General features: G+C 60.2%; 215 protein-coding genes and 27 pseudogenes (1 of these 242 only partly in view). 85 read left to right on the top strand and 157 right to left on the bottom strand.

What is annotated here, in order from left to right:
* The 3 genes in view from FJ972_RS28565 to FJ972_RS30305 are tightly spaced (at most 49 nt apart) and all read right to left on the bottom strand, a layout consistent with a single transcriptional unit that may run on beyond the window.
* On the bottom strand, nucleotides 1–1504 hold the 5' portion of the coding sequence (locus FJ972_RS28565; RefSeq protein WP_140522921.1) for an AAA family ATPase. It extends 50 nt beyond the left edge of the window; 1504 of the gene's 1554 nt are visible here — the first part of the coding sequence; it begins with the start codon at nucleotides 1502–1504; its stop codon lies beyond the left edge, outside the window.
* A 49-nt stretch (nucleotides 1505–1553) separates the two neighbouring features.
* On the bottom strand, nucleotides 1554–1799 hold the full coding sequence (locus FJ972_RS30300) for a hypothetical protein (RefSeq protein ID WP_318013167.1): 246 nt from the start codon (nucleotides 1797–1799) through the stop codon (nucleotides 1554–1556).
* Nucleotides 1796–1951, bottom strand: a complete 156-nt coding sequence (locus FJ972_RS30305; protein WP_318013166.1) for a c-type cytochrome — start codon at nucleotides 1949–1951, stop codon at nucleotides 1796–1798. The genes FJ972_RS30300 and FJ972_RS30305 overlap by 4 nt, the downstream gene beginning before the upstream one ends.
* Nucleotides 1952–2124: 173 nt before the next feature.
* Here FJ972_RS30305 and FJ972_RS28575 point away from each other — a divergent pair, with 173 nt between their 5' ends.
* Nucleotides 2125–2961, top strand: a complete 837-nt coding sequence (locus FJ972_RS28575; RefSeq protein ID WP_140522920.1) for a universal stress protein — start codon at nucleotides 2125–2127, stop codon at nucleotides 2959–2961.
* A 64-nt stretch (nucleotides 2962–3025) separates the two neighbouring features.
* On the opposite strand, the gene FJ972_RS28580 is transcribed toward FJ972_RS28575, so the two are convergent.
* The 7 genes from FJ972_RS28580 to FJ972_RS28610 all read right to left on the bottom strand — a co-directional run bounded on the left by FJ972_RS28580 (nucleotide 3026) and on the right by FJ972_RS28610 (nucleotide 6611).
* Nucleotides 3026–3472, bottom strand: coding sequence for a pyridoxamine 5'-phosphate oxidase family protein (locus tag FJ972_RS28580; protein WP_140522918.1), 447 nt, complete (start codon nucleotides 3470–3472; stop codon nucleotides 3026–3028).
* Nucleotides 3473–3491: 19 nt separating this feature from the next.
* The gene (locus FJ972_RS28585; RefSeq protein ID WP_224656350.1) at nucleotides 3492–3890 is read right to left on the bottom strand and encodes a phosphoribosyltransferase; all 399 of its coding nucleotides are present in this window, start codon (nucleotides 3888–3890) and stop codon (nucleotides 3492–3494) included.
* On the bottom strand, nucleotides 3887–4177 hold the full coding sequence (locus FJ972_RS28590; RefSeq protein ID WP_224656349.1) for a phosphoribosyltransferase family protein: 291 nt from the start codon (nucleotides 4175–4177) through the stop codon (nucleotides 3887–3889). Before FJ972_RS28590 ends, FJ972_RS28585 begins: the two co-directional genes overlap by 4 nt.
* A 3-nt stretch (nucleotides 4178–4180) precedes the next feature.
* Nucleotides 4181–4615, bottom strand: a complete 435-nt coding sequence (locus FJ972_RS28595; protein ID WP_140522916.1) for a DUF2267 domain-containing protein — start codon at nucleotides 4613–4615, stop codon at nucleotides 4181–4183.
* A 114-nt stretch (nucleotides 4616–4729) separates the two neighbouring features.
* Complete coding sequence (gene hemA, locus FJ972_RS28600; RefSeq protein ID WP_140522914.1) at nucleotides 4730–6007, bottom strand: 5-aminolevulinate synthase; 1278 nt, start codon at nucleotides 6005–6007, stop codon at nucleotides 4730–4732.
* Between the two features lie 137 nt (nucleotides 6008–6144).
* The gene (locus FJ972_RS28605) at nucleotides 6145–6342 is read right to left on the bottom strand and encodes a universal stress protein (protein WP_224656227.1); all 198 of its coding nucleotides are present in this window, start codon (nucleotides 6340–6342) and stop codon (nucleotides 6145–6147) included.
* The gene (locus FJ972_RS28610) at nucleotides 6339–6611 is read right to left on the bottom strand and encodes a hypothetical protein (protein ID WP_140522912.1); all 273 of its coding nucleotides are present in this window, start codon (nucleotides 6609–6611) and stop codon (nucleotides 6339–6341) included. Before FJ972_RS28610 ends, FJ972_RS28605 begins: the two co-directional genes overlap by 4 nt.
* Nucleotides 6612–6980: 369 nt before the next feature.
* Here FJ972_RS28610 and FJ972_RS28615 point away from each other — a divergent pair, with 369 nt between their 5' ends.
* Both FJ972_RS28615 and FJ972_RS28620 read left to right on the top strand, forming a co-directional pair.
* Nucleotides 6981–7364, top strand: a complete 384-nt coding sequence (locus FJ972_RS28615) for a phasin family protein (protein ID WP_140522910.1) — start codon at nucleotides 6981–6983, stop codon at nucleotides 7362–7364.
* Between the two features lie 78 nt (nucleotides 7365–7442).
* A complete protein-coding gene (locus FJ972_RS28620) occupies nucleotides 7443–7733 on the top strand; it encodes a c-type cytochrome (protein WP_140523410.1) in 291 nt (96 codons plus the stop codon).
* Between the two features lie 505 nt (nucleotides 7734–8238).
* Here FJ972_RS28620 and FJ972_RS28625 read toward each other — a convergent pair.
* Entirely contained in the window at nucleotides 8239–8457 is a 219-nt protein-coding gene (locus FJ972_RS28625) for a biotin/lipoyl-containing protein (RefSeq protein WP_224656228.1), read from the bottom strand.
* Nucleotides 8458–8653: 196 nt separating this feature from the next.
* Here FJ972_RS28625 and FJ972_RS28630 point away from each other — a divergent pair, with 196 nt between their 5' ends.
* Complete coding sequence (locus FJ972_RS28630) at nucleotides 8654–8887, top strand: hypothetical protein (RefSeq protein WP_140527996.1); 234 nt, start codon at nucleotides 8654–8656, stop codon at nucleotides 8885–8887.
* 225 nt (nucleotides 8888–9112) lie between these two features.
* Here the strand turns inward: FJ972_RS28630 and fixJ are convergent, their stop codons facing one another.
* Nucleotides 9113–9727: a response regulator FixJ gene (gene fixJ, locus FJ972_RS28640; RefSeq protein ID WP_140522905.1), complete on the bottom strand. Its 615-nt coding sequence runs from the start codon at nucleotides 9725–9727 to the stop codon at nucleotides 9113–9115.
* Nucleotides 9714–11270, bottom strand: coding sequence for a PAS domain-containing sensor histidine kinase (locus tag FJ972_RS28645; RefSeq protein WP_140522903.1), 1557 nt, complete (start codon nucleotides 11268–11270; stop codon nucleotides 9714–9716). Before FJ972_RS28645 ends, fixJ begins: the two co-directional genes overlap by 14 nt.
* Before the next feature lie 191 nt (nucleotides 11271–11461).
* Here FJ972_RS28645 and FJ972_RS28650 point away from each other — a divergent pair, with 191 nt between their 5' ends.
* The 4 genes and pseudogenes from FJ972_RS28650 to FJ972_RS28665 all read left to right on the top strand — a co-directional run bounded on the left by FJ972_RS28650 (nucleotide 11462) and on the right by FJ972_RS28665 (nucleotide 15759).
* Entirely contained in the window at nucleotides 11462–12274 is an 813-nt protein-coding gene (locus FJ972_RS28650) for a universal stress protein (RefSeq protein WP_140522901.1), read from the top strand.
* On the top strand, nucleotides 12274–14919 hold the full coding sequence (mgtA, locus tag FJ972_RS28655) for a magnesium-translocating P-type ATPase (RefSeq protein ID WP_224656229.1): 2646 nt from the start codon (nucleotides 12274–12276) through the stop codon (nucleotides 14917–14919). The genes FJ972_RS28650 and mgtA overlap by 1 nt, the downstream gene beginning before the upstream one ends.
* Before the next feature lie 43 nt (nucleotides 14920–14962).
* Nucleotides 14963–15395 (top strand): annotated as a pseudogene (locus tag FJ972_RS28660) (NUDIX hydrolase).
* Nucleotides 15396–15489: 94 nt separating this feature from the next.
* A complete protein-coding gene (locus FJ972_RS28665; RefSeq protein WP_140522897.1) occupies nucleotides 15490–15759 on the top strand; it encodes a DUF6455 family protein in 270 nt (89 codons plus the stop codon).
* Between the two features lie 289 nt (nucleotides 15760–16048).
* Here FJ972_RS28665 and FJ972_RS28670 read toward each other — a convergent pair whose 3' ends face one another.
* The 3 genes from FJ972_RS28670 to FJ972_RS28680 all read right to left on the bottom strand — a co-directional run bounded on the left by FJ972_RS28670 (nucleotide 16049) and on the right by FJ972_RS28680 (nucleotide 17741).
* Nucleotides 16049–16747 carry a CBS domain-containing protein gene (locus tag FJ972_RS28670; protein WP_140522895.1) on the bottom strand — a complete coding sequence of 233 codons (699 nt, stop codon included), beginning with the start codon at nucleotides 16745–16747 and terminating at the stop codon, nucleotides 16049–16051.
* A gap of 130 nt (nucleotides 16748–16877) precedes the next feature.
* Complete coding sequence (locus FJ972_RS28675; protein ID WP_140522893.1) at nucleotides 16878–17345, bottom strand: DUF2231 domain-containing protein; 468 nt, start codon at nucleotides 17343–17345, stop codon at nucleotides 16878–16880.
* A gap of 117 nt (nucleotides 17346–17462) precedes the next feature.
* Complete coding sequence (locus tag FJ972_RS28680) at nucleotides 17463–17741, bottom strand: hypothetical protein (RefSeq protein WP_140522891.1); 279 nt, start codon at nucleotides 17739–17741, stop codon at nucleotides 17463–17465.
* 131 nt (nucleotides 17742–17872) lie between these two features.
* Here FJ972_RS28680 and FJ972_RS28685 point away from each other — a divergent pair, with 131 nt between their 5' ends.
* Genes FJ972_RS28685 through FJ972_RS28695 form a run of 3 tightly spaced genes read left to right on the top strand, consistent with a single transcriptional unit; the run spans nucleotide 17873 to nucleotide 20207 of the window.
* Nucleotides 17873–18199 (top strand): PepSY domain-containing protein, encoded by a 327-nt coding sequence (locus FJ972_RS28685; protein WP_140522889.1) that lies wholly within the window; start codon nucleotides 17873–17875, stop codon nucleotides 18197–18199.
* Nucleotides 18199–18864 carry a response regulator transcription factor gene (locus FJ972_RS28690; protein WP_140522887.1) on the top strand — a complete coding sequence of 222 codons (666 nt, stop codon included), beginning with the start codon at nucleotides 18199–18201 and terminating at the stop codon, nucleotides 18862–18864. Before FJ972_RS28685 ends, FJ972_RS28690 begins: the two co-directional genes overlap by 1 nt.
* The gene (locus FJ972_RS28695; protein WP_140522885.1) at nucleotides 18864–20207 is read left to right on the top strand and encodes a sensor histidine kinase; all 1344 of its coding nucleotides are present in this window, start codon (nucleotides 18864–18866) and stop codon (nucleotides 20205–20207) included. Before FJ972_RS28690 ends, FJ972_RS28695 begins: the two co-directional genes overlap by 1 nt.
* 7 nt (nucleotides 20208–20214) lie before the next feature.
* Here FJ972_RS28695 and FJ972_RS28700 read toward each other — a convergent pair whose 3' ends face one another.
* From FJ972_RS28700 to FJ972_RS28710, 3 genes are read right to left on the bottom strand one after another with little or no spacing between them, the layout of a single operon-like run.
* Nucleotides 20215–21726, bottom strand: a complete 1512-nt coding sequence (locus FJ972_RS28700) for an RnfABCDGE type electron transport complex subunit D (protein WP_140522883.1) — start codon at nucleotides 21724–21726, stop codon at nucleotides 20215–20217.
* The gene (locus FJ972_RS28705; protein ID WP_224656230.1) at nucleotides 21723–22445 is read right to left on the bottom strand and encodes an FAD:protein FMN transferase; all 723 of its coding nucleotides are present in this window, start codon (nucleotides 22443–22445) and stop codon (nucleotides 21723–21725) included. The genes FJ972_RS28700 and FJ972_RS28705 overlap by 4 nt, the downstream gene beginning before the upstream one ends.
* A 25-nt stretch (nucleotides 22446–22470) precedes the next feature.
* Complete coding sequence (locus FJ972_RS28710; protein ID WP_224656231.1) at nucleotides 22471–23316, bottom strand: FMN-binding protein; 846 nt, start codon at nucleotides 23314–23316, stop codon at nucleotides 22471–22473.
* A 111-nt stretch (nucleotides 23317–23427) separates the two neighbouring features.
* On the opposite strand from FJ972_RS28710, the gene FJ972_RS28715 reads away from it, so the two are divergent.
* Together FJ972_RS28715 and FJ972_RS28720 are read left to right on the top strand one after the other, a co-directional pair.
* A complete protein-coding gene (locus FJ972_RS28715) occupies nucleotides 23428–23946 on the top strand; it encodes a cytochrome b (RefSeq protein WP_140522880.1) in 519 nt (172 codons plus the stop codon).
* Between the two features lie 4 nt (nucleotides 23947–23950).
* Complete coding sequence (locus tag FJ972_RS28720) at nucleotides 23951–24646, top strand: VIT family protein (protein ID WP_140522878.1); 696 nt, start codon at nucleotides 23951–23953, stop codon at nucleotides 24644–24646.
* Nucleotides 24647–24876: 230 nt separating this feature from the next.
* On the opposite strand, the gene FJ972_RS28725 is transcribed toward FJ972_RS28720, so the two are convergent.
* Nucleotides 24877–25152 (bottom strand): DUF6522 family protein, encoded by a 276-nt coding sequence (locus FJ972_RS28725; protein WP_140522876.1) that lies wholly within the window; start codon nucleotides 25150–25152, stop codon nucleotides 24877–24879.
* A gap of 744 nt (nucleotides 25153–25896) precedes the next feature.
* Here FJ972_RS28725 and FJ972_RS28730 point away from each other — a divergent pair.
* From FJ972_RS28730 to FJ972_RS28750, 5 genes are all read left to right on the top strand, one after another.
* Nucleotides 25897–26070, top strand: a complete 174-nt coding sequence (locus FJ972_RS28730) for a hypothetical protein (protein WP_181165392.1) — start codon at nucleotides 25897–25899, stop codon at nucleotides 26068–26070.
* 81 nt (nucleotides 26071–26151) lie between these two features.
* A complete protein-coding gene (locus FJ972_RS28735) occupies nucleotides 26152–27507 on the top strand; it encodes a hypothetical protein (RefSeq protein WP_140523399.1) in 1356 nt (451 codons plus the stop codon).
* A gap of 11 nt (nucleotides 27508–27518) precedes the next feature.
* Entirely contained in the window at nucleotides 27519–28058 is a 540-nt protein-coding gene (locus FJ972_RS28740) for a DUF2249 domain-containing protein (protein ID WP_140522874.1), read from the top strand.
* Complete coding sequence (locus FJ972_RS28745) at nucleotides 28055–28381, top strand: metal-sulfur cluster assembly factor (protein WP_140522872.1); 327 nt, start codon at nucleotides 28055–28057, stop codon at nucleotides 28379–28381. The genes FJ972_RS28740 and FJ972_RS28745 overlap by 4 nt, the downstream gene beginning before the upstream one ends.
* Nucleotides 28382–28906: 525 nt before the next feature.
* Nucleotides 28907–29122, top strand: a complete 216-nt coding sequence (locus tag FJ972_RS28750; protein ID WP_140522870.1) for a DUF1858 domain-containing protein — start codon at nucleotides 28907–28909, stop codon at nucleotides 29120–29122.
* Here FJ972_RS28750 and FJ972_RS28755 read toward each other — a convergent pair.
* A complete protein-coding gene (locus tag FJ972_RS28755) occupies nucleotides 29119–29823 on the bottom strand; it encodes a Crp/Fnr family transcriptional regulator (RefSeq protein ID WP_140522868.1) in 705 nt (234 codons plus the stop codon). The genes FJ972_RS28750 and FJ972_RS28755 overlap by 4 nt on opposite strands.
* 218 nt (nucleotides 29824–30041) lie before the next feature.
* Here FJ972_RS28755 and FJ972_RS28760 point away from each other — a divergent pair, with 218 nt between their 5' ends.
* Both FJ972_RS28760 and FJ972_RS28765 read left to right on the top strand, forming a co-directional pair.
* Nucleotides 30042–30488: a pseudoazurin gene (locus FJ972_RS28760; RefSeq protein ID WP_140522866.1), complete on the top strand. Its 447-nt coding sequence runs from the start codon at nucleotides 30042–30044 to the stop codon at nucleotides 30486–30488.
* Nucleotides 30489–30572: 84 nt separating this feature from the next.
* The gene (locus FJ972_RS28765; protein WP_140523397.1) at nucleotides 30573–31778 is read left to right on the top strand and encodes an NnrS family protein; all 1206 of its coding nucleotides are present in this window, start codon (nucleotides 30573–30575) and stop codon (nucleotides 31776–31778) included.
* 143 nt (nucleotides 31779–31921) lie between these two features.
* Here FJ972_RS28765 and FJ972_RS28770 read toward each other — a convergent pair whose 3' ends face one another.
* A complete protein-coding gene (locus FJ972_RS28770; RefSeq protein ID WP_140522864.1) occupies nucleotides 31922–32815 on the bottom strand; it encodes a ferritin-like domain-containing protein in 894 nt (297 codons plus the stop codon).
* 159 nt (nucleotides 32816–32974) lie between these two features.
* On the opposite strand from FJ972_RS28770, the gene FJ972_RS28775 reads away from it, so the two are divergent.
* From FJ972_RS28775 to FJ972_RS28825, 11 genes are all read left to right on the top strand, one after another.
* Nucleotides 32975–35275: a NosR/NirI family protein gene (locus FJ972_RS28775; protein WP_140523394.1), complete on the top strand. Its 2301-nt coding sequence runs from the start codon at nucleotides 32975–32977 to the stop codon at nucleotides 35273–35275.
* A 24-nt stretch (nucleotides 35276–35299) separates the two neighbouring features.
* A complete protein-coding gene (nosZ, locus tag FJ972_RS28780; protein ID WP_140522862.1) occupies nucleotides 35300–37225 on the top strand; it encodes a TAT-dependent nitrous-oxide reductase in 1926 nt (641 codons plus the stop codon).
* A gap of 37 nt (nucleotides 37226–37262) precedes the next feature.
* Nucleotides 37263–38612 carry a nitrous oxide reductase family maturation protein NosD gene (locus FJ972_RS28785; protein ID WP_140522860.1) on the top strand — a complete coding sequence of 450 codons (1350 nt, stop codon included), beginning with the start codon at nucleotides 37263–37265 and terminating at the stop codon, nucleotides 38610–38612.
* Complete coding sequence (locus tag FJ972_RS28790; RefSeq protein ID WP_140522858.1) at nucleotides 38609–39526, top strand: ABC transporter ATP-binding protein; 918 nt, start codon at nucleotides 38609–38611, stop codon at nucleotides 39524–39526. The genes FJ972_RS28785 and FJ972_RS28790 overlap by 4 nt, the downstream gene beginning before the upstream one ends.
* Nucleotides 39523–40353, top strand: coding sequence for an ABC transporter permease (locus FJ972_RS28795; RefSeq protein ID WP_140522856.1), 831 nt, complete (start codon nucleotides 39523–39525; stop codon nucleotides 40351–40353). The genes FJ972_RS28790 and FJ972_RS28795 overlap by 4 nt, the downstream gene beginning before the upstream one ends.
* 2 nt (nucleotides 40354–40355) lie before the next feature.
* Nucleotides 40356–40910: a nitrous oxide reductase accessory protein NosL gene (locus tag FJ972_RS28800; RefSeq protein ID WP_140522854.1), complete on the top strand. Its 555-nt coding sequence runs from the start codon at nucleotides 40356–40358 to the stop codon at nucleotides 40908–40910.
* Between the two features lie 133 nt (nucleotides 40911–41043).
* Nucleotides 41044–41916 (top strand): FAD:protein FMN transferase, encoded by an 873-nt coding sequence (locus FJ972_RS28805; protein ID WP_224656233.1) that lies wholly within the window; start codon nucleotides 41044–41046, stop codon nucleotides 41914–41916.
* A 465-nt stretch (nucleotides 41917–42381) separates the two neighbouring features.
* Nucleotides 42382–42660 carry a DUF2249 domain-containing protein gene (locus FJ972_RS28810; protein ID WP_140522850.1) on the top strand — a complete coding sequence of 93 codons (279 nt, stop codon included), beginning with the start codon at nucleotides 42382–42384 and terminating at the stop codon, nucleotides 42658–42660.
* Nucleotides 42661–42777: 117 nt separating this feature from the next.
* On the top strand, nucleotides 42778–43248 hold the full coding sequence (locus FJ972_RS28815) for a (2Fe-2S)-binding protein (protein ID WP_140522848.1): 471 nt from the start codon (nucleotides 42778–42780) through the stop codon (nucleotides 43246–43248).
* A complete protein-coding gene (locus FJ972_RS28820; RefSeq protein ID WP_140522846.1) occupies nucleotides 43245–46358 on the top strand; it encodes a molybdopterin cofactor-binding domain-containing protein in 3114 nt (1037 codons plus the stop codon). Before FJ972_RS28815 ends, FJ972_RS28820 begins: the two co-directional genes overlap by 4 nt.
* Nucleotides 46359–46544: 186 nt before the next feature.
* Nucleotides 46545–46904, top strand: coding sequence for a hypothetical protein (locus FJ972_RS28825; protein ID WP_140522844.1), 360 nt, complete (start codon nucleotides 46545–46547; stop codon nucleotides 46902–46904).
* A gap of 234 nt (nucleotides 46905–47138) precedes the next feature.
* Here the strand turns inward: FJ972_RS28825 and ric are convergent, their stop codons facing one another.
* The 6 genes and pseudogenes from ric to FJ972_RS28855 all read right to left on the bottom strand — a co-directional run bounded on the left by ric (nucleotide 47139) and on the right by FJ972_RS28855 (nucleotide 51949).
* On the bottom strand, nucleotides 47139–47834 hold the full coding sequence (gene ric, locus FJ972_RS28830) for an iron-sulfur cluster repair di-iron protein (RefSeq protein ID WP_140523391.1): 696 nt from the start codon (nucleotides 47832–47834) through the stop codon (nucleotides 47139–47141).
* Nucleotides 47835–48481: 647 nt separating this feature from the next.
* Nucleotides 48482–49152 (bottom strand): annotated as a pseudogene (mog, locus tag FJ972_RS28835) (molybdopterin adenylyltransferase).
* Nucleotides 49034–49932: pseudogene (gene ubiV, locus FJ972_RS28840) on the bottom strand (ubiquinone anaerobic biosynthesis protein UbiV). The pseudogenes mog and ubiV overlap by 119 nt, the downstream one beginning before the upstream one ends.
* Nucleotides 49933–49936: 4 nt before the next feature.
* Nucleotides 49937–50920 (bottom strand): annotated as a pseudogene (gene ubiU / locus FJ972_RS28845) (ubiquinone anaerobic biosynthesis protein UbiU).
* Between the two features lie 11 nt (nucleotides 50921–50931).
* Nucleotides 50932–51480: a ubiquinone anaerobic biosynthesis accessory factor UbiT gene (ubiT, locus tag FJ972_RS28850; protein ID WP_140522842.1), complete on the bottom strand. Its 549-nt coding sequence runs from the start codon at nucleotides 51478–51480 to the stop codon at nucleotides 50932–50934.
* 28 nt (nucleotides 51481–51508) lie between these two features.
* Entirely contained in the window at nucleotides 51509–51949 is a 441-nt protein-coding gene (locus FJ972_RS28855) for a hypothetical protein (protein ID WP_140522840.1), read from the bottom strand.
* 156 nt (nucleotides 51950–52105) lie between these two features.
* Here FJ972_RS28855 and FJ972_RS28860 point away from each other — a divergent pair, with 156 nt between their 5' ends.
* Genes FJ972_RS28860 through FJ972_RS28870 form a run of 3 tightly spaced genes read left to right on the top strand, consistent with a single transcriptional unit; the run spans nucleotide 52106 to nucleotide 54487 of the window.
* Nucleotides 52106–53614 (top strand): UbiD family decarboxylase, encoded by a 1509-nt coding sequence (locus tag FJ972_RS28860; RefSeq protein ID WP_140523388.1) that lies wholly within the window; start codon nucleotides 52106–52108, stop codon nucleotides 53612–53614.
* On the top strand, nucleotides 53611–54195 hold the full coding sequence (locus tag FJ972_RS28865) for a UbiX family flavin prenyltransferase (protein WP_140522838.1): 585 nt from the start codon (nucleotides 53611–53613) through the stop codon (nucleotides 54193–54195). Before FJ972_RS28860 ends, FJ972_RS28865 begins: the two co-directional genes overlap by 4 nt.
* Before the next feature lie 37 nt (nucleotides 54196–54232).
* Nucleotides 54233–54487 carry a DUF2249 domain-containing protein gene (locus FJ972_RS28870; protein ID WP_140522836.1) on the top strand — a complete coding sequence of 85 codons (255 nt, stop codon included), beginning with the start codon at nucleotides 54233–54235 and terminating at the stop codon, nucleotides 54485–54487.
* A gap of 57 nt (nucleotides 54488–54544) precedes the next feature.
* Here FJ972_RS28870 and FJ972_RS28875 read toward each other — a convergent pair whose 3' ends face one another.
* The gene (locus FJ972_RS28875) at nucleotides 54545–54856 is read right to left on the bottom strand and encodes a hypothetical protein (protein ID WP_140522834.1); all 312 of its coding nucleotides are present in this window, start codon (nucleotides 54854–54856) and stop codon (nucleotides 54545–54547) included.
* 143 nt (nucleotides 54857–54999) lie between these two features.
* Nucleotides 55000–55392, bottom strand: coding sequence for a hypothetical protein (locus FJ972_RS28880; protein ID WP_140522832.1), 393 nt, complete (start codon nucleotides 55390–55392; stop codon nucleotides 55000–55002).
* Nucleotides 55393–55654: 262 nt separating this feature from the next.
* Between FJ972_RS28880 and FJ972_RS28885 the strand changes: the two genes are divergently transcribed.
* Nucleotides 55655–56845 (top strand): NnrS family protein, encoded by a 1191-nt coding sequence (locus tag FJ972_RS28885; protein WP_140522830.1) that lies wholly within the window; start codon nucleotides 55655–55657, stop codon nucleotides 56843–56845.
* A 160-nt stretch (nucleotides 56846–57005) separates the two neighbouring features.
* On the opposite strand, the gene FJ972_RS28890 is transcribed toward FJ972_RS28885, so the two are convergent.
* The 18 genes from FJ972_RS28890 to ccoN form a co-directional block, all read right to left on the bottom strand.
* Nucleotides 57006–57821 carry a c-type cytochrome gene (locus FJ972_RS28890; RefSeq protein ID WP_140522828.1) on the bottom strand — a complete coding sequence of 272 codons (816 nt, stop codon included), beginning with the start codon at nucleotides 57819–57821 and terminating at the stop codon, nucleotides 57006–57008.
* Nucleotides 57821–59443, bottom strand: coding sequence for a b(o/a)3-type cytochrome-c oxidase subunit 1 (locus FJ972_RS28895; protein ID WP_140522826.1), 1623 nt, complete (start codon nucleotides 59441–59443; stop codon nucleotides 57821–57823). Before FJ972_RS28895 ends, FJ972_RS28890 begins: the two co-directional genes overlap by 1 nt.
* Entirely contained in the window at nucleotides 59433–59990 is a 558-nt protein-coding gene (locus FJ972_RS28900) for a cytochrome C oxidase subunit II (protein ID WP_140522824.1), read from the bottom strand. Before FJ972_RS28900 ends, FJ972_RS28895 begins: the two co-directional genes overlap by 11 nt.
* 202 nt (nucleotides 59991–60192) lie before the next feature.
* A complete protein-coding gene (locus tag FJ972_RS28905) occupies nucleotides 60193–61470 on the bottom strand; it encodes a c-type cytochrome (protein WP_140522822.1) in 1278 nt (425 codons plus the stop codon).
* Between the two features lie 9 nt (nucleotides 61471–61479).
* A complete protein-coding gene (locus tag FJ972_RS28910) occupies nucleotides 61480–62190 on the bottom strand; it encodes a c-type cytochrome (RefSeq protein ID WP_140522820.1) in 711 nt (236 codons plus the stop codon).
* A gap of 308 nt (nucleotides 62191–62498) precedes the next feature.
* Nucleotides 62499–62840, bottom strand: coding sequence for a DUF982 domain-containing protein (locus FJ972_RS28915; RefSeq protein ID WP_140522818.1), 342 nt, complete (start codon nucleotides 62838–62840; stop codon nucleotides 62499–62501).
* 177 nt (nucleotides 62841–63017) lie between these two features.
* On the bottom strand, nucleotides 63018–63275 hold the full coding sequence (locus FJ972_RS28920) for a hypothetical protein (protein ID WP_181165394.1): 258 nt from the start codon (nucleotides 63273–63275) through the stop codon (nucleotides 63018–63020).
* Nucleotides 63276–63397: 122 nt separating this feature from the next.
* Entirely contained in the window at nucleotides 63398–63775 is a 378-nt protein-coding gene (locus FJ972_RS28925) for a hypothetical protein (protein WP_140522814.1), read from the bottom strand.
* Nucleotides 63776–64660: 885 nt separating this feature from the next.
* Nucleotides 64661–65530, bottom strand: a complete 870-nt coding sequence (locus tag FJ972_RS28930; protein WP_140522812.1) for an SUMF1/EgtB/PvdO family nonheme iron enzyme — start codon at nucleotides 65528–65530, stop codon at nucleotides 64661–64663.
* Between the two features lie 53 nt (nucleotides 65531–65583).
* On the bottom strand, nucleotides 65584–66690 hold the full coding sequence (gene nirK, locus FJ972_RS28935; protein WP_140522810.1) for a copper-containing nitrite reductase: 1107 nt from the start codon (nucleotides 66688–66690) through the stop codon (nucleotides 65584–65586).
* A gap of 207 nt (nucleotides 66691–66897) precedes the next feature.
* Nucleotides 66898–67053, bottom strand: coding sequence for a cbb3-type cytochrome oxidase assembly protein CcoS (gene ccoS, locus FJ972_RS28940; protein WP_140522808.1), 156 nt, complete (start codon nucleotides 67051–67053; stop codon nucleotides 66898–66900).
* The gene (locus tag FJ972_RS28945) at nucleotides 67053–69338 is read right to left on the bottom strand and encodes a cation-translocating P-type ATPase (protein WP_140522806.1); all 2286 of its coding nucleotides are present in this window, start codon (nucleotides 69336–69338) and stop codon (nucleotides 67053–67055) included. The genes ccoS and FJ972_RS28945 overlap by 1 nt, the downstream gene beginning before the upstream one ends.
* Nucleotides 69313–69831: a FixH family protein gene (locus tag FJ972_RS28950; RefSeq protein ID WP_140522804.1), complete on the bottom strand. Its 519-nt coding sequence runs from the start codon at nucleotides 69829–69831 to the stop codon at nucleotides 69313–69315. Before FJ972_RS28950 ends, FJ972_RS28945 begins: the two co-directional genes overlap by 26 nt.
* The gene (gene ccoG / locus FJ972_RS28955; protein WP_140522802.1) at nucleotides 69828–71387 is read right to left on the bottom strand and encodes a cytochrome c oxidase accessory protein CcoG; all 1560 of its coding nucleotides are present in this window, start codon (nucleotides 71385–71387) and stop codon (nucleotides 69828–69830) included. Before ccoG ends, FJ972_RS28950 begins: the two co-directional genes overlap by 4 nt.
* 173 nt (nucleotides 71388–71560) lie before the next feature.
* Nucleotides 71561–72424, bottom strand: a complete 864-nt coding sequence (gene ccoP, locus FJ972_RS28960; protein WP_140522800.1) for a cytochrome-c oxidase, cbb3-type subunit III — start codon at nucleotides 72422–72424, stop codon at nucleotides 71561–71563.
* Nucleotides 72425–72426: 2 nt separating this feature from the next.
* Nucleotides 72427–72576, bottom strand: a complete 150-nt coding sequence (locus FJ972_RS28965; protein ID WP_140522798.1) for a cbb3-type cytochrome c oxidase subunit 3 — start codon at nucleotides 72574–72576, stop codon at nucleotides 72427–72429.
* 11 nt (nucleotides 72577–72587) lie between these two features.
* Entirely contained in the window at nucleotides 72588–73319 is a 732-nt protein-coding gene (ccoO, locus tag FJ972_RS28970; protein ID WP_140522795.1) for a cytochrome-c oxidase, cbb3-type subunit II, read from the bottom strand.
* Nucleotides 73320–73330: 11 nt separating this feature from the next.
* A complete protein-coding gene (gene ccoN / locus FJ972_RS28975; RefSeq protein WP_140522793.1) occupies nucleotides 73331–74941 on the bottom strand; it encodes a cytochrome-c oxidase, cbb3-type subunit I in 1611 nt (536 codons plus the stop codon).
* Between the two features lie 231 nt (nucleotides 74942–75172).
* Between ccoN and FJ972_RS28980 the strand changes: the two genes are divergently transcribed.
* Nucleotides 75173–75583: a hemerythrin domain-containing protein gene (locus FJ972_RS28980; RefSeq protein ID WP_140523385.1), complete on the top strand. Its 411-nt coding sequence runs from the start codon at nucleotides 75173–75175 to the stop codon at nucleotides 75581–75583.
* 2 nt (nucleotides 75584–75585) lie between these two features.
* Here FJ972_RS28980 and FJ972_RS28985 read toward each other — a convergent pair whose 3' ends face one another.
* Nucleotides 75586–76314, bottom strand: coding sequence for a Crp/Fnr family transcriptional regulator (locus FJ972_RS28985; RefSeq protein WP_140522791.1), 729 nt, complete (start codon nucleotides 76312–76314; stop codon nucleotides 75586–75588).
* A gap of 160 nt (nucleotides 76315–76474) precedes the next feature.
* Between FJ972_RS28985 and hemN the strand changes: the two genes are divergently transcribed.
* Entirely contained in the window at nucleotides 76475–77824 is a 1350-nt protein-coding gene (hemN, locus tag FJ972_RS28990; RefSeq protein ID WP_140522789.1) for an oxygen-independent coproporphyrinogen III oxidase, read from the top strand.
* Nucleotides 77825–77870: 46 nt separating this feature from the next.
* On the opposite strand, the gene FJ972_RS28995 is transcribed toward hemN, so the two are convergent.
* The 6 genes from FJ972_RS28995 to FJ972_RS29020 all read right to left on the bottom strand — a co-directional run bounded on the left by FJ972_RS28995 (nucleotide 77871) and on the right by FJ972_RS29020 (nucleotide 82762).
* Entirely contained in the window at nucleotides 77871–78230 is a 360-nt protein-coding gene (locus tag FJ972_RS28995) for a DUF779 domain-containing protein (protein WP_140522787.1), read from the bottom strand.
* A 41-nt stretch (nucleotides 78231–78271) separates the two neighbouring features.
* On the bottom strand, nucleotides 78272–79789 hold the full coding sequence (adh, locus tag FJ972_RS29000) for an aldehyde dehydrogenase (RefSeq protein ID WP_140522785.1): 1518 nt from the start codon (nucleotides 79787–79789) through the stop codon (nucleotides 78272–78274).
* Nucleotides 79790–79931: 142 nt separating this feature from the next.
* A complete protein-coding gene (locus FJ972_RS29005) occupies nucleotides 79932–80900 on the bottom strand; it encodes a GAF domain-containing protein (protein WP_140522783.1) in 969 nt (322 codons plus the stop codon).
* A 47-nt stretch (nucleotides 80901–80947) separates the two neighbouring features.
* Nucleotides 80948–81232, bottom strand: a complete 285-nt coding sequence (locus FJ972_RS29010) for a hypothetical protein (protein WP_264297145.1) — start codon at nucleotides 81230–81232, stop codon at nucleotides 80948–80950.
* Between the two features lie 470 nt (nucleotides 81233–81702).
* On the bottom strand, nucleotides 81703–82242 hold the full coding sequence (locus FJ972_RS29015) for a hypothetical protein (protein WP_140522781.1): 540 nt from the start codon (nucleotides 82240–82242) through the stop codon (nucleotides 81703–81705).
* 10 nt (nucleotides 82243–82252) lie between these two features.
* Complete coding sequence (locus FJ972_RS29020) at nucleotides 82253–82762, bottom strand: hypothetical protein (RefSeq protein WP_140522779.1); 510 nt, start codon at nucleotides 82760–82762, stop codon at nucleotides 82253–82255.
* 161 nt (nucleotides 82763–82923) lie between these two features.
* On the opposite strand from FJ972_RS29020, the gene FJ972_RS30310 reads away from it, so the two are divergent.
* On the top strand, nucleotides 82924–83388 hold the full coding sequence (locus tag FJ972_RS30310; protein ID WP_210239480.1) for a metalloregulator ArsR/SmtB family transcription factor: 465 nt from the start codon (nucleotides 82924–82926) through the stop codon (nucleotides 83386–83388).
* A 68-nt stretch (nucleotides 83389–83456) separates the two neighbouring features.
* The gene (locus tag FJ972_RS29030) at nucleotides 83457–83900 is read left to right on the top strand and encodes a hypothetical protein (RefSeq protein WP_140522777.1); all 444 of its coding nucleotides are present in this window, start codon (nucleotides 83457–83459) and stop codon (nucleotides 83898–83900) included.
* Between the two features lie 661 nt (nucleotides 83901–84561).
* Here FJ972_RS29030 and FJ972_RS29035 read toward each other — a convergent pair.
* From FJ972_RS29035 to leuC, 7 genes are read right to left on the bottom strand one after another with little or no spacing between them, the layout of a single operon-like run.
* Complete coding sequence (locus FJ972_RS29035; protein ID WP_140522775.1) at nucleotides 84562–85392, bottom strand: ABC transporter permease; 831 nt, start codon at nucleotides 85390–85392, stop codon at nucleotides 84562–84564.
* Nucleotides 85389–86141, bottom strand: coding sequence for an ABC transporter permease (locus FJ972_RS29040; RefSeq protein ID WP_140522773.1), 753 nt, complete (start codon nucleotides 86139–86141; stop codon nucleotides 85389–85391). The genes FJ972_RS29035 and FJ972_RS29040 overlap by 4 nt, the downstream gene beginning before the upstream one ends.
* Complete coding sequence (locus tag FJ972_RS29045; RefSeq protein WP_140522772.1) at nucleotides 86138–86956, bottom strand: ABC transporter ATP-binding protein; 819 nt, start codon at nucleotides 86954–86956, stop codon at nucleotides 86138–86140. Before FJ972_RS29045 ends, FJ972_RS29040 begins: the two co-directional genes overlap by 4 nt.
* Nucleotides 86953–88002: an ABC transporter substrate-binding protein gene (locus FJ972_RS29050; RefSeq protein WP_140522770.1), complete on the bottom strand. Its 1050-nt coding sequence runs from the start codon at nucleotides 88000–88002 to the stop codon at nucleotides 86953–86955. Before FJ972_RS29050 ends, FJ972_RS29045 begins: the two co-directional genes overlap by 4 nt.
* 57 nt (nucleotides 88003–88059) lie before the next feature.
* Nucleotides 88060–88938: an isocitrate lyase/PEP mutase family protein gene (locus FJ972_RS29055; RefSeq protein WP_181165395.1), complete on the bottom strand. Its 879-nt coding sequence runs from the start codon at nucleotides 88936–88938 to the stop codon at nucleotides 88060–88062.
* Nucleotides 88935–89573: a 3-isopropylmalate dehydratase small subunit gene (gene leuD, locus FJ972_RS29060; protein ID WP_140522766.1), complete on the bottom strand. Its 639-nt coding sequence runs from the start codon at nucleotides 89571–89573 to the stop codon at nucleotides 88935–88937. Before leuD ends, FJ972_RS29055 begins: the two co-directional genes overlap by 4 nt.
* The gene (gene leuC, locus FJ972_RS29065; RefSeq protein ID WP_140522764.1) at nucleotides 89570–91057 is read right to left on the bottom strand and encodes a 3-isopropylmalate dehydratase large subunit; all 1488 of its coding nucleotides are present in this window, start codon (nucleotides 91055–91057) and stop codon (nucleotides 89570–89572) included. The genes leuD and leuC overlap by 4 nt, the downstream gene beginning before the upstream one ends.
* Before the next feature lie 170 nt (nucleotides 91058–91227).
* Here leuC and gcvA point away from each other — a divergent pair, with 170 nt between their 5' ends.
* Nucleotides 91228–92142 (top strand): transcriptional regulator GcvA, encoded by a 915-nt coding sequence (gcvA, locus tag FJ972_RS29070; RefSeq protein ID WP_140522762.1) that lies wholly within the window; start codon nucleotides 91228–91230, stop codon nucleotides 92140–92142.
* Nucleotides 92143–92311: 169 nt separating this feature from the next.
* Here the strand turns inward: gcvA and FJ972_RS29075 are convergent.
* From FJ972_RS29075 to FJ972_RS29120, 10 genes and pseudogenes are all read right to left on the bottom strand, one after another.
* Nucleotides 92312–92428 (bottom strand): annotated as a pseudogene (locus tag FJ972_RS29075) (DUF4158 domain-containing protein); the annotation flags it as partial.
* Entirely contained in the window at nucleotides 92418–92612 is a 195-nt protein-coding gene (locus tag FJ972_RS29080) for a hypothetical protein (protein ID WP_224680311.1), read from the bottom strand. The pseudogene FJ972_RS29075 and the gene FJ972_RS29080, both read right to left, overlap by 11 nt.
* Nucleotides 92613–92666: 54 nt before the next feature.
* Nucleotides 92667–92930: pseudogene (locus FJ972_RS30405) on the bottom strand (Rid family hydrolase); the annotation flags it as partial.
* A gap of 141 nt (nucleotides 92931–93071) precedes the next feature.
* The gene (locus FJ972_RS29090; RefSeq protein WP_140522758.1) at nucleotides 93072–93422 is read right to left on the bottom strand and encodes a DUF2200 domain-containing protein; all 351 of its coding nucleotides are present in this window, start codon (nucleotides 93420–93422) and stop codon (nucleotides 93072–93074) included.
* A gap of 796 nt (nucleotides 93423–94218) precedes the next feature.
* On the bottom strand, nucleotides 94219–94911 hold the full coding sequence (locus FJ972_RS29095) for a hypothetical protein (protein WP_140522756.1): 693 nt from the start codon (nucleotides 94909–94911) through the stop codon (nucleotides 94219–94221).
* 47 nt (nucleotides 94912–94958) lie between these two features.
* Nucleotides 94959–95324 (bottom strand): hypothetical protein, encoded by a 366-nt coding sequence (locus FJ972_RS29100; RefSeq protein ID WP_140522754.1) that lies wholly within the window; start codon nucleotides 95322–95324, stop codon nucleotides 94959–94961.
* 13 nt (nucleotides 95325–95337) lie between these two features.
* Complete coding sequence (locus FJ972_RS29105) at nucleotides 95338–97797, bottom strand: lysozyme inhibitor LprI family protein (RefSeq protein WP_140522752.1); 2460 nt, start codon at nucleotides 97795–97797, stop codon at nucleotides 95338–95340.
* 461 nt (nucleotides 97798–98258) lie between these two features.
* A pseudogene (locus FJ972_RS29110) lies at nucleotides 98259–98729 on the bottom strand (cupin domain-containing protein).
* A gap of 179 nt (nucleotides 98730–98908) precedes the next feature.
* Nucleotides 98909–99515: pseudogene (locus tag FJ972_RS29115) on the bottom strand (molybdopterin-dependent oxidoreductase); the annotation flags it as partial.
* A 269-nt stretch (nucleotides 99516–99784) separates the two neighbouring features.
* The gene (locus FJ972_RS29120; RefSeq protein ID WP_140522750.1) at nucleotides 99785–100027 is read right to left on the bottom strand and encodes a hypothetical protein; all 243 of its coding nucleotides are present in this window, start codon (nucleotides 100025–100027) and stop codon (nucleotides 99785–99787) included.
* A gap of 341 nt (nucleotides 100028–100368) precedes the next feature.
* On the opposite strand from FJ972_RS29120, the gene FJ972_RS29125 reads away from it, so the two are divergent.
* Nucleotides 100369–100782 (top strand): hypothetical protein, encoded by a 414-nt coding sequence (locus FJ972_RS29125; protein ID WP_140501470.1) that lies wholly within the window; start codon nucleotides 100369–100371, stop codon nucleotides 100780–100782.
* Between the two features lie 71 nt (nucleotides 100783–100853).
* Here the strand turns inward: FJ972_RS29125 and FJ972_RS29130 are convergent, their stop codons facing one another.
* From FJ972_RS29130 to FJ972_RS30315, 6 genes are all read right to left on the bottom strand, one after another.
* Nucleotides 100854–102128 (bottom strand): MFS transporter, encoded by a 1275-nt coding sequence (locus FJ972_RS29130; RefSeq protein WP_224656239.1) that lies wholly within the window; start codon nucleotides 102126–102128, stop codon nucleotides 100854–100856.
* Nucleotides 102129–102281: 153 nt separating this feature from the next.
* Nucleotides 102282–102683 (bottom strand): hypothetical protein, encoded by a 402-nt coding sequence (locus FJ972_RS29135; RefSeq protein ID WP_140522749.1) that lies wholly within the window; start codon nucleotides 102681–102683, stop codon nucleotides 102282–102284.
* Between the two features lie 391 nt (nucleotides 102684–103074).
* Nucleotides 103075–103257: a hypothetical protein gene (locus FJ972_RS29140; RefSeq protein WP_224656240.1), complete on the bottom strand. Its 183-nt coding sequence runs from the start codon at nucleotides 103255–103257 to the stop codon at nucleotides 103075–103077.
* A 1108-nt stretch (nucleotides 103258–104365) separates the two neighbouring features.
* Nucleotides 104366–105073, bottom strand: coding sequence for a glutathione S-transferase family protein (locus FJ972_RS29145; RefSeq protein ID WP_140522747.1), 708 nt, complete (start codon nucleotides 105071–105073; stop codon nucleotides 104366–104368).
* Between the two features lie 562 nt (nucleotides 105074–105635).
* Nucleotides 105636–106142, bottom strand: coding sequence for a Dps family protein (locus FJ972_RS29150; RefSeq protein ID WP_140501480.1), 507 nt, complete (start codon nucleotides 106140–106142; stop codon nucleotides 105636–105638).
* A gap of 350 nt (nucleotides 106143–106492) precedes the next feature.
* Entirely contained in the window at nucleotides 106493–106975 is a 483-nt protein-coding gene (locus FJ972_RS30315) for a hypothetical protein (RefSeq protein ID WP_318013163.1), read from the bottom strand.
* Nucleotides 106976–107232: 257 nt separating this feature from the next.
* Between FJ972_RS30315 and msrA (FJ972_RS29160) the strand changes: the two are divergent.
* Nucleotides 107233–107762, top strand: a pseudogene (gene msrA, locus FJ972_RS29160) (peptide-methionine (S)-S-oxide reductase MsrA).
* A 212-nt stretch (nucleotides 107763–107974) separates the two neighbouring features.
* On the opposite strand, the gene FJ972_RS29165 reads toward msrA (FJ972_RS29160), so the two are convergent.
* The 4 genes and pseudogenes from FJ972_RS29165 to FJ972_RS29175 all read right to left on the bottom strand — a co-directional run.
* Nucleotides 107975–108508 (bottom strand): DUF1993 family protein, encoded by a 534-nt coding sequence (locus FJ972_RS29165; RefSeq protein ID WP_181165396.1) that lies wholly within the window; start codon nucleotides 108506–108508, stop codon nucleotides 107975–107977.
* Nucleotides 108509–108993: 485 nt separating this feature from the next.
* A complete protein-coding gene (locus tag FJ972_RS30410) occupies nucleotides 108994–109185 on the bottom strand; it encodes an N-acetyltransferase (RefSeq protein WP_411908936.1) in 192 nt (63 codons plus the stop codon).
* Nucleotides 109186–109669: 484 nt separating this feature from the next.
* A complete protein-coding gene (locus FJ972_RS29170) occupies nucleotides 109670–110587 on the bottom strand; it encodes an NADP-dependent oxidoreductase (RefSeq protein WP_140501484.1) in 918 nt (305 codons plus the stop codon).
* A 65-nt stretch (nucleotides 110588–110652) separates the two neighbouring features.
* Nucleotides 110653–110949, bottom strand: a pseudogene (locus FJ972_RS29175) (zinc-binding dehydrogenase); the annotation flags it as partial.
* A gap of 1005 nt (nucleotides 110950–111954) precedes the next feature.
* Between FJ972_RS29175 and FJ972_RS29180 the strand changes: the two are divergent.
* Nucleotides 111955–112908 (top strand): AraC family transcriptional regulator, encoded by a 954-nt coding sequence (locus FJ972_RS29180; protein WP_210239479.1) that lies wholly within the window; start codon nucleotides 111955–111957, stop codon nucleotides 112906–112908.
* Nucleotides 112909–113076: 168 nt separating this feature from the next.
* On the opposite strand, the pseudogene FJ972_RS29185 reads toward FJ972_RS29180, so the two are convergent.
* The 7 genes and pseudogenes from FJ972_RS29185 to FJ972_RS29215 all read right to left on the bottom strand — a co-directional run.
* Nucleotides 113077–113377: pseudogene (locus tag FJ972_RS29185) on the bottom strand (SUMF1/EgtB/PvdO family nonheme iron enzyme); the annotation flags it as partial.
* A 161-nt stretch (nucleotides 113378–113538) separates the two neighbouring features.
* The gene (gene msrA / locus FJ972_RS29190) at nucleotides 113539–114051 is read right to left on the bottom strand and encodes a peptide-methionine (S)-S-oxide reductase MsrA (RefSeq protein ID WP_140522743.1); all 513 of its coding nucleotides are present in this window, start codon (nucleotides 114049–114051) and stop codon (nucleotides 113539–113541) included.
* 2 nt (nucleotides 114052–114053) lie between these two features.
* A complete protein-coding gene (msrB, locus tag FJ972_RS29195; RefSeq protein ID WP_140501490.1) occupies nucleotides 114054–114506 on the bottom strand; it encodes a peptide-methionine (R)-S-oxide reductase MsrB in 453 nt (150 codons plus the stop codon).
* A gap of 250 nt (nucleotides 114507–114756) precedes the next feature.
* Nucleotides 114757–115488, bottom strand: a complete 732-nt coding sequence (locus FJ972_RS29200) for a peroxiredoxin family protein (RefSeq protein ID WP_140522741.1) — start codon at nucleotides 115486–115488, stop codon at nucleotides 114757–114759.
* Complete coding sequence (locus tag FJ972_RS29205) at nucleotides 115485–116420, bottom strand: LysR family transcriptional regulator (RefSeq protein WP_140522739.1); 936 nt, start codon at nucleotides 116418–116420, stop codon at nucleotides 115485–115487. The genes FJ972_RS29200 and FJ972_RS29205 overlap by 4 nt, the downstream gene beginning before the upstream one ends.
* 171 nt (nucleotides 116421–116591) lie before the next feature.
* Nucleotides 116592–117182 carry a peroxiredoxin-like family protein gene (locus FJ972_RS29210; RefSeq protein ID WP_281405129.1) on the bottom strand — a complete coding sequence of 197 codons (591 nt, stop codon included), beginning with the start codon at nucleotides 117180–117182 and terminating at the stop codon, nucleotides 116592–116594.
* Nucleotides 117183–117374: 192 nt separating this feature from the next.
* Nucleotides 117375–118322 carry a LysR family transcriptional regulator gene (locus tag FJ972_RS29215; RefSeq protein WP_140501498.1) on the bottom strand — a complete coding sequence of 316 codons (948 nt, stop codon included), beginning with the start codon at nucleotides 118320–118322 and terminating at the stop codon, nucleotides 117375–117377.
* 113 nt (nucleotides 118323–118435) lie between these two features.
* Here FJ972_RS29215 and FJ972_RS29220 point away from each other — a divergent pair, with 113 nt between their 5' ends.
* Nucleotides 118436–118981 carry a carboxymuconolactone decarboxylase family protein gene (locus FJ972_RS29220; RefSeq protein WP_140501500.1) on the top strand — a complete coding sequence of 182 codons (546 nt, stop codon included), beginning with the start codon at nucleotides 118436–118438 and terminating at the stop codon, nucleotides 118979–118981.
* A 183-nt stretch (nucleotides 118982–119164) separates the two neighbouring features.
* Here the strand turns inward: FJ972_RS29220 and FJ972_RS29225 are convergent, their stop codons facing one another.
* From FJ972_RS29225 to FJ972_RS29265, 9 genes and pseudogenes are all read right to left on the bottom strand, one after another.
* Nucleotides 119165–119659, bottom strand: coding sequence for an OsmC family protein (locus tag FJ972_RS29225; protein ID WP_140522737.1), 495 nt, complete (start codon nucleotides 119657–119659; stop codon nucleotides 119165–119167).
* A 161-nt stretch (nucleotides 119660–119820) separates the two neighbouring features.
* Nucleotides 119821–120507, bottom strand: a complete 687-nt coding sequence (locus tag FJ972_RS29230; protein ID WP_140522735.1) for an antibiotic biosynthesis monooxygenase family protein — start codon at nucleotides 120505–120507, stop codon at nucleotides 119821–119823.
* A 250-nt stretch (nucleotides 120508–120757) separates the two neighbouring features.
* Nucleotides 120758–121504 (bottom strand): ferredoxin reductase, encoded by a 747-nt coding sequence (locus FJ972_RS29235; RefSeq protein ID WP_181165397.1) that lies wholly within the window; start codon nucleotides 121502–121504, stop codon nucleotides 120758–120760.
* On the bottom strand, nucleotides 121497–122102 hold the full coding sequence (locus FJ972_RS29240; protein ID WP_140501506.1) for a sulfite oxidase-like oxidoreductase: 606 nt from the start codon (nucleotides 122100–122102) through the stop codon (nucleotides 121497–121499). The genes FJ972_RS29235 and FJ972_RS29240 overlap by 8 nt, the downstream gene beginning before the upstream one ends.
* A 149-nt stretch (nucleotides 122103–122251) precedes the next feature.
* Nucleotides 122252–122806 (bottom strand): DUF1003 domain-containing protein, encoded by a 555-nt coding sequence (locus tag FJ972_RS29245; RefSeq protein ID WP_140501509.1) that lies wholly within the window; start codon nucleotides 122804–122806, stop codon nucleotides 122252–122254.
* 71 nt (nucleotides 122807–122877) lie between these two features.
* Nucleotides 122878–123476: pseudogene (gene wrbA / locus FJ972_RS29250) on the bottom strand (NAD(P)H:quinone oxidoreductase).
* A 185-nt stretch (nucleotides 123477–123661) separates the two neighbouring features.
* Entirely contained in the window at nucleotides 123662–124558 is an 897-nt protein-coding gene (locus FJ972_RS29255) for a LysR family transcriptional regulator (protein WP_140501511.1), read from the bottom strand.
* Between the two features lie 21 nt (nucleotides 124559–124579).
* Nucleotides 124580–124735: a hypothetical protein gene (locus FJ972_RS29260; RefSeq protein WP_181165398.1), complete on the bottom strand. Its 156-nt coding sequence runs from the start codon at nucleotides 124733–124735 to the stop codon at nucleotides 124580–124582.
* Nucleotides 124736–125138: 403 nt separating this feature from the next.
* A pseudogene (locus FJ972_RS29265) lies at nucleotides 125139–125293 on the bottom strand (IS630 family transposase); the annotation flags it as partial.
* A 199-nt stretch (nucleotides 125294–125492) separates the two neighbouring features.
* On the opposite strand from FJ972_RS29265, the gene FJ972_RS29270 reads away from it, so the two are divergent.
* Entirely contained in the window at nucleotides 125493–128117 is a 2625-nt protein-coding gene (locus tag FJ972_RS29270; RefSeq protein ID WP_140523374.1) for an EAL domain-containing protein, read from the top strand.
* A gap of 361 nt (nucleotides 128118–128478) precedes the next feature.
* Here FJ972_RS29270 and FJ972_RS29275 read toward each other — a convergent pair.
* The 3 genes and pseudogenes from FJ972_RS29275 to FJ972_RS29285 all read right to left on the bottom strand — a co-directional run.
* Nucleotides 128479–129102 (bottom strand): annotated as a pseudogene (locus tag FJ972_RS29275) (ISNCY family transposase); the annotation flags it as partial.
* 171 nt (nucleotides 129103–129273) lie between these two features.
* Complete coding sequence (locus tag FJ972_RS29280) at nucleotides 129274–129717, bottom strand: type II toxin-antitoxin system VapC family toxin (protein WP_140522733.1); 444 nt, start codon at nucleotides 129715–129717, stop codon at nucleotides 129274–129276.
* Nucleotides 129718–129719: 2 nt separating this feature from the next.
* Nucleotides 129720–129971, bottom strand: a complete 252-nt coding sequence (locus tag FJ972_RS29285; RefSeq protein WP_140522731.1) for a type II toxin-antitoxin system Phd/YefM family antitoxin — start codon at nucleotides 129969–129971, stop codon at nucleotides 129720–129722.
* Between the two features lie 183 nt (nucleotides 129972–130154).
* On the opposite strand from FJ972_RS29285, the pseudogene FJ972_RS29290 reads away from it, so the two are divergent.
* Nucleotides 130155–131024 (top strand): annotated as a pseudogene (locus FJ972_RS29290) (ISNCY family transposase); the annotation flags it as partial.
* Nucleotides 131025–131080: 56 nt separating this feature from the next.
* Here FJ972_RS29290 and FJ972_RS29295 read toward each other — a convergent pair.
* A pseudogene (locus FJ972_RS29295) lies at nucleotides 131081–131314 on the bottom strand (AAA family ATPase); the annotation flags it as partial.
* Between the two features lie 421 nt (nucleotides 131315–131735).
* On the opposite strand from FJ972_RS29295, the gene FJ972_RS29300 reads away from it, so the two are divergent.
* Nucleotides 131736–132086, top strand: coding sequence for an antitoxin Xre/MbcA/ParS toxin-binding domain-containing protein (locus tag FJ972_RS29300; protein ID WP_140525833.1), 351 nt, complete (start codon nucleotides 131736–131738; stop codon nucleotides 132084–132086).
* Nucleotides 132087–132094: 8 nt separating this feature from the next.
* Entirely contained in the window at nucleotides 132095–132592 is a 498-nt protein-coding gene (locus tag FJ972_RS29305) for an RES family NAD+ phosphorylase (protein ID WP_140525832.1), read from the top strand.
* An 81-nt stretch (nucleotides 132593–132673) separates the two neighbouring features.
* Here the strand turns inward: FJ972_RS29305 and FJ972_RS29310 are convergent.
* The 3 genes and pseudogenes from FJ972_RS29310 to FJ972_RS29320 all read right to left on the bottom strand — a co-directional run.
* A pseudogene (locus FJ972_RS29310) lies at nucleotides 132674–132979 on the bottom strand (hypothetical protein); the annotation flags it as partial.
* A 94-nt stretch (nucleotides 132980–133073) separates the two neighbouring features.
* On the bottom strand, nucleotides 133074–133256 hold the full coding sequence (locus tag FJ972_RS29315; protein ID WP_140525831.1) for a hypothetical protein: 183 nt from the start codon (nucleotides 133254–133256) through the stop codon (nucleotides 133074–133076).
* A gap of 364 nt (nucleotides 133257–133620) precedes the next feature.
* A pseudogene (locus FJ972_RS29320) lies at nucleotides 133621–134132 on the bottom strand (DUF2243 domain-containing protein).
* Between the two features lie 156 nt (nucleotides 134133–134288).
* Here FJ972_RS29320 and nadE point away from each other — a divergent pair.
* Nucleotides 134289–135128 carry an ammonia-dependent NAD(+) synthetase gene (gene nadE / locus FJ972_RS29325; RefSeq protein ID WP_140525830.1) on the top strand — a complete coding sequence of 280 codons (840 nt, stop codon included), beginning with the start codon at nucleotides 134289–134291 and terminating at the stop codon, nucleotides 135126–135128.
* Between the two features lie 242 nt (nucleotides 135129–135370).
* On the opposite strand, the gene FJ972_RS29330 is transcribed toward nadE, so the two are convergent.
* Entirely contained in the window at nucleotides 135371–136294 is a 924-nt protein-coding gene (locus FJ972_RS29330) for a hypothetical protein (RefSeq protein WP_140501395.1), read from the bottom strand.
* Nucleotides 136295–136681: 387 nt separating this feature from the next.
* Between FJ972_RS29330 and FJ972_RS29335 the strand changes: the two genes are divergently transcribed.
* Both FJ972_RS29335 and glf read left to right on the top strand, forming a co-directional pair.
* Nucleotides 136682–137854: a glycosyltransferase gene (locus tag FJ972_RS29335; protein ID WP_140525829.1), complete on the top strand. Its 1173-nt coding sequence runs from the start codon at nucleotides 136682–136684 to the stop codon at nucleotides 137852–137854.
* 2 nt (nucleotides 137855–137856) lie between these two features.
* Entirely contained in the window at nucleotides 137857–138999 is a 1143-nt protein-coding gene (glf, locus tag FJ972_RS29340) for a UDP-galactopyranose mutase (protein WP_140501399.1), read from the top strand.
* A gap of 73 nt (nucleotides 139000–139072) precedes the next feature.
* Here glf and FJ972_RS29345 read toward each other — a convergent pair whose 3' ends face one another.
* On the bottom strand, nucleotides 139073–140251 hold the full coding sequence (locus tag FJ972_RS29345; protein WP_224684575.1) for a beta-glucosidase: 1179 nt from the start codon (nucleotides 140249–140251) through the stop codon (nucleotides 139073–139075).
* A 369-nt stretch (nucleotides 140252–140620) separates the two neighbouring features.
* Here FJ972_RS29345 and FJ972_RS29350 point away from each other — a divergent pair, with 369 nt between their 5' ends.
* Both FJ972_RS29350 and FJ972_RS29355 read left to right on the top strand, forming a co-directional pair.
* Nucleotides 140621–141466, top strand: a complete 846-nt coding sequence (locus FJ972_RS29350) for an SIR2 family NAD-dependent protein deacylase (protein WP_140525835.1) — start codon at nucleotides 140621–140623, stop codon at nucleotides 141464–141466.
* A gap of 227 nt (nucleotides 141467–141693) precedes the next feature.
* Nucleotides 141694–142575, top strand: a complete 882-nt coding sequence (locus tag FJ972_RS29355) for a manganese catalase family protein (RefSeq protein WP_140525828.1) — start codon at nucleotides 141694–141696, stop codon at nucleotides 142573–142575.
* 169 nt (nucleotides 142576–142744) lie between these two features.
* Here FJ972_RS29355 and FJ972_RS29360 read toward each other — a convergent pair whose 3' ends face one another.
* From FJ972_RS29360 to FJ972_RS29400, 9 genes and pseudogenes are all read right to left on the bottom strand, one after another.
* Entirely contained in the window at nucleotides 142745–143224 is a 480-nt protein-coding gene (locus FJ972_RS29360) for a DUF2269 family protein (RefSeq protein ID WP_140501403.1), read from the bottom strand.
* Nucleotides 143224–144508 (bottom strand): annotated as a pseudogene (locus FJ972_RS29365) (SDR family oxidoreductase). The gene FJ972_RS29360 and the pseudogene FJ972_RS29365 overlap by 1 nt, the downstream one beginning before the upstream one ends.
* Nucleotides 144505–144801 carry a hypothetical protein gene (locus tag FJ972_RS29370; protein WP_140525827.1) on the bottom strand — a complete coding sequence of 99 codons (297 nt, stop codon included), beginning with the start codon at nucleotides 144799–144801 and terminating at the stop codon, nucleotides 144505–144507. Before FJ972_RS29370 ends, FJ972_RS29365 begins: the two are co-directional and overlap by 4 nt.
* 82 nt (nucleotides 144802–144883) lie before the next feature.
* Nucleotides 144884–145405 (bottom strand): annotated as a pseudogene (locus tag FJ972_RS29375) (ferritin-like domain-containing protein).
* A 335-nt stretch (nucleotides 145406–145740) separates the two neighbouring features.
* On the bottom strand, nucleotides 145741–146658 hold the full coding sequence (locus tag FJ972_RS29380; RefSeq protein ID WP_140525826.1) for an NAD(P)/FAD-dependent oxidoreductase: 918 nt from the start codon (nucleotides 146656–146658) through the stop codon (nucleotides 145741–145743).
* 83 nt (nucleotides 146659–146741) lie between these two features.
* Complete coding sequence (locus tag FJ972_RS29385) at nucleotides 146742–147086, bottom strand: SemiSWEET family sugar transporter (RefSeq protein ID WP_224656178.1); 345 nt, start codon at nucleotides 147084–147086, stop codon at nucleotides 146742–146744.
* 53 nt (nucleotides 147087–147139) lie between these two features.
* Entirely contained in the window at nucleotides 147140–148057 is a 918-nt protein-coding gene (locus FJ972_RS29390; protein ID WP_140525825.1) for a hypothetical protein, read from the bottom strand.
* Nucleotides 148054–148449: a phage holin family protein gene (locus FJ972_RS29395; RefSeq protein WP_140525824.1), complete on the bottom strand. Its 396-nt coding sequence runs from the start codon at nucleotides 148447–148449 to the stop codon at nucleotides 148054–148056. Before FJ972_RS29395 ends, FJ972_RS29390 begins: the two co-directional genes overlap by 4 nt.
* 41 nt (nucleotides 148450–148490) lie before the next feature.
* Nucleotides 148491–149303 (bottom strand): hypothetical protein, encoded by an 813-nt coding sequence (locus FJ972_RS29400; protein WP_181167750.1) that lies wholly within the window; start codon nucleotides 149301–149303, stop codon nucleotides 148491–148493.
* A gap of 193 nt (nucleotides 149304–149496) precedes the next feature.
* Here FJ972_RS29400 and FJ972_RS30415 point away from each other — a divergent pair, with 193 nt between their 5' ends.
* Complete coding sequence (locus FJ972_RS30415) at nucleotides 149497–150174, top strand: alpha/beta fold hydrolase (RefSeq protein WP_140525821.1); 678 nt, start codon at nucleotides 149497–149499, stop codon at nucleotides 150172–150174.
* A complete protein-coding gene (locus FJ972_RS30420; RefSeq protein ID WP_140525820.1) occupies nucleotides 150096–150581 on the top strand; it encodes an alpha/beta fold hydrolase in 486 nt (161 codons plus the stop codon). The genes FJ972_RS30415 and FJ972_RS30420 overlap by 79 nt, the downstream gene beginning before the upstream one ends.
* Here FJ972_RS30420 and FJ972_RS29410 read toward each other — a convergent pair.
* Complete coding sequence (locus FJ972_RS29410) at nucleotides 150557–151219, bottom strand: Ku protein (protein ID WP_140525819.1); 663 nt, start codon at nucleotides 151217–151219, stop codon at nucleotides 150557–150559. The genes FJ972_RS30420 and FJ972_RS29410 overlap by 25 nt on opposite strands.
* Nucleotides 151220–151526: 307 nt before the next feature.
* Here FJ972_RS29410 and FJ972_RS29415 point away from each other — a divergent pair, with 307 nt between their 5' ends.
* The 4 genes from FJ972_RS29415 (at nucleotide 151527) to FJ972_RS29430 (ending at nucleotide 153790) form a co-directional block, all read left to right on the top strand.
* On the top strand, nucleotides 151527–151760 hold the full coding sequence (locus FJ972_RS29415; protein ID WP_140499472.1) for a DUF6894 family protein: 234 nt from the start codon (nucleotides 151527–151529) through the stop codon (nucleotides 151758–151760).
* A gap of 364 nt (nucleotides 151761–152124) precedes the next feature.
* Nucleotides 152125–152682: a DUF1003 domain-containing protein gene (locus tag FJ972_RS29420; RefSeq protein WP_140499474.1), complete on the top strand. Its 558-nt coding sequence runs from the start codon at nucleotides 152125–152127 to the stop codon at nucleotides 152680–152682.
* A gap of 258 nt (nucleotides 152683–152940) precedes the next feature.
* Nucleotides 152941–153165, top strand: a complete 225-nt coding sequence (locus FJ972_RS29425; protein ID WP_246673114.1) for a DUF4142 domain-containing protein — start codon at nucleotides 152941–152943, stop codon at nucleotides 153163–153165.
* 115 nt (nucleotides 153166–153280) lie between these two features.
* Nucleotides 153281–153790: a ferritin-like domain-containing protein gene (locus FJ972_RS29430; RefSeq protein WP_140525817.1), complete on the top strand. Its 510-nt coding sequence runs from the start codon at nucleotides 153281–153283 to the stop codon at nucleotides 153788–153790.
* A 560-nt stretch (nucleotides 153791–154350) separates the two neighbouring features.
* Here FJ972_RS29430 and FJ972_RS29435 read toward each other — a convergent pair.
* The 3 genes from FJ972_RS29435 to FJ972_RS29445 form a co-directional block, all read right to left on the bottom strand.
* Entirely contained in the window at nucleotides 154351–154794 is a 444-nt protein-coding gene (locus FJ972_RS29435; RefSeq protein ID WP_246675756.1) for a phospholipase D-like domain-containing protein, read from the bottom strand.
* On the bottom strand, nucleotides 154775–155476 hold the full coding sequence (locus FJ972_RS29440) for a phospholipase D-like domain-containing protein (protein WP_226880660.1): 702 nt from the start codon (nucleotides 155474–155476) through the stop codon (nucleotides 154775–154777). The genes FJ972_RS29435 and FJ972_RS29440 overlap by 20 nt, the downstream gene beginning before the upstream one ends.
* Before the next feature lie 219 nt (nucleotides 155477–155695).
* Entirely contained in the window at nucleotides 155696–156022 is a 327-nt protein-coding gene (locus FJ972_RS29445; RefSeq protein ID WP_140523496.1) for a low affinity iron permease family protein, read from the bottom strand.
* Between the two features lie 509 nt (nucleotides 156023–156531).
* On the opposite strand from FJ972_RS29445, the gene FJ972_RS29450 reads away from it, so the two are divergent.
* The 5 genes and pseudogenes from FJ972_RS29450 to FJ972_RS29470 form a co-directional block, all read left to right on the top strand.
* The gene (locus tag FJ972_RS29450) at nucleotides 156532–157290 is read left to right on the top strand and encodes a Crp/Fnr family transcriptional regulator (RefSeq protein ID WP_224656184.1); all 759 of its coding nucleotides are present in this window, start codon (nucleotides 156532–156534) and stop codon (nucleotides 157288–157290) included.
* A 365-nt stretch (nucleotides 157291–157655) separates the two neighbouring features.
* Nucleotides 157656–160337, top strand: a complete 2682-nt coding sequence (locus tag FJ972_RS29455; RefSeq protein WP_140523372.1) for a PAS domain S-box protein — start codon at nucleotides 157656–157658, stop codon at nucleotides 160335–160337.
* A 106-nt stretch (nucleotides 160338–160443) separates the two neighbouring features.
* Nucleotides 160444–160809 carry a response regulator gene (locus FJ972_RS29460; RefSeq protein ID WP_210239475.1) on the top strand — a complete coding sequence of 122 codons (366 nt, stop codon included), beginning with the start codon at nucleotides 160444–160446 and terminating at the stop codon, nucleotides 160807–160809.
* A 1038-nt stretch (nucleotides 160810–161847) separates the two neighbouring features.
* Nucleotides 161848–162204 carry an EF-hand domain-containing protein gene (locus tag FJ972_RS29465; protein ID WP_224656186.1) on the top strand — a complete coding sequence of 119 codons (357 nt, stop codon included), beginning with the start codon at nucleotides 161848–161850 and terminating at the stop codon, nucleotides 162202–162204.
* A 16-nt stretch (nucleotides 162205–162220) separates the two neighbouring features.
* Nucleotides 162221–162419 (top strand): annotated as a pseudogene (locus FJ972_RS29470) (transposase); the annotation flags it as partial.
* 242 nt (nucleotides 162420–162661) lie between these two features.
* Here the strand turns inward: FJ972_RS29470 and FJ972_RS29475 are convergent.
* Both FJ972_RS29475 and FJ972_RS29480 read right to left on the bottom strand, forming a co-directional pair.
* Nucleotides 162662–162970, bottom strand: a complete 309-nt coding sequence (locus FJ972_RS29475; protein WP_411908975.1) for a hypothetical protein — start codon at nucleotides 162968–162970, stop codon at nucleotides 162662–162664.
* A 296-nt stretch (nucleotides 162971–163266) separates the two neighbouring features.
* A complete protein-coding gene (locus FJ972_RS29480; RefSeq protein ID WP_181165432.1) occupies nucleotides 163267–163437 on the bottom strand; it encodes a hypothetical protein in 171 nt (56 codons plus the stop codon).
* A 145-nt stretch (nucleotides 163438–163582) separates the two neighbouring features.
* On the opposite strand from FJ972_RS29480, the gene FJ972_RS29485 reads away from it, so the two are divergent.
* On the top strand, nucleotides 163583–163795 hold the full coding sequence (locus FJ972_RS29485) for a hypothetical protein (protein ID WP_224646616.1): 213 nt from the start codon (nucleotides 163583–163585) through the stop codon (nucleotides 163793–163795).
* Between the two features lie 708 nt (nucleotides 163796–164503).
* On the opposite strand, the gene FJ972_RS29490 is transcribed toward FJ972_RS29485, so the two are convergent.
* Nucleotides 164504–167125, bottom strand: a complete 2622-nt coding sequence (locus tag FJ972_RS29490) for an EAL domain-containing protein (RefSeq protein WP_224656188.1) — start codon at nucleotides 167123–167125, stop codon at nucleotides 164504–164506.
* Between the two features lie 542 nt (nucleotides 167126–167667).
* A complete protein-coding gene (locus FJ972_RS29495) occupies nucleotides 167668–168567 on the bottom strand; it encodes a class I SAM-dependent methyltransferase (protein ID WP_224656190.1) in 900 nt (299 codons plus the stop codon).
* Nucleotides 168568–169863: 1296 nt separating this feature from the next.
* Here FJ972_RS29495 and FJ972_RS29500 point away from each other — a divergent pair.
* A complete protein-coding gene (locus FJ972_RS29500) occupies nucleotides 169864–170091 on the top strand; it encodes a hypothetical protein (RefSeq protein WP_140499490.1) in 228 nt (75 codons plus the stop codon).
* 687 nt (nucleotides 170092–170778) lie between these two features.
* Here the strand turns inward: FJ972_RS29500 and FJ972_RS29505 are convergent.
* The 4 genes from FJ972_RS29505 to FJ972_RS29520 all read right to left on the bottom strand — a co-directional run bounded on the left by FJ972_RS29505 (nucleotide 170779) and on the right by FJ972_RS29520 (nucleotide 174880).
* Nucleotides 170779–171201, bottom strand: coding sequence for a hypothetical protein (locus FJ972_RS29505; RefSeq protein WP_140499492.1), 423 nt, complete (start codon nucleotides 171199–171201; stop codon nucleotides 170779–170781).
* Nucleotides 171202–171339: 138 nt separating this feature from the next.
* Nucleotides 171340–171735, bottom strand: a complete 396-nt coding sequence (locus FJ972_RS29510; protein ID WP_140499494.1) for a hypothetical protein — start codon at nucleotides 171733–171735, stop codon at nucleotides 171340–171342.
* 787 nt (nucleotides 171736–172522) lie between these two features.
* Complete coding sequence (locus tag FJ972_RS29515) at nucleotides 172523–173959, bottom strand: GH39 family glycosyl hydrolase (RefSeq protein ID WP_140499496.1); 1437 nt, start codon at nucleotides 173957–173959, stop codon at nucleotides 172523–172525.
* A 111-nt stretch (nucleotides 173960–174070) separates the two neighbouring features.
* Nucleotides 174071–174880: an SDR family oxidoreductase gene (locus tag FJ972_RS29520; protein ID WP_140523363.1), complete on the bottom strand. Its 810-nt coding sequence runs from the start codon at nucleotides 174878–174880 to the stop codon at nucleotides 174071–174073.
* Between the two features lie 672 nt (nucleotides 174881–175552).
* On the opposite strand from FJ972_RS29520, the gene FJ972_RS29525 reads away from it, so the two are divergent.
* The 6 genes from FJ972_RS29525 to FJ972_RS29550 all read left to right on the top strand — a co-directional run bounded on the left by FJ972_RS29525 (nucleotide 175553) and on the right by FJ972_RS29550 (nucleotide 181543).
* Nucleotides 175553–176824, top strand: coding sequence for an ABC transporter substrate-binding protein (locus FJ972_RS29525; RefSeq protein ID WP_210239623.1), 1272 nt, complete (start codon nucleotides 175553–175555; stop codon nucleotides 176822–176824).
* A 160-nt stretch (nucleotides 176825–176984) separates the two neighbouring features.
* Complete coding sequence (locus tag FJ972_RS29530) at nucleotides 176985–177857, top strand: branched-chain amino acid ABC transporter permease (protein WP_140499499.1); 873 nt, start codon at nucleotides 176985–176987, stop codon at nucleotides 177855–177857.
* Nucleotides 177858–177865: 8 nt separating this feature from the next.
* Nucleotides 177866–178852: a branched-chain amino acid ABC transporter permease gene (locus FJ972_RS29535; RefSeq protein WP_140523360.1), complete on the top strand. Its 987-nt coding sequence runs from the start codon at nucleotides 177866–177868 to the stop codon at nucleotides 178850–178852.
* A 2-nt stretch (nucleotides 178853–178854) separates the two neighbouring features.
* Nucleotides 178855–179595: an ABC transporter ATP-binding protein gene (locus FJ972_RS29540; protein WP_224656199.1), complete on the top strand. Its 741-nt coding sequence runs from the start codon at nucleotides 178855–178857 to the stop codon at nucleotides 179593–179595.
* The gene (locus FJ972_RS29545; RefSeq protein WP_140523358.1) at nucleotides 179592–180308 is read left to right on the top strand and encodes an ABC transporter ATP-binding protein; all 717 of its coding nucleotides are present in this window, start codon (nucleotides 179592–179594) and stop codon (nucleotides 180306–180308) included. Before FJ972_RS29540 ends, FJ972_RS29545 begins: the two co-directional genes overlap by 4 nt.
* A gap of 809 nt (nucleotides 180309–181117) precedes the next feature.
* Nucleotides 181118–181543, top strand: coding sequence for a hypothetical protein (locus FJ972_RS29550; protein WP_140523354.1), 426 nt, complete (start codon nucleotides 181118–181120; stop codon nucleotides 181541–181543).
* A gap of 465 nt (nucleotides 181544–182008) precedes the next feature.
* Here the strand turns inward: FJ972_RS29550 and FJ972_RS29555 are convergent, their stop codons facing one another.
* From FJ972_RS29555 to FJ972_RS29570, 4 genes are all read right to left on the bottom strand, one after another.
* Nucleotides 182009–182230, bottom strand: coding sequence for a hypothetical protein (locus tag FJ972_RS29555; protein WP_140499509.1), 222 nt, complete (start codon nucleotides 182228–182230; stop codon nucleotides 182009–182011).
* A gap of 850 nt (nucleotides 182231–183080) precedes the next feature.
* Nucleotides 183081–183824, bottom strand: coding sequence for an anti-sigma factor family protein (locus tag FJ972_RS29560; RefSeq protein WP_224646632.1), 744 nt, complete (start codon nucleotides 183822–183824; stop codon nucleotides 183081–183083).
* Nucleotides 183825–183852: 28 nt separating this feature from the next.
* Nucleotides 183853–184386, bottom strand: coding sequence for a sigma-70 family RNA polymerase sigma factor (locus tag FJ972_RS29565; RefSeq protein WP_140499513.1), 534 nt, complete (start codon nucleotides 184384–184386; stop codon nucleotides 183853–183855).
* Nucleotides 184387–185089: 703 nt separating this feature from the next.
* Complete coding sequence (locus FJ972_RS29570) at nucleotides 185090–185332, bottom strand: hypothetical protein (protein WP_411908964.1); 243 nt, start codon at nucleotides 185330–185332, stop codon at nucleotides 185090–185092.
* Nucleotides 185333–186256: 924 nt separating this feature from the next.
* On the opposite strand from FJ972_RS29570, the gene FJ972_RS29575 reads away from it, so the two are divergent.
* Complete coding sequence (locus tag FJ972_RS29575) at nucleotides 186257–186466, top strand: hypothetical protein (protein WP_140523352.1); 210 nt, start codon at nucleotides 186257–186259, stop codon at nucleotides 186464–186466.
* 15 nt (nucleotides 186467–186481) lie between these two features.
* On the top strand, nucleotides 186482–186802 hold the full coding sequence (locus FJ972_RS29580) for a hypothetical protein (RefSeq protein WP_140499517.1): 321 nt from the start codon (nucleotides 186482–186484) through the stop codon (nucleotides 186800–186802).
* Between the two features lie 252 nt (nucleotides 186803–187054).
* Here FJ972_RS29580 and FJ972_RS29590 read toward each other — a convergent pair whose 3' ends face one another.
* The 5 genes and pseudogenes from FJ972_RS29590 to FJ972_RS29610 all read right to left on the bottom strand — a co-directional run bounded on the left by FJ972_RS29590 (nucleotide 187055) and on the right by FJ972_RS29610 (nucleotide 191362).
* Nucleotides 187055–187300, bottom strand: a complete 246-nt coding sequence (locus FJ972_RS29590) for a DUF982 domain-containing protein (protein WP_140499519.1) — start codon at nucleotides 187298–187300, stop codon at nucleotides 187055–187057.
* Nucleotides 187301–187443: 143 nt separating this feature from the next.
* The gene (locus FJ972_RS29595) at nucleotides 187444–188898 is read right to left on the bottom strand and encodes an aldehyde dehydrogenase family protein (protein WP_140523349.1); all 1455 of its coding nucleotides are present in this window, start codon (nucleotides 188896–188898) and stop codon (nucleotides 187444–187446) included.
* Nucleotides 188895–189029: pseudogene (locus FJ972_RS29600) on the bottom strand (FAD-dependent oxidoreductase); the annotation flags it as partial. The gene FJ972_RS29595 and the pseudogene FJ972_RS29600, both read right to left, overlap by 4 nt.
* Nucleotides 189030–189143: 114 nt before the next feature.
* Entirely contained in the window at nucleotides 189144–190322 is a 1179-nt protein-coding gene (locus FJ972_RS29605) for an alanine racemase (RefSeq protein ID WP_140499523.1), read from the bottom strand.
* Between the two features lie 11 nt (nucleotides 190323–190333).
* Complete coding sequence (locus tag FJ972_RS29610) at nucleotides 190334–191362, bottom strand: GNAT family N-acetyltransferase (protein WP_224646636.1); 1029 nt, start codon at nucleotides 191360–191362, stop codon at nucleotides 190334–190336.
* A gap of 132 nt (nucleotides 191363–191494) precedes the next feature.
* On the opposite strand from FJ972_RS29610, the gene FJ972_RS29615 reads away from it, so the two are divergent.
* The gene (locus tag FJ972_RS29615; RefSeq protein WP_140499525.1) at nucleotides 191495–192433 is read left to right on the top strand and encodes an ornithine cyclodeaminase family protein; all 939 of its coding nucleotides are present in this window, start codon (nucleotides 191495–191497) and stop codon (nucleotides 192431–192433) included.
* Nucleotides 192434–192871: 438 nt separating this feature from the next.
* Here FJ972_RS29615 and FJ972_RS29620 read toward each other — a convergent pair whose 3' ends face one another.
* The 8 genes and pseudogenes from FJ972_RS29620 to FJ972_RS29655 all read right to left on the bottom strand — a co-directional run bounded on the left by FJ972_RS29620 (nucleotide 192872) and on the right by FJ972_RS29655 (nucleotide 203484).
* Entirely contained in the window at nucleotides 192872–194194 is a 1323-nt protein-coding gene (locus FJ972_RS29620) for an NAD(P)/FAD-dependent oxidoreductase (RefSeq protein ID WP_140499813.1), read from the bottom strand.
* Between the two features lie 213 nt (nucleotides 194195–194407).
* Nucleotides 194408–195091 (bottom strand): annotated as a pseudogene (locus tag FJ972_RS29625) (integrase core domain-containing protein); the annotation flags it as partial.
* 47 nt (nucleotides 195092–195138) lie between these two features.
* Entirely contained in the window at nucleotides 195139–196389 is a 1251-nt protein-coding gene (locus FJ972_RS29630) for an NAD(P)/FAD-dependent oxidoreductase (protein ID WP_413466346.1), read from the bottom strand.
* A gap of 115 nt (nucleotides 196390–196504) precedes the next feature.
* Nucleotides 196505–197383, bottom strand: a complete 879-nt coding sequence (locus FJ972_RS29635) for an ABC transporter permease (RefSeq protein WP_140499530.1) — start codon at nucleotides 197381–197383, stop codon at nucleotides 196505–196507.
* Between the two features lie 32 nt (nucleotides 197384–197415).
* Nucleotides 197416–198366, bottom strand: coding sequence for an ABC transporter permease (locus FJ972_RS29640; RefSeq protein WP_140499531.1), 951 nt, complete (start codon nucleotides 198364–198366; stop codon nucleotides 197416–197418).
* An 80-nt stretch (nucleotides 198367–198446) separates the two neighbouring features.
* Complete coding sequence (locus tag FJ972_RS29645; RefSeq protein WP_140499533.1) at nucleotides 198447–200117, bottom strand: peptide ABC transporter substrate-binding protein; 1671 nt, start codon at nucleotides 200115–200117, stop codon at nucleotides 198447–198449.
* 23 nt (nucleotides 200118–200140) lie between these two features.
* A complete protein-coding gene (locus FJ972_RS29650) occupies nucleotides 200141–201805 on the bottom strand; it encodes an ABC transporter ATP-binding protein (protein WP_140499535.1) in 1665 nt (554 codons plus the stop codon).
* Nucleotides 201806–202596: 791 nt separating this feature from the next.
* Nucleotides 202597–203484, bottom strand: a complete 888-nt coding sequence (locus tag FJ972_RS29655) for a LysR family transcriptional regulator (protein ID WP_140499537.1) — start codon at nucleotides 203482–203484, stop codon at nucleotides 202597–202599.
* Between the two features lie 73 nt (nucleotides 203485–203557).
* On the opposite strand from FJ972_RS29655, the gene FJ972_RS29660 reads away from it, so the two are divergent.
* The 7 genes and pseudogenes from FJ972_RS29660 to FJ972_RS29690 all read left to right on the top strand — a co-directional run bounded on the left by FJ972_RS29660 (nucleotide 203558) and on the right by FJ972_RS29690 (nucleotide 210441).
* Nucleotides 203558–204604, top strand: a complete 1047-nt coding sequence (locus FJ972_RS29660) for a four-carbon acid sugar kinase family protein (protein WP_140499539.1) — start codon at nucleotides 203558–203560, stop codon at nucleotides 204602–204604.
* Nucleotides 204601–205593, top strand: coding sequence for a 4-hydroxythreonine-4-phosphate dehydrogenase PdxA (gene pdxA, locus FJ972_RS29665; protein WP_140523343.1), 993 nt, complete (start codon nucleotides 204601–204603; stop codon nucleotides 205591–205593). Before FJ972_RS29660 ends, pdxA begins: the two co-directional genes overlap by 4 nt.
* Nucleotides 205594–205614: 21 nt before the next feature.
* Nucleotides 205615–206679 (top strand): cupin domain-containing protein, encoded by a 1065-nt coding sequence (locus FJ972_RS29670; RefSeq protein ID WP_140499543.1) that lies wholly within the window; start codon nucleotides 205615–205617, stop codon nucleotides 206677–206679.
* A 59-nt stretch (nucleotides 206680–206738) separates the two neighbouring features.
* Nucleotides 206739–207256, top strand: a pseudogene (locus FJ972_RS29675) (hypothetical protein); the annotation flags it as partial.
* 218 nt (nucleotides 207257–207474) lie between these two features.
* Nucleotides 207475–208800: an NAD(P)/FAD-dependent oxidoreductase gene (locus FJ972_RS29680; RefSeq protein WP_140523340.1), complete on the top strand. Its 1326-nt coding sequence runs from the start codon at nucleotides 207475–207477 to the stop codon at nucleotides 208798–208800.
* Nucleotides 208801–208880: 80 nt separating this feature from the next.
* Complete coding sequence (locus tag FJ972_RS29685) at nucleotides 208881–209954, top strand: tartrate dehydrogenase (protein WP_140523338.1); 1074 nt, start codon at nucleotides 208881–208883, stop codon at nucleotides 209952–209954.
* A gap of 10 nt (nucleotides 209955–209964) precedes the next feature.
* Entirely contained in the window at nucleotides 209965–210441 is a 477-nt protein-coding gene (locus FJ972_RS29690) for an Lrp/AsnC family transcriptional regulator (RefSeq protein WP_140499549.1), read from the top strand.
* A 173-nt stretch (nucleotides 210442–210614) separates the two neighbouring features.
* Here the strand turns inward: FJ972_RS29690 and FJ972_RS29695 are convergent, their stop codons facing one another.
* The gene (locus FJ972_RS29695) at nucleotides 210615–211991 is read right to left on the bottom strand and encodes an aspartate aminotransferase family protein (protein WP_140523335.1); all 1377 of its coding nucleotides are present in this window, start codon (nucleotides 211989–211991) and stop codon (nucleotides 210615–210617) included.
* A gap of 13 nt (nucleotides 211992–212004) precedes the next feature.
* The gene (locus tag FJ972_RS29700) at nucleotides 212005–212844 is read right to left on the bottom strand and encodes a GNAT family N-acetyltransferase (protein ID WP_140523333.1); all 840 of its coding nucleotides are present in this window, start codon (nucleotides 212842–212844) and stop codon (nucleotides 212005–212007) included.
* 321 nt (nucleotides 212845–213165) lie between these two features.
* On the opposite strand from FJ972_RS29700, the gene FJ972_RS29705 reads away from it, so the two are divergent.
* Nucleotides 213166–213855 (top strand): haloacid dehalogenase type II, encoded by a 690-nt coding sequence (locus FJ972_RS29705; RefSeq protein WP_140523330.1) that lies wholly within the window; start codon nucleotides 213166–213168, stop codon nucleotides 213853–213855.
* Between the two features lie 147 nt (nucleotides 213856–214002).
* On the opposite strand, the gene FJ972_RS29710 is transcribed toward FJ972_RS29705, so the two are convergent.
* The 5 genes from FJ972_RS29710 to argE form a co-directional block, all read right to left on the bottom strand.
* On the bottom strand, nucleotides 214003–215478 hold the full coding sequence (locus FJ972_RS29710; RefSeq protein WP_140523327.1) for an NAD-dependent succinate-semialdehyde dehydrogenase: 1476 nt from the start codon (nucleotides 215476–215478) through the stop codon (nucleotides 214003–214005).
* 20 nt (nucleotides 215479–215498) lie between these two features.
* Nucleotides 215499–216542 carry a tartrate dehydrogenase gene (locus tag FJ972_RS29715; protein ID WP_140523325.1) on the bottom strand — a complete coding sequence of 348 codons (1044 nt, stop codon included), beginning with the start codon at nucleotides 216540–216542 and terminating at the stop codon, nucleotides 215499–215501.
* Nucleotides 216543–216771: 229 nt separating this feature from the next.
* On the bottom strand, nucleotides 216772–217128 hold the full coding sequence (locus tag FJ972_RS29720) for a cupin domain-containing protein (RefSeq protein WP_140523322.1): 357 nt from the start codon (nucleotides 217126–217128) through the stop codon (nucleotides 216772–216774).
* A gap of 14 nt (nucleotides 217129–217142) precedes the next feature.
* Nucleotides 217143–218066, bottom strand: a complete 924-nt coding sequence (locus FJ972_RS29725; protein WP_140523319.1) for a 2-hydroxyacid dehydrogenase — start codon at nucleotides 218064–218066, stop codon at nucleotides 217143–217145.
* Between the two features lie 17 nt (nucleotides 218067–218083).
* The gene (argE, locus tag FJ972_RS29730; protein ID WP_140523316.1) at nucleotides 218084–219208 is read right to left on the bottom strand and encodes an acetylornithine deacetylase; all 1125 of its coding nucleotides are present in this window, start codon (nucleotides 219206–219208) and stop codon (nucleotides 218084–218086) included.
* A gap of 227 nt (nucleotides 219209–219435) precedes the next feature.
* On the opposite strand from argE, the gene FJ972_RS29735 reads away from it, so the two are divergent.
* Nucleotides 219436–220314, top strand: a complete 879-nt coding sequence (locus FJ972_RS29735; RefSeq protein ID WP_140523314.1) for a GNAT family N-acetyltransferase — start codon at nucleotides 219436–219438, stop codon at nucleotides 220312–220314.
* Between the two features lie 224 nt (nucleotides 220315–220538).
* On the opposite strand, the pseudogene FJ972_RS29740 reads toward FJ972_RS29735, so the two are convergent.
* From FJ972_RS29740 to FJ972_RS29760, 5 genes and pseudogenes are all read right to left on the bottom strand, one after another.
* Nucleotides 220539–220673: pseudogene (locus tag FJ972_RS29740) on the bottom strand (ACP phosphodiesterase); the annotation flags it as partial.
* Nucleotides 220673–221455 (bottom strand): annotated as a pseudogene (locus FJ972_RS29745) (amidohydrolase); the annotation flags it as partial. The pseudogenes FJ972_RS29740 and FJ972_RS29745, both read right to left, overlap by 1 nt.
* Nucleotides 221456–221964: 509 nt before the next feature.
* Complete coding sequence (locus tag FJ972_RS29750; RefSeq protein ID WP_140523311.1) at nucleotides 221965–222201, bottom strand: hypothetical protein; 237 nt, start codon at nucleotides 222199–222201, stop codon at nucleotides 221965–221967.
* 512 nt (nucleotides 222202–222713) lie between these two features.
* Nucleotides 222714–222851 (bottom strand): hypothetical protein, encoded by a 138-nt coding sequence (locus tag FJ972_RS29755; RefSeq protein WP_224656193.1) that lies wholly within the window; start codon nucleotides 222849–222851, stop codon nucleotides 222714–222716.
* A 254-nt stretch (nucleotides 222852–223105) separates the two neighbouring features.
* Nucleotides 223106–223980 (bottom strand): annotated as a pseudogene (locus FJ972_RS29760) (SDR family oxidoreductase).
* A gap of 306 nt (nucleotides 223981–224286) precedes the next feature.
* Between FJ972_RS29760 and FJ972_RS29765 the strand changes: the two are divergent.
* Nucleotides 224287–224502, top strand: a complete 216-nt coding sequence (locus tag FJ972_RS29765; RefSeq protein WP_140523309.1) for a hypothetical protein — start codon at nucleotides 224287–224289, stop codon at nucleotides 224500–224502.
* The last annotated feature ends 754 nt before the right edge of the window (nucleotides 224503–225256 follow it).

The raw sequence follows: 225256 nt of genomic DNA on the forward strand, positions 1-225256 counted from the left end.
TCAATTCCAAGACAATGTCGGCGAGCATCCGATCAGCGTCGATTTTTCGCCAGCCAGACTGGGTGGCATTTCGCTCCAATTGCCGCGAGAGTATCTCGATCGTGGCATCTGAAGGGCCGCCCTTGCGCTCGCTGACCCGCTGCCACAGGACAAGCGGGGCCGCCTCCAACCAAAATCCGGAGAATCTGATAGCCCGGCTGCGCGCCGCTTTCTCGATCCGCTCACGATCGGCGGGTCTGTCGAAAACGGCATCGGCCACGACCGAGCCGCCCTGCGAAAGGATCAGGCCGGCGCGCCATGCCATTTCGCGGTAGACGCGATCGGAAACTTCGGGCCGATAGGCTTTGTCCGGCAGCCTGGTCTCCGGCGGTACACCATGCATGGCCTTGCGGACGCGGTCGCTTTCGACAATGCGGGCGCCTGGCGCTGCACCGAAATGGGCGGCCAGCGCCTCGGCAACGGTCGTCTTTCCCGAGCCACTCAGACCGCCAACGGCAACGAGTCGCGCCGGTTTTTCCTGGAGAAATGTTCGGGCAAGGTCGAAATAGGATCTCGCCTCGGCAACCAGCCTGTCGCTGTCGGCGCTGCGTTCCTCGACCTGCGTTGCGATGACGTGGGCGCGCACGGCAGCCCGCACAGCCATGAAAAAGGGCAGCAGCACGAACCCATCCTCGTCGTCGGCTTCATCGAGATAGCGGTTCATCACAAGGTTGGCGAGCTGCGGAAAACCGCGATGCCAAAGATCCATCAACAGGAAAGCAAGGTCGTATAAAACGTCGATGCTGGCGATCTGGTCGTTGAATTCGATACAGTCGAAGAGGCGAGGCTCGCTGTCTAAAAGGCAGATGTTGTGCAAATGCAGGTCGCCATGGCAGCCGCGGATCTTGCCTGCGGCTTCCCGGCGGTCGAGCAATCCGGAATGCCGGGCGAGGGCGTTGCGGAAGGCCTCGGCAAAGCTCGTGACCTCAGCTTTTGCGAAAACGTGGCTGGTGGCAAAGCCAGCCTCGTTGATGTCGAGCACGCCAGCCAGATTTGATGAGCCGCCGCCATTGTGGATCGTCGGCGCGGCACGGTGGTAGCTGACGATCATGCGCGCAACCGCGGTCATCAGCGCCGGCGTCAATTCTCCGGCGGTTGCCATCCGATCGAGGAGCTTCGACTGGTCGAAGCGGACCATCTCGATCGCAGCATCGACCATTTGGCCGGTGCCATTGAAAGCCAGTTTGCCGTCGGCTTCGCGGGTGATTCGACGCACGACCAAATAGAGGCCGGGCGCGGTCTTCGAGTTGAGTTCCACCTCTTTCTCGCAAGCGGCAAGCCTGAGGGCCGGCGCCGAGAAATCGACATAGGGCAGCTTGACCCCCCGCTTCATCTTGTAGGCGCGTTGGCCAACGAGGAAAATACGGGAAATGTGAGTCTCGATCGCCTCGACGGCCCCGACCGCGCCATGGGTAGCAGGATCAAGCAGAAAAGAGGCAGCGGCTTGCTGCTCATCGACGATCATGGCCGGCCTTCCACGTGTGTTTTGCGTATTTCGTTTGCGCGAGCTGCGTTCATTGCTGCAATGTCTGGACATAGCCTGCCAACTCATGGATCCGTTCCCTGGTGACGATTTCGCCTGCGTTCGGGCCATATTTCTTCACGTCGGCAGGCAGGAATTGGCTGCCCCACACCGGCATGTCGCGCTCGCCATGCGCCGGCACCATGGCGCGGCCGTCGATCACGGCATAAACACGCCAGTAAGGGAATTCGCCGCCATTGCGCCTGGAGAGGCGCGTCAGGTCGCTCGGCCGCTTCAACAACTCGTCGCCAACGGGCCGTCCCCCTTGCCTTCCGGACCATGGCAGACCGCGCACGAGTTCATGTATTCGGCCTTGCCGTCGCCAAGTTCCTGGGCGCGAGCCGCGTTGAAGGCCAATCCTGCCAGAGCCGCCGCGATCAGGAATTTCATCTGCGTTTTCCGATTGATTAGCTGAAAACCTACAGCCCTGGTTTGGCAGTACGTTGATGCGGATCAAATGCCCCGCGGTCACGGTATTTGATTCAGCGCAATGAGCGCGCCGGGCACCCGCGCTAATGACTGAAGCCAGATTGACCTTTCAATCGAAATCAGGAGTTGCCGCCGTGACTTTCAGGACGCTGCTTACGGTTACTGGGCCGAACCAGGGCGAAGCCGATCTAAAGCTGGCCGCCTCACTGTGCGAACAGGTCGGTGCCCATCTCTCCGTGCTCGTTCTCGAGCTGGCCGCGCCGCCCTCTGGGGGCGAGTATGCCGCTGTCGTCTCGCCTGCCTGGCTTGCGGAGCGGCAGGCCGAGTTGAGAAGGCTTGAGAAACGAAAATCAGACGTCGCCGGCTTTCTCTCCCAGACTGCCGTATCGGCCGATCTGAGCGACGACTATCCCGACATGGGATGGGCCGACGACGTCATCGGAAGGCGTGCCCGCTACGCCGATCTGACCCTTCTCGGACCAGATCTGCTGGCAAGCCATGCGCTGAAGGAGAAAGTCATCGAGGGCACGCTGTTTTCATCGGGAAAGCCCATCCTGCTTGTTCCCGAGGGCTCGCGCCCGACGCTGAAGCCGAAACGCATCCTCGTTGCATGGGACGCCCGCCTGGAGTCATCGCGCGCCGTCCGCGAGTCGCTCGATATGCTGAAAGGCGCCGAAGATGTGCGCCTTGTCATCATCGATCCCATCGAAAATGAGTTCCATCACGGCGACGAGCCAGGTGCAGATGCCGCGGCTTATCTTGCCCGGCACGGCGTGAAGGTTACCGTCGAGCGGCTACCGAGTTCGAATCATTCGGTTGCCGACGTGCTTCGCCAGCATGCCGGCGACGTCGCGGCCGAGCTCTTGGTCATGGGCGCCTATGGTCATTCCCGCCTGCGGGAGCGAATCTTCGGCGGGGTCACTAAGTCAATGCTTGAGGGCTCGTCACTACCGGTCTTAATGGCGCGATAACAATCCAAAAGGGCCGGTGCAGATTGCGCCAGCCCTTCGCATCTCGCGCAAATTGATGGAATGACTACTCGCTCGCTTCCCGTCCCGATACCCGTTCGATCAGGATCCGAAAGAAGACATGCGGCGCACTGTCGGCTGTGGGAGGAACCAGCGGCTTGAGTGCGCCGGGTTCCCACCAGTCGGAGTGCTTGCTCAAGACCGTCCAGGCATGATCCCGCTCAAGCTTGTGGCCGATCCGGTCAGGCAGTTCTTCGTATCGGCCGTCAACAACGACGCTTCTCCATCCCCGCCCCTGTCCATGCTCATCCACCTGGACGCACACCAGCGGATTGGCCCGCATCCATTCGATCTTTTTGCCCGGCATGGAAAACGCGTAAAGATGGGCGTCCGAATAGGCGTAGTGGAACGGCACGACATAGGGCTGTCCATCCTTTGCGCATGCCAGGCGGCCCACGCGATTGGCCGTCAGCAATTTGGTACATTCCAAAGCAGAAAGCGTGCGGATCTGCATCAGTTCGATCTCCTGTTCTTCATGGCCTTTGAACCAGGCCGGAAACGTGCCACTGGCCAGTTTTGTACAGCTGGGCAGCCTCGTCCATAGCGGAGACAACGTCGTTGTCAGAGAGTTGCGGGAACTGGCGATAATGATGGCTCAAGGCCTGGAACTGTCCTGGCCTACTGAGGCAGACTACACGGTCCGCTTCCTGCTCCAGCGCGGCGACCGTCACTTGCGGTGAAACGGGAACCGCCACGACGATTTCCCTCGGTGACCGGCGCTTGAGGGCGCGGATCGCGATTTTCATGGTCGTACCGGTCGCGACACCGTCATCGACGATGATAGCCGTCTTTCCTGCGATCGACATCGGTTTGGTCTTGCCACGATAGGCAACGCGCCGGCGTTCGAGTTCAGGACGTTCATTTGCAATCAAGACACGTAAGGCGTCGTCGTCGAGCCCATAGGCTCGACAATTTCACGGTTCAGCACGACCTCCCCAGGGTCGCCATCGATGATTGCGGCAACAGCCAATTCGGGATTGCCCGGGGCGCCGATCTTGCGGACGATCAGCAGGTCAAGAGGAGCGTTGAGGGCTTTGGCCACTTCCACTGCGACGGGCACGCCGCCACGCGGCAATGCCAGTACGATGGGCCGATGCAGTTGAAGTCTGCTCAGCTCCAGGCCAAGCTTCGCTCCAGCGTCTTCCCGGTCACGGAACATCGGTCAATCCACCGGCCACAGGTTTCGCAGCGACTTTTTCATCGAGTTTCTGACCTGTACGATCTCGCCATGCGAAATGTGACGGTCGAGAAGCTTGAACACGGCACTGATCGCGACATCGAAATCGATCTCCTCATCGTAGCCGAAACTGTTTCTGACACTGATAATGAAGTCGCGCTTCGTGCGCTCATGCGCAGGCACCGACGGCTTCCAACCTTCGAAATAGATGCCGCGGACCAAAACAGGCAGTTGCGCCGAGAGATCGGCCATTTCCGCCGGCGACAGCCAGTCCCGCACCGTGTGCAGGACAGCCCTCAGCAGCCGGCACGCGCTCGGTTCGCTCCAGCAGAGGTCTTTGGCGAGCTCCTTGACCCATTGTTGCGCCTGCTGGCCGGCATGCGTGAAGTCAGCGAAGGACGTGTGAGGACAAGGACCCATGGCGATGCTCCTGAGATTTGGCGCCATTCTGGGGCATAATAAGGCTCTGAGCATTGAGCGGGATCAAATCGTTCGGGCTCTGCGTCAAACGAACCGGAGGTGCTGGGCGCCAGTTCAGCCAAAAGCCTGCTGCACCAGCAGGGGAATGATCCGGTCGGTCTTGGCCACGGAAGGTCGTCCTGCTGAACCATAGGAAATGCCGAGCGCGTCCCAGGTCTCGACCAGGGCGTCCTGCAGCTCGGCGATCAGCGCATCCGAATGGAACGGCGTCGGCGTGATGCGCAGCCGCTCCGTGCCGCGCGGCACGGTCGGATAGTTGATCGGCTGGATGTAGATGCCGTGCACGCCGAGCAGCCGGTCGCTTGCCATCTTGCAAAGCTCGGGGTCGCCAACCAGCACTGGCACGATATGGGTCGCCGATTCCATCACCGGCAGGCCGGCGGCGGAGAGGATCTGCTTGGTCCGCGTCGCCTGCTGCTGCTGGGCGTCACGCTCGGCCTGCGAGCGCTTGAGATGACGGATCGAGGTGGTGGCAGCGGCGGCGATGGCCGGCGGCAGCGCGGTGGTGAAGATGAAGCCCGGCGCATAGGAGCGCACGGCGTCGATGACAGCACTCGTGCCGGTGATGTAGCCGCCCAGCGTGCCGAAAGCCTTGGCCAGCGTGCCCTCGATGATGTTGATGCGGTCGGCGAGGCCTTCCCGCTCGGTGATGCCACCGCCGCGCGGACCATACATGCCCACGGCGTGGACCTCGTCGATATAGGTCATGGCGTTATAGCGCTCGGCGAGGTCGACGATCTCCCGGATCGGCGCGATATCGCCATCCATCGAATAGACGCTCTCGAACACGATCAGCTTGGCGCGTTCGCGGCCCGCCGCCTGCAGCAGGCTTTCCAGGTGCGCGACATCGTTGTGGCGAAAAATCTTCTTTTCCGCGCCCGAGCGCCGCACGCCTTCGATCATCGAGGCATGGTTGAGCTCGTCCGAAATGATCAGGCAGTTGGGCAAAAGCCGCGCGATGGTCGAGATCGAGGCTTCGTTGGAGACAAAACCGGAGGTGAAGACCAGCGCGGCTTCCTTGTCGTGCAGGTCGGCGAGCTCATGCTCGAGTTCGACCAGCGGATTGCTGGTGCCGGAGATGTTGCGGGTGCCGCCGGCGCCCGAACCCATCCGGCCCGCCGCGTTCTGGAACGCTGCGATGACATCCGGGTGCTGGCCCATGCCGAGATAGTCGTTGGAGCACCAGACGGTGATTTCCTCTGCGCGGCCGTTGGCGCGCCAGATGGCACGCGGAAATTTGCCCGCTATGCGCTCGAGGTCGGCAAAGACGCGGTAGCGTCGTTCCGCATGGAGCTGGTCGATCGCGTCCTCGAAGAACCGCTGATAATTCATGTCCGAATCTCCTTATTTACTCGCTGTCGCGCTGCGGGCATCGGCTACACCGAATTTGGCAAGGGTTGGACGTAACCCTTTGCGGCAACGGACGACCTTGATTCATGTCAAAATCACGACTCCGAGGCTCCGCCTGCTCAGGTCGATATGAACCGATGCAATGATCCGCTGCGCAGCACAGAACGCGTCACGCCGCCAAAGGTCCTCTCCAGTAGCCGACTGTGACCGTAGCCGCCGAGAACTATGAGATCGGCCGCAATATCCTGTCCGATCTGCAGGAGGATGTCCGCCGGTTCGGAGAGGCGCGCATCCAAGACCACAGATCGCGCTGTCACTCCGTGCCGTGCCAGAAAGAGCTAACGTCCGCGACATCGTCGCCACGGGACGCCAGGATGAGACTCGCCGCATCCAGCATACGATTATGGTCGACCACCAGATCGGTCGACGGCGAGCCGGTCAAGATCAAATCGGCAGCACGCGCATTGAGTGCAAGTTCGCGCGTGGGATTGCCTATCTTTGCGCGCCAAGATGCACGATTGCTGCCGTTGACGGTGCTCAGGAATTCCTCTCTCAGGCAGTCGAGGCGACCTTCTATCTCCTCCACCTGGCACCACAACGCCTTGGGCGCGGCCTGGTCGTCAGTGCCGGTCGGAAGGACAAAATGCGGCTCGGCGGCGCTAGAAGCCAGAGGTCGGCCTCGAGCCGTTGAGCCAAATCCCATGCCATCGAGATGCGCGGCGCGGCGTCGCGTCTACGTCCAGTTGCACCATAATCATCTTAAAAGCCATCGCTCATTCCATCTGCGGTTGAACCGACTTGGCCATCAAATAGAGGGAGGCGTAAAAGCAAGGAAAACGGCTGGTGCCGGCACGCTCGTACAGCCCGCAAGACCATAGGGTTGATCCTGATCAAGGACATGACGACGAATGGCGTCAACGTCGTGCTGTGGAGATTCAGAACGGAGTAGTCGATAATGCACACTCAGCCCGAGCCATCCTCATTAGGCACACAATTGTTGCCGGTGGCGGAGAATGGCCAGAAGCTCTTCCTCGCCGCCGCGTCCCTTCAGGTGCACGCCTTCAAGGCCATGATGCGCTTCAATGTTGAAACGCTGGCGTTTCTGAAGCATCGTTGTGAGCAGGACGTGAGGCTGGCCGATGACTTGATCAGTGGTCCGCAGTTCAATGATGCCTTCGACATCTTCGCTGCTTTCGTGCAGAATGCGACGTCGCAATACGTGATCGAAGCCGGCAAGGTCGCCGCATTGACCTCCAGGCTCGCTTCCGAAACGGCCAGAAACATGCGTAAGGGCGCCAGGATAGCGATCGAGGATGCCGCGGCTAAGACTGTCGTGTAGACGGCAATGCGGAGGTCGTCAGACAACATGAACGCCGTTTACAGACATAGTCGTCTCAGGGCTTCCGTATTTGCGTTGATGTTACTCGGATGTGTGCAGCCAGCCTTGGCCGATAGCGTAACGGAGCATGGCAAGGCGTTGGTGGAGGTCAACTGCGCCCGCTGTCACGCCGTCGGAAAAACTGACAGGAGCAACCATCCCGACGCTCCGCCATTTCGCACCTTGTCAAAGCGCTATCCGATCTCCGATCTGGAGGAAGCTCTTGCGGAGGGCATTTCGACTGGCCATCCGGATATGCCAGAGTGGACTGCGAGCCCCGATCAGATCGAAGCAATCATCACGTATATCAGCACGCTGCAGCAGCCGTGACCCAGTCTCGAATGCGGCAGGCGATCGGGTCTGAACGGCTCCGGCTATTCGCGGCCAATTGCCGGCCAGCAAACTGCTACCGGAGAGGGCCAGGGCAACATCCGGCCAGGGGCACGAAGAAACGACTGCGCATGCGCCAGGATCTGGGCCTCGGTAGGAGGATCCGCCGGTTCGATGCCGACAATGCGATTGTTTAAGCCGGTGTTGTACTCGCGGATGTGCGTGGCCAGCTCGTGCTTCGCCGACCCTGGTCGCGGACCGAAGGGCGCTGAGGATGTCGTGGTAGAAGGCCTGATTTCCCAATGCACGCTTGCCGTCGACCGAGCCAGCCTTGTTGTGGCTCGGATGATGCGCAAGCGTCGTCGCAAGTCTCACACTGTCGGAGGTTCTCGCGGTTGAAAAAGAACACCTTGGCTTCACAATGGTCGCAGGCGCGGCGTGTCGGGTCGCCATTGCTGGAAATCCTTGCGTGTATTGCTGAACGGCAATCTGAGGCGCTGAGGGCTTAAGCAGGCTGCGACACCAGGATTGCCAGGATCGATCCAGGTTTAATGACGGTATTCGCCGATGCGACAATGGTCGCACGCCCAGCTGCCGGCGCGACAATCTCGTGCAGCGCGCTTTCGACGCGAACCTCGGCTATGCGCTCTCCGGCCCTGATCGGGTCGCCGCTGGCAATGAACCAGTGCTCCAGGATGCCCTCTGGCAACATGCTGGCCGCCACTGCGCCTTCGTCGACCTAGGTATACCGCATGGCAAATCTCGTTTTGCCGTCGAACGATAGGCTCCTAGGCGGCGCAGTCCTTGATCACGATCAATCGGCGTATGGCGCAGATGCCGCGATTGTGCGGTGATTGACGCGGATCAAATTCTGGTTCGGCAGCCGGCCTAAGATGGCCGATCATCGCCGGAGCGAGGTCATGGAGCAGTTCAGGGAAATGGTGCCCATCGCCATGGACGTCGGATCAGATATCAATGCTGCAATCGCGATCGATTGGGCTGCCCGCGGCGCGCATGTGATTGCGGCCGGTATGGCGTCTGCCGCAGGAATTGTGGTCGACATCGGTTCGACACAGGCAATCGCGCCCGCTTTGCCGGTAATTTCAAAAAGTGATGCAGATCAAGGCGCGCCACACCGTTTGCGAAGATTTTGATGCGATGTGGAAACCAATCCTAAGCGCTCCTTTTGGTCGCGATCTAGAACTGGCCGTTTTCGACGAAGACGGCGAGCACGCGCTTGTGTTTGCCTGCAGAAGGATAAAGGAGGGCTGGAAGAATGCTGCTAGTGGTGCCCGTCTCGACATCCGGCCGACCCATTGGCGCGATTGGGATTGGGAAAGGACCGAGGTCAGAAATCGCAATCCTCTCGAGGACTCTCCCTAGGGTCGGGACTCCACGATCAACGCCATACGCACCAGGTGTGACAGACTACTCGCCTCCATTTTGCTCATGACATTGGCCCGGTGGATTTCGACCGTGCGCGGGCTGATCCCCAGATCGTAGGCAATCGTCTTGTTGGGTAAACCGGCAACGAGTCCGTCCAGCACTTGGCGCTCGCGGTCAGACAAGGTCGATAGACGCGCGCGGATATCCGCGGACTGGGGATGCGCCGCGTTCGCCTCGTTCCGGTTGGCCAGTGCAGAGCGTATCGCCTGGATCAGCATCTCGTCGTCAAACGGCTTTTCGACGAAATCGGAAGCGCCTTCCTTCATGGCCTGAACGGCGAGCGCCACGTCGGCGTGACCTGTCATGATGATGACCGGAATCTTGTGGCCGCCTGTTCTGAGTTGCCGTAGCAATTCGATGCCGTCTATTCCCGGCATGCGCACGTCCGTAACGATGCAGCCGTCGAGATGGCCATCCGCCGCTGAGAGAAAAGCAGTGGCCGACTCGTACAGGCGTACGGCAAAGTCGGCTGTCGCCAGCAGAAAACCGAGAGACTTGCGAACATCAACATCGTCGTCGACGACGTGGACCAGATCACTGTCGGCCATTTGTGACCTCATCCTTCTCAACGATGCGTAAGGTGAACCGAAAGGCGGTGCCGCCCGTCGGCATTGCCTCGGCCCAGATGTGGCCGCCGTGCGATTCAACGATGGTGCGGCAGATGGAGAGACCGACACCCATACCCTGCTTCTTGGTGGTCACAAATGGCTGGAACAGTTGCGCCGAAACCTCTGGCGCGAGCCCCGGACCGGTATCGATCACGCTCACTTCAGCCATGCCATCGTCCCGGGCAACGGTTGTGATTTTCAATTCACGGCGCTGCGTTTCCTGCATGGCCTCCACTGCGTTGCGCATCAGATTGAGCAGAACCTGCTGAATTTGGATGCGATCGGTCAAGACCAGTTCCGCGGCAGGGTCGAGCTTGTAGCCGATCTGGACATTGATCTCCCTCGCACCAACCAGGGCGAGCGACGAGGCTTCCTCGATGAGCGCCGGCAATCGCTCGACCTGGCGCTCGCTTTCGCCCCTGGCAACAAAATCGCGCAGATGACGAATGACGTCGCCTGCCCGCAGGGCCTGCTCGGCGGCCTTTTCCACGGCATCCCGCAGCATCGGCGCGTTTGCTTCCGTGCTCTTCTCCAGGAGCCGTCGGCTGCCCTTCAGGTAATTGGTGATGGCTGTCAGCGGTTGGTTGATCTCATGAGCGAGCGTCGATGCCATCTCGCCAAGGGCGGTAAACCGCGCCATGTGCAGAAGCTCCTGCTGCTGTTCCTGAATTCTTGCTTCCGCGCGATGACGTTCAGTCAGGTCGCGGCAAAAGCCGGTAAAGAAGCGTCCGGTTCCCGGGTGCATTTCGCCGACGGAAAGCTCCATCGGGAAAGTCGTGCCATCCTTGCGTGCCCCGGTCACGGTGCGGCCGAGCCCGATGATCCGACGCTCCCCGGTCGTCAGGTAGCGAAGCAGATAAGCATCGTGCTCTTCGCGATAGGGCGCCGGCATCAGCATCTTGACGTTCTGTCCGATGACCTCGCCCGACTGGTAACCGAACAGCGTTTCGGCGGCCGTGCTGAAGGACTGGATACTGCCTTGCTCGTCAATGACGACCATCGCATCAGGCACGGTCGCCAGGATTGAACGCAGATGATCTTCGCGCAACAGAAGCGCGGCATTCGCAAATGAGAGGTCGCTGACATCCGTGCCTTCAATGAAGATGGCGGTAATTCGACCGTCATCGGCCCTGATCGGCTGATAGACAACATCCAGGATACGCTCTTCAATTGGCCCATTGCTGCTGTTGCGGAATCCGACCTTCACGCCTTTGCCGCTGTAGGACTCGCCAGTCACGTACACGCGGTCGAGCCGTTCGAGGAATTCGTGTCTTTCGAGTTCGGGAAAGGCCTCGCGCGCCGATTTTCCAATAACCTGCCGGTCGCCAATGAGTTGCTGGTAGGCGGCATTGGTCAGTACGAACACATGGTCAGGCTCGCGTATCAGAGCCATGAACCCGGGCGCCCGATCGAACATTTGCGACAATAGGGATTCGAGCGTCGTCCCGCCAGGCGTCAAACTGAATGCTTCGTCTTGGATCACCCGCGGTTCCTTAGGCTCGAGACACATAAACAAGGCCTAACTATCACTTCTCCGATCAGAGACAAAACGGATCGAGGCCGAAGTCTAGATGCAAAAGCGATTGGCCGGTTCTTTGACGCGCATCAAGGAAGCCAGCGCCCGTGAATGCAATTCATAGCACATTCGAAACGCTTGAGTGAAAGGCGCGTCCAATGTCCTACAAGTCCATAATCGCGAATCTCGCCGTCGATACGCCCCCTGCTGCGATTGTGAAAGTGGGTATCGAACTCGCAGAGCGTTTCGGCGCCCATCTCATTGGTCTGGCGGCGGCGGATGTTCCGCCCTTGGTCGCGACGGGTGAAGGCATGGTCTACGAAGGGGAGGTCATGCAGATTCAGCGGACTGAAATCGAAAAGAGGCTTGCCGAACTGCGTGCCGAGTTCGAAAGCCTGGTCCCGGCTTCGATCACAAGCGAGTGGGGACAGGCCGTCTGCAGCCCGACCCGCTTCCTCAGCGTTTTCGCCCGCGCAGCCGATCTTGTCGTGACCGGTGCGTCGGGAGACGACGTGTTTCGCGCCGCCGATGTTGGCAGCCTGGCGCTCGGCATCGGCCGGCCAGTCCTGGTCATCGGAAACAACGTCGAACACCTCCGCGCTAATACGGTCCTGGTTGCCTGGAAGGATACCAGGGAGGCGCGACGGGCGGTGGCGGATGCCTTGCCTTTTCTGGCCAAGGCCAATGAGGTTGTCGTCGCCACGATCGCCGCCGCCAAAGGCGACGACAATGTTCGTGACAGTCTCGCCGATGTCGCTGTCTATCTTGAGCACCATGGCATCATGGCGCAGACGGAACTGATCACCGGTGAAGTCGATGGCGAGCAGTTGTTGACATTCGCACGCTCGATCAATGCCGACATGATCGTCTCAGGCGCCTATGGCCATAGCCGCCTGCGCGAATGGGCGTTTGGTGGCGTCACCCGCACGCTGATCGAAGAGAGCAGCATCAACCGCTTCCTGTCATACTGATGGCGAATATCGTGTCTTCTGGCGTGGACCAACATTCCGTTGCGGCGGCCGCAAGTCCGTATTGGTCGATCACCAGCGAAGATCTCGTGCGAGGTCTGGCAACTTCGCCCACATCGGGCCTGGCTGGGTCGGATGCCGCCTCGCGGCTCATCAAATACGGCGCGAATACGCCGGCCTCGAAGTCAGGCGCGTCGGCGCTTAGCGTGTTCGTTCGCCAGTTCCGTAGCCCGCTTGTCCTGATCCTGATCTTCGCGGCTAGCGTTTCGGCCTTCGTCGGTGCAGGTCAGGAGGCCGCAATCATCGGGGCGATCGTGCTGGCAAGTTGCGTTCTCAGCTTCACCCAGGAGTATGGGGCGTCGCGGGCGACAGAGGCACTTAAACAGCGTATCTCGCGCAAGGCTACCGTGCTGCGAGATGGCGTCGAATCCTCCGTTTCTGCCGAAGAAATCGTGCCGGGCGACCTCATCCGGCTATCGGCCGGAAACCTCATACCTGCCGACTGCGTCATCCTCGAAGCGCGGGATTTCAATGTCAGCGAGGCGGTGCTGACTGGCGAAACCTTCCCCGTCCTGAAGGCGGCGGGGCGATCAGATCCTGATGCGTCCGTCGCCCAACGCAACAATGCGGTGTTTACCGGTACGTCCGTGCGCAGCGGCACGGCGACCGTGCTTGCGGCAGCGACCGGCCGGCGCACCGAATTCGCCTCCATCGCAGCGGCACTGGAGCGACAAATCCCGGAAACGGATTTTGCCCGCGGGATCAGATCGTTTGGCTATCTGATGACCGAGATCATGCTGGCGATTGTCATCATCGTGTTTTTTGCCAATCTGATGCTGCATCGTCCGCTGATAGAATCGCTGTTGTTTTCCCTGGCACTCGCGGTCGGCCTCACACCTGAACTGCTCCCGGCCATTATCAGTGTAACACTTGCTCGTGGCGCCCGCGCCATGGCTGCCAATGGCGTCATCGTGCGCCGTCTCGACGCCATCGAGAATCTGGGCAGCATGGACGTGCTTTGCACCGACAAGACCGGCACGCTGACGGAAGGCGTGATCCACCTTGACGGATGGCTTGATGTCGACGGCAACCCGTCAACCGACATCCTGCTTTGGGCACGTCTCAACGCAACCCTGCACACTGGACTGAAGAACCCGCTGGACGAAGCCATCGCCGGTGCGCCGGGCAAGGGTGCATCATTGGCCGCTTTCACCAAGGTCGACGAGATCCCTTATGATTTCATTCGCAAGCGCCTATCCGTTGTTGTGCGAACCAAGGATGGCGAAGATCTTCTGATCACGAAAGGCGCAGTACAGAACGTCCTCGAAACCTGCAGCTTCGTCGGCACAGCGAAAGGCCTGGAACCTCTCGAAGACACGCACCGCGCGGCGATCGACAAGATGTTTCGACGCTGGAGCGCGGAAGGATATCGCGTTCTGGGGCTAGCGACGCGTCGATTTGAAAGCCACGCTACCTATGGCAGGAAGGACGAGGTCGATCTCGCCTTCGCCGGCTTTCTGCTTTTCCTAGACCCGCCCAAGGAAGGCGTAAAGAGCACGCTTGCCGAACTCGCCCACCGGGGCATCGCCGTGAACGTCATTACGGGCGACAACCGCTACGTTGCAGCCCATCTTGCTCAAGCGGTCGGCTTGCGTAGCGATCGGATCATGACCGGGGAGGATCTGTCGAAGTTGACCAAGAGCGCGCTCTTTGCAGCCGTGCAGGACACTGACCTCTTCGTCGAGATCGATCCCAACCAGAAAGAACGCATTGTCCAGGCCTTGCGGAGCAGGGGCCATGTCGTTGGCTATCTGGGTGACGGCATCAATGATGCGCCCGCGCTCCATGAGGCCGATATTGGGGTCTCCGTCGACACCGCATGCGATGTCGCGCGTGAGGCTGCCGATATCATCCTTCTCAAGCAGGATCTCGGAGTGCTGGTGCGGGGCGTCGACGACGGCCGCAAGACCTTCGCCAACACCATGAAATATATCTCCATCACCACCAGCGCCAATTTCGGCAACATGATAAGTATGGCGGTCGCCTCGCTATTCCTGCCTTTCCTGCCACTTCTGGCAAAGCAGATCCTGCTCAACAATTTCCTTTCCGACGTGCCCTCACTCGCCATCGCAAGTGACAACGTTGACGCAGATCAGCTGCACAGGCCGCGCCACTGGGACATCCGTTTCGTGAGGCGATTCATGATCAGCTTTGGCCTGGTCAGTTCGCTGTTCGATTTCGCAACCTTCGCGTTCCTGCTGCTCTTCGCCCATGCCACAGAGGCTGCATTCCAGACAGCCTGGTTTGTCGAATCGTTGCTGACCGAGCTTGCAATCGTGCTCATCGTTCGTACGCACCGCGCTTTTTGGGCGAGCCGTCCGAGCCCCTTGCTCGCCTGGCTGACACTGGGCGTCGGGTTTGTCGCGATCATGATTCCGTATCTGCCGTTCGCAGACTGGTTCGGTTTCGTGCCCTTGCCGCTGCCTATACTTGCCGGACTTGTCGCTATCACCGCGCTCTATCTATGGGCCTCAGAGGCGACAAAGCGCGGGTTCTTCGGCCAGGAGGAGCCGCAGTCGCACCCGAAGAGGCCGGGGCAACCTATTGGCAGAGCCACCAAGTCTCATTCTGCGTACCCGACATTATAGGCTGGGTGGAGAGGCTTGAAACCATCGTGAAAAGAGCGCCGGCATTTTGCCTTATCGCAGATTGGACAAGGGGCTGCAGGTGCTGCTCGTTCATCCAGGCGGCCCATTCTGGCAAAAGCGAGATCTTGGGGCCTGGTCGATTGCAAGGGCGAGTATAATCCTAGCGGGGACGGCGCGGCGCGAGTTCACCGAAGAGACAGGCTGGGAGCTCAAGGGCCCACTGCTGAATTTGGGTGAGTAGCGCCAGCGAGAAGGCAAACCCAGCGCTCGAGGGTGATTTCGACACCGCGATGATGCGCAGCAATCTGTCTGCTATGGAGTGGCCACCACGCAGTGGCCGGGGACAATTGTTTGTCGACGTCGACCGCGGTGAATGGCTGGATCTAGCCTTGGCCCGGGACAAGTTGGTAGTCGGCCAACGGCGTTTTCTCGACCGCCTTGTCGCTTCAGCTCAGAGCCCAAGCCCTCCCGTTTAGCCTCAGGGATTAGCAACGACGCCTGCTGTTGATCGAGATCAATGATTGCGGCCGCCGACATGACAATGATGGTCGCTAGGCAGGAGTGATCAGCATGACATTTCTCGATTATCTGGTTTCAGTCGACGCCAGGACCGCCCTGATGGGCCGCATGATGCAGAAGCTTGGCGTCGACAAACAATTGAAATCGGTGCCGGATCATGCCGCCGTCACCAACCGGGCAGTGGACCGATGCCGCTCGTGTGGGCATCAGGACGAATGCTCGACCTGGCTCGACGAACACCAGCAAGCCGATAATCCGCCAGACTATTGCCGCAACCGTGATCTTATCGCACGGCTGCAACACGCCGCCGGTCAACGTTAGAACCGTCGACGCCTCGAGCTGGATGGAGGGTCACTCAACCTCTGGAAAGACCGTACGTCTTGGAGGTCCAGCGCAACCGGATGCGTAGGCTCCGGACTCCATGGATCGCCCTGGCGGGCTTGATAGCACGGACCTCTTCAGCTGGTGGCCACATCTTCAGGCGAGCATCCAAACCCGTTTGGCATGGTAATCGGCTGGTGATGTTCTCATTCTCGACAATTCGCTGTCGAGCGAGATTGATCGTGGACCCGCGGCTTGCAGTGGCAAGTTCGTCGGGATCGTCCCGCCGCTACGAAACAAGCACCACGGACAACGGATCGGCGCAGAAGAGACCATCCCTGACAGCCTTTACGCCGGCAACGTTTTCGGCTGCCACAAAGGCTGCCTGGCGCTCACGTTCGTCGAAGATGACACCGCTCAATATCACCACGCCCTTGTTCACCATCACGTGGATCAGGTCTTTGCCGGTCCATTTGTGCTTTGCAAGCTCGCCAGCGACGTTGTGGCGAATCTGCTCGTCATCGATGACCGAACGGCCTGCATCCGGAAGGACGCTGAGCAATGCCCGCAGCAGATCAGAACGGGTGATGATGCCGACGACTTTCCCGGCATCGATGACCGGAATGCGTTTGACGTGATGTTGCGTCATGAGTTCGACGACCTCGGCGAGCGACGCGGCGGGAGACGCCGTGACGACATCGCTGGACATCACCTCCTCGATCCGTCGACCATTGGCGTGGACATATTCGTCGGCGGCCTTTCCAGGACTGACGAGAAACTCTAGCCAGCGCGAGCGCTTTTGCTCGGTGTCCAGTTCTCCTCGTCGCAGGAAATCGCCCTCGCTGACAATCCCCACCAGCGTGCCGTCGCCGCGAACAACAGGCAGGCCGCTGATCTTATTGGACAGCATCAGCCCGGCCACCTCGGCGATCGAGGCGGACGGGTCCGTGCAGATGACTGGCTTGCTCATGATGGCTTCGGCTTGCATGCTCGCTCCCCGGAGATATTTCATTCCCGGCTTCTTAGATGCCGCATGAGCGAAGGGCCTTGATTTGAATCATTTTGCCCTCGAGACAAATGACCCAAGCTGGGGCTGCAAATAACCAGGCGCGTGCCCGTCAACCAGCGATCGCGGTCTTAGCGACGTTCACGCCAAGTTCGTAGACAAGCAGTCCACCATAATAGGCCGTCGCCGTGACCAGAATTGCTCCGCCAATTTCGACCAGAGGAATAGCAATGGTCAGTAGCCGCAGTTCACGATTCCGCACCCAAAGGCCGAGCCTCACTAGGCCCCAGATCAGAAACGCGAACGCTGTGATACCTCCCAGGCTCTCGTGGATCTCCGCTATGTCACTGCTGAAGCCGGCGGCTTCAGCATGATCGAGTGCCATTCCCCCATAGAACCAGGTTCCAATCGCGAACGCCCCGGCTGCGAGAGCGATAAAGGTCGATACCGTCCCCACGCCAGAACGCTTGGTCACCGCGTTGCCGCGAGCGAGCACCACAAGGTCGATCGCCGCCAAAGTGTAGATGAGGACAATGGGAAAATGCACGAGCATGGGATGGATATGCTGGACTGGGATCATGACAAGGAAAATCTCCGGAGTGGCCAAGGGATGGCGCAGATAGAGGGGGTAAGTTTGGCGATAGCGCAATTGATCAGCGGACGCCCAGCTCAAGGGCTGGGCATAAGCTTTTCGGTATCAGTCGTCGTCCCCCTGGCCGTCCTCGTCAGTGCTGCTGAAAACGGCCTTACTGGAAGTGTGACTGTCGTCGCATTCGTGGTCATCGCCAACGCCCTTGATCGCCTTGGGACCGGTGGCATCCTGCATGGGGATGGCCTCCAGATCGATTGGGCCGGCAGGGGCAATTGAGGATGAGGATGACGCTGCGCATGAACCTTCTTCAGATTCAGCGGCTGCCGGCAGGGCAAAGGTCGAGAAGCATCCGAGTGCTGCGAGTAAGAACAGGGAATTGCGCATGGTTTCGACATCCTTTTCTCTGCGCGGCCATGATTGGCCGCGAGGATGCCGTGATAGCGAGCCTTTGCTTGCCGGCAGCTGTGGATGGTTGACAGCAAATTGAAAGCTTCGACGTGCGACATGCCTCCCTCATGATGGTCAAACTAAAGAGCCTCGCAATCCTGGGCCTGGCCGGGCTTGTCCTGGCCCAGCCACTTGCCGCGCGGGCTGACGAGGACGACGATGGCGATCATGACAGGGCGCGGGATCTCTACGAACACGGTGAGATAAAAGGCCTTTCCAATATCCTCGATATTGTTCGCGCGCAGGCTCCAGGCGACATCGTCGCGGTTGACCTCCTCCGCAAGGCCAACAAATGGGTCTATCGATTCCAGGTCGTCGGCGCCGATGGCCGGCGAAAGACTGTCGATGTTGACGCCGGTGCCGGTGTCATCATGCGCGAAAGGGAGGGGGACTGATGAAGATCCTCCTTGCCGAGGACGAGCCCCGTATCGCCGCCGATATCGCTACAGCCCTTAAGGCATCCGGTCTGGCGGTTGATATCGTTCGCGATGGAGAGGCTGCCTGGTTCGCAGGCGATGTGGAGAACTACGATGCTGCGATCCTGGACCTCGGGTTGCCGAAGCTCGATGGTCTCACTGTCTTGAAGCGCTGGCGGGCCAATGAGCGCAGGTTTCCGGTTCTCATCCTGACGGCAAGAGGTACGTGGACCGAACGCGTGGACGGTATCAATTCCGGTGCTGACGACTATCTTCCCAAACCCTTTGAGATGGAAGAACTGCTCGCCCGATTGCGGGCGATCCTGCGTCGTTCGGCCGGGCAGGCCGCACCCGTTCTGAGGTCCGGGCCGTTGCTTCTGGATACGCGCCAGATGCGTATTTCGCTCCGTGGCGTCCCCATTTCTCTTTCGCCGCTGGAATACCGGCTCCTGGCGTTTCTGATGCATCATGCTGGTCGGGTGGTGGCGCCCACCGAACTTGCTGAGCATCTCTACGATTCAGGGAACGACCGCGATCCGAACACGATCGAGGTGATCGTCGCGCGCTTGCGTCGCAAGCTCGGGAGTGGCGCCATCGAAACGCGGCGCGGCTTCGGGTATCTGATGCCCGATGATCCCGCCTGATGGGCGGCTCGATCCGCTTCAGGCTGTGGCTGGCGGCAACGATCTCGATTCTTGTCGCGCTCGCCATAGCCGGCGCCGGCTTGCGCTATCTGTTTGAACTTCACGTCGAGCGGCGCGTTGTGGGCGAGCTGACGGTCGATCTCAATGAGTTGATCGGCGCAACGACCTTCACAAGCAACGGCCAACTGGTGTTAGCCCCGGTGCTCACCGACCCGCGCTTCGCCAATCCGCTGTCCGGTTATTACTGGCAGGTCGAAGACATCGCTACCGGCGGTCTCCAGCGCTCACGATCTTTGTGGGACGCCAAGCTGGTCCTGCCTGCCCGCAGCGCAACGGGTGAGATGCGAACGGTCGAGGAGTTCACGGGACCTGGCGGAGAACTCAGCATTGCGGTCGAGCGTACAATCATCGACGCCGGAGGTCGGTCCTTTCGCGCAGTCGTGGCGGAGGATCATCGAACCATCGAGGCGTCTGTAAGCGAGTATGTTCGCGATCTTGCTCCGGCTCTCTTGATGCTCGCCGCAGTTCTCATGGCCGCGTTTTTCATCCAGATCACGATCGGTCTCGCACCTCTGGAGACCTTGCGGGCCGCCGTCGGAAGCGTGATTGCGCAGCGAACGACACGGCTCGATGTGGTGGCACCGAGCGAAGTGCAGCCGCTCGCTGACGAAATCAATCGTCTTCTCAATGCCCAGGAGAAGGCTCTTGCTCGGGCCCGTTCGCGCGCCACCGATCTGGCGCACGGCCTCAAGACGCCGCTCCAGGTCCTGTCGGCTGACATCCGTGCCTTGCGCAAGAAAGGCGAGACGGATCTGGCCGACGAGATCGAGAAGAGCACAGAAGCGATCCGGCGCCATGTCGAGCGGGAGCTCGCGCGCGCCCGCCTCGCGCCCGGCGTTTCCGGCGAGGCATCCTGCCGGGTATCGCAGGTCGCGGCCGGCGTCATTGCCGTCGTCAAGCGCACGCCAAGCGGCAAGCAGCTTTCATTCAAGATGACCGTCCCGGAGGATCTGACAGCGCCGATGGATGAAGGCGACTTGTCGGAAATCCTCGGCAATCTGGTCGAAAACGCCGCGCGCTACGCAAAGTCGTCAGTGCGTGTCGATGCATCCTCCACCGCTGACGAGGTAATCGTCACTGTCGCCGATGATGGTCCTGGCATACCGGATGCCGATCGGGAGACCGCTCTGTCCCGTGGTGTCCAGCTCGACAGCAAGGGCGGCAGCAGCGGGCTTGGCCTGGCCATCGTATCCGATATCGTCGAAGCCTATGGCGGACGCCTTGCCATGGCCAACGCCGATCCGGGTCTGTTTATGGCCATTTCCTTGCGACGACACAGTTGAGCGTCCTTCAGACGAAACCCGGGAAGTAGTCGACCCTTATCTTCGAGCGACGCACGCCCATGGCCAGCAGCTTCTTGCGCAGCGCCTTGACCATCGCCTGCGGGCCGGAAATGTAGAAAATCCGCTCGAGGTGGTCCGGTATAGCCAGACGGATCAGGCGCTCGTCGATGTAGCCAGGATACTGGCCACGCTCGCCACCTCGCGCGACGGCGTGGAACGTTCGGATGCCGAGTTCGCGTTTTGCGGCACCGAGCACGTCACGGTAGGCAATGTCCTGCTGCCCCTCGGTTCCGTAGAGGATGACGATCGGCCGCCGCTCATTGCGGTCGAGTAGGTATTGCAGCATCGAGCGGAATGGCGTGATCCCGATGCCCCCGGCCAGGAAAGCGATCTTGATTTCACGCCGGGCGGGCAACGTGAAATTGCCGGCCAGTTGCGCGGCGTGAATCGTGCTGCCTGGCTTCATGGCCATCAATTCGCGCTTGAAGGCGCTTGATTGCGGATAGAACTTGACGCCGAGGCGGACCGTTTCCTCCGTCGGCGCCGAGGCGACCGTGAAATACCGGCGGTTGCCGCGATTGTCGGCACGATGGAGACCAAGCGTCCATTCGAGATACTGACCGGCCTCGAAGGCGAGCTTGCGCGGCGAGCGGAAGATGAAGTCAAAGCTGTCGACGGCCGACTGCTCGATGCGTTCAAGAGTCAGCACGAAGCGTCCCTTGGGGCCTGCCGCATAGGCAAACAGGTTGCCGGCAAGCAGCGCCAGTTCCGGCGTGAAATAGAACGAGCCGAGATGAATGGCGGGAGCAAACAGAAAGCCGACGATCGCGGCAAAGGCGATACGCGGCCAACGCATCGTCGGCGCGGTCAGCGGCTCGGTCAGCATCACGAAGGCAAAGAACAGCAGGGGCGAGGAACTCAGTGTCTGCGTGAGCGCCGTCCAATACTGGTCCGGATCGGTCGTTGCCAGGATGGTCGCCAGCGCCGCGACAAGGAAGGTCGAGACAAGGTCAAGCCGGCGCAGTTTGCGGACAATGAGCATACCGCCGACGAGCACGAGCGGAAGCAATGGCAGATTGCCGCCCACCCACCAGGTGGCTGGTTGGTCGAGCAGCAGCGCGGACAGCGCCACGCCCAGCGCAGCCGGGTTGAAAAGGTGCTTTCGGCCGATGGCGAGAATGAATTTCGATGAAATCGCCCAGACGGACGCGAATGCCACCGCTGCGATCCCCTTTGTGTCCGTGACCGCCACCGGATCGAGGATAAGCGCCAGGATGAGCGCGGTGATGTAGGCGGACTCGTTGTTGGCCGGGACCGCGAAGACACGCGCAAAGGCCTTGTTGGTGATCCAGCAGGCGGCCAGCGCAAGAGCCGTCGTGAAGCCAAGCGCAATGGGGTCATGTGGCACCAGCTTGGCGAAGCCGAGCACGAACGCTGCGCCGACAAGCGTCATCAGATAGTAGAGGACCAGCCTGTACATGGTCAGGTGATCGAGAAATCGGTCGATGGTCTTGATCATGGCAGGCAAAGGGCTCCGAACCCGGCTGTCGGGGTGGCGCGGCCACTGGCGTCGACGAGATATCCCTCCAGGCCAGGGGTCTGCTCGATGAAGAAAATGCCGTCCCGACCCATGGCGAAGGCCGCGGTGGCGAAACGATCGGCTTCGAGCACATCGGCGCCGATCACGGTCAGGCTGACGATGTCCTGGATTGGATTACCAATCCCGTGCGGGTTGTAGATGTGTTGGCCGCGGACATAGGTGCCTGAGGTCGCGACGCCGCGATCGCGGGGATAGACGACCTTTACGATCTCGTGAGCATTGAAGGGATTGCGGATACCGACGCTCCAATCCTGACCCGAAGCATTCTTGCCGCAGGACTGGATATCGCCGCCCGCCTCGATGAAGAAATCGCTGATGCCGGCCCGTTGAACGATGCCTGCCGCATTGCGGATTGCCCAGCCCTTGACGATGCCGGAAGGATCGAGCGATCCGTCGGGCTTGCGAATATCGAAGTATCCGTCCGTCTCGTCTTTCGTCTGTCTGGCGAGAGCGAGCACTTCCATCATCTCGCCGCTCCAGTCGGCGACCGGAACGTCGCCGCGGTTGATGGCCGCGATCTCGCTGTCGGCCCGGTATGTGCTGAAGCGCCGGTCGATATTCTCGAAATAGCCAAAGACCCTGTCGATCAGCTCCCCGGTCGAGGCGCCACCGATGTCGACCGTTATGGGCATGCCCATCAAAATTCGCGTGTCGCGCATGGACCTACGACGTCGCTTTCTTCAGCGCGCCGCGCAGCGACTGGATGAAAGCCCTGCTGGTCAGGGTCGCGCCCGAAATAATGTCGACATTGGCGCTTTGGGCGCTGATCGCTTCGTCGCGCAGCATGGGCAGCGCTTGCCTGTTGATATTGATGGAGGTGCGGCGGTCGGATGGGTATTTCAATACCTTCAGCGCCTTAAGCTGCCCGCCCTGTATCAGGGCCTGAATCTGGATGATGCCGTAGTAGGCATCGGCCGTAGGGCCGGTGTAGACGCCGTCGGCATAGATCTTCATGTCGACCCGGACGACACGTGCTGGCGCATCCCGATATGCTGGCCTCGGCTGCGGGACTGGTATGTAGACGGCGGGAGTGACGGCAAATGAAGGTACCGATGGCGCAGGATCGGAGGCAGCCGGCGCCACTGGCTGCGCCAGCAGCGCTCGCGAGGGTTGTGGGGTCACCGGAACCACTGTCTGCTTGACCGGATCATCTGTTCGTTCGGCGGGCACTGCTATGCCAGCCGTCGTTTCCGGGGCAATCGGGAACCTTGTTCTGAACCGGGGGTCGAGGGGCGCCGGCAAGGTCGCCGCAAACGGGGCCGGCTCTTTTGGCTGCGCTGAAGGCGCTTCGGCTGCGTCGGCCGGCAGCGCTTCGCCGAGCATATCGTTTGCAGGGTCCTTGCCGGCCTGATCCCAGACATAAGCGCCCGACGCGGCGATCACGAAAAGTGACAAGGCAATCTGTTTCATCGGAGGTGTTTCCACGTTGACTCTCGCAGGGCGGCCTATCTGCTCTCCGGAGGCAATATCCCACGACCAAGCTGACAACTGGCTGTCAGCCGAGTTCAAGCTGCGAGTGCCCGGCAAAGCTCATGGACGACATCAAGTCGATTTGTCATAGATCAAGATATCCACATAAAGCCTGAGCTAAGAGGGCTCTCTCAAACAAGGTAGCTGCCTATGGCTGTTGTCAAAGAGCCGGCCGGATACACCGGAACCCAGATATTGCTGCATTGGACCATCGCGGTGCTGATCGTCCTGCAGCTTGTAATCGGTGAGGACATCAAGCCGGCTTACCGGGCGTTCTCGCGCGGCACCGAGCCGGCAGCTGGCGACATCTTAAACGCGAATATTCATGTCTATGTCGGTTTGGCAGTTCTGGTACTGGCGATCTGGCGGCTTGCGGTCCGTCTCAAGGTTGGTGTGCCGGCAGCACCGTCGGAAGAAAGCGCACTGTTAAAGGGGATCGCCGCTGCCGCCCATTTCCTGCTCTACCTGTTCATTTTCGGGATGCCAATTACCGGAGCGCTGGCATGGTACTTCAACATTCGAGCAATGGGTGAGATACACGAACTCGCCAAGCCAGTGATCATCATCGTTGTAGGCCTTCATGCCGTAGCGGCGCTGTGGCAGCATTTCTTCGTAAAATCGGATGTGCTCGTCAGAATGCTCCGGCCTGCTGGACGGCGCGCGCGGTGATGCCATGAGCCGCCTGCACAGTGAAAACCATCTCGTATCGCGCGTCGGCTGGCTGCGCGCCGCCGTGCTGGGCGCCAATGACGGAATCGTGTCGACGGCCAGCCTGATCGTTGGTGTGGCGGCGGCCAATGCCGCGGCCTCAAATGTTCTGGTGGCCGGCGTGGCCGGACTGGTCGCCGGCGCGATGTCGATGGCGGCCGGAGAGTATGTTTCGGTCAGTTCGCAGTCCGACACCGAACAAGCTGACCTTGCGCGTGAGAAGGGCGAGTTGGCCACGCAGCCAGATTTCGAGCGTCACGAACTTGCGGAGATCTATGTCAGACGAGGCGTCGAGCCAACCCTGGCCTTGCAGGTCGCCGACCAATTGATGGCGAAGGACGCGCTCGGCGCCCACGCACGTGACGAACTTGGTATCTCCGAGGTGACCACGGCGAGGCCGATCCAGGCCGCTCTGACCTCGGCTGCCGCATTTTCGGTTGGCGCAGCCATGCCTTTGGCGATGGTGCTTATTTCGCCGGCCGCCTGGCTTGCCACAACGGTGTCTGTCGCCTCCCTCCTGTTCCTGGCGGTTCTGGGTGCCATCGGGGCCAAAGCCGGCGGCGCCAATGTGCTGAGGGCAATGGTTCGTGTCACCTTCTGGGGCGCGCTGGCAATGGCTCTGACCGCCGGTATCGGCGCCGCCGTTGGTATTGCCATCTGACCGGCCTAGTTATTTCGATCTCGCTGTGTGGCTTGGGCTAGCGCTTCAGCACCAGCGCTCAGATCATTACATGGTCAGTGTGCGAGGCGCAGTGGAACCTGTTCGTGAAGCGAAGTGGCTCGGGATCGAAGTGGGCCAGATCAGTCGGGGTCCCAACGTCAGCAGCCTCATTGTGCTACAAGGAAGGAATTGACGGCCTCGCAGATGTCTCCAATTGCGCTGGGCACGGCTCAAGCCCGCCTCCAACGACGCTTTGGGGTCGCCACGATTAGTTCCTGGCTGATGATCTCACCGTTTGGACCGACAACTATTGTCAACTCACGATCATGAGAACGGAAGGCCAAACGGTGTTTGCCATCGTCCTCACCAACCCCTCGCTCAACCCGCCCTTTGATGCCGCCACGCTGGATCTGCCTTATGAAATACTCAACAGAGAACTTCATCGCTTTGGCGGCAGCCGCGGCATCGATCTCGGGCGCAGCATCCGCCCATTTAACCGAGATCATTCAGACCTCCACACGCAATCTCTGGCAGCGTCTTGTTCTGCATAATTCTCAACCTGCTGATTGCCCTCGGCCAACTGGCAAGGTGAATCCGCTCACCGCAGTTCTGCGTCCATTAGCATCGCGATAGATTCTAAACGACGGCCTTCCATCAAACTGCTAGCTCCAGTTTATGGCATCCCATCGGATGTTCTTTGCTCTAACGCAAGCGTCCTCGTCGCCGTGCTCGCCCCGACGGATTTCGGCCTGGACGGGCGGCTTTGCCCAGGGACGTTGTGGACTGTGGTGATTGCCTTTGGACGACTGATTAAAGCGCTCCCAAGCTGCTCTGGCCATCCTCGCGGCAATTGCTCTACGAAGGCTTGGTCTTGTCGGTCAAGCAGTTGCGATTGCGGAGATCGTTCCCTGCTCAGGCGTAATCGCGCTTGTCAGCGTCCTCACTGCTCTTGCACCGGAATGGCACCCGAAATCCCACAGGGCGATCACTAACCCGAGTAAGACGCGGATCGACCCCAGTTTGCGCGAACGCAAAGAACTATTGGGGCATGTCGGATAGCTTCTCGTAATCGACGTTCGACGACTTTGACCTGATGTGTTCGCGCGCTGCCCGAGGGGGATACGATTGCGCTTCTGCCGTACGATGCGGGATTGCTAAAGCGGTCGCACGTCGAAGCAAACAAAGGATTGCGAGGCAAATGCGAAGCGCTTTGACGGACGCCTCAGCGACCGGGAGTTCAAGGAAGTGACATGAACATGCAATTCGAGATAGGGATGGAAGACGCGATCAACGGATGCCCAAGCCTCGTATTCAGCACTGAAGCGGCGAGCGGCCCAAAGGCAGAGAAGACATGGCTGCCCATGCTCATCGCTGGGCTCGCCCCAATCGTGTTGGGTGCCACAGCGGTGATGGCCCTTGTGTAGAATGTCTGCTGCTCCGATTTGGCGAATGAGTTCTGACATGTCCCATGATCGCAGATGTTTTCATTGTATAGCTGTCTGGCGATGATCAACTCGGCTCTTTCGCGCTGGACCATGGCGTACTTCGCCTCGGCACTGGTGTCTTTGGTCGCCGCTCAGATGCTGATGATGGCCGGCTACGGTTTTCCGACTGTTGCCTTGGAAGCCCCAGAGACGCTTATGATCGTCCACATGATCACAATAGGCTGGCTTAGCCTTCTGATGTGCGGAGCCTTGTTCCAGTTTGTCCCGGTGCTCGTTGCGCGGCCACTTCGCTGCGAGTCTCTGGCCTTGCCGGCGCTGCTGTGCCTGATTGTCGGTCTGACTTGCCTGGTCACCGGATTCTTGCGCCTATCAGGAGCAATTGACGTTGATGTTCCTGCGCTTGCGTTTGCCGGGCTTCTCCTTCCGGCTGGCTTCGGATTGGTGGGATGGGCGCTCGCACGTACGTTATGGGATGTCCGACCATCCAGACTGCCACTGCCCGCGCGCTTCGTTGCGGGAGGGCTTGCCAGCATCGCAGTCACCAGCGTCTTGGGTGCCTCCTTTGCATTCTCGCTCTCCGGCGAGGTGCTAGGTGGGATTGGCATAGATGTGCAAGCGGCTCTTCCCACTCACGTGATGGTAGGCCTTGGCGGCTGGCTCGGCTTCACGGCCGTTGGTGTGAGTTACCGCTTGCTGCCAATGTTTATGCTTTCCCCGGACAGCGAACGCACCACGGGTTATCTGGTCTTGTGGGCCGGCGCTACCGCCCTGCTTCTTATTGTGTCGTCAGAGCCTTTGACACGTCTTTCCGGAGAGATAATGCTGCCTGCCGTTCTCGCTTGCTTACTCGCGTCCGCCGCGACGGTGTTCTATGCCATCGATCTCGTTTTCTTCTATCGCAGCCGCAAGCGACGCAAGATCGAATTGAACAGCAGTTCGGCGATCGGCGCCTTCTCCGCCCTTTATCTGTCGGTTGTGCTTCTCCTCGCTCTGCTGGCGACGGGAACGCTTGCGCAGCATGCAGGCGCAGTTGTCTATCTCGTTGCTTTCGGTTGGCTAACAGGGCTGGGGCTTTCGCAACTCTACAAGATCGTGCCGTTCCTAACCTGGCTCGAATGCTACGGACCGGTGATGGGCAGGAAGCCAACGCCGCGCGTCCAGGATCTTGTCGTCGAAACGCGCGGCAAGGTGAGTTTCGCACTCTTCTACGCCGGCGTGCTGGTCGGGACTGGGGCGCTTCTGACCGAGGTGCCGGGTCTGTTCCGCATGGCTACGGCTGTGACCTTAGCTGCTACGATAGCGATCGTCGCGGAACTCGTTCTTGCGCGCCGCCTTGCCAATGTTACCGCAGCCTTGCGCCTGCCCGAGGGAGCATCGCGCCCGCGCCTTTTCCTGCCCTCCTGGCGCCCATTATAGAGGAAACCCGAATGAGTGCCCCGCATTACGACCTCGACGTTCGGCCGATCCTTCGCGAAGGTGGCGAGCCCTTCAGTGCCATCATGGAAGCGGTGGCCGCACTCGGCCCGGGTCAAAGCCTGCGCTTGCTTGTGTCCTTTAAGCCCATTCCCTTGTTTCAGGTGCTTGGCGCGCGAGGCTTCGAGCCCTCGGCCAAAGAAATTGGCAATGGTGACTGGGAAGTTGTCTTCACGCCGGTTGGGGCAGCACAGCAGGTAGGGGAACCGTCGGAACGATCAGCAAGCACCGACGACATGCCACGCGACTGGCCAGAACCAATCATGGAGCTCGACAATCGCGATCTCGAGCCGCCGGAACCGATGGTCAGAACGCTGCAAGCGGTCAAGACCTTGGCACTTGGTCAGACGATGGCAGTGCTGCTGCCGCGCGAACCAGTTTTTTTATTCGATGAGTTGCAGGTACGTGGGCATCGCTGGCGCGGCACCTTCGAGCCGCAAGGGCACTATCGCATAGTCATCCGCTCTGGTGGGTCAGGAGGGCGAGTATCATGAACGGAGCGGAAGGCCAGGCACTAGCGGTTGGCATACGTGAATCCCTGCGCATGGTCATTGATCCGGAGCTTGGAGAAAATGTCGTCGATCTCGGATTGATCTACCAAGTTTCGGTGGAACAGGATGGGATAGCGCATATCGAAATGACGACCACGGCCCGTGCTTGTCCCGCGACGGGATACCTCAAGGATGCAGTCCGCTCGGCCGCCTGGATAGTACCTGGGATCCATTGGGTAGACATCCGGCTCACATATGATCCACCATGGGCACCTGATATGATGAATACAGACGCCAAGTGCCGTCTTGGCCTGACCGCAACGTGACCCATTGCATGACAGCATGGCTGCAAGGCAACGCCTCGTCATAGACGGTGCGCCGCTCTGGAAACGTCGTTGATTTACGACGGTCAAATGCGCTCCACGGCGTTGTGAAGACATCGGTCCTGATCGTCTTCATGGTTGAAAGGTGTGCGCGATTTCTGACCCGGACCCTTGCTACGGAGTTCCCGCAACCAGCGGCGCATATGCTTGCCTTGCAAGGCCGGGCCTTGCAGTGGCGCGTTTCACTTGTGGGCTTACGCTGTTCGGCCACGGCGAAGCGCGCTCGCTTTCCCGACCGTCGGAATGTTTATGACACGGGCGCTTAGCATCGGCTCAGAGTTTCCTGTTGGGGTGGCATGCCTACTCCTATGGACCAAGCAGCCTGCGCCCGCCCTCGGTGTCCAAAACGCATCTCAGCGTTGCTTGGGAAGGGGGCACACGCGGGAGGGCGCTTCCTCTTTGTCTCAGCGCAACGATCATCTGGAACAGCGGTTGCAAGATATTGCTTCCTAAACCTGGACGACGCGCATGAAGACCCGACTTCGCGACGATGCAACGATGGACGAAATAATGCTCAGGTGGCCGGCAACCATCGGAGTGGTTCTCCAGTATCGCCTGCTTTGCGTCGGCTGCCCGGTTGCCTCGTTCCACACCATTTCCGAAGCGGCGCGTGAGCACGGGATAGGCGAGGAATCACTGCGTGTCGATCTGAACGCCGCGATCGAGCGAACCGGAGCGGACTAGTTGTTCCCAGTCCGTCCTTCGGCCAGCAAAAGCAGGCGGTGAGGTTCCACCACGGTCACCTTTTCGCGGCCACTTTTAACGAGCCCCTTTTCCTCCCAAGATGAGAGCAGCCGACTCACCGTGTGCAGCGTCGTTCCTGTCATCTCGGCGATGTCCTGCCGTGATATCGGGAAATCAATCATGATTCCCTCATCGGTTTGCCGACCGGTCTGCTTGATTAACTTGAGCAGCGCATGGGCGACGCGCTGATCCACCTGTTCGGTGGACATCTCGATCACGCGCGTGTGAGCGTCCTGCAGCCTGCTGCCAACGGTTTTATAGGTATTGGCGCCAAAACTTGGGAAGGAATCCGCGAACTTGAGCCAAAGATGACCTGGCCATGCAAGAGCCACGCAATCGACGGCAGCAATTGCGCTGGCCGGATAGGTGCTGCGACCCAACGCGTGGGCAATCCCCATCAGTTCACCAGGACTAATGTAGCGCACGGTCACTTCTTGGCCGTCTGGCGTTGTCTTAACGACACGCACATGTCCGTCGAGCAACAAGAAGAAGGAGTGGGCTTCCTGCTCTTGCTCGAAGATAGGTTGATCCTTGACAACCCGCAACGATCGCGCTTGGCCGATCATGTAATCAAGATCCGTCGGGGTCATGCCCTGGAAGGCCGATAGCCCGGAGATCAACGACCGATCCAGACGGCTCAAGGGCAATTCCTCTTCCAAGATCTTGCAATGGGCATCAGCAAATCCGTGTCTCTGTCGAGCACACAATGTCATGGGTTCCCGACGGACGGCAAGGGGCACCAAGCCCGGCCTTTTCCTTCGACCTTGTTTGCGTTGCATCAAAGTTCGCATGCTGAAGTCAGTCTAAAAGCTCCCCAACGGCGAACCCGTCAAATATGAAATCACAGAAAGGTAAAATCATGAGATACGCAGTCACCATCGCCACCGCGCTCGCCGCCGCATCGCTAATGAGCGGAGCTGCTCAAGCCGCCGATCACCAGATCCAGATGCTCAACAAAGGTGAGAAAGGCGTAATGGTCTTTCAACCGGACTTTGTCCAGGCAGCGCCTGGTGACACCATCACGTTCGTGCCAACCGACAAGGGCCACGATGCCGAAACGATCAACGGCATGATCCCCGACGGCGCGAAGACTTTCAAGGGCAAGCCGGGCGAACAAATCACCGTTACACTCGACAAGGAAGGTATCTATGGCGTGAAGTGCGCGCCTCATTATGGGATGGGCATGGTGGCGTTGATCGTGGTCGGCAAGCCGGTCAATCTGGCGCAGGCAGCGGCGGTTAAGCAGTCCGGGAAGGCGAAGAAAGTGTTCGAGACGCTGTTGGGTGCAATTCCAGCAGGCAACTGAAGGTGGGGCAATTCTTGTTCAGAGACCTAAAGGACCTGCGGGCGGACGTTAGTCCGCCTATGGTTCCCTTTTGAAATGCATCCGATGGCAATCCCACGCACACGACCCGGCACTTATCCGGCGGTTCTCTCCTACGGTTTCCGGCCGTTCTTCCTGCTCGGCTCGCTGTATGCCGGAGGGGCGATCCTGCTCTGGCTGCCGTTGTTTTACGGTCGTATCGAAACCTCAAGCGCCTTCTTGCCGGTAGACTGGCATGTCCACGAGATGCTGTTTGGCTATCTCGCGGCGATCGTCACGGGTTTCTTGCTGACCGCGATCCCGAATTGGACCGGACGACTGCCGGTGCAAGGCCTGCCTTTGCTGGCACTCGTCCTGTTGTGGCTTGCGGGGCGGTTCGCCGTGTTCTTTTCGGCGCAGACCGGCTGGCTCGTTGGAGCCGCAATCGACTGCGCCTTCCTTGTGGCTGTCGCGGTCGCCGCCGCGACTGAAATCATCGCGGGTCGGAACTGGCGGAACCTCAAGGTGCTGTTGCCGGTCGCCGTACTTTTGGTGGCCAATGTGATGTTTCATGTCGAAGCGCACAACCATGCAGTCTCGGACATCAGCCGCCGGCTCGGACTCGGGGCTGCCGTCGTTCTGATCATGATCATAGGCGGACGTATCGTTCCCAGTTTCACCCGCAATTGGTTGGTACGCGAAAATCAGGGACGCCTGCCGGCCCCGTTCAGCCAATTCGACATCGCAGCGATCGCACTGTCGGCGACCGCGTTGGCGGCCTGGGCATTCTTTCCCGAAAGCAGCGCGACAGGCGCGATGCTGATCGTCGGGGCGGCCTTCAACGCTATCCGGCTTGTGCGCTGGGCGGGTGATCGCACGTTTCGTGATCCGCTGGTGCTGATCCTGCACGTCGCGTTTGCCTTCGTGCCGATCGGTCTCCTGCTCGCCGGACTTGCCGTCGTCGTGCCGGAGACAGTCCCTTCGGCGGCGGGCATTCACGCGTTCAGCGTAGGAGCGGTGGCATGCATGACGCTCGCCGTCATGACCCGAGCCACGCTTGGGCATACAGGGCGCGAATTGCGGGCGACCATTGGCACACGCGTGGTCTTTGTCGCGATCGTGCTTGCGGCCGTCCTGCGCATCGGCGCCGCGTTCCTACCTGCGCAAGCAATGCTTCTCCACATGTCGGCGACGTTGTGGGTGGCGGCCTTCCTCGGATATGTGGCCCTGTTTGGCGGCATGCTCGTTCGGCCCAAATTACGTGCGCGGCAGCCGAACAAGGCGCCTTCTTGACGCGCGAGACCTGGACCGCGCCGTATCGAAGCAAACGGAATGCCGTCGACATCGCTTGGTATGACGAATCCGGAATTTGTATCACGTTGGAGCAGCGCAATTGGCGAATTTCGGTGTTGAACCCACACTGATCGCGCCAACAATCATAGCGGCTGTTCGTCGAGATATCTCAAAGTAGCCAAGCGCTTAATGGCAGTCGTTGCCAGCATTTGAGCTCGGTCGCGGTCGGCCTGGAGGGGAAGGGTTTCCCCCGCGTTGAGGTAGGATTCGGCCAGCAGCTCGCAGAGAGCATCCAAGGATTCCGGCGATCGGTCGCTGATAGACGTGTTCGTTCCAAACGGACTGGCCGTGAGTTGTTGCGCAAGTTTTCGTGCCTCTGCCGCCAGACCGCTAAGCACGGTCTCGTCATGTTCCCCGCGAAGCGCCGCAAATGCTTTCAGTCGGATCGCGACCTGTTCTTCCATGGTTGCAAGGTCGCCAGCGCTGGCAAATGTCGCGTCGGCCTCACGACGCGAAGAGAATGCAAGCCGGCGTTCGACCCGCAGAACACGGGCATGTTCCAACTCCTCTCTGGCCATCTGCTCGGCAGCGGAGCGGATCTCCGTTGAAGGTGCGTTCGAAGCTACGTAGGACCAAAAGGCAAAAGCGCGCTCTTCGTTTCTCACTGCCATCGCAAACGAATGGTAGGGGTCCACAAGTTCCGGCGAGACCACGGCCGTGTTCTCGTCATCGAAAACACCTTTCGGCGTCCATCGGAGCTGCCTCAGATCCGGATCATTGCCACTGGATTGCCGGGACCAGCGAGTGACGTTTTCGATATGGCCCGTTTCCTCCTTGACCAGGCGCTCGAAGACCTCGGCCAGTCTCGCCTGACCCTTATCGCGCATTCGTTGTGCCAGTTCTGAGTACCTTTGAGCAGATTCCTTCTCCATCGCGAAAGCGATTGCCAGAAGTTCGGCCATCGACCTGACCGGCGCCGCCGGCTCTGCTCCCAAACGAGACATGACTTTTTCCTCCGATGCCAGTTTTTCCGACACTAAGCCAACTGCCTGGGAGTTGTTTGCGCTGCGTCAAAGAACTCCCGTCCAAAACCGCCGACACACGCGCCAGAGGCTGCTGGCGGACGAAACCAGCCGGCTCCCAGCTTGAGAACGTGATGAAGGAAGCCAATGCCGGGGAGCATTTCCACACGATATATGTTGGCCGCTTGTTTCCGACTCTGGAGGAACTGGCGCCGCCTTGCTGCGTGGGCAATTACAACCCTTGCAATCCTAACTGTCTTGTCCGCTCCCACCCATGCGGCTGGGAGCCTTAAGGATTACCTGGCAAACACCAAGCCCGGGGAGCTTATCCAGGGAGGCGACCGATACGGGGAGATGGAGGGGGTCCCGGCGCTGGCGCCAGTCTATTCGGGAAACCGAAAGATCGGATATGCCTACCTCAACACCGACTTTTCCAGCGCCGTTGGATATTCGGGAAAACCGATCAGAATTCTTGTTGGCATTGATCCCGCGGGCATTATCCGCGGAATCAAGCTGGTCGAGCACAAGGAACCGATCGTCCTCATAGGCATACCGCAGGCAAAGGTCGTTGCGGCGCTCAACTTATTGATCGGCAAGGACCTTAGTCGCGTCGCTGCTGGGGCAGAACAACTTCCGCAGGTCGACATCGTCAGCGGTGCCACCGTGACAGTTCTGGTGATGAGCGACAGCGTCGTCCGCTCCGCCGTCAAACTGATCCGGAGCAACCGTCTTGGTGCAACGGGTTCGTCCACCTCACCAGTCGCCCCAGGGCTGATTAAGAAACCGGACCTATCCAAGTCTGAAATCCGCGATTGGGCTTCGCTCCTGGGCGATGGCTCAATTCGCAGCCTCCGCCTCAGCGTCGGCGAGGTCTCCGACGCTTTCGCGCAAGCCGGCCATCCAGAAGCTTCCGTCAAGCCCGAGACAGCCAATCCAGGCGATCGCTTCATCGACTTGTATGTGGCTGCGGTCAGTGTGCCGACGATCGGTCGCAGCCTTCTGGGAGATGCCGCCTACGAGCGGCTGCAAAGGAAGCTCAAGCCCGGGCAGCAGGCAATCGTTGTTGCCGGGGAGGGCGCTTATTCCTTCAAGGGCTCTGGCTATGTCCGGGGCGGGATCTTTGATCGGATCGAACTGCTGCAAGACGGCCAAGGTGTCCGGTTCCGCGATCGAAACCACACCAGACTCGGCGACCTGGCGGCCAAAGGCGCGCCGAGCCTGCGCGAAATAGCATTGTTTTCCGTACCGGAGGAATTTTCGCTCGATCTGACGCGGCCTTGGGAACTGCAACTGCTAGCCCAGCGTAGCTTTGGTGCGCGCGACAAGGCGGTGCTTCCGTTCAATGTCGGCTATACTCTTCCCGACCGTTACCTGACGATCGAAGAGCCTCCGGTGCAGGAGGCCGTCAAATCGGTTTCGGAAGCGGCCGCGCCGGCACCTGCGTCGGCTGAAGAGCCAGGCGCGACTTTCCCCGAACAAGAACCGCTCTGGATGAAAATTTGGAGGATGGACACCGTTTCGCTCGCCATCACCGTGGCCGCCCTCCTTGTCCTTACCGCCATCTTCTTCTTCCAGAACTGGCTGGTTCGGCGGCCACGCCTGTTCGGTTGGGTGCGACGAGGCTATCTCCTTTTCACACTGGTCTGGCTTGGATGGTACGCCAATGCCCAGCTCTCCGTGGTCAATGTGCTGACGTTTTTCAACTCGTTGATCAGCGGCTTCAGCTGGGAATTCTTTCTGTCGGCACCCCTCATCTTCATCCTTTGGGGTGCGGTTGCGGCCGGGCTGCTCTTCTGGGGCCGTGGGCCGTTTTGCGGCTGGCTTTGTCCGTTCGGTGCGCTCCAGGAGCTAAGCAATAATCTGGCGCAGTGGCTGAAAGTGCCCCAGATCACGCTGCCCTTCGGCCTGCACGAGCGGCTGTGGCCAATCAAGTACATCATCTTCCTCGGCCTCTTCGGCCTTTCGCTCTATTCGGTGGGAATGGCAGAGACTTACGCCGAGGTCGAGCCGTTCAAAACCGCGATCATCCTGAAGTTCGCCCGCGAATGGCCGTTCGTGATCTTCGCGCTGGCGCTTCTGGTTGCCGGCCTGTTCATCGAACGCTTCTACTGCCGCTATCTCTGTCCGCTCGGCGCCGCACTCGCCATACCAGGGCGCATCCGCATGTTCGAGTGGCTGAAGCGCTATCCCGAGTGCGGCTCGCCCTGCCAGCGTTGCGCCAAGGAATGCCCCGTGCAGGCGATCCATCCAGAGGGCCAGATCAACGTCAATGAATGCATCTACTGCATGCATTGCCAAGAACTCTACCACGACGACCATCGCTGCCCGCACATGATCCAGGTGCGCCTGAAGCGCGAGAAATTCGAGGCGCTCTCGTCACCGTCGAGCCGGGGCAAGGGGCCGGCCAAGCCGGTGATCGCCTTCAAAGGCAAGCCAATCGAGCAAAGCAGCCCTGTTCTCAGTTCAACGACCTAAGACTCAACCAGAAGGAGACGGAATATGTCGGAAGAAGACCGCAAGAGAACCCTGAGCAGGCGCCAGCTGTTGGGTACGTCGGCAATCGTGGCGGCCGCCGGCGCATCGGGCATTGGCGGCACGCTGACATTGGGCGGAAGCATGGTGTCGCCGGCTGCGGCACAGAGCGCTGCGTCTGGAGGGCAAAAGTTCGAGGTCATGCCAGGCGAGCTCGATGAATATTATGTGTTCTTTTCGAGCGGCCAAAGCGGCGAAGTCCGCATTGTCGGTGCGCCTTCGATGCGCGAACTGATGCGGATCCCCGTCTTCAACCGCTGCAGCGCGACCGGATGGGGCCTGACCAACGAAAGCCGCAAGGTGCTGACCGAAGGGCTGCTGCCGCAAACCAAGGAATTCCTGAAGGACAAGGGCGGCATCTACCTCAACGGCGATCTTCATCACCCGCACCTCTCGTTTACGGATGGCACCTATGACGGCCGCTACCTGTTCGCGAATGACAAGGCCAATACCCGCGTGGCCCGTATCCGCCTCGACGTGATGAAATGCGACAAGATCATCCAGCTGCCGAACCAGCACACCGTGCACGGGCTGCGCGTCCAGAAATATCCGAAGACAGGCTACGTTTTCTGCAATGGCGAGGACCGGGTGCCGATCCCGAACGACGGTAAAGTCCTCGACGACAAGACGAAGTACCACGCCATCTTCACCGCCGTTGACGGGGAGACAATGAAGGTCGCATGGCAGGTGATGGTCGACGGCAATCTCGACAACGTCGATGCCGACTACCAGGGCAAATATTGTTATGCCACCTGCTACAATTCCGAAGAAGGTGTCAATTTGGCCGAGACGATGGCGAAAGAGCAGGATTGGGTCGTCATCTTCAATCTCAAGCGCATCGAGCAAGCCGTCGCCAAGGGTGATTTCAAGGAAATCGGCGGCGTGCCGGTCATCGACGGACGCCACGGTTCGCCCTACACGCGCTACGTTCCCGTTCCGAACAGCCCGCATGGCATCAATACCGCGCCAGACGGAATCCATGTGGTGGCCAACGGCAAGCTGTCGCCCACCTGCACGGTTTTCGATGTGCGCAAGTTCGACGATCTCTTCGACGACAAGATCCAGCCCCGCGATGCCGTCGTGGCCGAACCCCAGCTCGGTCTTGGGCCGTTGCACACGGCTTTCGATGGCCGGGGCAATGCCTACACCACCTTGTTCATCGACAGCCAGATCTGCAAATGGAATATCGACGATGCCAAGCGCTCCTTCGCCGGCGAGAAGGTCGATCCGATCCGCCAAAAGCTCGACGTCCATTATCAGCCCGGCCACAACCATTCCTCGATGGGGCAGACGAAGGAGGCGGACGGCAAATGGCTCATCTCCCTCAACAAGTTCTCCAAGGACCGGTTCCTCAACGTCGGCCCGCTCAAGCCTGAGAACGACCAGCTCATCGATATCTCGGGGGATACCATGGCGCTCGTCCATGACGGGCCGAGCTTTGCCGAACCACATGACGCAACGCTGGTTCACCGGTCGAAAATAAACCCCGTCAGCGCATGGGATCGGGCGGACCCGTTCTTCGCTGACGCGGTAAAACAGGCAGTTGCTGACGGCATTGACCTGCTGGCGGATAGCGAAGTCATCCGCGACGGAAACAAGGTTCGCGTCTACATGACGTCGGCTGCACCGGCGTTCGGACTGGAGAGCTTCTCCGTCAAGCAAGGCGACGAGGTCACGGTCTACGTCACCAATATCGATGAGGTGGAAGACCTCACCCATGGCTTCGCAATCGTCAACTACGGGATCAACATGGAAGTAGCGTCCCAGGCAACTGCTTCGGTGACGTTCACGGCCGACCGCGCAGGCGTCTACTGGTATTACTGCTCCTGGTTCTGTCATGCCATGCACATGGAGATGCAGGGCCGCATGTTCGTCGAGCCGCAGGCGGCGTGACAGCATGGCTCGATTGGCCACCCTCGGAACTTTGGGAATGGCGGCGTTTCTCGTCGCCATTCCTGGTAACGATGCCGGGGCGGCGGAAATCGCCGTGCCGGCCGATGAGACGCCCCTTCAAACGACCGTCGATGCCGCCGCCCCCGGCGACGTGCTGTTGCTCGCAGTCGGCAGACATCGCGGTCCTGTATCCATCAACAAACGGGTGACCCTGCAAGGCCAGGCGGGCGCAATCGTCGAGGGTGATGGCCAGGGCAACGTGATCACCGTCGAGGCCGCGAATGCTGCGGTGCGCGATTTGGAGATTGTTGGTTCTGGGTCCGACTTGGATGCGATGGACGCCGGCGTGTTCGTGAAAGAGACGGCCAAGGGCGTGATGGTCGAGGGAAACACGATCCTCGGCAACCTCTACGGAATATATCTCCATGGCGCTGCGGGCGCCGTCGCTAGGGGTAACCGCATAGAGGGCATGCGCACAGGGCGGACGAACCAGGCTGGAAATGGCGTCTCCGTCTGGAACGCGCCAGGCGCCAAGGTCGTCGGCAACCAGATCAGCTTTGGACGCGATGGCATTTTTGCGACTGCCAGCAAACACAATGAATTCAGCGCGAACACCTTCCACGATGTGCGGTTCGCCATCCATTACATGTACACAAACGACAGCGTGATCAGTGACAACGTTTCAGTCGGCAATGTTGTTGGCTACGCCATCATGTATTCCAGTAGGCTGCGGGTCACGGGCAATTTGTCCGACGGCGACCGCGACAACGGGCTGCTGCTCAATTATGCCAATGGCTCAGAAATAAGCGGCAACGTGGTTCGCGGCCGAAGGCAGCCGATCGGAAGATGGGCGAGCAACGGACAGCGTTTCGCCGACACGGACGGACTTCCTGTGGCCGACGCGGACAGGGTGGTGACTCCGACAGGGGCCATTACCCGCCTAGGCCCCGAGAAGTGCGTGTTCATCTACAATGCAAACAAGAACCGCTTTCGCGGCAATCGATTCGAGGGTTGCGAGATCGGCGTGCATTTTACGGCCGGTTCGGAAGGCAACGAGATGGCCGGTAACGCCTTCATCCGCAATCGAAACCAGGTGAAATATGTCGGTACGCGCTACCTTGAGTGGTCGAGCGGCGGCCGAGGTAACTACTGGAGCGACAACCCGGCTTTTGACCTGAACGGCGACGGTATCGGCGACAACTCCTACCGACCAAACGATATGATCGACAAAGTGCTCTGGACAGCGCCGGCGGCGAAGGTTCTCGTCAACAGCCCCGCGGTGCAGGTGATCCGCTGGGCGCAGACCCGATTTCCCGCAGTCTTCCCCGGCGGCGTCGTCGACAGCCATCCTCTGATGAAGCCGGCTGACACGAAGGAGAGCCCATGAGCGTCAACATTCAATTGAACTCCGTTGCCAGGCACTTTGGCAGGGTCAGGGCCGTCGATGACGTTTCATTCGCACTGAGTGATGCTGAGACCGTCGCCCTCGTTGGACATAACGGTGCGGGCAAGACAACCCTGATCAAGCTCATGCTTGGGCTGAGCCGGCCCACATCAGGTTCCGTGACCGTGCTGGGGCAGGATACGTCAGCCGGAAATTCCGCCGTTCGCAGACATCTTGGCTATCTGCCGGAGAACGTTTCGTTCAATCCGGTTCTGACTGGCCGCGAAATGCTTCGATTCTACGTTGGATTGAAGGGCGAGAGCCCGCGCTCCGTGAACGAGCTGATGGATCGGATCGGTCTTGCGCATGCTGCGGACCGACGCATTGGAACTTACTCGAAGGGCATGCGGCAGCGGCTGGGATTGGCGCAAGCGCTGATCGGAACGCCGCGGGTTCTTCTGCTGGACGAGCCGACCACCGGCCTCGATCCAGAACTGCGCCAGCAATTCTATCGGATCGTGCGTGAAATGCGGGATGCGGGGACAACGATCCTTCTGTCGTCGCACGCCCTCAACGAGCTCGAAGGAAACGCCACGCGCGTCATTATAATGAACGAAGGCAAGAAGATCGCGGACGGGTCGCTCGATGAATTGCGGCGGATCTCTCGCCTGCCGACGGTCATTCGGATGAGGGCTACCGACGGCGGCGTCCAGCGCATCAGGGACTGGATGGGAAATGGGCCGGATCTCCGGCAGGTGAACGGCCATACCATCGAATTGGACGCGTCCCCCGATAGCAAGATCGCGTTCCTGCGCCGGACAGGCGGCGCCGAAGTGCCATTCGACGACATCGAGATGGTGCCGCCCGGCCTCGATGAACTTTATGCCCATTTCCTCGGCGGGAGACCATCAGCATGAGTACGATCGCGCTTCTGGCCGTCAAGGAAATCCGCGAAGGGCTGCGAAACCGCTGGGTGGTGGCAGCGACAGCACTGTTGGCGGCGCTCGCGCTAACCCTGACGTTTCTCGGCAGTGCGCCAACTGGCAATGTCGGGGCCGGCGCTCTTGACGTTGTCGTGGTGAGCCTGGCCAGCCTCACCATATTCATCGTTCCGCTCATCGCCTTACTGATCTCCCATGATGCGATTGTCGGCGAGATCGAGCGCGGCACGATGACGTTGTTGCTGAGCTATCCCGTGCGGCGTTGGCAAGTGCTTCTCGGCAAGTTCCTTGGCCATCTTGCGATCCTGGCATTTGCGACCCTCATTGGGTATGGCGTTGCCGCGATTGCGCTGGCGGCGACCGGAAAGTCGATTGGCGGCGCCAGTTGGTTCGCCTTCGGAACAATGACGGCCTCATCGGTGCTGCTCGGAGCCGTGTTTGTGGCGATCGGCTATCTTGTGAGCGCGCTCTCACGCGACCACGGAACCGCGAGTGGGATCGCGATCGGTATCTGGCTCCTGTTTGTGCTGATCTACGACATGGGGTTGCTGGGATTGCTGGTAGCCGATCAAGGGCGATTCGTGACCGCCGGCATGCTAAATGCCCTGCTTCTTCTTAATCCGACCGATGCGTACAGGCTGCTGAATCTCATGGGCACTGCCGAGATCAGTTCGGCATCCGGCATGGCTGGAACCGTCCAGAGTGTCGGGCTCGGTTCCTTGTCGCTCGTGGCGACACTAGCAGCGTGGACGGTGGCGCCGATGGCCGCCGCCGCTTTCATATTTTCGACGAGGGAGTTGTGAGGATGCGCTTGGGACTGGGACTCCTCGCCGGAAGCCTCATAGCCATAGCCGGCTGTCAGCGCGGCCCGGACAAGATGCCGGCGCCGTTCGCCATGACCGAAGATGCGATGGGTCGCTATTGCGGTATGAACATCCTCGAACATCCGGGCCCGAAAGGGCAGGTTATCCTTGCCAAGTATGACGAGCCCATCTGGTTCTCCTCGGCCCGCGACACGATCGCCTTTACCATGCTGCCAGAGGAACCCAAGGACATACGGGCGGTCTACGTGTCCGACATGGCGAAAGCACCCAACTGGGATAATCCAGGTATCAACAACTGGGTGAATGCCAAGGACGCCTTTTTCGTCATCGGGAGCGACAAAAAGGGCGGCATGGGAGCTGCGGAAGCGGTGCCTTTCTCCTCCAGCGAATCCGCCCGGGCCTTTGCCAGCGAGCATGGTGGCCAGGTCCTGAACTTCACCGACCTGCCGCGCGATTACGTTCTGGGGCAGGAGTCTGAGACGGTTTCCGATCGGGGCTCGGACCCGCAATCGCTTGATCCCGACAACGTCAATTGAGGGCGCCATGATCTCCCATATGTCTCGCCGTCGATTCATTGGCATAACTGCTGCGGCTGCTGGAATGGCCTTGCTTCCGCTCGGTCGCAAAGCTCTGGCGACACCGTCGGCCGTCTCGTGGCGCGGAGAAGCTATGGGCGCCCAGGCAACGCTGCTGATCAACCATCCCGACCGAGCCTTGGCCTTGAGGCTCGTTGACCAAGTTGCCGCCGAAGTCCGCCGCTTGGAAAGGATTTTCAGCCTCTATCGTGAGGATTCGGACCTTTCGAGATTGAATCGCCAAGGATTCCTGGTCTCGCCGGCAACGGATCTCGTCGAAATCCTTCGCCGTTGCAACGACGTCTGGCGTCTTACCGGGCGCGCCTTCGATCCTACGGTGCAGCCATTGTGGCTGGCCTATCAACGCCACTTTTCCGATCCCGGAGCCACTGCGGCCGGGCCGTCGCGGCGGGTCATGCAAGAGGCCCTTGATCGGGTCGGCTTCGACAGATTGGCCTACTCGGAAGATCGCATAGAATTGCCGATGGCCGGGTCGGCGCTCACGCTCAACGGCATCGCGCAGGGTTACGCAACGGATAAGGTTGTCGATCTGCTGCGTGCCGGCGGCGTTGAGCACGCGCTCGTCAACATGGGCGAGGGCCGTGCGATCGGATCGGCGCCGGAGGACCGTCCTTGGCGCATTGGCATAACTGATCCCTTCAATTCCGATTCGATTCTGAAAGTCTTGCCGCTGACGGACAGCGCCGTCGCCACCTCGAGCCCGGCCGGCTTTCAGTTCGATGAAGACGGCCGGTTCACCCATATTATTGATCCGCGAACCGGATCCACTCCCCAACGCTATGCGAGCCTGAGCGTCGTCGCGCCGACTGCCACGATTGCGGATGCACTGTCGACCGCCTTCAGCTTGATGGACGTGGAGACAATTGCCGGTGCGGTCCGACGCCTCGATGGCGTAGACGCGTATGTTCTGTCGCAAGACACTCTATGGACGCACGTCAAGTCTTAAATCGGGGAGTGGGGATGGGCGGCAAAGGTACAAGTCCAATTGCCCGCATTGTCAGGCGGCTCTGCCAGGATCGGGTGCCAAGTGAGTCTTCTCCCGCAAGACTGCGAGATAATCGAGAAAAAGCGATACTGGCTCACCTTTAGAAATCGCCAGTCAGTCGGCACAGGTACCTGGCCTCCCACTGCCGGCGAGAACGCGGAGCCGTTGGGTCACTGGTACAACCGCGAAGGACGGGCATCTATTTTCTCAGGACGGACGGAGCGTCAGTCATGCTAGCCGTTCGCCCGTACGGCTCTTTGCGGAATGCCGACAAGCGGCAATTTCCCAATTCCTCCAGGATTCTCGGAATTGTTTGCGTTTCGACAAATAGGCTGACTGACCACGGGGTAGATTTTCGCGCCGGGATCGACCATCGCCGCCGTCTCCTGGCTCCAACGTTTCTGGCGGCCGGGAATTCCAATCGACATGGCAGACCCAGAACTTGCATCGACACTTTTGATCGACGTGCGGACCATCGCCCCGATAGATCGTCACCCGCGAATCTTCGGGGTAGCGGCCGCGTTGGTCGAGGGTTCTTCTTTCATCATCGTCAACGACCACGACCCACGACCTCTGCACTATCAGATCGAGGCCAGATATCCCGGTGTATTCGCTTGGGAATACCTTGAGCGAGGGCCGGAGGTCTGGCGCGTCGAAATCAGCAGACCGCAATCGTCTGGCTGCGACTGTTGCTGCGGCAGCTGATGACCAGCCCAACGTCCGGCAGCACTTTGCAAGGTTTCTTTTTCGTCGCCACCGACTGGTCTGGCCGCCGCCTAGGTCAAACATTCGAAACATCTAAGGCGAGGAAGGTTCCTCGCCATGAGAATGTCGCTGAAGGTTAACGGTCAGGCGATCGAGACTGAGATCTTGCCAATCTCGCGATTGAGCAGCTTTCTTCGCGACGTCCTTGGCCTGACGGGTGTCAAGGAAGGCTGTTGCGAAGGCGAGTGTGGCGCATGCACGGTGCTGCTGGATAGCCAGCCGGTTGATTCCTGCCTGATGCTGGCCTTTCAAGTCGCGGGGCGCGAGATCACCACCATCGAGGGACTCTGTGGGAGCGGCATCAACGATCTGCAGCAGGCCTTCTTGAAGATGGGTGCCGTGCAATGCGGCTACTGCACGCCGGGAATGCTGCTGGCAGCCCAGGGACTCTTACATGCCAATCCCAGCCCAGGTGAAGCCGAAATCCGCCATGCACTAGCAGGCAATATCTGCCGCTGCACCGGCTTCGAGACCATCGTGCAGGCGGTCGCTACCGCAGCCGCCGCTCGCCAGGGGGCAGGGCGATGAATGCGCTCACGGTCTCAGCGCCCGTCGACATGGCCGAGTTGCGGGCGACGCTCGCCGCGGAAGCGGGGCCGGTGCATTTCGTCGCCGGAGGGACGGACATGCTGATCGCGGGCCGTCCGCTCCCCGAAATCGGACTGCTGGTTGATCTCGCCCGTGTGGCGGGCATGGCCTTCATTTCCACGGATGGCTCGGATGTTCGCATCGGAGGTGCCACCACTGTCGCGGTGCTTGCCGCGGATTGCAGGCTGCGAGTACGAATTCCGGCCCTTTGCGAGGCTGCCGCACAGTGCGAGTCTGTCCAGATCCGCAACCGGGCCACCATCGGTGGCAACATCGCCAATGCCGCCCCAGCCGCCGACTTGATGCCCGTGTTGGTCGCCGCGGGAACAAGACTGGTGCTGCTCAAGCACGACGGGACACAACACGAGGCCGCGCTCTGCGAACACCTTCCAAGCTCCGGTCATCTGATTACGGAAGTGATCTTGCCAGCAAGCGGCCTTCTGCCGCGAAGCGCCTTCGTCAAGCTCGGATCTCGGCAGGACATGACCATCTCGCGCCTCAATCTCGCACTGCTGGCTGAGTTTCAGAGCAACCATTTCGGTGTCGTGCGGATCGCAGCCGGAGCGCTTGGTCCCGTTTCTAGCAGACTGCTCCAGGCAGAGGGGGCGCTCGCGGGCCGTAAGCTCGGTGCCGCCACGTTGCGCGACTTCATTGCGGCGTTAGTCGACGATGTCGATACGGCCATTCCCGGCCGGAATTCGCAGATATACAAGCGCCGCGCGATCGCCGGACTCGGCCTCGACCTGATCGCGCAGGCCCTGGGGCTCAGCCCACGTGGATCGGCTCTTCGAGGAAGCAGCGGGATGAACCAGATCTCCCATCGGGTGCCGCTCGTTGACGGTGTGGCAAAGGTCACGGGCGCATTGCGCTTCGCGGCCGATTTGCATGTCGAAGGATTGCTGCACTGCGCGCTCGTTTTCAGCCCGCATCCACATGCCCGCGTCGCCTGTGTCGATGCTGCATCCGCGTTGGCGGTTGAGGGCGTACACGCTGTCTTCTGGCATGAAAACACGCCCCCACGATACTACAACAGCTCGATCTGGTTCGCCGGACAGGAGGCGCTGGCAGACGAGCGAATGTTCCCGGCGGTGGTGCGCCATATTGGCGACCGGGTTGCGGCTGTGGTGGCGGACACGGAGGAGATCGCGCGGCACGCCGCACGGTTGGTGGCGGTCGAAGATGTAGATCTCCCCGCTATATTTGATCCTGAAGCTGCGCTCGGTCACGCCGGGCCAGCGATGCGGGACGATGGCATCCCGGCTTTCATGAACCCCGTGGCCGACGAGAGCTTTACGCATGGCGATCTTGATGCCGGATTTGCGGCGGCTGACCTGGTGGTGGAAACACATGTCACGACTCCGCGCAGCCATCACTGTGCCCTTGAACCTCACGCCTGTATTGCCAAGCCTGAATCCGACGGTCGAATCTTGATCCTTTCGCCGTGTCAGAGCGTTTTTGGAGTGCAGGCTGTCGTCGTCCAGGCATTGGGAGTGCCACCAGATCAGATACGCGTAGTGAAGACTCCCATAGGCGACTCCTTCGGCGGCAAGGCCGAGCCGATTCTCGATCCGTTGTGTGCATTCTTTGCGCTGGTACTAGGGCGGCCTGTCATGATCCGCTACGACCAGCATGAAACCTTCACCGCGACCCGCACGCGGTCGAGCGTTGTCGGCCGGATGCGGATCGCGCTTAGCTCCGACGGCCGAATCCTGGCGCGCGACACCGAGACGCTGGTGGACATCGGCGCTTATTGCACCGGCGGCAACTATCTGCCCAGTTCGATGCTTCAAAGACTGGTTCGGCTTTATGACGTTCCCGCCGAGCGCTACACGGGCCGCGCAGTCTACATCAACACCGCCCCGGCAGGCGCTTTTCGCGGTTACGGATCCCCCCAGATCCACACAATAGCCGAGATCACGCTTGATATATCCGCGCGGCGGCTGGGGGTGGATCCGGTGGCGATGCGGCTGAGGAATCTGGTTGAGCCTAACGCGATTGAACCTTGGCAAGGGCTCAACGTTGGCAACGCTCGGGGGAGAGAATGTCTGCTACGCGGGGCCGATGCATTCGGCTGGCAGGCGCGTAGGCAGACGGATGCCGGACGAGGCCGGTGGCGGCGAGGAGTGGGGGTAGCCTCGGCCACTCACATCAACGGCTGCTATCCCGGTTTCCACGAGGAAACGACGGCGAGGTTGAGCCTCCTGCCCGACGGGCGAGCGGAACTCGTCTGCGCGCTCCACGACCTCGGCTGTGGGGCCGACACGACGCTTGCGCAGATCACGGGCGAGACGTTGGGTCTTAGGGCGTGCGACATTGCCATCGTTCCCGCCGACACCGATAGCTGTCCATATGATCTCGGCACACGGGCCAGTCGCATGACCTATATCTGCGGCGAAGCAATCCGACTTGCAGGCGTGGCACTCTCGGAAGTGATCCGGGCTGCGGCGGTCCTGGAATTGAATACAGAAGTTGATGAATTGAGGCTGGAGGCGGGCGCAGTGCGCCGCCCGGACGGCTCGGGCCTGGCGCTTTCAGAACTCGCTGCCCGCTTGACGGTCCGCGGGGCGGAACTGCCCACGGCGACCGAGACCTATCGCGCCCAGGCCAATTCAGGCTCATACGCAGCGCATTTTGCTGAGGTGGAGGTCGACGGACTCGCCGGTCGCGTACGCGTGACAGATTATCTAGCCGCCCATGACGTCGGCCGAGCGATCAACCCCATGCTGGTGGAAGGCCAACTCCATGGGGGAATCCAGATCGGTATCGGATATGCCCTTTACGAGGATGTTGCGATCGACCCTGTCACTGGTCGAATGCGTGGCGACAGCTTCAGCCGCTATACATTGGCCAATGCCTCCGAGATGCCGCCGATGCGTGTCCTGCTCACCGAAGAGGGTGAGCCGACCGGCCCCTTCGGCGCCAAAGCCGTCGGAGAGATCGCGACAATCCCGGTCGCGGCGGCCGTGGTCAACGCCGTCAATGATGCCCTGGGCACTGAACTGACAGATTTGCCGCCAATACCCGTGCGAGTCCTCGCTGGATTGAGTTGAGGGACAATGGTCATGGAGGTGCATCTAAGCCACTGTGGTATTGCACTCGGTCCGAAGCCTAGGGTGCGCCTGCGCTTTCTGGCCGTGCATCCCTTCCATGCCTGTTCACTGCCGATGCCGCCGAACGATATCAAATGCGCGGCAAGCGCCCACACCGGATATCTCGTAGGATAGCTGGGGTAGGGCATGTCAATCGATCACGCTGTTGTGTGGCTGGAATTCCGAACAGCAAAAGTGTTCCTTTTTGAAGACGCTGCAACGCCGTCAGTCGCTGGAGAACCTGAATTCATCGGTGACATGCGGCTGACGCATGATGGTCAGAAAGGCCAACGTCGAGACGATGATTTCTTCGGGGAGGTTCTTGGCTTTCTGGAAGCTCGGAAGAAATGGATTATAATCGGAAATAGATCGAGCTGTGTCGGCTTGCTCGAGCGCATATGCCGTCAGAAGGCCGAGGGTCGTGTCGTTGGCGTGGAATTTGTCGATGCGGTCACCGCTGAGGAAGTGTTATCGCGAGCCCGTAGCTATTTTAGCGACCGCCACTAGGCATTTCCGCCACGCCATTGGCCGTCGTGAGATCAGGCCAAACTAGGATAGGGCAGGGCGAAGACCTGGCCGATGCCAACGACATCAGGGACAGGTTGGACGAACTGGAAAGGCGCGTTGGTCCACAGCGAGTTGGTGCTGACGACAACACGGTGGCTACCTCAGTACCAAGACCATCAGCCGAGGATTCGCTATGCGATCCGCGTAGCTGCAGTCGTCGTCGACGTTAGGCGGCTAGACGCGGCCTTCCGTTGCCGCGAACCGCGGGAACAGGATGTTGTTCTCCAAGTGGATGTGTTCCATCAGGTCTTCGGCAAACTGAGCCGTGCCGACGTAGAGCGCCTGCCAGGAGCGGCAGGCTCCGTCGGGCGTGACGAAGTCGCCGGTGAGGCTTTCGAGGAGCCGAAGCAAGGTGCCTTGGTCGTCGTGCTCGTGCCGCAGTTCCGAAATCGGGATATCGAACTTGCCTTTGCCCCACTGCCGCATTGCTGGAAACAGAATGGCCTCTTCCTTGGCCATGTGTTGCTCCAGTTCGCTCTGCAACTGCCGTAACGCATCCGAAAGGCCGGCCGGCACCTTCGGATGTTCGCGATGCACCGCCTCAACCTTACGCGACAGTGCAATGAGCTCGGGCAGAGCGCGCCGGTGCGCTTCGTGGTAGCAGGCTTCGATGTGGTTGATCAGTTCATCGCTGTCCATCGCAGCCGGCGCCGCTGTACCCGCAGTGTCGGTACCAAGTGCCTCCAACGCGCGCTCAAGGTCGTCGGGATCGACTCCGCGCCGGTGCGCGGCGCCATCGAGGGTGAGATCGCCATTGCAGCAGAAGTCGATCTTGAATTTGCGGAAAACGGCGGTGGCGCCAGGCAGCGTTGCGGCTATGTCGCCGACCGTGCGTTCCCATAGTTCTGGAACTGGGAATTGGGTGTTCATGACGAAGCTCCATGCATTTTCGACACAACGGCTTTGAAACTTGAAGCGGGCCCATTCGACGCGACGCAATGTCTCGAGGACGAAATCGTGCCAACCGTTGGACCATGAATTGCCCAGATAAAGGTCCGCGTCTTTGCGCTGGAACAAAGAGGAGCAGATCACCAAGCTGTCGCCGTCAGCCTCCCAGCGGGAAGCCTGAGTGCGTGCGGCGCGGCTGAGTTCAGGGCATTTGGCTCAAAGAACATAGCAATTTATCAAGTTCGGATCCTGCGTGTCCGGGCAGGGGTGCGCACCTGATCGCCTAGCGTGATAGGCCCGATGTCTTCGGCGATTGAACAGAGTTTTCCGCTGTTTCAGCCGCAGGAGGCATGAGGGCATCCGGTGCGCTTCATCCGGCCGTCGCGCAAAGGCCGCAGGCTTATGCTCTGATCGGCGGCCAGCCAAAGTCGCAATGGCCGACGATGCCGATCGCCTGCGCCATGTGATCGCAAACACGCGGTGCGCCAAGCCACTCTGGTCGAATGTTGCTTCTCAAAGCTCAAACAGGTGTGACGCATCGCAACTCGCTTGAGAAAACAATCAGGAATTCCCTCGTTGTCGCCCTCTCGCAGCTACGATCCGATGGATCAGGTGATTGTCCGCAGCTCTTAATCTAAAAGCGCTGTCGACACGGGATCATCCGAACATCGCTCGGGTATGATTGGCGCTGCGCCGATCAGTTCGAGACAGTAAGGCACGGCAGGAAAGACGGCGTTCAAGCATACGTCGATTAAAGCCGGCTTGCCTGGCAGGTTTATGATCAGCGGATGGCCGCGGACTCCCGCAGTCTGACGTGAAAGAATGGCTGTGCGGACTTGCCGCATGCTGGCCTGCCGCATGAGTTCGCCAAAACCGGGAAGTTCCTTGGTGATGACTTGCTGCATTGCCTCTGGGTAAGATCCCTTGGAGATGGACCGGTCCCTCCAGTCGTCAGGATAAGATCAACGCCGCATTGGTCGCAAAGCTCGATGAGCACATTCCGGACACTTTCCACGCCGTCAGGGACTATGCGGCGGATGAAGACGCAAGGCGATGCTACGACACGTCGAAGCCAGCGCTCGATGGCAGGCCCGCCAAGATCTTGATATTCGCCGCGGCTTGCACGTTCTGACACTGTAATGATTGCAATCTGGGTCATTTTTTCTGTTCGAGATCCACCTTCAGATCGAAGCGGTCGCTTGCCATCCGGGCTTGGCATGGGCGTATCCATCGACGAGCGTGCCGGGCAGATCGAGGCACGAGAGAATAAAACGGGCCCCCTCGCGATCCTCTCTCCCATTGGCAAGAGCTCTGTACGTCTTTGCCACCTCGATCATGTCGCACGTGTGCGGAGACAGGCGGATGCGCCGGACGCCTCTGGAGGCGAGATCCGCGGGTGCGGGGCAAAAGGCCTGCACCTGGTTGGAGAGCGTCTGCACGCCATTGATCGCGAGGAACTGCTGGTCGTCGAGCGTGTCTACGGCAAGACCGTCCGGGTCTTTCTCGCAGGTAAACTGGCACGAATCCTTGTGAAGGCCGTAAATGCGCGCATGATAGCATCGCCCGGAAGCGCGAGCGGCAGCCGACCGAAGGCGAAAATCTCGAAATCCGCCTCGGGACATGCGCTGGCCATGGCGCCGACGGCGGCGAGCGACAATTCCACTGGCGGGCATATGGTTTTGGCACCGCGATGAATGAGGAATTGCGCGGAAGACCCATTATAAACGTTCAGGAACGGACCTGTCACGAAAGGCTTGCCGGAGCGTGACGGCAGGGCGGTGACATCGTTGATCTCGATCAGCCGATCGTCGCCACAGAGGTCCTCGATGCTTCTGCGTTCCCGAACGGTCGCCGGTGCTGCCAGGGTAGACAGCACCACTTCCTTTCCGGCACGCTCGAGGCGTTCGATGATCTCAGGCCATACGGGGTCGGAAAACGGCATCCGCTTGCCGCAGACGACTTCGCCGATATGGACCCGGTCGATCGGAGCCTCGTCCGCGATCCTGCGGTAGAAGTCCGTGAGGCGGTCGGGCGACCAGTGGAAGAAGACCGGCCCAAGCGTCAACGCAATTGCGGACAAGGTGCTATCTCCACTTCTTGCTGTACGCTCCTGCCGTCTGCCGGGAACCTTCCGACTGGCCAGCAAGAATCCGATCGATCTCAATGGCGTCGCCGCCTTGCTCGACCGCGTCAACGGCCTTCCGGAAGGCGCGGACCACTTCCGTCACATAACCTTTGCCGCGCTGGCGTCCTTCGATCTTCAAGGCGGTTACGCCGGCGGCCTTCAGCCCGGCAATCATCCCGCCAGCGTTCAGGCTGACGGGATCCTCGAACAAATAGGAGGTCTTGCCGCCGGCCTTGAATTTGCCCTTGCACAAAGTGGGATAGCCTACTGGCTCGCCGAACTCGTAGCGGTCGATCGTGAACCCTGAAAGCCGTGCTGCCGTGCCGTTAGGCTCGTCGTCGTAACTCACCATTTCGGGTGGCGAACAGACGCCATTCAGATTTGGCGATTTTCCCGTCGCGTATGAAGAAAGATAGCATCGGCCTTCGATCATCACGCAAAGGCCGCCGAACACGAATGCTTCGTCTCCACGTCGATCGCGCGGTTGAGCGCCGCGATCTCCTGAACCGAAAGAACCCGCGGCAGCACGACGCGACGAACTCCGAAACTTTTCGCGTAGAATCCGATTGCTTCCGGCGTTGCTGCCGCAGCCTGTACCGACAGATGAAGACGAATTTGTTTATGGTTCTTGGCGACATGATCAAGGACGGCTATGTCCGCCGCGATGATGGCATTTGCGCCGCATTCGGCTGCGGTATCCGCTGCCTTTTTCCACAGGCCAACATCGTTGACACGCGCGAATGTATTGATGGCGACGAGAACCTTGCTGCCGTGGTTATGCGCGAAGCGGACGCCCTCGGCCAGTTCTTCCCCGGAGAAGTTGAGCCCCGGGGAAATTCCGGGCATTCGTTTCGTCGCGAAATCCGCAATAGACTGCGTCCGCGCCTGCCTGGACGGCTGCCCTCAATGTAGGCGGGGTTCCGGCCGGGCAGACAAGTTCCATGCGTCCGCTTGTCATGCCTCTGGCGCCTCGCGTCTGGAATTTCGATTGGCCATTTGGCGTGCGACGCTCAATGCGCCGAGAATGCCCGTATTGGCGAGACGAGCCAGGAAGCCACGCAGGCCGAGTAGGTCCGCGGGGCTAAGCTCGGCGTCCTCGATTGTGTTCCTCAGCGCGAGCACCGCCTCCGTGCGGCCGCTGATCGAGATGATCCGGCTGAAGAAAAGCGCATCGCCATCCAGCGTGCCGTCGAGCAGGCTCAAGAGTGTCAGAAGAGGTCCCCTGATCTGGACGTTTGATGTCGCGGCCTCACTTCTCCTGACGACACGAACGATCGAACGCTCTGCGTCCGGTACGACGGTAAATGCGAAGGCGAGGTCGACCGGGTCGATGAAATCGCAAGCTGTTCGATGTTCGCCCAGGCGGTCGAACAATCGGGGCTGGCGCCTAGCCATCGAGCGCAAGGATAGCGTCAGCAACGGCCCGAGGGGAAGTCCGGCAAAAGGTGGGAAAAGATGACGAATGACCGCCGGCAACGTCGGTTCCGTGCTGATCGTCACCATTCAGTACATCCTATCCACATGAGCTCGTTCAGCAGGCCCTTCCGGCCATCGACTTCCTGCGTCCGTCTGCCAGCAAGTCCGCGAAATTGACACTGTTGGGACAGAAATCCTGATAGTGGCTTTCGAAATCGAAGGCGGCCAGGTGGCCATGACACTGGCGGCGATGCTGGCAGGCGATGCAGATGCGTGACATGAAACGGTGCGCGGCTTCCAGCGATTGAAAGCTGTCAGGATCGATGTCAATCGAACGCATCGCGGAAGAAAGCAGGTCTTGCGAAGCGTAGGGTAGCCGCATGGCTTCATCGAATTCGCTTCGTGACAAACCGATGCCATTCAGGATGCCTGTACACTCATCCAAACCCATTGCCCAAAAGTCCCTTGTCGCTGCCATGCTCTGCCGGCGATCCGCGAGAAGGGAAATTACGGACCGCAAAGCTTCGACAGTTTCGCTAATGAGATTGCCTGCCATGTGAAATCCTTTTGGCTCGATCGCCTTCCTCGGAAATGATGTGAGAAGGGAAAAATAGCGGGGACGGATCGTTCGCTCTTTGCGCTAGCGCAAAGTTCTTCGTCAGCCCTGATGGCAAAATCGATCGCCGACGAACCGGTCGGGCCGGATTTCGCTATGCATCACCGCTGCCTTCCCTTGTTTTCAGATCTTGGCTCATTCCTTTCGTTCCTCGATCGGAACGGGCAGCTTCGTGAGGTTGGCATCCCTGTCTCGACACGGCTCGAACTGACCGAGATACACAGGCGGGTGATTGCCTCGAAAGGCCCAGCGCTCCGCGTTACGGCGCCTGTCGACGATCGCGGCGTCAAGTCAGCCTTTCCCGTCGTCGCAAATCTTTTCGGCACCCGGGAACGTGTAGCCTGGGGCCTTGGCACCGACCTTCACGGTCTGGAAACCCTCGGCGCGCTCCTTGCGTGGATGAGATCGCCTCAGGCTCCACAGAACCTTCGTCAGGCCCGACAGATGTTGCCTGCGGCGCGGGGTGCACTCGTGGCGCGGCCGAAGATCGTCTCCCCGCCCAGAGAGTGGCGCGACGCCGATCCGGATTTTTCGCTTCTTCCCATCCAGACTTGTTGGCCGGGAGACGCAGGCCCACTCATAACATGGCCAGTGGTCATTACTCGCCCGCCTGGCGAGGACGACCCGAGCACATACAATCTGGGCATATACCGGATGCAGGTGCTAGCCCGTGATCGTGCCATCGTAAGATGGCTGCCCATGCGAGGTGGAGCAGCCCACCATCGCATATGGCAGGCGAGGGGGCTTGAGATGCCGGTGGCGGTCGTCATCGGGGCAGATCCCGCGACGTTGATCGCCTCGGTGATGCCGGCGCCTGAAGGCGTGTCGGAGCTGGCACTGTCCGGGATGATCAATAATCGCCGAGTCGGATTGGCGCCCTGCAAGAGCATCATGCTTCACGTGCCAACCAGTGCGGAAATCGTGCTTGAAGGTGCCGTCTCTTCAACAGAAACCGCGCTGGAGGGCCCTTTCGGCGATCACACGGGATATTACAACACGCCGGAGCGATACCCCGTATTCAACCTCAAGCGCGTTCGCGTTCGCGACGGGGCAAATTACCTGACCACGTTCACCGGGCGCGCGCCCGACGAGCCCTCGGTTCTCGGCGAGGCACTGCTCGATGTGTACAAGCCACTCCTGCGCCAGCAGATACCGGAAATCGTTGATGTGTGGCTTCCGCCGGAAGCCTGCTCCTACAGGATTGCGGTCATCTCGATCGCCAAGAAGTATGCCGGACAGGCCAGGCGCGTGATGATGGGGTTCTGGTCCCTGCTGCCGCAGTTTTCGATGACCAAGATTGTCATCGTGGTGGATGACGATATCGACATTCGATCATGGCCGGACGTGATGTGGGCGGTCGCCACCCGGATGGATCCCTCGCGCGATCTGATGCAGGTGGACCGAACCCCTATCGACCAGCTCGATTTCGCCTCACCCCTCGAAGGGCTTGGGGGAAAGATCGGGTTCGATGCGACGCGCAAGATTGGGTCCGAGACCTCTCGCGAATGGGGAAAGGAGCTGACGATGTCAACTCATATCGAGGAGCAGGTGTCTCAACGATGGAACGAGTTTGTTTCGCAGACGACCGCTCAGGGGCAACAATGACCAAACGGCTGATAATCGGTGTGACAGGTGCATCCGGCTCCGTGCTCGCGCTGGAGACCATACGTCAGTTGGTCAGGGCCGGGGTGGAGACGCATCTCGTCGTCTCCAAGGGCGCGCGATTGGCGATCCCACATGAGCTCGGCACCGACGGCCTTGCCCAACTGACCTCCGTCGCCAACCGCGCGTATTCCTATCAGGACTTCGCCGCACCAATCGCCAGCGGCTCTTTCAGAACGGATGGCATGATCGTCGTTCCCTGTTCGATGCGGACCTTGGCAGCTATGGCACACGGTTTAGGCGACAATCTTCTCACCAGGGCCGCCGATGTCGTCCTGAAGGAAAGGCGCCGGCTGGTCATTGTTCCACGCGAGGCGCCGCTCCATGAAGGGCACCTCGACGCGATGTTGAGACTAGCACGGATGGGCGCAGTCATCGCACCGCCGGTACCGCCGTTCTATGTCAAGCTTGCCTCGATCGAGGAAATGGTAGTCGAGATGGCTGCCCGACTGATTGGCTGGGCGGGCGTTGACCCGGGCGACAAGCTCACGCGTTGGGGCGAAAAGAAAGTCGCCGCCGCGTGATCATCCTGATGGATTGGCTCAACGTGCAAGGATAGCAATGAATTTGCAGACGTCGAAAGGCGCGACATATGACGTACGGAAACTTCCACCTGAAAGGAAGCAGTCCGCTGTATTGTCAATGTTCGACGGACTCAAACCCGGTCAGACATTCGTGGTCGTTCTCGATTTTGATCCTGATAGACTCAGGCGTCAGTTCGAAGCGTTCTTTGCTGGCGAACACATCTGGCTTTGCCTTAGACCGGGGCCACCAGAATGGCTGATCGAGATAGGAAGACCTCAACCTGCGCAGTGATGTCGAGCTCTACGAAGAGGTCGCACACGCCGATCGACCGATCTGGTCACTCAAGACTCAGGTGGCAGTGACCGTGAGGGCCCCCTTCATTCCAAGCTCATAATGACCCCGTATCAGGTGGTCGTATTCGCCTTCATTGGTGAAGGCCAGACGCACCGTCTCGCCTCTTTTTACGGTGACTGAAACCGGATCGAACGCCATCGATCCATCTTCGTTCTCGACCATGCTGATCGCGATGGTACGATCTATTTTGGCCGCCATGCCCGGCTGACCGATAACCATCAGTTCATGGCCGTCATGAGTGCCGGAATGCATTCCCGCCGCAAGCGCCGGGGCGATGAAGAGGACCATGGCGATTGTTGGCATCATGCATTTCTTCAGTGCGATTTCTCCGTTGTGAAATGTGTTGAGTTTCACCCTGTCGGAGGTGGCCGCGGGCTCTGTTTTGGACCGCGATCGGCGGAACCAGGTTAGCAGGGTCGCCTGAAGCCTTCACCAGTTCTTGCCGCTGATCACCTATGGCCCGTCTGCACCGCAGATAAACTGAGTTGCCGCATCGAAAATGCACCCTCCTTTGCGGTGCTCGCGATGTCGTCAAACAGGAGAGCGAGATCCATGTAGACGCTGCGATCCCGTTCGGCTGCGCCCATTTCATCGAGATCCTGCAGGAAGAAGAGAATGGCTTCGATGCGCTCGCGTTGACAGCGGGCGTTGGCAAGATGCTCGCGTGCCGCGCGCCGCACTTCCAGAGCCGTAAATCGCGCCAGCGTCTCGTCGAGTCTGGAACGGCACTCACAATCGAGCCGGGCGTCCTTGATCAAATTTGCCAGCCTGCCGACAACGGCCATGCCAGCAAAGCGCCGGGAACAGTCGTCAATACTACTCAATGGAACGTTTTGTTTCATCTTCTTCGCTCCTAGGGCAGACGTTTCGCAGCCGGTCGCAACGCGAACAGACGACGCGCGCCCTGCCAATCGGCAGACGCGGTCTCGAAAATTGTTTTGATTATAAGCGACTATTTTTGCTGCCTGTTTGCGCTGGAGCAAACACGTAGACCGATCATCGACGGTATTGCCTTCGCATTGAGTTTTTTCCGACCGCCGATCTTGCGAGTTGAGAAGCGGCACGAGGACGTCGTGTCAGTCATCCCTGTAGAGGAATTGTCGCATGGCCGCCGACGGGAGTGTGCTTATTTTCGACGCGAAGCAGAGGCGGATGTCGGCGCCGTTTCGGCCATTCTTTCTAATCGCGGGGTTGGACGCGATTGTAGGCCCGGCGGTCTGGCTGCCGTCAACGTTCGGAATACAGGCCATCGGCCCGACCGGGATATCTCCCGGCGATTGGCATCGCGACGTGCTTCTTTTCGGGATGGTTCCAGCCATTTTGACTGGCTTTCTGTTGACGGCATTGCCTCGATGGACAGGACGACGCGCAGTCTCGCCACTTACCACGCGTCTGCTCGTCGCCCTATGGCTGTGCAGCCGGGGGACTTTCCTGTTTCTATCGCATTCGGCCGGGCTTGCCCTCTATGCGTTTTTGGTGCTGACGCTCCTCTTGATTGCGGCGGGACGGGTGATCGCGAGCCGCGACCGCCGCAACCTGAAGATATTGTTTCTGCTGCTCGCCTTTTGTGGTGGCAACATACTTGCGGCGGCGTCCTACCAAGTAGAATTTGCGCTGCGGCTAGCCTTGGCTTCGATCGTCGGACTTGTCATGATCATCGGAGGACGCGTCGTCCCGGCGTTGACGGTGGCCTATGTCGAGAGCGCGGGCGGTCGAATCTCCGTCAACCGTTCTGCCGTTTTGGAATACGCGGCAGCGGCTATTGCGGCATGCGCCCTTGGTTTGTGGGTTGTTGCGCCGCAGGCACAACTCACCGGCGTTGCCTGCGCGCTCGCCGCCTGCGGTCAGACCATGCGAGCCGCCCAATGGAATGGTTGGCGAAGCGCGGCCTCGGCGACGGCTCTTGCCCTTCACATAGGATATGGATGGATCATCGTGGGTTTCGGACTTCTGGCGATCCACATTCTAGCACCGGAGTGGCTGGGACAGGCGGCTGCGGTCCACGCATGGACGATCGGCGCCATTGGCACGATGGCCCTCGCTATCATGGCGAGCATGATCCGTAAGCATAGCCACCGCGCCTTCGCGTCTTCGGCTCCGACGACCGGTGCGTTCATAGCGATGACGACTTGCTGCCTGTCGCGCCTCCTCGTCGAACTGTTGCCGGACTACGGGACAGGCTTGACCAACCTCTCGGGAGCAATGTGGGTTGTCGCCTTCGGTCTGTTTGTCACAGCATTCCGTAGAATGCTCATCCTGCGCAAGACGAAGCCAGACTGCCGCTCCACATCCTAAGCGACGATCAATGCCGCAGCGCGCCTGATTGAGCTGATCCGAGGGTGCCATGCCGTCGCTGCCGATTGCCTTCACACCCAATTCGTGAAGTTATTTTTGCGACAGCATAGGGCCGCCGGTTCGGTCCAGTGGAAGATGCTACCCACGCTGCTGAACGCCTTCAAGGTTGCGGCTTATACTTATCCGGGGGTTGAGATGCGTAGTATTGTGCTACTTGCTCCATTTCATCGTCCGTCATTGCGCGTGCAATATTTCGCATCTGCTGGCTAATATCGTTGCGACGACCTCCGTCTGCGAAAGCGCGCAGTTGAGCTTTGATGTAGACGGCCGACTGGCCTTCGAGCCACGGACTGCCGGCCTTGTTGTCCAAACTGCCGTGACACGAGCCGCAAGGCGCAATTCCGCGCATTGGGGCTCCATTGATGACGATGCGAGGCGCAGGAACCTTTTGCGAGGGATGATAGGCAGGCAATCGCGGCAGGTAATTATAATAGGCCGCGAGGTCGATCATGTCCTGGTCGGCAAGATGAGGCGCGAATGGACTCATTACGGCGTTCACGCGCGCGCCCGATTTGAAGTCTTTTAGCTGTTTGTATATGGCGGCTGGGTATTGCCCTGCGAGGTTGGGCGAATCGGCGCGGCTGACGCCCGTCGGGCCATGGCATATCGCGCATTGCTGAGCGAGCGTCGCACCGCGGTTGATCGACTCGTTCGAAGGATTGGCGAGCATGGCTGACGTCATGATGACGTCCGAGGTCTTGAACGTGGGCTGAACGGTCCTGGCACCCGATGTCAGTTTGGGAATGCCGGCAGCACTGCATATTGCGTCCCACAAGCCAGCCAGCTTCAGATCAGACTGTGCATAGGGAAGCAGGATGAAGCCGCCAAGGGCTGTCAAGACCACCAGCGCGGCCGTGATACCAATACTCAACCTGACCCAAGGGTTTGTCGCTGAGAAGAGGCGTTCCGTCGACATTATCGGGCTCCAATGTAGACAGCCGGAACAGAGGTGCCCTGCCTGAACGCGAGTTGCAAGATTGGGAACCCATAATTGGTCACAGTGAGCCCGATCATCAGTGCCAGCCAAAGGCCATAGCTGTTAAGGGCAGCGGGCACAGAAACGGGAGCATGGACGGCCGTGCTGAAGCGATATTCGCCCGCATCCATCGCCGGGGCGCGCTGGCCTCGTATGAGGATGAGAATGAAGATCGCGCCGGAGATCAGCAGGATCAGCCCCCCAAAGGCCGACATGCTCACTGACATCGCTTCGGAGGCAAGTCCGGGGTCGGTATAATCGAAGTAAGCCATGCGGCGAGGCATGCCTAATATACCAACATAATGCCACGGGAAAGTTGTAATGATCATGCCCAGAAACCATAGCCAGAGCTGCAGGCGCATGAGGCGGAAGTCGATGAACGCGCGCCCCGTCAGATGTGGCCATAGATCGTAGGCGATGGCGAAATACATGATCACGATCGCGCCGCCGAAGATCAGATGGAAATGGCCGGTTATCCACTGCGTGTTGTGGATCGTGGTGTCGAGCTGATAGCTCATGTTAATGAGGCCTCCGGCGCCGCCGAAACCCAGAAGCACGAAGGAGAATGCCGTTGCCAGCATGATCGGATTGTTCCACGGCAATGTAGCGATCCATCCCAGTGGTCCTCTGCCCCCACGCAGGCGACCTGCGATTTCGACAGATGCGCAGATCGTGAAAACAGTCAGCAGGGTCGGCAGGGCCACAAGCGCCGTGAACGCCGAATGGATGAACTTGAAGCCGGCGCCGACCTGCGGATCGGCGAAAGCGTGATGGATGCCGATGGGCATCGCAACGACCAGAAAGAGGATGAAGGCAATCCTGCCCATGGAGTCGCTGTAGAGCTTCCCGCCAATGGCCCGCGGCACGATCGTGTAATAGGCGATATAGGTAGGCATCAGCCAGAAATAGACGATGGCATGAAGCGTCCATGAGAAGAAGACGCGGGCCAACCCAGCGTCTATGGTCGATTTCAAGCCGAGCGCTACCGGCAAAATCTGGAACAAAAGCTCTAGCGCCGCTCCAACGGCCGTCCAGGCCCAAAGATATGCGCCCGCTACATTGGCGAACATGGCGAGAGGCACCGGCGCGTCCGGGTTGTTTCGCTTCCAGATCCTCAGGTTGATGGACATGAGTGCGACCCATATCCATGACCCGAGCACCACCAGCACGACGCCGATATAGTAGAATGGGCTCCCAATCAGCGGCGGATAGAACGTGTAGAGTACGGATGCGCGGCCAAGCGACACGGGAACCATCGCCGTCACTGCGCCGATCACGATCAGCCAGAAGCCCGCCCAGGCCCATCGCCGTCCGATGAGTGGTTGCTTGAGCGCGCTTTCGGAAATGGCGTAGCCGAAGCCCATGGCCACGAGCGTCGGGAACACGTAACCCATAATGGTTCCGTGGGCCGTCAGCGAGCGATAATACCATTCCGGATTGGTGATCCAGGTATGAAGCGGGCTTCGAATGAACATCTGCCAGGCGCCCATGATAAGCGCGAGCCCAAAAACCGCAAACGCAAGCCAAAAATGAGCAAGTATCAGTCGCCGGCTATTTAACACAGCTCACCCTCTCTTGCTTGGTTGCCATGGTCATGAACTCGGCTTTGTCAATGACCTTGACTTTCCCCCACATTCCTTCGTGCCCGAAGCTGCAATATTCCTGGCATGGCATCAGGTACTCGCCCGGCTTGCGGAAGCGGGCGTTCTGCACGGAAATGTAGCCGGGGACGAGCATGGTGTTGACGTTCGTCCCCTGAATAAGAAGGCCGTGGATGACATCTGCACTGGTGGCGCGGATGGTTATCGTCGTGTCAGTCGGGACGAGAATGCACTGTGGCGCGAAGGAGTATTGTTGCCCGATTGCCCGGACAGTTACTGAACCGTCAGGCTCGATGGCGCTACCAAGGTTGGATTCGACGAACTCACCCGAAATGTGAAGCGTGGTTGGATCAGCGGTCTCCACCCGCGCCTGCGGCATCGTCGCCTGATGGATGCCGGCGAAGGCCGCCATGCCGGCGAGGAAGGCGATGATCAAGACCGCGATTATTGCCCAGTTTTTCTCGGCGCGAATCGCAGCCCCGGCATGGTCAACAGGATCCTCGGTCATCTGGATAGCCTCGAAGCCCTAAGGATTGGCGTGGGGGATGAATACGAGTAGGTAGAACGTCAACCACATGCCAAGCACAATGGCGGTCGTAATACCGGCGAGGAGAAAAGCTCCGCCTGGGCCCGATCGTAATATCCGCTCCAGTGCCTCCTTTTCGGATCCGGCTGCGCCTGTCGGCTCATCAGAGTTGATCATCCGGCCCTCAATTCAATGTCGCAGAGCGCAGCTGGTTTGCTTCCGACGGGCTGATCGCTGCTCCCCGATTGCCCCACGAGGTGCGGACATAAGTGACTACCGCCGCCACCTCGTTGTCTGACAAAGTGCCGGCAAACGGAGGCATGCCATACGGCATCGGATTGCCGGCGGTGCCGGGAGGATAACCGCCATTCAGTACCATCCGGATCGCGTTCACCGCCGACTGCATCTGGATGGACTGGTTGCCGGCCAATGGCGGGTAATGTGGCGGAGCCCCTTCGCCTCGCGCGCCGTGGCAGCTTGCGCATCGTTGATCGTACACCGTTTTGCCAAGGCTTATCAGCAGGCTTCCTTCGCTCGGCGGCACGGAAGGTTTAGCGACATCGGGGGCGCTGTCCTGAGCGATGCTCTTCAAGTAGACGGCCATTGCGCGCGTGTCTTCGTCGCTGAGATACTGGAGGCTGTTGTAAACGACTTCGGCCATCGGCCCGTAGACCGCGCCCCTGTTCGAGACCCCGGTGCGCAGCAGATCGGAAATGTCCTTGATGCTCCAGTCGCCGAGCCCCGCTTCCTTGTTCGAGGTGAGGGATGGGGCATACCAGTTCTGCATCGGGATAAGACCGCCCTTGAAGGCGTCGGACTGAGAGTTGCCTCCAAGGGCGTTGATCGGCGTATGGCACATGCCGCAGTGCCCGAGCCCCTCGACGAGGTAGGCGCCGCGATTCCACTCCTGCGACTTGCTTGGATCGGGCTGATATTCGCCTTCGGTAAAGAACAAGGTACGCCAGCCAAGGATTAGTGATCGGTTGTTGTATGGAAAACTGAGGTCATGGGGCCGGTTTCGCTGTTTCACCGCTTCGACAGACTTGAGATAGGCGTAAATCGCGTCGCTGTCTTCCCGGGTCACCTTGGTGTAGGAGGCGAACGGCATTGCCGGATAGATCAATCCCCCATCCCGTGAACGCCCGGTATGCATCATCCTGTAAAACTCGTCGGCCGTCCATTGGCCGATACCGGTCTCAGGATCCGGTGTGATGTTGGAAGTGTAGAGTGTGCCGAAGGGGGTGAGCATGGCGCGGCCGCCTGAAAACAACTTGCCTTCGGGCGCCGTATGGCAGGCGATGCAATCTCCGGCACGTGCCAGATACTCGCCTTTGAGAATAGTGGCCGCCGGGTTTGTCAATGTCCGTTCTTGCGCCCAGGCGGCGTCGTCCAGCTTGAGGGCGGCAAACGAAACCGCGCCTGAAAACGCCAGGAGGCCGACGAGAACTTTGGGCTTCAGCATAGCGTCCTCTCAGTTCGGCTGGCTTCCACAATCGAAGGGCAATGTGAAGGTGCCTTTCGGGGCTGGCGCGGCATTCGGCGGGGCCGGCAGGGAAGACAGCCACGCCGCCACGGATCTCACATCATCTTCCGTAAGGTGCCCTGCCACGACTTGCATGCAATCAGGAGCAGTCGCCGTCCGGGTCCCGTAGCGCCAGGCGCCGAGCTGAGCGCTTACATAGGCTGGGCGCAGACCAAGAAGGCCGGGAATTGCAGGCTCCATGCCCGTAAGCGAAGGGCCGTGACAGCTCGCGCACGCAGGTATGGAGCGCGCTGAGTCACCATGTGTCACCAGTTCCTTGCCATGCATCAAAGCGTCTTGCGAGACGTCGGGGGGCGCGGCAACAGGCAAGGCCGGCCGTTGGTCGGCAAAATAGTCCGCCATCTTCTTGAGATAGGACTGCGGCAGGAATTCGAGCAAGTAGTTCATCGGCGGATAATGGCGCCGTCCCGCTCTGAACGCGAGCAACTGATTATAGAGATATCCGGATGGCTTGCCCGCCAGTCGCGGGAAATAGACGTCGCTGGTGCCCTTGCCTTTGTCGCCATGACAAATGGTGCAGGCCTGCACGCGAGCTTCCATTGTGTCTGGAGCGTTGTTTGGCGGATTGTCTTGCGAAAGTGCGGAGACGGAGGTGAGCAACAGAGACGCAACAACAGCGAGCGGAATTGGGTTGCTCATACCTAAGCTCCATCGGCCTGGCTGAGACCATAACCAAGACAGCAAGGATATGGAACCCCCGCAGCGGCAACTCGCTTGTTTTCACAGACATGAGCTGATGGGCCACGGAAATTGCCGCAAACGGGTCGAGGAGCGCGTTGGAGAGGACGAGACGAAGCAGATGGAGCTTGAGCCGGAAAGGTAGCCTGAACCGCAGTGTTTGGCAGAAACGCGGGGTCGGAAACGGGCGGGGCAGCTTGGGGTTTCTCCAGGCGATTTCTGGGGCATCGACGCGTATTGTCAGCCAGACCGAAGGATCCTAGCTCATACTAACCCGCTTGAACCGGCAACTCCATGCGGAACCATTCTGCGCCGTACAGGTTGCTTTTGCAGAGTGTTCGATTCCCCGAGGATGCAGCCGCTTGAGGCCCGTTGTCCGTCCCTCCGGCAGCGGGCCTTCCTTGCTCAGTCAGCCCCCTAATGGGGCACCTCGGAATTTCCCCTCCTCGATAGCAGCCAGCTTGAAGCACTCTCGAGCCTTCCTGAGGTGTCGCTTGGCCAGCCAGAGCGGCCCAGCAAGCGCGCACCGCTTGTTTCCACTTAGGGCCACGCTTACTCCACTGAAGGAGATGCTCGGCGGCAGCCTCTACGCTGCTGACCATGTACGTCATGCCTGACGGGTTGCCGCTGACGGGACCGGTGGGGTGAACCAGTGGGTGGCCATCAAGGTGGCCATCAGCTGACGCTCCGATAGGAGAGCCTGCGTTTGAGTTCAGAGGCGTTCAGGAGCATCACGAGGTCCGTCGCGTAAGGTGACCTCAAGGCCGACCGCTGGGTGACCCTCGGGTTCAGCGGGTTTCCCGGTCTTTTGGTCGACCACCGTCCACCCCTTGGGGTCTCTTTTCCGTTCGTACCTTGGGGCCATGAGACCATTCGCTGTATTTCCGTCTCAGTTCTTCGAGCAGGGACCGATGCTCCTGGGGGAGATCGTGGTCTATCCGCAGCCCCAGCAACTGGCGAAGGTGGCGGCGGAACGCCTCTGTCTTGATCCACCGGCGAACAAGGTGGGCTATGGCCTGCTGCCGGGCTTTGTCGAGTTCTGCCATGGTCGGTCTGCACGAGTAGTTCAGCACCGAACTCCGGGTGCCCTGGATGGTTCCCAAGGCCAGAAAGCGCCCGAGAGCCCTGAGCTTCGTCATTCAGGCTAAACTGACGCCGGCAGGGACAACTACTTGCTGATGATCCAATCCACCAAGCCAACTTCGACCGGCACGCACCCGACGTATTCGAGTACCAGGCTCTTAGCCAGATCGCGCCATTGACACTCGGGCGCGTTCGTTCCCGAGACCAAATCTCGGAACACAGCGCGGAGAATATCGGCATCGAACGCTGAGATGGTAAGGGGAGCCGGGTCTGCATCTTCCCAAGGTCGGACGGTGTCATCGTTCTGGGACTGGTGAAGCCGTCTCAGAAGGTCGTGTGATGCCGTGGTTACGCTTCGGGTATGATTAATATCGCGCCGAAATGCGGCTCTTTCAGCAAAGGAGCGATGCCGCAGCAGGAAGGTGGCTTCGATGGCCGCGCGCGATGTCTGTATGCGCTGCAAGCATGGGGCTTCCTCCCCCTCGAAAGGATTTATTTACTCCCTGTTGAACGGACCCCACAAAGCAAATCAACACCCGAACCAAAGCGGCCGGGAATGTTTGAGCGCGAAGGATCAATCAAGCGTTGCCAAGCGTTCGCTTGCGATCAACCGCGTTCAAGACGGCCACCAAATCCTCGGCAAATTTCGGGACGCTTATGTGGTTCCTTACTCATGGAGGTCGAAGAGGACGAGCTTTTCACCTATTGACGCAAGGTGAACCACCCTCGTTCATCGGCGGAAGGATCGTTCCGAGTTTCACGCGCAACTGGCTCGTCCGCCAAGACACGACCGGCTGCCGACACAATTTGCCCAACTCGACATCGTGGCAATAGTCATCTCGGCCGTCGCGCTGGGCACGTGGTCGACCGCTCATGACGACAGCGCCTCAGGACTGTTTATGGCCGTGGCCGCTATCCGCCAGGCGTGGCGACCGTGGGCTGCGCTGGTCCTCCATCTTGCATGGGCCTCGTGCCGGTTGAAGTTGCCTTCATTTCGGCGCCGATCTTCTTTCCTGCCATGGTGCCGACCGCTGCCGGGCTATGCGCGCTCGGAACGGGTGCGGTGGGCGCTTTGACACCTGCTCTGATGACCAGCGCTCGGGCACACTGGGCGAGAGTTCAAAGCTGGAAATGGCGCCTTTGTTCATCTTCGTAGCCGTCCTTCTTGCGGGATCACTGGGAATTCTGATCGCCTTCGTCCCCAACTGGAGCGGCGGGTGCTGGCCGGATGGCGGCTTTTGCCGGCTTTATCCTGATCTATCGAACAGCATAGATGAGGCCAAAGACACCGTGAGCCCGGAGCAGCAATCGACCGACGAAACCAGAACGCAGCACTTGCTCCTGACTGTCAGGTAATGCCGAGATAGCTAAGGAAACGGTTGGCCCATCCACGATGCCCTCGCACCAGTCTGAATCCCAGATTGTCGGGGGGCAAGCCGACGGCGCAGCCTCCGCTTTTTCCGTCACTTACGAAATTCGACATATAGGCTCTGTGAAGGCCTTCAAGGACATGGACGCCACAATTGTCGACCGCGCTCACAACCCCGCTTCCGTCTTCGGCCAGCGTCGTGCGGACATAACAGGTCGAAGTCCACTCCCACACGTTGCCGGAAAAGTCGGCCAAGCCACGCGAATTCACACCAAAGGAACCCCGGCTCCTGGGCAACGGGTCCGGTTTGCGATTGAGGTCAAGCTCTGCCTGGTAGCTGGTGAGCCAACGCCTGGCAGGGTTGTTGGCATCGTTTTCGACACCTTCGAATTCGCCTGCAAACCGCTCAGCTGCCGCAAATGCCCATTCCTCGTCGGTGGGCAGCCGCCATTGGTCACCTGTTGCTTCTGAATACCACCGGGCGTAGGCAACGGCGTCGAGATAGCTCACTGTCGTTGCGGGTGCGTCATGCGGGATTGAGCGGGTCTCCTCCGCCGGCCGACAGGCCCCAGCCGACACGCAATCCGTATAGTCGGCTGCGCTGACCTGATAAGTCATGATCTCAAGCGGACCGTTGAGTTGCTGCTCGACCTTGGGATTGGTTTGCGGTCGTCCGTTCTTCAGGAACTCGCCGGGCATCGGATAGGTGATCGAACCGGGGAACAGGCTAACCGTTGTGGCAATGGCGTGGGGCTGTCGCTGGCCATCGGCGGCCTGTATCGAGAGTCCTACCGCTACCGCTGCGGCCACCACGGCCATTGGCACGAGCTTCAGGATGAAAGCCGACATAGTTCTTGTCCAAGCCCGGACAGGATCACTGTCCGGGCAAATGCGAGGGCCGTTCAGTTCATGGCGACGGGTTTGGGCGCTTCCACCTGCGTCATGAGGTCGTCGTTCCAATCGCCCTCGACCTTGAAGTGAGCGGTCGCTCCGAGCTCCACGGCCTCGATCAGATTGTGATTGACGTAGGCGTAGACGCCCGGCTGCAGGAAGGTGTAGAGCGCCGAGCCCGCGGAACCACCACGAATGAACCAGGTTTCCAGATCCTTGGCCGGCGGGTTGGCGAATTTACCCTGTTCCCAGACGTAATCGCCATGGCCGCCGATCAGATGCGGCCGCGTATCGCGGTTGGCCTGTGAGTGGACGATCAGCACGGTTTCGCCGACCTTCGACTTCATGGCGTTGTCGCCGGTGAGCGATCCGACCTTGCCGTTGAACACCACATGCGTGGGAATGAGCCCGCGCATCACCTTGACGGTGTCATCGTAGGCGTCGCCGGCGGATTCGTAGCTCTTGAAGTTGCCCTTCTCGTCGCGCGGGATATAGAAGTCACTCTCGCCCACGTAGAAGATCTTGTCGTACTTGACCGGTTCGCCCTTGTCGTTCCTCAAGCCGTCGCGCGGCAGCACCATGACCGCGCCGTTCATCCCAGACACGACATGCCAGGGGATCATCGCGCCGCCAGGGGCGCAGTGATAGATAAACGTTCCCGTCCGCGTCGCCTTGAAGCGCAGGGTCACCTGTTCGCCGGGGTTGATCAGCGTGAGCTCGCCGCCACCCAGAGCGCCGGTTGCGGCGTGGAAGTCGATGTTGTGGGCAAGCGAATTGGTTTCAGGATTGATGAGCGTCAGCTCGAGGTAGTCGTCCTGGTGCACGACCATCAGCGGGCCGGGGATCGAGCCGTTGTAGGTCATCGCGTTGAGCTTTGTGCCGTCGGCATCAATGACGATCGGCTTTTCTTCGATTGTCATGGTGAACTCGACGATCTTCGGTCCGCCCTTGGCAATCTGGTCATGCGAATGCACAAAAGGCGGCGCAACGAGCATGATCTTTTCGCGGGGCAGCCCCCGCACCTCTGCCTTTGTAACCGTTGCCGACAATGCGGGCAGCGCCGCAACGGCGGCAGCGCCAAACGCTGCTCCGAAGAGGGCTTCGCGTCGCGTAATCATGTCAATCTCCTGTCTCTCGACCATTGTGGATGAGGAGAAACTACCTGACCTGACCTAGCGTTTCTTTGCGTTGGCGCAAATTGGTGATGTTAATCGCGGAAACAACAGCTCGGAACGCAGCGATCTTATGTGTCACTATTTGAAGTGGAGAATTTTGGCGTCGCCGTTTTCTGCAAGGATGCGCCGTCACGGGCCACTTCTTGAATATCAGCGGCCGCTTTTATCTTCCGTATCGATCAGAATCCGTTCGGCGGCTCCGTCGAGATCTTCGTACTGGCCAGTTTTCAAAGCCCACAGGAAGCCCCCCAGGCCAAGCGCTCCAAGAAACAGCGCGACAGGTATGAGGTAGGTCAGTGTGGTCATTACGGTCCGACCCGTTCGTTGGAGTTGGACAGCCTATCGTGGCGAATATCGCTGGCCGGTGAGATTGGTTTCGACGATCGCAGTCGCAGCGCATTGCCGATGACAAGCAGCGATGAGGCGGACATGGCGATCGCCGCTATCAAGGGCGTAACGTGGCCAAGGATGGCGATCGGTACCGCGACCGCATTATAGACGATCGCGATGGCGATGTTTTGCCGGATCAGGCTTCCTGCCTTCCGCGAGATGTCCAGCGCGAGAGGCACGGCCAGAAGACTTTCGCGCAGGAAAACGAAATCCGCTGCATTCCGGCCGATATCGGCGGCGCTGGCCGGTGCGATCGAGACATGGGCCGCGCTCAGCGCCGGCGTATCGTTGAGCCCGTCGCCAACCATCAGAACCTTGTGCCCATCTCTCGCCAGACTCTCGATGCGTTCGACCTTGCCGGACGGCAGCAGGCAGGGAACGAAGTTATCGACACCCAGCACGTCCGCAACCTCGGCGCAGGCTTTAGCGGTATCGCCCGACAGCATTTCCACCGATACCCCGGCATCGTCCAACCGTTGGACGGCCGCTCTGGCGTGGGCGCGCAGCGCATCCTCGAAAACGAAGGATGCGGCAATCATGCCATTTTTCGTCAGCACCGTTCCGCCGTAGCCGTATTTGCCTTCGCCGCCAGTGCGAGCCTTCCAGCCGGCCCATCCGCGTCGACCCAAACGCCAGATGGTTCCGGCGTCGGTGGCTTCGATCCCGAAACCTGGTTGCTCGGTCACCGCATCGAATTTGTGCTGCCGGCTCGAAATGGCAAAGCCGGCTATGGCCTTTGAAAATGGATGACGGGAATGTGCGGCCAAGTCGGCTGCGATCGCCAGCATGCCTGGATCGATCGACGAAGCGTTGACCAGCCGGGGCCGGCCAAGGGTCAACGTGCCGGTCTTGTCGAACACCGTCGTGTCGATTGTCGCCAGGCGTTCCATGGCCGAACCATCCTTGACCATGATGCCGTTCTCGAACAGGCGTCGTGCTGCGACCACCTGAACGATCGGCACGGCGAGGCCGAGCGCGCATGGACATGTGATGATGAGAACCGCGATGGCGATCGTCACGGCCCGGTGCCAGTCGCCGGTCCCCGCCATCCAGCCCAGGAATGTCAAGAAGGCGGTGAGATGAACCACCGGGGCGTAGAGCGCCGAGACGCGATCGGCGACGCGGCGATAGCGCGCGCGACCGCCCTCGGCGGCCTCCATCAGCCGGACCATTTCCGCCAGGAACGAATCCTTTGCGGCGGCTGTCGCCTGAATCATCAGCGGGCCGGTAAGATTGAGCACGCCGGCCTGTACTGCTTCGCCCGGCGCCACGTTTTTCGGCGTGCTTTCGCCCGAGGCCAGCGAGCAGTCGAAATCCGACGTTCCCTGGATGATCTTGCCGTCGACGGGGATCCTCTCGCCGGCTGCGATCAACAATCGCATGCCTGGTTCGATCTCGCCGACCGGCAAATAGTCGCGCGCGCCGTCGCCGCGCAGCACCATGGCGCCACGCGCGGCCAGCTGAGACAGGCCTTTCACGGCAGTCCGGGCACGCTCCCGCATCACATGATCCAGCGTGCGTCCGATCAAAAGGAAGAACAGCAGCGATACCGACGCGTCGAAATAGGCGTGGTCGCCATGATTGACCGTCTCATAGAGGCTCATGGCGTAGGCGAGCGAAACACCGACCGCGATGGGCACGTCCATGTTCATGCGACCATGGCGCAGAGCATTCCAGGCCGAACGGAAGAAGATGCCGCCGGCAAAGGCGAGGGCAGGAATGGCGATCAACGCCGAGACCCAGTGAAACAGGTCGCGGGTAGCACCTTCGGCGCCGGACCAGACCGAAACCGAAAGCAGCATGATGTTGCCCGCCGCAAAGCCGGCAACAGCGACTGCGCGGATCAGTTCGGCAAGCGTCTTGTCCTTGTCGTCGATCTCGGGTGCGAACAGATGCGCCTCGTAGCCCAGCCTGCCAAGCGCGGCGACGAAGGGTGGCACCTCGTCTCCACGCCACCGGACCGCGACCCGTTTCGTCGACAGGTTGACGCGCGCGCTTTCGACGTGATCGAGCCTTCCAAGTGCCGCTTCGATCGTCTGGATGCAGGCGGCGCAATGAACCGTCGGCACTGAAAGGTCGGTCTGCCGAAGATCGTCGCCAAGCGATCGGCTCGCCAACCTGATCTCCTGGCTGGATGGCAGGACCGATGTGGCGCCGTTCAGATCTAGCGCCATTTCAGCGCCCGGTGCACAGCAGCTCACTGCAGCCTCCATGAGAAATCATGATCCTGCGGACGTCGCGATAGGGTCGTGCCTGGCCGGCATCGGCGTCGACTTCGACGATCCAGACACCGTCCTTCGGCATATGCTGCGCTGCGAATTCCTGGCCGGAGGCAAGCGCGAGCGTGACGGACTCGTCCTCTTTCTCGTAGGCGGGATGACGAAACAGCACCTTGACGCCGTGCAGAGGAACCGGCTTGCCGGCTGCGTCGGAGAGGCCGTAGCGGACTTCGCCCCATGCGATGGTCAGCTTGCCGGTCCAACCGAGCGCTGCTTGGGCGCGGCCGGCCTCGGCCTCCTTGTTGAATTGCTGGCTGGCCACATAGGTGTTTTCGACGACGAGGCCGGTCCAACTCGTATTGGCGAGCGTGGCCATGGTCAGGTTGACCGCGATGACCACCCCGAAAAAGGTGAGAATGATGGCCAGCATGTGCCTGCCGGTGAATTCGCGAGGCTTTTGGGCATTGGCGGTCATTTGGCGGCCTCTGGCGCGTTGAATGTGGCGGTGTACTCGTTCGACTCGAAGCTCGCCTTGTCCTCGACACGGAGCTTGAAGGTCTGGGCCGGGGCGTGGATCTGGTCCGCCGGCTGGCGAACGAAGACCTTCAACGTTTTCAGGCGGTCGGGTTCGACCGGGACGGCGAAAGACCGGCCGGCCGGGATGTCGTCGCCGACGACGACCATGTCGGCACCCTCCAGGCCCTGCATGGTGACGGCGATGGTCCTTGGCTCAGGGATCATGTTGAGCAGCTTGACGGTATAGCCGTTGCGGATGGAACCATCGGATAGCGTGACGAATTGCGGATTGCGGTCATGCAGCACGTTCAGCTCAAGCCGATTGCGCGTCAGCAGCGAATAGAGCAGGCCCAGCCCGATCAGCGACCACAGGCCCATGTAGACGTAGGTGCGCGGCCGGAAGATCTTGCGAATGTGAAAATGCGCCACCTGATCGGAGAAGGTGCCGACGGCAGTCCTGACCAGCGACGGATTGATTGAACTGGAGCCGCCTGCGGTCGCCAGCATCATGTTGGCGTTGTAGTCGGAGAGCGTCGCGTAGGAGATCAGCCCGCGCTCCTTGCCGAGCTTGTCCATGACGCCGTCACAGGCGTCGATACACAGCGCGCAGGTAATGCATTCGAGCTGCTGGCCGTCGCGAATGTCGATCCCCATTGGGCATACCGCAACGCAGGCATTGCAGTCGACGCAGTCGCCGACGGACTGCCCTGCGGCTTGCACCTTCTTGGCGTGACGCGAGCGCGGTTCGCCGCGCCAGTCATTGTAGGTGACGGTGAGCGAATTCTCGTCGAGCATGGCTGCCTGGATGCGCGGCCATGGGCACATATAGGTGCAGACCTGTTCGCGCATCAGGCCGCCGAACGTGTAGGTGGTCGCCGTCAACACGGCGATGGTGATGTAGGCGACAGGCGCGGCGGTACCGGTGAAAAGCTCGCCCACAAGTGTCGGTGCATCAGCGAAATAGAAAATCCAGGCGCCGCCGGTCGCCGCACCGATGACCAGCCAGACGGCGTGCTTCGATACGCGCAGCATCAGCTTGCGGGCGGTCCAGGGACCATCGTCAAGTTTCATGCGGGCGTTGCGGTCCCCCTCGATCGCACGTTCGATGACAAGGAACAGATCGACCCATACGGTCTGCGGACATGCATAGCCGCACCAGGCACGGCCGACAGTCGAGGTAATCAGGAAAAGTCCAACGCCGGCCATGACAAGAAGGCCGGCCACATAGTAGAATTCCTGGGGCCATATCTCGACAAAGAAAAAGTAAAAGCGCCGATTGGCGAGATCGAGCAGCACGGCCTGGTCCGGGGCAAATGGACCGCGGTCCCAACGCAGCCACGGCGTCAGGTAGTAGATGCCAAGCGTGATCGCCATCACCAGCCATTTGAAGCGGCGAAAGTTGCCTGAGGCGCGCTTTGGGAAAATTTTCTTGCGCGCAGCGTAAAGGGGCTGACGGGTCTTGGCGGAATTGACCGCCTCGGCTTCCAGCCGTTCTATCTGCGTCTTGTCCAGCACGAGTATCTCCACTTGCGCGCAGACCGTGACTTTGAGTGCGCTGGACAACCTTGCCGCGGCATGGACAGACCCGCGTTGATGCAGGTCAATCGAGGAATGCCGAAAAAATTGAGGCCCGGACTGGCCGGGCCGCGTCGCTCAGGCGGCGAAGGGCAGGAAAGAGGGCCCCCGACCTATTCCCCGCCGCCGAGCGAATGGATGTAGACCGCCAACTCCTTGACCTTGGTCTCGCCGAGACGCGCGCCCCACGCTGGCATCACGCCCTGCTTCGGTGCGCGAACCTGGTCGGCGATTGCCGTTTCGCCCGACCCGTAGAGCCAGATCGCGTCGGTCAGGTCGGGCGCGCCGAGCTCCCTGTTGCCTTTCGCATTGTCGCCGTGACAAGCGACGCAGTTTTCGGCGAAGACCTTGGCGCCGAGTTGAATAAGAGTTGCATCGCGGACCTTGCCGGACAGGCTGGCGACGTAGGCGCTGACCTGGGAGATCTGGTCGGCGGTGATGATGTCGCCGAAGGCCGGCATTTCCGACAGGCGCGTGTCCGGATCTGAAGCGAAGCGGATGCCGTGCGTGATCGTCTGCTGGATCTGCTCGGCCTTGCCGCCCCACAGCCAGTCGTCGTCGTTGAGGTTGGGAAAGCCCTTGGAACCCTGGGCGCCGGAGCCGTGGCACTGCGTGCAGTTAACCTTGAATGCGGCGCCGCCGGCCGCGACCGCGAATTCCCGCAAGACATCGTCCGCGGCGATTTCGGAGATGCTTTTCGACTCCACCGCCGCGACGTACTTGCCCTTCGCTGCTTCCGCCGCCGCCAGCTCGTTCTTGACGTCATTGCGGCTCGAATAGCCGAGAACACCCGTTGTCGCCGAGTGCAGCAGCGGCCATGCCGGATAGGCGATGGTGTAGCCGATCGCCCACACGATGGTGACGTAGAACGTTGTGACCCACCAGCGCGGAAGCGGGTTGTTCAGCTCCCTGATGCCGTCCCATTCGTGACCGGTGGTTGAGACGCCAGAGATTTCATCGATGTGCTCGTCGCTCATGATCACTCGTCCTCAAGGGGAATCCGGGCAGCTTCGTCGGCCAGCTTGCGGCTGCCAGGGCGCAGGGCAAAGACAATTGCTCCGACAAAGAAGAGTGCCATGGCGACCAGACCCCAGCTGTCAGCAAACTCCCGCATCAAATTGTAATCCATGGATAAACTCCTCAACGGTAGCCGGCGGCTTCGTCGTAGTTCTTGAAGTCGACCAAGGTCCCGAGCATCTGGAGATAGGCAACCAGGGCATCCATTTCGGTCACCTCCTGCGGATTGCCGTCGAGGTCACCGACCTTGGCTTTGGGATAGCGCTTCTCGAGGCCGGACGTGTCGGCATTCGGGTCGGCCTGCGCCTTCAAATCGGCATTGGCGTTGGCGATCATGTCGTCCGAGTAAGGGACACCAACGCGCGCGTTCGCAACCAGGTGCGTCGAGAAGTTCTTCACCTCGATCTGCGCGTCCTTCAGGAAGGCATAGCTCGGCATGACCGATTCCGGGACGACCGAGCGGGGGTCGGCAAGGTGCGCGACGTGCCAGGCATTCGAATAGCGGTCACCGACGCGGGCGAGATCCGGCCCGGTGCGTTTGGATCCCCACTGGAAGGGGTGGTCGTACATCGACTCCGCAGCCAGGCTGTAGTGGCCGTAGCGCTCGACTTCGTCGCGGAACGGCCTGATCATCTGGCTGTGGCAGAGGTAGCAGCCTTCGCGCACATAGATGTTGCGCCCGACAAGTTCGAGCGGCGAGTAGGGGCGCATGCCTTCCACCTTCTCGATCGTGTTGTCGAGATAGAAGAGCGGTGCGATTTCAACGATGCCGCCGATTGTCACAACAAGAAGGGAGCCCACAAGAAGAAGCGTGGCGTTCTTCTCGATTAGTGCATGTCTATCCATCAAGCCCATGTTCTGGCTCCTTATTCGGCAGGCTGAAGGGCGGGAACGGAGCCAGGCATCGGTTGCTCCTCGCGCTGGTGGCCGAGGATGGTCATGGCGATGTTCCAGGCCATGACCAGGGCGCCCGAGAGGTACATGGCGCCACCGATGGCGCGCATGACGTAGTAGGGGTGCATGGCTGCGACCGTTTCGGCGAAGGAGTAGACCAGGAAGCCCTGCTCGTCGTATTCGCGCCACATCAGGCCCTGCATGATGCCGGACACCCACATGACCGCGGCGTAGACGACGATCCCCAGGGTCGCCAGCCAGAAGTGCCAGGTAACCAGCCGCAGTGAATAGAGCCGGTTACGGTTCCAGAGCTTCGGCACCATGTAGTAGATCGCGCCGAACGAGATCATGCCGACCCAGCCGAGCGCACCGGAGTGCACGTGACCAATGGTCCAGTCGGTATAATGCGATAGCGAGTTGACCGCCTTGATCGACATCATCGGGCCTTCGAAGGTCGACATGCCGTAGAAGGCGATGGCCATCACCATCATACGGATGATCGGGTCGGTGCGCAGCTTGTCCCAGGCGCCGGACAGCGTCATCAGACCATTGATCATGCCGCCCCAGGACGGCATCCACAGCATGATCGAGAACACCATGCCGAGCGTCTGCGCCCAGTCGGGCAGGGCGGTGTAGTGCAGGTGATGCGGCCCGGCCCAGATGTAGAGAAAGATGATCGCCCAGAAATGGATGATCGAAAGCCGGTAGGAATAGACTGGCCGGTTCGCCTGCTTGGGCACGAAATAATACATCATGCCGAGGAAGCCGGCGGTGAGAAAGAAGCCGACCGCGTTGTGGCCGTACCACCATTGCGTCAGCGCATCCTGGACCCCCGAAAAGGCGGAGTAACTCTTGGAACCGAGCAAAGAGGCCGGCATCGAAAGGTTGTTGACCACATGCAGCATCGCGATGGTCACGATGAAGGACAGGTAGAACCAGTTGGCGACGTAGATGTGCGGTTCCTTACGCTTCAGGATCGTGCCAAGGAACAGGATGAGGTAAGCGACCCAGACGATAGTCAGCCAGATGTCCACGTACCATTCGGGTTCGGCGTATTCGCGGCTCTCGGTGATGCCGAGCAAGTAGCCTGTCGCGGCCATTACGATGAAAAGCTGGTAGCCCCAAAAGACGAACCATGCGAGATCGCCGCCAAACAGGCGGGCGCGGCAAGTGCGTTGCACGACGTACAATGAGGTGCACAGCAGCGCATTACCGCCGAAGGCGAAGACGACCCCGGAAGTGTGCAGCGGCCGCAAGCGGCCGAAATTGAACCAAGGCTGAATGTTGAGATCGGGGTAGGCCAGCTGCAGCGCGATAACCACGCCGACCAGCATGCCAACCACGCCCCAGAACATTGTGGCGATGGCCCCGTAGCGGATCGGACCGTCCATGTAGGCGGAAGGGTCGATCGGTGCGGTCACTTCGAAGCTTGAGTTGCGAATGAGGATGGCGACAAAACCGAGCAGCACGAAGAACAGCACCCACATGTGCTGCCGGAATGGCTGGTCCACGCCGAAGCCGGCGGCCACCAAAGCCGCGAATGTAAAAAGGCTCAACGCGAAGATTTGTGTGCCGAACTTCATGACATATCCCCGACCTCGGATTCCCTGCGCGGGCGCCAATCCGCGGCAACACCAATTCCGCAGCCGGCACGTCGCCGCCTTGATCCATGTCAAAGTCATTTGCATTTGGAGTGGGCAGGCTTGGTCCTGCGAACGATCAGGAGATTGCCGTTGAACTCGCAGACAGCAGGGGGACCATTTCCGCCGCATGCAGCCGGCAAAAATTCGATACCGACAGCGTTTGCTGCGGTGATGAAACGTGCACACCTAGAAAAACTGCAGCTCTGCGACGTCTTGGAAAGGATCGCGGACACGTTGCCCAAGGTCGACACGTTGGCGTGCCTGAGCGTAGCCAACGCAATCGTTCCGCTGTTGCGCGACAGTCATCGATACGAAGAGACGGTCATCTTTCCCGCCTACGAGGCCGCGTTGGCCAGCAGTGATGCCGACCTTGGTTCAGCAAGGCGATTGAGCGCCGAGCATATCGAGGACGAGTGCTTTGCCGGTGAGGTGACCGAAATGTTGCTGGCGATCGGCCACGGCAAGACGATCGACAACGCCGAGGCGGTTGGGTTCATGCTGCGCGGTTTCTTCGAAAGCCTGCGCCGGCATATCGCCTTCGAGCGCGAGCATGTCCTGCCGATGATCGGGTTTGTCGATTGAGCCTAGGCGCCGGAGCGGCTCTGCAGCCGATTCAAGCTATCGACACTAACATGCCGATTGTTCTCGATGCGGATCACGCCATCTGATCGCAGCCGGCTCAGCTGACGGCTGACAGTCTCGATCGTCAGGCCGAGGAAATCGGCGATGTCGGCGCGGGTCAAAGGCAGGTCGAAACGTGTCGACTGGGCGGTCGGATCAAGCGTGGGGTCGATGTTCTTGGCGATCATGAGAAGGAAGCTCGCCACCTTTTCCGAAGCACTCTTGCGGCCCAGCATCACCATCCAGTCGCGGGCATCATCGAGTTCGTTCAGCGTCTGCTTGAAGAGACGATGCTCCAGTCCCGGCGATTGCTTCATCATCCGTTCGATGACGGCCCTTGGAAACGAGCACAGGGAGACCGCGGTTGCGGCTTCGGCGTTGATCGCGCTTTCCACCTTGAAGGGCCGGCCCAGAAAATCGGGAGCAAATTGAAGCCCGACAATCTGCTGGCGTCCGTCCGAAAGGCTCTTCGTCAGCTTGACCACGCCGGAAAGCACATTCGCGTAACTGTCGATGGCCTCGGCATCACCGATCAATTCCACGCCCGCTTCAACGGTATGCTTCGATGAGGTCTTGGCGAGGCCCACCAGTTGGTCCGGATCGAGCGCGCCGCAAACGCCATGATGCCGCGCTTCGCATGACTGGCAAAGCACGGGAATGCCGGCGCTATGTACATCCTGACGCACTGTCATCGTGGTCGTCCGCGAACCCAAAGTACTGGCAGGATATAGTATCGGCCCGAGAAATCCGTTGCGGCAGTTTGTCCGCGGCGAGATATCATTGACCGAGATCAAGGCTGCCATTGTCCGATGTGAGCAGGATCGTGCAATACACATCGGAGCAGATATCGAGATGCGGCCAGAATTAATTGCCAGGCTTGGTGAAAACGTGCCGCGTTATACGAGCTACCCGACGGCGCCGCATTTTCATCCGGGCGTCGATGCCGCCGTTTGTCGCGACTGGCTGAAGGCGCTCAACAAGGGCGACGAGATCTCGCTCTATCTGCACATCCCTTATTGCGACAAGCTTTGCTGGTTCTGTGCGTGCCACACCAAGCAGACACGCCATTACGAACCGGTCACCAAATATCTGAGATCACTGCATGCGGAGATCGCCACCGTCTCAAGTCTCGCCGGAGGCAAGGGCCGGGTACGTGCCGTCCATTTCGGTGGCGGCTCACCGACGATGCTCAAACCACAGGACATGGTCGCGCTGGGAGCCGTTCTGCGCAACTGCTTCTCATTTCTTCCCGGCGCCAAGATCAGCGTCGAAATCGAACCCAACGATATGGACGAAGCCCGCCTCGACGCACTTGCCGAAATCGGCATGACGAGGGCGAGCCTCGGGGTCCAGGATTTCGATCCGAAGGTGCAGAAGGCCATCAATCGCGAACAGACCTTCTTGCAGACCAAGACAGTCGTCGACGGCGTTCGGTCACGCGGCGTCGAGTCGGTCAACCTGGACCTGCTTTACGGCTTGCCGCACCAGACCAGGGAGAGTGTCTTGTCCACTGTCATGCAGGCGCTGACGCTCGAACCCGATCGGATCGCCCTTTTTGGCTATGCCCATGTGCCATGGTTCAAGAAACATCAGACAATGATCGACGAGGCCTGGTTGCCAGGCCCGGAGGAGCGGTTCGCTCAATCGCAACTGGCAGCTCGCGCCATACTCGACCAGGGATACGAAGCAATCGGGCTCGACCATTTCGCCAAACCGGGCGATGCGCTGGCGCTTGCTGCGCACGCGGGGATGTTGCGTCGTAACTTTCAGGGCTACACCGAGGATCGCTGCGAAACCTTGATCGGCCTCGGCCCGTCATCCATCAGCCAATTCCGGCAAGGCTATGTACAGAACATGCCTTCGACCGCCGAGTATGGCCGCATGGTGGATGACGGTGGGTTGGCTGCGGTCCGCGGAATTGCTTTGTCCGACGACGACCGCGCTCGCGGGTGGATCATCGAGCGGCTGATGTGCGATTCCGGCTTTTCAGCGATCGACCTGGTCGAGCGCTTTGGCGAAGCTGGCCAAAGGCTTCTCGGCAGAGCGAGTTCCACCGCCCTTCTTGACCCTGCCCGGTTGCTTGAACTTGACGGTGACCGCTTCGTCGTGCCGTTGGAAAGCCGCCCCTTTGTCAGAAGCGTCGCGGCGAAGTTCGACAAGTATTTCGAAACCGGCAAGGCGAGGCATTCCGTGGCGGTCTGAACATCGGCTGCGGTCAGAAATGCTCGCCCAAATCGTATGGAAAGGCCTACATCCCGATCTGGACAGCGCAGATCGTCGACCGCGTCAGGAACCGCTTCTCCCTTCCGTTGTCCAGCGAGAACATGCCGCCTCGGCTTGGCACCACGTCGATAATGAGATCGTTATGCTTCCAGGCCTCGAATTGCGATGCGCCGATGTAGAACGGCGCATCACCGATATGGCCGAGCAAGACATCGCGATCGCCGACGATCAATTCGTCCAGCGGATAGCACATCGGCGAAGAGCCGTCGCAGCAGCCGCCGGATTGATGGAACAGCACTGGACCGTGCTCGGCAACGATCTCCGCGATCAGTTCAAGCGCTGCCGGCGTTGCCGTGACCTGGTATGCATTAGGTTTTCGATCCAGCTTGGGGCGCGGTCCCCTGCGGAGCCGCGCCCTTGAGCCGATCAGAAGAAGCCAAGCTTCTTCGGGCTGTAGCTGACCAGCATATTCTTCGTCTGCTGGTAGTGGTCGAGCATCATCTTGTGGGTCTCTCGGCCGATGCCGGACTGCTTATACCCGCCGAAGGCCGCATGCGCGGGATAGGCATGGTAGCAGTTGGTCCAGACGCGGCCAGCCTGGATCGCGCGGCCGAAGCGATAGGCACGGTTGGCGTCGCGTGTCCAGACACCGGCACCGAGGCCGTAGAGCGTATCGTTGGCTATGCTGAGCGCTTCGTCGTCGTCCTTGAAGGTCGTGACCGATACCACCGGCCCAAAAATCTCCTCCTGGAAGATGCGCATCTTGTTGTGACCCTTGAACACCGTAGGCTGGACGTAGTAGCCGCCGGCCAGATCGCCGGGCAGAAGACTGCGCGCTCCACCGGTCAGCAACTCGGCTCCTTCCTGGCGGCCGATATCGATATAGGACAGGATCTTTTCCATCTGCTCGGACGAAGCCTGGGCGCCGATCATCGTTGCCGGATCGAGCGGATCACCCTGCACGATCGCCTCGACGCGCTTGAGGGCGCGTTCCATGAACCTGTCGTAGATCGATTCCTGGATGAGCGCGCGGCTCGGGCAGGTGCACACCTCGCCCTGGTTCAGCGCGAACATGACGAAGCCTTCGACCGCCTTGTCGAAGAAATCGTCGTCTTCGGCGACGACATCCTTGAAGAAAATGTTGGGTGACTTGCCGCCGAGCTCGAGCGTCACCGGGATCAGGTTTTGGCTGGCATACTGCATGATCAGCCGGCCCGTCGTTGTCTCGCCGGTAAAGGCGATCTTGGCAATGCGCGGCGACGAAGCCAGCGGCTTGCCGGCCTCGAGGCCAAAGCCGTTGACGATGTTGAGCACACCCGGCGGCAAAAGATCGCCGATGAGATCGGCCCAGAGCAGGATGGCAGCCGGGGTCTGCTCGGCAGGTTTCAGGACGACGCAATTGCCGGCCGCCAACGCGGGAGCAAGTTTCCAGCATGCCATCAGCAACGGGAAGTTCCACGGGATGATCTGGCCGACCACGCCGAGCGGCTCATGGAAATGATAGGCGACAGTGTCGTCGTCGATCTGCGAAAGGCTGCCTTCCTGGCCACGCACCGCGCCGGCGAAATAGCGGAAATGGTCGATGGCCAAAGGCAGGTCGGCCGCGGTCGTTTCGCGGATCGGCTTGCCGTTGTCCCACGTTTCGGCGCATGCGAGGAGATCGAGGTTTTCCTCCATGCGATCGGCGATGCGGTTGAGGATAAGGGAGCGCTCGGCCACGCTGGTGCGCGCCCAGGCGTCCTTGGCGGCATGGGCGGCGTCCAGGGCCGCCTCGATGTCCTGGCCGTCCGAGCGCGCTACCTCGCATAGCAGCTGGCCATTCACCGGCGAGAAGTTCTCGAAATAGCGGCCAGAGCGGGGCTCGGCCCGTTTGCCACCGATGAAATTGCCATAGCGCTTGTCGAAGGGCGCCTTGACCGAGCGTGAGAATTCAACCTTGTTCATGCGTCTTCCTCCCAAAGCTGACGTCGCGGGATGCGACGCTTCGAAAGACACTTGCGATTTTCGGCGGTGCTTGTCACCGCGCCGGTCACGCTGGTCGGGTAGGATGTGTCGCAGAATTGCGACAGTTATGAGAGCTTGGGCGTCAGTGTGACCGGCGGACATCCAGACGGTTGAGCTTGCGGTGAAGCGTCGCCCGGCTGATCCCAAGCGCCTGAGCTGCGGCTGAGACGTTCCCGTCAGCGCGCGCGAGCGCACGCTGGAGGGCTCCACGCTCTGCCTCAGCGAGAACTTTAGGGCCGATCTCAGCCCAGCCGAGCAGATCGGCGGCAGGCATTGGTTTGTCGAAACACTGCTGTGTGATGCCAAGCGCCAGGCGGGCCGAACGGGTCGCGCCGACCACGAGATCGTCCGCGTCAACGGCGATCAGCGCGCCAGAGCCTTTGTTGGTCACCGGCGCCAGCAGAATTCGCGCCTTCGGGAATGCCATCTTGAAGTTCTCAATCTCGATCCGGTGCACCGCGTCGACCACAGCCATCGAGATGAGATTGACAAAGGCTTCGGTCAGATCAGCCCGGCAGGACGACACGTCAAGCACGGCTACAAGATTCCCCTCATGATCGTGGATCGGAGCGGTGGTGCAACTGAGCAGCGTATTGCGCGTATGGAAATGCTGGTCGCGGTGAATTGTCAGCGGGCGTCGCTCAACCAGACAGGTGCCGATCCCGTTGGTGCCCTGCCTTTCCTCATTCCAGACGGAGCCAGTCCACAAACCCCAGGAATAAAACGTCTCGTCGTCCACGAGCGCGCCGCGCCGTTCGACAGGCACGCCGTCGCGATCGGCGAGCAGGACACAGCATCCCACGCCGCCTACTGCGAGATAGAGACGGTCGAGACTCGCTTGGGCAGCGCAAATGAGAGGTTCGATTCGTTGCCGGGCCTGTCCCAGTTCGGCCTCCGTCAGATAATGTGGAGGCCTGCAATCGGCTGGTTCGAGTCGATGCAAATTGGAAGACCGTCGCCAGGAGGCAACCAGGGCGGATTTCGCCGCAGCGTCCGACGCAATCGCCGCCTGGATGCGGTCGGCATGATGACCGAATAGATCTTCTCCCATGCTTATCCTCCCAACTCTGATGTCTTTCCTCCCGGTCTGCGGTTCGATCAGGTCATAGTCAATTCGTCCAAAGAAGCAGAAAGGCAGATCTCTCCCTCCTGCTGATCGTCGGCCAAATCATGGCTGACCCGATCGTAAGAGCGTACCAACAGAATGCCCGTACAGTATTGATCGGGAGCAAACCTGAGCACCAACTGGTCAGAAATGCTCGCCCGCCTTGGACGGTCCGATGCGGTGCCGGCTGCGATGAGACAGGCGGTCGACCAGCCGATGAGCAAGAACCCGTTAACGCATTCGAGTGCCGCCAGGACACGCCACGCAAGGGCAGGCACTATGTCGCCGTAGCCAACAGTCGAGAAGGTGATGGTGGAAAAAGTACAATGCAGTTTCAAAGTCGGCGAAGATGTTGAGCATCCGGTACAACCCCGCCCAAAGCCAGATCTTTGCCGTCATGACGGCAAAGAGACCCATCACCACGCGTCATCGCGACGATGCGGCTGCGGCGCCCGTGCATGCGAAAACGGGACACAAGGCACCCCCCACCGGGTGTGTGACCTCGATGAGGCCAAAGATATGAATCAGTACCGTCAGGCTGATCACGATGGTACCGATAAGGAGATTGAGAGCCACAGGCGAGTCTCTACCATTCGAGCTCACGACCAGACGTCGTGCGAGATCAAATCTGTAACGGGCATGCAGTGTCGTTGCCCCTCCCGAAGCCGCCCTGACTGATGCTCTGGAATTGCCGCCCCTTTGTCTCGGCCCAAGTGAGGTGAAGAGCGTTGAGGCGCCAAAACCAAACTCAATGTTGAATTACCTCGGCCCAAAGCTTCTTGGCGAAGCCGCGCTCGTCGAGTGCCCAAGTATCACCCGTGACCACAGCTTTGCCGTCCTGGCATTTGTAGGAATAGACGGTATCGTGGCCGCTCGCCGCGGCCGGCACGAAGTCTTCATTCGGGTTCGCCTTGCAGAATTCGTCAGCGCCAGGATTGTCGCGTGAGGCGTTCATCTTGGTGCAGGGCAGATTGGCGCCCACGAAGCAGGCCAGCAGCTTGCCATTCATGCAGCGATAGTGAACCTGGGTTTCGAGTTCCGGTTCCTCCGGCACGATCTTGGCATCTGGAAACAGCTTTTTGAACGCCCTGACCGTGCCGGCGTAAAGCGCGTGCGAATAGGGGAGGACCTCGTCGTCGTTCTTCACTTGGCGGCAGAGCTTGTAGAGATCCTTCGCCGGCGCCGCCATAGCGCTGCCGGTGGCGATGGCGAGCAACGCTAATGCCGACAGCGTAAAGAACCCCAGAGTTGAAAAACGCAAAAGAGATGTAAGGCGCAAAGCAGACATTTTGATATCCTCAGGAGAACACGCAGGGTTTGGCGTCGGGGCCGCAGATCAGGCGCCTGGCGAACTGGATGACAGCGGCGCGCAGACGGATGGTCACCAGCCAGTAGCCGGCACCGTATCCAGCGGCCATCATCAGCGGTAGTGCCAGCGCGAAGGCACTAGCCGGACGGGGTGCTGTGGATGCGGGGCCGATATAGACCGCCATCGTGACGAAGGCGCCGACGACATAGAGCCAGATCGATCGGGACCCGACCAGCCGGCGCACGATCTCAATGCCGACGGCGAAGACCAACATCAGATACGTGATGCCCAAAGTGTCGAGCAGGGCATCCGTCAGGAAGGACTGGTGGCCGATCCAGGTGTTCGCCACAAACCCAGCACCTAATGAGAAGAGACGCATCAGCCCGGCGACAGGAAAGCCGACCGCGTAAGGCACCGTGAGCATGGCCAGGTAGAAGAAGGCGATCGTGGCGACTATGTCAAAGGCGATCTTGAGCAAGGTTTTCAGGGCCGGGCGCATCTCGCCATCCTTCTTTGCCGTCCGCCATCGGCGGTCAGCCTTGTCTCCCGCCCCTGTAGCCCCGATCGAATTCGTTTCGTCATTTAGGTAATCAGCTTATCGTCAATGCGTCAACAATTAATTGATTGCCTAATCGACTTGCTGTCGTGTAGCATTGTCGTATGTCCATCCAACTCATCTTTGAGGCGCTGTCCTCGCCGGTACGCCGCAAGATCCTTGCCTATGTTGCGCATCACGAACTAAGCGCGGGTGACATCGCCGGGCGCTTCGACATGTCGAAGCCGTCGATCTCGCAGCATTTGCAATTGCTTGAGCATGCCGGCCTGGTGTTGAGCGAAAAGCGCGGCAAGTTCGTCTATTACCGCCAGGCGCCTAACACGCTGGCCTCGACGTTAACCGGCTTTGTGCAGGAGATCTGCCCGGTAGGCCGGCCGATCCGCCGCGAGAGCAAGGCACTGGCCAGGAAGGCAAAGGCGCCCGGCGCCAAGGATCAGCAAGTCGCCAAAATCCCGGTGGCAAAGGCCTCAGCCGCGAAGAGCTTGGCTGCAAAGGCCAAGGCGACGGCATCCGCGCCGCCGAAACGCGCAAGGCCCAGAACCAACAAGGTCAAGGAAAGGACTGCCTGATTGCCGCTGTCAATCCTGAATAGGGCCGGCGCGGCTGTGAATGGGCGGGCAGCAGAAAGGAGAGAACCATGCTTATGACCAGATCGGTCATGCTGAAAAGGCAATCCAGCTCGGACAGCCATCGCCGCGCCGGGGCTAAGCGTTCGCTCGCGGTCCTTGTCGCACTGGCGTCGTTCCTGCCGGCAGCCGTCCAAGCCAAGATGCCGAACGACTTCCTCGGCAAATGGTCGACCGATCCGCTGCGCTGCGAGCAGGAGAACGGGGAAGTCGATGTGCTGGAGGTTCTGCCGTCGGGATTGACCTTTTATGAGGTCGGCTGCGAATTCGGCGAACCGCACGTTGACGGAAAAACGCTGCGCGTTGCCGCCCAATGCTACAAGGGCGGCAGCCCGATGAGCGCAGGCACGGTCGAGCTCTCGCGTTCGGAGCCCAACAGGATAAGCCTGTCCCTGCACGGCTTTTCCTGGTCGTCCGATGATCCGGAAACATTCCAGCGCTGCCGCGCGCGATGAGCCGGATGAAATTGCGCTTCGCCTGACCGCCCTTGCCCGGAGAACTGTGGAGAAGTAATCTCCAAGCCCAGATCCTCATCACAGAGGCGATCAAGGCGAGCGCATCGTCCGTCGCCGGCTTCAAGGAAAGCCAGCGAGGTTTCGGAACATCAAGGCACCGCGGCGAAGGATGATTTGAAGATCCGGCCGCGACATGTCCGCAATGGCACTCGGCCGCACTCTCAAGCTCTTCGGCGAGAGATTCTCGGGTCATGGCACCGTTTGGCCGTACTGAAGACGACAGGGCCAGCGACATCTTTCTGAGTCCTACAAACGGCTGGTGCCGAATACAGTCGCCTTGTGCTCGTCCATCATCCAATCGACTGGCTCTTTGACGGAGGCGCTGTGAACGATGCTTTGACCTCTCGTGCAATCCTGCACCTCTTCGGCCACAAGCACAGACACCGTGCCGTGATGGAGGCAGTATATCCGCCTTGGAGCGGGCGCGGTGAAGCCTTCGCGGCACGACCAGCCGTACGATCCTGGCTACAACCTCATCCGTCTCGAATGCGGCGTTTCGGCTGTCTTATCGGCGAGCACTTCCATGGTTGCGCCGGGTCGTTTCTGAAGAGCCAAGCTCGACAAAGATTGCACGCTCAAAACAAAAAGATCCGGGGCTTAGCTAGGCGCGTCCATAAAGCCGCTGGTTGAGATAAAGCAGCAGGCTACTGGAGACGCCCGCAATGACGACGAGCAGGAAAGTGAGCGCCATGATGAGGTCTATGTTGTGCAAGCCGATTGCGTTCATCAGGAGGAAACCGAGGCCGCGCTGTGAGGCGAACATCTCGCCGAGCAGCGTCCCGATCAGCGTCAGCGAAAAGCCAATCCGGATGCCGGCGAAGATCTCCGGCATGGCGGCCGGCAGGACGATGCGCGCGATCATGTCGGCAGGGTTCAGGCGCATGACGTGCCCGGTCTTGACGTAAACGCGCTTGACGTTTCGCACTGCATTGATCGTGAAGAGTGCGATAGGAATGACGCCGTGGATCGTGCCGAATGCGACCTTCGCCGACATGCCAAGCCCAAAGGCGAGCAGCAGGATCGGGTAGAGCGTGATCTTGGGGATCGAATAGACTGCGACGAGCATGGGCTCGAGAACCTCGGCGATGGCGCCGTTCAGGCCAAGCGTGAAACCGATCGCGAGGCCGATGACGACCGCCAACAGGAGCGCGAGGCCGAAGGCCTGGGCGGTCTCGGTAAGATGAACCCAGAACTGCCCGGTTGTGACGAGATGGGCCGTGAAGCCGAGCGTCTCGAGCGGCGAGCGCAGCGCGACCTCTCCCACGATCCAATAGAGGATCTGCCAGAAGACGAGCAGCGCGACAACGAGGGTGACGCCGTTGCGCAGGCCGTCGGGAATATGGAAGTCCTGTGCGGCTGACCGGGTCTCGGTCGACGCAACCGTATCGACCTTGCCGGAGACGACCGCGTTGAGAGGCAGTTTGCTGCTCATCGAAGCCCCCGCCGGTTCATGAGCTTCTTCTCCCAGCGGGCGAGAAGCGCGTTGATGGTGATCGAAACGATCAGGATCAGCAGAATGAGCGGATACATGATCGCATTGTCGAAGTTGTTGTAGGCGAAGCTGATCTCGTAGCCCATCCCCCCCGTCGACATGATGAATTCGGCGCCGATGATGCCGATCAGCGAATAGGCGACGGCGAGTTTGGCCCCCGTGAGGATATAAGGTGCTGCACAAGGCAGGGTGATGCGCCACGCGGTCTCGACCGCAGACATATGGCCCATCTTGGCGGTCTTGAGGAACACCCGCGGCACCCGGTCCAGGCCATTCAACGTATTCACGATGACAGCGACGACGCCCAGCATGGTTCCGATGAAGATCTGCGGTGCGTCACCAAGCCCGAAGAGGATAATCAGGAGCGGGTAGAAAGCAAAGACCGGGATCGCATAGTAGGTCGCGAAGACCAGGTCGAGTGTGTCGCGCACACGCTCGAACTGATGGATGACGATAGCACTCGCGACCCCGGTGACAACGGCAATGACGAAGGCGATTGCGGCGTTGCCCAACGTCTTGGCAATCGCGGCATTGAGCGCGCCCGAGGCCAACATCTTGACGAGATCGATGACGATGCGGTGCGGCGGCTGCATCGTGAGGTGGGGGATGACCCCAACAAAGCACAAGACTTCGAGCAGGCCGACGAAGCCGACGACGATACCGATCCGCCAGAATGTGGCGCTCTTCATGCCGCCCCCTCCATCTTGCCGATCGCCTTGAGCGATTCCTCGCGCAGCGAACGCCAGAGCCGGGCTGTAATTGTCCCGAAGCGCTCCTCCTGCACGATGCGGCTGTCGCGATCCTTCGGCCAGTCCGTTTTAACGATATCGATGAGCCGTCCGGGTCGGGCCGACATCACCCCGATGCGATCGGCAAGCATGGCGGCTTCATCGAGCGCATGGGTGATGAGGAAGACCGTCGCGCCGGTCTTGCGCCAGAGGTTCAGCACCTCATCGCCCATCAGGAGGCGGGTTTGCTGGTCGAGCGCGCCGAACGGTTCGTCAAGCAGAATGAGCCGCGGCTCCGTCACTAGCGTCCGGGCGATGCATACGCGTTGGCGCATACCTCCAGACAACTGGGCAGGATAGCTCTTGGCAAAGAATGTGAGCCCCATCATCGCGAGCGCCCGCGCGATCCGTTCTTCGCGCTCCTGATGCGAAATCTTCATGCGCCGCAGCCCGAAGGCAATATTGTCGGCGACCGTAAGCCAGGGGAAGGAGGCATCTTCCTGGAAGACGACGCCGACGCCATCCGGTATCTGGCCGGCGATCGGCCGGCCTTCGAAGGTGACTTCGCCGCGGGTCGCGGTCGAAAGTCCCGCGACGAGTTCCAGTAGGGTAGATTTGCCGCAGCCGGACGGCCCCACCACGGCGAAGAATTCGCCCTGCTTCAACTCAAGATCGATCGCGCCGAGTGCGTGAACGGTGTCACCCGGCCGTCCCGGCCGGGTGAACACCTTGTCTACGCCGCGCAGCGCGACCTGTGCGCTTTGCGAAATGGTCATTTCAATTCCTTGATATCGTCTGGCAGGAACTGGGTATCGATTATTGCCTTGAGGTCGACGTCGCCGCTCAGGGCGCCGATCATCTTCTGCACCTCGACGGACTTCTCTAGCCCGTCCAGGTGGATCTGCCCCGTGCCCCAATATTCGATGCCGTTGGTACGGCTGTCCACGAGGTTCTTGACCGCGCTGCGCGCTACTTCTGGCTCGAGATTATACACCTTGGCGATGATGTCGCCTGCCTCATCGGGATTCTGCGCCATGAACTCCACCGCGCGACGGCGGGCGCGGATCACCGCCTTGATGAAATCGCCCTTTTTCTCGGCCGCCGAGCCAGCAGCGGCACCGAGCACATTGGCGATGGGCGGCAGCAGATCGGAGGCCTTGGCGATAGGCCGATACTTGTCCTTGAACTTCGACCACAGCGGTTCTGGAATGGGCGCGACGTCGACAAGCCCGGTGTCCAGCGCCGCAACGCCTTCGCCGAAACCGCCAGTCTTCACGAGCTCGGCGTCTTCAGTCTTGAGGCCGCCAGCCTGCAAGACCAGCGCTGCCAAGCCTTGGCTGGTGGAGCGAGGGTTGGTAAAAGCGATCTTCTTGCCCTTCAGGTCCTTGACCGATTGGATCGGCGAATCCGGCTTCACTGCCCAGATGAATTCTGCAACTGTCAGCACGTTGTCGCTGATGATCTTGATATCGGCGCCCTGCTGGATCGCCGCGATGATGGCATTCGGATTGACTTCCGCATATGGCGCGTCGCCAGCGAGCATATTGCGCAGCGTCGTGCCGCCGCCGGCCGAGGAAAGGATGCCTGTAACGTCGGCGCCCTCTTCCTTGAAGAAGCCCTTCTCCATGGCCACGGCAAAAGGCATTCCGTTTGCCGAGACGCCGTAGTTGCTCACAACGATCTGTTCGGCTTGCGCCGTGCCCGCCAGCGCCAGGCTGGCCGCAGCGAGAACCGCTAGACGCGAGAATGCATTCGATACTTTCATAAGTTCCTCCCTTTTCAATTCTCCGGGCGTCGCTAAGCCCGTGACTCTCTTTGCCATGCCAAGGCCACTGCTTGCGCGGCATTCATACCCTCGGAAAGGCGACTCCAGTACGTCCTACCTCGCCCCGGGAGTTTCGATCGCCCGCCAGTGGTCGAGATTGACTGCCTGATCCAGGATCCCGCGCACGGCCACGCCGTTGGCGAGCGGCTGCAGTGTTTCCGTCCCCTCGGCATGGCGCCGCAGCGCGGAGACTGCCTGCTGCATGACCGCGACCACGCGAAAGATGATGCTTGCCGGAAAGGACACCTGCGTAAAGCCCATGGCGCCGAGTTCGGCGGGGCTTAGCCAGGGCGTATCGCCGCCCTCGAACATGGCAGCCGACAGATAGGCGCCCTTGAAGGCGGCACCAACCTTCCGGTAATCCGCTTCGGTGCGGAGCCCCGCGATGAAGATGCCGTCAGCTCCCACGGAAAGAAAGCGTTCCGCCCTGTGCATAGCCGCGTCGAGGCCGAGCGGGCCATAGGCGTCCGTGCGGCCAATGATAAAAGTCTCGGGATACCTCCGTGCACCGAGGGCGGTACGAAGCTTCGCCTCGATCACCGCTTCCTCGACCACCGCGGCCGCCTTGTCGGCACGCTGCTGCTTATGGTCACGACTCTGGTCTTCCAGGAGAAGTCCGCGAACGCCGATCGCTTCATAAGCGGCGATCGTACGCGCCACGCTCTTCACGTCGCCATAACCGTCATCGGCGTCGGCAAAGAAGGGCAGCGATGATGCAGCCGCGATATCGCGAATGCCCTCGACCATGTCGGTCAGCCCGATCAGTCCAATGTCGGGATAGGCATGGCGGGCGGCGAGCAACGCCGATCCGCCTATGGCGAAGGCCTTGAAGCCGGCCTGTTCGATCAGCCTGGCGGAGAGCGCGTCATGTGCTAGCGGCGTAACGAGCGGCGTCTCCTGTGCCAGCGCCTCACGGATGGTCGTACGCGTCATGTGTTCCATTCCCCTTCCACGGGCCGGTAGATCCAGCCGCGACCTGTCTTGCCGGCGGCATAATAAGCCTCGATCTCGGCGGCGTGGCGAAGCGTCGTGTCGATTTCATCGTCGCCACGCACCAACGCCTCAGCGCGCATCGCCGGCACCCGGAAAGCGTAGATGTGCCCGTCCGGCGCAGCGATCTCCGACATCGTCAGATCGACCGTGAACACTGGGTTGCTGGGACGGCTCTCGACCGTTGCGGCCAGCGCGGCGAATGTCTCTGCGTCGATCAAGCCGGCAAGCAGGCCATTGCGAAAACTGTTCTCGTAGAAGATGTCGGCGAAGCTCGGCGCCAGCACGCAACGGATGCCGAACTGCTGCAATGCCCAGACGGCCGCCTCGCGTGAGCTTCCACAGCCGAAGTTCTCGTCCGCCAGGAGAATGCTTGCAGCGCGGAACGGCGGCCGGTTGAGCACGAAATCCGGCCGTTCGCGGCCGGCCTCATCATAGCGATGGCCGCCGAAGAGGCCTTTGCCGAGGTCGGCCATCGCGGACCGCAGATAGGCCGACGGGATAATCGCGTCCGTGTTGACGTTGCTCAGCGGCATCACTGCCACCACGCCATTGACACTGGCGAAGGGCTCTCTCATGCATTCCCCTTACGGACATCGGTGATGTGACCAGCGAGCGCCGCAGCGGCGACCATGGCGGGGCTCGCAAGATGGGTGCGACTGCGCGGCCCCTGCCGGTTCTCGAAATTGCGGTTACTGGTCGCCATGCAGCGCAGGCCCGGACCGACCACATCCTCATTAATGCTTACGCACATGGAACAACCCGCATCGCGCCACTCGAAGCCCGCTTCACGGAAGATGTGGTGCAGGCCCTTGTCTTCGGCTGCGCGTTTCACCGACATGGAGCCCGGCACGACGAGCGCGCGAACATTCGGAGCGACTTTCCGCCCGCGCACGACGGCCGCCGCCGCTTCGAGATCCGCAAGACGTGAGTTCGTGCAGGAGCCTATGAAGGCGATGTCGATCGGGATACCCTCGAGTGAACTGCCAGGCTCGATCCCCATGTAGCGAATTGCGGCAGCAGCGAGTTCGCGGCGCTTCACATCGGCAAAGGAGGCGGGGTAGGGGACATGCCCGTCGATGCCCGTGACGTCTTGCGGCGTCGTTCCCCAGGTAACCTGTGGAACGATCTTGTCGCAATCGATGGTGACGTCGCGATCGAAGACGGCGTCCGCCTCTGTCCGCAGCGTTCGCCAATAGGCCAGCGCGAGCTCGAAATCCGCCTCGGCGGGTGCGAATTCGCGGCCACGGACATAGTCGAAGGTCGTTTCGTCAGGGGCTATGAGGCCGAGGCGCGCACCGAACTCGATCGACATGTTGCAGAGTGTCAGCCGCGACTCTGCGGAGAGCGCCCGCACCGCCGGCCCCGCGTATTCGACCGCCGCCCCGCGACCTGCGGCGATGCCGTATTCGCCGATGGTGCGCAGGATCATGTCCTTGGCGGTTACGCCCGGCCCGAGCGTACCCTCGTAGGAGACACGCATGGTCTCCGGCCGCGCGAGCGCAAGCGTCTGCGTCGCGAGCACATGCTCGACCTCGCTGGTGCCGACACCGATGCCAAGCGCGCCGATCCCTCCGACGGTGGAGGTGTGGCTGTCGCCGCAGGCCAGCACGCTGCCCGGCAGTGCAACTCCCAGTTCCGGCGCAATCACGTGCACGATGCCTTGGCGCGGATCGCCGACGCCGAAGTGGCGGATGTGGTGCCGATACGCATTCGTCCGCATCAGGGAAAGGAGCTCGCGGCCTTCCGGATTGGTGTTCTCGGTACGACCCGGCGCCGTGGAGATGATGTGGTCCTGGGTTGCAAGGGTAAGCTCCGGATGACGCACTTGCCGTCCGGTTTTTTCCAAACCCGCGAAAGCGGCGGCGCACGTCGTCTCCTGCAGCACGTGCCGGTCGACGAAGATGAGGTCGCGCCCGTCATCCAACTGCCGAACGAGATGGGCGGTCCAGATCTTCTCGAAGACGGTCTTCGGCCCAGTGGAGGAGGCCGAAGCTCGCGCCGAAGACGTTGCAACGGCTGCTAAGCCATCTGCTTGCGTCGGCGGCGCGTGAACTGGCATGACTTTTCCTCCCACATGAGTCGTGAAACCCGCGACTTCTGGCTTTTGGCTCCGCCCGGTGTTCGCGCAATAATGCGTCCGTTAGAGTAGATTTCTGCTGACGGTAACCTCCTCCGGCCCTAGGGTACACCCACAATTTACTCTTTTGCCATCAGGAAAAGGCATAGCACATGTCGCGCCGACTTCCTCCCTTGAATGCCTTGCGCGCCTTTGAGGCGACGGCGCGCAACGGCAGCCTGACACGCGCCGCCCAGGAACTCTCAGTGACCCAGGGTGCGGTCAGCCGCCATCTGCACCAGCTTGAGAACTGGCTCGGCACAACCTTGTGCCTACGGCTCAGGCGCGGAGTAGAGACGACGTCCGAGGGGGCGGCTCTGGCTGCTGTGCTGCGCGTCGCCTTCGACCAGATCGAGGCGCAGACGCGGCGCATTCAGGAAAAACCGGAAGGCAACAGATTGCGCATCAAGCTGCCCCCGACCTTCGCCATCCGCTGGTTCGTGCCGCGGCTCGCCCGTTTTCACGCACTCAATCGGGATGTGGACGTGCAGATCACTACTTCGCACCAGCAGGTCGATTTCGATCGCGAGGAGATAGACGTCTGCATCCATTCCGGCTCGGAGCCTCCACCGGGCCTCTATTGCAGGCGATTGTTCGGGGAGATCGTGCTGCCGGTCTGCAGCCCTGGCCTGATTGGCAGCTCATCGCCTCTCGTCGAGCCGAAGGATCTGGTCCGTTACGTCCTGCTCTGTTCGATGCACAGACCGGATGACTGGCCTGCCTGGCTTCATGCCGCTGGCGTGACGACGGTCGACGGCAATAGCGGCCTCAAATTCGAGAATTCGGCGCTCGCCTACCAGGCGGCTACCGATGAACTCGGCATCGTGATGGCGCAGCGCGCCTTCGTCGAGGACGATCTGCGCACGGGACGCCTGATCGCACCCTTCGGTTTGAGAGTGCCGACGCAGGGCGCTTACTATCTGGTGTATCCGCGCGCGACGCGGCGGACGCTCCTGATCCGCACTTTCGAAAACTGGATTGTGCAGCAGGCGACCGAGTTGGAAGAGGCCGCCGATGGAGCTCGTTGAAGTCGGTGACTTGCTTGAGGTTGGGTGGCGCCGGTCGCAGGGGTTTTGAAATGTGTGGCGCGACCCGATCAATCGCACCGTTTGCCCGTGGCTGTCGGTCCCGGATTTGTGCTGGCTCGAACATTTCCAAAGCCGCTCGCGTAGCCGACCGGACTTGCATCTATTTGCCGGCAACATAGTCGAGCATCGCTTTCGGTGGAACCTCATTAGGGGCCAGTGGCCGGCCGGGGTAGCGCATTAGGCAAAGTTGGATGGCAAAGCCGAGTTGATTGGGTTCACGGCGCCGTAGCTGGTTTTCCAGCAAATCGGCCGGGCGAAAGAGAATAGTGGCGGATCATGCCAGCCGTCGCGACTCGCTGATCGGGCGCATGAATCTGGGCCAGAAGCTCACCGACGATGCTGTGACGATGTTCATCAAACTGATGAGTCGGCTGTTCTCGCAAGCTAATAACCGCAAGAAGCAGCGGCACGTTGGCGGATGGCCTCATGCCTGCTGCAATCGATGCACGCACCCCATGTAGTCGTCAGCCGAGGTGAACTGCCAGTCTATTTTCCGGCTCTTCCGGTCGCCGACGCCGATAGGCTGTGATCTCTATCTCGACTTTCAGTTCGGGCTTTCCCAAAGGCATACACAGTGTCGTGTTTGCTGGATGGATACCGCGGAACTTTTCGGCCACAAGCCGGTTGACGATCTCCTTGTCCTGACGATCGGGCACAAAGACGTGTACGACGACGACATCCTTCGGAGAGGTCCCGACCGAAGCAAGCGCGCCTTCTATATTGAAGAACGCATGCTCGGCACTTCACTCTTGGGCCGTTGCGGGGTTCCCCATCGGCCGAGACGTGGGGCTCGGCCGCAGGAGACGGCATTCCCCTTGCGCATCCGCCGAGGTTTGATCTGCGTCGGGTCGAAAACCGCTTTGCGCGAACTATGCGCGGAGTATCTTGTCCATCACTTTGCCCTTGGCGAGCTCATCGACCATTTTGTCTAAATATCGGATCTCCCGCATTGTGGGTTCTTCGATAGTTTCGATCCGGACTCCGCAAACGACGCCGGTTATCATGGACCTCGATGGATTCATTTTGGGCGCTTGTGCGAAGAAGTCCTCATAGGTCGTCTTTTTCTCAATTTGGCCATTGAGCGCTTTTTGCGAGTAACCTGTCAGCCAACGAATTACCTCGTCGACGTCAGCCTTTGTGCGGCCGTTCTTCTCCGCCTTGGCGACGAGAAGGGGATACACCTTGGCGAAGCTCATCGAATAGATGCGGTGTTTCGTCATTCATCGCCCTCTTGGTGCCAAGTGGTATTTTAGATCATCCCGACGAGGCGCAGGAAACGATAAGTTCACGGCGTGTCGTAGCAGCCTGTTCTTCGGGCGCAAGGTGCCCGCAATCCTTAATAGTGGCGCAGCGGATGCTGCGAATGCCAACGCTACGAAAAGCCGTCGATATAACGATTGATGTCGCCAGGCTCATCCGCGCCGCGAATGTAAAGCAGCGGTGTTTCGACAAAATCTTGAGCTTCTCCCCCCGCCCTGTTCTGGGCAGCTGCGGTGAGAATGCGCGACTACCAATCAAATCCGACGCGAAGGGCATCTGGTCTTGCATAGGCCGCGCATAAAGCGTGGTCAGGGGCAGGTCCCGCCATCGACGTAGATAAGCCCGACATCGGCTGGAGTGGCACGCGCCGTCAAGTGGAGCGTGGATGAGCTGCTCGATGCCGACAGCCGACCTCTCGCTTGCGGCCCCTAATTTCACCTTGACGGAAGAATCGCTCAGTTTTCAGACCCGGACGGAAGTCGCATCATTCTTGCGGAGCCACCCTCGAGGCTTTTCAAAAGATAACAAGCCCGAAGCGCGCCCTCTCATCAGAACGATAACCATTGCGGTGTTCGGACGTTGTGGCCCACTGGCGGGAGAGGTGCTCTCATCGGACCGATCGGGCAAAGCGGAGTTGCTCCGGCTAGAGGAACTGCCCTATGATCCGGTGCGGGGATGGCCGACGGGAATCGGCGGCTGGTTTGTCCGGGCCGGCATGAACCGCTGCAATGCCCGGCTGAACAGCTACGCTTTCGATCAATTGCAGTTGGTTCCGGAAGATCGGGTCGTGGAAGTCGGATTCGGCGGTGGGACGGTACTGCCCCGGCTTCTCCGGGACGCAGTATTCGTCTGCTCCTTGCAGAAATAGATGATTGCTCCAAGAATTTGTCCTTCCGCACCCAAGGCCCATGCCGTCTTGTCATCACCCAACGCGTCCGGGATCGCGCCGTCAGTGGTAACGAGCTTCTCGTTCAGACAGCCAGCATAGGCGTCATCGCCCTCGGAAGTGACGCGCGCCAGCTGAGTATTCACCGCGATCGTGGCAGCACCCAGCCTGGCGGCATCGTCCTGGTACTCGGAATGGAAAGCGTCGGTAGGATGAACGCTCACGTTATCGCGCGCCAGGTCGGGGTATGCCGCCAGCGCGGCCGGATTGCACGTTTCGGAAATCGCCTCAACGATGGACTGTTCGACGCCGGTTTTTGCGGGGGTGATTGTCGAATAAAGCTTGATTTTGAAGGCATCGTAGACGGGCAGGAAGGCCGGGCCGTGCTTCACAAAGTTCTTCTCGATACAGCCGGCCAGCTTTCCGTTCTGGAGCCGCGCGCTGCGCAAAACCTCTGTAGAGAATGCGATCTGAAGATCGGTATCCTGCCTGCGGTAGTTGACAAAGAAGTCGTAGAGGGATGTCGCCCGTGCCGGCGCAAGCGACATGCCAACCGACAGCATGGCAACTATCAGTCGCGCGGCCAATGTACCAGAAGAACAAGGTGGTGCTACTGCTGGCACTTTCTTAGATCCTCACTGACGCTCGGCAGAAGGTTGACCACGGTCGAGTAGTTCCGGCGCGGATCGGACTTCAGGTAAGCGCCTTCAACCGCAGTCAACCGCTGTTCAAGAATAGGACCTGCGCAAGCACAATAAGGCGCCGTCTCGGGTTGGTTTGCAGGTAGGGCCTTCGTACACATCTCGGCTACGCCCAGTTTATCATTTGGAATTCCGCTTGTCGGGTCTGCGAGGAATTCCTCGGCATTTGCAAAAAAGGTTTGCATGTCGGGGTCTTTACAGGAAATGTCGGTGACGAGTTGTCCATCGGCCTCGGCGCGATCCTGAGCGGCCGCGTCTCGGACCATGTCGTTCATGAACTGCCCGGGGTTATTGAGGGCTTTTCCAAGCCACTGCCCCTCCTGCAACAGGAACTCCCGGGCAGGCCTGATTGATCGGCCTGACCATCCCCACGATAGCGGCGAAGGCGTCCGCCTGATCGTTTCTGAGCGCTAAGAAATCGTGATCAAAAATCGCCCCCACAAGCTGCCGATTCTTCAACTCGGGGGAGTGGAAGATCGAAGCCACATTCTGGCCATGGCTGGCTGGTGATGTCCCGGCGACCGCGGCACTGCCCGTCGTATGGGCCGCAAACCATCCGTCGAGGCCGCGCATGTAAGCCTGCCACATGGGAGATGTCATGACGTCGGAATGGCCGGATTGGAGCTCCGCGACGGCGCTCGATATGGTCCCGATCTCGCCGATGTCCGTGGCTTGGGTCACGACGCTCGCCAGCCCGGCCACGACTTGCGGAATTACGCCGTCTATCTCCTGCGAGGCAGATTGCATGGCGGTCTTGTAGGAAGCGAATTCTGAAAATCTCCCGAGCTCGTTTTCGGTCTTGCTCTTCCACTGTTGCAGGTGGCTGAGCGAGAATATGTCCGCCCCGACGTACTCGACATGGGTGCGGCCGAGCGCGATTATCTCCGTCAAATCCGCATTGACGATCCCGATAGCGACGGTCTCAGCCGAAGCGACTTCTGCGGCTTGGTCCGCACTTCTCAGGGCGTCGATCATATCCGCAATGACGCTCAACCTGTCGAGCGGTCTTGGACTGCCTTGCTTTGCCGGTGGCTCCGCATGCACGGCGACGATTGCGATCTCCGCCTCGCGGTCGATCAGGGGCTTGAGCACGGCTTGGCGAACCTGCATCAGCACCGGCTCCAATTGCATCTCGAGCGGCGAGACATATGCCCGCAATTTCATGAAGCCATCGGCCGTCGCACTGAAATTTGCCCCAGCCTGGGCCACCTGTTTGACGCGGTTCTCCACGGTGGAGATGATCGCCAATTCGCCATCTTCGTCACCTAGATGGTTCAAGTACGGAAGTATTATTTTCACCAGCGCGGGGCTGTCGTCGAAATAGAGCGGATGAGCCAGGCACTCGCGCGCAAGCTCCGTCCATCTGAACCAGATTTCCTGGTCTCCTTTCTGTCGCGTATCCAGTGTGGTCAGCGGACGCCCCAGGAACTTCCTGGTCATCGAATCGTGGAATGCGCTGGCGATCAGCAGCTTCATGGGGGGGTCTGTCGTAATGTTCTTGGTCAGGTCGAGTTTAGGCGCGCCAGTTTGAATCTGATGCGACCACGCCAACATGCTCACGCAGAACGGAAGGCCTTGCGCCGGTACATATGCCGGATCGGCTTTAGCGTGCGAGATCGCCTGCAGGACCGCCTCAGGAAACTTCTTTCTCTGCAAACGCACCTCACAGGATGGCGCAAGATGCATCGCCAGCGTGGATCCGCCATCCTCAAGTTCCACGTTCGCGGATTTGGGAAGCGTGACGAAATCATTGTTGCGGATGATGCTCATTTCGGAGAGATCGATGGTGCCGATGGTCAGGTCGTATTTTGCTGCGTATCGCACGATCGTCTGCTGATCTCCCCGCGACATCACATAGGCGGAATTCGCCTTATCGATCGATCCAAGGACAACGAAGTCATACGTCGTATTCTTCGGCGCGCACGGCGCAGTGCCTTCCCAAATCTCCCGATCCGTAGGCTCGACAGCAACTCCGTCCTCGATCGATAGCGTGTCCGCGTTCGTAAGGGCGGGACCGGGACCAGAGGAAAGAGCACTGCCCACTAGTTCGCGCAATTGCGCCTGACGCTCAGGAGGGAAATTGGGCGCGATAAGTTGTAGGAGAGTGATGTCGCTAACAGCAATGGGATGCCCGCCGATTTCTTTCAAGGTTGTCTGCCACCAATCGTCCATTACCTTGGAATATCTTTGCTGCTGATCTGCGGTAAGGAATTGAAAATACGATCTTAACCTTATGTCGTAATTCTGGAAAAATCGGAGATCACGAATGTCCCTTGGCAATTTTTGAATCAATTGAACAAGCACGTCGGCGTTCTGAACGTAAATATCGTTTTGGCTCGGAAGCTTCAGAACCTGCTTGCGAGCGTCCCCCGCCAGTCTTGCAGCAGGTGTCGTAGACGCAGATGCCGCTGTGCTGCCTGGAACTGCCTGCGCGGTGGCACCCAGTTGGGACAGTTCGAAAATCCGCTCCCTGTACAAAGTGGAAACGCATGTCGGAGCGGTGCATTTGTTTCTCTGCTTGATCCAACGTTTCTGAGCAGCCACGAGTTCCGGTGCCTTCCGGCCGTCAATCGCTTGAAAAGCCGCGTACAGTTTCTCGTCCAGATCGGAGAGCAATGCATCAGCACAGATCATGCGCTCGACGGAAAGTCTCGCACGAGAACAATCAAAGCTTGCTCCTGCAGCCTTTTGTGGCGCATCCAAAAGGAGAGCGGCGGCTGCGACGCAGAGCGTCATAAAAATTCGCATAGCCGCCCTCCGGAAAAGTGTCGTTCCAGCACAACCACTGCCGCAACCGCCATGCCGCAGATCGGGATCGGTTGCCTGCAGAAGGATGCTCCCGCCCAAACCTCCGCGCCACCTGATACCCAGAATCCCGCAGTATCGACGTACAAATCCGATTATAGGCAAGGCAGGATAGCCTCGGTCATCTCACGTATCGACACAAGTACGCCTTTCGGAGAGCGACTCTGTCCGACGAGCGAGGCAAGCTCCCTTGTCTTGGTTTTGATCTGCGTTCGGAAACCCTGCTCTCTTGCAGCTAGTCTTGACTTCTCCGCAGCCGCGCGAGTTCTCGTCTCATTGCCAAAAATGCCCGCTTGCCCAGCGCGCGCAAGTTGTGCACTTGAGACTATCTTGGCTAGTCTCGTCAGTGCCGGCGGCGACCTCGTCTGGGTCCACACCACCCTGTCGTTTTCGAGCCTTCGTAGCTATTTCGTCTTTCGAGGATCGTCGGCCGGATTGATGTACTTTATGCCCCACGGGCCGTTAGTGGTGAGCTGGAGCACCGTCTCTTCGTCGAAATATGCAAAATGCGCCATGCCTGGCGGCAAAGCGAAGTAGCTGCCCGCAGGAATTGCTTTGACGGCGCTACGGTTGGCGGTCTCGCCCATGCCAAGATTAATGGTTCCCGATATTACTGTGTCAACTTCAAGCCCCGGATGCGTATGGGGCGCGATCGCATACCCAGCCGGCTATTTGAGCCGAAGGGCAAACGGACCTTCCTTGGCCGGATCGCCGTACAGGATTGCCAACTCTGCTCCAGCAGGAAGCGTTTTGGGGCCCGGACCCCACTTAACCTCGCTGGGAGTGGTCACAGTGTGCGCGTCCTCGGCCGAAGCAAAGGGGGCGATTGCGCAGGATATGATCCAGCCGACTGCAAGTAGCGATGCAACTTTCATGGTAGCCTCCCGTCTAGGCGGGCTACCCATTCCGGCGGCGTGCCGGGTTGGGCTCGCCAAGGTCCGCGCGTCACACCTAGGCAAGCGATTTGTCGGCTCAGTATAACCGCTGCCCTTGGCGAAAGCGCATGCGAGTCTCGCGCATGCGCTTCACCCAAGGGAATTTTCGAGCACGCTTCTCAAACGATATTGACGTGCCGCGTTACCTGGCCATTGCTCTCCCAGTATGTGTGCTTTTTTGCAATCAAAGGATCGTCCATAGCCGGTTGAACTTGCCCCTCTGTACTGACCGCCCGCGAGGTGACGCTGTGCTCCCCGGCGGAGGGCTTGGGCCAGTTGACCGACCATATCTTCCAAGCAAAGTCCGCCTTGTCCGTCTCATCGATGGCCGCCAGCATCCACGGCCCATCGTCGACTTTCACCTCAACCCGGTCGATCGGCGCGCCCCAGGCGGCCCCGACAATGCGATAGTCATTGCCGATATGAGTGACCCGGGCCGGTGCCGATTTCAGCCGCGCCCGCCCGACAGAAGTCTCCACCCATACAGTCTCGCCGTTGTGGTCCTCCTCGCGCCGTGTGACGTAGTCGCGTCCCATGAAACGGTTCTCGAAGCGCTGGTCGCGCACATCGATACGCTGTAGCCATTTCGCATTCGCGATCCCATACCAGCCAGGCGCTATAAGCCGCAACGGGAAGCCATTATCAGGCGGCAAGGGAGTCCCGTTCATCTCGTAACAAAGGATGTTTTTTGGGATCCATGGCGTCGGCCAGCGACATGCTGCGGGCGCCCCATTTGTTGTCGTGGCGAGGGTTGCGGCTCGGAATCTTCCGCATCACGCCTTACACTCGGTTTGCGGTTCAACAAGCTCCGCCACAGGCGAAATGGACAGGACGGATACGATTGAACGGCAATGACCGTGGAATCGGACCCCGCATTTCGCGTAAAAGGGGATACTCGTGTGGTTGTGTTGGAATTTCATGCGAGTGTCGTTCCAAGTACCTGAAAACGCTTCCATCCGGCCACGCTGCAAGTTGACGGCTATCTGAAGCCAGCTTTAAAAGCCATTTAGGATCCACGGATCGGTGTCGTATCCGAGGCGCGGCTTTTCCGGCGTTGTTCCATCCGGCAATTTGGCCGTGCCAGTCAAACCGCAGTCCAGATCTCTCACCGGCTTCTTGGTCGAATGCTTCGTAGAACACAGGGCCGCAGCATCACCGACCACCACTTTCTTCTCCTTGGCAAAGGCACCACCAGTCGCAGCGATCACGATCGCCGCGAAAAATATTGCTACTCTCATCGGACTTCCCCACCGGTCGCGCATCCCCGAGATGCCAAACATTACGTCAAGGCGGGCTGCTCTTCCATTTCGCGATGGCTTTTACGCTAAGCTCGTCCGCTGCCGAAACCGCACCGCGCCGCCAGTGGTGCGTCCACAGAAGCCCGCCGCCTATTGGGAGCATCGGCAACGGGGCAGATAGGCGGACCGGTGTCGAAGGGCCTGAAAAGAAAAGGCCGAATGGCTCAAGCCAGGCCTTGTCGGTCGGGTCAAATTCTTCAAGGGTGAAGAAAAAGCTTCGCCCGCGCGAAACTACTGGATTAAAGGGAGACGTGAATGGCGGTTGCGAAAGAGGTACCTGGATGACCGCCGTCGGAAAACCGGTCCTCTACCCAGTCACGGAAACGGAGTTTGTGGCGAGTCTGATCAAGCACGCCAGTGATCAGCCGACGGTACAGTTTCTGCAGTACACCTATAGGGTCCAGCAAACGCTCGACCAGGATATCGAAAATTGGGAAGAGCCCGCCGAGGGCAAGGTCGATCAAACGATCGAATGGCTCCAGGAGCGCAACACCAATCCCGACGTCGTGATCACGCCGGATAATTATCGCATCTACGCCCGGAGCCTCGCGGTAAACCTGCTTTTCGTGATCAGTAACGACCGTCCCATCCAGCAGGACCACCGGGTCGCCAATGAGAGCAAATGGGAGGAGAGGCAGCAGGGCGAATATTGGCGATGCGTGGCGATTTGCTCGACCGGCTGGCGGGAGACTTAGAGCGGCTTGCCGGCGCGGAGCATGGTGCGCGACAGCCAACTGTGCTTCCGTCCTGGCGTTCTCTTTCTGGGTCATTTTATCGACCGCGATGAGCCGTCGTTCGCGGTCGTGTAAGCGTGCGGGTTGCGTGCACCGATGACCGCGAACAAGGTGGCGAGGAGGGCAAGCCCTCCGTACCCGACGGCTATTTGCGGCAGCGAGAAAGTGTTGGACAGCTTGCCGGAGATGAGGCTGGGGAAGGCGGCGCCGCTGTAGCAGAGGAGATAGATCGCGCTGAAGATCGGTGCGCGGTCGGCTAGCGTGCTGCCGCGCAACAGACCGCGTGTCGCGGCGCTGATGGCGATGCCTTGGCCGGCGCCCGCAAGGATGGTTGCGATGATGAAAAACACAAGTGTGCCGGCGGCGATCGCCGTGATGACGCCGATCATTCCGGTCAGGAAGATGACCATTCCGACGCGTTGGGCGACCGCCGATGTGAACCGGCCGCCGATAGGAGCGCCGAGAACGCTGGGCGTCATATAGGCGGCGAACACCAATCCGAGAATGAGCGGGCTGCGGGTCTGGAGTTGATCTTCCACCAGCGCAGGCACGAACGCTTGGTAGAAGGCTCCGGTCGCCCAGGTGGCCAGGAACACCGCTGCCGCCACAGGGAGCAGATGCCTAACGTGGGCCGGTACGCCCACCCGAGGCAACAGCGATCGCCAAGCGCCCGGGGTCAGAGTTGCGGTTTCCGGGCTGATTGAGATGAGTCCACCAGACAGCAATAGAAAGCCGACGCAAACCAGATAGATGAGGTCGCGTGGCCAAGGGCCGAACTGGACCAAAGCACCGGAGGCGATGGCGCCGACAGTGAGGCCCAGCATCGGTCCCTGGCTGGAGGCGACGGAGGCCAACCATTCTGGCCTGCTGGGCGCGGCGTCGACGATGTAGGAAGTCAGGCTGCTGCTGGCCAACCCAGTGCCGACACCCACCAGGAGCCGACCGGCCAGCAGGATTTCGATGTCGCGCACATTCAGCAACAGCAGACAGCCCAGCAGCAGCAGACCGAGGCTAGCGATCGAAGTGAGCCGGCGGCCCAGATGATTGGACAGACGTCCCAGCACCAACAGTGAGGCGATAGTGCCGATGGCGTACGCCACCACGGCCATAGAGATGCCGGCGTTGGTGAACCCGTCCTCCGCCCGGTAGGTGTTGTAGAGCGGGATTGGAGCGGCCGCTACGGCAAAGGAAGCGACCAGGGACACCATGGCGGATATGAAAGCCAGCTGGCGCATTCCGCCCCGGCGAGCCTCATTGATCACTGGTGGCACGTCTTGCACCGAGCCGTGCATTTCTGCCTCACGCAATTGAGCTTTGTCCGTTCCAGGCTGCGCTGCGCGTCACTCGAGAAGATCTGCGGAAGCGATAGGCATCGATTGCAGCGAGGAACGAAACCTTCCACTAGCCGGTGCATATGGTTTTCTTAGCGGCGCAGAAGAGCGCTGCGACAATCGTCGCCCTCAAGCCGCCCTACGCCTGTCCGCTCCCAAATGCGTCGCGGCTGGCTCCTCAGGCGCGTTAAAGACCGACGTGGTGAGTAGGACAGCGGCAGCGAGGACCCAGTAGTACCAAGCGTCGAGCCCAGCAAACTTGAAGGCGAACGGTGCGATGACAAACACGACGCCAACGGCCCGGTCGACCCAAAGATGCAGCCAGTAGGGAATGATATGGACGAGCCCGGTGGGATGGTCGGTAAGGGCGGGCAAGAGTAGCGCCGCGACACCGACAACAACCGAAAGCCACACCGCGATCGGTCCGCTCTGGCCGAGCTTCAGCACAAACGGTGCTGCGATCAAGACGACAGCGACGGGATAATCGATGAGGTAGGCGTGCATAGACTTGGTGATGAAGCGGAACGACATTGGTGACTCCTATGGCTTGTTTGCTTGGGCGGGTCCTTGCGACGTGGATAGCGCATCATCTAAGAGGGCGATCACGACGCCTTACGCTAGCGGCCACTCCATGCGTCTCTCGGGTCAGCTCGGTTAATTGCACAGAGCTATCCCGAAAGGCTGACCATTAGAAATGCCGGGTTGTTATCGTTTCCATTCCAGTCGCCCGGCGCGCCATGGAAGCGTTAATGCGGCGTAGAGCGTCGGCCGACAGTAAGTGCGGAGTGCACTTCAGGCGCACGACGTGACCGTGCTTCAGACCTTACGTCATCAGCTTATTCCCTAGCCACCCCACAAGAGCCGGATCACTTGCCGCGCGTTATGCCGGGGTGCTTGCCTTCAACATTCGGCGTCGCAGCCGTCAGGCGACCTCTTCGATCACGAGGTCCCTTCCATTGAACGAGACCGTGTCACCGGCGCGCTTGCCTTCCAACTCAGCATAGATCGGCGCTTGCGTGGAGATGCCCATAATTTCGTTGCCGTCGCACGCAAATTTGGCCGTCGGCACGGCAACAACGAAAAACCGACCGTGTAGCTTCAGCATTGCGCCTTCTTCGACCTTGCTCTTTGGTCCGAAGTCTATCGTCGAGCTTCTCGATCTTGTCGGAGTGCGAGTGAACAGTGTCGTCGAAGGCTTCAGACAGGTCGCTTGCGAGCTCCGCCTGCGCTTGTTCATCGTATTCGATCGGCTCACTTCTATCCAGCCGGGCGCTCGCGACATACTCCAGGTATTTTTCTCTCGCGCTCTCGAGGTCGCGCGCCTCGAGCGACAGCATTGTTTGCTTCACGATCTGCTTATTCATCTCACGTCGTTTTAAAGGAGGCGCCGCGGGCCGGCGCTGTGGTGACAGTGTCGGCAAGCCCGACCACTGCGCGCTCATTCGTTGTCGGGAACGTCAGCCCCCTGGTAAGGGATTCTCTCAACCCTGGAATCTCGTAGGATGCTGGCGACCAGACAGACGTAGGATTGCTTCACCGTGTCGAACCCGAGCATGGAGGATGACTGCCCTAACGGACACGGGGGGAAGTCAGGAAACCCGATGCGCAGCACAAACCGCTCGGGATCCCGATCGAATTCCTCCTTAAATATCTTTCGCAGGCCATATCGGCTCGCTATTTAGTCTCCGTTGTCGTGACGTGTGGGGCGGTTCGCGTTTAGCTGTTCGTCAAGCCCCCGCGAGCGCTCCTGGTCCAAGGCATCAAAGGTATCGATCAACAAGCCCTTGCTGCCGCCCCCCCTGTCGGTGATCGCATAGATGTTGGAACCGTCTCCCGCTTCGGGCGGGCTCTCGAACCTTATCGCGCCATCAACGCGGGCGCCGCCGCCACCTACGGGCTTCTCGGCAGTCAGGTCGTAGAGTTGGCCATCCTTATCCGGTATTTGTGGTCGTAGCCGCGTCTCAAGAGATCTGAAACAGCCACGACCATGTCCCTCGCGTCGAGGTTCATCTACATCCTCCTAGATTTTCGCCGCTCAGGCGGCAAAATATATCGGTCACAGGAACAGACCCGCGAACGCGACACCACACGACAAGTGGTCCCTAGACACCCCGCACCGAACGCTAAGTTTCGTAACAGACGTTGGGAAATGCAGTACTGTTCTGGTTTCCATTCTCGCAATTGCGGCCGGATGAGATCCGGTCGCCTCTGGTCTAGCCGTCGGCCGCGACGTAGTTCGACGGGAAGAGCGCACGCATCGTTTCCTCGTCGTTCACCTTCTTGAACTCGTGATCCGTTCCGACCGCACGCGCCCTCGCGACGGCGGGCCGACCATCGATTGCGGCGAACCAGCGTTTGACGTTCGGGAACGGCGCCAAGGGATCGTCGGCGCCCTTCATCACACGTGAGGCACGGTCTATCCAGCCCCAGGCGGACATGTCGGCGATCGTGTAGTCGGACCGGACGATATAGTCGCGGCCGACGAGTTGACTGTCGAGTACGCGATAGTGGCGCTCCACTTCGCGGCGATATCTGTTGACGGCGTAGTCCAGGCCGTCGGGAGCCGCAAACTGGAAATGCACAGCCTGTCCCGAGAAGGGCCCCAGGCCTGTTGCTAGGAAGAAAAGCCATGACAAAAGCTCACCCCGGTCGGCGGGCTGACCAAGGAAGCGGCCTGTTTTCTCGGCCAGGTACAGCAGAATTGCGCTGGAATCGAAAACCCGCACCTTTTTTCCGCCTGGGCCTTCTGGGTCGACGATCACAGGGACCTTGCCATTGGGATTGACGGCGCGAAATGAGGGCTGGTGTTGTTCGCCTTTGCTGGTGTCGACCGGCACCAGCTCATACGTTAGCTCAGACTCCTCCAAGAACAGGGCCACCTTGGCTGGATTGGGCGTAGGGTGGAAATAGAAGCTGATCATCGCACTCACCTTCAGGATTTCACAGACTGCGCACAAGGGCCGGGCGCCGGGTCGACGGAGCCACTGGACCAAGCCGCCGACGCCACATTGCCAATGCGTTCGTCCCTACGGAAGTGCCGCTGCATTATCGATTTCATTCCCGACCGCCTGACGCCTACACTCGATCGCGACCGGCACCACGACCTGCAGCCCTCGGCGAGCATCACCTTCGCGCCGGGTCCCGACGCCACGCCCGCGGCGCGGACGTCTCCTGACCCGCCCCCGATCACGAACAAGGTCGACATCGAATTCCACTTCACCGGAAGGCGCTGAAGCGGCGGGCGCCAGTCTCGACGCGGCTGGAGGTCACTGCAATTCGTCCGTGTCGCTCAACTCAGGCATCCGATCCATTCTGTGGGCGGTCGAAATGCGTGCGCTGACCGTATTTGTCCGCGCACGCCGATTTCCGCCTAGACCAGAGCTCACTCTGGATATGAACGAATGTGAGTCCTGGCGAACACGCCGCCGCTTCAGACTCGCGCCATCGTGTTTTGAACTTTCGGCTCAGTGCATCCGTCGATGATCAGTGCGGCTGCGCCGCCTCGCGCAAGAACCACGCGCGCTTCTCGGCGGCGTCTATGTACCCTTCGAGAAGGCTTGCCGTCGCAACGTCGTCCAACTCGTCGCAGAGCTTGTGCGCCAGCCGCATCGAAGCCGCCAAGGCCAAGTTGCCCTCCATGAGCTCGGCGAGCATAGCGACCGGTGCAACGCCATCGGCATCGTTGTCCGCAATGGTTCGCAGCCGCGCCGCCTGCCCAAGCGAGCGGATCGTCCTGCTGCCGGCCGCGCGGACGCGCTCCGCGAGTGGGTCGATCAGGTCGAGAATGTCGCTCGCCTGCTCGTCCAGCATGAGGTGGTAATCCCGGAAATGGGGGCCGCTCACGTGCCAGTGGAAGTTTTTGGTTTTGAGATAGAGCGACAGAGCGTCAGCAAGGAGCTGGTTGATTTTTGCCGCGAAGGTCGCAATCGAGTTTCGCACCGCCGGCTCGTCTCGCTCGCCGTTCGGCAGCTCTTGGACATTTGTTGTCATGTTGGCAGCCCTTTCATTGTCTTTGTACGTGGGAGTCCCTGGCGTGCGTGGAACGAGCGGGGAGGGCGCGTGCTCGTCAAACCGCCGGTTAGGGCGACGATCGCTTTATTGACGTTCTCGAGCGCATAGCCGCCGACCTGTTCGAGCGATGTGGAAGGTCCGGCATTTCGTCAGGCGCCACGCCGCACGCGACGATCCCAGGGCGGGGGGACGCAAACGCCTCGATCAAGTCGACTCGAGCAGCTTATGATGAGCCGTCTTCCACTGACGGAGTGTTGCCGTTCGATGTAGGCTTGCAGCCAAGTCATGCACGACGGGCGCGAGGCCCGTCGCCGATCAAGGGCTTCGGCCTAATGGTTCGCGCCGCCTAGCGGCTTTAGGTTCGCACAAAATTCCGCGTAAGGCTTGCTCATTGCCTCATCTTGGCACTCTTTCATCATCGCGTCCTGATCGCTCTTCGACATGCTTTTCCACGCGGCCTCGAATTCGGCCTTGGGCTTCATCGTTTTCATTCCTGCATCATTGAAAAACGGCGCCATCATCGCTGGCGAGTCGAGAGCGCCTGCGAAAGCCCCGCCACCAAGCGTTGAAAAAGCCAATGCTCCGAACAGAATGGGTCTCAGGTTCATTAGTAGGTGTCCTTCTGGTTTGCGGGAGTTCTTCTGCAATGTGTGTTTGCCCAGGATCGAAAATTGCGTTGTTTCTGGCGCGCTCAGATTTCGCCCGAAGCCGCCAATCCAGGCCAATGAAAACGTTGTATGGATTTCATGCCGGTCGGGAATTGTAGGCGACGAATTCTTCCACTTTCGCCAAAAGCAAATGATGTCAGACAAAGATCACGCTCATCAGATACCGGCGGTCAGCCTTCAAAACCGCCCAAGCCGCTTGTAAGTTCGTTCTCCGCTTTCCACGTAGCGAGCTGCACGTCAGAGCCGGTCGTGGAGGCGCCCTGTCGGAGGCTGGGTAGCAGGACTGTCCGTGACGACCTCATCCCGGCCGGTTATCGATTGGATGTCCGCTTTCTATGATCTTACCATGTCGGCGACCGGTACTCTCACTACGGCGTGTGGCCGGTCAGAGGAACTCCAACATGGCGACGGAAAAGGCGGTGTTGGCTGGTGGATGCTTCTGGGGCATGCAGGCCATGTCCCGGCGAGTGCGAGGCGTGGTCTCGACACGCGTCGGCTACACTGGCGGCGACCTCCCCAATCCGACCTACGGCAACCATCAAGCGCACGCAGAGGCAATCGAGATCATCTTCGATCCCGCGGTGGTAAGCTACCGGGCCATCCTTGAACGCTTCTTCCAGTTTCACGACCCGACAACCTACGAGCAGGAGCGACTTTGGACCAAGCTAGCTGCCATCTTCTACCCCCGACGAACGGCAGAAGGAGACGGCGCTCGCGACGGCCGCAGAAATCGATGTCTCTGGGTTGTGGCCCGGTCCTGTCACGACTGAAATCAACTCCGAGGAGCGGTTCTGGCAGGCCGAGGCCGAGCACCAGGACTACCTGCAACGGCACCCGGGCGGCCAAAGCTGCCATTATCCGGCCAAACTGGCGACTGCCGTCGGCTCGTGCATGCCAGGCGACGCGGACCGTCGAGGGACCGGAGGACTGAGGCGCCTTCCAGGAGCCTGCCATATCCCCTTGTGCCCGAACCTAAACGAGAGGGTCGATACCCGCAGCTCCCAGCTCGGCTATATCGGCCTCAAATTCAACTAAGCCTTGTCGCGCGCCAATGACCTCTCGCAACTCGCTCACTACTGATGTGCCTGGAGCTCGTTTCCAGGCTTGAAGGCATCGGCTGTTATCGTGCGTCGCGCCACCACCTCACGAGTAATCACCGCCGCTCTGCTGAGTGAGGTTACCGAGATAGTCGCGCTTCCCAATAGCCGCACCGAGCCGCCTGAGGATCGCGTGAGCAATCGAGATGTGGAAGAAGAAGTCAGGCAGAACCAGGTGCCGGATATAGTCGTCGCCGCCGTACCACCCGCGCACGATAGGCGGCGTCAGCTCGTATGTGTGGGACTGCGCGCCGGCAATTTCCTCCGGCTGCACGTTTTGTAGAAAGCCGCGCGTCTCAACGAGCCGCCCCTTCAATGCTGGATACATCATCGCCGTGGTGCGGGGTGCCGGCGGGTGGCGCTGCATCAACTTCGCCATGTGCGCGTCGACCTTGTTGCAGCTTACGGAGAACTGTCCTCCGAAAGACAGCATGCTGGGCGTGAGCCGTTCGCCAAGGATCCTCCCGGGATCGAATCCCTTGCTCCGCTCGAGCGCTTGAGCGTGGTCGAGATAATCATCCATCACGTTCAGGCCATGTACCATGACAGGGACAGTGATGTCATAGACCGAGAAGGACACGCCAATCTCCATGCGCTCGTTTGTACTTTGAACGTCCGTCGGACCCGAAAGGTCGCTGACGGGAACGAGTGGTCACAATAAGCCCATCAATCTTCCGATTTAGCCACGCCAGTCTGCCGGACTCGACATTGGCTCGGAGAAACCGCCGCAGCAGGTGAGCGCCTACGCGTGCGGCAGGCTGGAGCCGCTCCGCTGACCTGTGCGAGCGCCACTGCGGTGCCGGCGACCGGCGCAATGGCAACGCCCAGGCTGACAGTCCTCGGTAACTTCATTGGAGGTCTCCTTTGTCGCTCGCTGAAGACACTATGACTTGGCTGGCGAATTCAATCGCTTTGGAGGCGGCCACGCATCGCGACCGGGCGAATGGACGTCAGCATCCGACTCAACCGACGAAATTAGAAATTCCTTTTGGATATGCATTTGATAGGAATGGGATATCGTTGTCCAAAAGCTCCGGTCGCAACCGGCGTCGCGTCGGTCTTCGATCAGCCGTCGAGGAACGCACCGTACTCAGGGTGCGGCGCGGCGTAGGAAGACATGAAGGGGCACTTCGCGATCGCTCTTTTGCCGTCGCGTTGCAATGCTTCGAAAACGCCATGCGCCAGCCGCGATCCGTACCCAGGCCGGACAGCTCTTATGACACCAATGTGTGCAGGACGACCCCGCCGTCTTCGAATCTAGAGGCAATGCAAACCGGCTCATGGCGGATTGTCCCGGATCTCCCTTTTCACCTTCTGTCTCCTTGCTCATCAGCCTAACAAAGTTAGCAGCCAATAGGCGGTGGTCTGCCGGCAGACGGCGAGCGAAGCGTGTGCCTGGAAGCACGGCGATCGAATAACGCGGCGCAACGCCCCACCGTCAGGACGTTGGCAACGCGGGCCACGAAGACGCTTCGCAGCTCATAAGGCAATTTCTATCGACCGCTCTAGGACATCTCGGATCGCGCCGTTATCCATCAAGACCCATTGAGGAACTCCTTGCCACAAGCTTGCGGAGCCGCATTGTTTGGAGCCACTCCCTCGAATGGTGCATCGTCCGGTATGGCCCCCATGCGGACGAATCGGCTCCCGACCGTCACCCTGCACTCACGGCGACAGGAACGGTATGACCGGTAAGGATTAAGGCGTCGGCTGGCTGCGTGCATCGATCGGCACGTGTCTCTCACGGGCGAACGCGGATGACCGTTTTCCCCGCGCGTCGTTCGGTCGAGTTGAAGGCGGCGATCGCCTCGTCGAGGGGCGCGACTTTGCCGATGTTCGTCCGCAGCCGTCCGTCCCGCACCCGCTGGACGATCTCGCTCAGCTGGGCACGATCGGCTTCGACGACGAAGTCGACCGCCAGGCCCTCCACGGGCCGCGTCTCGGCCGGGCCGACGACGGTCACCAGCGTGCCTCCGGCTCGGATCAGCGCCGCGGACCGCTTCTGGATGTCGCCGCCGATGACATCGAACACCAGATCGACTGCGCGCACGTCTTCCAGGGTGTCGTTCTCGAGGTCGACGAATTCGTTTGTGCCGAAGTCGAGCGCCTTCTGGCGGTCGGCAGAGCGTCCGGTGCCAATGACGTAGGCGCCGGCCTCTCGTGCGAGCTGCGTCACCATCGACCCGACGGCGCCGGCCGCACCATGCGCAAGGACGCTCTGCCCCGCCTGAAGACGGCCGTGCTGAAACAGTCCCTGCCACGCGGTCAGGCCCGAGATCGGCAGGCTAGCGCCCACCGTGAAGTCGATATCGCCCGGCAATGGCGCGAGGTTGCGCGCTTCCATGGCTACATACTCCGCCAGGGTGCCGTCGCGATACCAATCGGCGAGGCCGAACACCCGCTGGCCCACCGACAGTCCCGTCGTACCGTAGCCCAGGGCGGTGACCACTCCGGCCAGTTCGTGCCCGGGGATCGATGGCGTCCGGTCGCCGTCGACGCGATCGGTCCAGGTCGAGGGCCACGTCAGCTCGGTCGGGACGAACCCCGACGCATGGATCTCGACGACGACATCGTTTATCGCCGCCTGCGGCTCGGGCCGCTGCACCAACTTCATCCCGGCCGTTCCTGCAGCCTGGTCCGTCACTACGATCGCTTTCATGGGAATTGTCTCCTCGGGTCTTTTGTCTGCTTAGCGGAAATGCTTCATCGATGAGCGCGATTCGCTCACGGACGAATGCGGATGATCGTCTTCCCCTTACGTCGCTCGGTCACGTTGAACGCGGCGATCGCCTCGTCGAGGGTTACGACTTTGTCGATGTTCGTCCGCAATCGTCCGTCCCGCACCCGTTGGACAATCTCATTCAGTTGGTCACGATTGGACTCGACGACAAAGTCGACCGCCAATCCATTGGTGGGCCGTGCTCCGGCCGGGCCGGCGATGGTCAGCGGGCGCGGTATCAGCGCTTCCGCAGGAAACATCACGTTGGCCGTTACCTCGACGAAGCCGGCTTCGTTCCGGCCGAATGAAAGATAGAAGGGCGTTGGCGATGGCAATCTGGTGGCGATAGTACTCGCGGAAGCATCCACGGCTTGGGAGGAGGTGGGTTGGGATGCTTCCGCGAGAGCGGCGATCTTTGCCGCCGTTCCTGCCAGGACGCCCGGCGCCAGCGAAGCAGCGCCCGCGGGGAGCGGCAACGTCGAGAAAGCCGCGACGGACGTATGGAAAATTTTGTCGCTCTGTTCGTTGCTCAGGAAGTTGCAAACCACTTTTTGGTCGCGGCATAATCGCGAGTCCATAGAGCGCTCCTTTGCAGCCCACGCGCGACGCGCTGCAATAAATTCAATCGATGTCAAGGCGGCCGCGTGTGCTCGGCCGGCCCAGCCAGACTCAAAGATCGGACGCGGCGGACGAAATTAGAAATTCCCTTTGGACATGCTTTCGATAGGCGCGAGGTATCGTCATCCAAAGGTGCCATGCTCACAATTGCCCAGGGCCGTTGCAAGGACGCTCATTGCCGGACTGTCCCGGATACTGTCGCAGACCGAGGAGCCGCGTGGCCGCGCGGCACGCACAGTGTAGGTATGACGCTGACGTCCGATACTGGTGCGTCGCGATCGGTCGGTCGCGAATTCGGCCGTGCGACCGAGACTCGGGGCTTCCTGTTGAGGCGCCTGGGCATCGGTTTGTGTGAATTTATAAAGTTTGCCGGTCGCTGAGACGCTCAGCAGGATCATTCATGTTGCGCCTGAATATATCTAATTCGACTTCAGCCACTACTCCGTCAGCTGCAACTGAGTGATTGTTCAGCGTCTTCAGTTGAAGGCAGTGAAGATCGAACCGATCAATCCCACATCAGGTGGGAGCGTGAATGGCCCTTCGCCCGGTTGCGCAGGCCGAAGGCGTGGGCGAGATGGCATCGTCCCGCTGTCTCGCAGTCGAGCTGGGCCTGAGCACCATAAAGAAGGCTTCTGGACGTGGCAGGCGAGCCGTTCTGGCGTATATCGCGACAAGACCTCGACAAGTTGATGACCACTTTGGACGTCACCCTAGTCAGCCTGTCGGAGTGCACGCTTGCGGCGGGAGCCCACTTGGCGGTTGCCCGCGCGGCAACCTCCACCATCCACTACTGCTTTCGAGGCGCCGGGTTCATTCTCCGTGATCATGAAACGCCCATACGCCTGATACCGCACACGCTGGTAGTCGTCCCTCCTGGGCGAGCGATGACGATCACCGCAACGGAGCATCCGATCGCACTAAGGAACGCCGGCAAACACAACAACGGCGGCTTCACACTGGGGTCGTCTCAGCGGCACACCGTCGGAGACGGTGATCCGACACTGGTGCTTGCGTGCGGGGCCTTCCGGGCCACTTATGGTCCGGCGCTCGACTTGTTCGCCTCCTTGGCAACGCCCATTGTCGAGAGGTTCGACGTGCACGACCAGCTCGACCAAGTGATGACCTACGCGATGGCCGAGCTCGCAGCCCAGGAGGTTGGTGGAGGGCCGATGTCGGCGGCACTGCTGAAACTTGTTCTCCTCGCATTGCTCCGGCGCAGCCTGGTGTCGACGAACGCGTGGGTGGAGCGGTTTTCGAACTTGAGCGATCCTCCGATCGCACGGGCATTTGCCGAAATGGCCTCGCGCCCATCCGCGCCGCACACTGTCCAGAGCTTGTCTCATGCCGTCGGTCTCAGCCGCTCGGCTTTTATGGCTAGGTTTTCCGCCGCCTTCGAAGAGTCTCCAATGTCATTGCTCCGCCGCGTGAGGATGCGTCACGCGGCGGACCTGCTCGCGGCCAATGCGCTGTCTGTCGATCAGGTCGCCCTGAACGCCGGCTACCAGAGTAGAAGCAGCTTCACGCGCACTTTCCGCAGATATTACGGCAGCGACCCATCAGAGTACCGCGCCAAGGCGCAGCGAGCCTGGTCCAACAGCGCTACGCCGATCGAAGACGCGATCGAGGAATCCGACGCAGCCTGACGCCGGTGTTCGCTCCGGGATTGCGTAGGCGCGACCGCGGTAAGGTGCGCTGGACGCACCAGCGCCCCCAGCAGCCACGGGACGCTTTGAGACATCAAGGCTTTCAGGTGGTACACGAAGATCATCACGGCTCCGCGTTTTCTCTCAGCCGAGGCGACGTCGCGGAACTCACAGAAGGCTTTCGGCGATCCTCCGGCGGAGCGCCTTCAAGTCGTTCGCGAACAGGCGGACCGAGCTGTCCGCCGCCAAGCGAAGTCCTGAGAATTGCCAACGCGTGTGCCGGAAAGAAATTGCGATAGCTCGCGCGGAGGTATCCCGGCGGCGTCACGCAAGATCCGCCGCGTAGAACGAACTGCCCGGACATGAACTGCCATTGTATTCGCCGACCGCGCCCTCGACCGCGCGGAACCCCGGTGAGGCGAGGACGGGCTGTGCGTGTCCATTCCCAGGCGTCGCCGAACATCTGATGCATCCGCGCTTGGAATCTGAAAGCTGTGTCCGGCCGTCCAAATCTCGCAGCCTTGTCGTGTGTGGGCGACTTCGCGGCGGCGGGAATATTTAACAAAACGGTTTGTGAGGCACATGCAGTCAAGATGTGCCCGCCGCAGGTCACACGTACCGCAGCCGCCCTCAGGCGGCGTTCCTTCGCGGCAACTTCCAACCCGGCCGGACGAAGTGACAGGTGTAGCCGTTCGGGTAACGTTCCAAGTAGTCCTGGTGCTCGGGCTCCGCCTGCCAGAAATCGCCAGCGGGATAAATCTCGGTCACGACCTTGCCCGGCCACAGTCCTGAGGCTTCAACGTCGGCGATCGTGTCTTGCGCGACGCGTAGCTGTTCGTCGTTGGTGTAGAAGATCGCAGACCTGTAGCTCGTGCCGCGGTCGTTCCCCTGCCGGTTGGGCGTGGTCGGGTCGTGTATCTTGAAGAAGAACTCCAACAGGTCGCGGAAGCTCGTCTTGCTTGGATCGAAGATGATCTCGATAGCTTCTGCATGCGTGCCGCGATTGCGATAGGTGGCGTTCTTGACGTCACCGCCGGAATATCCGACCCGTGTCGACACGACGCCGGGCAAACGCCTCATCAGCTGCTGCATTCCCCAGAAGCAACCGCCGGCAAGGATCGCTCGTTCTGTACTCGCTGCCATTGTCAGACCTCCTGTTTTGCAACGGGCTTCGCGTACTGGCCGTACCCTTCGCTCTCCATTTGATCGCGGTGGATGAAACGAAGGGAGGCCGAGTTCATGCAGTATCTCAACCCGCCCTTGTCGAGCGGTCCGTCCGGGAAGAGGTGGCCCAAGTGGCTGTCGCCGTGCTTGGAGCGGACCTCGGTCCGTGTCATGCCATGCGAGCTGTCGTCCTTCTCTACGACGTTCGCGGCCTCGAGAGGCCGCGTGAAACTCGGCCACCCGGTGCCGCTGTCGGACTTGTCGAAAGATGCGAACAGCGGCTCGCCGGAAACCACGTCGACGTAGAGGCCAGGCTCCTTGTTGCCCCAGTATTCGTTGGCAAAAGGGCGCTCGGTCCCGTCAGTCTGCGTGACGCGGTGCTGCTCCGGAGTCAGCTTCGAGACCGTCGCTGGGTTTTTCCTATAGGTCGGCATTTCGCGGAGCTCCTTCTCGCGCAGGCTGGAAGAATAGGTAGCGGGTTGGCGAGCGTCTAATCACCTCGGGCTATCGAAACGATGCCATCGACGCAGCGCAAGCGGCAAGAAGCACTGCTTTGGCGAGCCGTCGGTCGGAGTGATTCCGTCCTCGACATGCTTGTTCAAAGCCGTCGATCCCTGTCGGGGCGACGCGCCCACCGGCCGCGGTCCGCAACAGGTCGTGGTGTTGGGTGGCGGACCCCTCCGGCTAAGACGTGGAAGCGGCACGGCGCAGCGAGGCCAAGATTTGCGCCGGCTCCGCCCGCATCGTGAAGTCGGGTTCGACGGACGCGCTGCGGATCCGGCCCTCCGTGTCGATGATGTAAGTCGCGGGAATGGGCAGCATCCAGACTGGCGAACCGTGCCGCGCACCGAAGTCGAAACCGAGCCCGGAATAGTGCGCTTTGATTTCGTCAGGCACCCGGAACAATATGCCATACGACAACGCAACGCCGTAGTCGACGTCAGACAGTACCTTCAGGTCTAGGCCCAGACTTCGCTTGAGTTGCCGCGGGAATTGTCCCGTCTCGGGTGTCACGACCGCGAGAGTTGCGCCGACGCTCTCAAACTCCTCCTTCGCCGCCTGAAGGGCGCACAGCTCGGCGGTGCAGAACGGACACCAGTCTCCTCGGAAGAAACTCAGGACGAGGGGGCCGCCCCGGCGCAGCTGGTCGGAGGAGTGAAGACGACCGTCCGCGTCCGGAAGGAGGAAGTCCGGCGCGGCATCTCCGACCTTCAACGCGTACGATACCACGTCTATATCGCGAAGCCAGCCCACGAGGTGGTTGTATGACGCCCAGTCCGCTTCGCTGAACCTCGTCAACAGCTCCGAACGAATCTGGGCGAGTGTCTTGTCGATCTGGCTTGGCATCCGTTTGGCGTCAAACTGCGGATCGGTTGGCTGGAAGCGGTTGGCCGGCGGCGTGCGTGCCGCGGTCATGCCGGCACGCCCGCCGCCTTCGGAAACGTTGGGTCCAGCATCCCGCGATGGGGGACATCGATCGACCAGTCGCGAAGCCGCGCGACCTTGACAAAAGCGTCCAGCGCCGGCGAGTAGCGGCGCCCCTGCACAGCCAGCAACCGGACTTCCCGCCAAACCTGATCGCCTTCGAGCGGAATGGTCTTGAGTGAGGGAAGGCGCGGCATGTGCTCTGGTGCGAGCATCACGCCGAAGCCAGCCGCCGCCATGTGCTGCAGGTGCAATTCATGACCGCTGCAGTGGCCGAGATGGGGTGGTCCCTTTGGAAAATACGTCTGTTGGATTTTTGGGGCGACGTCGCATCCCGCGCGATCCAGCAAGACGGTCTGTCGGAGGTCGTCGATACCGATCGATAGACGGTTCGCCAAGCGGTGTGTTGGCGCGAGAACTGCGACGTAGCGCTCCTCGAATAGCAACCAGTCGTCGATGCGGGCGGGCATGTCGGGCACGTCACCGACGATTGCGGCGCTGATCTCCCCCTCAAGCAATAAATCGACGAGTCTCTGCGCTACACCCTCGTACAGCTCCACGTGAAGTCCAGGCACGAACTTTGCAATCTCCGCGATCGGATCGAGCACGAGCGACGCCGAGATGGAGGGGGCGAGGCCGATCTTCAGTGGTGCGACCTCCTTGCGCTGGAACTCCTGGGCTCTGCGACACACCGCCTCCGCCGAGGACAATGTGCGTTCCAGCATCGGAAGGACTTCCTTTCCGAGGTCGGTGAGCTGCGTCAATTGGCGCTCACGGTAAATCAATTCGCCGCCGAGCTCCTGCTCAAGCTTCTGCACCCCCTTTGTCAGGGCGGGCTGCGTTACGTTGCACTGCTCGGCCGCGCGAGTGAAGTTGAGGGTGGCCGCGACGGCGAGGAAGTAGCGGACTTGATGAAGCTCCATGTGTTTTCTCCGTCAAGTGGCTGACCATTATGATGGCGAGGTTATGCACCCGGTGGCGTGCGGGGCACGCCGTAACAACGGAGCATGGATGCCACTTGCAGGCGCACGTTGGAATGGCCGGGTCTATTCGTTTGGACGCCCGGACACGCTTTCTGGAGCCCCAGAAAGCGGCTAGTGCGCAGCGAGGTTGGCGAGGACCGGAATCAGATCGCACGGGTCGCCGCGTCGCGTATAGTCGACACTGATATCGGCGTATTTGATCGTTCCGTCGGGCGCAACGACGTACCGGGCCGGCATAGTCAACGTCCAGCTCGGATCGCCGTTGAAGGTCGCGAGATCTATGCCGCATTCCTTCTCGACGAAACGCAGTTCGTCGGAGGCCCTCCAGCGTAGGCCGAAAGCGTGCGCGACCTTGCCACCCGCGTCGACCAGGCTCGCGAATGAAAGGGCATTCCACCTCTGCGTCTCAAGGCTGTTGTGGGCCGTCTGTTGTGAGATGACAACCAGCGAGGCGCCGAGGCTGCGTATGTCGTGAGAGCACGCCTCGATCGCGCGAAGGTCGACTGTGCAGTAGGGACACCATCTCCCCCTGTAGAAGAAGAGAACCATCGGGCCTCGACGCAGCGCCTCGCATGATGAGAATGCCCGGCCATGCCCATCATGCAGCCGGAACGGAGGGGCTTGATCCCCGGCCTGCGCGGCCCGCTCGGCCAATCCGGATGTGGCAAGCGCTTCCACCGCCCGTTGCCGAACCAGCGTCACGTTCGGCGGGGTCCTGGCCAAATCCTCGGCTCTAACGGCGTCCAATTCGTCTTGGAGTAACATCTTCGGCTCGTCGCGCGCGGCCCGGCATGCCACTAGCATAATCGCTGGTGCAGCGTGGCTCCGGTAGTCTTGCCGCGCGAGTTTGAGTTATTTTTCTCATGCATGAATGATCGCCCGAGAGAGAGTTGGCTACTTCGTCGTTTTTGCGCATATCTTTGGCGCGGAGAGCTTGGCCAGGTCGGCCGCAAGCGACTTGCGCAGCCGAGAAGCGGCGAACTCCATGAAGCGCCGCAGCTTGAGGGGCAGGATCGCCTGTCCGGTGTGCACCAGATGCACCGGGATCGGGTCAGGCTCGTAGTCCTCCAGGATGATCCTGAGCTTCCCCGCGGCCACAGGCCTCGCGATTTGGTAAGAGAGCACGTTCGTCACGCCGACGCCGGCGAGCGCCGCGTCGATCGCGGACTCCGCCGTGTTGATCTTCAGCCGACAGTAGGGACGCACGCTCCTCGTCGCCTTGCCGCGCGGCTTGAAAACCCACGTCATCCCAGCTGCGAGTGCCGTGAACGTCACGCACATGTGCTCGGCCAGGTCGTCAGGCGTTTTCGGGACGCCATGGGCGGCGAAATAGTCGGGGCTGCCGCACACCACACGCCTGATCTCGCCCACCTTCGTCGCGACGAGTGTGCTATCGGGCAACATGCCGACGCGGACGGCCAGGTCGATGTGCTCGTCGACGATGTTGATCGTGTGATCGGTGAGCGTCAGTTGAATGCTGATCTGCGGGAAACGCGCGAGGAATTCATTCACGACAGGCACTACGTGGAAGCGCCCAAAGACAATAGGCGCGGTCATCGTGAGCGTACCGCGCGGGACTGTGTACTCCCCAGAGGCCTGCGATTCGGCTTCCTCGACCTGTTCCAGGATGCGTTTGCAGGCGGCGACGTAGGCGAGCCCCGCTTCGGTCAGGGACAGTTTCCGCGTCGATCGGACCAGCAGCTGGGTATTGAGGTGGGTCTCCAATTCGGCGACCTTCCGACTGACGGTCGGTAGAGGGACGCCGAGCTGACGGCCTGCCGCGGAGAAACTGCCGGCCTCCGCCGACCTTACCAAAAGCGACATTGCTTCAAACCGGTCCATTTCTCTCACCCTCCGAGAGGCCATTTCTCACGATTAGGCAATTATGGCGCCGAACGGCAGAGGCTACCACAGCAATTCAAAAACCGAGCCGGCCAGAGTCCAACGGAGAAGAAATGTCCCGCATCGCTATCCCGGGTCGCGACGACGCGCCTGCCGAATCCCAGCCAATCCTCGACAACATCAACAAGATGCTCGGCTTCGTACCGAACCACTATCGCCTCATGTCCATCAGTCCGAACGTTCTGGGCGGCTGGGCCGGTCTGATGGGGTCGCTGTCCAAGGCCCTCGATCTGAAGACCCGGGAGGGCATCGCGCTCGCGGTTTCGGAGGCAAATGGCTGCGACTATTGCCTTGCAGCGCACAGCTATGTCTCAACGAACCTCGCGAAGATCCCTCCGGAGGAAATCGATCTAAACCGGCAGGGCCGATCGAGCGACTCCAAGCGCCAAGCTGCGGTCGCCTTCGCGAAGGCGCTTATCGAGACGCGCGGCAAACTCTCCGACGCCCAGTTTGCGGCGGTCAAGGATGCGGGCTGGACGGATGCTAGTACCCTCGAAATGATCGCGCTGACTGCTCAGTTCCTGTTGACCAACTTCGTGAACAATGCAGTGCGGACCCCGATTGATTTTCCGGAGGTGAGGCCCGCGAAGGCAGTCTAACGCCAGGTGACGCCGCTCTCCGGCGCTCGACGCGACGATGCCGATGCGTTCGCCGTCTACCTCGCGGCCCGCTAGCAGATGATTTCAGGTCGAATCGACCTGAAATCTGAATTCGTCTCTAAATCGGAGAAGTTGAGCATGGTGTTGCCCGAAAACCGCTTCACATTCTTCGGCATTATGCCTCTAGTCGGGGTCGATGTTCGGGATCGGAAGCTTGCGCAAGTCGTCGTCATAGCTAGCCGCTCGCCCGACGCTGACGTTGTCGTTCGTGCGGATGTCGGCGCTGAGGCCAAGCGTCCGCCCCACCGGACACATGTCCGCGGCCTGCATCAGTTGGGCACGTTCCTCGTCGCTCAGGTTTCCTTCGAGCCGGATGGAACGCTCGAAGGAGTCGCGGCTGCCCTCGATGCCGTGGTGATATGAAACAGCCACCTCGACATGAGAAAGCGGGAATTTCCGCCTTCGCGCCTGCAGCCGTATCGTCATCGCTGTGCACGCGGCGAGCGAAGCGCTGAGCAGCTCGTAGGGGTTTGCCCCGGCCGTGATGCCGCCCCTCCCATTGAGGCCGCCAATGGAGAATTCCGATGCGCCGGCGCGGCCGTTGAGCGCGCCGGCGCCGTCAAGATCGCCGCCTACCACGGCCTGCGGGTGGGGAGCGCCATCATTCGAGTTCGTCATCGTGCTTTCCTTTCAGGTTTCGACAGGGCCTTTTGGCAGGCCCGCCTTGACCAGGTATCGTAGCTACGGCCTCGCGAGCGCGACCTGGCTCCCCCGCGGCCCGCACTTTTGCGAACGTAGGGTTTATCACGCTGCGGGTCGACGGTTCCCGACAGTGGGTATCAGGCGTGGAGGGTCTCGCCACCTTCGGCATCCGCGTAGTACTGAGGCGCCTCGCGACGGTCATACTTTCCGTAGTCGCGCACGATCCGCACTCTTCGGATCCTGGCCTTGTTATTCGGCGCAGAAGCGTCCTCATAAGCCTGCGCGGCAGCGGCGTTCTTCCACGATATGAGGAGAATCAGGTCGCCGGGCGTGAGTACGGCGTCAAAGATGTCCCAGAACGTGCTGTCGGCGGCCCACGGATTCAGGCCAAGCCACTCGGCACAATCGTACGGGTTGTTGGTTTGCTTCCACTGCGCGGGGCGAGTCGCGTTGATCAGCGTAACCGTCGTGCCCTCCCCAAATTCAGTCTCATCGAGCCTTTGCTCCGTGAGGGCGTACCCCGTCGGCAGCTGATTGTCGGCAGTGATCTGACCCACGCGCAGGTGGTAGTCGGCGAGGATTTCGTCGCGGCCTTTCTGCTGGAGTTCGTGATGATGCCTGCGGGTGCGCCAGCGCACGAGCGACTTCTCGTCCCGCCAGTTCGAAAGCGAAAGGATCCAGCCCTCGCGGATCAGGCTCTTGTAGCGGATGTTGTCGACGAAGCCCTCTTCCTGCTCCAGCTCGGGGCGCAGCATCTTGGCGCTGTCGAGGTAGTCATCCCAGTTCTCTTTATTGGGGAGGACTTCGAAAATCACTGAAAACATGTTCGTATCCCGTCTCTAGAGTGCTTCGACGCAGTCAGTCCCAATGTCGAAATGGCCCGACAAAGGCACATATTCTTGACGGCAGAAGACGTTCCAGCCGTCGACATCGGTCGCCTTGGACAGCACCCCAGTGGCTCCCGTTCATTCACTGCGCGGGTCCTCGCATTCAACCACTAAAGTCGCTGCAGGCCGCACGGATAATCTGGCGTTTGCGAAAATTATGCTCTCGCAAAACGAAAGGAACGGTCCCTCAAGCGCCGTAGCGTTCGGCCTTGATCGCTCTCGCTTCCAGTCCCAATGCGAGCGCCGCGTCCGCCGCGATGTCAACGAAAGCAGTCGACCCGCACACGAAGACGCTGCCGGGAGAGACAGGCTGACGTGCCGCGACGTCGGCGACCATCGCCGCGTCGATCCGCCTGCTGAAGTCGCTGCTGCGCATCGCCGGCTCGCGCGTCAAGGCCAGGGCGAGTGCGAAATCGGGAAGCGACCTCTCGAGCTCGAGGAGCTCGTCCCTGAAAAGCACGTCACGCCAGGTCCTGGAGGAGAGCAACAGCGCGACAGGCACTGGCTCGCCGCTGGCCTTCCGATGCCGGATCATTGCCATCAGCGGCACGACGCCGGAGCCCGCGCCGATCAAGAGCAGCGGTTTCGCTGTCGGTCCCGGCCAGAGGAAGTGACCGCCAAGCGGCCCGCGAAGCTCGATCATATCTCCTGCTCGAGCGACGTCGTGGAAGAACGGGGAGACCTCGCCGTCCGCGAGGCGCTCGATCGCCAGCTCGATCACTTTGGAATTGCCCGGGGCCGACGCGATCGAGTAGCTGCGCATGGCAGTGTAGCCGTTGGGTGCAGTCAGCCGCACGTCAACGTGCTGTCCGGCCGTATACTCGAACGGTTCGGATAGGCGAAGAAAGAAGCTCTTTATAGCCGGCGTTCTCGTCGCGATCTCGACAATCGCGCAGCTCTGCCATCGCGCGGTTGTGCCAATCGCTTCAGTCATTCGTGTATCGCTGCTCGCGCCACGGATCCCCGTATATGTGGTACCCGCGCAGCTCCCAGAAGCCGGCCTCGTCGCGCTCGGTGAACTGAAGCCCGTTTACCCACTTCGCCGACTTCCAGAAGTAGAGATGCGGCACGAAGAGCCGCGCCGGCCCCCCGTGGTCGCGCGGCAGTGGCTGGCCTTCGTACTCGAGTGCGATCATCGCCTTGCCCGTCGCGAGGTCCGCCAGTGGCACGTTCGTGGAGTAGCCGTCGTAGCAATGGGCGAGCGCAAACGGAGTGGGTGCGCTGAGGCCGGCGTCGGCGAGGATATCGTCGACGGCCACGCCCTGCCACGCGGTGTTGAGCTTCGACCAGGAGGTCACGCAGTGGATGTCTCGCGTCATCTTGGTTCGTGGGAGGGCGTTGAACTCCGACCAGCTCCAAGCTTTGACCGGACGAGGTCCGACCTTTAGCGTGAATGTCCAGTCCGCGGGCTCGATCCTCGGCGTGGGACCGGCCGTAAGCACCGGGAAATTGTCGACGAGGTGCTGTCCCGGGGGAATCCGATCCGATAGTTCCGATCCGGATTGGCGGCCGGTAAAACCGCGAGTAACCATGGCGGACATCCTTCCTCGGCAGGTAAAAAGAGCGTCGTCCCGCGCAACGCCAAGCCGTAGTGCGCCGGATGAGCAAGGTACCGGCGTAACATAGTATTCCGCGCCGCGAATGGGAAATGACGTCACGCCATGAAGTCGATAGCCGGGCGTTATGATCGCCGTCCGCCTTCCGCATCGGCCTCGCGTGCGCCCGACGCCGACTGCTCCAGCAGCTCGGTCAGCATCCTGACGGCCTCCGTCAGCTTCAGGACTTCGCGCTCACGTAGTTGGTCGATCTTTTCATGCAGCAACTCTATCTCGAGCTCCGCCTTCACGTTGATGCGGTAGTCATTCTCCGCGGCCTTGCGATCGATGTCCTGCTGCCGGTTCTGGCTCATCATGATGACTGGCGCGGCGTAGGCCGCTTGGAAAGAAAGCGCGAGATTGAGAAGGATGAACGGGTAGGGGTCCCAGCCCCTGATCGCGCTGACTAGGTTGGCCCCTATCCAGACGACCAGGATCGCACTTTGCACGATGATGAAACTCCACGATCCCATGACGCTGGCGACGGCGTCAGCTATCCTTTGCCCGGGCGTCAGGCACGCAGCCGCCGCGGACTCATCCATGTCCTGGAGACGAAATGAGCGACGCGCTCGCCTGAGGTCGGCGAGCAGGTCATGCTCGGCTTGTTCCATGCCGTCCTGGTCTTCCACCTTCTCTTCCACGTTGCCAGCACCGTTCCGCTTGATTGCACGGTCGACGCGCCAGCGCCCCACCGCGTTTTTGATCGCGTCGTTTAGCCGTGAAATTTCGTGGCGATATCCGCGATGGCTCGTCGCCGGCACCGGGCGCCGGCAAGCTCGTTCTCGGTCGGCGGCCGCTGCGCGTCGGGGCCGGCAATTGTCGTGGCGCCGTAAGGCGTACCGCCGGCGATCTCATCGACTTTCCTTTGGCCGGCAAACCCGCAGTTCATTCCGACCACCGTCATGCCGAAGTGGAGCAGATTGGTGATGATGGTGAACAGCGTCGTCTGCTGGCCGCCATCCTGCGTCGTCGATGACGCGAAGGAGCCGCCGACCTTGCGATTGAGGGTTCCCTTCGCCCATAGGCCGCCAGCCTGGTCGAGGAAACTTGCCATTTGGGACGACATCCTGCCGCAGCGCCTGCTTGCGCCCAAGACGATCGCGTCCTACACGGCGAGGTTGTCGATGCACGCGACTGGAGCGGTCTGGTCGAGGTTGTCGTTGGCTGCCTTCGCGCCTCCGGAAATAGAAGTTCAGGCACTCGCTTCACGTCGGCGGACGCGCCCGCCTCGCGCGCGCCCGCGGTGATTTCGTGTGCGAGCTTTTCGATGTGCCCGTAGGAGGAGCAGTAGAGTACTAGCACTTTGGCCATGGGAGCCGTTCATCGTATTGACCGCCGCCCGCTTACGCGTCTTCGGCTATTTCGAAGCATGCAGAAAACCTCCGGCGCGAGGGCGTCCGGTCGGGTGCTTGCTTTGCTAGCATTAAGTTTCGGGGCAGGAAGGGTAAACGTATCGTATCAATAACTGCCGGGAATGCCGCGCTATCGCTGCAATCCTATGGTCGATCGTCTGCAGCGCGGAGTTCCCTGAGAAGGAAGTCGGTAAACGCACGGGCGGCGGGCTTTATGGTCTTTGCGCTGACAAAGAGCGCATTCAGTTCCATCGAGCCGAAATCCCAGTCGGGCAGCACCCGAACAAGTTTCCCGGCGTCGAGCTCTGCCCGCGCGCTGTTTTCGCTCGATGCGGCGACCCCCAACCCGGCGACAGCGCTTGCCGTGGCTACTTCGTTGGTGGTGATCGAGAGCGCGCTATCAACGCGCACGGAGGTGATGCGGCCGCCCTTGCGGAAGGAGAAAGTCGGCGAGGGATGCGCTGGACTGATGATCACCGAGTGGTGCACGAGATCCGACGGCATCGTGGGTGTGCCGCGCTCCTGTAAGTAGCCTGCCGAGGCCGTGAGTACCCTTGGCTGGTGGATGAGTTTGCGCGCCATCGCGCTGGAGTCGGGGAGGGCGCCGAACTGCAACGACACGTCGAGGCCCTCAGTCACGAGGTCTGGGTAGCGGTCCGTCACTCGGAGCTCGATTTTCAGCGCCGGATGCTGCTTCGTAAACGCGCCAAGCCGCGGGATGATCTCCCTGAGCGCGAAACTTGTCGGCGTGCCGACGCGAAGCGAGCCGCGCAACTCTCCTGTTCCGCGCGCCTCGTGGTCGGCATCGTCGAGCGCTGCGAGGATCGTTTCGACGCGCATCAAGTACGTCGCGCCGGCCTCGGTCAGCGTCACTGCTCGCGTGGTGCGGCTAAAAAGCGTCGCGCCGACCTCCTCCTCGAGCGCAGCGATCAGCCTGGATGCGGACGGCTGCGACAGGCCAAGTTCGCGCCCGGCACGGGAGAAGTTGCCGACGCGCGCGGCGCGAGCAAACAGTCTGAGTGCTGAGAGTCGGTCGTTCATCACTTGGTGGCTCGCGGCGGGCTACACGGAGGTCGGATCCAGCACGAGGGCCAGGATCGTATCGAGCGCGGCGGCCACCGCCACCGCAGCGCAGACGGCGGCGACCCCAAACCCCCGTGCTCGTTGGAAGCGAAAAAGGCCGACTGCGGTCGCGAGTGCGGCTTTCCAGGCATTCATCGGTCTCCTCAGCGGCACCATGCTCTGCAACACCTGGGAAGTAGTGCCTATCGACTCTCAACATAATCGTCTATCTGTGAGACACCGCCTCTCGGCATATGAGAGTAGGTAGTTTGCGTGCTCCTGGCGGCGCTATGGGATGTCGGCGGCAATATCCCCTGCGATTAGGAAGTCACGGTCCCTCGCTACGAGCCGCCCCCACGCTTCTGATCTCAGCGCGCCTCTTCATTCAGCGCGCAGCGCAGTTGGTGTCAAACCGCGAAACGCCGGTATCATTCAACCGCTCGTCGCTCAGGTGCGGTCGTTAGCTCTGGCCGCTGATTATCTTTTTGCCGCGGGGCGCCGCTTAGTCCATGCCGGCCGCGCTGATCGCCTTATATTCGTGGAGCAGCCGCGCACCCATACAGCGCAGCGCGCCACGGAAGGTCAGGGTGCGCCAATGGCCGCGCGGAGCCAGGGCGCACAGCCGCTTCCACTTCGGCCGCCAACATGACAGCGAGCCATGTTGGCCTTGATCCACGGCTCATCGAACAGGCACTGGGGATCGGGCCCGGTCTGCGAGGATCCAAACGCAAGCGCCTGCTGGCGAGATCAGCGCACGCCAGATACGCGTTAGTCTTCCAGGTGTCTTTTATAAATTTTGAGTAGAGGCGAAGAGATTCGATTAAGTCGGCTCCGATATCCTGCGCCAACTGGAAATCAGGGCGACCGAGATTCCATCTTGCCATTTGCTATTCATCAGCGCTTCCGCACCTTGATGACCTGGACCAGTCTTCCGGCAGTGATCGCCCTTGCGGTGCTGTTAACTGCCGGAATTTTTGCGGACCATCAAAACAGCATTGTAACCGAGCAGGCATTGCGCGTTGACGTTGCGAAGGAGATGAACCTCGTTCGCGCCAAACTTGAGGGTAATGTCAACGGAGACCTTCAACTGGCGCGTGGTCTGGTCGCGACGATCGTTACTGAACCGAACATGAGCCAAGCTCGCTTTGCCAAACTGGCAAAGAGCCTCTTTCGCGAGAAGACACAGATCAGAAACATTGCCGGCGCCCCTGACCTGGTCGTCTCGTTGATGTATCCGAGGGAAGGCAATGAAAAAGCGATAGGGCTGGACTTCCGCGAAGACGAAAAGCTGCGCGAAGCAGTACTTCGGGCACGCGATAACAAGCAACTGGTGTTAGCCGGGCCGGTAGAACTCAAACAAGGAGGTCAGGCATTCATCGGGCGATTTCCTGTCTTCCTTGACCGTGACGGCCCTCGCGAGACGTTCTGGGGCATAGTGGCCGCCGTGATCGACGTTCCGAAGCTGTACGCGGACAGCGGTCTTTTAGACAAGAACCTGCCAATCGAAATCGCTCTGACAGGTAAGGACGCTCTCGGGAGAAGCGGGGCGCGATTTTACGGTCCCGCGTACGTGACGGAACAAGATCCCGTCACTTCCGAGGTGCGGTTGCCGACAGGATCTTGGCAAATTTCCGCCATTCCCAAGGGTGGCTGGAACACCACGCCCCGCAACGCCTGGATTTTGCGACTAACAATGCTCATCGGCGGCGCCCTGGTCGTGGTTCCGATCGTCTTTGCGGGGCGGCTTCTCAATCAGCGGTATAAGCATTACGCCGATCTGCGCCGCGGCGAACGACGACTGGCACAGCTTTCAGAGAGGCTGGAGCTTGCGCTTGACGCCTCGCAAATTGGCGTCTGGGAGCAGGATCTCGACTCGGACATTATATTCTGGGACGACCGCCTGAACGAAATCTATGGCAAGTCAGCAGATGGCGAACCAAGAACCTTCGAAGAGTGGTCAAGATCGATCCACCCTGACGATCTCGACGAGGCTAAGCGGGATTTCGCGCAAGGGATCGCAACCGGCATATACTCTTCGCAATATCGTGTGGTGCTTCCCAATGGAGTTGTCCGACACGTCCGCGTGCGTGCCAAGACTTACAGGGACGGCACCGATCACAAAATGGTTGGCGCGGAATGGGACGTGACGGCGGATGTGATCCAGACACGGGAACTGGAACGGGCAAAGGATCTCGCCGAAACGAGGAGTGCTGAGCTTGAGGCGGCGACAGCGCGCAATGAGCATACGGCGCTTCACGACTCACTGACCGGCCTTCCGAATCGCCGCCACCTTGACACGATGCTCGATAGCTACGCCGTCACAGGCTCAACGCCTGGCAGCGGCGCCGCGCTTCTGCATCTTGATCTCGATCGTTTCAAACAGATAAATGGCACGCTCGGCCATGCCATCGGCGACGCCGTGCTGATCCATACCGCAAAGGAGCTGACATCAACTGTTCGCTCATCAGACTTCGTTGCCCGAGTCGGAGGCGATGAGTTTGTGGTAGTCTGCAGACGCGATATCTCAACTGATCAGCTTAAACAGCTGGCCGACCGCATCATACATAGATTGCGGCAGCCGATTCCCTACAAGGACCATCAATGCCGTATCGGCGTTAGCATCGGGATCGCAGTCGATGCGGACGGTCCCATCGACGGCCCACGCCTGATGGTCAACGCGGATATAGCCCTTTACCGGGCCAAGAGTCGGGGACGCAATCGATATGAGTTCTTCACCCAGGACCTCCACTCTGAGATCATCCGGACCAAACGGGTAGCCGACGAGATCCTCGCAGGGTTGGAACGCAACGAGTTTGTTCCACATTACCAGCTACAGTTCGATGCCAAAACGCTGGAGGTTGCGGGCGTTGAGGCGCTGGCGCGCTGGAACCATCCCGCCGACGGACTTCAGACGCCAGCCGGGTTCCTCAAGATTGCTGAAGAGTTGAATGTCGTTTCAATTATTGACCGACTAGTACTGGAACAAACCCTCCACGACCTTGATCGCTGGCAGAGGGCCGGCCTCCTGGTTCCGCGCGCTTCGGTGAACGTCTCCGCGAGACGGCTTCAGGACGAGGAGCTGATCACCAGCCTGACGTCACTTTCGATAAAACCAGGAACCGTTTCGTTCGAACTTCTAGAATCAATCTTCCTCGACGACAACGATGAGCTTATGATCTGGAACGTCAACCAGATCAAGGAACTCGGAATCGACATCGAAATTGACGATTTCGGCACCGGCCATGCGTCGATTGTCAGCTTGCTCAAGCTTCAACCGCGACGGTTGAAAATTGCACGCCAGCTAGTTGGTCCAATCGCCAGGTCAGCCCAGCAGCGAGAGGTCGTACAATCGATTGTGCAGATTGGCCGGTCCTTGGGCGTGGAGGTCATCGCCGAAGGTGTCGAGACGATGCAGCAGGCCAAGGTCCTCAAGAATTTAGGCTGTGACATCTTGCAAGGCTATGCGCTGAGCCGACCAATGACCGCACACGGCATCACGAAGTTGTTAAACAACCGGCGAATGCTCGCAGCATCATGAGATCAGCGCGCGCGCGACGAGCATCGGCGCCCGCCAACCCCCGTTTGCGGCCCCTGCGCATGACCAAGCGGATGTACTAGCGCCATTTCACGCGCCAGACCAATGGCTTTTCTAACAAGGCAGAGGCTCACGCCAGCCCGGTGGCCTCCATTCCAGGTATTACAATTGAGCGACGCATTGATGCCTCGCGCCGCATGACGCAGGCGATAGCCGCTGGCGTCACTGGCAAGCTTTTGGAGATTGGTCACATCCTTAAGCTTCTCGAAGGGAAGGAAGCAGAACCGAAGGCTCGCGGCTCACTTCGGATACGACAGGCCGGGTAGGTTCTTTCAGGTTCTCATGATCGACCAGGGGACTGGGGCTTATCGGAGTAGAATGCGACTGGGCAGCCGTGTGCCTTCAGATAGAGTTCCAGCGCCTCGAAGGAGCTGAAGGTGCTCTCCGACTTCACAAAGCGAAGCTGCTGGAGCTTGCTCGTGGCGTCGTCGATGAAGACGAGCAGGGTGCATGGATCGCCCCGCTCCTCGAACCAACGGTGATCACTGCCGTCGATCTGCACCAGCTCGCCATAAGATTCTCGACGCAAACGAGGCTGATGGAATGTCCGGCGCTGCTTGCGCGACAGCCAGATTCCGGCTTCCGCCATCCATTTGCGCAACGTCTCTCGCGACACGATCAGGCCGTGGTTCGCCGCCAACTTCTCGGCCGCCAAGGTCGGCCCGAAGTCGAGATAGTGTTCCCGAACCAGCCGAACCGCCAACTCACCGATGCCGGCGACATATCGATGGTTCGACGGTCGTCCTCGAGCCTTGTGCCGAAGTGCCGCGGCGCCTTCAGTCCGGAACGCCTTCAGCAGATGCTGGACCTGGCGCGTTGTCATATCCAGGACATGCGCCGCCGAGACAACCGTCATGCGCCGCTCCAAAACCTTCGACAGCACCTCGATGCGTTGCAGCTCGCGCTCGCTCATTAAGATCAGTCCCAACCCGCCGTCTCCCTCGCTCATCGGCGAGCAGGGCGACATTCCTACTTTGCGGAATCAAGACATTTCTATTTTGCGGCAATACCCATAAGTCGCATAACATGTATTATGGAACTAACATTTGTGATTACTATTCATATACTTATGTGAACTTCAATATTTCGATTGGACAAGCTAACCGGGAAGCCCGATGAACGGATTCTGATACCGAACTCCGAGCGGTCTGAAATCCTTTTCATTGTCCGTGAGCACGATTAGATCGTGTTGCGTGGCTGTGGCAGCAATCGCGATATCCTCGAAACCGGGAGAGATGCCAGCTCCGCGGGCGACTGCCATAAGTTGCCCGGTTATCGTTGCCGTCTCGAGATCAAGAGGCAGAATGCGGCTACCGTAGTAGTGACGAATTTCTCCCCACCACTCAGCGAGCGCGGCCGCTTTTTTGGTGGCACCGGTTCGCTTGGCGTTCGCAATACCGTCCTCGATCTCAGCCGAGGTGATGACGGACAGCCAAAGGTCGGAGGATCTGTCGACGATCCAGGCAACTAGTCTTTCATCGGAGGGTGTCCTGCGTCTCGAGGGGGCGAGCAAACTGACGACATTCGTATCCAGAAGGTACAACGTCAAAACGCCGGGTCACGCAGAGCCCGTGCGGGCTTTCGGCTTCGCGCTGGCAGGTCGCCGTCCTCCAAGGGCGAGTTTGTAAGCAACCAACCCAGCGATGGCACACGGGAAAGGCGCTCGTAGTCCGCATAGCTGATTACGACAGCCTCTCTTTTGCCGTGACGGGTGACAACCGTCGGTGCGCCTGCAACCGCTTCGTCGACCACATGCGAGAACGTCGCCTTCACGTCTTTAAGCTGAATCTCTTTCATCTTGACAGCCCTGTGACCAAAGTAGTCATATAGCTTATGGAGCGAGCCTTGACAAGAAGGCCGTAGCCCAACTGTCGTAAGCAGATGAGTTGTCCGGATTAGGTAGCACGTGAGTTGTCCGGTTTTATCGCCAGCGGATGGAGGCTGGGGATGAAGCGGGCAGCGTGGCTACAGGACCGGAGAATGCAGAAGTTTCGAGACGTATTGAGCCGCTGGAATGGTGGCGATCTTTCGATGATGGAGGCAGGCGAGTTGCTTGGCATGTCGGAGCGGCAATTCCGACGCTACCGCGACCGGTACGAAGAGGCTGGGGAAGCAGGGTTGCTGGATCGGCGCTTGGGCAAGCTTTCGACGCGTCGGGTGCCGGCGGAAGCGATTGAGGAGATGCTGGAGCTTTACCGTCATCGCTACCTCGGCTGGAATGTGAAGCATTTCCACGAGCACCTGCTGCGCGATCACCATTTCAGCTGGGGTTACACCTTCATCAAGACGCAGCTCCACGCGGCGGGCCTTGTGGAACGGGCCAAGCGGCGCGGTGCTCACCGGCGCAAGCGGGAGAGGAAGCCTTGCGAGGGGATGATGCTGCATCAGGATGGCAGCCGTCATCGATGGCTGGTGGGTGAGCCGATGCTGGACCTGATCGTGACGATGGACGATGCGACGAGCACGATCTATTCGGCCTTCCTGATCGAGGAGGAAGGCACGGCGTCGAGCTTTCAGGGCCTTCTGGAGACATTCGTCGCCAAGGGATTGCCATCGAGCCTCTACAGCGATCGCGGCAGCCACTATTTCGTGACGCTGAAGGCCGGCGAGGCGGTCGACAAAAGCCGGCTGACCCAGGTCGGCCGGGCGCTCGAGCGGCTGGGTATCGAACATATTCCAGCCTATTCCCCTGAAGCGCGAGGCCGCTCGGAGCGGATGTTCTCCACCTTGCAGGATCGGCTGCCGAGGGAGCTGGCGCTGGCCGGAATTGCCGACATCGAGGCCGCCAACCGGTTCATCGCCCAGACCTACCTACCAGCTCACAATGCCCGCTTCGCCAGGCCGGCCGCGGTCGAGGACAGCGCCTTTGTCGCCGCAGATCCGCAACAACTGGCCCAGATCCTGTGCAACGCCATCTGCCTCGACGCAACCATTCCGGCCTCGTCCATCACGAAAACGGTCTTGCCGTCGAGGAGGTCAGTACCCCTCCCCCACCGAAGCTCCCATGACGCCAATGTGCGCGCCGCGATTGCCGCTTCCTTTTCCAGGCCTTCGGCCGCCTTGCCGGCGAGCGCCCCACCAACGACGCGAAAACCTTCGCGTTCCCAAGCCTCCCGTGCCGCTTTCAGCGCGCTGGTTTTTGCGGGCTGGACTTGGAACGTCGCGCCTTGTCGGGGGTTGCCCTTCAGCGCGCGCGGATCGACAAATTTCAGTTCCATGGAAATGCTCCTTACGGGGTTGCCGGACACAGCCCGTCGCTGCGTCCTTTCTCGTCTTCTTCTCGAAGACACCCCCCGGCCCGCGGAGCGAGCGGGCCGGTGCAACTGCGGCCGAGCATCCCTGCCCGGCAGGACAAGCGGGGCTAACAGCCCTGCGAAGGACGACGTGGCCGGGATCGCGAGCGGCGCGGTTGAGCGCAAGCGTCAGCGGTCCGCTCGATCTGCGAGCAGGTTTTCCCCTCCCCTTCCTTCTCAGCCTTCTTCCCAAATTTGGATTGAACCCCGCTATTCTGACGCTATATTGCGTCATAATTATTGACATACAGGAATGGAGGTAAGCGTCATGGGACTTGCCCAATATGCTGACGGCGGACTTTTTTCACCGCGCAAAATCGCAGACGCCTTGCGTACTACCAGCGAGGAGATCGCCCGAACCGCCGGTCTCGGAAAGGATGCCATCCAGCGCAAGGACCGCATTGGCTCGGACAAGACGCAGCGACGGCTGCGCGAGATGTCGGAGATCGTCAACAAGGTCGAGCCCCGCTTCGGCTCGGCGCTGATGGCCTATGCCTGGTATCGCTCCGAGCCCCTGCCCGGCTTTTCCGGCCTGACCGCGATGCAACTGGTCCGTGATGGGCGCGCCGATGACGTGCTCGACTATATCGACGCGGTCGACGCCGGCGTTCACGCCTGATCCGGTCGATGCATTTCAAGGGGGAACTCTATCGGGCGCTGAATCCGATCTATGCACGCGAGCGGATGTCTGGCCGTGGCGCGGAGCTTTACGGTGGCCGTTTCAACCGGAAAGGAACGCAAGCGCTCTATATGTCCTTGTCGGTCATGACGGCGTTGCGCGAAGCCAATCGGGCCGGCAGTTTGCAGCCGACGACACTCGTGTCTTATGATGCGGATATCGAGGCGGTTTTTGACAGCCGCGACCATGAGCGCCTGCGTGCGGAGGGGATGGATGCGGCGGGGCTCGCCGGTACGACTTGGCGCGATCAGATGAAAGCAACCGGAGAGGCGAAGACGCAAGCCTTCGCACGAAGACTTGTCGCGGCTGGCTATCATGGATTGCTCGTCAGAAGCTTCGCCCCCGGAGCGACGGAGGACGGCCTTAATCTCGTCCTCTGGACATGGAGCGATGTGGCGCCCTGCCGTCTCACCCTGATCGACGATGAAAACCGCCTGTCGCGATAGCGGCGATCGAGGACAGCCGGTTATGGTTAACAAGAAGAAAGGCCGGCCACGCCGCGAGGCGTGACCGGCCAGCACATTCGATCAGGCGGCAATTGCGTCGGTCGCCCCGGCACCTTCAATATCCGTCGCCAGTGCCGCCTCCACCTCAGCAAGCTGCCGCCGCTTGTCGGCCAATTCACCCGCGAAGGCGAACTCGGCACTATCATCCCGGGACTGGTACGACGCAAGCCGGCGGCGGGCGTCGGCGAGGCGCTGGCGATAGCGCTCGCGCTCTCCTTCGAAATCGTCGAGCGCGTGCTTGAGGCGCGAAATCGCTCCGAGCGGCGTGACCGTCATGGCAAGCTCGATTTCGGAATCGGCACCGGTGCGCATCAGCGTGGTGCTATAGAGGCCGTTGACCTCGTCGTCATTGCCGGGGCGTGTACGCGGCGAAGCCTCACTTGCGCCCTGTCGGGCGCAAGTGGCAGGCAACGATCCCCTCTTAGTGAGCCGGGCGGTACTCGTAAGGATCGTATTCGTGGACCACCGTGCCCTTGTCACCGTCATATTCGCTCGACACCATGACGCCGAACTCGCCATCGACTTGGAAGAGCGTGACCGGGACCATCAAGGTCTGCGCGAGATTGAAGGCATGGTGCTGAGCAAGGGTGAAATTGTGCGACATCGTTTGGCTCCCGTCTTTGGGCGGGGTCCATCCCCGCTCGACAGGCGCCCGACGTGTTCAGGGCATGGCCGCGGTCACCTTGAAGGCGCAGCCGCAGAGGTCGCACGCTTGCGTAGCGAACCCCTTGCGGGTTGATTGTGGAAGGCCAGGACCTGAACCAGGAAAGCCGGACATGAGAGCGGGATTGCACCTCCTCAATGGCGGCCGCCCTGTCCCCCGTCTCACACTCCTTCACGTGCTCGCCCGAGAGCCGTTCATACCGAGCCCGTTCGCCTTCAGTTCCCCGCGTTCTCGAGAGGCCTACAACATCGCTGCTACAATCCGGTTCCAAGGCATCCTGAAATAAGCGCTAGAGTCCAACGCTTCATAGCTGCCACAGCCAGGATTTCCGCTTGCCGTTTGACAAGGCCCACCCGCCGAGCAGCATCAGCGCACCCCAAATCAAACAACCCGCGGTCCCAATAGACCCACTGGGACCGCGGGACGGTTTCGTTGACATGGTGTGTGCCGAGAAGCTGGTGATCGTCCACTCCCTCGACCAGGTTGAATATGCCAAAGCCCATGAGCATCGTTGCAAGTAGCAACTTTCCTGACCACCCGAGATGAGGTTGGCGCGCCGCACGCCATAGCACAATGAGACCTAATGCGACGAACACGTATGTGCCGGCGTGGAACCAGCCATCGAGGGACGTGTTGAACCGAAGGTTCTCAAGATTGCGGCGGGATAGCCGGCTGGTCGCCATATGATGCCACTGGAGCAACTGATGCAGAACGATTCCCTCGAAGAACCAGCCTGAGCCCGAGCAGGATTCCGGCCGAGGTCGGGAACCTGTGAGGCTCTTCGTCGCTGTTCCTTTTTCTCCTAAGGGGACCCAACGTCGAGCCCGCCAATGTACATCACCGTTTTTGCGCTACCGGCGCGTCATCATCGCTTTTTGAGAACCGCTTCAGCTGGCAGACCGAGACGGTGACCGCCACCGACCTTGTGGTATGCGACTGGACAGAACGCTATGATGTCAGGAGCAACTTCGCATGACCGACCAACAACTGATTATAGGAGCATTGGGAGTCTCGTCCAGTTTTGACGTCGCGCTTGAAACGCGCCGACGCATCGATTTTCTCGGCACCTATCTGCGTGCCTCGAATCTCAACACCTACGTTCTGGGCGTAAGCGGTGGCGTAGATTCGCTTGCTGCCGCTCTTCTTGCGCAACGGGCCGTGGAGGAACTGCGAACGGCAGGATATGAGGCCAGATTCCTGGCCGTTCGGCTTCCATACGGCTTACAGGCCGACGAGAGCGACGCGCAGCGGGCACTGGATACAATACAAGCAGACGAAGTGCGCCGGGTCGACATCAAGCCCGCCGCCGACGCGATGCTGGATTCGATCAAGCTTGCGGGCACCGACCTCGGCGATGCCGGCGGAGAGGACTTTTTGCTTGGCAACATCAAGGCTCGTGAGCGGATGATTGCCCAGTTTGCGCTTGCCGGCGCCACCCGAGGGCTGGTCATCGGTACCGATCATGCGGCCGAAGCACTGATGGGTTTCTTCACCAAGTTCGGCGACGGTGCTGCCGACATCCTTCCTCTTTCCGGGTTGAACAAGCGTAGGGTTCGCGCCTTGGCGGCGCATCTGGGCGCTCCGCCTCAATTAGTTGCCAAGATTCCGACTGCCGACCTGGAGAACCTAATTCCGCTTCGCCCGGACGAAGATGCCTATGGCGTAACTTACGATCAAATCGACGATTTCCTTGAAGGTCGGGAGATCGACGAAGCAGCGCGCACGCGCATATTTCAAGCGCACGCCGGCACCGCACACAAGCGCGCGCTTCCAGTGGCGCCCGTCGCCTCGTCCGGTCCATCACGACAGTAGCCGGACTCTCGGGATGGATGCTCACTATTGCTGCGACCGCCGCCAGATCTTCCACGTCCGATCCGACAGCGTCAGGTGCCGAATCCCGCCCTCGGGCTCACTTGGATTCAGCGAATAAGTTGAGCCGTCCTATCGCGCGCAATGCATCGGCCGTCGGCCCCGAGGGCGACTCTCGATCGAAACGAGCACTGCGTAGGGACGGTTGTCCGTCGCGGTGATGGCGCCTTTCCGGGCGCGCTGGGTTAAGCGACGTTTGAAAAAATCTGCTGATCCAGGTCGCACGTGGCCAGCCCATAGCGCCACCTGTGATTCGTTGCCTCGCGCCGGCTCTGATAGAACAGCGTCAGTTGCCGGCCCTCTATCATCACAGTCGAGTGCCCGTTCTCTCCCGGCTCGCCCGGATCCAGCACTGGGCCGACGGACACGTAAGGTCCTTCGACGCGATCGGCAATTGCGAAGAATACACGCTGGCGGCTGCCGCGCGGCCCCTCGGGCAGGAAGCAGGTTGCATTGAGCAGCACGCGTCCATCCGGCAACTCGACCAGTTGAGCGCCTTCGATGCCCCATTCATAGTCGGGATGCTCGCGTGCGTTGTGATGCGGAACGTCCAGGTGGTCCAGGATCTTGCCAGCGCGCTTCCATGGTCCGAACCAGGAGTCGGACTGGCTGCGTGCGAGATAGACGTCGGGTTGCGGGACCCTGCTGAATTTCGGCATTCCCGAGTAGACGATGTAGCGCTTGCCGCCGATGACCGCCGGATGGGGATCGTAGATGCCATCTTCATCGGTGTCCGGCAGGGATAATATCGCCGACGTCAAAACAACCCAGTGGAAACCATCATTAGACACCGCATGCTCGCACCGCCCACCCGACTTCATGAATTCGGTCTGGATGAACATGTGGAAAACCCCGCCTTCGTGGATGACACCGGGCGCCGCCACACCCGAGCCGGTGATCGGCAAGGCGATCGGTTCATGCTCGGTCCAGGGGCCACGCGGATCCGGCGCTGTGGCGTGCAGTATCTTCCATTCCTCGCTCGTGACGGTGCCGCTCGATCCGAACATGTGCCAGAGCGTTCCGTCGAATACGGGACAAGGATCTTTCAGGTCGTCCACCTGCTGCGGGTGAAACAACGGAAAGACGTGCGTTTCAAAATTGATCTGCATGTCCATAAACCTCGACAGCCTCTCTCAGCTTCCGACACCCAGGTCCAAACAAACTGATTCGAGGCGCTCTTATTCTAGCAGCGTCGGCTAACACGTGTCGATTTTCCCACAGGCCTTCAACAGCTCGAGGAGTGACAAAGCGCCACGTTAGGGCGCCGTGGTCCCAATTCCAGCGGATCTCGTGCCGCATTCGGACCGCCCGCGAAGCAGTCGAGCGGCCCTACCTCTGATCGTTGAGGCCGATGATCGGCCACGCAAATCAATTAATACCGCGGGAACAACTTACTAAATCGAAAGTTAGATGGAACTGAAAGCATCAGGCAGGAGTGTCGAAAATTAACCTAGGTTAATTCTTCGAGACTTGACTCGTATTAAAAGGGAAAATATATGGAAATCGCGCCGGCAAAAACAAAAAAAATCACGTCTATTGCGTACAATGCAGTAGTTATCTGCTTTTCACATCTCCGATGGAATTTTGTATTTCAAAGGCCACAGCACCTCCTGACCCTCGCCGCCCGGCAGCAACAGGTAATTTACTTCGAAGAACCAGCCTTCGAAGATGTCCGCGGTCCCTTCATGCGCGTGAACGACGTAGCTCCGGCAATCAGGGTTGTCACGCCGGTCGTCCCGCTTGGAACATCCGCGACAAAGGTGGACGCCATCCAGCGAAGCTTCGTCAATGAACTCGTCGCACCCGTTCCTCATGACCGGCTGATTGCGTGGTATTACACGCCAATGGCGCTGCGCTTCAGCAGTCATCTGCGCTGCAATGTGTGTGTCTACGATTGCATGGATGAGTTGTCCGCCTTCCGCGACGCGCCCGCGGAACTGGCACAGCTGGAAAGAGCGCTGTTCCGCCGTGCCGATCTGGTCTTCACGGGCGGGCAAAGCCTCTATGAGGCAAAGCGCAGTCAGCATCGTTCGATCTTTGCGTTTCCAAGCAGCATCGACGCTGCTCATTTCAACATGGCGAGAGAGGGGGGCGAGGAACCATCCGACCAGGCAGCCATTCCCCATCCAAGGGTTGGCTATTTCGGCGTGATCGACGAACGGCTCGACATCGCCCTTGTTGGCCAGACGGCTGCCGCGATGCCCGACATCCAGTTCGTCATGCTTGGGCCGGTGGTCAAGATCGATCCGGCGACCCTGCCACGGGCAGACAATTTGCATTGGCTCGGGCCCAAGAACTATGCCGACCTGCCGAGCTATCTTCGTCATTGGGCAGTCGGTTGGATGCCGTTCGCGCTCAACGAGGCAACGCGATACATCAGCCCAACCAAGACACCCGAGTTTCTTGCGGCCGGACTGCCCGTGATCTCCACCGCGATCGTTGATGTCGTTCGCACCTACGGTGCGGCTGGTCTCGTCGAGATCGTCGACGCCGACGACATTGCGACCAAGCTTCGCTGCATGCTTGCCCGCCCCAGAGACCTGCAGGTGAGGGCAGTTGATGCCTATCTCGCCGACAAGTCGTGGGAACGCACTTGGGATGCCATGACCTCACACATCCACGGTGTCCAGGCGATGAAAACTGTCGTTCCGCTGCGCAGGAGAGCCTGACGATGTTCGACTGGCTGATCGTCGGAGCCGGCTTTGCCGGCAGCGTGCTTGCCGAGCGCATTGCATCGCAACGCCGCGAAAGTGTCCTGCTCATAGACCGCAGAAATCATGTCGGCGGCAACGCCTATGACTGCTACGACGAAGCGGGACTCCTGATCCATCGCTATGGTCCCCACATCTTCCACACCAACGCGCAATCCATCGTCGACTATCTGTCGCAGTTCACGGCGTGGCGGCCCTACGAACATCGCGTCCTCTCTTCGGTAGACGGCAAACTGCTGCCCATCCCGATCAATCTCGACACGATCAATCGTCTCTACGGACTTGATCTCACCTCCGAACAACTGGAAGAATTTTTCGCTTCGCGACGAGAAACGGTGGAGGAGGTCCGAACCGCCGAAGACGTGGTGGTCAGCACCGTGGGCAGGGAACTCTACGAAAAATTCTTTCGCGGCTATACTCGCAAACAATGGGGCGTGGATCCGTCCCAACTGAGTAAATCCGTAACGGCACGGGTGCCGACCCGCACCACCCGCGACGACCGCTATTTTGGCGATACGTTCCAGAACATGCCCGCCGGCGGCTATACGCGGATGTTCGAGCGGATGCTGGACAGGCCTGAAATCAAGGTGATGCTGCAGACCGACTATGGCGAGATACGCGACAAGATCGGCTTTCGGCAGCTGATCTATACTGGGCCGATTGATGAATATTTTGATTGGAGGCTCGGCCGTCTGCCTTACCGTTCCTTGCGGTTCGACCATGTGACAGTGGATTGCGAACAATTCCAGCCAGTGGCGGTGGTGAACTATCCGCAGACGGAAAACTACACCCGCGTCACGGAGTATAAGCATCTGACAGGCCAACGGCATCCGAAAACCAGCCTCACCTACGAATACCCGACCGATATAGGCGATCCCTATTATCCTGTTCCGAGAGCCGAAAACGAGGAGCTGTACAAACGCTACGAGGCAATGGCGGACGCCTGCCCAAACGTCTGGTTCGTTGGACGGCTAGCGACCTACCGTTATTACAACATGGATCAAGTGGTGGGTCAGGCCTTGGCCACATTCGCGAGGATACAGAAGACCCTGCCGGCCTCGGCTTCGTTGGAGGCGCCGACATTTGCTGTGCTCGCGCCGTAACCATTTGCCGGACGAAGCCGAACGCGATGCCGTTCTACCCGACAGGCCCATGCTGCACGCGTGATGGCCGGGCTTACGCGAACAGAAGGCGCTGGCGCGCCAGCTCGTCCGCAACTGGCTGCCGGATGCTGCGCGAACCATCCGCGTGCACGGTAGAAAACAAGCCGACTTCGGCGTGGCGGGAATTGTCCCAACCCGGATAGGCTGTCACGGGATAAATGCAAATGCCTTGGATGGGGACGCCCAGCTTCATCGCGGCGCGGACCTCATCGCAGACATAATGCAGCCATGCTGGCCCGGCGGATCCTTCGGACCCGGTTTCAGCAATGAACATCGGCTTGCGGAACCTGTGAGCGACCTCGAGCAACATCTCGGACAGCGCCTGATATTCATGGTGGCCCATGGGAATGGTCGGACCGTTTAGATACCATTGGTTGTGAGGATAAAAGTTCAGGCCAATCACGTCGACAAGATCTTGGCTGCCGCCCAGTTCAGGCTCGACCTGTCCCATCAGCATCTCATACGCCTCGAACTGACCTCGCCGGGCGTTCTGCGCGCGTTGCCGTTCCGCTCGGCTGCCGTCGCGAGGCGCGATATGGATCAGCGGCTCAGCCCAGACGAATCGACAGTCGGGGTCGGCCTGTCGCATTGCACGGATGCCCGCGACCGCTGCCTTAACGAGATGCCGTTTGAACCATCCGCGCTTCTTTGGGCCGACACGCGGGAAGTAGCCGACTTCGACGGCCCAGGCAAAGAACGAGATTTCGTTGATTGGACAAAGCAGCGGAGAGGTGCCCGTGAAGGAGCGATGGAACCGCACGGCCTCCGCGGCAAAAGCGGCGTAGGCGTCGATGAATTCCTGCGATCCCTGATCGATGTGATCGGGCGACCCGTAATGAAAAACATCCCAGATCACCTGCACGCCAACGGCACGAGCCGCTTCGATCATGGCCGCCCAACTCGACCAGTCATAGATGCCCGGCGCCGTTTCGATCAGGTGCCAGCGCAACCCGTCTCGGATCGTTCGAAGCCCGAGCTCGGCACAGCTCCGGTAGTCCGCCAAGGCATGGATGTTGTGCGAGGTAGCGCGAACAAGATCGAGCCGGACACCGTCGCTCCGCCTGTGGGAGGAACATTCAAAGCCGGCCATGAAGAAGCTTTCGAAGGTTCGGCCGACCGCTCGGTGTTGACCATCGTCTACCACATCCTGGACCGGGCCGGATCGTTCGGTGGGGGCCGGCCTGGCCATCATGCTCTCTCGCGGGTCTGGCGATTTGCCCGTAGCTCGTTACAGTTCACGGTGCTACGCGATTCGTCGACAGGATCGGCTTCAGGATGCCGACTGGCGCGAGCCTCTGCTTGGCTTCTGTCCTGCTCGTCCATGCCGCGCTTGGCTGTGTGCGGCCAGGCTAGCCTACCCGAGTGTGCCGGCTCCTTGATTGTCATTGATGCATTTCTCCGCTGGCGATCGGCGCCGGAGCTAAACCGCGAGCACAATGCTTTGTTCCGGCTGCGCCCGTTACGAACCCCATGCGGATGATTGTTCCCCGGCGCGTCGCAAACCCCACGGCGGGTCACCGCCTGCACGAGAATGGAACCGGCGACCGTCCCGGTAGTTGGGATGATTATCGGTCGGAGGTTTGTCCATGCTTTCCCCATCGAGGAACTCGCGCGTTCCGTCAGGGAGCGGCGCGCGATCCTGTTCGTTGGGGCTGGCGTGTCAATGAGTGTCGGCCTGCCCTCCTGGCGTAAGCTCATCGATCATCTGGTCGAGGACCTGGGCATCGATGACGGCATCATCGCGCCGTCGGACGTCAGCTACCAGACCCTGGCGGAGTTCTACCGGTTGAAGCGGGGCACCATCGGACCGCTGCGAAGCTGGATGGATCGGAACTGGAGTGTCTCGCATGAGAAAGTGAGACGTTCGGAGATCCACCGCCTGATCGTGGCACTGGACTTCCCGATCATCTACACGACCAACTACGATCGCAACCTCGAGGTCGCCTTCGAAGTCCATAGCCGCGACTACGTGAAGGTGGCAAACGCAAAAGACATCGCCAAAGCCAGCAACGGGGTCACCCAGATCGTCAAATACCACGGCGACTTCGACGACGACTCCTCCCTCATTCTGGCCGAGACCGACTATTTCGACCGGCTGTCCTTCGATTCACCGCTGGATGTGAAATTCCGCGCGGATGCATTGGGGCGGACGATCCTTTTCATCGGCTACAGCATGTCGGATATGAACATTCGCCTGCTTTTGCACCGCCTGTGGCAGACCTGGAGGCTGTCCGGCTATGAGACCGACCGCCCCAGATCGTTCGTATTCATGCCTAGCCCGAGCGTCGTCCAGGAGGCGGTGCTGGGTCGATGGGGCATCGAAATGTTGAGCGAAGAGGCGGCTCAGCCTGAACAAGCGTTAGCAGCGTTTCTTTCCAAGCTGCTTGACGCCATGAGGGGTCCATGAGGGGGGACGAACCGGGCACCAGGGCCGCCTTGAGGGCGGGGTGAAGGCGATCACCCCGCGGGTCGCTTCATCTTGGTCTTGCGCCAAACAACCGCGCCCTGCCGAAGCGGATTGCACACGTTTCGCGCACGCGCGTCCAACTCGACATGGTCAGGATAAATACTGTCGAACAGAAGGAACATCTGGTTCTGCGGTCGGTTGGGCGAGATCAACGGAGATAATATGAGATGTTTTACACCGACAAGAAATTGCAATTCCCTGTGCGCGTGGAAACGCCCAGCCCGATCTTTGCTCGTGCTTTGCAGCAGGCGATCGGTGGCGTCGAAGGCGAGATACGAGTTGCGCTGCAGTACTTCTTCCAGGCCTGGGGCGCGCGCGGCCCAAGCAAGTATCGGGACCTGCTGCTGAACACCGCCACTGAGGAACTCGCCCACATCGAGATGCTCGCGACGGCCGTGGCGTTGAATCTGGAAGGGGCGCCGCTGTCTTTGCAAGAAGACATTTCAGCCGATACGATCGGCGGCTCCGTGTTGAACGGCATGAACTTCCGCCACATCCTTTCCACCGGACTCGCGGCATTGCCGGAAAATTCAAACGGCGTGCCCTTCAATGCTTCACACGTCTACGCCAGCGGCAATCTCGCCGCCGACATGATCGCCAATGTCACGGCGGAAAGCAGTGGCAGAGTGCTTGCCACACGCCTCTACAATATGACCGACGATCCCGGCATGAAGGAGATGCTGTCGTTCCTGATCGCCCGCGACACGATGCACCAGCAGCAATGGTTAGCAGCCATCGAGGACATGGGCGGGCTCGCGGCTTCACTGCCGGTTCCCAATTCCTTCCCCCAGGAACAGGAACTTCGCGACGTCAGCTATGCTTTCGTCAACTGTTTCGTCGACGGCGTGCCGCCGCCCGAGGGCCGTTGGTCGAGCGGCAAATCCATTGACGGCAACGGAGAGTTCACGACGGTCGCGGGCGAGCCGATGGGTGAGGAACCCATGCTTGGCTCCCCCCGCGTGGACAGCGGAGCACAGAGCGAACAGATCGGTTCTACCCGGGGCTCCAGTCGCGCCAGGGGGTCAGACGGTAACGGCGCTCGCGGCTAGTGTCATTCTCCAGCTTAGGCTGATGGCAACGCTTTCTCCCTCCAATCGTCGGAAAGCACCTATGGCGTCGCGCCTTCTGTTCAGGGTGAGAAGCCGTGTTGGTTCCCGAACTCACCACCTGGCCAAAGGACCTGCTGCCCATCAGTGGCCAGCGAAGCTCTTGTCACCGTCAATCGAACAAAACGATGAGGGGACGCGTGATCATGAGCCAGAAGATGGCGAGCACGGCGGCGAAGGCAGGAAAACCGAAGACAAACCACAACCGAAACAGCTTGTTGTACCGCTCCGGCGGCGGGTCGCCAGATGTGGCGGCGCGCGTCGCCAGATTGCGCATCTCCATCTGCATCCAAACGACCGGCAGCCAGAACAGGCCGGTCACGACATAGAGCACAATCGACAGCACGATCCATCCTTCCCTCAATGAATAGCCAGCCTGCCAGGCGAGGGCCACGCCGGTGATCGGCTGCGCGACGACGGCAGTCGCGGTAAAGAGGAAATCAGCGACAACCACGATGTGGGCAACTGCCGCGATTGTTGCGGCATTGCCGGTCCGGTGAGCGAGAAGCATGAAGAAGGCAATCCCCGCCCCTGTCCCAAGCAGCACGGCTGCGCCGATGACGTGCAGATATTTGACCACGAAATAAAGCATCAGCGCTCGTCCAAGATCGCCAGCGCAACGAAGTGCAAGGCGAGGATCGGCAGGATTTTCATCAGCGGGCCGAGTGGCTCGTTCCAGAGATCCGGGCGCAGGATGGTGCCGGCGATGGCGTAGGACAGCGAGATCGCGATCGCACCCCAAAGACCCGGGCGGCTTGTCGGCCGGAACGCGATCAGAGCGCCGACAGCCGCGTCGGCGATTGCACCGGCCACGACCGCGGCCTCGGCGTGGGGCGCCACCGCAGTGCCGATCAGCAGTTCGACGCCATTACGCCAGCCTGTCGTGAGCGAGATGATGCCGGTCATGATCCAGAAGAATGGCAGCACAACGAAGATCGCGGGCTTGATGAGATAGAGCCCGGCAAACCATCGCTCCTGGACCGTTGCCGGATCGGCCGCAAGTGCTGATGCGAGGCTTGCCGGGTGAATGCCTGTCGTCACAATCCAGGGCTGCGGATCACCGACAGCGCCTCGCGTGATTTCTTTTTTGCGCATTGCTGCGGATCGGCGGTCGCCAGCCGAGCCATCCAGCCAGATCGCCCAGACGATAGAGGCCTCTCGCCACCCAGCCGGGCAAGGTGAATATGGCTGCCTTCTTCCATCCAAACCACTGGCGGTAACGACTGACGAGCTCTGTCATGGTGAGCGCCTCCGGCCCCGCAAGCTCCAGCGTCAAGCGAGAAGGACTCGTGGGCAGGAGGAAGAAAAGAACGGTGGAGACAATGTCATCGAGCTGAACGACTTGCAGGCGACCGGTATTGGGCATGGCCGGCAACAATGGCAGCGCGGCCAGCCCACGCAACAATGCGCTTGCGCCAAAGACGCCGCGCCGCGCCACCGAGGGACGCAGGATCACCCAGCCGACATCGAGCGCCATCAATACCTTGTCGCCGGCCAGCTTGCTGGCGGAGAAGGCGGACAGCTGATCGCGGTCGACACCGATCGCCGAGAAATGGATGACCGTCTTGATGCCGGCCCGTTCGCAGGTCCTGAAGAGAGCGGAAGCGGCGATGGCATGGACCTCCTGAACCTTTTCCCGCGCGTTGTCCTGCAGAACGCCGGCGCAGTTGACGACGGCATCGACGCCTGAAAGAGGCGAACTCCAGTCCTCCGGTCGGACCGCCTCCGTCATGTCCAAAATGACGTCCGAACTTTTCGAAGAGCCGGCAGGTCGGGAGCGGCGGAGCACGCGCCGTACTTCGTGTCCCTCCGCCTCCAGGCGCGCGCATAGTGAGGCGCCTATCAAACCTGTAGCGCCGGTGACGAGGATCTTCATCCCGTGAGCCCGGCCTGCGGCGTCGCTCGAGCCGCCGGCGGCCTGTTTGCCGGCAGCACGCCTTGTTCGTCGAATCCCCATCTGTGGCAGGACCAGTACCATATCCGGTCGACCGGGTTCCAACCGTCGATGCAGCCGGCACTCGAACCGTCTGCCGCCTCGCTGATAGCGAGTTGCTCGCCATCATGGTTGATCACCCGGCCGTCGCCTGGGTCGATCTCATCGATCTCAACAGCTTTGGTGCGACGTTCGAACAGGAGCTGTCTTTTGCTCGACGCCGGTTCCGCGGACATAGGCGCGGCCGATGCTTGGTCAAGCGGCATGGGTTGCCGGACATCCATGACGGACCTCCTCGGCGTGATCCAGTGCGGATATCTAGGCCGCCTTTTGCATCGCTCTCTCGTTCACACCGGCCTCCCCGAGTTGCGTCAGTGCTTCATCGGTCGCCTTCTCCTCCTTGAGCGACTGTTCAAGCAGCGGAACGGCCTTTTTCAGCCCAAGCAAACCGGCCCAGGTGATCAGCGTTCCATATCGGGCGATCGATCTCATAATGCTCGACGGCTTGCGCGGCGGCCACGAGCCCGGCATCCAGGGCTGGAGCCTGTTGAAAGTCCTCCAGGATCTCCTGCCCTTCTTCTATGATGCCGTCGATTGCCGGGCAGGTCTTTCCCTGTGCCCGCTTGCCGAAGATCTCGAACACCTGCTGCAGGCGCTCGATCTGGCCTTCCGTCTCACCTCGATGCTTCTCAAAGGCAGCAATCACCTTTTCGGATTCAGCTCCCTTCGCCATCTTCTTCAAGGCGGAAGGATTTTGCGCTCGGCGTAGTAGATATCCTTCAAGCCGTCGTGGAAGAGATCCTCAAGTCCCTTTGTCTGCGAAGCTTTCTTGGTTGCCATCCTCATCTCCTGCTTGAAAGCGCGCCGGGCGGCACCCCGTTCAAACGAGGCGGCTCCTTGTTTGTTCCGCCGTTTTTCCCCAGCAGACGCCGGCACCCCGTCGGTTGCGAATAAGCGGCATCGACGGCAGTGCCTGAATGCGCACACAATAGGTGTTGTCTCGCCAATGCCGCATTGAGGCTCTTACGGCGCCAATGGGGGGCACCAGGATGCCGGGGAAGCGACGAATATCCCCGCGAGGGCTGCGCCACGCGCCATCCTGTACGACTGAACGACTGAACGACTGAACGACTGAACGACTGAACGACTGAACGACTGAACGAGGGCGGACCTGTTCACTCGTTTTGCGCAAGATAGCTGTGCATATCGGTTGCGGCGATCGCCGCGTGTCCGAAGGCGACCGCGACCTGGTTGATTTCGTCAACCACATCGCCTGCGGCGTAGAGGCCCGCAATTGCGGTTCGCTGGCGCGAATCCACGACAAGATTGCCGATTTCGTCACATTCCGCGCCGAGGTTGGTGGCCAGCTTCGATCGCATCGTGCAGCCCAATGCGGGATAGATGGTATCGAAAGACAGCGTGTTTCCGGCAACGAGCCTGATGGTCGCCTGATGGCCGGCAGAGCGGATCGAGCCCGGGAGGCACGCGTGCACCTTGATTCCAGCCTTTTTGAGCAAGGCGTCGGCGGCGGGGTCGAATCGAGTTGTCGTCTCGACCAACATGGTGACGTCACTTGTGTAGCTTCGCATAAACAACGCCATCTTCATTGCGTGATCTGCCGGGCCCATCACCGCAACCCGTCCGTCGATGACCTCGTAGGCGTCACAGATCGGACACAGCCGCAACGTGCCGGCCTTGATCATATCGGCGGCGTCGGGCGTGTCTGGAAGCGTATCGACAATACCGGTGGCCATGAGCACCGCGCGAGCCCGAATGGGAACCGATGCCGTGGCGATGAAATCGGTCCCACCCCGCTTAATGTCGTGGATCGTATCGTCCACGAGATCGACTCCGCTCAGCAGTGCCTGCTGCCGCAGACGATCAAGCAGCTCAACACCGGCAATACCGTCAGGAAACCCGGGACAGTTGTGGGTTACCGGTATCCACTTTGCGCGGCTTTGGCCGGCATCCACAAGGACGATCCGGCGCCGAAAACGCCCCAGGTAGGTCGCGGCGGTCAGGCCGGCCGGTCCGCCGCCGATGACCAGGCAGTCGTATGATTCGCCAGGACGGATTTCATCGTCTGAAACCACAAGAGAACTCCCGACATGAGCGCGTCATTCCTGGCTGCCACCGCTGAGCGCCTCGTAAACCTCAGAACGCAACCAAACGAAGATCATCGCTCAGTCCTTGAGGCAGCGGGATCCAGCACGTCCGCGACCGCGTCCTTCTTCGCGCGAGGAAGGAGCGTCATCAGAAGAATGAATGCCGAGAGAACGAGACAGGCGGCGTTTGTGATGATGATCGGCCACTCGCCTTTCATGGACCCGAAGATGAGCCAGAGGGCGAACCCTGCTGCCGTAATCGCATACATAGGCGCGGAGATACTGCCCGTGTCTCGCGTCTTTATGATCTTCCAGGCTTGCGGCGTAAAGCTCACCATCGAACATAGTGCCGCGAGATAGCCGACCAGTGTCTCAGTTTCCATGCAATCAAACCGTCGGCGCGCGGTTTTGTTCACGACGGGTGTCTCTAAGTTCAATTTGACCGCTGCCCTGGCACCCTGCAGATGGCTTAGGGCTTGGCCGTGGAGGACTGATCCGATTCGGGAAGTCGATCTCGAACCGCCTTTTCGGTAGTTTTTGCGGTGGCCTTGACGACCTCACCGACCTTACCGGCTAACGTGTCGGCGGTGCCGCTCGAGCCCTGCCGGTCCGCCTCGCTCTTGACTGTCTCGTAAGCTTCGGCAGCGATCTCTTTCGCTTGCTCCACGCCGTCCTCTAAAGCACTGTTGGCGCTGCCAAGTAGTTTGTCGCGGTAGCCGCCGAGTTGCTCGTCTTCCATGGTTGTGCGAGGCAGAAGCACGCCTATAGCCGTACCCGCCGCCAGGCCGAGGACGGCAAGTGCCAGTGGTTCGCGCTCAAATAGTTCCTGCGCGGTTCGACTCGCCTGCACAGCCATATCACTCGCACTGGAGCCAAGCTGCCCCACGGTGTTTACAACCTTATCCTTGGTCTCGCCAGCCGCAGTTGCGGCCGCTTCGCTTGCATTGCTCGCAATCGAGCCAGCGGTCGCGCCGGCATCCGAGAGCATCTCTGCGACCGCCGATGGTCCACCATTGGGGATCTCTTGTCCGGAACTCGGCCCTTCCGCAGCCCCCGTCACATCGCTGACCCCGAACGTCCCCCCATCCGTGTCGGCCTGATTGTTGACAGCCTGGGTTGCAGGAGAGCCACCCGCCGAAGCACCGCTGCCAAGCATCAGCCAAGCCAGGCCGGTCCCAACCAGCATCAGGGCCAAAGGGTTGTCGCTGACTTGGGTCTGGAATCTGCTGAGGGCGGCGGTCCCTGCGCCGCCAGAAAACAACCCGGTGAATTCGTCGATCAACTGACCGGGTGTCATTTTGCTGCGGATGGATTCGGCGGTATCGACGACCGCTGCGCGGGCAATCTCGGCTTCGCGTTCGAGTTCGGCTGCCGATTTCTCGCTCATCTCATTTGTCCTTTGATCACACGCGCATCGCTGTTGAGTTGTTCTTGTGTGCGGTCAGGAGCCAATCCGGAAGGCGCAATGCCGGCCATTCCCGTGCGAAGGAGAATCACCCCCAGGATCGCCACGACGACACCGACGAGCAGCGAGGCCCACCCGGCCCCCAGACCCGCCTTAGCCAAAGCGATCACGAGCGCTTGGAGCAGTACCACCAGCGATGCCAGCAAGCACACGGCACCGCCTACGACTTCGACCACGCCGTGCCCGGCTTTGCTGACGTTTTCGGATATTTCGGCCCGCAGAAGCCTTGTTTCGGTCTGTAGCAGGGTCGTCACTTGCTGTGTAAGGTCGCTCACAAGGCTCGCGAGACTGCGGCCGTCCTGATCGTTGTTCATCGGTCATGCTCCGTGCTCGGCCAAGAAAGTGGCTGCATTCGTTATGACGTGAGGTCGTCCCGTGGAGAGCTGCCTGTGGTCTTCGGGCGCGTTACAGTCTTTGGGGCGCCACTGCTTTTCAGCCGACCGTCCGCTTCGCTCGAATCAGCGGGTTGCGAGCTTTTGATGAAGCGTCCCAGAGCCAAACCGGCGAAAACCGACCCGGCGATAAGCACTCCAGAGTTTTCGCGCCCGAAGGACCTGACCTCGCCTAAGACTTGTTCGACTGGTTTGTCCCGCAAAGAGGACGAGAGGCGCTCCAGCCCGCCAGCGGCAGTAAGCACGAACTTCGAAACGGTGGCTTGATCGCTGTTGGCCAGATGCTCACTTGCTGCCCGCAACGCGCCCCCAAAAGCGGCTAAGCTCGCGCTCATGTCGCGCTGCGTTTCCTGCGCCTTCCCTGACAAAGCCTCCTGCGCTTCCGACGCGTACTCGCCAGCTTTGCTGACGACTTCGTCACTGGCGTCGTGAATCAACCGGGTGGCATTTTGGGTTTCTTCCTGGAGCCGGTCGGAGAGCTCGCTCTTTGCCGTATCGAAATCGGATGCTGGACGTCCTGGATCGCCTTCGCGTTGCATAATGGCTCCTAGTGAAAACCGAGGAAGGAGAGAATTGCCAGCACGACGACAACGAGACCTATGAGATAAATGACGCTGTTCACGGCCTGATTTCTCCATTTTCGTCGAAAGCAAACACGCTGAACCGCGCGATGTTCCATCAGCCAAAACTTTTTTAGCTCCCTTAGATTTAAAGACCCCCTGCGTGGGTTGATCGTGCGAGTTGAACGCGAGCACGTCGCCATGTTTGGAGCCCAAGGGTTACTCGTCACCGGTGCTCTTTTGGCTATCCAGTCTGTGGAAACGGCTGGCAAGACTAACGCCTCCCCCGGCTGTCATTCGACCTTCCGCGGGCTCAATCTCGAGGAGCCCTAGGCCGAGCTAAGCCCGTAGCCTCGTTCGAAGGTCAGGCGATCAGGCGCCGGAACAACCTTGTGGCGTCTCAGTTCGGATGGCGAAAACGGTGAGCCTTTTGGGTGCGACGTCCCAGCGGCGATTCGCCAGTCGCCGCAACCTACGCAAGGAGCACGGCAGCTTGTCTTTCCGGTTTCAATTCTCACTGAAACGATCATCACGCGTCTGGGTCGGCGGCCTGGTTGCGGCGGTGGCCTTGCTAGCGTTGAACAATCGAGCAGCGACCAAGCAAGCGCTTTCCGTCCGCGCGAAAGGAAGGACCATAGAGGTCGACGGTGTCCGCCTTCGATATGTCGAGGCTGGAAGCGGCAGGGACCTGGTTCTCCTGCATGGGAACGGTTCCGCCGCTGAGGACTTCCAAACCAGCGGTCTAGTCGACAAAGCAGCCAAGCGTTATCGCGTTATTGTATTCGACCGCCCCGGGTTTGGCGGAAGTACTCGGCCGCGCGGTCGCCTATGGACCGCCGCGGCCCAGGCAGATCTGCTCCAGAGCGCCACGCAGAGGATCGGGGCAGACAATCCCATCGTTCTTGGGGGGCATCGATCGCCCTCCAGTGGGCGGCCCGGTATCCGGACGAGATTGGTGGCGCGGTTCTCCTCTCCGGCTATCATTTCCCCTCCGCAAGGTTCGATGCCATGCTTGCCGCCCTGCCGGCACTGCCAATCGTGGGAACCATCATTTGCCACACCATCCTGCCGCCTGTCGTCAGGCTGATCTGGCCCGTTTTGATGCGCCGCCTGTTTGGGCCGCAACCTGTCCCGCCAGAGTTTTCAAATGCTTTGCGAGATCTGGTCAGCGCACCGTCGCACTTGCGAACGACTGCCGCGGAATCTGGTCTGCTGATCCCCGTTGCCGCGTTGGCTCCCAAGACCGCAGGGAGGACAAACGCGCCGATAGGTATCATGGCCGGGGACGCGGACAGCCTGCTCGACACCAACTATCATTCCCAACATTTGCACGCGGTCCTACCGGGCTCGATGATGCGCATCGTCGCGGGTGCCGGTCACATGGTTCATCATGCTGCGCCGCACCTTGTGCTCGAGATGGTGGACAGCATCGCGGCAGCCGGATCGCTCTCACCTGAAGAAGCTGCTTACTATGCTCCTGCACCGCGCGAATGACTCGGGCGGTAGCCCCGAGCCCGGGCGGCCAATCGATCTTTTCTGATCCAGGCACAGAGTCGTTTTGTCATAATTCGAAGAAAGCTTTTCGGGTCTTTGAATATAGTCTCTTCCGAGATCATCTCGTCATGGGTCCGCAACTCGGTAAGCAGCATTCCCTTGCCATAGGGCTGTATCACGACTTCGCGCCCGCGTTGGTACAGCACCACGCAGGACCGCGCCGCCACACCCTTGGCCATCGCTTCGCGCAGCACGGAGAAGGCCTCGGTGGAAGCACCGTCGGCAGGGATCAGGTAATAAGGCTTTTCCAGGTAGCGCGTGTCGATATCCTTGATGGCGACAAACTCGTCGACCTCAAGCGTGTGCTCAGACGTCATCTTTAGCTTTTTGATCTCGTCCGGTTCGACCTTGATGAAATCGCCCGCGTCTGCCTCGTAGCCTTTGACTTGGTTTTCGCTATCGACGACATCGCCCGTCTCTTCGTCAACATAGGCAGCCTTGACAGGCAATCCATCTTTCCGATTCAAAATCTTGAAGTGGATTTTCGATGCCTCGCTGGTTGCACCCACAAGCTTCACTCCGCACGACACGGACCCGACTTTTAAAATCCCTTTCCAAACTGCTCGTGGGGCTGCCATGCAGTCCTCCTGTCGGGCCGATCCTCGGCACAAACGTCAGCCAGATCGTTATGTTCCGCCCGCCTGACTTGGATTGCCGCCGGCGACTGTGCCTGGGTTGAGTGGGCCTGATCCAACGACACATGCTCCAAGGAAATGAGGCGCTCATGCCACCGCGGACTGAACGTCAGGCCAACGCACGATTTGGACCAGAAACTCGATTGCGATCGTACGCGATAAAAAAATCCTGCCTCACAACAAAATCCAGCTTGGAACCTTCTGAAATCGCCAAGGTTCGGACAGAAAGGCCCCGAACGGATACACGAACATGGCACGCTTCTTTTTTGATCTTACTGAAAATGGAAACGTTACTGAAGACAACGAGGGGAGCGAACTTCCCGATACGGAGACCGCTACAGATGAAGCTGTAAAGGCTTTGACCGAAATAGCGAGAGAGACACTCCCCCATGACGGCAATGAGTGCGAACTCGCTTTCATCATACGCGACGAGGAGCGACCAATAGCAGAGGCAGTTATACGGTTCGAACTTCGCCCGCTTTAAAGCGCTCCCCGGGCTGAAATCCATCGATCTGGCGACGCTCTCGGCAGGCGATCCTTGTCTGGTCGGAGAGTGTCCTGAAGCGCTCCATGTCGTTTCGGATTGCACAACTGCATCAGCCTCCACTACCATCAGAACCTCCCGTTTCGCTAGCGACTCCTCATCCGCGTATCCTATCGCGGCCTTCGACCGGCAAGTCGCCAGGCCCATTTGCGGCGTTGACCGTCTCGCTTACCGAACACCTCTGATAGGTATGTCTCATTGGGTGAGCCATTCGTGATGAAGGTCCGTCAGCGCTCCTGAGGCTGCATGGATCGAAACGCCAACCGACCAGTTAAGTGGGTCAGGTGGAGACACGGAGAGAGCTATGCGCCCAAACACCTCAGGCAATGACATGGGATCCGCCACCCCAACCACACCACCCGCGGACGGCCTCGCTCCTGCCTTGGCCCGCAACATCGAAGCAATCGTTCAACGACGGAAGCGCGATGCGAACGCTGCCACTGCGGAGCAACGCGCCGCGGGAGCAATTAGCCAGTTCGCAGGCAGCATGATGTTCGTCTATATCCATCTTGTTTTCTTTGGGGGCTGGATCGTCCTCAATATCAAGCCCGTCGGCTTTGTTCAGCCTTGGGACCCATCCTTGGTTATCCTGGCGATGATTGCATCCGTGGAGGCGATCTTTTTGTCCACCTTCGTGCTCATCAACCAGAACCGGATGGCCGCTGAGGACGATGCGAGAGCAGACCTCGATCTTCAGGTCAGCCTGCTCAACGAACACGAGACGACCAAGCTCATCAAGATGGTCGAGGAGATTGCCAAGCGCATGAATGTTGCCACGGAAGCGGACGATGAATTGAAGGAACTGAAGCGCGACGTGGCACCTGAAGCTGTTCTCGACAAGATTATGGAGGCAGAGGAGTAGAGGAGGTGTCGCCAGTATCTCACCGATAGGCGAAACCGTGTCGATGAACGCTCGTTTGCTGTCAGCAGGGCTGGCGGGTACAAAGTAGCCGCAGACAAAGACGATCCCTTCGCACACTTGCCCCCTCCGACATGGCTCCCTGCGTCGCAGCCGCTATACCTGGCACGACATGTGTCTCGTCGGATCCATTCGGTATCCCACACTGCACCTTTATCAGCGGCCTCCCTTCGCCGCTGCCATTGCCGGCAGAAGCTGGCATTGGTCGAATTCGATCTGGCTTACATCAGCGGCCAGATCGTCGACCATCAGAAGACTGTGCAACTCCTTGAATGGGAGATCGGCTCCGGCCGGGATCCGGATGTCCAGCATTTCGCCTCCGATATCCTGCCGGCCGTACTGGAGCACCTGCGAATGGCGCGGGACGTCCGCAGCAAGCTGGTGAACCCGGCATTGGCCGATGCCTCGGGCCAGAGCAAGAAGTGACCGTCGCGTCGGCGGTCAATCCGCGCGTCGACAGCCTCTGGCCGAGCCTGCCATAGCCCGGGCGGAACCATCCTCTCCACTCGCGGTTTGGGCAGGCAACCCAAGGGAGACCTTCATGACACAATCGCGCGATTGGTTGATACAATGGCTGAGGGACGCTCACGCTATGGAGGAGCAGGCGGAGACGATGCTCTCCGGGCAACTGTCACGCCTCGAGAGCTATCCGGAGCTCGGCGACCGCATCCGTCAGCATCTCGACGAGACGCGACAGCAGGCCTCACGGCTGAGAACCTGCCTTGACCGGATCGGAGAGGGATCTTCCGCGATGAAAGACGCAGGTGGCAAGCTCACCGCCATGGCCCAGTCGATCAGCGGCGTGTTCGCCGGCGACGAGGTGATGAAGGGGTCGCTCGCCAGCTATACTTTCGAGCATATGGAGATTGCCTCCTACATGATGCTCATCGCCGCGGCCCACGCCGAAGGGGAGGCCGAGGTGGCGCGTGTCTGTGAGCAGAATCTGCGCGAAGAGGAAGCGATGGCGGATTGGCTCAAGAGCCACCTCGCCGAGACGACGCAGATGTTCCTGTCTCGCGCCGCGGCCGACAGCGATGCCGCGAAACGGTGACGCCCAAATGGCGCGGGCGGACTTTTTTTCTGACGATCGGGTCCGCGGGCGGCTCTTGCGCCGGCCGCTGGGTCTTAGGTCGCAGCTAAGAGCCCGCTTCTCCTCCCACAAGAGCGGACTCTTGTCTCGAGTTTATGATCGGCCGCGGATTCGTCAGGGCACGGGTGGGGCAACATGAAGCGACTTCTGTCAGATCTCGCCGCAATGGCTGAGCCCGGCTTCTGGATCGCCTTGGGGCTTTTGGCGCTGCCTTACGCAAGTGGGCGTATTCGTCCTCATTAAGACATGCCGGTGCCTCTGATCGCTCAGGCTTCCAGCCGCCCATGCGCGGACCTTAATACACCATCGTTGAGAGCACTTTCGGGTCTCACTGTCATGATCGCAAAGGGGCCGCGTGACCGACGAGGTGGGGATGCATCGACCGATGAAGTTGCAGGGCGCGTGTTGAGCAATCCGCTCGGTGTTATTGCGGGGTTGCTCCCATTCTTGCGCGTGGCGCACCATATTAGCCATTTGACGGGCGCAGATGCCGTTTGCGGGGACTCGCCCACCAAGAGGCTCTAGAGTTGCGAGTGTAGTCTGCTGGCCAGCCAGTCCGATACTTTTTCGGTCAGGGGGCGCGCTTCCCATTCGCCCAAACTGATCTGCCTTGATCGCGCAAGATCCTGGCTGAACAGGTCGATCTGCGTTTTGGCAAAATCCCGGCCGTAGACATTCAGCGTGGCTTCGTCGTTCAGCCGCAAAGAGCGCTCGTCCAGGTTGGCAGAGCCAAAGCTCGTCCAGACGTCGTCGACGATCAGGAGTTTGGGATGATACATCGTTGGCTGGAACTCGAAGATCCGGACCCCAGCTTTGAGCAAGTCGCCCCAGAAGTACCGCGAGCCCTTTCGGACCAGGGGCACGTCTGTGAGCCAGTTGGGCACGATCACGTCGACTGCTACCCCTCGTTTCCTGGCGTCCAAGATCTGCTGCAGGGCAATATCGTCAGGCACGAAATAGGCCATTCCGATGCGAAGATGATCCCTGGCGGCAGCGATCGCCGCCAGGGATCATCAGTTCCATGTTCTCCGAGCCATTTGGCTGCGATGACAGGATCAGCTGAGCGCTAAGCGACCCCGCAGGTTCGGAGGGTGGGTAGAACTTCTCACCTTGCAATGTCTCGCCGGCCGTCTCCAACCAGTTTTCCGCGAATGCCGCCTGGAAGGCAGACACTGCGGGTCCTTTGACTTGATAGTGCGTGTCGCGCCACTCATCTGGATTGCGGGCGTTTCCGAGCCAGTTGTCGGCAATACCGACGCCGCCGGTGAACGCGACCAGCCCGTCAACGATGAGCAGCTTGCGATGGGTCCGGTTGTTTACACGATCCAACGTATACCAATGAATAGGTCTATAGCGCTGGAACCGCACGCCGGCGCTTGTCATGATCTCGATCAGGTCTTCATCGAACGGCAGGCTGCCGACCCAGTCAACGAGCACACGGACCTCGACACCCTCCCGGGCTTTGGTTGCCAACGCGGTCGCGAACTCATAACCGACGGCCCCCGACCAATAGATATAGGTCTCGAAATCAATTGTAGACCGAGCCGCATGGATTGCCTGCAGCATTGAAGGAAAGATCTCATCTCCGTTGACAAGGGTTTGTACCGCGTTTGAATCGAACAGCTGTCCTTGCGAATAACTGCTCATGCTCCTTGCAAAATCGGGATCCGACGCGTCGAAACGGTGCGGGACAAGCGCTCGCAAAATGCGTGGCTCTGGTGCCAAGTTTATGCTGAGCAACGTGATCAGGCTGGCGATGACGGCAACGGCCACGTATTTGAGGCTGTTAAGCAGCCTTCCCCGGTTTACGCCAAACCTCACTGGGTCCGCACCCGCCCGTAGCGCCGCGAGTCCGCATGGCACATCTCAATCGCCCTGCTGTTTACGAGTGCGATGCTTTTCGATTTCCTCTGGTTCCTCATCATCGATTCTGGTGATGTTCGATGCCGAGCTATTCGTTCGCAACATCTCATCCAGCTTGGCATGGATCGCCTGCGTGTCGCGATGTTCTGCGCGTTGAATGAACAGTGTCATGGCCCAGGTGAACAGGGTCGCCGCGCCGTGCCAGTTCAAACTCGCCCTGTCGAGAAATAGCCAAAGGGCCGTGTAAGCCAGCAGCACCAGGAATGCTGCCGGCCGAGAGGTCAACGTGCCAATTGAGGTGAGCACGCTCGTGATCGGGTGATTTGCCATCATCAAGAACTTTCGACTGCAACGCGGGTTCCCATTCTTGGGCCAAGCTCGCGAACGTGCTTGAAGGGTTTTGCCGCAAGCTGATCCGACATCTTGGGCGGCCACAGTTTTGGACGAAGCCGGAACTTGGCGACGATGGTCGGATGCGCTGGCGTGAAGGTGTCGTTCCACGGCAGATATGAAGCCTTCTTCATGTGTGGCGGAACCTTCGGCGTCGTGCAGCTTTACGTTCTTTAGGTGGAGATCATGAGGGGAGATGTAGCTCGTCTTCGCTGGCGTGGTGGTGTGCAGCACGCGGGCGAGCGCGCGGTGACACCACTCTGATGTCCGCGCGAAGAAATGGATCGCTAGCTTGCCGCCTTCGACCCGCGGACAGTCGTACCATCCTAATGGTCCGACACTCGGCGATTCTCGGAACGTGACTACTTCCAAGTGATGGGGCGAGGTATGGCACGCGATACAACCTGACCTGAGCTTTTGAGCCCGCTCGATATTAAGGAGGTAACCCCTTGCCAGGTGAGACGATACTGCCGAACAGATCAGGTTTCGATCTCTCCGTGTTGTTCAAGGTGCTGGAACGACGGGACGATCTCACGGCCCAAGACCGGGCAGTACTTAAGGACGGCCCCTGGCGCGTGCGTGACTACGAAGTCGACGACGAAATCGTCGTGGAGCACTCCGAACCCAAGGAGAGCTGCGTTATCGTCTCGGGGATCACGGGAAGAAATGTCACCTTCGCCGACGGCAGGCGTCAGATAACGGCCCTCCACATTCCAGGCGACTTCGTTGATCTGCATGCATTCCTGTTGCACGTTATGGACCACAACGTCGTTGCTTTGGCGCCAACTCGCATGGCGTTCATCGGGCATGATACGCTGCATCGGATCACTGAGACCCACCAGCATCTGTTCCGCGTGCTGACAACGGTATTGGCGGTGGATGCCGCCATTCAGAGGGTTTGGATCGCGTGCCTCGGGCGCCGGTCCGCAGAGGCCCACCTGGCGCACATCATTTGCGAGATGTTCCTGCGTATGGAGGTCGTCGGCTTGACCCGGGAATGGTCATTCGAATTTCCTGTCACGCAAAGCATGCTGGCGGATACGGTGGGGCTGTCGATTGTCCATCTCAATCGGACGCTTATGGCATTGCGCCGTGCTGGCCTTATCACCTGGCAGCGTAAGGTCGTGACCATCACGAACTGGGATCGCTTGGTGCGAGCCGCCGAGTTCGACGCGACTTATCTCAACCTTCGCAAAGAGCCGCGATAGAGACTTTTACTCGCGTGCTTCGTCACCTCCCAGCAGCAATGATGGCCCAAGCAATGGCGCACGGCACGCTCGGCTTGAGAGGCAGGTGGAGGACCCCAACGGGCAAATTGCCGACGCACTCCTCAACCACCTCGGCCCGTGCACAATCGTGCTAACGGATAGTGCTTCGGCCGCACGGCAGGCGATTTTCTTCAGGCTCCTCTGCTGCAATTGAACCTATCCGGGCGGCCCTCAAGCACGCGATCCGCGGTGTTCATGCATCTTGGGCTAAGGGATCTGATGCGTCTGGCGCCGATTAAAGCGGTCAGTTTGGAACTTTTCATCCCCACAAGCGTTCGAAGGGGCTTGTGGGGACGGGGTGCCAAATGAAGCAAGGGATTCTTCCTGCTCAAGTCGACGAGGTAGCCTCTCTCTCGGAGGTTCCCGATCCGATACTCACCAATGAGTTTGAGGATTTCTTCGAGAATGCCGCCATCGCACTTCACTTCGTCGGGAAAGATGGCACCATCCTGCGTGCCAATCGCGCGGAATTGCAAATGTTGGGATTCACGGCCGACGAATATGTAGGCCGCAACATTCGCGATTTCCACGCAGATCAGGTTGCTATTGGAGACATATTGGACCGCCTGTCCCGGCGGGAGGAACTTAAAAACCACCGCGCCCGGCTGCGTGCCAAAGATGGCTCGACCCGCTGGGTGGAGATAACCTCCAACGTTCGCGCATTGGGTGACCGCTTCCTCAATACCCGCTGCATCACCATCGATGTGACTGAAACGGTCAAGGCGCAGGAGCTTATCCGCGAACAGGAGCGGCGCCTTGCCATCACCTATGAGAACGCTGCCGCTGGTATTGTGGAAGCAAACGCCGAAGGCCAACTGCTGCGGGTAAATTCCCATCTGTGTGACCTTTTGGGCTACACGCAGGATGAGCTGATTGGACGATCGATTTTTGACCGCACCTTTCCCGCCGATGCTGAAGCAGATCGCGAGCAGTATCGACGGCAAGTGGCTGGCGAGATCGACAGCTACACACTTGAAAAGCGATTTGTTCGCAAGAATGGATCAGTTTTTTGGGCTGTTGTGAATTCGTCGAGCGTTCATGACTGCGACGGGTCATTTCGATACGCTGTACGTGTCCAGCACGATATCAGCGAGCGCAAGCGGGTTGAGGCGGCGCTTGCCAAACGTGCCGAGGAACAGGGTGCGATACATCGATTCACCGAAATGCTGCAGCATGCGCGCACGCAAGAGGATGTGTATGCGCCGGCGCTCGATGCAATCCAACGTGCGCTCCAATGCCAGCGTGCTTCGATATTGCTGTTGGATAAAAACGGGCGCATGAAGTTTGTGGCTTGGCGTGGCCTGTCCGACACTTACCGCGTAGCGGTGGAAGGACACTCGCCTTGGTCAGCGGAGAGCCAAGATCCGCAGCCGATCTGTGTTGACGATGCACACCAAGCGGATTTGCCGGAAGAATTGAAACAAGCGATCCAGACTGAGGGCATTGGTGCGGTCTACTTCATTCCGATCACACAAGGTGGACGGCTTCTGGGCAAATTCATGGCCTACTTCGACCAGCCTCAAGAGCACTCGGAACAGCAGATTGAAACGGGTCGGACCATCGCTCGTCAGCTCGGTTTCGGTATCGAACGCATAAAGGGCGAAATTGCTGCTCAAAGGCTGGCAGCAATCGTGGAGTCTTCCCATGACGCGATCGTCAGCAAGGATTTGAATGGGATCATTTTGACATGGAATCGCGGGGCTGAGCGCCTGTTCGGCTATTCGGCCTCGGAAGTGCTCGGCAAGCCGATCACGATCATCATCCCTCCGGATCGGCTGCAAGAGGAGCCGCTCATCCTGGGTCGAATACGCAAGGGCGAAATTGTCGATCATTTCGAAACAGTCCGGCGCCACAAGGATGGGTCGCTAGTGGACATTTCTCTGACTATATCGCCTGTCCGAGACGCAGCGGGCCGTATCGTTGGCGCCTCCAAAATTGCCCGGGATATAACTGCGCAGAAAATTGCGGAAGCAAAGGTGCGCGACAGTGAACGTCACCTTCAGGATCTTCTCGCGGCCATCCCTGCTGCAATCTACACGACCGATGAGCAAGGCAAGATCACCTATTTCAATGAGGCAGCGGTCGAACTCGCCGGCCGCACGCCGGTGATCGGCAGTGATGAATGGTGCGTCACCTGGAAGCTCTATTGGCCAGATGGAACGCCACTTCCTCACGACCAGTGTCCAATGGCTGTTTCCCTTCGTGAAGGGCGGCCGGTCCGGGGAGTTGAGGCGATTGCCGAGCGGCCGGACGGCACGCGGATTCCATTCATTCCCTATCCGACGCCGATGCGGGATGCAGCTGGAGCAATTGTCGGCGGCATCAACATGCTGGTCGACGTCAGCGAGCGCAAGCAAGCTGAGACACAACAGCGGATCCTGCTTAACGAACTCAACCATCGCGTTAAGAACAACATGATGATGTTGAAGTCCTTGCTTTCGGTAGCGGCCAGGACCAGTCAAAATTCGGAGGCTCGCAAGACGCTCGACGAGGCGAGCAAGCGAGTGGCAACCATGGCTGCGGCTCAACGTGTTCTCTACGACACCCCAGACGCATCCAATTTCAGCGCGCCACTTTTTCTCGGGGCCATTTGCGAAACGACAAAGCAGGTGTTTCCAGCGAACGTCCAACTCATTTGCGACGCCGATCCCATCCAGTTGCCCAACGATATCGCGATGCCGCTTGCGCTCATACTCAATGAGCTTTTGGTCAATGCCGTCAAACATGGATCTGCGGGCAAGGCAAGCATCATTCGGGTTGGGATCAAGCAGCACGGTCAAAAGCAGGTGTTGACGGTAGAGGATGAAGGTTCAGGTTTCGATCTGAGGGCGGTGCGTCCTTCCTCGTCAGGTTTGCGGTTGGTTGAGGGGTTGGCGCGACAGATTGGTGGGATTTTCGAAGTTGAGCGAGATCCGTCTCGTTGCATCGTGATTTTTTCTCAGGCTCCCGGGGAGAACGGCTTTGACCTTAAAAACGGCAATGTTTGAGACAGGCCGAACGGGGGAGTCGAACCAGCCATTCAGACCTCAGTTGGTTTTCTCCAGAGATGATGGGATTGGAGCAGAAGCGAGAATTTCCGGCAAACCATGCATCATGATCGTCGAAGACGACTACCTCATAGCCCTCGATGTCGAGGCTAGTCTTAGCGATGCCGGTTTTGTGTTGGCTGGGATAGCCAGCACAGCCGAGGAGGCGATCATAATTGCGCGCTCGGCTCAGCCTGCGATTGCCCTGATGGATATCCGCTTGCTTGGCAAGCGGGACGGAATTGACGCAGCGTTGGAACTCTACCGGGACTTCGGCATACGGTGCATCTTCGCAACCGCGCACGCTGACCGCGACGTAAAGCTTCGAGCCGAAGCGGCAAGACCACTCGGCTGGGTTCAGAAACCCTACTCTACGGCGATGCTCATCGAAGCCATCCAAAACGGTTTGCAGGAGCTCGACAACAAAGGCTGAGCGTCACAGCCGGCAGCCAGTGCTGGCGAAGCCCTGGCTTTGAAATTAACGGACGTAATCTTCGTTGCTATCGCGAATTGGTACGCTCCAAGCTGGCCGGCTGATCGATTGCGACTGTACGCATACAGACCACCGGATCCATTTTGCCTGGCCTGACAACCCAGGAGGCCTGGTATCAGGCCAATAGCATGGGCCTGCAATCATACCGGGTTTGGTTAGATACCATAGTGCCGACAAATCTCTCCGTCACTTCGACCGAAGTCCGGCTTCGGGCCGTGGCCATGGAACTGCCGAAGGGCATCGGCACACCACGGCAGCGCGATTGGCTACTCGGAGTATGTCGCAGGGATTTCCGATGTGAGCTTCTTCGGCGAAGCCGCCAAACGCTGTCTCGACATCGTGCACGCAAACACGCCCGCATGGAAGGACACCTTACGATGGACGTCGCAGAGTGGGTTAGCCAATCTCCCGACCGTCAATATCGGCCCGTGGTGGCGCGACTACCATAGATCGCTGGAGAGGCTGCACACCGGCTATGCGCGTTCGATGTCCTGCCCGTCTCTCGGCGATGTCTGCTCCAGGACTGCTCGCCCTCTTCCTGACCGGCGCTTTTTCGGTCGGCAGTTAGAGCTCGGGGCCGTTCGGCACGGAGCCGCTCTTCTTGAACGGATGCCATCGACGACCGCTTTCCAGACGCAAGCGAAGGTGCTCCCGCTGCCCGACCTGAACGTCGCGGACCGTCAGTCGGAAAGGACCGACGCATCCGGCTCGGCTGCTAGCCGAGCGTGCGAATCGGAACCAAAGTTTGAGGAGCAAGTTTGGCCGTGAACGCCGAAGTTTGGCACAACCATCCAAGGAAGGAGAAGCCGATGAAAGCGCAATGCGGGCCGGCGGCAGTTTGCCGCTGCTTTGGTTTTGTTGAGCTTGCCGGCGATGGCCCAGACGAGCGGGACACCGGACCTTAAGCTGCCAACGCAGCAGTCTGGATCCACGCCGCCCCCCGGCCCCACCGGACATATCGACGACCAGACGCGTGAAATGATGCGCCAGATGATAGACGAGATGTTGCAGGAAAAGCTGCAGGGAGATGGCGGTCCCGAAGGAGGACCTCCGCACCGCAAAGGTTGGCACCGGGACATCGCACAAGGGCCTCGCGAGGCGGGCAGGATATCTCGAAAGGCTGATCGCATGGGGCCCCGCATGATGTACTTTGCCCGTATGCAAATAATGTTTGCGATAATGGACGCCGACGGCGATGGAGCCCTTTCGCACAGCGAGATCCAGGATGTGATCGGGCGGATATTTGACGCCGTCGACGAGAACGGCGATGGCAGGATTGACCTCGAGGAGATTCAATCCTTCTCACAGGGTCGTGGAGGTGGAGACATGCAGTAGCGCCCAAAGGGGCGCCTGGCTCCTGTTCCTGGCCGCCATACTCGCCCGACCTCAACCCGATCGAGATGGCCTACTCAAAACTCAAGGCGCACCTGCGAAAGAAGGCGGCCAGAACCTTCGACACGCTTTGCGAGGCTCTCGGCGATATCTGCCACCTGTTCGAGCCAGCCGAATGCAGAAACTTCTTCAAAGCGGCCGGATATGAGGCCGATTAATCGCGACACGCTTGAGGCAGAAAAATTGCGCGGGCGCCAAAGCTGTCCGGTCTCGGCCCGCCAAGTCCCGGGAACATGGCCGCGAAGAGGACCATTTGTTCACCTGACCTGCGGCGGGAGGTGGCCATGCGCGGCCTGCGGCAGCTCTCTTTTGGCATGAGAAGCCCGGTCACAGGTGCTTGAACCGCGAGCGGCAAGGACGGCTGATCAGGCGATGAGGCGGAGAGATTCGGACGTTCCCCTCAATCCGCCATGCCGGCCTCATGGGGTACTATTGCGTCGAGGATTGCGTTGTACAAACTGACGGTATCTTCCTCGATTTCTGTGCTGCTGATGCCAGCCGCTTTCGCATCCGAAAAAAGCTTCTGGGTGAGTTGGGCAACCGAGGTGACATCCGCCCCGACTGTTTCCGGGACGTTGCTTGATATCCATTTGTGAAGGAAGTTGGTTCCACGCGTGCTCATCGAGAAAACAACCACCAGATGAACAGCGCGCAAGCCCCAACCACAACCGCTGAGACCGCTATCAAAATGCCCCTGCCGTTCTGCCATCCGGGCGGCGGCGGAGGCACCACCTTTTCAGGCTTGGTTCGATCGTCCATTCCGCAACAAGCTGCGGGGAGATCTTAGGTTCCGCTAATCCCGTTTCGCGGAAAATAACTTGCCATGGCTGCCACACATTCAATTTTTCACTCCAGCGAAAGAACCGCCTTTTTCAGCCTTCGGCTCCGACCTGCAGGAGGTGCTAAGGCCGGGTCAGTGAGAACAGCACGCCTGGCGATTTGCTCGCGTCGGCATACCGGCGATTTCTGGCCGCGAACCGCGTATTGCTTGAACACCTGACGTCCCTAGTTGCGGTCTCTCAAAAACCTCGCCTCCCGCAGCAATGAATTCCAATCGGGGCCGATGAGCTTGATCAGGTCACGCGCCTGGCGTTCCGAGATGCCGACTTCTTTAGCCAGCCGCCGAGCAAGAAGCCGCATGCCCTCGTCTTCGCGTTCGCTGCCGTCATCTTCCATCGAAACCTCCTACGGCCGAACGTGGCAGCGCTGGTTTGGTTTCGCCAGGCAAAAAAAACCGCCGGCCGGAGCAAGCGGGCGGATTGTATTGACGAATTTGGGCCGCCCTTCTTGACGAGACGCATCACCGCCACAGAACTACCAAATGACTTCAAGGATCGACGCAACTCGCGACCTAATGCTTTCGGATACCGCCGACCTAGTTGCTGCTGCAAGTGCGGCCCGGGAACTCTATGGCCCAGACGCGGCAACGGCAGTGGTCTACTGCGCCATGGAAGCACATTTCGCTGGGCGGACGGCCGATTTTCTTTTCTGGTTTGATGTTTTTCGCGACCTGATTAAGCCCAAAGCTCAATGAAGCGGCGTGAATAAAGGGCGAGGTAGGAGGCCGTTTGACCGCGCGTCCTGGCCGTCTGGAATCCGTTTGGAGAACGGCAAGGACATACTCCTGGAACTGATTGGGAATGGCCGAAGGAGCCGCGCTCGCTGGCAGCGAAGGCATCCCCCGATGAGAAGTAGCGCGGCCAACACGAAGCTCTATCGCCGCGCATCACCCGACCTGACGCCAGAACATGGACGGCGTGCCATCGATGCCCGCGGATTAACTATCGAACTACGCGGATTATTGTCGGATCAGAAGCAATGACCGCCAGAACCTGCTCGTTGCAAAAGAGGCGAAAGGCTGCCGCCTACGCAAACTGAGGAGCCCTGCAATCTGGTCGACGCCGATTACATCACGGCGCAAGCGGGGTGGCGCGAACCCGCACACTCGGATGCGGCTAGAGTTCCGGGTTTTCGGCAATTTGCTGGCGGATATCGGGAAAGGCATTGAAAAGGGCCCAGCGTCCCCGTCTGGAGATGCCAGAAGCTCTTTTATAGACGCGGGTGGACGCCCGCATTGCCACAGCCCGGCCCTGTTCAGCCTGTCGTGGGTCCACTGAGGAAAACCGCCACCCGCGCTGGATCCGGTGATCCCAATTGCCGGCAAACTGGTCGATAGGGTTAAAGCTATGGCGCAGCATTGTTGGATATCGCCCGCCGATTTAACCCGGGCCGCGTCTGACACTTAGCTGACTGCGCGCAGGCGCCGAGACCGAACAAAGAGTTGTAGTCCCTCGGAATCCAACGCATGGCCGAAGGCATAGCCTTGCAGTATGTCGCAGCCCAAATCTCCAAGCATCCGTGCGTGCTGCATCGTCTCGACACCTTCTGCTATAATCTCGATACCCAGGGACTTGCCGATCTCAATGATCGACGACACAACCTGCCTTCGTTGCGGAGATTTGACGATTGGAATGATCAGCTGCCGATCTATTTTCAACCGGCGGGGCTGTAGCTTGAGCAGGCTGACTATAGAGGCATAGCCCGTGCCGAAATCATCTATCTCTATATCGATGCCGAGTTCCTTTATTTGATTGACGTTCCATGCAATCAAATCATCGCTGCCATCCAGGAAAATAGACTCAACAAGCTCGAACGAAACCGTTCCCTTTTTGATATCTAATTTCCTTAAGCTCTTTATGAGTTCTTCGTCATGAAGACGTCGCGCGGAAACGTTGACCGATACCCGTGGTATATGGAGATTTGCATTGGACCACTTTGCAAAATCTGAAAGTGATTGATTCAGTATGGATCGATCGATCATCGAGACGACATTTAACTCGTCGGCAATCCTTAGGAAGGCATCCGGCGCTAAAATTCCCCGCTTTGGGTGTCTCCATCGCGCAAGCGCCTCGACGCCGACGATTTCGAGGGTTTTTGCATTAAATTGAGGCTGGTAGAAGGCTATGAACTCATTGCGCTCCAGGCCGCCGAGAACTTCGTCGGCAATCCGCTTCGTGTCGACGATCTCGCTTTGCATCACCTCGGTGAAGAAATCATATCGGTTGCGCCCACGCGTCTTTGCCTGGTAAAGCGCGATGTCGGCATTCACCAGCAGATGCTTGCCTTCGATGTCATTGTCGTTCTCGACTGCAATCCCCACGCTAGCACCAAAGCGGCAGCGGTGGCCGTGGTAGTAAACAGGTTCGCTCATCTTGCTGATGATGTCGTCAGCCAGCAGCCCCAGTTGCTTAGTATGCTGCACAGTGCACAGGACCACGAATTCGTCGCCGCCAATACGAGCGACGAAGCCGCCCTCCCCTACCTTGGATCGCAGCACGGTAGATGCGTGAACCAGCATCGCGTCACCCGCGGCGTGGCCAAGTGTATCATTGATGTGCTTGAACCGATCGAGGTCGATGTGAAGCAGGCCCACATGACCGCAGTCTCGCCTAGCTTTTGCTACGAAGTCTTTCAGTACCTGGTCGAGGTAACGACGGTTGGGCAAACCCGTCAGAGAGTCGTGAAGTGCGATATGCTCTATGCGCGCCTTGGCAGACTCGAGTTCTGCATTTTTCGTCTCCGACAGCTGTTTTGCGCGAACCAGGTCGCTGTTGAGCAGGACGTCGGCCGTTACATCCCATTCCGCGCCAATCATCTTGGGCGTCTCGTTTGGGGCTTGGTATATGGTGGCCTTGGATCGGACGTAACGAATTTCACCACCTGGACGGACAATCCGGTACTCCGACGAATATGTTCCGCCGCTGGCCACAGCACTGTTGAAATCTGCGTTGGCGCGGGCCAGATCCAGGGGGTGAATTGCGCCCGCCCAATCCGAATAGCCGCGAGGACCTCCATCGCTGGGCTTGCCATATATTTCGTTCACGCGATCATCCCACGACAGGTCATTGGTCGCGAGATCATGTTCCCAAACGCCAATGGCTGACGCCTCCAGAGCAAGTTCTAGGCGTCGGGACAATCGACGCAGTTCCGTATAATTGCGCTGCCTTTCACTAAGCAGCCGACCTGCTACCAGGAATGGGATCAGGATCAGCGCCCCGGCCGCGGCCATGATGGTACGCAAGAGCCAAGCGTTGCTGGGGGTCGAAGGCCAGCCGTTTTTGGGGACGGCTGCGATCTGCCACGAACCGGACGGAAGCAGAACTTCGGCCGTCACCGGATTGCTTTTGCGGATGTCTGCAGAGCCAAAAAATTGAACTCCGCTTGGGCCAAGGGCATCTTTCCCTATGAGCGCGATATCAATCCCGAGATCATCGTCAAACAGGCCGCTCGCCTTGTAAAGGCGCTGCACATCGACGACCGCGGATATGATGCCCCAAAATCTTTCACTGTTGCCCGCACTCGACACGAAAACCGGAAAACGGCCGATGAAGCCCTGGCCTCCTTGCTTCAGGTCGACGGGGCCGGCAAGAATCAACTTGCGCTCGTCTCGCGCCCTTAGCGCGGCCTTGCGTTGCCAATCATCCTTGCGGTAGTCGAGGCCCATCGCCTTCTCGTTGCCCTTCAGCGGATACAACAAGGAAACGACCAGATCGGGCGCGCCGGCAATGTTGTTCAATTGTGAGTTTTCGCTGAACAGGTTTCTCGCGAGAGAAGCAAAGCGTTGCTGTCCCATATAGGGTTCCGTCACGACCGTCGCGACCAGTCCATGCACAAGTTGGAGGTTTCCGCTGATGTTACCTTCTAGCTTGGCGCGAATTAGATTTACCTTGACCAGGACATCCGCGCGGGCGGCTTGGTCCGAAACGATTTTGTTTTGATGGTCCGCATACGCTGCGCTGATGGCAATAACCAAGACCGCCATGGCGGCCGGAATATTCACCGAAGAAAAAACGGCATCCTTCATCCCGCCGAACCTAGCGCCGAAAAGGGGCAATGGGGTCGAACTCCCTGTGTGGTTCCGGTGTTCGGATGGACTCGTGCTACAATACTAGCGTTGATTGCTTAATTTTAGACTTCACACTTCTGAAAACTTTGCACTTCCGACGGTGATGTCATCTCGGGTCGACGCCGGTCCCCTCGACGTTTTCACGCTGCCGACGACACCGATGACAACACTGATATTGATGGGAATCGTCGACAAGCGACTTCGTCACCTGCCCTGACCGCAATCAGAGAAGACAGGCGAAACGGCTACAAACGGCACGAACCTGGGCTGCTGCCAACCCCTTACAAGCCGCGCTACACGGCGCGGCTGGCCTATACGCAAGATTTAGAAACGGCTACGCTCAAGCTGAGGGCGTTCGCCTAGCAAACCAGATCGCCGTCGAAAGCCCGACCAGCCGGTGCTCGGCAGGCGGGTGCCTTCGACTGCGCGTCGTAGCAAGAGCCCTGTGCTCGGAAAGAATCCTGATCGCAGGCGACAGTCGTTTAAGCGGGATCATACCGTCACATGGATTTAGGAGCAGCGAGATATGGGATCATACCGACGCTCCGCTTCGTCGCGCCGATGGAATAGGCCATCGGAATCCTGGGAGAGTTCTTTGGCAAGCCGTACATATTCTTGCCGGCCCTCACCGCAAATGAAAAGTGCTGCCACGAAACCGTGTCATGCTCATTCAGAAAATCGAGCGTGAGCCCAGCTGAAATCAGGGCGTTCACGACATCGCTGATGGGATGAATCCACTCATAGTAGCGAGGATGCTTCAAGCGCCGGTCGTCGCCGGTATAGGTAAGTTCCTCGTTCCAGGCGAGCGGCTGAGCTATGGGTGTTCGCCAGTCGTGCTTCAACTCGAGTGCCGCGGCCTTGCGATCACACTGGAACATTAACGGATGGCCCTCAGCCATATAGAGCCGACCGCCGGGTCGCAGGAGATCGGCAACCACTCGCGCCCACCGGCCCACGTCGTCGAGCCAGTTTACCGAACCCCAAGTCACGTAAGCGACGTCAAAGGTCCGGCCAAGCGCTTCGACTGCCTCGAATAGCGGCGCTTCCACGAAGCGCACATCAGTGCCTGCCTTGGAAGCGAAATCCCGCGCAGCGGCGATGGCAGTCGGTGAAAAGTCGAGGCCGGTCACGCTGCGCGCGCCGAGATTTTTCAAGCTGATCGTGTCGAGCCCAATGTGACATTGTAGATGGATGATATCCTTGCCGACAATATTACCGAGCTCGCTCGTCTCAAGCTCATAGAGATTGGATCCCCCTGCCAGCACGTTTTCGATCTGGTAGCTGCCCGTTGTGTCAGTCGAATGCAGTTCGGCCCGATCATCCCAATTAAGGCGGTTCGTACCCAGAAACGATTCCACACCCCCTCCGATCGTCAGCGCTTGCTGATGCTTGGTAAACAAATGCTTAATATCTTTGCAGCGAAAGGGCCGTGCGTCAATCTGAGGTCGGCGGACGATGTGCCAGTTCGCGAAGCCTATAATCGCGGAGACAGCGGCGGGGTCTGAGGGAAGGTGTAGGTTGCTCGAACTGAGTTGATGATGATGCAGGCAGTTGCCGACCGCTCGCCTGGCAGTAGTTCTGCAAGCTCGGAAGAGAGCGCCAGCTGCATGCTTAACGAGGGAACAGTTTCCGCTCGTCTGCGACGACCCGCGCGGACCTGATCGGATCGGGTCGGTTTGCCTCATCAACAGCCCATCTGAGTGCCCCTCATGCCAACGAGCATCACATGATCGATTTCGGCAAGTCGGCAACGGAAGTGCTCGGATCTGAACGGGCAGCGTAGGCACGGTTCTCGCCGCCCGTCGATCAGCCCACGCTACCAGAGCTCCAACGGCGATCGCGGTTTACAGCATCGTTAACTCGCCATCGACCACGTATTGCCTGCCGGTCACATCTGCAGCAGCATCCGACAGCAGGAACCACGCGAAGGCTGCGGTCTTCGCCTTCTGGGGGGCCGAGAAAGTCGGCAGCATCCCCGGAACTTGCACTCAGCATGTCGTCTCGGGAACACGAACCCCGGTTCCGCAACGCGAGCCCAGTTCGTCCCCGCGGCTACCAACCTCTACCCTGGCACGCCCCACGGCGGCATGCGCATCCCCTGAAACCTATGGTGCTCGGAGGTTCGGCATCGCAGTTGGGGAATTGAATATTGCCAAGTGAAAGGTCGTGCCGATCTGCCGGGTCGCGGGTGCCGAGGGTGCCACATCTCTTAGATAGAGAGGTCGATCCAGGCGGCTGCAACCGCGGTCTGCTAGTGGCGTCCGTCAAGAACCATGCGAGGCATGGCCGGGCCTCGCCTTGATTCCCGAGCCCGCCTCGCCATTTTGTACCTGCGTCGTGCCCTGACTTCATCCTCCGCTTGCTTGCGCGATATCTCCACCGTACCGAGCAGCATCTTTTCTGGCATGCGATTGTCGTTTGAATTTCGAGTGGCCGCCATATTGGTTCTCCGTTGTGGAAGCCGAACTTCGACTTGGCGGAAGTGTTCCCTGCGGCGCGGGATCGATGCCTCGGGAGCACTAGTTGACCACCGACGAACAAGATCGGGAAACAGAGCCGCGACGTGGCTGGTGGCGGCAGATCCAGGGCGGGCATATCATAGTTAAATGACGGCGCAGGAGCAGGATGCGATGGGGGTGCTCAGCGGCTCCCCTTAAGCTGCTGAACAAAGGCATCGGCTTGCGGAGGACCACAGCATGCGCATGCATCATCCAGCAGACATCGCCATTTATCCAACCGATCTCGAACTGCTGCAGCGGGTTCTTATCCAGTATTGTTCAGAGAGACGGTGCAGTTTGGATTCCGCCATGGCCAACGACGCAGCATGTGAGCTGATGGCGCTGTTTCAGGCCGGCATCGAGGACGAAGGCGAACTCGAACGCATCATTTCCCGTCATGACATGCCGCTTCGGATGGTGGGGTAGGTGCCCTCCTGCCCGTGTAGTGGGCATGCTGTAGGGTCCAGGCTGCACCGCGCGGCTGGCAGGCTTATCCCACCCGCCCCCGCAACAAGGGCGCCGGCCACCTTGGCTCGGCACGGGTGCGAGCAAATTGTTTGCTAAGAACAGCCATACATCGAGCCTCGGTACCGGGTAGCCTCAATCCATAGTGCGAGGGCAATAGCTGGCGACCGCCCCTTAACTTCCAAATCGCGACCTCGATAGCCGCCAGCCGCGATCCATACTGTCTTTGAACGCTGGTAGATTGTAACGCCCCGTGCGCTCGCCCAAGCGCACAGGTCTGCAAAGTCTCGCTTCATGATTTCCCCACACGCAGCAATCGGAACGCTATAAACTGCGAAGGTGGAGGTATGTTCCACGATGCTAAAAAAGCCCGCCACCTTTCGGCGGCGGGCAATCAGCGGGAACACAGCACTGAATGGGAACAGTGCGAGGGTCCAACATCGCCAGCTCGAAATCGTTCCATGCTTCGGCAGGGATCATATAGCGGTTGCTTGACGAACTTGCCGACGTTCGCCGGAAGTCAAGAATGCCGCTGCGCTCCGCGCGCTTTCCTAGCGGATGAAAGCATAACCGCTAGGCTGCTATGCCAATGACGAGCCCCTTGCGCCGCAGATCGTCGATCTCTGCTTCATGTCTTGGCCGACGCGTTCATTTGCCCTGGCGTTGCCTATTCCACGCCTTGCTCCGACTCAACGCCGATTGCGTCGCCGTCACATAGACCGCACCATGATCCCAATTGTTCGTCTTGTGGGGAGCTTTGACGATGGCCTCTCGGTTATCCCTGTCTTTGTCCTTGCGGGCGCAGGTCTCGGTATATCGGGCGTGAACAGGTGTGAGGCCTGTCGCGTCCGCCAGATCCACTTGGGTAATCGGGAATTCAAAATTCTCGTCAACAATGTCGCCGAAAGCCCGCATGCGCACGAAAATTTCATATATCAGAAATCCAATGCGCGAAAAGGCGTCGCGCCTTCCCTCATCGATAATGCGTTCGCGCAACAGCCCTTCATCCTGAAGCGTGTTCCACCAGAAGGCGAGCGCGATACTAGGGCGGTCGAGAAGCAGTTCCTTCATGCGGGTGCCTGAGATCGGCAAGGCCGGCGTTAAGGGGCACGCAGTGACGAAGCAGGACCTGAAGTTCAGCCAGCGAGATTCGCCGAACAACTTTTCGCGACGAGAGAGGGGGCTGGCAACCCTCCACGGCGGCAGTGCCTACTTGCGGATGATCCAGTTTATCAAGGCGGGTTCGATCTGTTTGCGGTCGGTAAATTCCACGATCAGGCTTGTAGCCAGATCGCGCCATTTGTCTTCCGGCACTTTGGTTTCCAAAACCAGTTTTTTGAACACTTCGCGCAGAATGTCGCAATCAAATGCGGAGATGTCGCTCGGTGCCTTTGCCGCCTGCCCGATAAATTCGGAGCACGATCCCGGCTGGCGATCTTTCTGCTGCTCATGAAGGCGCTTCAAGAGTTGGCGCGAGGCTTCGACGGCCTTCCGGGAAAAGCTCAGGCTCCGGTGAAGTTCGTCAATCTCCAGTCCGGTACGCCGAACACTCAACCGCGCAGCCTCGACCAGCATTCGAGTGGTATCTGTTTGCGTGGCCATCATCGCCATTCCTCCCCAGCGATGTTTGTCCAATCTAGGCACATTTGATGGGTCACTTCAATGCCGACGCCGGCGGAATTCTTGGGTGCCGGCCTGTAGGATCTTAAGGACCAGCCGTTCTTCGTCAGCCATGTCGCTTGGCAGTCAGCCATTCAGAGCGGGGCCGATTGTATGGACGGGCAGCATGATCACCATCGAGCCTGTCGTTTGGGCTACAACGGCTTGCCGAAAACAAGGAACACTCACCAAAACCGCTGCGAACACAAATCATGTACCAGGCTGCCGGCCAAGCCACCATATTAGTACCCGCCACATGAAGCGGGTACTCAATCGACCGGCGATGAAGGGACTGGTGATCGGCGGTCGCCTTACTAATGTGACCTCGCCTGCGTTGTTTCACGCTTCAGACCTTTGCGCTTCGGAATCAGACTTTGGTCGGGTTTGGGCGGTCCGATTCAAACCACCTGGCAAGGCGCGCCAGATGTCGACCCCAGGCGGTCACGAGCGATGCCACAGCTATCGCGATTCTGGCGACCTAAAGGCGCCAATCCCCACAAGTTTCCGACGACAAGGCTATCACGTTACGAAAATCCCCGTTCAGCCCGAACCCGAACGGGGCGTGCATATTTGCTGCCACGCCAACCTGGCAATGGATTTGAATGGCAAGCCAAACCATACCGAGGACGGTCAGCGTGCGCGAGACGCCGTCCTGAATTCATGCAAGCCAGAGAAGTGGTCAGCGTCGTGAAGCGGCCGGCCTAGCGTACGTCTCCGAAAGCGGGCCTCGGCTTTACGTGTTCGCCAGACGAATGGCGGCGACCGATAGCGGCGGCAGCGCAATTTTGAGGACCAAGCTACCGGCCTCGCTCTTGCTCGCGACCGGCTCGCTGCGAAGCTCCGAAAGATGTTTGAGTCTATCCACGGTCGGCGCGTCGAGATATTCGGGTTTGCCCATTTCTTCCCAGCGGCGCTTGGCGTTGGCGTGCTCGGCGTCGATGCGTTGCACGCAAGCCGTGGTCGCAGTCGACGCGGCTTTCAGCGTGAACAACACCTCCTCGGTCTTGATCGGATGGCGCGGCAGGGCGAAATTCGTCAGTATCAGCGTAGACGCGCCGTCGCCGCGGACGAACCAGGCGTCGACCGTCTCGTGAGCGCCCTCGACCGGCAGCATCTCGGTGCCAGCGCCATGCAGCAATTGAAAGGCACGATAGGCCGGCTTGGCGATGCCGTGGATGTTCAACAGTCCGAACCCGCCCTGGAAGGGCAGCGAGGGAAAATAATTCTCCTCGAAAATATCGGAGAAGGTCCAGTAGCTGTATCCCTCAACCAGTCCGTTCGCTTCCAGAACGGTCTTGACGATGAACGCGGCGGCATAAGGGTCGTCATGCAAGGGATCGCGCGGGTTCGAGGAGGTGCACCATTCGGTATAATAGAGGGGCACGTCGCCCGCTTGCTTGCGCGCGCCTCGCGCCTCGTCGCGCAGGGCGCTGCGTTTGCTGGCGGCGAGCTGCGCTTCGGTGTCGTCGCCTGGTTGGCCGAAATCGTCCGTCGGGTAATGGTGCGTGCTGACGAAATCGGCGGGCAGGTCGCCGGTCCGGCAGAAATTCAGGAAATCCTCGATCCACGCGTTATCGGCCGTCGCCGGACCGCCGACCCGCAACAGCTTATCGACGCCTTTGATGGCTTCGGCGGTATAGCGATAAAGCTCGAAATAGTCGCTTTGCTTGCCGCTGCCGAAGGCGGTCAGGTTCGGCTCGTTCCAGACCTCGAAGAACCATTGGCGCACCTCGTCCAGGCCGTAGCGGCCCACCCAGTGGCTCACCAGTTTGCGGATTAGCACCGCCCATTGCGCGTAGTCCTTCGGCGGCGTGACATTGGCGCGGTAGTGAAAGGCGGTCTTGTCGCCGGACGCCAGGGCGACGGGCATGAAGCTCAATTCGACGAACGGCCTCATACCGATCGAGCGCAGATAATCGAAGATGAGATCGGCGTTGAAGAACGAATAGAACAATGTGTTGCCCTCGCCGATCAGCGTGCCCATCTCGTCGCACAATATGCCGTGGAAGCGGACATAGCGCATGCCGAGCTCATCATGCGTCCGCTTCAGTTGCGCCTGCCAGTCTGCGCGCAGGCCGAGCGTGGCGTGCCCACTGCCGATCGTGTGTTCCCAGAAATGCGGCAGTTCCGTCGCCAGTCCGTTCAGGTCACATGAAAATGTCGCCGTCATGTAAGCCGCTCCTATCCGCCACACGACGCGCGTTGGCGATGATTGTCAGTGTGGGATTGACCACCGCGATCGAGGGAAGAAGCTCGCATCGCCGACCGCCGTCCATTCCGATCAGCCGTTGGTCGAAAAGCCAGGAAAGAGCGTCATGCCGCCATCGACGAAAAGCGTGGTACCGACAACGTAGTCGGAATCGTCGGACGCCAGCCAGACGGCTGCCCGCGCGATGTCTTCCGGCAGGCCGATCCGCCCATACGGAATCAGCGTCAGCAGGCCCTTGAGCGCTTCGGGCGTATCCCAGGCGGAGGTATTGATGGGCGTGCGTATCGCACCGGGCGCGATGGCGTTGACGCGGATGCGTCTGGGGGCCAGCTCCTGCGCCATGCTTTCCATGAGCAGCTTGATGCCGCCCTTGGAGGTGGCGTAGTTCGCATGGCCTGCCCACGGGATTTCCTGGTGCACCGAACTCATGCAGATGATCTTGCCGGCCGCGCACGAGACGGACGGCACCACGCCGCGCCGCAGGAACTCGCGTGTCGCAGCCTGGGCGCAAAGGAACTGGCCGGTCAGATTGACGCCGAGAACGTTAGTCCAGGTCGCCAAAGGCATGTCAGCAAACGCCGAGTCGCGTTGCAGGCCGGCATTGGCGACAAGGATGTCGATGGTGCCGAACTCGCGCATCGTGCGCTCGAACATGTCTCGAACCTGGTCTTCCATCGAGACATCGGCCATGTGGGCGATCGCCTTGCTGCCGGCCCGATGGATCTGGTCCACGACGGCGTTCGCGGCGTTCTCGTTTTCGACATAGTTCACCACCACGTCGGCGCCCGCCCGGCCAAGCGCAACGGCAACGCTCTCGCCGATGCCTGAATTAGCCCCCGTTACGATGGCTTTCTGCCGCGCCAGAGGCTTGTGATCGGACATGGAGAACTCATTCGAAAAGAAGCTCGCCTGGAACTAAAATTATCGCCACTGCCAGGTCAGCCGGCTCCCATGAAACGCAACCGCGGACCAAAAGGTCCGGCTGGCGCCATTACAATGCGGTAACGCGCAGGAACATGAATGTGATCGCGGCTTGCGAACCAATCCAACGCTCCAATGTAAGACTGAGTCGGGAGCGCGCCGAGCGCGCACTTCAGCCGGAGCCCGAAGAAAGCATCCGACGCCCGCTATCCTCGCCACGTTCCCTGTGCGCTGCCTGTTGGGCGTGTTGTTTCTGTCTTTCAGCGCGCCGGACAAGGTGCTGAAGTTCAAGCGGGCGATCGATCAGACGGCGAAACTTGTCTTGGCATCGACCATTCGGCGACCGCCGTTTCCAGCAGCGCCGGGAGCGTCACGCTCTACGAGAACCTCGGCCTGTCGTGCCAGCCCGTTCCTTCAGCCTGGGCGCCACCCCGTTTGCTCGGTGTGAACCGTCCTTCTCATCCTCAACCCTCCTGTAGCTCCCGCAAAGCTCTCCGTCTTTTCGATCCAGCGAAGACCGCTCGGACCCAAAGCCGCCTCGTGAGGCAATCTTCCTGGCCGCACAACCGCGTCTTGTGGTATGAACAAGAACATCATCGGTTTCCAATCTGACAGTCGGACAAAGGGAGTTGAATGATGTCCATCAAAAGCAAAGTTTCTCGCCGCCGGTTCCTCGGCGGCAGCGCCGTCGCCTTGGCGGCCGGCACGTTGGGGATACCGTTCGTGCGAACGGCACGCGCGCAGGTGGCGACCTTCAAGGCCGGTGTCATCACCTCGCTGTCGGGCGAGAACATACTCGGTGGCAACCTGACCAAGCGCGGTTACGATCTCTGGGCAGAGGCCATAAACGCCAAGGGCGGCGTCGAGGTCGCCGGCCAGCGTTTCAAGGTCGACATGTTCTACGGTGACGACCAGAGCAACCCGGCGACGGGAGCCGATGCCGCCGAGCGCCTGATCGTGCAGAACGAGGTTGATGTGCTGTTCGGCCCCTACACCAGCGGCTCGACCATCGCCGTGCAGCCGATCTGCCAGAAGTACCAGGTGCCAATGATTTCCGGCTCCGCGGAATCGCCAAACGTCTGGAAGGCCAAGCCGGAATTCAACTTCGGCATCATCCCGGCCGTCGACACCACCGCAGGCAAGTCGCTGGCCGTACTGGCGAAACTGTCCAACCCAGCGGCCAAGACGATTGCAGTGATTGGTGTCAACGAGCCCTTCTCGAAGGAAACCGGCGAAGGTTTTCGCGACGGGGCCAAGGAAGCCGGACTGGAACTCGTCGCCTACGAATTGGTACCGGCCTCGGGCGACCTGACCCCGGTCATCTCCAAGATCGCAGCGCTCAACCCCGACATCGTCGCCGTCGGCGGCCATGAGGAGCCGCTGATCAACGTCGTCAAGACCTCGAAGTCGCTCAACTTCCGGCCCAAGGCGCTGATAATGCACTATGGCGTCACCGACCCGGCCTTTGCCCAGGCGCTTGCCGCTGACGCCGACGGCACCTGCGGCGTCTCCGTGTGGCTGCCATCGGTGCCGTACAAGGACGACGTCTTCGGCACCGCAAGGCAGTTTGCCGAGATGGCGCAAAAGAAGTCTGGACACGAGCCCGACTATACCGAAGCGGCCTGCGCGGCCAGCGGACTCGTTTTCGGCGATGCCGTCAAGCGGCTTGGCAAGAAGCCGGCGCTCACGCCCGAAGACAGGGTGGCTCTGAAGGACGCGATAGCCGCCACCGACATCCAGACCTTCTATGGGCCGATCAAGTTCGAGAAGGAAGGCAACCACTACCACGACAACGTCCAGCCGGTGCCGGTGCTGATCCAGATTCAGGGTGGCAAGACCGTGGCGGTGGGGCCGAAGGAAGCCGCGGCAGCAGACCTCACCTACCCGCTGCCGGCCTGGAAATAGGCGGTTTTGGACAGGGTGTGGGCGGCCTCGTCGCCATCACTCTGCCAGGCGGAACCACGGTTGCGCGTGCGCGGAAAATGACGGACCATGCCGTTGAGCGCGCTCGCCTCGCCATGGCATTCCCGCTCTTTCGCTTGCCTACTGAGGGACGGTTTGCACCTTGGATCTTTTCCTACAGACCTTGCTGAACGGCCTTCTGATCGGCGGCGTCATCGCCACCTTTACGATCGGATTCCAGCTCGCTTTCGGCGTGCTGCACGTCATCGATTTCGCCGTGGGCGGCTGGGTCGTACTGGGTGGCTATCTCGGCTACTACATGGCCGCTGGACTGGGCGTCGACGGATTCCTTGCGATCCCGGTCGCCTTCGTGCTGTTCGGCGCCATCGGCTATCTGATCGGGCCGATCCTCTACAATGTCCGCAACAGCCGCACGGCGCGGCCGGAATTGATGGCGCTGGCGCTGACCTTCGGATTGTTCACGCTGCTGCGCGGCGGCATGCTGACCGCGTGGGGCTTCAATACCCACAGCGTTCCGACGGCCTTGAGCGGCGAGAGCCTCGCCGTCGGCCCGTTGACGGTGCCGCTGATCCGCGTGGCGGCGGCGGTGTTCGCGGTCGCCATCGCCAGCGGACTGTTCATATTCCTCTACCGCACCCGCTATGGATTGGCGATCCGAGCGACGGCCGAAAACCGGCAGAACGCGGCGCTGATGGGCGTCGACATCCGCCGCCTAAGCGCCAATGTTTACGGACTCTATGCAGGCATCACTGCCATGGCCGGTGTGTTGATGGGTGCAATTTTTTCAGTCAATCCGGAGGTCGGCCTGCGCTATACGCTGTTCGCATTCTTCGTGGCTGTGCTTGCCGGCTTAGGCTCCGTCGGCGGTGCCCTTGTCGCCGCGCTGCTGCTCGGCGTCATCGAAGCCTTCGTTGCGACCTATGTCGGGTCGAGCTATTCACTGTTGGCGATATTCGCCACGCTGTTCCTCGTCCTGCTCGTATCCCCGCGCGGGATCCTGCGGCACGGCTTGTGAGACCGGACATGAACCCACGCTGGGCCGGCGTCCTCCTGCTGATCGCGGTGATCGGCGTGTTGGCGCTGCTGCCGATGCTGGTCAACAACTATTGGCTGCGTATCGCCACCGGCGCACTGATGTGGGCGGGGCTGGCCTGCTCTTGGAACATACTTGGCGGCTATGCCGGCTACATCAATTTCGGCCATTCGGCCTTTTTCGGGCTCGGCGCCTACGTCACCGCGCTGCTGATGGGCGACAAGCTCGCCTGGCCCTTCTTCGCCACCGTCCCCGCCGGTATGGTTGTGACAGCGCTGTTTGCCATCATAATCGGAGCGCCGACGCTGCGCCTGCGTGGCGCTTATTTCGCCATAGCCACCTGGGCCTTCGCCGAGGTGCTTATCCAGTTCGCCTCGGTGATGGACTTCACCGGCGGCATCGGCGGAATTGGACTGCCGCCGTTTCTCGATGAGCGCTTCTTCTACTTCGCCATGTTCGCCGCAGCGGCGCTGACCTACCTAATCACCTGGGCGCTGTTCGAGCGCTCACGTTTTGGGCTGAAGGTCAAGGCGCTGCGCGACCACGAACTGGCGGCCGAGGCAATGGGCATCAACACTTCGCTGGTCAAGCTGCAGACCTTTGTGCTCAGCGCCGTCACCGCCTCCGTGTTCGGCGCGATCTTCGCCTACTGGGTCACCTTTATCAATCCGAAGAGCGTCTTCGGCGGCGACATCACCGACCAGATGGTGGTCATGGTGCTGCTGGGCGGGCTGGGCAGCCTGTGGGGGCCGGCACTGGGCGGCGTGGGGCTGTTCGTCGTCAACCGGCTGATCTGGATGTATTGGGGCGACACCGCCTTCTATATCGCCATATTGGGCGCGGCCATCGTGCTGGTGGTGCTGTTCATGCCGAACGGCATCGCCGGCCTGTTTTCGAAGCGCGCCGGCAACTCCGGCGCCGTGCTGGAAAAGGCGGTCGACAAGCTTGTCGGCGGTGACCAGGGAGAGCCCAATTGAGCGTGGCCGACGACCGAACGGCTGGCGGCGGCGACCCTATCCTCGTCGTGCGCGAACTTTACCGCCATTTCGGCGGCATCAAAGCCGTCAACGGTGTCTCCCTGGACGTCGCTCGGCACGAGATCGCCGGCCTGATCGGGCCTAATGGGTCGGGCAAGTCGACACTGTTCAGCCTGGTATCGGGCGCGGTCACCCCTGATCGCGGCCAGATCCGCTTCGACGGTCACGAGATCGGCGGCCGAAAGACTCACGTTATCGCGCGGCTGGGGCTTGCCCGCACCTTCCAGATTCCGGCCATGTTCGACAATATGACCGTCATAGAAAACCTACTGGCAGCAGCGGCCGAGGGCCATTGGCAGGGCGCGCGTGAACGGGCGGCCGAAACACTGGCGCTGCTGAAGCTGGACCATGTCGCCGACAATCGCGCCTCCGACGTTTCGGGCGGCCAGCAGAAACTGCTGGAGTTCGGGCGCGTCATCATGCGCCAGGCCTCGCTCATTCTGCTCGACGAGGTGACGGCGGGCGTGCATCCAAATATCCGGAACATTATCGTCGAGGCCATCGCGCGGCTGCGCAAGCGCGGCGTCACCTTCCTGATCATCGAGCACGACATGGAGATTGTGCGCAATGTGTGCGACCGCATCATCGTGATGGACGCAGGCCGTGTCGTGGCTAGCGGCTCGTTCGACGACATTGTTCGCGACTCGGAAGTCATGCAGACCTATCTGGGGCGGCCGCAATGAGCGCCACGCTCACGGCAGAAAACATCGTCACCGGCTATGGCAAGCAGGAGATCGTCCACGGTGTCTCGCTTAATGCGGAGGCTGGCAAGATCACCTGCATCTTCGGACCGAACGGGTGTGGCAAGTCGACCTTGCTCAAGGCCATTGCCGGCGCGCTGCCGGTGTGGAGCGGCAGGGCGAGCCTGGGCGATACAACGCTCTCCAACCTTGCCGTTCATGAGATAGTGCGCGAAGGGCTCGTGCTGATGCCCCAGGGCGGCGGCGTGTTCCCACGCCTGACGGTGATGGAAAATTTGCGTATGGGTGGCTACGCCATCGCGGACCGCCGGTTAGTCGAGCAGCGCATCGAGGCGCTGATCGAGCAATATCCCTCTTTGGCGCGGCGGCGGCGCACCGCGGCCGGTTCGCTTTCAGGCGGCGAGCAGGCAATGCTTGCGCTGGCGCGAGCGCTGGTCTCGCAACCTCGCTTCATTCTACTCGACGAACCTTCCGCTGGATTATCGCCGGCCATGGTCATTGAGACGCTCGAACGCGTTACCACCCTCACCTCGCGTGGCATCGGCATCGTGATGGTGGAGCAGAACATCCGCGAGGCCATGCCCATTGCAGACAAACTTTACATCTTGGCGGCCGGCGAAAGGCGCTTCGAGGGAAGGCCTCAGGACGTGCACGACGACCGGCAGATCATGGACATCTATATGGGCGGAGCGTGAGATTTGCAGTTCTGCTCTTGCGGTCGGGGATTGCTATTTCCTGACCTGCCACTGCACTGTGATCCAGTGGCGATTAGAGCCTTTGGCCCTTTCTGTTACCCCTCGCGGAACCGGTTGCTCAATCCGCGCCACACCCGCTGAAGAAGCGGCCAATCGAATGAGATGGAGAAGCAGGAGCCGTAGCGCGCCGAACTGATCGATCAGATGCCCGCAGACCAGCAAAAAAAGATGATGGTTATGGACGTTGCCGGATATCCAACTGATCTGCCACTGGACGACTGCGGTGGGACTGCAATCCGATCGTCAGCTTCCAGGCAAGGAGTTGCTGAGCAGCCATTCACCTCCCGTTGATTGCCGACGTAGTTGACCGGGCTGTTTGCGGGGCCTCAATCCTATGAGGGCGCCGTTTGCGCCATGTCGTCAGCTCCGGCTATTGGCGACGGAGCCTACCGCGACTTCACATAATCGAGACTAGCTTGGAATAGTTTGGCGGCAGGCTCGGTATATGCAGCATCGAGGTGAAGTTTGTCCGCTCTTGCCGTTTTGGGAAATTTCCGGATGCTCAAGCACGTCGTCTCAGGCGCCAGAGTGCGGGAGATGGGTGAGGACGATAGAGGATCGGCGCCCACGTGCTCGCGCCCGAAAGTGCTGCCAATCGGACCCTGCATCCCCCTGCCCTGTTTCCTGAACTGGATCGATCTTGCCGGGGAGCATTGTCCTGCCGATGATCGCTCGAATTCCGGCCACTGTCGGCCCACGGCTGCGGAAATCACCCCGAAACGAAGAGCGTATCTCAAAAGGAGGAAACTATGACAACCGATCGAACACTGTCGCAACGCTTCGACGAATACCAACCTTCCAAGACACTTTGGTTTTGGTCGCTAGTGGGTGCTGCTGTATTGACGATGATCGTCGGCTTCACCGCCGGTGGCTGGACGACGGCAGGGACGGCATCGGAAATGGCGAATACATCCGCTATCAAGGCCAAGGCTGAACTGGCGGCCAATCTTTGTGTGGAAAAATTCATCACTGCGTCCAACGCGAGCGACAACCTGGCCAAGCTGAAGGATACGTCTTCCTACCAGAGAGACAGCTTCATCAGCGATGGCGGGTGGGTCAAACTGGCCGGCATGAAGAAGGATGTGCCAGGCGCCGCAGATCTATGTGCGGACAAATTGGCAGCGATGGACACAATCCCGGCGAACAGCGTAGCTCAGGACAACACCAAGAGCTGATTGCCGATCTTGGACTTTCGCCAGGCAGCGCTATGTCGCGCGACCGTCGCAATGGAGGCGCGACCATGTATGAAGCGTGGCTTCAAGGGCCGGTGCCGGTGGCCACCAGCATATCTGGGGAGACAGCAGCTTTCCAATCAGGCAGGCACCAACGGTGAAACCAGTTCGGCGCAACCAGGAACCGAATTGATCCCAGCATTCCGATCCCCGATCGCAGTTTGGGCAAGATCTCACAGACGCAAGATCTCACAGACGAATGCAGGACCAGCTCGCCACAGCGCGGCCGAAGGATCGTTATGCGTGAAGGGGAATTTCAGCCAGCCCACGCCGAACCTGATTTCAGGTCCATCGACAATCCAGATCGAGGCCACGGGCTTGAGGACGTTGATCGGCTCGTAGAAGTCCAGACTGTGCCGGCCTTGACGTGCCTGTGCGGCATGGCTTGCCTCAGCCAGGGATGATGAACTACTCCGGGATGTCCGAGGGAAAGCGCAGGCTTTTGCGCATCGCCAGCCATTCTCGAAGCGCAAGGCGAATGACCTCCAACCGATCGAGGCTCATCTCGGCGGCGACTTCCGAAATTGCCGTTTCAGTGCGCACATCAAAGGCTATCGTCGAAGCACGTAGCATGGCCGCGGCCTGAAGATCGGTGTGCCGCCTGGCCGTATCCTTCTTCCCAGCAGTCAAGGCCCTTCTCGCGATCATCCGTTGGCGTTTTGGCTGTTTTCCGCGCCGCCGTAGTCCCGGAGCGCAACAATCCAATTGTCTCTTATCGTCACCAGAACGAGGCGAGATCCGTGCGGGTAGTACCTGGGCAGAGCCGCTGCTTGATGCGCCAGGAGGGTCCCGTTCAGCCCACACCGTTCACCGCCGAGCAGCCAGTTCTGGCGCTCGCTGTCTCGCAGAACGGCGATGTACTCTCCGTCACCGGGATACCCTATGAGACCAATTTCCTCGTACTCTTCCAATCTGCGCATGGTGATCGTCACGATATCAAGAATAGGACCCTGGGATGGAACTCATTGCGCCAAGATGCAAACGGCCCGACACCACCCCAGCCTGGTGCCGGGCCGTCAGGAAGTGCCCGCGCGGTCGCACTTCCTTGGACATCAGCCTGTGTCATCAAAGTGGTCGGTTAGGAGGGTCTCGTTTGCGCAAGCAACCAGCGGAATCGTGGAACCCTGTTGCCTAGCTTGCGACAACCACAGTGAACGGTTTTCCTGCGACAGCCCTTTCATTGCAGAGCGCGCGGCGGAAGTGATCTCGAAACCTCCGCAAGACGCACATTGGAATTCGATCTTGCGAAGAGTGACGTCGGCCTCGAGCGCCGTGCCGGTGCAGACAGGGCACGTGGCGGGAAAATACCGCCTTTCGAATGACAGGACGTTCATTGCTCTGTCTTTGCTATCGGCGCGCTGGCCGTCGCCGACCGATCAAAGCAAGTCCAACCTGTACCTTTCCAACTGATCACGAACGGTACGGAGTTCCATAGACCAATTGCTGAGCGCATATGTTTCCCTCTGCCATTGCCAACCTTTTAGCCCCTGATCTTCGCAGAGACGTTTCTTCGCGTTGCCACTTCGATTTGCTTTGCTTCCACCTCAAGCCGGTCCGGCGCGGCCGAGCCCATCAGGGCGTAGGCTGTGCCTCCCGATTGCCAATAGACTGTCGGGACGCGACCGTCGGTCGCTGTGGTCGGCGAAACGGCGTCCTCGCCGTTCATCGGAGCCGCGACAAGTGTGATCCGACCGACGCTTGGTGTGTCGGCCGTCACGACCAGGCTTTGCTGTCCGTTCCAAGGCTGTACTTGGACATCCTTCACAACCCATACCGATGGAAGGGTCGGCATGCTGACGTTGACGGCGCCAACCAGTCGCTCGATCTTGTCCTGCTTCGGCTCGGTGCCCGTCTCCGGACCTGCATTCAGTTGTGCCACCCGCAAGGCATCTCGGGCGGCCAGGATGAAGGTCTCATCGGCTGTCTTGCCTCCCTGGCGAAGCGGCACGGTCAGCGAGTTGGCCGACCACCCGATCGCAACCAGCGCGACGGCCGCGACTTGAAGTCTGAGCAATGTGAACATCTTCCTGCGGCGAAACGCCCTCTCCAGCTGCCTGGCTTTCTTCAGGCTCACGCTGGGCGGAAACAACCGCCGGGGTTGGGACTTGCGCAACGCTTCCATGCGCTGCGCGTGGGCAAAAACCTCTGCCGCCTGTTCCGGATCGCGGGCAAGCCTGGCTTCCAGCTCGGATCTCTGCGACGGCGACAGCTCGCCATCCAGCAAGCGGCCGATATCCTCTTGCGAAACACGATTATCGGGCCACATAACGCCCTCCCACGACCTTCAAATGAGGGGAAGCTCCATCGTCCAAATTTTCCATGTTGTGCTTCAAGGCAGCGCGAGCTCGGCTAAGCCGGGACATCACGGTTCCTGGCGGCACTCCAAGCAGTTCGGCCGCTTCGGAGTAGGTAAAGCCCAGCACTCCAACCAGATGGAGTATTTCGGCCTGATCGGCCGGCATTCGCGCGAGCGCCCTTCCGACTTTGGAGAGCTCGGCGCAATGTTCTTGCGATGGCGGCCACGCAGTGTCGGACATGTCCGCGATGGACGCCAAGCGTCGTCGGTCGGCATTGGCCTGGCTAGCGCCGGTCAAAAAAGTGTTCCGAACGATCCGTATCAGCCAGGGAAGCAGCGGTCTGGAGGTGTCATAGCCGCCCGCCATCGACAGCGCACGGGCGAGGGCCTCCTGCACCAGATCGTCGGCGTCGGAATCGTTGCCTGTGAGCACCCGGCCGTAGCGCCAAAGATCCTCCAGATGCGGTATGACGTCGATCGTCGTTTTCATCCCGTCTCATACTGCGTTAGCCCGAGCGCCATTTCCAACTCGGACTCATCGTCTGCCGGCCGAAAACCCGAGGATCGGCCCAGCGGTCAGGGACAGGGACAGGCAACCGCTGGGCCGATGGGAGCGTGCTCCTCCCGCCTGCAAGCTGCGAGAGGCAAGCCACCCTCCAGCACTCGCTACCGCTCCCTGTATCATCGTGACGATCGGTTTACGCGCCACGCATTTCCGTTCACGCTCGTTCTTGGGCCATCTACTGAGCTGTGCCCGATATTATTCCATTCCAATCGATCTTTTTGCCGCCCTTTGCGAAGCACCGTGGAATAAGATCCCTTGTTCGTCGGTATCTTCGGGTACTCGTCTAACCGCGTGTCCCTTACGAGGATGGTCATGCAACTTGGCGAGTTCACAGCAAACACCTTCGCCGCAGTCTTGGCGCTATGCGCTCTCGTCATCGTGTTTCTGGTAGCGGGAAGACCGCTCTTCCCGAGGCGTCAGGCGCGAATGGTTATCATTCTGCCTGCCGACTCGGATACCACAGCCGCAAGCCATTGCCGTGGGCGAGACGGGCTGCGGAAGCTGGGAGTATCGCTGCGAAGCTTCCGGCGCTCCAACTTCGGAAAGAGTACGTTGTTCGCGTCAAAGAAAAAGACCGACAAGGCCCCGAAGCGCAAAAACTGGGCAGGCGGTAAGTTCCGCGAGTTGGCTAACGGCCAAGCGGCTGCTTCGAGAGCAAAACCAACTCCGCCTCGTCGACCACACCTGCCATGTAATTCGCGATAATTCGGGAGGCAATGAACTCGCGCTCATCCGGCGATGGGTTGCCTAGCTTAAGGTTGTGGAAAACCCGCCCAAGCAGTGCCAACTCAGATGCGTCGAAAATACCGGCCTCCGCCGCCTTTTGTTGAATTGGCATGATTTTCTCCCGGGAATCCAACACCGAAAACATGCAGCAAGACCTCCGGCCGTGCAAGACCTTCAAGGGCAGCGATCCTGGCCGAGATCACAATGGCCAGCGCTGGTTTTTCAGGAAACTTGCTTCGCGCCCAAAGAACTCCAGTCGGTACCAATGAGCTTGACCGCGCGGTTCTCGTTCCGGGATGCCGACCTCTCAAGCCAGCCGCCGAGCAAGCAACTGCATGCCCTCGTCATCTTCGGGTCCGCCGCCGTGCTCTCTCATCGGAACCTCCTTTAGTCTCCGGACTTGCCGGAAGCGGCTTCGTTTCGCTGGGTGACTGAAGAGCCCGCCGGCGGGAGCCAGCGGGGCCCCTCGATGGACTGCGAGTTCCTGCATCGAGGGCCACATGGCGCCATGCAGGAAGAGCTCGGCATCCTGGTTGCCTTCAGCAGGTAGAGCTATGCCTTAAAGGGACGAGGCGGCCTCAGAGTTCCGCGTCGTTCGATGGCCGAAGGGGAAGAGGAAGCAAAGAAAGAGCACTCCTCCGCGGCCAGGGCTATGATCATCCCATCGATTCTCTCAACCGTTTCTCTGCTCACTTGATCATGCCCATGAAGGCACTGACGCGCACGCTTCAGGTGTCGGCGTGCGGCCCGCGCTTCCGTCTTCCATCCCTGTCAGGCAGAGCCCAAAAAAAGGGATTTATTCCTCGTCTAGTCATTTCACTCTTGACAGTTTTGTTCCATTTTTGTTCACTGTCCACGACATTAGGAGGCGTTCAGGTGGATTGCGTTGTGTCACTCGACAGCCGGCAAGAGGCTGCCCTTCAAGCCACCGTCGACAGGTTCGTTGCCGTACACAAGGGCGACGTTGATGAAGGCCCTCAAGGAAATGATCGTTCTCAACGGTTACCTTCAGGACCGCCTTGACGCGCGCTCGGCACCCCGCAGAGCAACCCGTTAGGAAAATACTGCAATGGGCACGATGCACCTAGACGCCGAAACCAAAGCCGAACTACACGCGGAGGCGGAGAAGCTCATCGCCCGCTACGAAACGCCCCTTGAGACCGTAAAGGCGCTCATGGCTTACAACTGCGAGCTTGAGACACAGATCCTCGCCCTCGCTCACAGGCATCCGGGGCTCGTGGCGATCAGCTTCGATCCTACGCCGCCTGTGCTGGGGTGAGACAGACAACCCTCAATGCATGACCTTATCGCTTTCATTGAGAGTAACTCTGCGCTGGTAGCGGCCAACCCGGCAGCCTTTGCCACGTTTGCCGTGCTGTTTGGAGGCGGCGGCTTCGCTGTTGGACGGTATTTGCTGACTGAGCGTATCGCCAATCTGGAAAGCCGAATTGCCAGACGCGACGAGGAAATAGCGGACCTTAAGTCAAAGCACACAGCGCCAGAGCAAGGCGGCCTATCGGTGCCTCTATTCGAGATGACCGAGGTTCTGCCCCCTCCACCGCTCAACGTCCACCGGCTCTTGCTCCAGCCCAAAGAGGACCCCCATCTCAGATAACCTGATGCCGCAACATAAAGCCCCGAAGCTAATCGTCGTCACCGCCTTTGGCCGCGATGAGACTGGCGACCTCCGGCCTGTCTTCGGACCAGCCGACTGGAGATCGGGCGATATGGACCGCAAGGACTTGGCGGGGAACCATGCCGGCGTCATTGCGAGGTCGCGTGAAGCCAACCCGGTACTGCGCGAATACGGGAGCCGACGACGCTGTTTGTGGGTGGCGACGTGCCAGACATGGAGTAAGCTATAGTCTCAACCGCTGGCAAGCAGCTTGCCTCCCTCCTCAGCAGCGGCAATGAACGCCTGGCGGACATCCTCAGGTGTCATGTCGCCAGCCAAACAGGACAGGCAGGCGCGTACCGCAAGGTCCCATTTGGGGCCGCGATCGTTCCACCCCATGAGCTCCCGAGCTGCACCCTCGACGTTGTTGCAGCTATACGTCATGCCAGGCTTGCCAGTCCTGATAGAGACCGGGGGATTGAACCAATGGAGGCTCATAAAGGCTCTCTGAGGTCGAACAGGACGAACTGGCCGCGAAACTTGGCTTCGTTCATGATGATCTCGACCAATTCACCGTCGGTCTCTTGTACTCTTGGCATGAATGGCTCCGACGGCGCGCCTCTGCGCCGGGCAAAGATCGCCTAGAAATAGCCGAGGATGGATTTGACCTCCAGATATTCCAGCATGCCCTCGATCCCATATTCGCGTCCGTTTCCGGACTGCTTGAAACCGCCAAACGGCGCGTGCGGATCCCAGGCCGGGTAGTTGAGATGCACCTGACCGGAGCGAATGCGCGATGCGACGTCTCTGACGGCGTCCATATCATTGCCCTGCACATGGGCTCCCAGACCATAGACCGTGTCATTGGCAATGCTGACGGCCTCATCAACTGTGTCGTAGGGGATGATGCAGAGAACTGGACCGAAAACCTCTTCCTGTGCAATGCGCATGTTAGTGCGCACGGCCGAAAAGATCGTCGGCTTCACATAGAGGCCGACGTTCAGATCGTGTGCACGACCAGGTCCGCCGATGACGACCTTGGCGCCTTCCGATATGCCGACGCCGATCATGGTTTGGATGCGGTCGAATTGGGCACGATTGGCGATCGCACCGTGAGTGGTGGCTTCGCAAAGAGGATCGCCAATGACGATCTGGGCCGCGACCCTCTTGGCGATTGCCTCAATCTCGGTGAGCAGCGGACGTGGCACGATCATGCGTGTCGGAGCGCTGCATGACTGGCCGAGATTGCGGAAGGCGGCGGCTATGCCCAGGGAAACGGCGCGGTCGAGATCGGCGTCCGGCAGGATCACGTTGGGCGACTTGCCGCCGAGCTCCTGCGCGACACGCTTGACCGTCGGCGCTGCCGCCTGGGCCACCGCAATGCCCGCGCGGGTGGACCCGGTAATGGAGATCATGTCGACATCGGGATGGGAGGCGAGACAAGCACCTACGCCCGGACCATCACCCTGCACGAGGTTGAAAACGCCGGCAGGGAAGCCGGCTTCCTCGATCGCCTCGGCGAACAGCAGAGCGTCCAGGGGAGAAAGCTCGCTCGGCTTCAACACGACCGTGCAGCCTGCCGCGAGCGCGGGCGAAACCTTGGCGGTGATCTGGTAAAGGGGCCAATTCCATGGCGTGATCAAGGCGCAGACACCGATCGGTTCGTGGGTGACGGCGGTTTGGCCCCGCTGCTTGACGAAGGGAAAGGCTGTCACCACATCGCGAGCGACCTTGATATGCGCGATCGCCAGCGGCACCTGGGCGGTGCGCGCATATCCAATCGCCGCGCCCATTTCGAGGGTGAGGCATTGCGCAAGCAGTTCACTGCGCGCCTCGACCAGCGCCTGCAGGCGGTCGAGCAGACCGGCACGATATTCCGGCGTGGTCCGGCTCCAGGCGGCGAATGCCCGGCGGGCCGTTGCAACGGCCGCATCCACGTCCAAGCTGTTTCCGAGCGGAAACCGAGCCACAACCTCTTCGGTGGAGGGGTTCACCACCAAGCCCTTGGCGGTGCCGCGTGGCTCGGCCCATCGACCGTCGATGAAGAACTTGTCCAGGTGGCCGTTGCGCGACAGATGTTCGAGGGGCGGGATCACGCGACAAGATCCTTAATACGGGAATAGGCACCCAGAACCGGCAGGAACCAGGGGCGCCCGAAATAGCCGGGTATCGCTGGCCATTCGAAATCCTTCCAGAGGTTCAGGTCGGGGCGCCCATCCATGACATCAGTCATGGTGCTGCCTATCAGCGTCGACTTATCCAACCAGTAAGAGGCAAATTTCATTTTCTTGACCGCCAGTGCTGATTAGAGTGGGCTCGTCCGAGGCGTGTGTTCGCGCGTCTACCAGCCGCGCATCCGCTCCCAACGCGTTTCAATCTTGGGGCTGTCCCCGTTGACGACGCTGTAGAAGTCATGCTGGGCAGCCATCGCGCACGCATGGTTGGGCAGGATCCGGACCCGAGACCCGAGCGGCAGTTCGGGCATGGATTTCCCGGAACCGGCACGAATGGAGAGGATACCGTGTTCCTGGCTGGCCTGGGCCACAATCACATCTTCAAGCACGCGCCCCTTTTCGTCGCAGACCACGCCGTAACCCTGGTCGATCTGCTGGTTTGCGGTTCCCCGGTCGCGCGATAGCGCCATCCACCCAGCGTCAACCAGCACCCATCCATTTTCCGGCTTGGAGCCGATAACGGTGGCTAAAACGGAAATTGCGAGATCGTCGCGGTCGCAGACGCCAACCCCATGCTGGACGAGATCGAAGAACATGTAGACGCCGGCGCGCAGCTCCGTGACACCCTCCAGGTTCTGGGCGAAATGCGCTGTCGGCGTCGAGCCGACGCTGACGACCGGACAGGCGTGGCCATAAGCGCGCAGGATTTCAGCGGCGCGCACGGCGGCTGAACGCTCGTTCTCCGCTGCCTTGACCAGCGCATTGGGTGTGTTCAAGCCGTAGGATTCGCCCGCGTGAGCGAGAACGCCGACGAGCTTGGCACCGGCAGCGACAACCCTGTTGGCCACGTCGAGCAATCTTGGGTCGTCCTGCCTCAAGCCACCGCGATGGTAGTCGCAGTCCAGTTCGATGAGGACCGAGGGCGTCATGCCGGTGGCTTCGCGCACTCGGGCCAGGGCGTCGGCCTGGTCCACGCAATCGAGAAGCAGCTTCACATCGGCGCCGGTACGGCGACAAAGCTCCATGGCGCGCCTTGCCGAAGCCGGCGAGATGCCGACGGCATAGGTGATGTCGCGAAAGCCGTGGTCCGCGAAATACGCCGCCTCGGCGACGGTCGAGACCGTGATGGGACCGGGTCCCTGTGGAAACACGTCGCAAGCGACGTCGATGCTCTTGGCCGTCTTCATGTGCGGACGCAGCACCACGCCGAGCTTCTTGGCGCGTTCAGCGAGGCGTTGAATGTTGCGTCCGAGCCGTCCGCGGTCCAGCAGCAGGGTCGGCGTCACAAGGGCGTCGATACTCTTCGCCGTCGCGCTCCCTGATAGATTTGCCGCCCTATTGTCCATGACCTTGTTTCCTAAATGAACGACTGGTTTGCCAATGCGTACATGTGGGCCAGCCCGTCAGAAACGGGTCGTTGCCCTTTGACCATAGCGGTGGCACTGCCGGTCCGCTTGAGGCCGAGGCTCTCAAGCCAGTCGCCCAATCCATCCTCGGCATAGACGTCGATGCGAACGAATTGATCGCGAAGCTTCGAAAGCTGGGCCAGGATCAGAAGCCGCGCGTCCTCCACGCTTTCGGCCGCACAGGGGCCGACAACATAGCCGCGCCCGAACTTCCTGGCGATGGCGTAGCCGGCAACCCGCCCCGCGCGCTCGATAACGACGACCTTGCCCGCATCGGCGAGCGCAGCCACCATCGCCGTCCGGGGCATGCCGGTGGCCCGTTCGTCGAAGGCCTGGATTGCCGCGAGGTCTAAGACCGTCGCCTGACGGATGTCAGGGGTCGTCTGCGTCACGGCAACAGTCAGCGGGCCCTGGTGCTGAAGTACAGTGCCCCAGGCAGTGAAGCCACGCCGTTTATAGAGCGCGAGCCCCTCTTCGGTCGAATTGAGCAGCACGTGGCGCCCCTGTGTAGCCGCAAGCAATCCATCAAAGAGCCGGGAGCCGTTGCCGCCGCCTTGCGCGGAGCCGGTGACGATGATCATTCCGGCGGAAGCATAGGTCGGTCCGTAGCTCCAGGACATGGCCGTGCCGATCACGTGTCCTCCCCGCTCCAGGACCAGACCATTTCCAACCATTGCGGCAAATTCCCAATCCTCCAGGCGATAGGGCCAGCCCATCTCCTGCGACAGCTTCAACGCGCCCGGCAAATGGCGGGGCTCCAATTTCATCAGCTCCATCTGGTTGCTGACGATGTCTGTGCCATGCTCAATTGCCATAAGTGCAACGCTGTCATTCGATCCAGGATTGAAGTCGCACCTTAGAGTGGCGTCCGGCGGACAGATTTCGCTGCTGTTTTGCGCTTTCAATTCAGCGGGATTGTTCGTTTTAAGCAGTTCCTCGGCATCCCAAATTGCGCAAATCAGGCGAGGACTATCGGGCACCTAGAATCGCTCCGCCTGGTTGCCCTGCGATCGGCTGAGGTCCGCATCGTTCGCCGTGGGGTGCGATTTCAGCCTCGGTAACGCCGTAGCTGCAACCAGCGATAAACGACTGACGCACATGGGGAACTTTGGATGATCTACATCAGCGAGGAGGAATCGGCCGCCCTTGTCACGCATGAGCTTGCTTTCGAGGCGGCGCGGGAGGCTTTCGTGGCAGCAGCGTCGCGGCGGAGCTGGATCTTTCCCGCTGTTCTCGGGCGCACACAGGAGGCAACCAATACCTTCTCAATCAAATCCGGTTCGTCGGATGACCTAACCGGGGTGAAAATTGGCTCCTTCTGGTCGGGCAACCCGGCACGTGGCCTTCCCCGCCACAACTCCACAATCGTGCTGCTCGATCAGCATTCAGGTCGGCTCCGCGCCGTTATCGAGGCTGGGAAGGTCAACGCCTACAGGACGGCCGCAGCCGACGCGGTTGCTGCCGATTTCCTTGCGCGCAAGCAAGCCAAGGTCCTGGCGATATTCGGCGCCGGCAATCAGGCGGGCTTCGAAGTGATGGCGCTGGCACGCATCCGCCCAATCGAAACCGTGCTGGTCGTCGCCCGGCCTTCACCACGGCGCGACGCTCTTCTCGATCAGATCGCGAGAAGGGGCCTGGACGCGCGCGCTGCCTTGCCCGAAGAAGCCGTCCGCGCAGCCGACATCGTGGTCACAGTGACACCCTCACGCGAAGCCCTGTTCGATTCCGCTTGGGTGGGACCCGGAACCCATATCGTCAGCATGGGGTCGGATGCTCCGGGCAAGTGCGAATTGCCGAGAGAACTATTTCCCAGAGCACGTCTCTTTTGTGATCTGCTTTCCCAGTCCGTCCAGATCGGCGAGTTCCAACACGTGCTCGACGAGATCGATGCCGGCGTGCATGCGATAACACCAATCGGCGACGTCATTGAAAGGCGTGCCCCCGGACGCCGCTTCGACTATGAAATCACTGTCTTCGACAGTTCCGGTATCTCTCTCCAGGATCTCTACATGGCCAACGCGCTGATCCGCGCGAAAGCGTCCCACCACTGACCGCCTTCACACCGGCAGATCCCAGCCGACGAATTTTTCCGCTGCACTGGAAAAGACCTTTACAGCCGAGCCGTGGTTCATGGCGCCGCATGGAGCTCAAGACTCCGGTCCACCGCCAACGACCGAATGGCAACCAAGTCCCAGATTCGATAGCCTGAGTGAGAAACCAGCGTCATCGTCGCCATCAGAATTCTGCCATGGACGTTCGTGCCGTAGATCGCCCCCTTGAGGCTAGTCCCAACCAATGGCCGCGTGTGGAGATGTAGTGCATGTGATGGTCTTCGTTGGAGACGCGATCATTCAGCCGGGCCGCAGCGCCGCATGGTCAATGGGCCGCCAGCTTTAGCCGTCAGCGTTGGGCCCGCCACCAGGCGATCTTGTCCTGCAGGCCATAGCGGCGCTTGTTGGTGCGCGTCAGGCCTGACTTCCCACTGATCTTCAGATAGCGGCGATGTCCAGCTTCGAGCCGTCGACCAGACGCGACAGGCGGAACGGTGTAGGATCGACGCAAGGCGTGTCGTTTACGACCAGCTCTGCGGCCAGATAGCCAAGCCCCGGGCCCAAACCGAAGCCGTGGCCCGAGCAGCCCGCCGCGAGGACGAGACCTTTCACCGCGTCCACCTGCGACACCACAGGCACTGCGTCCGGCGTGCAATCGACGAAGCCGCCCCAGGCACTATCGATCTCTATGTCGCCGAGTTGGGGGAAGGTCTTCCGGACACTCTCCACCACTTGGCTTACCAGCCATTTTAAGGGTGGAGGATCCAGCACCCGATTCTGTTCGAAGATCCGATCGTCGCTGGTCAGCAGCGCCGGCATTGAATCCGGCCCCGAAAGGAACGATTGGCCGATGCCGAGCCTGACGTTCTTTAGGCGACGCAAGAATTGCGGCATGAATTCCCGACTATACCGGATAGCTTGGGGCGTGATTTCGAGGTTCGCCTTGCCGCTGATCGCAAGCGTATAGCTGCCGTCCAGTCGGCGCGTGATCGTGCAGTAGGGTGTGGAGACCGCCTCGCCTATGTTGATTGTCGGGGTGGAACGCAGCGCGGTCTGCCGGATGCTTGCTTGGGGGAAACTGATCCCGAGCGGCCTAAGGAAGCGCGAGGACCAGGCGCCAGCGGCGCACAGCACCGCGCCGGTTCTGATGTAGCCCTTCTCCGTGTGCACGCCCGCAATCTTGCCATTGGCCAAGTCGAGCGCCCGCGCGGCGCATTCCTGGTGGATGGTGGCGCCCAGAGCTCTGGCCCCTTCGGCGATAGCCGGCGCGGCGAGCGCAGGTTCTGCCTTACCATCCCGGTCTGAATAGGTCCCGCCGACCCATTTGTCGCGTGCTTCGGGGACGCGCTCGGCCACCTCCGCCCGGCTCAGCATGCGGGTGTCGACCTCGTACTCCCTGGCGACCTCGCGCCACCTTTCCCAGCCGGCGAGCACAGCCTCGTCGTGAGTCGCATAGACGAGACCGCAGCGTCGAAATCCAAGGTCCCGATTGATATCGCGCGTCAGCTCGTCCCACAGTCGCATGGAGATCACCGAGAGCGGCAGTTCGCGCCGATCGCGGTTCTGCTGACGGCACCAACCCCAGTTTCGGCTCGATTGTTCACAGGCGACGTGGCCCTTCTCTAGCAGAGCCACAGAGAGGCCACGCTTCGCCAGGAAATAGGCGGCCGTAGAGCCGAGGATGCCGCCGCCGACGATGACGACGTCGACTTCGGCCGGGAGACGCTCATCGCTGTGAATGCGCTCGACTCGGGGCGACATGTTCCAACCAACCTCGGCTGCCATGAATGCGGAAGCAAAGTTCCGATCAGCCCTTCATCGCATCGTGCGCTCGAAAGAATGTGCCGAAATCATCTAGGACTTCGCCAGATGTGCGGTTTCTTGATCCCTTGACCGATACGATCTGCTCAAGCCCGACCGAGTTCCAGTTCGGCGCAGGGCGGCGTAACCGCTTCGCGAGTCCGTTGGAACGCGCTTGAGGGTCTTGAGCCTGCGTGCGAAGTTGTAGTCGGCGAAGAAGTCCGAGGTGTTACCTGAGCTGATCGTGACTTCCCTAGTAGACGCGTTTGACCGTGGCGTCCTTAATCGTGCGGTACATCCTCTCGACCTGTCCATTGGTCCAATGCTTGGCCTTAGTCGTACGGTGCTCGATGTCGTTCGTGGCGCAGGCATATTCGAAGGCGTGCGCCCAGAAGCGTTCGCCGTTGGCGATAGCCTCATTGATCTGCGGCACGGCCGAGCCTCCGGCATTAGGTGTGGTGAACTGATTCCATCGTCGGTGAGCACTGTGTGGATCTTATGGGGAACGGCCGCGATCAGCCGGAGCAGGAACTCTCGGGAGACGACAGTGGTGGCCTTCTCATGCAATTCCATGAAGGCGCCCTTCGAGGTACGATAGATGGCGACGAACTTGTGCTGCTTGCCCTGATGCGGGATCGTCGGCTGCAACGCATAGAAGCAGTCATCCTGCGGCAGCAGCGTATAGCGTCAAAAGGCGACGATGACGGCCTCTTCATCGACCGTGAGCAGGGTCGACCGCGCCTCCTTCGGCCCAATCGGCAGATCGAGGACACAGATTCGACTCTGCAACTTCGCGACGGTCTTCTGGTTGATTCCATAGCGCTTCGCCAGCGCCCTCAAGCTCCGCGGTGCCTCCAGCCGGGCCGCAGCGACGAATAGTCAAAAAAGGCCGTCACCTTTGGCCGTCAGCGGCTGGCGCGCCAGAAGGCGATACGGTCCTGCAACCGGTAGCCCTGGATAATCGCAGGCATGAACCACGGATCGCCGCGATAGAGCGGGATGGCCGAAGGCGGTCGAAAGTCGAACGCCGTGCGGGACTGCTCGCCATGCCTCATCAGCTTGTGGGCCGCACGCATGCCGATCCATGGCGCCCAGACCACGCCCGAACCGCAGAAGCCGGTGGCATAGACCACACCTTCCTTCTCGAAGATGCGGGGCAGCATATCGCGGTTCATCGCCACGTTGCCGAACCAGCAATGCGAAAGGCGGACGTTTTCCAATTCCGGGAAAAGGTTCACCAAGCCCTTGCGTAGCAGAAGTTTCGGCGCCACCGGATCGCCGACGCGAGAACTGTCGCGCCCGCCCAGCAGAATGCGTTTCCCGTCGGGCGAGGGACGATAATAAAAACCGAGTTGCCGGTTTTCGGTGATCGTCATCAGCTTCGGCATCAGTTGCGCCATGACATCGGGCGCAAGTTCCTCGGTCACGATGATCCGGCTGCGGACCGGAACCAAGCGGCGACGCAGGAACGGAGCGGCGCCGTCGGTATAGCCATTGGTGCAGACCAGAACCTGCCGTGCATCCACCGTCCCTGCCGGTGTCGTGACGCGGAACCCCGAACCATTCCTCTCGATCGATTTGACCGCTGTATGCGAATGGACCGTCAACCCGGATCCGAGCGCCACCCGCAGGAGTTCAGCGTGGAATTTTGCGGGATGCAGCGCGCCAATGTCCATCCGGACGGTTCCACCGCGGTAGAAATCGGTGCCGATATAATTTCGCTGCTCGGCATGCGGAACGGCGTAGGACTGGATCCCCAGTTTCTTCGCCAGTGTCTCGGCGCCACGCGCCATTATCTCATACTGTTGATACCCGAAAGCGCCTTTGAACTGGCCAACCAGCCGGAAGTCGCAGTCGAGCCCTTCGGTCTTGATGAAGTCGTAGAGGAATTCGCGCGCGATCTTGCCCTCGGCCTCGATCGCCACGGCCTTCTCTTCACCGAAGCGCCGGGTGATCGTGGCATGGTCCGGCCGGATGCTGCCGCTCGTAATCCCGCCGTTGCGCGTGGAAGCACCCTCGCCCGGATGCATCGCATCGAAAGCGGCGACCGAGCGCCCCTCGCGCGCCAGCACAAGCCCAGCCGAAAGCCCGGCATAGCCGGCGCCGACAATCACCACATCGAGCTTCTTTGCCAGCGGCTGCCGCGGCAGCGGCATGACGGGCGCCGCTTCCCACCAGTAGGGCGTGTTCTTTTCGGCGACTTTGGGCTCTTGCACGTGACTGACTTCTCTTGATGTTCCAGGGATTAAGAAAGCGGCCGCTCGCGGCACTTCAAATATGGTCGTCCCGGACGTCCAGCGCGTCACGCAGTCCGTCACCAATGAAATTGAAACTGGTCACCGCGATGGTGATTGCAGCTCCGGGAATGATGGCCAGCCAAGGTGCGCTGCCCAGATATTGCTGGGCGCCGTTGAGCATGTTGCCCCAGCTGGGCAATGGCGGCTGAATTCCGTAGCCCAGGAAGCTGATGTAGGCTTCCATCAGAATGGCGCGCGCGACCGTCAGGGTGGAAGCAACGATAATGGGTCCCATGGCGTTGGGCAGTATCTCGCGGAACATGATGTGGGTGCCGCTCAATCCCAGCATGCGCCCGGCCAGGACGAACTCGCGTTCCCGCAACGAGCGGACTTCCGCTTCCACGATACGGGCAACCTCCATCCAACTGGTGAGGGCGATGATGACGGTGATCATCACAGGGCTGGGCTTCAGTGCCGCAGCCAGCGCCAGGAGCAGAAAGATCGAAGGGAACGACAGGAAGCCATCGACCGTGCGCATCAGCGTCGCCCCGATCCAGCCGCCGCGATAGCCGGCGATCACGCCGACAAGCGTGCCGACGAGGGTCGACAACACCATGGCGAAGAAACCCACCAGCAGCGAGATTCGTCCCGCCATCAACAATCTTGCCGCAAGGTCGCGGCCAAGCGGATCAGTGCCCAGAAAGTGGTGGCCCGTCAGCGGTGGGGCAAAGCGGGCCCGCAGATCGATATACAGTGAGTCATAAGGCAGTAGATGGGGGCCGAGCACGCAAGCAAGCACGAGGAAAATGATCATCGCCAACCCGAGCAGCGCCAGGCGGTGTCTCATGAAACGAAGCGCCGCGCGGTTGTTTGTCCATCGGCTTGGAGCTGCATTTGCGGTGAGAGCGGTCATATCGGCTGTCTCCTGTCGGGGAAGTTGCGCGCTCAAGCCAGGCGAATACGTGGATCGACAATAGCGACGACAATGTCGGCGATTAGGTTTCCAAGCAGAACGAGGATGGCCGAGAACATCAAAAGCCCCATCACAACCGGATAGTCGCTATAGCCAAGGCTATCCAGGAACAACCGTCCCATTCCCGGCCAGGTAAAGACGGTTTCGGTCACCAGAGCGCCGGTGAGAACACTGGGAAGCTGCATCCCGGCCAAGGTAATCATCGGCAAGAGTGCGTTGCCGACGACATGCCTCATCAGAATCCGCCGTTCGCTCAATCCCTTGGCCCGAGCCGTCTTGACGAAGTCCTGGCTGATGGCGTCGAGGGTCGCCGTCCGCATGTAGCGGCTCCAGATCGCGACATGGACCAGCGACAGCACGATACTTGGCAGGATCAAATGGTGGAGATATCCCAGGATCGAGGCATCTCCGATCTCGGACATATTGCCCGCGGGCAGCCAGCCCAGCTTCAGGGAAAAGATGTAGATGCCGACGAGTCCGAACCAGAAGGTAGGGACCGACAAAGCGATCATGGCACCGACAGTCGCTAGATAGTCGAATAGCGAGTAGCGGCGTGTGGCGCCCCGAATTCCAATCCAGGCGCCAATGGAGATCGCAATCACGGTTGAAGATCCCATCAGCAGCAGCGTGGCGAACACGTGGCTGCCAATGATCTGCAATACCGGCGCTCCGTCGCGGAAGGAGTGTCCCCAGTCGCCCTGCAGCAGCCGCCATGCCCAGTCCAGGTATTGGATCCATATAGGCCGATCGAGGCCAAGCAATCCCTTCAGCCGCTCGATATCCTGCTGGGTCATTCCGGGATCGAGCCCGAATTGCGCCAGTGGGCCGCCCGGGAGGAGGTTCAGAATGCCGAAGCCGATGATCGAAACGATCACAAGCAGCACCAGGCTCTGCGAGAGGCGATTGAGCAGGAAGCCGCGCATTCTGAGTCCTCCGTTGTGGGTTGGCGATTTTAGGCTGTTGCCGTCGCCGCAGTGAAATCCGGCGACGGCAATAGGATGGATCAGGCCTTCCAGCGCCAGTCTGCGGCATGCCACGACGCGGTGCGCGTGTTGGCATTGGGCTTGAAACCGTCCAACCCTGCCTTGCGTCCGAGCACGTTGGTGATCGCTAACAGCGGCAGGAAGGGCAGATCGTGACGCACCACTTCCTGCACGCGGTTATAGATCCCGTGCCGCTCTTCCTGATCGAAGCTGCGAGCACCCTTTTCAAGCAGGGCATCGACTTCGGGGTTGGAATACTGCCCGGTGTTCGAACCGTGCCCGCCTTGAGCAGCGATTGCCTTCGTATGGAGGCGGTTTGTGGCGTCGGGGTCCGCGGCAATCAGATAGGTAACGCCCACCATGGCGGTGTCGAACTGCGACTTCAGCCAGAATTCGCCCCACATGACCGCAGCCGGCAAGTTCGAGATCGTCATCTCGACGCCGATCTCGGCAAACGTCTGCTGCAGGAACTGCTGCGTCTGCTCGCGAAGATTGTTGCCTGACGTCGTCGAATTGGCAAAGGACAGTCGCACTCCATCCTTGGCGCGAATTCCATCCGGGCCTGGCGCCCAGCCGGCCTCATCCAGAATTTGTCGCGCGCGGTCCATATTGAATTCCTGCGCGGGCAGGTTCGGATTGTAGTAGTAGGACTCCTTCGGCATGAAGGTCTCGGTGAGAGTGCCCACGCCGTAATAGATCGTGTCAACGATCGCTTTCCTGTCCATTGCGGCGTAAAGCGCCTGGCGCACTGCCAGGTCCTTGAACTGCGGGCGCCCCAGATTGAGGTAGATCGACTCCACGGATGCGCCGGTCTCCAGTGTCACCACGCGGTCTGGCAATTCGCGGGCTTCAGCATAATGGTCGGCGGTAATGTAGGATTGATCGACCAGGTCGACGTCGCCGCTCTTGAACTGCGTGTAGAGCACCGTCATATCGGGGATGTATTTGAAGATGAGCTGCTCGACATAGGGGCCCTCGCCGGCATACTCGGGGTTGGCGACGAGCTCGATATGGTCGCCGGCTACCCGTTGGCTCCACTTGAAAGCGCCGGTGCCGATCGGCGCCTGGTTGAACGCCGCTGTATTCGGATCGCCCTCTTTCCCCAGGATGTGCTTGGGCACTATGAAGGTTTCGGCCAGGAACGACAGATAGGGCGCAAAAGCCTCCTTCATCCGCCAGGTGATCTCGGTGGGCGAAACCACCGTAATGTCCTGCACGAGCGAATGGCCGCTTGTACGCCAAGCGCGAAATTTCGGGTTGGTGATGAGCTCAAGGGTGAATTTCACGTCCTCGGCCGTGAAGGGCTCGCCGTCGTGCCAGCGAACATTGTCACGTAACCGGATGCGCCAGTTGAGACCATCCTCCGAAATGCCGCCGTTCTTCTGGCTTGGCACCTCGGCCGCGAGGTTCGGCTGAAGGACACCTTCGGCATCCATCCTGACCAACGCATCGAAAACCGAGAAATGGACCGCGTCATCGACTTCGATATGCGCCATCAGCGGATTGAACACCGTCGGCTCTTGTGAGAGGCCGACGACGACGCGACCGGCCGGGCCCGTGGCAGGGGTCTTGGCGAAAGCGGACTTGCCCAGAAGATTGGGCGCGATCAAGCCTGCAGCCCCCCCTAGCGCCATCAGTCGGAGTGCCTGGCGTCTCGAATAGTTGGATGTAGTCGTTGCATTTTTGGTCATCGTAGTTCCTCTCTTGTTATTTTTCATGCGTTTGCTGCAATGGGACGGGCATTGCCTGGCCGCTCCCCCGGAATCGCCGCCACGAGTTGGCGCGTGTAGGCTGCTTGCGGGTTCAGGAATATCTGCGAGGGCGGTCCGCGCTCGACGATCCGGCCCTTCTGCATCACGGCGATTTCATCGCAGATTTGGCTGGCGACTCGCAGGTCGTGCGTGATGAAGACCATCGATACGCCAGTCTCGCGCTGGATCTGGTCCAGAAGCTGCAGGATCTGCGCCTGGATCGACACGTCGAGCGCGGAAACCGCCTCATCGGCAATGAGCAGCTTCGGTTTGAACATCAGCGCGCGCGCGATGCCTATGCGCTGGCGTTGCCCACCCGAGAACTCGTGCGGATAGCGGCCGAAGGCGCCGACATCGAGACCGACATGGGCCAGGAGCGCCCGCGCTTCCTCGCGCGCTTGGGCGTAAGGCATTCCGTGTGCCACCGGACCGACCGTGATGATATGGCCGACCGTTGAGCGTGGGTTCAGAGACGCGAAGGGATCCTGGAAGATCATCTGGATCCGCGGTCGAAGTGGGCGGAACTTCGCTTCGGAAAGCTTGGCGATGTCAGATCCCTCGAACAAAATCTCGCCGCCGTCGCTGTCCAGCAATTTGATCAGAAGCCGGCCCAGCGAGGATTTTCCTGAACCGCTCTCGCCTACGACGCCCAGGGTGCGGCCTTGCGCCAGTTCGAACGAAACCTCGTTCACCGCCATCACAATCCGCTGCGCTCCGAATAGCGCGCTGCCGCCACGATAGGTCTTCACCAGACCTTCGACTTTCAGGATCGGCTCCTTGCTGGCGGCTTCCGCACGAGGGCGATCTTCGCCGGTCAGATGCGGTACGGCCGCGATCAGGCGCTGCGTATAGGGATGCTTGGGCGACTTCAGCACCTGCTCGGCGCTGCCCTGCTCGACGATGTGACCTTTTTCCATCACCACGACGCTGTCGGCGATCTCCGCCACCACGCCAAAATCGTGGGTGATGAACATCACGCTCATGCCCTTGCGGCGCTGAATGTCGCGGATCAACTCCAGAATCTGTGCCTGGGTGGTCACGTCGAGCGCAGTGGTTGGCTCATCGGCGATCAGCACCGTCGGCTCGAGCGCCAAGGCCATGGCGATCATGACGCGCTGTCGCTGCCCGCCCGAAAGCCGGAAAGGGTACTGATGATACATGAGTTCGGGGTCAGGCAGGCCCACTTCAGTGAGCAGCTCGATGGCGCGGTCGCGGCAGGTTTTTGGCGTGCCGTATCCATGCGCGGCCATGACCTCGTCAATCTGCGCGCCCACGGTCATCAGGGGATTGAGCGCCGAGAGCGGATCCTGAAAGATCATCGACACGACCCGACCACGCAGGTTGCGCAGCTTGTCGGGCGACATGCCGATGATGTTCATCCCCTCCAACTGTATTGAACCCGATGAGAGGCGGATCACCTTGGGCAGGAGCCCCATGATCGCGTTCGCCGTGACCGACTTGCCTGATCCGGACTCGCCTATGATGCAGAGGATCTGGCCGCGTTTCAGATCGAACGAGATATTCTCGACCGCATGGACCCGCTCCATCCCGGCCGGCAGGCTTACGGTCAGATCGCGCACCGAAAGCGCTATGTCATGGGGGGCAACAGCCTGGATGCTTGCGACCATCTGGATCAGATCCCCTTCAACCGAGCGGGTCCACGCTGTTGCGGACCGCATCATCGCCCTTTGAGCAGAAGCGCCTCACCGCAACAGCCGTAGCCTGGGCATCTCGACGCTTCGCACGCTGAGGCCGCGAGAGACGGGTTCTGCTCATCCAGGCCACTCCCTTATGAAAATCCGGCCGTGTACCGAACTGTGTTCCCTTTTCTTGGAGAACTCACCGATGGGGCAAACTGTGCCTTATCGGATGTCCTCTGGAGCCTGCCCGCCATAAAGAGGTTGGCTCCGTTCTTTCAGCCAGTTTGACTGTTCTGTTTCCGCAGAGTCATCGAAACTTGGCCCGCGAGCAGCACGAACTTCTGAAAAGAGCGTCCGAATTGGCATTTCACTCTGTTTGGCCTGATGATGATAGCGTGGGATAGGTGAGAGTCTGAGAGTGATTGCCCCAAAAATGAATGAGCAATGAGGCCAGCCGCCGTGCCGACCTGTCCAAGGCGGGCACGGCATTCCTTGTCACAGGAATTTGCACGATCCGCCGCGCCGGGATTTTCCGCATTTGAAATGGATTGGCACCCATCCAGGCGTTGAAGGTAGGTAGTAACCGGCGTCACCTGTACGAAGCCCGTGATGCGCCCATGCGATGCCTCATCAGGATGCCTGTAAAATGGTAGTGCGGAACCAAGCACGGCAAACTGTGCCGCTCATCGAGAAACTCTACCCGGCCTATCAATGCTCGGTTGCTGCTTTTCGATGCCGGTCGACCACATTCAGCTAGGCGAAGCTCGCAGGGCGCTCTTTCAAAGGTGCTGGGGGCTCAGGCCGCTGAACTGCGCTTGGAGCCACTCTGCGAGTTCAAACTCCACACCTTGCAGTTCACTCGACCCCAACCATATCAACCCATATTGACTGCCGTCGGGGTCAAAGCCAGCAGGCGCCGCCAGGCTTCCTCGTTCCACATCGTCAACCGCGAGTACGAGCGGACTGAGGGCTACACCCAAGCCTGCGGACGCTGCCTCGACGATCAGCGCGTGATTGTCGTAGTATCGCATTTCTGTGGGTCGACGCGCCGACGGATGGGTCTTCAGCCATTGCGCCCACGCGTCAGGTCGAGTCTTCGACCCGAGAGCGAGATAGTCGCCACGTTCGAACGCTGGCACCACTTCCGGCCTCATAACGGGCCCAACCGTTTCGGGGAAAAGGGTCCGGACGTTCCATGTCTCGGGCACAGCGAAGTCCAGCCGTCGAATAGCGAGATCGACCTGTTTCTTGCGAAATTCCACAAGCCCACCACCCACGGAGAGGTGGAGGGCCATGTTCGGATGCGCCACTTGAAGCGCCGCCAGGCGCGGAATAAGCCAACGCATGGCAACTGAAGGCTCGCAGGAGAGCACAAGGGCATTCTTCCCGGCATTGGCGGTACGCAGGCTTTGCACTGTGGTGGCCAACTCACCGAAGAACTTCCCGAGAGTCAGGTTGAGTGTCTCGCCAGCCGGGGTGAGCCGCAGGCCTCGCCCATTCTTTTCAAACAACCTGACCCCGATGTCATGGGCGAGTTTGGTGATACGGCGACTCACGGCGCCGTGCGTGAGCGCAAGCGAGTCTGCTGCAAGCCGGACCGAACCCAGCCGCGCTGTTGCTTCGAACGCTCGCAGGTCGTCGAGCGAAGGTATGTCCGAGCGATCCATCAGTGACAATCTATCACCGATTTCGTCAGAAACTATCGCTATTCATACTTGGCGACGTTTTGTTAATTGATGCATGCGCACCCATCATCAACCCAGCATAGCGGTCCTCGCCGATGACCTCACCAGCGCGGCAGATGGCGCAGCACCTTTCGTCGCCCGCGGCTTGACTGCATCGATCGGCAGACGCCAGCTTCCGAACCAAGCGGCAGCGGTAATCGCAGTCGATAGCGGTTCGCGGTCTGCTACTTCGTCGCAAGCGTTCGAGGCGGTCGCTCGATTGACCGCACGACTTGCCAGCCGTGCCGTGCTCTATAAAACGGTGGACTCCACTCTACGCGGCCACATAACGGAGGAGCTTGAAGCATGTTTTGCGGCGAGCGGCCGCAAATCGCTGCTCTTCGCGCCGGCGTTCCCCCAGGCCGGACGTACGACAGTGAGGGGCATTCAGTTCGTTGACGGCATCCCGGTGTCGGAAAGTGCGTATAGCCATGACCCCGTGCATCCCGTGCGGCATTCCGCGCTAGTCGACCTGGTCCCCAACTGCATCAAGAATGTCAGGCTGCTTGATGCAGAAACGCAGGAAGAACTCGATTCGCAGATTGCTTCCATCGAGGATCCAGAGTCGGTCCTTTGGGTTGGTTCTCCCGGAATGGCTGCAGCCCTATCGCGGCGTTTTGTGCAAGCGAAGACCCCACCGCCATTGCTCGATGGCATCAGTAGCGATGTCTTGGTCGTCATTGGGAGCGCAAATTTGCGCAGTCATCAGCAGGCAGACCAACTCCAGGAGGTCAGGGGCGTGATGCTGCTGCGCGGACCAAGGGCGCGCGAGGCGGACTCGGCAGCGGTGCTGCGCCGTATCGCACAAGACGCAGCGCAAGAGCTTCAAAGCCCACGCTTCGGCGCTTTGATCGCCACCGGCGGCGACACGATGGACGCGATCCTGGATCTTCTCAACGTCCGTGAGTTCGAGATCCTGCAAGAACTCGATCCCGGATTCCCACTTGGTCTCGCCAGGCTTGGCGATGGGCGCTCGCTCCTGTTCGCGATGAAGGCCGGTGGCTTTGGCAGTGACGACGCCCTGACGCGCGCCGTCGCGCGGATACGTGGAGCAACCCAATGAAGAACATTCCCCCGCTTGCTCTCACGATGGGCGACGCCTCCGGCATTGGACCGGAGATCGTGGCGAAGGTGCTTGCGAAGGGCGGCGAACGCGTCGTCGTGTTCGGCAGCTATGTTGTCATGCAGGATATTGTACGCCGGCTCGGGTTGAACATCGAGGTGCGACGCATCAACGCTGCCGATGCAGCTCAATTCGAGCCGCGGCGAATTGAAGTTATCGAAACCACCCGCATTACCGGGTCCCCACCAATCGGGCGTATCAGCGCGATCTCCGGGCAGGCGGCCTTCGACGCCATCGTTGCAGCGATCGCAGCAGCGAAGTCCGGACAAGTGAGCGGCATCGTCACGGCCCCGATCAATAAAGAGGCGATGGCCAGCGCGGGAATCCGCTACCCCGGCCATACCGAAATTCTGGCCGACTACGGCTGCGCCAAGCGCGTGGCGATGATGCTTGCGAACGATGACATCCGCACGGTGCTCGTCACGATCCACACGTCGCTGAGCAAGGCGATCGAACAGGGCGATTTCGACGCTCAGCTATCCGCCATTCGGCTCGCCCACGACGGTGGAAAAGCTCTCGGCTTCGCGATCCCGCGTGTCGCCGTAGCAGGTCTCAATCCGCACGCAGGTGAAGGCGGCCTCTTCGGGGACGAGGAAATCCGGATCATACAACCTGCAATCGACGCGGCCCGAGCCGAGGGCATCGACGCCACTGGCCCTTATCCGGGCGACACCGTCTTCATGCAAGCACGTCAAGGCCGATTCGATGTTGTGGTGGCACAATACCACGATCAAGGGCTGATCCCTGTGAAGTATCTCGGGCTGGAAAAGGGCGTGAACATCACGCTTGGCCTGCCGTTCGTCCGCACCAGCCCAGATCATGGCACGGCCTTCGACATCGCGGGCCGGGGGATTGCAGACCAGGCCAGCTTGGAAACGGCGCTTGCCTACGCCAAGCGGCTGGTAGCGGCGCGAACCAAAACGAACTAGATTCGAAAGGAACCACCACCGATGGGGTTACGCTTTATCTTCATGCTTACGCGCAATGACCGCACGGTTCCGGACGCGTCGCAGCAACTTCAAACCGCGCTCAGCTTTGGCGTGCGGCACATCGGGTTCAAAGACATCGGCGTGCCGATCGAGCAGCTGAAAGGCCTCAATGCAGCCATCAGGACGGGCGGTGCAACTTCCTATCTGGAAGTCGTGTCACTGGACCGCGAAAGCGAAATTGCTTCGGCAAAGGCAGCTGCCGCAATCGGCGTTGACGTTCTTCTTGGTGGCACGCGGGTCGACGATGTGCTGCCGATCCTCAGGGACACCGGCATCCAGTACTTCCCGTTTCCGGGTCGGATTGCCGGTCATCCGAGCGTGCTTGAAGGCGCCATCGACGAAATTGTCGAAAGTGCCAAGACGATTGCAGGGCGCGATGGAGTGCATGGCCTGGACCTGCTGGCATACCGTTCGGCGCAGAACGTGCCCGAGTTGATGAAGGCTGTCTGCGCTGCGGTCACCAAGCCTGTCTACATTGCAGGTTCGATCGACACCCCTGAACGAATCGCAGTCGTCCAAAGCGCAGGCGCAGCTGGTTTTACGATTGGGACTGCGGCTTTGGATGGCAAGTACCCGGCCAATGGGAATGACCTACCAAGCCAACTCACCGCGATCATTCGCGACGTCGCTGCCCTGAACAAGCACCTTTCGCCAATTCACAAGAAGAATTTGTCAATTGAGTTTGCCGGGCTGCACGCGCCTTGGGAGCCTAAAGTCGAGGTGCATGTCAACAACATGCAAATCCAGGTCGCCCTGTTCAAGGGAAGCTCTAACTGGTCATTTCGGCAGCACGACGATCAGCTGTTCTTCGTTCACCGGGGACGCCTGCTCATGAAATTTCGTGACCGTGAAGAGATCATCGAACCCGGAGAGTTCATCGTCGTTCCATATGGCGTTGAGCACAGTGCGGTGGCCTTGGGCGAGGAAGGATGTGAAGTGTTGCTGGCAACGTCAACCGCTCTACCCTGCTACCCACCCGCGGGAACTGATCTCGCACACTCTGAGCGATCCCAGTTGACTGCTTAGCACGACGGAACCGACTGCTAGGTTTCAGTGAAATCATGACGCAAGGCGCAAGAGCAATCATGACCGTGGCTATAGTGCTGCATCGCGCCGACGGCGCACCCGTTGCAAGCTCTTTCCGCAGGGCAGCGTTCGGCAAGGACGACCCCTTGGTGGGGCATCGCGAAATCGCCTGGGAAGGACCGGACTCGATGATCGTGGGCCGAACCAGCTTTATTGGTGAGCTCGAAGTCGCAAGCTTCCCCCACATCGAAACCATCGTCGTGGTGGAAGGAGAGCTGATCCCCACGGCGACCGGGACGGCCCGCTGGTGCTCGGGCCGCAAGCGGGCGTTGTCATCGGATGTGGCACCGCGCTTCGGATCCAGAGCGGATCAGGCGTGCGGTTTTCGTTCTGCGCAGCCGCTTGCGACAAACCGACGAAGCCCGGCCTTGTCCAACTGTTCGCCGACGCCGACATCAAGCCGTCTGCTTCGCTACCGGCCGAGGCCTTGCTTGGCCCGGCCCCGCAATGCCGCAGCGACAACGTCTTCTCCAGCGACGGCGCGGATTGCCATGCGGGCACGTGGGATTCGACCCCATAGGCCGCTTACGCAATCGACGCCCCTTCACACGAGATGGCTTTGAGGCTTCAGCCTACCTCCCCTCTGTGAGGTGGGACGCCAGCGAGCTTTTCACGCAATAATTTGCATGTCCTAAGGCTCACTAACCGCAGGATATTCCGTCCAGGCACACAACTCCGCAGCCTGTCTATTCTCGGCGCGGGTTAGAATGCTTCAGAGTAACCGGAGTCCCGTAGATGCCCGCGCCGCTAATGCACATCGAGTGCAGCCCTTCCCTGCCCCGCGAGGCGGACGTCGTCGTGATCGGCGGCGGCGTCGTGGGCGTGTTCACGGCGTATTATCTCGCACGCCGCGGCTTCAGCGTCGCCCTGGTCGAGAAAGGGCGGGTGGCCGCCGAGCAGTCCAGTCGAAACTGGGGCTGGTGCCGCCAGCAGAACCGTGATGCGCGCGAGCTGCCGATGGCGACCAAGAGCCTCGATCTCTGGGAGAAGGTGGCACAGGAGACTGGCGAGAACACTGGATTTCGCCGGTGCGGGCTCCTCTATCTCTCACAAGACGAAAATGAGCTGGCGGGCTGGGCGAAGTGGCGTGACTTCGCCGGGACAGTGGGCGTTACGACGCATGTGCTGAGCGCGGAGGAAGCCACCGAGAAGGGCAAGGTGACCGGACGCAAGTGGAAGGGCGGCGTTTTCTCACCGACTGACGGAACGGCGGATCCGTCCAAGGCAGTGCCGGTTGCCGCCCGCGGTATCATGGCGGCCGGCGGTACCGTCCATCAGCATTGCGCGGCGCGCGGGCTGGAGTTGAGCGCTGGCAGGGTCAGTGGCGTCGTTACGGAAGCGGGAACCATCCGTACGAAGACCGCGGTCATGTCCGGAGGCGCGTGGGCTTCCTCCTTCTGCAACCAGCTTGGTATGCGCTTCCTGCAAGCTGCCGTGCGTCAATCCATTCTAGCCGTGGCGCCAGGCGCAAGCGGCCTGCCCGATGCCCTGCATACAGCGAGCGTCTCGCTGACGCGGCGCAGCAACGGTGGATACACGCTGGCTATCAGCGGGCGGGCTCGCGTCGATCCAACGCCGCAGCAGTTCAGGTTCAGCCGCGAGTTTATCCCGATGTTCGCCCGCCGCTGGCGCAATCTCGCCCCGGGCGCCTTCGAGGGCTGGCGCCAAGGCCATGAAAGCCTGCGCAAATGGGGCCTTGACGATATTACGCCAATGGAACGGAACCGGATTCTCGACCCGAAGCCCGACATGGGACAGATTCGACTGACATATCGAAGAGCCTGTGAATTGATCCCCGAACTCCAGCGCGTCGCAATCTCCGATGCCTGGGCGGGCTATATCGACAGTACACCCGACGGCATTCCCGCGATCGGTGAAGTGGAGGGGATTCCGGGCTTCATCCTGGCGGCGGGATTCAGTGGTCACGGCTTCGGCATTGGCCCCGGCGCGGGGCATATGATCGCCGACATCATTACAGGCAGCGAGCCTATTGTCGACCCGCGTCCTTATAGGCCCGAACGCCTGAAGACCGCTGCGTGGGGCAAGGTCGCTGAATTCTGAGAAGATCAACTTACAGGTAACAATCGGTCGCACACGAGATTAAGGCTGCGAGCAGCCGTGCTGAAAACAGGGAAGTGACGATGCGCGAATACGAGATTGCCGCCATTCCTGCCGACGGGATCGGCCCGGAGGTGATCGCCGCCGGTCTCCAGGCGCTTGAGGCGCTGCAGCAGCGCTGCGGCGACTTCAAGCTGCGCGTCCAGCACTTCGACTGGGGCTCGGACTACTACAAGGCCAATGGCCGGATGATGCCCGAAGATGGAGTGGCGCAACTGAAGCGCTTCGATGCCATCTTCTTTGGTGCGGTCGGCGCTCCCGATGTGCCCGACGACATCACGCTTTGGGGTCTCCGGCTGCCGATCTGCCAAGGCTTTGATCAATACGCGAATGTGCGGCCGACCAGGATATTGCCGGGCATCGTTTCGCCGCTGGCGGGCGTTGGCCCCGGCGATCTGGATTGGGTGATCGTGCGGGAGAATTCGGAGGGTGAGTATTCCGGCCATGGCGGCCGTGCCCACCGCGGCCTCCCAGAGGAGGTCGGAACCGAAGTCGCGATCTTCACGCGCGTCGGGGTCACGCGCATCATGCGCTATGCATTCCGGCTGGCGCGGTCACGGCCGCGAAAGCTCCTGACTGTGGTTACGAAATCCAACGCGCAGCGTCACGGCATGGTAATGTGGGATGAAATCGCAGCCGAGGTGGCGCAAGAGTTCCCAGACGTCTCGTGGGACAAGATGCTGGTTGATGCTATGACGGTGCGTATGACACTCAAACCTCGCAGCCTCGATACGATCGTCGCCACCAATCTTCACGCCGACATTTTGTCGGACCTTGCGGGCGCGCTGGCGGGCAGTCTCGGCGTTGCACCGACCGCCAACATTGATCCCGAGCGGCGCTACCCCTCGATGTTCGAGCCAATTCACGGATCGGCCTTCGACATCGCCGGCAAAGGTATTGCCAACCCGGTCGCCACCTTCTGGACCGCTGCCCAGATGCTCGAACATCTGGGCGAAAGCGCAGCCTCCGTCCGGTTGATGAGCGCAGTGGAAACAGTGACCAGTGAGGGCGTGCTGACGCCGGACGTGGGTGGCACAGCGACCACGCAGGACGTGACGGACGCCGTCTGCCGGACGATCCGCAGTTCGAACGTGTGACAGGTTTGCGATGAAGCTCGACAAGATCGACATCAAGATCTTATCCCAACTGCAAAAGAACGGGCGGGTCACCAACGTCGAGCTTGCCGACCTGGTCAACCTCTCGCCGAGCCCTTGCCTGATGCGGGTGAAAAAGCTTCAGGCGGAAGGCTTCATTACCGGCTATTCCGCCCAGATCGATGTGTCCAAGCTCGGACAGACTCTAACGATCTTCACCGAGGTCACGCTCAAGCACCATCAACAAAACGACTTCGCGAGGTTTCTCACAGCCGTTCAGAAAGTGGATTCCGTCATCGAATGCCATCTGATTTCGGGCGGGTATGATTATCTTGTGAAGTTCGTCACAGCGGGCATAAGCGAGTATCAGACGATCATGGAGCGCATGCTCGAACTGGATATCGGGATCGACAAATATTTCAGCTTCGTCGTGCTGAAGTCACCGATCGTAAAATCCCATTTGCCTCTCGATGTCATTTTCGACAAATGAAAAGCCGCTCCGCGGTCTGAACACCTGGAGCGCGCGCCGGTGTTTTCTTCTGCTGAGGTCCCATAGCTGCAACTTGCTTGGCACCTGGCGGAATGCGGCACCACCCTGAGGGTTTGCTTCGTCCCCGCTCGGCGTCTGCCGCCTGGACGGGGGAGCTCCGGCGATGGCGAGGATCAGCCCTTCATCGCCGCCCGCACATCCTTGTCTTCGAGGGTTTGATCCAGCGTCATCCGGGTGCGTTCCAGGATACCATCGATTTCGTCGTCCGTGCAGCAGAGCGGTGGTGCAAAGCCGAGAATGCCGCTGTTGAAGGCGCGAATGACAAGGCCATTCTCCCAAGCGCGGTCGAAGATGCGGCGTCCCGGATCTGCCGCCGCCGGCAGCGGCGTTTTGCGCGCCTTGTCGGTCACCAGTTCGACCGCGGCCAGCATGCCGCGACCGCGAATATCGCCAACCAGCGGGTGATCGGCGAGCGAGCGGAGGCCCTTCATCAGGCGCCTCCCGGCCTTCCGGCCGTTCTCGAGCAAGCCATCTTCATAGAGACGCAGGCATTCCAGCCCGACCGCCGCGCTCACCGGATGGGCTGAGTAGGTATAGCCGTGGCCGACAGCCGTTTTGCCGGCCCCGTCCGCGATCGTATTGTAAACATGGTCGGTCATGAAGACGGCGCCCATCGGCACGTAGCCCGACGTCAGTCCTTTTGCCGTGGTCATCAAATCCGGCACGACCTCGTCTTCCTCACATGCGAACAGGGGCCCGGTGCGGCCGAAGGCGGTGATGACTTCGTCGGCAACGAACAAGACGTCGTGTTCTTTGCACACGGCGTGCAGTGCCTTCAGCCAGCCTGCCGGTGGAACCAGGACACCGCCCGAACCCTGGATGGGTTCGGCGTAGAAGGCCGCGACGCGATCAGCACCCAGTTCGGCGATCTTGTCCCGCAGTGCCGCGACCGATGCGTTGATGATCGCCTGCGGGTCGGAACCGACCGGATTGCGATAGGCGTAGTGCGAAGGTATCTTGTGCTGCCAGTCGTAAGGCACGCCGAAGCCAGCATGGAAAGCCGGAAGCGCGGTCAGACCTGCGCCAACCGTAGAGGATCCATGGTAGCCATACTCGACCGAGATAAACTGGTCTTTTCGCGGCGTCCCCTTGGCATGGTAGTAATAGCGAACGAAACGGATCGTGCTGTCAATCGCGTCGGAACCGCCCAGCGTGAAATAGACATAGTTCAGATCGCCAGGCGCCAGTTCGGCAAGGCGCGCTGCGAGACGAATGGCGGGCTCAGATCCTAGCCCGAAATATCCTGTCGCATAAGGAAGCTCTCTTAGCTGCTTCGCCGCTGCTTCGACGACGCTTTCTTGCCCGTATCCGATGTTGACACACCAGAGACCCGCGAACCCGTCCAGCAAGGTTTTCCCGCTTGCCTCGGTCACCGTTGCGCCCTTGGCGGATTTGAGCACCCGCACGCCCGTCTCTTCATGGCTCCGATAGCTTGAAAATGGGTGAACCAGATGTGCACGATCGAGTTCGATCAATGAGTTGGCCAGCATTTCTTCCTCCGATTCAGCCTAGCGCCTGACTAACGAGCGCATAAGTTTGGTGTGACCTGATTTCGACCTTCGGCTCGTCTGCGGTTCGTCGCATCGTGATGCCACCGCCGACGTGGGCCAGCCCGCGACGGGTGAGCCACTCGCCGAGAGCCGTGGATTCGTCGGTGTCGATACGGACAAACTCGCCCGCACTGTCGGCCAGCAGGAAGTCGATCAGGCATCTCGCTTCGTGAAGCTTCCTCCCCACCACCGGCCCAATCACCAGCCCTCGGCCAAACCGACGAACTGCGGCAAACGCCTGAACATTGCCTTCATCGCGAACGACGGCGAACTTCGCGCGCTCGCGCAACGAGCGCATGAGCGCCGACCGGTCATGACCAAACGCCGCGCGATCCAGAGCAACAAGGCGCGCGTGGTCGCCGTCCTTGCCCCATGACACATGTGCCGGTGCGTCTACAGACGGCGCCAGGCCCTGGTGTTGCACGATCTTGCCGGTCGCGACGAATCCCAGCTTCTCGTAGAGCGCGAGCCCTTCCTGCGTCGCCACCAAATAGCAGGTGCGCCCGCCTGCCTTGGCAAGCGCCTCCTCCATCAGCTTGCGACCGAGCCCGCGACCACGCATTGCGGCATCGACAATGACCATGTTGACGGTGGCGGCATCGTCGCCATAGGGCGTCATCAAGATCGTCCCCACCACGCGTCCTTCCTCCTGGACAACGACGCCTTGGCTGAGCGATTGCATCAGTTCCCAGTCTTCACGACGGTGCGGCCATTCAACATGACGTGACAATTCGAGAGCATCCCTCAGATGCGCGAATGTCATCGTTTCCAGCGTAATTTGCTGCGTGGTCATGGTTCAGTCCGGGCCTGAATTCTCTGAGCTCAAGGTAGGCTGCCGCAGACAGCAGTTCCTTCCGACCAGGAGCTGAGCGATAGGTGTTTTGACTTTCCTTTGCCGCCGGCGCCGCATGTTATGCGGACGGACAGCGGGCCGATCGCGCTCCCCTCGCAGACCGAAACGGTCTCGGGCGCAACTCTCTGCCAAGGCTCTACCGCGATACGAAACAATCTGCTTCGGGGCGCATCGAATGCGGCGACTCGTCTTGTTCGGCTCTCATTATGATCCTCGCTGTTAAAGGCACGCAGTGCCGAAAGATTGGAAGGATCGACGCCCATGACCCAGTTCAGACCGAAATACATCACTTTCGACTGCTATGGCACGCTGACCAACTTCGACATGGCCGGCGCGGCGCGACGCGTTTATGGCGCGCGACTATCCGCAACCGTGACGGCGCAGTTCATCAAGGACTTCTCGGCCTATCGTCTCGATGAGGTTCTTGGCGCCTGGAAGCCTTATAGCGAGGTCGTGCACAATTCCGTGGAGCGCGCCTGCAAGCGCAACAATGTGACGTTCCGGCCTGAGGACGCCCAGCGCATCTATGCGGAAATACCGACATGGGGTCCGCACCCGGATGTACCGGCGGGGCTGGCCAAGGTCGCCAAGGAGATTCCGCTGGTGATCCTGTCGAACTCCATGAAGAGCCTGATCATGTCGAACGTGGAGAAACTCGGCGCACCTTTCCACATGGTCATCACGGCCGAGGAGACCGGCGCCTACAAGCCGCATATGAAGGGCTTCGAGCACATGTTCGACAAGCTCGGCTGCGGCCCGGAAGACATTACGCATGTGTCGTCCTCGTTCCGCTACGATCTCATGACCGCCTATGATCTTGGCATCAAGAGCAAGGTCTGGGTGAATCGCGGCCACGAGCCCGCGAACCCCTTCTACGAATACACCGAGATCAAGGACATCGGCGGTCTGGCCGGCGCCGTCGGGCTGGAGCCCGTTCGTGAATTCGCCTGAACGTCTGTTGCCAGTGCAGTCGCCAAGCTGCGGCGCTCCCCACCTCGTTAATGATCACCGGTCGCAATACGGAGAAAGGGGCGGTTTTCACCGCCCCTTTCTTGTTGTTCCAACACTTTGGAAGCTGCAGGTGTTTCCACCTACTTCCTAGTTAAGCCCGCCAACATGAAGGGTCTTGACCTCGAGATATTCCTCGATGCCAAGCTGCGATCCTTCGCGGCCCACTCCTGACTGCTTGACACCGCCGAAAGGCGCAACCTCGGTCGAGATGAGGCCGGTGTTGAGCCCGACCATGCCGAACTCCAGCGCCTCGGCCACACGCCACGAGCGCTTGAGGTTCTCCGTATAGAAATAGGCAGCAAGGCCAAATGGCGTACCGTTCGCGATCGCGATAGCCTCTTCCTCCGTCTCGAAGCGAAAAAGCGGCGCCACCGGGCCGAACGTCTCTTCCGATGCCAGCAGCATATCGGTCGTAGCCTGTCCCAGCACGACGGGCCGTGCATATTGCTTGCCGTCCGGCACCGTCTCGCTCTGGGCGATGATCCGCGCGCCTTTCGCCTGTGCATCCGCGATGTGACGCTCGATCTTGTCGATCGCGGCCGAATTGATCATCGGGCCGATCTCAGTGCCGTCATCGGTCCCTGCGCCAACCTTCATTCGCGATACGCGCTGGCTCAGCTTTTCTGCGAAAGCCTCGTAAACGCCCGCCTGCACGAGAATCCGGTTCGCGCAAACGCAGGTTTGACCCCCATTGCGGAACTTGGATGCGATCACCCCCTCGACTGCGTTGCCCAGATCGGCGTCGTCAAACACGATAAAGGGCGCGTTGCCGCCGAGCTCGAGGCTGAGCCGCTTGATGCTATCGGCCGCGCCACGCATGAGCAGCGCTCCTACGCGGGTCGAGCCGGTGAACGAGATCTTGCGCACCGTCTCGTTGGCCATCAGTTCGTTGCCGATTTCGGTGGGCATGCCGGTGACAATGTTGATCACCCCGGCCGGAATACCTGCCCGTTCCGCCAGAACGCCGAGCGCCAGCGCCGAGAATGGCGTGAATTCCGACGGCTTAATGACAACCGTACAACCCGCGGCCAGCGCCGGCGCCACCTTGCGCGTGATCATCGCGTTGGGGAAATTCCATGGCGTGACGATGGCACAGACGCCGACGGCCTCCTTCAGCACCAGAATGCGGCGGTCGGGCGTTGGCGACGGAATGGTCGAGCCACCGATCCGGCGTGCTTCTTCGGCGAACCATTTCACGAAGGAGGCGCCATAGCGGATTTCACCGCGTGCCTCCGCCAGAGGCTTGCCCTGTTCCAGCGTCAGCAGCAACGCCAGGTCCTCTTCATTTTCCCGTATCAGGCTGTGCCAGCGTTCCAGAAGCGCTCCGCGTTCGGCATGGGTCCTGGCTTTCCAGTCCTTGAACGCTGCCTGCGCTGCATCTATTGCAGCCCTTGTCTCATCCCGGCCCATGTCGGGTACGGTTCCAAGCACTTCCAAACTGGCCGGATCGATCACATCGACAGTCGCGTTGCTGTGCGCATGCTGCCAGACATCGCCAATGAGTCCCCGCTGGCGAAACAGGTCCGCATCCTTCAGGAAACCAATCTTCGTTATTGCGTTCATGGTTCTTTTCCTCTGCTCTTTCAGCTTAATCCGGCCAGCACGGCCTGCGTGATTGCTTCAGTCCTGTCCTTGCCTGCAATCGTGCCTATCCCGCGTGCGGTTGCGGACTCGATTGCCGACATCACTTCGGCTGCCGCCTGCCGCTCGCCCAGATGCCCGAGCATCATGGCGCCGGACCAGATCGCGGCGATCGGATTGGCGATACCGAGATTTGCGATATCGGGTGCCGAACCATGGACCGGCTCGAACATCGAAGGCGCGCTGCGATCGGGATTGATATTGGCGGAGGCGGCGTAACCCAGCCCGCCCTGAATGGCCGCTCCAATATCCGTGAGGATGTCGCCAAAAAGGTTGGAGGCGACGATCACGTCGAGGCTTTCAGGCGCCAGCACCATGCGGGCGGCAATGGCGTCGACGTGGTATTGCGAGACCTCCACATCGGCGTAGTCCTTCGCCACCTCGCGCGTGACCTCATCCCAGAAAACCATGGAATGTCTCTGCGCGTTGGATTTGGTGACGGATGCAAGCTGTTTGCGGCGCGTCCGCGCCTGTTCGAATCCGAAGCGAAGGATCCGTTCGACACCCGCACGCGTGAAGATTGCCGTCTCGATCGCGACCTCATTGGCCGTGCCGGTATGAATGCGCCCACCGGCGCCGCAATATTCGCCTTCCGTGTTCTCGCGGATGCACAGGATATCGAAACCATCACGGCGAAGGGGTCCCCGAACGCCTGGCAACAGCCTGTGCGGCCGTATGTTGGCATACTGCGTGAATCCTTTGCGGATCGGCAGGAGCAGTCCGTGAAGCGATACGGAGTCGGCCACCTTCGCTGGCCACCCCACGGCGCCGAGGTAGATCGCATCGAATTTCTGTAGGATCTCGACGCCGTCTGGGGGCATCATCGCACCGGTTTCCAGGTAGTAGGCGCACGACCATGGGAACCTTGTATTCTCAAGGGCGAAACCGCCTCGCTTTGCCGCAGCCTGCAGCACGTCCCATCCCGCCTCGGTCACCTCCTTGCCGATGCCGTCGCCTGGGATGTGCGCTATCGTGTAAGCCTTCATTGAGGTCCTCCTGGAGACCGACGGGCACCGAAGGTCGCAGCTTGCTCAACATTGCAGCGACATTCGGCATCTCGTACCTGGTTTCATCAGAACAATAGTCGACAGCGCGCCGCATTTTTCGCCGAGAATGAGCCGCCCGACCGCGTCGAATCGCGTCGGGCGGAATCTGGAAAGTCGATTGTTCTGGAACCGCCGCGCGCGCTATTCGGCCGGACCTTGAGCGTTGAGCTCAGTCGTAAACGCTGACGTAGATCTTGCGCACGGTTTCGATCGTGCGCCAGACGCCGACAAAGCCGGGCTTCATCACGAAACTGTCTCCGGTACGGTAAGTCTTGGTCTCACCGCCCTTCTCCTCGATCTCGACGAGACCCGAAACGATGTGGCAGAACTCGCAGGTAGTGCCCTTGATCGAATGCGTCTCGCCGGGCGTCGCCTCCCAGACGCCGGTCAGGACCTTTTCGCCTTTCGAGGCATCCTGCGCCCACGTCTTGAAGGATGGATTGCCCGAAATGAGCCGCTCTGGAGTTGGCAATGCCTCCTTCGGCGCGAAGGCTGGATCTGTGTCGATCGTGATCAGAAGTGACATGTCATGTTTCCCTGTTAGTAGCCGAGTGTCCGATCGACGAGGCCGATCAGTTCTTCCCCGGCGCGGTGGCGCCGGATATTGTCCACGACGGATTGCGCCGCGGAATCTGCTTGCGTTACGGAAGCGATGTGCGGCGTGATCATCACCTTCGGGTGCCGCCAGAGCGGATGGCCGTCCGGCAGCGGCTCGGGATCGGTGACATCGAGCATTGCGGCATCAAGGTGCCCGCTATCGAGAGCCTGAAGCAGGGCGGTTTGGTCTAACTGCGGCCCGCGGCCGACATGCAGCAGCCTCGCCCCGGCAGGCAGCCGGGAGAAGAGGGCCGCATCGAGGATGCCACGGGTTTCTTCCGTCAGCGGCAGCAGGCAAACGAGAATGTCCGTGCGCGCGAGGAAACCGGCAAGCTGATCCGCTCCATAAAAGCAGGTGACGCCGTCGATCTCCTTCCTGCTTCGGCTCCAGGCAGCGAGGGGAAAGCGAAACGGCAGCAATCGCTCGATAGCCGCCTGCGCCAGCATGCCGAGGCCGAGAAAGCCCACGCGGCGCTCGGCGGCTTGCGGAGCGGCAAGACCGAGCCACGCTTGGCGCTTCTGCTGTTCACGATACGCCACCATATCCCGGTGGAGACTCAGCACGCCGAGAACGACATATTCCTGCATCATGCGAATGATGCCGTCCTCGACCATGCGCACCAGCTTCACCTGCTGAGGCAGGCTCTCACGCTTGAACTGGTCGACGCCGGCGCCAAGCGAAAACAGCACTTCGAGATTGCGATAGCGCGCGATGTCATCTGGTGCCGTCCAAGTCAGGAGGTAGCGCACCTTCTCCGGGTCGACACATTCGCTGCTGTGGAACAATTCGACGTCCGGGAGCTCGCGTGCGAAAACCTTGCGGAAGACCGCTGCGCGCACCGGGTCGGAATTGAAAAGAAAAGCCATGAAACCGCCCTCTCCGGCTATGCGGCTAGGCGCGTGCCGAGACGCTCGATCATGCTCCGGCAGGCAACAAGTTCGCCGATCTCGATATATTCGTTGGCACGATGAGCCCGGCTGATATCGCCGGGACCGCAGATGATCGCGTCGATGCCGGCCTGCTGATAGAGGCCAGCCTCCGTGCCGTAACTTACCGCAGGCAGCGGCTCTTGCCCCGTCAACTCGGCCAGAAGGGTTGTCAGTTCACTCTTCTGCGGGAGCGAAAGACCGGGATACGCGCTCAACTCATGCCACGCCACGTCAAAGCCGCTGTCACGGAGAGCGATTAGCTGGGCCTTTACCGGCTCAAGCAATGATGATGGGGAAACACCCGGCACGGCACGGAGCTCGATATCGGCGGTGCAGCGATCAGGGATGATGTTGACGGCTTGGCCGCCAGCGATGACACCAACCTGCAATGACGAGTATGGAGGCGCGAAATCCGTGTCGAACGGCCCATCCGCAAGGGTCTGACCATAGGCCACGATCTGCGTGACGAGACCTGACATTGCATGCACGGCATTCAGTCCCAGCTCGGGCCGTGAAGAATGACCGGACCTGCCTATCACCTCGAGCCGCGCGGCCGCCTTGCCTTTGTGCCCCCGCACGGCTTCCATTCGGCTCGGCTCACCGATAATCGCGCCAAGCGGCTTCTCGCACAGGCTTGGCAGGGCGGCGATGAGATGCGGCACACCACGGGCACCCGCCTCCTCGTCATAGGAGAATGCGAGATGAATGGGCCGCTGCAAGTTCGTCGCCGCAAGCCGCGGCAGCGCAGCCAGCACGCAGGCAAGAAAGCCCTTCATGTCGGAGGTGCCTCGGCCATGAAGCCTGGCACCATCTTGGCGCAGAACAAAGGGATCCGAGTTCCATTCCCGCTCACCGGCCGGCACGACATCCAGGTGGCCCGACAAGATGTAGCCGCGGGCACGCCGCGGCCCGATCGTGACAAACAGGTTGGACCGGTCGCCTTCGGGGCCGCAAAGGACGGTCGTTTCTGCTCCGGCCGCCTCGCAATATTCACGCACCCAGTCGACGATCGCGCCGTTGGGCGAGCCCACGACCGAGGGGAACGCGATCAGCGTCGCTAGAATTTCTTCGACATTCACCGGGCGCCGCTCCACTCGCAGTTCGCTGGATGCGACAAGTGTGGCAGCAGGCGAGAGCATTCCGTGCCGAATGAAGCTATGCTTTGGCCGAAGATTTCGAATATTGGCCCGGAACCAGCGAAACCTGCTGGCTTTCGGGTGTAATCATAAGGCAAAAGACGGCTGCGGCACCGTCAGCGACGACAGGACGTGCTCGCGAGTTGGATATAAGGAGCAGGTCGACTGAAATGCAGAGATCAGTGCGCCTGAAGTCTTTCGAACTGGTCGCGCGGGACATCGATGATGTTGACGTCGAGTTGCTGCACGCGCTGTCGATCTCAGTCCGCTGGCCGCATCGGCCAAAGGACTGGGATATTCTGCGCCGCGCCGGCCGCGGCATTGTTGCCGTAGACGGCATTGGTCGGGTTTTCGGCAGCGCGATGTGGTTTCCGCAAGGGGACGATTTCGCCACCATTGGCGTAGTGATCACAACGCCCCGCACGCAAGCGCAAGGCGGTGGCCGATGGCTTATGGACCAAGTGCTTGAGCAGTGTGGCGATCGCAATCTGGCGCTCAACGCCACCCATGTCGCCTATCCTCTCTATGTCTCACTTGGCTTCACGACCGAGGCCATCGTATATATGCGACAGGGGGAGGTTCCGCTGGTACTCCCGGCCATGGCTGATTTGGAAGGTGAATTGCAGACGCTGCCGAGCGACAGGCTGAATGAGATCATCGAGCTGGATACGCGCGCGTTTGGAACAAACCGCGAGAGGCTGCTCGCATTGCTCTCAGCGGATGCCTCGATCTGCACTTTGAGCCGTGGCGGCGAGATCGTCGGCTACTCCATGTGTCGCGAGTTCGGGCGTGGCTACGTGATCGGCCCGATGGTCGCGCGCAGTGATCTGGACGCGGTCCATCTCACAGCCGTCCATCTGAGAAATCTTGCAGGACGGTTCGCCCGAGTCGATACCCGGGAGAAGGATGGCATGTTTGCCGCGTTTCTCGAGCAGTGCGGCCTTGGCATTGCCGAAACCGTTACGACCATGTCCAAAGGGCGTCGCTTCCTGAACCGGGAAGAAAACGGACCGTGGGTTTATGGATTGGCTGGCCACGCATTGAGCTGACTGCGGCACCACAATGCGACCGAAAGACGCCACTGCAGATTGTGGTAGTGCATTTCCACGACTATGCCTTCGTAGTGGCATTTCTGGGTTACCCGTTCCCTTGAAGATATCTTCGGTGTGGGCCATCCGCCATCAATCACTCTCGCATTGTTGCGAAAGGCAGCAAGCAGGCCGCCCTTCCCTCAGCCTCCGGATCGCAGCCGTCTAGGGGCTCCGTGACAACATCAGGCATCCTTTGGAAGCACCTGAAGGACCCGTGCGATGAACATATGGAACTCGGCCATGTAGTTGCGCAAGAACTCCTGCGTGGATTCGACTGTGACTTCGCCGCCGTCCGTGATCAGGCCCGGCGTGAACTGGTGCCGGCCTGCAACACACCGACCGTGACCACTGCCGCATCGGTGGCGGCAACCTCGCGGGACACGATGGTCTGAAGTCGCAGGACGACGGATGCCGCCATAACGGCGGGATCTATACTCGCTTGCGGCATCGACCCATGGGCCCCTCGTCCGAACAGCCGGATTTGAAGGCTGTCCGCCGCGGAGGTGATTGGCCCGGCGCTGCCGGCGACGGTGCCGGCGGGACCGACCATGACATGCTGGCCAAGCACGACATCAGGCGTGGGGAAGCGTTTAAGCAGACCGTCATCGATCATGGCCTGGGTGCCTTGGGCGGTTTCTTCACCAGGCTGGAAGACGGCCATCAATGTACCCTTCCAGTCTTTGCGCGTCTGCGCCAACAGCGTGGCCGCACCGACAAGCCAGGCGACGTGCATGTCGTGGCCGCACATATGCCCTACCGGCACCGTGTTCCCTTCGGCGTCCGTCGCCGTGACCTTGCTGGCCAAGGCGAGGCCCGTATTCTCGGCGATCGGGAGCGCGTCCATGTCGGCCCGCAGCATCACCGTCGGCCCCTTGCCGTTGCGGAGCAATCCCACCACACCCGTCTTGCCCACCCCGGCTGTTACCTCGTAACCGGCGTTCTTGAGCCTTTCAGCGGCAATGCCCGCTGTTCGCGTCTCCTGCATCGACAGTTCCGGATGGGCGTGAATGTCTTTGTAGAGCGCCTCAAGATCGGGCAGCAGCCTGCCCATGTTCGACAGGACGGCGGATGTGTCCTCACGAGAAGTATGCTTCTTCATGACAATCTCCTGCCGACGGCTTGGACAACCGGCCTTTTAAGCCTTCGATGGCCCAGCGGAGTAGACGATGATCATTGCTGTCCCCTGTATCGACAGCAAGTCCGATTCCTATGATCAACCAAATCGTGACCTCATCCCGATACGGTGCCGGTGTTCCGGGCGAAGCCTTCATGCGTATTTGCAAGGGCTCGGCCTCGATGGCTTAGTCGCCTTGTGGCGATGTCAAAGATCAGTTTCGGGGGGCGAACTGTCCACTCACCAGTCATCCTTGATCGATTTCCATAGCTGCGAGCTTGGCTACTTGCTCTGCCAAACGATCGCAGGGAGGCGAAACGTACGGATACGCTTCCCGGAGGGCCACTGCCCGTGCGGCTAGTTACGTCGGTCTTGTCCGCGTCGTGCACGGCTTGGCAGCAGCAGGCTTATTTCGACCGTGCTCCCGGCAAACGACATCCCAATACAAATTTGCATTTCGGTCCGCGATTAGACGGCCGAGACACTACCATATCTTAGCGCGAGCCAAACGCCGGCATTCGTGACGTCCAGATCGCCAAGCCGATGATGACGATTAATATCCAAAAGAGCGAATTGAAGAGCATGCGAACAAGGTCGCGGTTTTGGTCCTTGGTAACGCCAAGCCGATCCGAGATCGAGATAATGTCACCGGGCGCGATCAACAGCCAGATTATGAGACGAACGAGTCTTGCCATGCAATTCCTTGCCTCTCCAGCCAGATAGGAAAGCATCAACCGGCGCTCAAGTCGAGCGTGCCACACACGAAGCATGCACTGGCTCGCGCCCGGTCGGGTTCGCATCATTCGAAGCAGAGATGAGACCAGTTCGGTGAAGAGAAAGCTGCGATCTTTGCAAGTTGTCCCGAACTCGGCATCCCTCGCCAGGCGATCCCGCGCTTGCCCGACCGGGTTCAAAGGTTTGTGTGAAGCTCGATAGCCCTCGGGGCCGGATCACGGAACGTGGTCTGTCCTGCGAAACACATATCATGCCGCCGACATTCCCCTTCGTGCTGAGAGCATCGATGAGACCGGGCCCCCTTCCCTTCGGGCTTTCCAGTTCCAGGCGCGATAGCGGGCCGTGGTTGTACTCGTGCGTCACCCGCTGAACGGTCTCCTTCTGCGCTTCACGAGGCCGGCGCTTTCGACTGCATGGCCATGACAAAGCTCCTTCCAAACTCGGTTTTGCCTTTGCCGTCGATGGCTGACGTGAATTCTATTGAAGAACGGAAGCTGCCCTCGGCGCCTCACCAGCGAATGACGATCACCTTATCTCTCCCGCCGCCCAGTTGGATCGCCTCGGTGCCATCGGACTTGCGGCTACCAATTTGAGCGTCGTCAACGATTTCTACCGCAGTAGGATTCATGCCAAAGGCTTCGTCCACTTCGGCGCTGCAGACCAGCGTCCGGCGGTAAATCCTTGATCTGCTCTAAAAGCTCGCGAACGGTCATTTCGCACCTGTTTCGTGGAAGTGGAAGACACAGATCGCAAACTGCCCCCCTCGCGAAATGTTCCTCCTGCACGGCGAATATCCCCGCAGGCGGAGCTGATGGCATCGCTCAGCCGCTCAGCGGATCTTGCGGGCGACGAGGTGATGAAGGATCCGCTTGGGAGCATCACCTTTGCCCCTTTGTTTGCTTATGGCTGCCCCTGGCCGCCGCCGGACCCGTAGATATTTCCGGTTGCGAAGCTTGCATCGTTGGCTGCCAACTGCACATAGATGGAGGCCAGTTCCGCCGGCTGACCCGGCCGTTCCAACGCAGTTGTGCTGCCGAATTTCTTGTATTTTTCCTCCGACGCGCCGCCGCTTATCTGCAGGGGCGTCCAGATCGGTCCCGGGGCCACGCCGTTTACGCGAATACCCTTAGGTCCGAGCTGCTTCGCCAACGACTTCACGTAGTTCATAGTCGCGGCCTTGGTCTGAGCGTAGTCGAGAGCTCGGGCGAAGGATCGTAGGCCTGTTCCGAGGTCGTTCCGATTATGCAGGATCCTGGCTTCAGATGCGGCAGCACCGCCTTGATGATCCAGAACGGCGCGTAGATGTTGGTCTTCATTGTAGCGTCGAAGTCCTCGCTCGTTATGTCGAGGATGGAGGGTTTCGCCTGCTGCCGGCCGGCATTGCAGACGACGATATCGAGCCCGCCGAGCTGCTGCAGGGCGTCGGCAACCAATTTCTGGCAGAAAGCCTCCTCCCGCAAATCGCCGGGAAGCGCGACTCCGGTCCTGCCGGCATCTCGTATAAGTTGGATCACCTCACTCGCGTCGGGCTCTTCCGACGGATAGAAGTTGATCGCGACATCCGCTCCTTCGCGCGCATAAGCAATAGCGGCGGCCCGGCCCATACCGGAATCGCCTCCCGTGATCAGAGCTTTGCGACCCGCAAGCCGGTCTGAACCCTTGTAGCTGGTCTCTCCGTGGTCGGGTTTCGGCTTCATGTCGCGTGCCAGGCCGGGCCAGGGCTGCGTCTGTGCTTCGAATGGCGGCTTCGGGTACTTGGAGCGGGGATCTTGCATCGCGGGTCCGTTCTCTGAGATTTTGGTCGTTGTTTGCTGGGCGCTGGCCGTACCCGAGACGCCGGCCGCTATTCCGACTCCTGCTGCCGCCATGACTTCACGTCGGGACAATGAACGGGGACGGTCTTTGGTCATTCGACTTCTCCGAGGCGCGTGAAACGTCCGAACCGCCTCGGCCTGATAAGGCTCCTTGGTCCGATCGAGAGAGCCCGAGGAGGGCCGCCATGTCATCTTTTCTCCACGGGATGGCGAATTTTCTCCACGGGATGGCGAATGGCTGGGCGGCTGGTTGCGCAGGAGGTCCGATTGACCGCGAACCCAAGAGCTCTCAATGCCCGAGATAAGGAAGCAATGGAGCAAATCATCGGCTATGACAGCCGAAATTACCTCGACTGGGAGATCGGCAGTGCGTACGAGGCGATCCTGCTGGCGTTGTGGGCCCACAGAATTTCGCCCACCCAATTGACCGCTAGCAGAGTTCTTTGCCCGTTAGCGGCAACGCATCTTCGTCCAATGATTTGAGCCGGCCGATCCGGAGCTCGCGGCTGGTGATTGATCTAATCGGTCTGCACGACCGACATAATTTCACCTTTGACAAGCGCCTGGGGATTACGCGGCCTCTTCCGTCTCAGCGTAATTGACGGGATTCTGCAGGTATGACGGGTCGAGCCGTCGAGCCCAGTTCCTCTCAGCATCGAGCAGTTCATCCTCCTCAGTCAGGCCGTTCATAAAGAGCCTGAGGACGTGCGCAGCAATGCGCGCTGCTTCGTTCGAAGCAGGGGCTACGCCGCGCTCTTTGCAGACGGAGTGACAAACGTGGGCAAGCATAACAATATCGCTCGGCCCCAAAAAACGACCAGGATACAACATACCGTTCTCTGCTCAAAAGCTACTGATGGCTACCGGTTACGCAAGGTTACCAGCAGTTACAATTAACTATGATAGTCATGCACCTCGACTTTGCGAAACATCCATTGCGCCCTCGAAAGGGCGTCAGGTACCAGCAGCACTGAGGCCGAGCCGGACGCTGGGCTGATCTGGCTGCTCGGGAGAATGTGAGAGAGCCTGAAAACTTGGACGAAGTGAAGCCGCTGGACCCGGGAGCGGCAGTCCCGTGCGCTCTGTGGCCGCGGCTACCAATGCGATCAAAGCGTCCGTCATCGATCCTTGAATGCCGGCCGATCGCGCAAGCTCCAAACATTGGCGTCCGGTTCAAATGTCGCGCCGACCACCCGCTCCTTCTCCTCCGGCCCAGCGCCGGCGCCGCTCGACCGAG

This window comes from Mesorhizobium sp. B2-1-1 (genome assembly GCF_006442975.2).
GTDB lineage: Bacteria > Pseudomonadota > Alphaproteobacteria > Rhizobiales > Rhizobiaceae > Mesorhizobium.

Excerpts from the sequence above, each read along its gene's own strand:
- FJ972_RS30305 (WP_318013166.1), bottom strand. The coding sequence starts at position 1,951 with ATGAAATTCCTGATCGCGGCGGCTCTGGCAGGATTGGCCTTCAACGCG.
- FJ972_RS28580 (WP_140522918.1), bottom strand. The coding sequence starts at position 3,472 with ATGCAGATCCGCACGCTTTCTGCTTTGGAATGTACCAAATTGCTGACG.
- FJ972_RS28590 (WP_224656349.1), bottom strand. The coding sequence starts at position 4,177 with ATGTTCCGTGACCGGGAAGACGCTGGAGCGAAGCTTGGCCTGGAGCTG.
- FJ972_RS28595 (WP_140522916.1), bottom strand. The coding sequence starts at position 4,615 with ATGGGTCCTTGTCCTCACACGTCCTTCGCTGACTTCACGCATGCCGGC.
- hemA (WP_140522914.1), bottom strand. The coding sequence starts at position 6,007 with ATGAATTATCAGCGGTTCTTCGAGGACGCGATCGACCAGCTCCATGCG.
- FJ972_RS28615 (WP_140522910.1), top strand. The coding sequence starts at position 6,981 with ATGCACACTCAGCCCGAGCCATCCTCATTAGGCACACAATTGTTGCCG.
- FJ972_RS28620 (WP_140523410.1), top strand. The coding sequence starts at position 7,443 with ATGTTACTCGGATGTGTGCAGCCAGCCTTGGCCGATAGCGTAACGGAG.
- FJ972_RS28630 (WP_140527996.1), top strand. The coding sequence starts at position 8,654 with ATGGAGCAGTTCAGGGAAATGGTGCCCATCGCCATGGACGTCGGATCA.
- fixJ (WP_140522905.1), bottom strand. The coding sequence starts at position 9,727 with ATGGCCGACAGTGATCTGGTCCACGTCGTCGACGACGATGTTGATGTT.
- FJ972_RS28650 (WP_140522901.1), top strand. The coding sequence starts at position 11,462 with ATGTCCTACAAGTCCATAATCGCGAATCTCGCCGTCGATACGCCCCCT.
- mgtA (WP_224656229.1), top strand. The coding sequence starts at position 12,274 with ATGGCGAATATCGTGTCTTCTGGCGTGGACCAACATTCCGTTGCGGCG.
- FJ972_RS28665 (WP_140522897.1), top strand. The coding sequence starts at position 15,490 with ATGACATTTCTCGATTATCTGGTTTCAGTCGACGCCAGGACCGCCCTG.
- FJ972_RS28670 (WP_140522895.1), bottom strand. The coding sequence starts at position 16,747 with ATGCAAGCCGAAGCCATCATGAGCAAGCCAGTCATCTGCACGGACCCG.
- FJ972_RS28675 (WP_140522893.1), bottom strand. The coding sequence starts at position 17,345 with ATGATCCCAGTCCAGCATATCCATCCCATGCTCGTGCATTTTCCCATT.
- FJ972_RS28680 (WP_140522891.1), bottom strand. The coding sequence starts at position 17,741 with ATGCGCAATTCCCTGTTCTTACTCGCAGCACTCGGATGCTTCTCGACC.
- FJ972_RS28685 (WP_140522889.1), top strand. The coding sequence starts at position 17,873 with ATGATGGTCAAACTAAAGAGCCTCGCAATCCTGGGCCTGGCCGGGCTT.
- FJ972_RS28690 (WP_140522887.1), top strand. The coding sequence starts at position 18,199 with ATGAAGATCCTCCTTGCCGAGGACGAGCCCCGTATCGCCGCCGATATC.
- FJ972_RS28695 (WP_140522885.1), top strand. The coding sequence starts at position 18,864 with ATGGGCGGCTCGATCCGCTTCAGGCTGTGGCTGGCGGCAACGATCTCG.
- FJ972_RS28700 (WP_140522883.1), bottom strand. The coding sequence starts at position 21,726 with ATGATCAAGACCATCGACCGATTTCTCGATCACCTGACCATGTACAGG.
- FJ972_RS28705 (WP_224656230.1), bottom strand. The coding sequence starts at position 22,445 with ATGGGCATGCCCATAACGGTCGACATCGGTGGCGCCTCGACCGGGGAG.
- FJ972_RS28715 (WP_140522880.1), top strand. The coding sequence starts at position 23,428 with ATGGCTGTTGTCAAAGAGCCGGCCGGATACACCGGAACCCAGATATTG.
- FJ972_RS28720 (WP_140522878.1), top strand. The coding sequence starts at position 23,951 with ATGAGCCGCCTGCACAGTGAAAACCATCTCGTATCGCGCGTCGGCTGG.
- FJ972_RS28725 (WP_140522876.1), bottom strand. The coding sequence starts at position 25,152 with ATGATCTCGGTTAAATGGGCGGATGCTGCGCCCGAGATCGATGCCGCG.
- FJ972_RS28730 (WP_181165392.1), top strand. The coding sequence starts at position 25,897 with ATGAACATGCAATTCGAGATAGGGATGGAAGACGCGATCAACGGATGC.
- FJ972_RS28735 (WP_140523399.1), top strand. The coding sequence starts at position 26,152 with ATGATCAACTCGGCTCTTTCGCGCTGGACCATGGCGTACTTCGCCTCG.
- FJ972_RS28740 (WP_140522874.1), top strand. The coding sequence starts at position 27,519 with ATGAGTGCCCCGCATTACGACCTCGACGTTCGGCCGATCCTTCGCGAA.
- FJ972_RS28745 (WP_140522872.1), top strand. The coding sequence starts at position 28,055 with ATGAACGGAGCGGAAGGCCAGGCACTAGCGGTTGGCATACGTGAATCC.
- FJ972_RS28750 (WP_140522870.1), top strand. The coding sequence starts at position 28,907 with ATGAAGACCCGACTTCGCGACGATGCAACGATGGACGAAATAATGCTC.
- FJ972_RS28760 (WP_140522866.1), top strand. The coding sequence starts at position 30,042 with ATGAGATACGCAGTCACCATCGCCACCGCGCTCGCCGCCGCATCGCTA.
- FJ972_RS28765 (WP_140523397.1), top strand. The coding sequence starts at position 30,573 with ATGGCAATCCCACGCACACGACCCGGCACTTATCCGGCGGTTCTCTCC.
- FJ972_RS28775 (WP_140523394.1), top strand. The coding sequence starts at position 32,975 with ATGTTGGCCGCTTGTTTCCGACTCTGGAGGAACTGGCGCCGCCTTGCT.
- nosZ (WP_140522862.1), top strand. The coding sequence starts at position 35,300 with ATGTCGGAAGAAGACCGCAAGAGAACCCTGAGCAGGCGCCAGCTGTTG.
- FJ972_RS28785 (WP_140522860.1), top strand. The coding sequence starts at position 37,263 with ATGGCGGCGTTTCTCGTCGCCATTCCTGGTAACGATGCCGGGGCGGCG.
- FJ972_RS28790 (WP_140522858.1), top strand. The coding sequence starts at position 38,609 with ATGAGCGTCAACATTCAATTGAACTCCGTTGCCAGGCACTTTGGCAGG.
- FJ972_RS28795 (WP_140522856.1), top strand. The coding sequence starts at position 39,523 with ATGAGTACGATCGCGCTTCTGGCCGTCAAGGAAATCCGCGAAGGGCTG.
- FJ972_RS28800 (WP_140522854.1), top strand. The coding sequence starts at position 40,356 with ATGCGCTTGGGACTGGGACTCCTCGCCGGAAGCCTCATAGCCATAGCC.
- FJ972_RS28805 (WP_224656233.1), top strand. The coding sequence starts at position 41,044 with ATGGGCGCCCAGGCAACGCTGCTGATCAACCATCCCGACCGAGCCTTG.
- FJ972_RS28810 (WP_140522850.1), top strand. The coding sequence starts at position 42,382 with ATGGCAGACCCAGAACTTGCATCGACACTTTTGATCGACGTGCGGACC.
- FJ972_RS28815 (WP_140522848.1), top strand. The coding sequence starts at position 42,778 with ATGAGAATGTCGCTGAAGGTTAACGGTCAGGCGATCGAGACTGAGATC.
- FJ972_RS28820 (WP_140522846.1), top strand. The coding sequence starts at position 43,245 with ATGAATGCGCTCACGGTCTCAGCGCCCGTCGACATGGCCGAGTTGCGG.
- FJ972_RS28825 (WP_140522844.1), top strand. The coding sequence starts at position 46,545 with ATGTCAATCGATCACGCTGTTGTGTGGCTGGAATTCCGAACAGCAAAA.
- ric (WP_140523391.1), bottom strand. The coding sequence starts at position 47,834 with ATGAACACCCAATTCCCAGTTCCAGAACTATGGGAACGCACGGTCGGC.
- ubiT (WP_140522842.1), bottom strand. The coding sequence starts at position 51,480 with ATGGTGACGATCAGCACGGAACCGACGTTGCCGGCGGTCATTCGTCAT.
- FJ972_RS28855 (WP_140522840.1), bottom strand. The coding sequence starts at position 51,949 with ATGGCAGGCAATCTCATTAGCGAAACTGTCGAAGCTTTGCGGTCCGTA.
- FJ972_RS28860 (WP_140523388.1), top strand. The coding sequence starts at position 52,106 with ATGCATCACCGCTGCCTTCCCTTGTTTTCAGATCTTGGCTCATTCCTT.
- FJ972_RS28865 (WP_140522838.1), top strand. The coding sequence starts at position 53,611 with ATGACCAAACGGCTGATAATCGGTGTGACAGGTGCATCCGGCTCCGTG.
- FJ972_RS28870 (WP_140522836.1), top strand. The coding sequence starts at position 54,233 with ATGAATTTGCAGACGTCGAAAGGCGCGACATATGACGTACGGAAACTT.
- FJ972_RS28875 (WP_140522834.1), bottom strand. The coding sequence starts at position 54,856 with ATGATGCCAACAATCGCCATGGTCCTCTTCATCGCCCCGGCGCTTGCG.
- FJ972_RS28880 (WP_140522832.1), bottom strand. The coding sequence starts at position 55,392 with ATGAAACAAAACGTTCCATTGAGTAGTATTGACGACTGTTCCCGGCGC.
- FJ972_RS28885 (WP_140522830.1), top strand. The coding sequence starts at position 55,655 with ATGGCCGCCGACGGGAGTGTGCTTATTTTCGACGCGAAGCAGAGGCGG.
- FJ972_RS28890 (WP_140522828.1), bottom strand. The coding sequence starts at position 57,821 with ATGTCGACGGAACGCCTCTTCTCAGCGACAAACCCTTGGGTCAGGTTG.
- FJ972_RS28900 (WP_140522824.1), bottom strand. The coding sequence starts at position 59,990 with ATGACCGAGGATCCTGTTGACCATGCCGGGGCTGCGATTCGCGCCGAG.
- FJ972_RS28905 (WP_140522822.1), bottom strand. The coding sequence starts at position 61,470 with ATGCTGAAGCCCAAAGTTCTCGTCGGCCTCCTGGCGTTTTCAGGCGCG.
- FJ972_RS28910 (WP_140522820.1), bottom strand. The coding sequence starts at position 62,190 with ATGAGCAACCCAATTCCGCTCGCTGTTGTTGCGTCTCTGTTGCTCACC.
- FJ972_RS28915 (WP_140522818.1), bottom strand. The coding sequence starts at position 62,840 with ATGACGTACATGGTCAGCAGCGTAGAGGCTGCCGCCGAGCATCTCCTT.
- FJ972_RS28920 (WP_181165394.1), bottom strand. The coding sequence starts at position 63,275 with ATGGCAGAACTCGACAAAGCCCGGCAGCAGGCCATAGCCCACCTTGTT.
- FJ972_RS28930 (WP_140522812.1), bottom strand. The coding sequence starts at position 65,530 with ATGTCGGCTTTCATCCTGAAGCTCGTGCCAATGGCCGTGGTGGCCGCA.
- nirK (WP_140522810.1), bottom strand. The coding sequence starts at position 66,690 with ATGATTACGCGACGCGAAGCCCTCTTCGGAGCAGCGTTTGGCGCTGCC.
- ccoS (WP_140522808.1), bottom strand. The coding sequence starts at position 67,053 with ATGACCACACTGACCTACCTCATACCTGTCGCGCTGTTTCTTGGAGCG.
- FJ972_RS28950 (WP_140522804.1), bottom strand. The coding sequence starts at position 69,831 with ATGACCGCCAATGCCCAAAAGCCTCGCGAATTCACCGGCAGGCACATG.
- ccoP (WP_140522800.1), bottom strand. The coding sequence starts at position 72,424 with ATGAGCGACGAGCACATCGATGAAATCTCTGGCGTCTCAACCACCGGT.
- FJ972_RS28965 (WP_140522798.1), bottom strand. The coding sequence starts at position 72,576 with ATGGATTACAATTTGATGCGGGAGTTTGCTGACAGCTGGGGTCTGGTC.
- ccoO (WP_140522795.1), bottom strand. The coding sequence starts at position 73,319 with ATGGGCTTGATGGATAGACATGCACTAATCGAGAAGAACGCCACGCTT.
- ccoN (WP_140522793.1), bottom strand. The coding sequence starts at position 74,941 with ATGAAGTTCGGCACACAAATCTTCGCGTTGAGCCTTTTTACATTCGCG.
- FJ972_RS28980 (WP_140523385.1), top strand. The coding sequence starts at position 75,173 with ATGAAACGTGCACACCTAGAAAAACTGCAGCTCTGCGACGTCTTGGAA.
- FJ972_RS28985 (WP_140522791.1), bottom strand. The coding sequence starts at position 76,314 with ATGACAGTGCGTCAGGATGTACATAGCGCCGGCATTCCCGTGCTTTGC.
- hemN (WP_140522789.1), top strand. The coding sequence starts at position 76,475 with ATGCGGCCAGAATTAATTGCCAGGCTTGGTGAAAACGTGCCGCGTTAT.
- adh (WP_140522785.1), bottom strand. The coding sequence starts at position 79,789 with ATGAACAAGGTTGAATTCTCACGCTCGGTCAAGGCGCCCTTCGACAAG.
- FJ972_RS29005 (WP_140522783.1), bottom strand. The coding sequence starts at position 80,900 with ATGGGAGAAGATCTATTCGGTCATCATGCCGACCGCATCCAGGCGGCG.
- FJ972_RS29015 (WP_140522781.1), bottom strand. The coding sequence starts at position 82,242 with ATGTCTGCTTTGCGCCTTACATCTCTTTTGCGTTTTTCAACTCTGGGG.
- FJ972_RS29020 (WP_140522779.1), bottom strand. The coding sequence starts at position 82,762 with ATGCGCCCGGCCCTGAAAACCTTGCTCAAGATCGCCTTTGACATAGTC.
- FJ972_RS30310 (WP_210239480.1), top strand. The coding sequence starts at position 82,924 with ATGTCCATCCAACTCATCTTTGAGGCGCTGTCCTCGCCGGTACGCCGC.
- FJ972_RS29030 (WP_140522777.1), top strand. The coding sequence starts at position 83,457 with ATGCTTATGACCAGATCGGTCATGCTGAAAAGGCAATCCAGCTCGGAC.
- FJ972_RS29035 (WP_140522775.1), bottom strand. The coding sequence starts at position 85,392 with ATGAGCAGCAAACTGCCTCTCAACGCGGTCGTCTCCGGCAAGGTCGAT.
- FJ972_RS29040 (WP_140522773.1), bottom strand. The coding sequence starts at position 86,141 with ATGAAGAGCGCCACATTCTGGCGGATCGGTATCGTCGTCGGCTTCGTC.
- FJ972_RS29045 (WP_140522772.1), bottom strand. The coding sequence starts at position 86,956 with ATGACCATTTCGCAAAGCGCACAGGTCGCGCTGCGCGGCGTAGACAAG.
- FJ972_RS29050 (WP_140522770.1), bottom strand. The coding sequence starts at position 88,002 with ATGGCAAAGAGAGTCACGGGCTTAGCGACGCCCGGAGAATTGAAAAGG.
- FJ972_RS29055 (WP_181165395.1), bottom strand. The coding sequence starts at position 88,938 with ATGACGCGTACGACCATCCGTGAGGCGCTGGCACAGGAGACGCCGCTC.
- leuD (WP_140522766.1), bottom strand. The coding sequence starts at position 89,573 with ATGAGAGAGCCCTTCGCCAGTGTCAATGGCGTGGTGGCAGTGATGCCG.
- leuC (WP_140522764.1), bottom strand. The coding sequence starts at position 91,057 with ATGCCAGTTCACGCGCCGCCGACGCAAGCAGATGGCTTAGCAGCCGTT.
- gcvA (WP_140522762.1), top strand. The coding sequence starts at position 91,228 with ATGTCGCGCCGACTTCCTCCCTTGAATGCCTTGCGCGCCTTTGAGGCG.
- FJ972_RS29090 (WP_140522758.1), bottom strand. The coding sequence starts at position 93,422 with ATGACGAAACACCGCATCTATTCGATGAGCTTCGCCAAGGTGTATCCC.
- FJ972_RS29095 (WP_140522756.1), bottom strand. The coding sequence starts at position 94,911 with ATGCTGTCGGTTGGCATGTCGCTTGCGCCGGCACGGGCGACATCCCTC.
- FJ972_RS29100 (WP_140522754.1), bottom strand. The coding sequence starts at position 95,324 with ATGAACGACATGGTCCGAGACGCGGCCGCTCAGGATCGCGCCGAGGCC.
- FJ972_RS29105 (WP_140522752.1), bottom strand. The coding sequence starts at position 97,797 with ATGCGAATTTTTATGACGCTCTGCGTCGCAGCCGCCGCTCTCCTTTTG.
- FJ972_RS29120 (WP_140522750.1), bottom strand. The coding sequence starts at position 100,027 with ATGAGAGTAGCAATATTTTTCGCGGCGATCGTGATCGCTGCGACTGGT.
- FJ972_RS29125 (WP_140501470.1), top strand. The coding sequence starts at position 100,369 with ATGACCGCCGTCGGAAAACCGGTCCTCTACCCAGTCACGGAAACGGAG.
- FJ972_RS29135 (WP_140522749.1), bottom strand. The coding sequence starts at position 102,683 with ATGTCGTTCCGCTTCATCACCAAGTCTATGCACGCCTACCTCATCGAT.
- FJ972_RS29140 (WP_224656240.1), bottom strand. The coding sequence starts at position 103,257 with ATGCTGAAGCTACACGGTCGGTTTTTCGTTGTTGCCGTGCCGACGGCC.
- FJ972_RS29145 (WP_140522747.1), bottom strand. The coding sequence starts at position 105,073 with ATGATCAGCTTCTATTTCCACCCTACGCCCAATCCAGCCAAGGTGGCC.
- FJ972_RS29150 (WP_140501480.1), bottom strand. The coding sequence starts at position 106,142 with ATGACAACAAATGTCCAAGAGCTGCCGAACGGCGAGCGAGACGAGCCG.
- FJ972_RS29170 (WP_140501484.1), bottom strand. The coding sequence starts at position 110,587 with ATGAAAGCGATCGTAGTGACGGACCAGGCTGCAGGAACGGCCGGGATG.
- FJ972_RS29180 (WP_210239479.1), top strand. The coding sequence starts at position 111,955 with ATGACCACTTTGGACGTCACCCTAGTCAGCCTGTCGGAGTGCACGCTT.
- msrA (WP_140522743.1), bottom strand. The coding sequence starts at position 114,051 with ATGGCAGCGAGTACAGAACGAGCGATCCTTGCCGGCGGTTGCTTCTGG.
- msrB (WP_140501490.1), bottom strand. The coding sequence starts at position 114,506 with ATGCCGACCTATAGGAAAAACCCAGCGACGGTCTCGAAGCTGACTCCG.
- FJ972_RS29200 (WP_140522741.1), bottom strand. The coding sequence starts at position 115,488 with ATGACCGCGGCACGCACGCCGCCGGCCAACCGCTTCCAGCCAACCGAT.
- FJ972_RS29205 (WP_140522739.1), bottom strand. The coding sequence starts at position 116,420 with ATGGAGCTTCATCAAGTCCGCTACTTCCTCGCCGTCGCGGCCACCCTC.
- FJ972_RS29215 (WP_140501498.1), bottom strand. The coding sequence starts at position 118,322 with ATGGACCGGTTTGAAGCAATGTCGCTTTTGGTAAGGTCGGCGGAGGCC.
- FJ972_RS29220 (WP_140501500.1), top strand. The coding sequence starts at position 118,436 with ATGTCCCGCATCGCTATCCCGGGTCGCGACGACGCGCCTGCCGAATCC.
- FJ972_RS29225 (WP_140522737.1), bottom strand. The coding sequence starts at position 119,659 with ATGACGAACTCGAATGATGGCGCTCCCCACCCGCAGGCCGTGGTAGGC.
- FJ972_RS29230 (WP_140522735.1), bottom strand. The coding sequence starts at position 120,507 with ATGTTTTCAGTGATTTTCGAAGTCCTCCCCAATAAAGAGAACTGGGAT.
- FJ972_RS29235 (WP_181165397.1), bottom strand. The coding sequence starts at position 121,504 with ATGACTGAAGCGATTGGCACAACCGCGCGATGGCAGAGCTGCGCGATT.
- FJ972_RS29240 (WP_140501506.1), bottom strand. The coding sequence starts at position 122,102 with ATGGTTACTCGCGGTTTTACCGGCCGCCAATCCGGATCGGAACTATCG.
- FJ972_RS29255 (WP_140501511.1), bottom strand. The coding sequence starts at position 124,558 with ATGAACGACCGACTCTCAGCACTCAGACTGTTTGCTCGCGCCGCGCGC.
- FJ972_RS29260 (WP_181165398.1), bottom strand. The coding sequence starts at position 124,735 with ATGAATGCCTGGAAAGCCGCACTCGCGACCGCAGTCGGCCTTTTTCGC.
- FJ972_RS29270 (WP_140523374.1), top strand. The coding sequence starts at position 125,493 with ATGACCTGGACCAGTCTTCCGGCAGTGATCGCCCTTGCGGTGCTGTTA.
- FJ972_RS29285 (WP_140522731.1), bottom strand. The coding sequence starts at position 129,971 with ATGAAAGAGATTCAGCTTAAAGACGTGAAGGCGACGTTCTCGCATGTG.
- FJ972_RS29300 (WP_140525833.1), top strand. The coding sequence starts at position 131,736 with ATGGGACTTGCCCAATATGCTGACGGCGGACTTTTTTCACCGCGCAAA.
- FJ972_RS29305 (WP_140525832.1), top strand. The coding sequence starts at position 132,095 with ATGCATTTCAAGGGGGAACTCTATCGGGCGCTGAATCCGATCTATGCA.
- FJ972_RS29315 (WP_140525831.1), bottom strand. The coding sequence starts at position 133,256 with ATGTCGCACAATTTCACCCTTGCTCAGCACCATGCCTTCAATCTCGCG.
- nadE (WP_140525830.1), top strand. The coding sequence starts at position 134,289 with ATGACCGACCAACAACTGATTATAGGAGCATTGGGAGTCTCGTCCAGT.
- FJ972_RS29330 (WP_140501395.1), bottom strand. The coding sequence starts at position 136,294 with ATGCAGATCAATTTTGAAACGCACGTCTTTCCGTTGTTTCACCCGCAG.
- FJ972_RS29335 (WP_140525829.1), top strand. The coding sequence starts at position 136,682 with ATGGAAATCGCGCCGGCAAAAACAAAAAAAATCACGTCTATTGCGTAC.
- glf (WP_140501399.1), top strand. The coding sequence starts at position 137,857 with ATGTTCGACTGGCTGATCGTCGGAGCCGGCTTTGCCGGCAGCGTGCTT.
- FJ972_RS29345 (WP_224684575.1), bottom strand. The coding sequence starts at position 140,251 with ATGATGGCCAGGCCGGCCCCCACCGAACGATCCGGCCCGGTCCAGGAT.
- FJ972_RS29350 (WP_140525835.1), top strand. The coding sequence starts at position 140,621 with ATGATTATCGGTCGGAGGTTTGTCCATGCTTTCCCCATCGAGGAACTC.
- FJ972_RS29355 (WP_140525828.1), top strand. The coding sequence starts at position 141,694 with ATGTTTTACACCGACAAGAAATTGCAATTCCCTGTGCGCGTGGAAACG.
- FJ972_RS29360 (WP_140501403.1), bottom strand. The coding sequence starts at position 143,224 with ATGCTTTATTTCGTGGTCAAATATCTGCACGTCATCGGCGCAGCCGTG.
- FJ972_RS29370 (WP_140525827.1), bottom strand. The coding sequence starts at position 144,801 with ATGTCCGCGGAACCGGCGTCGAGCAAAAGACAGCTCCTGTTCGAACGT.
- FJ972_RS29390 (WP_140525825.1), bottom strand. The coding sequence starts at position 148,057 with ATGAGCGAGAAATCGGCAGCCGAACTCGAACGCGAAGCCGAGATTGCC.
- FJ972_RS29395 (WP_140525824.1), bottom strand. The coding sequence starts at position 148,449 with ATGAACAACGATCAGGACGGCCGCAGTCTCGCGAGCCTTGTGAGCGAC.
- FJ972_RS30415 (WP_140525821.1), top strand. The coding sequence starts at position 149,497 with ATGGCGAAAACGGTGAGCCTTTTGGGTGCGACGTCCCAGCGGCGATTC.
- FJ972_RS30420 (WP_140525820.1), top strand. The coding sequence starts at position 150,096 with ATGCTTGCCGCCCTGCCGGCACTGCCAATCGTGGGAACCATCATTTGC.
- FJ972_RS29410 (WP_140525819.1), bottom strand. The coding sequence starts at position 151,219 with ATGGCAGCCCCACGAGCAGTTTGGAAAGGGATTTTAAAAGTCGGGTCC.
- FJ972_RS29415 (WP_140499472.1), top strand. The coding sequence starts at position 151,527 with ATGGCACGCTTCTTTTTTGATCTTACTGAAAATGGAAACGTTACTGAA.
- FJ972_RS29420 (WP_140499474.1), top strand. The coding sequence starts at position 152,125 with ATGCGCCCAAACACCTCAGGCAATGACATGGGATCCGCCACCCCAACC.
- FJ972_RS29430 (WP_140525817.1), top strand. The coding sequence starts at position 153,281 with ATGACACAATCGCGCGATTGGTTGATACAATGGCTGAGGGACGCTCAC.
- FJ972_RS29435 (WP_246675756.1), bottom strand. The coding sequence starts at position 154,794 with ATGGCCTATTTCGTGCCTGACGATATTGCCCTGCAGCAGATCTTGGAC.
- FJ972_RS29440 (WP_226880660.1), bottom strand. The coding sequence starts at position 155,476 with ATGAGCAGTTATTCGCAAGGACAGCTGTTCGATTCAAACGCGGTACAA.
- FJ972_RS29445 (WP_140523496.1), bottom strand. The coding sequence starts at position 156,022 with ATGGCAAATCACCCGATCACGAGCGTGCTCACCTCAATTGGCACGTTG.
- FJ972_RS29455 (WP_140523372.1), top strand. The coding sequence starts at position 157,656 with ATGAAGCAAGGGATTCTTCCTGCTCAAGTCGACGAGGTAGCCTCTCTC.
- FJ972_RS29460 (WP_210239475.1), top strand. The coding sequence starts at position 160,444 with ATGATCGTCGAAGACGACTACCTCATAGCCCTCGATGTCGAGGCTAGT.
- FJ972_RS29465 (WP_224656186.1), top strand. The coding sequence starts at position 161,848 with ATGATGCGCCAGATGATAGACGAGATGTTGCAGGAAAAGCTGCAGGGA.
- FJ972_RS29475 (WP_411908975.1), bottom strand. The coding sequence starts at position 162,970 with ATGGCAGAACGGCAGGGGCATTTTGATAGCGGTCTCAGCGGTTGTGGT.
- FJ972_RS29480 (WP_181165432.1), bottom strand. The coding sequence starts at position 163,437 with ATGGAAGATGACGGCAGCGAACGCGAAGACGAGGGCATGCGGCTTCTT.
- FJ972_RS29485 (WP_224646616.1), top strand. The coding sequence starts at position 163,583 with ATGACTTCAAGGATCGACGCAACTCGCGACCTAATGCTTTCGGATACC.
- FJ972_RS29490 (WP_224656188.1), bottom strand. The coding sequence starts at position 167,125 with ATGAAGGATGCCGTTTTTTCTTCGGTGAATATTCCGGCCGCCATGGCG.
- FJ972_RS29500 (WP_140499490.1), top strand. The coding sequence starts at position 169,864 with ATGCGCATGCATCATCCAGCAGACATCGCCATTTATCCAACCGATCTC.
- FJ972_RS29505 (WP_140499492.1), bottom strand. The coding sequence starts at position 171,201 with ATGAAGGAACTGCTTCTCGACCGCCCTAGTATCGCGCTCGCCTTCTGG.
- FJ972_RS29510 (WP_140499494.1), bottom strand. The coding sequence starts at position 171,735 with ATGATGGCCACGCAAACAGATACCACTCGAATGCTGGTCGAGGCTGCG.
- FJ972_RS29515 (WP_140499496.1), bottom strand. The coding sequence starts at position 173,959 with ATGACGGCGACATTTTCATGTGACCTGAACGGACTGGCGACGGAACTG.
- FJ972_RS29520 (WP_140523363.1), bottom strand. The coding sequence starts at position 174,880 with ATGTCCGATCACAAGCCTCTGGCGCGGCAGAAAGCCATCGTAACGGGG.
- FJ972_RS29525 (WP_210239623.1), top strand. The coding sequence starts at position 175,553 with ATGATGTCCATCAAAAGCAAAGTTTCTCGCCGCCGGTTCCTCGGCGGC.
- FJ972_RS29535 (WP_140523360.1), top strand. The coding sequence starts at position 177,866 with ATGAACCCACGCTGGGCCGGCGTCCTCCTGCTGATCGCGGTGATCGGC.
- FJ972_RS29545 (WP_140523358.1), top strand. The coding sequence starts at position 179,592 with ATGAGCGCCACGCTCACGGCAGAAAACATCGTCACCGGCTATGGCAAG.
- FJ972_RS29550 (WP_140523354.1), top strand. The coding sequence starts at position 181,118 with ATGACAACCGATCGAACACTGTCGCAACGCTTCGACGAATACCAACCT.
- FJ972_RS29565 (WP_140499513.1), bottom strand. The coding sequence starts at position 184,386 with ATGAAAACGACGATCGACGTCATACCGCATCTGGAGGATCTTTGGCGC.
- FJ972_RS29570 (WP_411908964.1), bottom strand. The coding sequence starts at position 185,332 with ATGTTTTCGGTGTTGGATTCCCGGGAGAAAATCATGCCAATTCAACAA.
- FJ972_RS29575 (WP_140523352.1), top strand. The coding sequence starts at position 186,257 with ATGGGCACGATGCACCTAGACGCCGAAACCAAAGCCGAACTACACGCG.
- FJ972_RS29580 (WP_140499517.1), top strand. The coding sequence starts at position 186,482 with ATGCATGACCTTATCGCTTTCATTGAGAGTAACTCTGCGCTGGTAGCG.
- FJ972_RS29590 (WP_140499519.1), bottom strand. The coding sequence starts at position 187,300 with ATGAGCCTCCATTGGTTCAATCCCCCGGTCTCTATCAGGACTGGCAAG.
- FJ972_RS29605 (WP_140499523.1), bottom strand. The coding sequence starts at position 190,322 with ATGGACAATAGGGCGGCAAATCTATCAGGGAGCGCGACGGCGAAGAGT.
- FJ972_RS29615 (WP_140499525.1), top strand. The coding sequence starts at position 191,495 with ATGATCTACATCAGCGAGGAGGAATCGGCCGCCCTTGTCACGCATGAG.
- FJ972_RS29620 (WP_140499813.1), bottom strand. The coding sequence starts at position 194,194 with ATGTCGCCCCGAGTCGAGCGCATTCACAGCGATGAGCGTCTCCCGGCC.
- FJ972_RS29630 (WP_413466346.1), bottom strand. The coding sequence starts at position 196,389 with ATGCCGCTGCCGCGGCAGCCGCTGGCAAAGAAGCTCGATGTGGTGATT.
- FJ972_RS29635 (WP_140499530.1), bottom strand. The coding sequence starts at position 197,383 with ATGACCGCTCTCACCGCAAATGCAGCTCCAAGCCGATGGACAAACAAC.
- FJ972_RS29640 (WP_140499531.1), bottom strand. The coding sequence starts at position 198,366 with ATGCGCGGCTTCCTGCTCAATCGCCTCTCGCAGAGCCTGGTGCTGCTT.
- FJ972_RS29645 (WP_140499533.1), bottom strand. The coding sequence starts at position 200,117 with ATGACCAAAAATGCAACGACTACATCCAACTATTCGAGACGCCAGGCA.
- FJ972_RS29650 (WP_140499535.1), bottom strand. The coding sequence starts at position 201,805 with ATGGTCGCAAGCATCCAGGCTGTTGCCCCCCATGACATAGCGCTTTCG.
- FJ972_RS29655 (WP_140499537.1), bottom strand. The coding sequence starts at position 203,484 with ATGGATCGCTCGGACATACCTTCGCTCGACGACCTGCGAGCGTTCGAA.
- FJ972_RS29660 (WP_140499539.1), top strand. The coding sequence starts at position 203,558 with ATGCGCACCCATCATCAACCCAGCATAGCGGTCCTCGCCGATGACCTC.
- pdxA (WP_140523343.1), top strand. The coding sequence starts at position 204,601 with ATGAAGAACATTCCCCCGCTTGCTCTCACGATGGGCGACGCCTCCGGC.
- FJ972_RS29670 (WP_140499543.1), top strand. The coding sequence starts at position 205,615 with ATGGGGTTACGCTTTATCTTCATGCTTACGCGCAATGACCGCACGGTT.
- FJ972_RS29680 (WP_140523340.1), top strand. The coding sequence starts at position 207,475 with ATGCCCGCGCCGCTAATGCACATCGAGTGCAGCCCTTCCCTGCCCCGC.
- FJ972_RS29685 (WP_140523338.1), top strand. The coding sequence starts at position 208,881 with ATGCGCGAATACGAGATTGCCGCCATTCCTGCCGACGGGATCGGCCCG.
- FJ972_RS29690 (WP_140499549.1), top strand. The coding sequence starts at position 209,965 with ATGAAGCTCGACAAGATCGACATCAAGATCTTATCCCAACTGCAAAAG.
- FJ972_RS29695 (WP_140523335.1), bottom strand. The coding sequence starts at position 211,991 with ATGCTGGCCAACTCATTGATCGAACTCGATCGTGCACATCTGGTTCAC.
- FJ972_RS29700 (WP_140523333.1), bottom strand. The coding sequence starts at position 212,844 with ATGACCACGCAGCAAATTACGCTGGAAACGATGACATTCGCGCATCTG.
- FJ972_RS29705 (WP_140523330.1), top strand. The coding sequence starts at position 213,166 with ATGACCCAGTTCAGACCGAAATACATCACTTTCGACTGCTATGGCACG.
- FJ972_RS29710 (WP_140523327.1), bottom strand. The coding sequence starts at position 215,478 with ATGAACGCAATAACGAAGATTGGTTTCCTGAAGGATGCGGACCTGTTT.
- FJ972_RS29715 (WP_140523325.1), bottom strand. The coding sequence starts at position 216,542 with ATGAAGGCTTACACGATAGCGCACATCCCAGGCGACGGCATCGGCAAG.
- FJ972_RS29720 (WP_140523322.1), bottom strand. The coding sequence starts at position 217,128 with ATGTCACTTCTGATCACGATCGACACAGATCCAGCCTTCGCGCCGAAG.
- FJ972_RS29725 (WP_140523319.1), bottom strand. The coding sequence starts at position 218,066 with ATGGCTTTTCTTTTCAATTCCGACCCGGTGCGCGCAGCGGTCTTCCGC.
- FJ972_RS29735 (WP_140523314.1), top strand. The coding sequence starts at position 219,436 with ATGCAGAGATCAGTGCGCCTGAAGTCTTTCGAACTGGTCGCGCGGGAC.
- FJ972_RS29750 (WP_140523311.1), bottom strand. The coding sequence starts at position 222,201 with ATGCTTTCCTATCTGGCTGGAGAGGCAAGGAATTGCATGGCAAGACTC.